Source organism: Pseudoalteromonas sp. MMG007, from assembly GCF_018100985.1.
Classification (GTDB): domain Bacteria; phylum Pseudomonadota; class Gammaproteobacteria; order Enterobacterales; family Alteromonadaceae; genus Pseudoalteromonas.
The window spans coordinates 1-230,686 of the sequence record NZ_JAGJEI010000003.1 but is presented as its reverse complement, the minus strand read 5'-3'; the positions used below and the strand labels follow the sequence as shown (position 1 = coordinate 230,686).

Genomic DNA, 230,686 nt, shown 5'->3' with positions numbered 1-230,686 from the left:
AGTAAGATTTGATTAGCTGAGGTTTTGGCGCTAAAACACACCAAGTTGGTGCGAGACTGCACCAACTTGGTAGTAAAAAATAGTATTATAAAGAGGGTTATAAAAGCGGGGCGCTGCTAATAATTAAACCGTTAACATCGGCGTATAGCCAATCGTTAGGATTAATAGTGGTGCTAAGCATAGTCACTGCTTGGTTTTTATCGCCAAATCCTCGCTTTAATGTGCTACGCGGAGTAGAGCCTAAAGCCATAACGGGTAAATCCATAGTGGCGAGTATTTCAATATCACGGCAGCAGCCATTAATAACTACGCCTTCCCAGCTATTTTTTAAGGCGCGCTCCGCCATTATATCGCCAATAAAAGCAAAACGTTTGCTCGCAAAACCATTTATTACCAGCACCTTTCCTTTACCATCTTCATGCAATATATCGGCGGCAAAAGAGTTGTCTTCTGGGCAGGTAACAGTTACTGCTTGGCCACTAAACGTGGTTTTTTTGCCAAAGTGGCATAGGCCGCTGTCGGCTACTTGGACGTGATCGCGGTGATCGTCAAATAAATCGGGGGTGGTAAAGTTATCCATGGGTTAAGCCTCGTGTTGCTCAGGTATTTTTAAACCTATACCTTTTAAAATAATATGGGCAATTGATTGCGTTATTTGTGCCACATCGGTTTCGTCATATTCTAACTTATTCATTACTAACAATACCTCGGCTTGAAAGTCTGCGTAATATTGTGTGGTTGACCATATAGTAAAGAGTAAATGGTATGGGTCTACATTATCCATTTTATCGGCATCGATCCACGCCTGAAAAACATCTACTTTTTGTTTTACCCATGGGCGAGTATTGGTTCTAAAATAGTTTTGTAGGTAAGGTGCACCACGCAGTATTTCGCTGGCAAATAAGCGCGATTGCAACGGCTGGTTTACAGCAAGTATTACTTTGCTTTTAACGTAATTATAAAGCACATGTGCGGGGTCATCGTCTGGGCTTACATTATCTAAGCCTAAGTTCCAGTGAGCAATAATGCGGTCTATCACGTTTTCGTAAAGGCCGTCTTTACTTTTGAAATAATACAAAATATTAGCTTTAGGCACACTTGCCTCTTTGGCTATCATGCTCATGCTTGTTCCGTCGTAACCAAGCTGAGAAAATAATTGCTCTGCTGCATCGAGTATTAACGTTTGGTTTTTCTCTCGAGTAAGTTCTTTTTTATTTGGTTTAGTTTGAGTGCTCATTAGCATTTATTTGTATTTAAGGCGTTGATTGATTTTATCTTTATTGACCGAAAGGTCAATTACTAAAATGGATGAATGCTAAATACAGGCAAGTGGTTTAAGCTATTCACATTGATTGTTTAATTAAACAATTACTGTTAGTTTAGTTTCAAATTTACAAGTAGTACTTTTGGATTGGCAAATGGATTTTATAAGCAAAAATAAATATACGCTATACGGAGTTGTCGCAATATTACTGTGGAGCTGTTTAGTGGCGTTACTACGGGATATTTCTGAGTTGTTTAGCCCTATTGGCGGTGCTGCGGCTATGTACTCTGTAAGTGCGATATTTTTAATTTTGGTTATGGGAGTACCCAAGTTTAGTGGTTTTTCAAAGCGCTACTTGGTAGTAGGTACTTTATTATTTGTTGCATACGAAATTTGTTTAGCGCTTTCTATTGGTATGGCAAATAGCCGTCATCAGGCAATGGAAATGGCGGTCATTAATTATTTGTGGCCCACACTGACTATATTGCTCTCTATTATTATTGGCCGTAAAAAAGTAAGTTACTGGGTTTACCCGAGTATGATTATTGCTTTTTTAGGCGTTGCTTGGTGTATTACGGGCGATCAAGAAATGTCGATGGATACGCTTGTTACTAACTTTGCAGATAACCCCGCTACTTATTTAATGGCACTAGCAGCTGCGTTTATATGGGCTATTTATTGCGTAATAACGCAAAAGCTAAGTAATGGTAAAAATGCCATTACGTTATTTTTTAGCGTTACGGCAATGAGCTTGTGGGCCCAATATGGTTTTAGTAATGAAGCACCATTAACATTTTCACTGGGCTCAAGCCTAACATTATTATTAGCGGGTGTAGTCGTGGGGAGCGGTTATGCTCTGTGGAACCAAGCGATTATTGGCGGTAATTTAATGTTGTTAGGGACACTATCGTATTTTACTCCAGTGTTTTCTACTATTATTTCTGCGCTGTATCTATCTATTACGTTGAGTGCTTCGTTTTGGCAAGGGGTTGTGCTGGTAACGGTTGGCTCGCTCATTTGCTACTTTGTAACGCGAGAAAAGCCACAAAGGTTAAGTGCTAAAGTCTAGAGCCTAGAGTCGTTGTTAGGGAAAAGCTTAAAGTTATGTTTTAGATAAACATAAAATAAGATCTCAGGTTAAATAATGTCGCGCACTTGTTGTTTAAATGACTTGCCAATTTTAACTGACACGCCTGATGCTAGTTGAACGCTTTCATTACTTAACGCAACAACTTTATTTTTGTTAATAGCGTAAGATTTGTGGACTTGAATAAATGAAGTATCAAGTTCCTGCAATATGTATTTGAGAGTACAGCTTGCAAGTAATGCTTTTTCACCTTGCCATACTTTTACATAATTTCCATACGCTTCAAACATGTCTATGTCGCTTAATTGAATTTTATGTTTTTCACGATCGATTTTAAGCGTAATAGTCAGAGGTACCTTGGGATTTAGCGTTATGTGTTTTCTTTTTTTTCGTACTTTATTGAGTGCTTGTTCAAGGCGTTGCACAGAGACTGGTTTTAGTAGGTAGTCAGTTACGTCAAGTTCAAAACCGGCTAAAGCATATTCTTGATATGCACTAATAATAACAACTTGAGGTCGATTCGCGAGCACTTTTAGTAATGCAATGCCTGATATCTCTGGCATGTTTATGTCTAAAAATAACAAATCAACAGATGATGTGGCTAAAGCACATAATGCATCTTTAGCGTTAAGGTATTGCCCTGTTATATTAATATCTTTATGAGTACTTAGATGATGCAGTAACACTTCATGAGCGAGCGGCTCGTCATCAACAATTATTGTGTTTAGCATGCAGCCAGCTCCAGTTTAAGTGTAGTTTGCCAAAGAGTGTTATTTTTATAAGTAATTAATGTGTGCTTATTAGGATATAAAAGAGTTAGCCTGCGGCGTAAATTGTTGAGCCCTACGCCGTGCTCTGAATTGTTATTAGTTAGAATAGGGTTAGAGGAAAATAGCGTTAGTATGTTATCGGCCATGGTGATTTTGAATTCAACGGTTACTTTTTGTGACGTGGGTTCTACACCATGCTTTATCGCATTTTCTAAAATCATTATTAACAGTAGTGGCGAAATTAAATAGTGTTGTTGATATTGAGGCCATTGCACATCAAAGTTACAGCGCTCAGCACTTCGTAAACGCTGTAATGCAATAAAACCTTTTAAGTAATTGATTTCTTTTTCTAAACTCACCTGTGCTTTTTGACCTTCGTAAACACTGTAACGCAGTAAATTAGCTAATTGCATAACAAGATCTGGTGCATTATCTGCTTTTTTTAATGTCAGCGCGTAAAGGTTGTTTAATGTATTAAATAAAAAATGAGGGTTAATTTGCTGTTGAAGTAGCTTTAGCTCTGTTTTTGTTTGTTGCTGGGCAATGTTGCTAATTTGAACGTGTTGTTGCTGTCGTTCAAACGCTAAAATAATCGGTGTGCTTATAGCCAAAAACAAAAATACGAACTGATAATTTTCAGGGCTAAAAATATTATTATTACCGCCAGGTGTTAAGTTAGCAATGCCTGAGGGTAAATCGTTAATAGGTAACAGTAGCAAGCACGATGTTAATACAGGTGTAAGTGCAACGAGGCTTATTAAACTTGCAAACAAAAACATCAGTACACCATGATAGGTTAATACATAGCGTATTAATAAATATCTATTTAATAAATACACACCATATACTAATCCGGCACAAACAGTAATTTGCCAAAGGTAACCCAAAAAAGTATCAAACTGTGTGAATACTTTATAAACGTCAATAACAGGCTTAATAGGCTGGTTTAACATAGGATCAGTGTGCGTATTGAGTATGCTTGATGTAACTATTGTCCAACCTAAAAGTACTATAAACACGACTGTATCAAGTGAAAAAAAGGATTTAAGCCATTTATTACTCAACACATTGTTATTTTTATTAGTGCGTTTAGTAATAAGCCATATACCACTTGCAGATGCGCACAGTGTCCAACATTGTGCATCAAGGTATTGCCATTGCGAAAAGTTAAGAAGCTGGTTATTAAATACTAGCAAGAGAGATGGATAGGCTAAAAAGCCTAACAGCCAAACTATGATTGCGGGTGTAAGTAATAAACGATATGCAAACGCATGGGCAATAAAAAAGGGAGTACACTGTAAAAAAAGTTGAATATTAATAGCCAGATATTGGCTAGTTGAATCCATATGTGATGACAAAAAGCGTATATGAGAGTCGAGCATAATAGCAGCTATTAGCGGTAAAAAAATTATTAGCTGGGTAATGCTAAAGCGTTGCCATATTGGTGTATTGGCTTGCTGCATATGTGACTCCGTTTTTATTATGGTTTCTGAGCAGATACGCTTAGATAAAATTGTCTTTTTATTTTAAACATTACCTTTGCACAATTCACTATGCTGAGCGCGCTAGTTTATCCATAAAATTGTTTCAATCATAATTTATTTTTAAAATAATTATTTTATTTCATAGGGTTAGCAACCATTTTAAGCATACTAGGCCGTTTATTTAAATGATGAAAGGTTATATTTAAATGACCAACGTTACTTTTTTATGTTCATCATTTATTTCAATACGTTAACCATTATTTTCTCGCTTGTATTGACTTGCTTTCTTAATCTGGTGCTATACCAATTAAGGATGAAACTAATGCTTACATTGAAAAATATCAACAAAAAATACGCAGATGGTACGCAGGCTTTGAATGATGTGACGATCACTCTACCCGCCGGTATGGTCGGTCTACTTGGCCCAAATGGGGCGGGTAAATCAACACTTATGCGCACACTCGCGTGTTTACAAAATGCCGACTCCGGGCATATTAATTTTAATGGCCTTGATGTGATTAGCCAACCAGACGCACTTAGATCGCAACTAGGTTATCTACCACAATATTTTGGCGTATACCCCAATATGAGTTGTCGGGCGTTACTTGAGCATATTGCCGTATTAAAAGGCATAGATGGTAATGCACGCAAAAACCAAATTAATAGCTTACTTGAACTAACCAATTTGACTCAGTTTGCTAATAAAAAGGTCGTTAATTTTTCGGGAGGAATGAAGCAGCGTTTTGGCGTGGCTCAGGCTTTGTTAGGTAACCCAAAACTAATTATTATGGATGAGCCCACTGCTGGGCTTGATCCTGTGGAGCGAGAAAGTTTAAACAATTTACTCGTTAGTATTAGTCAAAATAGGTTGGTATTGTTATCGACCCATATTGTTGAAGATGTAGAAAATTTATGTCACTACGTGGCCATTATAGATCAAGGAGCACTCATACAAAGCGGTGACGTAAAAGAGTTACTAGTTCCTTTAGAAGGTAAGATTTGGCAGCTCGAAAGTTTACCTACAGGCATACCAAATCAGCATTTATTAAGTAAGAGCCATCGCTATGGTAGAGCGTCATTTCGTGTCTATGCAGACACAGCGCCTGCACAAAATGCAATAAACTCGCCCGCTACGCTTCAAGACAAGTACTTTTTTTCACTCAATGAAGGAAGTCAAACATGTTAATTTTTAATGAGTGGCGATATTCAGTGCGCCAACCACTTGTTTGGCTGTGCATTATTATCCCTTTAATATTTTCGGTTATGTTGTCCTCTGGGCTTGCAGCAGTTGAAGTTAATTCGTTAAAACAATTTAAGTTAAATATTACAATGCTACAAATGATGCAGTTACCTGTCCTTGTAGGAGTATTGGCGCCTGTTATATTTTTACGAGATCAGCACGCGTCAATGCAGGAGCTTATTTATGCTACGCAAACTAGCTTATTTAAGCGTAGTTTAGCAAGAGTATGCTTACTGATTTGCTTGGTTTTTATTATTAATTTAATCAGTGATTTAGTAATGATATACATGCAAGTAAGGCAATTGGGCTATATACCAAATATGGTTTCTTTTACTGTATTTAATAGCTTTTTAGTGTTGTTACCAAATAGCTGCTTTTTAGTTGTTGTTGCCTTTTTTGTTTGCCATAAATCAACTACTTCATTACCCAATTATGTTGTTTTTACGGTGTTGTGGATAGGCTACATAATGCTTGCAAGTATTACCGGAAATCCATTACTTGCTGGAAGTAGTATTATAAGCAATCGCTTTTATACATTATTTGTTTGGCTTGACCCTTTTGCATACACAGCCGTAATAAACAGTTTAACCAATTCATTAGGGGCTTCATTTGCTATTAATCGCGTTGTTGTGAGTATGCTTGCTGTTGGTATTTTTTATATTACTTTTAGTAAAAATAAAAAACACACATTATCAAAGAGTAAAAAAAGTAAAAATACTAACGAATGCGTTCGCTGCAACACGTTAGAACCCGCTGAATATAAAACAGCGAGAGTCACGCAAAAACCATTTTTGATGATCGCCAGTTTATACAAAATTACGCTGGTTAATTTGGTTTTACACCCTGTTACTTTACTGATTATTTTTGTTTGGCCGGTGATGGTTTTTAATAGTGTTGCCTCGTCGTCTGGTTATGTTGAACCAATGAGTGTGATGAGCACCACAAGCCTTGATGCGATTAGTTATTATGCATTTGATATGCAATTGTTGTTTGGCACCTTATTAATGGCTTTATGGAGCTGGCAAGTAAGCTGTTTCGCTAAATACTATAATATAGCTGAGCTGATAGCTGCCACACCGCTCAAAACATATTACTTTTTAAACAGTCAGTTATTAGTCCTAGGTACTATGATATTGATTTTTTTAACAATGAGCTTATTAGGGGCAAGTGCAGCTCAGTGGTTTTTACACAGTGCATATCAATTTGAAGTACATTTAACTATTTTATTTTTGATGGCAATTGTGCTTGCCATTGTTGCGTGTGTATTTTTGTGTGTATTTAATTTGTGTCGTTCGCAGCTTATTGCGGGTTTGCTAATTGCTGTTATTTTACTGATCAAATTTACACCGATAATGACTAAGCTTGGCCTCACGCATACATTGTGGAGTGTTGGTTGGACGCCTTTGCAGGCACCTGATAACTTTTGGGGTTATCGTGCAAGTATAAGTAGTTATTGGCCTTATATATCAGTTTGGTCAGGGGCGTGTATAAGTTTAGTTATAATTACGGGGATTTTTAATCACCGAGGTGCCGGGTTGAGCCGAAGAATAATGGGGGTTAAACATTTTTGGTTACTTATACCTTTAATTATCACTGTGGCACTATTTACTCAATTACATTTAAGACTGGTTGAGGAGAAGCCTTTAACCAACTCGCATAAACGCGAGGCATTTAAATCACAATACGAAAAAGCATTCTCACAATGGCGCAATGTAGCACAGCCAAACATTGTGCACATTGATGCAAATGTAGACTTTTATCCGTATCAGCAGCAAGCTCATTTTTCCTTAATATATACCTTAAAAAACACCCATCAAGCCCCTATTAAAGAGATATTGGTTGGGCGCTCTGGTTTTTATAAATGGGCCGATATTGAAATCGATGGCGCGAAAAGGGCTAAAAGCTTTCCCTTACTTAATCAAGCTGTGTTTAAGTTTGAGAATGAAATGCAGCCAGGAGAAATACGTAAACTAGTTACACGGTTTGATGTTCATCAAGCTAAGCTTTGGCCAGTAAGAGGGCATCAGATAATAACCCCTGAATTTAGCTATATACGATCAGTGCCTTTATTGCCGACTGTTGGCTATCAAGGTAATTATGAATTAACCGATCCTATACTTCGTCAGCAACACGCACTTAAAGTGAAGACGGTGATTAGACCTACGAAGCTATTTGCTAAAACGGCTGAAGCAAGTACTCATTACCAGTGGCTTACTATGTCGAGTAAAGTGAGTACAACAAGTGGTTATCAGGTTATAACCCAAGGAGAGGAAATATCACGTACCAGTAAAGATGACCGCGAAATATTTCATTTTGAGACTCGTACACCCATAAATGCAATCCCAGCTTGGGTGACGGTGCCTTATTCCCCTGTTACCAAGCAGCAAAATGGCGTAATGTTAAACGTGTTTGCTAAAGATAAAAACGAGCCAGCACGAGCGGAGTCTATAGCTGTAAACCTAAGCGCAATGGGCGATACAATAAAATGGCTTAATAATATAAGCCCTTATAGAGCAAAACAATTGAATTTAATAGGCTCGCCTAGTGTGGGTGCTACAGGTTATGCATTGCCGCAACTTATACTAATTGAAGACAGTGTTGGTTTTAGAGCAAAGCCAAGCGCTAATACAGGCTTTGATCAACGCTATCGCCGTGCAGTTCATGAAACCGCGCATCAATGGTTTGGCCATGATATTGGCAATGGGGTAGTTTCAGATAGCGCTTTTTTAGTGGAGTCTATGGCAAAATATATTGAGCTTGTTGTTATAGAGCAGCGTTATGGGAAAAAGGCCATGCAAGCGCTGGTTGAGTATGAAACAACACGCTATGAGCAAAATATGCTGATGAACATAAAGGAGCGATCAGCTTTAGTTGATGCTACACAAAGCTTTGACCAATATTCGCGAGCTACCATTGTCTTTGCTAAGCTACGCGCTGCTATTGGGGATGAACCCATTATTAATGCGCTCAAGTTGGTTTGGAAAAATCATGGTTATCCAAACAATCCCGCCAATTCTATGGATTTTATACGAGCATTAAAATTTGAAGCAGGGATAGAACATGAAGCATTAATAAATAAACTTTTTTTAGAATAAGTAAAAGTATTTAAAGTAAATTAAAGCCCTTTGAGTAGGGCTTCTCATTTGTATCTATTTTTCATTACTTACCTGTGCTAATAAGTCGAGCACTTTTTGTTGGCCAAAGGTTTGTGCAAATTGCTCGGCTGTTTGCCCTGCTTTATTTTGATGGTCGTTGTCGCAATCCAGGCTAACAAGTGTTTTAGCTATACTAAATTCGCCTCTAAATATTGCGGCCATCAAGGCTGTATTTCCTCGGTTATCTTCAAGGCAAGCATTGGCGCCTAATTGCAGTAAGGTATTTACCGTGCTTTTATTGCCGTGGTAAGTGGCAATCATGAGTGCAGTATAGCCTTTGTTATTGAAACTATTAATAGGAATGCCTGCATCAACAAATTGCGTTATAACGGCTGTGTCATTGGTGCGCGCGGCAGCAAAGTAATAAGCAAGTAAGCTTTCGTACTGTGTTTGGGTGGATGTTGGCTCATTTACAGTACTTTGCGGCTCATTGGCAAAGCTTGAAAAGCTCATCATTAAAGTAATTATTATAAGTAAATTACGCATACAGTTTACCTTTTTTAAAAAAAGAGGAAGGGGAGTCAGCCCTTCCTCAAGGTTGGGTAAATTATTAAAGTTTAGCGGCTAGTTGCTTCACTTGTTTCATGTCGCCGTTTACAGCGTTGGTTAAGCGCGTACCGTATTCAGTGTCTGCTTTGTAAAAGTGGCTAAGCATTTTGTGCATTACTTTAGCGTCTTTCACTTTACCTAAATCGCCTGCTAGGTTGTTTATTAGGTTAGTACGCTCTTGCTTGCTAAAACCACGGTATAGAACACCTGCTTGTGCAAAGTTTTGCTGCTTTTTAATTGCTGCTTGTTGCACGTAGCCTTTAAGCTCTGTTTGGCTTCTGCGAGCAATTGGGTTTTCTATTACGTTTTCGTGGCTCGGTTGGTAGTTCACGTTACTTGTAGTGTTACCGTAGTTCATTGCGCCGTCTTGGTTGTAGTTAACTACGTCAACTTTTGCACGGTTAATTGGCAATTGCTGGTGGTTTGCGCCTAAACGGTACATTTGCGTATCTGAGTAAGAAAATACACGCCCTTGTAATAGTCTGTCTTCAGAAGGCTCAATTCCTGGAATTACATTTGCCGGTGCCATTGCAACTTGTTCAGTAGATTGAAAGAAGTTAGTTGGCATACGGTTTAATGTCATTGTGCCTACTTTTGTTTCTTTTACATCTAACCACATTTTAGTTGCATCAAGTGGGTTGTAGTCAAAGTCACCTAACTGAGAAGGATCAAGTGTTTTAATGTATAAGTCCCATTTAGGGAAGTTGCCTGCATTTACTTGCGTGTATAAATCTTGCGTTAAATGTTGAAAGTTTTTACTTTGTACTTCAGCTACTTCTTTAGCATCAAGGTTATCGATACCTTGCTGACTTACCCAGTGAAACTTAACGTATTTAACATCGCCTGATTTATTAATCATTTTGTATGCGTGTACGCCCCAGCCATCCATTTTACGTAGGCTTGCTGGTGTACCGTAGTCGCTGTAAACCCACGTTAGCATGTGAGTTGAGCCTGGCTCGTAAGAGAAAAAGTCAAAAAGACGGTTAGGATCTTGAATATTATCTACCGGAGATGGCTTTAACGAGTGAACCATATCTGGAAATTTAATCGCATCACGAATAAAGAACACAGGTAAGTTATTACCTACTAAATCCCAGTTACCTTCGTCTGTGTAAAACTTTGTTGCAAAGCCGCGTGGATCACGCAGTGTTTCAGGGCTACCTTTAGAGTGAATTACTGATGAAAAACGAACAAATACGTCGGTTTCTTTACCAGCCTCTGCAAAGGGTGCTGCAATTGTTAAATCGTTTAGTTCTTTTGATGCTACAAACACGCCGTGTGCGCCAGTACCACGAGCATGTACAACACGCTCAGGAATGCGCTCACGTGCAAAACGTTGTAGCTTTTGAATTAGTTGTACATCTTCAAGTAATACACTGCCGCGCTCGCCTGCAGTTATTGAGTTTTGGTTATCGCCAACTGCTGCGCCATTATCTTTTGTTAATGTAGTTGCTGCACTTACTGGTATTGCCATTGCTAGTGCTAAAGCACTCAGCGTTAATGTTGTTTTGTTATTAATAGTCTTCATTGTCAACCTCGTCTTAATAAATGTGCCAGCGTTGTTGCAGGCTGTTTAACTGTTAACGAGTGTATTAACAAAATGAGTTTCGGTAAAATTGATTGTTTAGATTGTTGCAATCATAAAATTAGATTGGAAGGCGTTTGGTTTACGGTTTAATAAGTTGCTGGCGCGCTTATTCGACCTTAGTCGTAATCGTAAAATTGAAATTAATGAAATTACAGACTATTTCATATTTAATGCATAAATATTCACCAGTATGGTGCGTTTTAATTTATCAAGATGTTGACTTATTATTACAATAAAGAGAATATGCTCACTTGCTGGGCTTATGCTCACGTTGAGGTTGCACCAAAGTAGGTGCATAAAAAGGGGCAATATGAATACTAAAATAGAATTAGTTATTTTTGATTGTGATGGCGTTGTTATCGATAGCGAAATATTAAGTGCGCAAGTATTAATAAACATGCTCGCTGATATTGGTGTAAACATTGACCGTGCGTATGTACAACAACACTTTTTAGGCTGTAATTTTAAAACAGTCACACAAAATTTATTTGATACCTTTAATGTAACCTTAGCTGAAAGCTTTGAAGCCGACTACCGAGAAGCACTTTTAAAAGAGTTTGAAACGGCACTGATGCCAACAAACAACATTAAAGGTGTTTTACAGCGATTATCGGTACCGTGTTGTATAGCTACAAGCAGTAGCCCTAAACGCACAGCCAAGGCATTAAACGTTGTAAATCTTGAGCAGTACTTTAATAAGGTATTTACCTCAAGTGAGGTGAAAAACGGTAAACCAGCACCTGATTTGTTTTTACATGCCGCTGAACAAATGGGTGTTAAACCTCGACATTGTTTAGTGATTGAAGACTCTAAAGCGGGCGTGTGCGCAGCACTTGCCGCAAACATGCAGGTCCTGCATTACAGTGGTGGCACTCACATGCAAGGCGCAGTGAACTTTGTTCACCAAGCTTATCCAGATGTTGCGCATTTAACGCACTGGGATGAGTTTTATAAACAGTTTACGGCATTACAAACACAGTAATAGAACAGTGCGTTACGCTTTTACACTGACAAAGCATAACGCTCAATGCATAAAGTATTAAATAGATATAGTAGTCGCATTATAAGAAGACACAGTATTGAGTTAATTATTAATTTAAACATTAAACATATATTTAAATTAATAATTAGTGCTGTGTTTAAAACAATAGGAAAATACCATGGCATCAAGTCCACACACACAAACATTTAAAGATGTTAACGAAGAGCAGCTACCCGTTGCTAATAGCAAGCTTCATGGTTGGAAGCATTTTGCAGGTTTATACGCTGGAGAACACGTAGCGGCAACTGAGTTTGTTATTGGTGCAACGTTTGTTGCATTAGGCGCTTCGACCATCGACATTTTATTAGGTTTATTAATTGGTAACCTTTTAGCTATGTGTTCTTGGTGGTTAATTACAGCCCCAATTGCTGTTGAAACCCGATTAAGCTTATACAATTACCTAAATAAAATTGCTGGTAATTCAATGACTAAGCTCTACAACTGGGCTAACGTCATCATATTTAGTGTTATATCGGCCGCCATGATCACTGTATCATCCACGGCAGTTCGGTTTTTATTTGATATACCTGCTCAACTTGATTGGTATCCTAATAGTTTATCATTTGTTGCTATTGTACTGGCAGTAGGCTCTATTGTTGTATTTGTAGCTATGTATGGTTTTTCTACGGTTGCTGACTTTTCTAAGCTATGTGCACCGTGGTTATTTGTTATTTTTATAGCGGGTTCATTTGCACTTTTCCCAGAACTTTCTAACCATGTAATTGGCTCTACTTCATTAAGTAGCTTTAGTGACTTTATGACCATAGGTGACTCCTCCATTTGGACGGGCACGAATGCTGATGGTGAAAAAGGTATTGGCTTATTAGAAGTAATTGGTTTTGCGTGGGCAGCTAACTCTATCACTCACTTTGGCTTAATTGATATGGCAATCTTTAGATTTGCTAAGCGTAAAAGCTATGGTTTGTTTTCAGGCGTAGGTATGTTTTTTGGTCACTACCTAGCGTGGATCTCTGCTGGTATTATGGGCGCGGGTGTTGCTGTATTACTTAAAACAACTATTTCGTCGCTTGATCCAGGTGACGTTGCTTACCATGCTTTAGGTTGGACAGGCTTTGTTATTGTAATTATTGCAGGCTGGACTACAGCAAACGCAAACCTTTATCGTGCTGGCCTTGCTGCCCAATCTATTTTTGTTAATCAGTCTCGTGAGCGTACAACAGCAGTAGTAGGTGTTGTAACGGTTATAATTGCGTGTTTCCCATTTGTATTTTCACAAATGCTACCACTGCTTACTTACGCAGGTTTATTAGTAGTACCTGTAGGCGGTATTGTATTTGCTGAACATGTACTGTTTCCAAAAATTGGTTTAACTCGCTACTGGGCTAAATACAAAAACATTACACGTAGCGTACCGGCTATTGCATCTTGGGCGCTGGCATTAGTATTTGGTTTTGGATTAAATGCTATTGATGTAATGTCGTTCTACTACCTATTTATTCCTACTTGGTTTTTCACAATAATTGTTTACACACTGCTTGCTAAAAAATATGGCGCAGGTGAAGACTACACGCAAGAAATTGCTGCTGAAGAGCAAGAGTTACAAGCAATTAAAGAATACCAAGAAAGCCAGGCCAAAGACTTAAAAGCGCCTATTATCGACAGCTCTGTATTTACAAAAGTACTAAACGCTGTATCAACAATTTCATTATTGATTATTTTTGGATTTGCCAGCCAAGTGATGTTTTTTAGCGACACGATGAGCGTATACGGCGATAACAAATCTCAATTTGAAATAGCTTGTTTTATTTGTACTGTGGTTTATTTTGCTAGTGCTTACTGGTCTTTAAAACGCCACAAAACACTTAATGCAGTCGCATAGTATATAACCCCTTTTTATAATTAATTTTTGTTTTAGTAAGGCCGCACCATGACGCAACAACAGCACACTGAAGCTCTAGCAACAGGGCTAAATCAGCAAAGCTTGGCACAATTACCAAGCCATGTAGACACACCAAACTATGACCGTAGCAAGCTAAAGGCGGGTATTGTTCATATTGGTGTAGGCGGTTTTCACCGTGCTCACCAAGCTGTTTATATCAACGAGCTTTTAAAAACGCCAGGTTCTGAGCAGTGGGGCATTTGTGGTGTAGGCCTATTAGAGGGCAACCGTGGGTTGCGCGATACGCTAGTAAAACAAGATTACTTATATACGCTAACGGTAAGACACCCAAATGGGCAAATTGATAACAAAGTTATAGGCTCTATGATTGACTTTTTATTTGCCCCTGAGGACAAGCAAGCAGTAATTAATAAACTTGCTCATAACGATACGCATATTGTGTCGTTAACTATTACCGAAGGTGGTTATAACTTTAACCCAGTAACGGGTGAGTTTGATTACAGCAATCCTGACATCGTTAACGATATTAATAATCCGAACGACCCTATCACAGCGTTTGGTTACATTACTGCAGCGCTTAAGCTTCGTAAAGATCAAGGCCTTGATGCGTTTACAGTGCAGTCGTGCGATAACATTCAACACAATGGTAACGTTACACGCAAAATGCTTTTAGCTTTTGCAGCAGAGCAAGATAAAGAATTAAGCGAGTGGATTGCCACTAACGTGACGTTCCCAAATGCAATGGTTGACCGTATTACGCCAGTATCTAAAAAGAGCGACATTGATTACGTTGTTGATACTTATGGTGTTAGTGACGAGTGGCCTATTACGTGTGAGTCGTTTACACAATGGGTGATTGAAGACTCATTTTGCTGCGGACGCCCGGATTGGGATAACGTAGGTGCACAATTTGTATCTGACGTAACACCGTATGAAACAATGAAAATACGTTTATTAAATGCAGGCCACTCAGTACTTGGTTTATTAGGCTCTGTACATGGTTATGGCACAATAGACGAAACAGTATCAGATCCTTTGTTTGCTGAGTATTTACGTGCATTTATGGACAAAGAAGTAACGCCTAACCTTGAGCAGTTAGAAGGTATCAACCTTGAAGTGTATAAAGATACACTAATAGAGCGCTTTGCTAATCCAAATATTAAAGACAGCTTGTCACGTATTTGTTCAGAGAGTGCCGCTAAACTTCCTAAGTTTTTAATTGCGACTATTAACGAAAACCTAGCGCAAGGCCGTGATGTTTCACTTGCCACGCTTGTTATTGCTGCATGGTGTTTTTACAGTGATAAAGGTGAAGATGAGCAAGGTAATAAGCTTGAGGTAATAGATGCAATGCAAAGTGAGCTTCATGAAGCTGCGGCTAAAACAGCGACTGATGACCTTGCATTTTTATCATTAACGAGCCTGTTTGGCAGCTTAAACGAACAAAGCGAATTTACTTCTCATTATAAAGATAACGTTGAAGCGCTATACGCACCTGCAAGCAAAATTAAAGCAATTATGAAAAACGTACTTGAGCCTAAAGGTAAGTAATAATGAGTATTTTAATTAACTCCAAACAAGGTAAAGACGTAAGCGTAAGTTGCTTTGGCGAAGTACTATGGGATTGTTTTGCAACAGGTAAACGTTTAGGTGGCGCGCCACTGAATATGTGTGTACGCATTAACTCGCTTGGCATTAAAGCCGACATGATAAGTGCAGTAGGTAACGATGAGTTAGGTACTGAGCTTCTTGGCGAGATAAAAGCTAAAGGTGTTAGCTGCGAATATATTGCCGTTAATAACGACAAAGAAACCAGCACTGTACAAGTTACTTTAGATAAAAGCGGCTCAGCCAGTTACGAAATCGTAGCGGATACGGCCTGGGATAACATTACACTTACCGATGCGTTAATTGAAAAAGTTAAAGCTAGCGACGTATTTGTATTTGGCAGCTTAATTGGTCGAAGCGAAGCATCACTTGCTACATTAAACCAGTTAGTTGATGTAGCAAACTTTAAAGTATTTGATGTAAATTTACGTGCGCCACATTACACGTTAGATACGTTAGTTGATTTAATGAATAAAGCCGACTTTATCAAGTTGAACGATGAAGAGCTTTACGAAATTGCTAAAGCAATGGGCTGTAAGTTTCATTCACTTGAGCAAAACTTAGCGTTTATTGCACAGCAAACGAATACTGAATACCTATGTGTAACAAAAGGCAGCCACGGCGCATTACTTACCGTAAAAGGTAAGAATTACTACAACTCAGGCTATTTAATTAGCGTTGTAGATACCGTAGGCGCTGGAGACTCATTCTTAGGTTCGTTAATTTATCAGTTATGTAGTAGTGATTGTGCACAGCATGCCGTTGATTTTGCATGTGCTGTAGGCGCTATGGTTGCCGAAAGTGCCGGTGCCACACCTACACTCACTCATGAACAAATTAACGAATTTATGAGCCCGTCATAGTTTAAAAATTCACAGTTGCACCCAATCATTGTGTGTGTAAGCGGTTTTACCTTTTAGGTAAAGCCGCTTTTTTTTAACTTTATTTTAATAACCTATTCGTTTTGGTTGAGATGCAAGCAATGTGCATGAAAAGTGACTTAAAAGGACTAGGGTCTGTTGACCTTTGCAGTTTGAAATTTGTTCAAACTAGGGGCTATTTAATCGCGGCGCGAGGTTTGTAACCTAGTGGGCTCGGTAACTGCTCCTGCGTTACCCTACTGGCTTACATCCATGTAAGAATAAGTCAAAACCGAGCAAAGCTTCCGCGTCCTGCTCACGCCCCTTGCCTAAATACCAAGCAGGCTGCTGCAAATTTAACCTTGAAAGGTCTACAGACCCTTGTGTATTAGCTATTCGTCTTATTGCTCGGTGCTTAATCCTTTGTTAATGTTCGTCGATTATTCACGGATTGAAAAGGCGGGGCGGGATTTATGCGCTCTATACACAAAATACAAAAAGAGAAACGTGCTTTATGATCATCTTTTTTATCTGTATCACTATATTAATACTTGGCTATAAATTTTATAGCCCATTTGTAGAAAAACAAGCAGGTATGGACTCAACCGTTGATACACCTCAAAAGCGCTTTAGCGAAGGTGTTGACTATGTTGCTATTCACCCTGTGCGTGCATTTTTAATTCAATTTTTAAATATTGCTGGCGTAGGTCCTATTTTCGGCCCTATTTTAGGTGCGCTTTACGGCCCGGTTGCTTTAGTATGGATTGTACTTGGTAACGTATTAGGCGGCGCTGTCCATGACTTCTTCTCAGGTGTGATGAGCATTAAAGAAGATGGCAAAAGCTTACCTGAAATTGCAGGCCATTATTACAACGTAGTATTTAAAGGCTTTATGCTGATATTTACCGCTATGCTACTGTTTTTTGTAGGCGTTGTATTTATTATGAGCCCAGCGGGCTTGTTAAGTAACTTAGATGTTTTTCACGATACGTTTTTTGCTAACAATACCTTTTGGGTACTTGCTATTTTAGCGTACTACTTTTTAGCAACGTTACTACCAATTGACAAAATCATTACTAAATTTTACCCAATCTTTGGCGCACTAATGATTGTAATGACCGTTGCAATCGCCGTTTCATTATTAATTAATGCACCACATTTGCCAGTGGCGGGTGACTTTTTAGCGTACTTTGAGGCCGACCACGCGCACGACTTTTTAGAGCCTAACCCAGATGGTTTACCAACGTGGCCATTACTGTTTATTACTATCACATGTGGTGCTATTAGTGGGTTCCATTCTACTCAAGCGCCTATTATTGCCCGCTGCTTAACAAACGAAAAATACGTTCGTCCAGTATATTACGGTGCAATGATGTGTGAAGGCATTGTAGGCTGTGTATGGGCACTTGCTGGTATTGCAGCATTCCCAGAAGGTTATGCAGGCTTAAAAGCATTGCTTGACCAAGGTGGTCCAGGCTTAGTTGTTAACCATGTAGCAAATAGTTACTTAGGTGTACTTGGTGGCATTATGGCGATTATTGCCGTAGCTGTTTTCCCAATTACATCGGGCGATACAGCGTTCCGCTCATTGCGCTTAACGGTTGTTGATGCATTTAATATTCCGCAAAGCTTACGTAATCGTTTATTGCTCGCTCTGCCTATTTTAACTATTGCTTACTTTATGACTAAGTTAGATTTCTCGTTGATTTGGCGCTACTTTGCATTTTCAAACATGTTGCTTTCAACCAGCGTATTATGGCTTGCTACTAAGTACTTATTTGATAGACGTGCTTTTCACTGGATAGCAAGTGTACCTGCGGTTATTGCTACAGGTGTAACATTGTCATACATAATGACAGCGGCGATTGGCTTTAATCTGTCTGCCGATTTAGGCAAACCTATTGGCGCAGCAGTCGTTATTATTGGTTTAATTGCTTTAGTTTTTGTTCACTCTAAGCATAAAGCAAATGCCGCAGCGTAAGCGCAGCATTTTATAAAACACAAAAAACGAGCTATTAAATAGCTCGTTTTTTTATGCGTAAAATAATTGATCAATACGTTAATTAAGAGTGTAGATACTTAATAAGCAGCCTAGTTACTAAGCAGGCTGTGTGGCAAGCTCAAAGTAGCTATTATCATCAAGTGTTTTGCTAATCATCATCGCGCCTTCAAGCAGACTTACGGTTTGAATTGCAGCGTGTTTAGGTTGCTGCTCACCATTGGCTAGGTGCGCCTCAGTAAGCCACTCTAAATTTTGATTAAAAAAACGTTTAACTTCAAAGCGCACCTTTTCTGGCAAGCTGTCACTTTCAGCGCCAAGTAAGCCGCATAGGCACATTTTTTTATCAAAAAGTAAGGCGCTCCTAAACAGTTGCGTATAAACCTCAATAGGGTTTTTACCGTTAGCCAAGTGTTCACTTGGCGAGCCTAATGCATTTAAAAACGCATTAGTGTATTGATGAGCAAGCTCAGCGCCTAAATCAGCTTTAGTAGGAAAATGGTAATGAACACTGGCACTTTTAATGCCTATTTCGCTTGCCAGTTCCCTAAAGCTAAAATTACTGTAGCCACCAAGGCGTACTTTGTTTTCTGCTGCTTTAAGTAACGCTTCTTTTTTACTCATTTTAATTATACCTTGCTTCTAATGCAGAAATTATCGACCAGTAGGTAGTCGTTTTCAAGTCATTTATTTTTAAATAAATGGCATCTAATCAGCTGCTCATCAATAAACATTCGAATAAATAGTAAGTTTAAAATTTGACATGAAATTACTTTGATTATATAAGTTACCTATCGATAGGTAGGCGGCTATGCTTTCGATATCTAACTAATTTAATAACAGGTGATTTATGAAAATTTATGACGTAGAAAACTTCCCAAATCCATTACGTGTTCGTATAGCGTTAGCTGAAAAAAATGCGACTGAGTATGTTGAGTTTGTTCCAGTAGATTTACTTAATGGCGAGCATAGAACAGATGCTTTTTTAGCAAAAAATCCTTTGGCAGGTGTACCTGTGCTTGAGCTTGATGATGGTACATTTATATCTGAAAGCACAGCTATTACAGAATACATTGATACTGCTTTTGAGGGGCCATCATTAATGGGTGAAACTGCAAAAGAGCGTGCAGTGATTAATATGATGCAAAAGCGAGCTGAGTCTATGGTGCTTGACGCTGTGGCTACTTATTTTCATCATGCGACAGATGGCTTGGGTCCTGAATTTGAAACGTACCAAAATGCAGACTGGGGTAAAAAGCAGGGTGAAAAGGCGCAACAAGGTTTAAGCTATTTTAATGATGTACTAGCACAATCAACATTTGTTGGCGGTGATCAGTTTAGTATTGCAGATATTACTTTATACGCAGGCCTTGTTTTTGCTGGGTTTGCACAAATTGCTATTCCAAGTGAGCTTACTCATTTAATAGCATGGCAAGAAAAAGTGGCACAACGAGAAAGTGTTGCTGCTTAAAACACACTTTAATAGGAGCTTTAAATGAAAATACTAGCCGATTTTAGTCAGCGTGTTGTGGTGCATAGCCAAACATTAGACTGGGTTGCTTCACCTATGTCTGGTGTAGATAGGCGAGCACTTGATAGAGTAGGCGAAGAAGTTGCGCGTGCAACTAGTATTGTACGTTATGCCCCAGGCAGCGAGTTCTCTCCTCATGTACATACCGGAGGTGAAGAGTTTGTGGTGCTTGAAGGGGTATTTCAAGACGAGCATGGCGATTTTCCACAAGGCTCCTATATTCGTAATCCGCCACAATCAAAGCATAAACCAGGTTCACAAAATGGCTGCATAATATTTGTGAAACTTTGGCAATTTCAACCACAAGATAGAACCCACGTACGCTTGCAAACGCAATACATGGGCAGTGTGCAACACGCTACATTTAAAGGACTTGCCATTACGCCGCTTTATAAAGATGACTATGAATACGTGAGCCTATTGCACTTTGAAGCCGGTGCTAACATGCAAATTAGCGCAATGGGTGGTGCTGAGTTACTTGTGCTTGAAGGCGAGGTAAGTGAGCAATCAGACGTACTAGTAAAACACAGCTGGTTAAGGCTGCCCATTAATACTGATCTTAATATAACCGCTGGTAAGCAGGGTGCAAAATTGTGGCTAAAATTAGGGCACTTAACCGATGTAGATAAGCAAATAGCGCGCGTACAAAACGTTTAGCAAATGCCATTATTTAGCAGTATTGTTTGATTTAGTTCAGGATTAATTAACTTAATAGGGTGTACTTTTATAGCTTAACTCAGCCAATGTTTGGCATTTGAATGTAGTTACTACTAACTTAAGTAGAACAATTGAAGTCTTAGATTTTAATTAATTCAAACAACAGGCTGTAAATAAAATAAGCGCACCCGATTAAGGAGAGCTGCATGGTACACACAACACATGGTTTATCTATTGGTATTGAACGCGCAGGCAGAGAATTCTTTTTAAAACTAAAAGCTGTGGGAACGCTAACCCATGAAGACTATAAAGTAATTACCCCCATGATCGATTCTGCTCTTGGCGAGGTTAAACACCCTATAGCAAATGTACTTATAGATGCTAGCGAGTTAGAAGGCTGGAAACTTCGGGCCGCGTGGGATGATTTAAAGCTTGGTGTAAGGCACTCAAAAGAATTCAATAAAATAGCTATTTATGGCAACCAAGAGTGGCAAGCCCGTATGGCCAAAATAGGCAATTGGTTTATTTCAGGCGAGGTGCAATACTACGAAAACGCCACCGCCGCCATAGATTGGCTAGATGAATAATTACATAATAAAAAACGTTCACAAGAGCGTTTTTTATTATGTAAAGCAACTAGCACTCTACTTAAGAGTTACATAACATCAGCGAGCACTGGTAACGCCGGAAAAGCACCTTTAGCTAAACACGCTTTAGAGCCACACTTAAGCGCAAAGTGCAGGGCGCTTTTTACGCTTGTTTCATCATTTAGTTTATCTGCTAGCGGTAAATCACTTCCTAGGTTATTCAAGTAATATAAAACTCCCGCTATAAATGCATCACCCGCACTTGTTGTATCTACGGCGTGTATTTTTGGTGCTGCTTCGCTAAGTGTAAATGCGCTGTGATAAACCTTAGCAGGCTCTGGCCCGTCGGTTAAAAACACCAGTTTTATCCCCGTATTTAATAGCGTTTGAATGTAATCTTCGCTCGTTGTTTCGCTATGCTGCGCTAAAAAATTAAGCTCATCACGCGAAAGTTTTACTATGTCGCAATAGGCGTAACAGGCTTGTACATTGCTAGCTATATCGTTTGTGTTTTCCCACAAGCTATAGCGTAAATTCACATCAAAACTAACGAGCTTATTATGTGTTTTTGCAAGTTCTAGTGCTTTAAGTGTTGTGCTGGCAATCACGGAGTCGGTTAGGGTGTTTGAACAAAAGTGCAGAGTGCTAATGTCTTGCCAATTTATATGCGCTAAATGCGCTTGCGTTAATAATACATCGGCTGTGTTATGGCGATAAAAGCCAAAACTACGCTCGCCTGTTTTATCAAGGCTTACGATTACCATAGCCGTTTGTGAGCCAGCAATGGCAAATAAATAGTCTGTATTTACATTATATTGTGCTAACGCATTGTTTAATTGATTGGCAAAATGATCATCCCCTTTACCACCACAAAATGCAGCCTCACCGCCGAGTTTTGCATAGCCAACAGCGACATTGGCAGGTGCACCGCCAGGTATAGGTAAATAGGCCGAGTTATGAGCATCTTGTGGCAGCATATCAATTAATAGCTCGCCTAAGCACAGGAGTTTTGTCATTTTGAATATCCTAAAAAGCCTAGCAAAGCTAGGCTAAAAACGTGAAGGGTGTTATTTATTCATACTTTAAAAGGCGCTACAGTGATTGCTCACCGTAGCGCAATACACACAATTAGTTAAAAGCGTATTTTAAAGTAACCGACGTAGTGCGGCCGTTAATAGTACGGGCACGAATAATGTCGTTTTCAGGTACTGAACCTTCTTCAGCTTCTGTAATACCTACTGTATCGAATAGGTTGTTTACATTAAGCGCAAGGTTTAAGTTTTCAGATAAGTCGTAGCTTACAAATGCATTTACTTGCGTGTAGCCGTCAAACTTAAGGTCGTTGTTATCTTGAGCGTAAGCATCAGTTGTACCAATAAAGCTTACACCTGCCGCGCCCTTATTGTAGCTGTAGCGAGCCATTAGTGAGTAAATTAAATCAGCTTGGCGACGCGGTGTGTTACCTACAACTTCAGGAGTTAGCGCATCTTTTGCAATTTCTGCATCGGTCCAAGTAAAGTTACCTCTAAAGTCCCACGCATCCATAAAGTAAGTTGATTCAACCTCAATACCTTTTGCTTCGTATTCGCGGTCAAAAAAGGTTTGCGAAGTTGCTTCAAAGTTTTGCTCTTCTGTTTCTGCATAAAAGGCCGTTGCAAATACCGAGAACGAATCAAAACGTTTTTTAACACCAATTTCAAATTGGTTTACTTCATCTACTGCATCTTCGTCAGCAACACTTCCGTCACTGCGTACTTTACCAAATAACAAACGGTCTGCATTGGCACGCCCGCCCTTACTAATACGTGCAAACGTAGCAAGGCTTGGGTCAATTTGGTAGTTAGCACCCACAGAGTAAGATGAGTAGCTCCAATCGTAATTTACTGGGCTGGCGTTAGCTATATCAATACCAGCTACGTTTTGCTCAGGAATAGAAATAGTGCCATCGCTGTTCATATCTACTGTTGAGGTTACGGCCCCAGCGTAGTTACCGCGTGCTTCACCGCTGTCGTAGCGGGCGCTTGCATCAATGCTTACATCACCAAGTTTTGTTGAAAAGGCAACGTACGGGGCGCGTGTATCGTACTCTGTGTCGTAATCGCGCTGACAACAGTTACCCCAATAAGGCGTGCCATAAGCGTATAAACCATTTTGTGAGTACTCAGTGCCATCGGCTGCGGTTACATTTAAAAGTGCTGCATTGTCGCCTTTGAGCTCCATTAAGTACGAGTTCCATAACCACGACATGGCAATGTTTTGCGTTGAGGCAAAGTAACCAAAGGTTAGGCTAGTGTCATCGCTGAATGATTTAGTCAGTTTAAAATCGTTAACAATAGAGCCAAAGTCATTAAGCGTTACATCAAAAGTGTGAATACGCATGGCAAGCTCATCATTAAACGCTTCGCCTGTGTTTGCGTTACTCAGTGTTGCGCCAGCGCCACCAATACTTTGTGCAATAGACGAGGCACTCCCAACTTCCGCAGGAATAAGCGAGTTGAAGTTGCCGCTAATTGACGATTTACGAAAACGGTTTTCGATACGCCAATCGTTATCTAAATCAAATACAGCTTCAAAACCTACCGCATCCACTTTAGGGTTCATACCGTCGCGTAAATCGCCACTGCTAATTTGGTTTTCGCCATTTAAGCGCACTGTTTTAGTAAATAAAGCAGAGTGTGGTGTATCTGATTGTGCATCAAATCCTGCAATAGAGTCACCGTTTGAGTACATAGGCATAGGTAAGTAGCCTACGCTTTTGTCGTCTAGGTGTTTGTAGTAAAGGCGTACGTAGCCGTTTTCAAAATCTTTAGTAAGGTTGGCTTTAATTTGGCCACCTTTATTTGATGTGTAGCCTGTTTCGCGCGGGCCTTCGCCTTGGCGTACAAAACCACCTACATGAAAACGTACACTATCGGTTAAGTAGGTGCCGTATTCAAAGTCGGTACGAACACTGTCGTAATCAAGGCCAACAGTAGAAGACACGCTACCCGATTCGTTATCACCGTTTTTAGAAATAAAGTTAATAATGCCGCCAGGTGCATTACTAGCCGAGGTAGAAGCAGAGCCACCACGGATTGATTCGATTGTTTGCACTGTGTTATCAAGGCGCATAAAAATATCGGCGTTACCAAAGGCAACATCACCAAACTGCATTACAGGCAGGCCATCTTCTTGCAGTTGTAAAAACTTAGCGCCACCCGAGGCTACAGGTAAACCACGCACTGCAATATTTGCGTTACCTTCACCGCCCGTTGATTCAGCGCGAACGCCCGGGATAATTCTAAATGCCTCAGCCGTTGAACGCGGTGTAGATACCTCAACTTGCTCAAGCGATAAACTACTTACTGATGAGCTTGATGCCATAATAGTTGTGCGGCGAGGAACGCCGGTAACAACAATTGTTTCAAGCCCTTGGTTAGCTTGCACTTTGGTTTCTTGCTCGTCTTGTGCATGAACGCCTTGGCTTACTGCAAGTGCTAAGGCACTGATTAAATATAAAGGTGTGTGGTGTGTTGTCATGTTAACGCCTCATTGTGTTGTGTGAGTTTGTTATTTTTACTTAATCGATTAAGTGAAAATAACAAAGTTTTTACAATAAGCAAATTATTTTTGTGTGTAATTTGCTCTTATTTTATTTTTGCATTGATTTTAAAGGTGTTTTTTATACTGGCTTGAGCAGCCATTTATGCATTTTTAGTTAATGCTTTTGCCGCGGGGTCGCGGTAAAAGTTATAAAGCATGGCTAAAAATAAGATCACAGCAAAGCCGGTAGCTAAGTAAAAGCCGTAACGTACGTGGCCAAAGTAATCACTTATCATGCCCATGAATAGAGGCGCAAGTGCGGCCGAAAGTGCGGTAAAAAATAAAATAACACCCGCTACTGCACCATGTTGTGCAACAGGAAAGCACGATATACCTTTAGAGTTTAAAGTAGGGTAAACCATCGACATAAACAAACCCGAAAGCGGAAGTAATCCTACAGCCCAATCAACACCGCCTACTAAAGTGCCTACATAACACAGTGCTATGCCTAAGCTTAAATAAGCCATAACGCCCTGCCAGCTAAAGTGATTTAAAAGCCATACGGCAATAAAACGCCCAGCAGCACGCAGTACAAAAAATATAGTAAGTGCGTAGGTTGCAAGTAAAGGCCAAGAGCCAGTGTAATCTTTTAAAAGCGTTGGCATCCACACGTAAATAGCAACCTCGGTCGCCACATACAAGGCAATTACCATTGAAAAACCCAGTGCATACGGGTTTTTAATCATTTTCATGGTGGTAGCAAGCGAGGCTGGCTTATCAGTATTTTTGACAACTGCAGGGTAATCAGCGCGCCAGGCCATTAACGCTAAAATTAAGCACATAACACCTGCAATAATATATAAGTAAGTCCAGCTTACGTTTTGAGTTAGCAATACGCCTACAAGTGCAGGGCCAACAATGGCGCCAATACCAAAAAAGCCTTCTACTTTATTCATTGTTTTAGTGTGTTCTGCGTTACTTGCTGAAATATCGCCAAGAAGCGCTAGAGCGCCTGTTTTAAATAAACCAATGGCCAAACCGATACAGCAAAGCAAAATTAAAAATACTGAAAAGCTGTTACTAAAGGCAAACAAAAAACAACTGCCCGAAAAAATAAGTAAGCCCAGCATTATGGTTTGTTTACGGCCAAGGCTGTCGGCTAAAAACCCTAAAAATAAGCCACTAAAGGCAATCAGTGCCATAGGTGCATAATGAAAAGCACTGGCTTGGGTCATGCTTAAACCAAAATCTGTGATTAGCTCAGGGATGATCATACCTACTGCATCAGAGGTCATCGCAAACATAAAAAACATCATGTAAGTGAGTATTCGTATGCGCTGCATTGGGTCACTTTGCGTGTGTGTGTGTAAATTCGTCATGTGGTTTTTCCTCGTTATGGCTCAAGTTATAGTAATAACTCAATCACTTACTCTGGTTAGTATTACCTTTGCCACAACTTTTGTATGTAAAATATTTAAAAATTACTTGTAAAATTGTACGTGCTAGTTAAAGATATATCTTAATCGATTAAGTTTCAACTTGGTAATCACACATGATGAAGAATAAAGTTCAATTGATCACATACGCTGATCGAATTACAGGTCAAGATATAAACGCACTAACAACACTATTAAAGGGCTCTTTAGAGGGCGTGTTTGGTGGCGTGCACTTATTGCCTTTTTATAATCCTATTGATGGCAGCGATGCGGGTTTTGACCCGATTGATCACAGCGAAGTAGATTCTCGCATTGGTACATGGGGCGATATTCAAGCTCTGGGTGAAAACCATGACCTAATGGCCGATTTAATCGTTAACCATGTATCGGCGCAGTCTTATCAGTTTCAAGATGTGCTAGCAAAAGGTAAGCAATCAGAATTTTGGGATTTGTTTTTAACCAAAGATGATGTATTCCCAAATGGGATGAGCGACGCTGAGCAGCAAGCAATTTATCGCCCGCGCCCAGGTAGCTGTTTTACACCAATGCAGTGTGGCGACGGTCAAACGTATGATTTTTGGACCACGTTTACCGATAACCAAATTGACATAAACGTAAAAGTTGAGGCGGGTATTGCGTATTTAAATAACGTATTAACTAAGTTTTCTGAAAATAACGTAAATATTATTCGTCTAGATGCAGCGGGCTACGCAATTAAACAAGCCGGTACAAATTGTTTTATGCTAGACGAAACTTTTGGTTATTTAGATAACCTATCAAAGCAAGCAAACGAGCTTGGCATGGAGACTATTGCCGAAATACACAGCCACTACCAAACACAAGTAGAAGTAGCGAAACGTGTAAACATGGTTTATGACTTTGCATTACCGCCACTTATTTTACACAGCTTATTTAATAATGATGTAGATGCTCTGCTTAAATGGTTGCAAATTTCACCACGCAACTGTTTAACTGTACTGGATACGCACGACGGTATAGGCATTATTGATGCAGGTCCAATGGGCGATAAGCCTGGCCTTTTAAATGCACAGCAAATAGATACGCTAGTTGAAACCATGCATGCCAACAGTAACAACCAAAGCCGTCAAGCTACCGGTGCTGCTGCCAGTAACGTTGATTTATATCAAGTAAACTGTACGTATTACAATGCATTAGGTGCTAACGATTTAGATTATTTGATTTCGCGTGCAATACAGTTTTTTGCACCCGGTGTACCGCAAGTGTACTACGGTGGTTTATTTGCCTGCGAAAACGATATGGATCTACTTGCGCGAACCAATGTGGGTCGCGATATTAACCGCCCGTATCTAAATAATGAAAAAATTGAATATGCGCTAGATAAACCTGTAGTAAAAGGTTTAATAGAGCTCATTAAGCTACGCAATGGACATCCTGCTTTTGCAGGCGAGTTTAGCGCTCATGGTGCAGAGGGAGAGTGTTGTTTAACATGGCAACTAGAAGATAAGTCTATTGTATTAAGTGTTAATTTTAAAACACGCGATGCGTTGATTACTCAAGTTAATGGCGATGAAGAAACAACGATAAGTTTAAACGCATTGTTGGCTTAATTTAATGTTAAGACAAAAAGCCAAGTATATAGCTTGGCTTTTTTGTTCTAAATGCTTTTTAACATAATGGCTAACCGCTGGCACCTACATCTAGCTCGTAACTTACATCACATATTCTTTCTTCTTTTGATATAAATAGCTCGGCGGCCATTACGCCTTTTTCTTGGCTGTTTTGATGAATAGTGGTTAGGCGCGGTACAAAACGGGCGGCTTCATCTATTCCATCAAAACCGACAATACGCAGTTCTTCACCTATTTTTATGCCTTGTTTTATCGCTTCTCGCATGGTGGCAAGGGCAATTAAATCACTCATACAAATTATAACGTTAGGGCGGGGGGAGGCACTTAACACCTCTTTAGCGGCAATGTTAGCAAAACGCTCGCTGCTTTCAGGTATATTCCAAATACGATCATCAGCCACCGTAATATTTGCCTCACTTAAAGCACGTTGATAACCTCGTAAGCGTTGGTGCGAAATAGATTGCCCTGTTTCAAATTCGTGGTGTTCATATACGCGGCACAATACGTTTTCATCAAGTAATCTTAAGCCTAAAATAGCGACTTTATCGCTTTGATTTTTTACAACATGCTTGGCTATTTCGTAACTTGCTTGCTCGTTATTTATATTTACTGAAGCATTGCGGGCTATATCAAAATCAATAGTGACCACATGTTTAGACACCGTTTTTAACTGCTCTACTAATGCGTTATTTCGAGGGCGGCCATAACAAATAAAGCCATCAACAAAGTCGACCACGTTGTTAAGGTTATCGCTATTTCCTGAAAACAATAAAACATTAATGCCGTTTTTTTCAAGCACCGAGGTAACACCGCGCATAAAGCTGCTAGCCACAGGGTCCGACACCATGTATTCCACGCTATCGGGCAGCACTAAAGCAACAATATTAAATGTGCCATTACGCAATGATTGCGCGGCTTTATTTGGCCCGTAATAGCCCAAAGTTTTACACGCTGCAAGAATATCGTCTCGGCGTTTAGCTGATAGCTGATCAGGGCGATTAAACGCATTTGATACCGTAGCGTTAGATACACCTAACTCTTTAGCAATACTTTTTAAGGTCCAGCGGGTTTGCTTGCTCATACCAATTCTTTACTCAATACTCATGTTAATAAACTAACATATTCAGAGCGTTAGCAAAGTAAAAAAAAAGGTTTTAGCCTTAATGTCGGCACTCTTTAGGTGCAATACCAAAGGTTTGTTTAATATAGACGGCTAAAGTGGCTCGCGCTGTTAAATCCAACTTCAAAGCAATCTTTACCAATAAAAGACAAATTCTAAACCTGTATGGCAAATTTAGTTGCACAGTGTTGTTTGTTTTATTACGGTGGCAATTAAGGTTATATGATTCTTTATTTATTCAGCACTTTAAGTAGGGGGAAATATGTTTTTTGAATCGTGGAGTGAAATAGCGCGCATTGTCACCACAACCTTGATTATTTATCCCTTTTTAATCCTAGCGACGCATCTAGTGGGTAAACGCTCATTTGCTAAAATGAACAACTTTGACTGGATAATTACCGTGGCGGCAGGCTCCATCTTAGGTTCTGCTATCTTATTGAAAGACGTGGTGATAGTTGAGGTTTTAGTTGCGGTTAGCCTACTTCTCTTTTTACAATATCTACTCACTTGGATCAGCGCCCATTTTTCGACCTTCGACAAAGTAGTAAAAACCGCTCCACAATTAGTTTTTTTTGACGGTGAATATATAGAGGCCGCTATGAAAGATGCTCGACTCACTAGCACCGAAGTGGAAGCGAGTGTTAGAAAAGCCGGTTTTGCTGATTTAAGCACCGTTATGGCGGTGGTTTTTGAGGCCGACGGTGAGTTAAGTATTGTGCCGAAAAGTGAAAACTATGCTCAACTGATTATGAAGTTACGAAATCCCCAAGATTAATTGGACAATTTTTCGCGGCCGATGAGTAGCTTCAAGCGCCAAAATTAATTGGTATGGCTTTTTTACTGTATCAGACACATTGCTCACCTACTAAATAAGGTTGGACGATTCTTAAGTTTTTAACTTAGGTGCCAGGTATGTATTTACATATGTACCTTAAATCGCTTTTTTCGTATTGTTAATGAACAATAACGTAACCAGTAATTTATTTTTAGCTTAAACGGATTTTCATGACTATAAAAACAAAAATAACCAATTATGTATTGCTCTGCGCTTTATTACCATCACCATTTATAAATGCTGCACAAGAGCCCATTCTACCTACTACACCTGAGCAGTGGCGCAGCATAACAGAGCGCGATATTAACGCGGCTTATAGCATTACCGCACAAAATCACCCCGGTATGTTTGATGCCAACAACCCCGCGTTTCCTGATTTATTAAAACAAGCAAAAGCGCAGGCACTTAAACTCTCGGCTCAAGCGAGTGGGCCGCAGGCGCATGTAGCGGCAATTGCACGCTTTAGTACTGTTTTACAAGATGGCCACGCGGGTGCGTTTTCAAGCGTAGATAGACCCGCGCGCCGCTGGCCCGGCTTTAGTGCTTTATGGCGAGGTGATGCACTAAAAGTGTATTACAGTGAAAACAAAAATATTAGCAAAGGCGACGTTGTAAGCCAATGTGATGGGCAAAGCACCGAGACCTTAATGCGCAAGAGAATATTTAAGTTTCATGGGCAAGTTGCACAATCTGGCCATTGGTGGCAGCAAGGTTGGCGATTACTCATTGATGAGGGCAATCCATTTTTAACTCCTTTAAAAGAATGCGAATTTGTTAAAGCCAATGGCGATACCTATACACACGTATTAAATTGGTCTGTAAGGCCTAAGTCAGTCAGTAAGCATTTAGAAAATGCCTACAACGGTGATGAACTCCCTATTGATTTAACTTGGCCTGAAAAAAATATTGCGTGGATTGCTATGCCTAGCTTTTCATCAACCGAAAAACAAACCGCTGCCTACAATAAAGTGTTTAAAAAAATACAACAGCAGCGTAGTAAGCTACTTACTGCAAAAGCCGTGGTGTTAGATTTGCGACATAACCAAGGTGGTTCATCTTATTGGAGCTCACAAATAGCCAAAGAACTATGGGGCAGAAAAATAGTAGAACAAAAAGCAAATAATACTTCTCAAAACACGCAAGTGTGGTGGAGAGCATCAAAGGATAATACCGACCATGTAGTGTCTTTATTAGACGTTGTAAAAAATCAGCCTGAAGTACTGAAAATATTTAAAATCACAGCTGATGGCATGGCTTTATCACTTAAAAGTGGTAAACCATTTTATGTAGAACGAGGGGCTAATACGCTAAATAACCTACCGCAAGAGCCCTTAGTGACTGACTTTAAAACTAAGGTGTTTGTTATAGTGCCGCCCCAGTGCGCCAGTGCTTGTTTAGATGCGCTAGATAAGTTTAAGCTATTTGAAAATACAACGTTATTCGGTGCACCAAGTAGCGCTGACTCACTGTATATGGAGGTACGCTTAGCTGATTTACCTTCAGGCTTAGGGAAAGTGATTGTGCCAAATAAAGTGTATGTAAACAGAGCGCGAGGGGCAGGGGCTTACTACAAGCCGGATGTTGCGTATAACGGCATTGATTGGACAACTGATGTATTGCTTGAGCAAATAAAAACGTTATAAAAAAGCCGCTTGTTGAAACAAGCGGCTTAACTATTCTAACTAGGGAATAGCTTAAAACGTGTAACGGGCACCAATTGAGTAGCGTGGGCCGTACTGATTAGCAAATAAAAATTGCTCTTCGTAACGGCCGTAGCCTTCTTCGGTTGCATTATTTAAGTTTATACCATCAAAAAATACAGTTACGTTTTCGTTTACATCGTAGTTAACGCTCATATCCCATTGACCGTAGGCTTTAGCATATTGCGGTGGTGCATCAGCTGAGCCTTGTGCTTGGCCAACACCAATTAAGTACGCGTCGCGCCATGCGTAAGTAATCTTAACCGATAGGCCGTCTTTTTCGTAAAAGCCTTGGAAGTTAGCAGAGTCACTTAAACCTGTAAGCGGCGCTTGTTGATCAAGGCTTTCGCTATCAAATTCAACGTCGCCATCTACAAATGTTGCGTTAACACCTACACCAAAACCAGTTTCGCCAATTAAGTGCTGAACAGCTACTTCAAAACCATCTACCGATTTACTGTCGGTGTTTTGTGGCTGGCTTATGTTCCATACCATAAGTGGGTCATCGCTATTTGGCTCAATGACGCCATTCGCATTGCCGTAACCACTGGCAATCATTTGTGCAAAAATAGCGTCGGTAGTTGCTTGCTCACCACGTGATTCAATATCGCTTACGGCTTGTAAGTAACGAGGGCCGTTTAAAATATCGTGCAAGCCATCAATAGTAGTTTGCGTAATGGTGGTTTGAATAAAGTTATCAACGTCTTTTTTAAAGTAACCAACAGATGCGTAGCTGCCTTCCGCGTAGTAATACTCAAGCGATAAATCAAGGTTTGTTGATTCAAACGGCAATAAGTTTGTATTACCTTGGCTACCTGTGCGAGAACCTGGTTTTGGGCTGCCTGTTAAGCTGCGGCCACCGGCTAAATCACCTAGTGGTGCGCGCGACATAGTTTTACCCCAAGAAACACGGGCCACTACGTCTTCGGTTAAATCAACACTTACGTCGATTGAAGGCAGTAAAACATCGTAATCACCTTGTTGCTCTAAGAAGTTATCTTCACCGCCGGCTGCATATTGCATGATCCACTCAGAAGCGCTGATCCAATTAACTTGATCTTCAACGCGTTGACGTACAGTGCTGGTTACGTCTGTTTGTTCGTAGCGTAGGCCTGCATTTACTTTTATGTAGTAGTTACTTACGTCAAACTCCCAGCTTGATTGAACATAAAAGCTGTTTGTGATTTCTTCTACGTAGCTTTCGCTATCAATACCATCCATGTAAGCATTAGCTGCGTATGCATCTGAGCCTGTTACATCTGCTGTTAAATAAGCAATTTGGCGTGCTACTGCTTCATCGAAGTCATACGTGTAGTAGTAATTAGGTTGTAAGTCGCTACCACCGCCAGCAAATTGGTCTAAAAGGCCCGAGGTATCGTGGCGAGTAAACATGCTATCTGGGAATATTTCTGTGTATGATGGGTTAAAACCAGGGCCACCTACTAAACCACTCCATGCAGTGTATCCACCGGTGTTTTGCTCAGTACGTGATGCGCCAAATTTAACCTTAACTAGGCCAATGTCATAACTTTCGTTGTACCACGTAGTATGTAGTTGTAACTGTTCAATGTTTGACTCACCCGGTGAGTGAGTAAACTGACTAAAGTTCGAATCAATTTCGCCAGGCGTTAGTTCACTTGTGCCGTTTAACCAGTTAACTTGAGCACTTGGAATATCGCCTGTGCGGTAATCGTAAATTTTATTAGCAAGCTGATCTGAGCCCAAAATCACTTGGCCGGTACTGCCTAGCCCGTTGTCGGCGCCGTTATCAGTTTCGTTTTTAGAGTCATGGTAATCAAGCTCTACGTGCCACGTGTCGTTAATTTCCCAATCTAGGTTTAACCCAATTGAGCGTGCTTTTACTTCTGTAGTGCCTTTATTGGCTGTAAACGAGGCATCGTTACCGCTAATGTCGGCATAAACAGCTGTACCATTTTCATCAAGCTCATAGCCGTTAATATTGCTACCAAAGTCATTCCAAATACCCCAACCAATACTTTCAGAACCCGTTACTGCTTTACTCGCTGTGTAATCAAGTGTGGCTACAAAGCCATCTACCGGTGCAAACTGAAAAGTAACTTGGCCGTTTGTACGTTCACGCTCTACATCTTCAATAGCGTAGTTCATGTCTTTAGGGAAATAGTAGTTGCCTGATGGGTCTGTGCGGTTATCAACCACGTTGCTGCTATCTAATTCAGGTAAATCTACATTGGCTTGCCAACCTTGAATATTGGCACTTTGTTTTTGAAAGTCGCGCTCTTGGTGCGAAAAAGAAAAACCAAAACCAAATCTGTCATCTGCAAATGTGTTGCTGTAAACAGCAGAAAGCTCTGGGGTTACATCATCACCGGCTTCGTTAGACGAGTCATGATTAGCTTTAATAGTTGCTGAAAAATTTTGGCCAGGCTTTTGAAAAGGGCGCGCGGTAGAGATATTAACAGTAGCACCTAAACCGCCGCTTGGCACATCAGCGCGTGCTGTTTTAAATACTTCTAGTGCACTTACACCCTCAGATGCAATGTTTTCAAGGTTGTACGAGCGCGTATAACCAGTACCTGGCATTTGGCGGCCGTTTAGCGTAATTAAGTTAAACTCTGGGCCAAAACCACGTACTGTAATTTGGCTTCCTTCACCGTTAGCGCGACTTACCGATACACCGGTAATACGTTGAAGAGACTCTGCTAAGTTAGTGTCTGGAAATTTACCCATTTCTTCAGCCGAAATGGCATCTACCACGCCTGATGAATCGCGTTTCATATCCATAGAACGAATAAGTGAACCACGAATACCTTTTACTTCAATAACTTCTACATCAGATGAAACGCCTGTGTCTGCTTCGGCGGCAATAGCTGTATTTAACGTGCTCGCAGCAATGATAAGAGACACAGAAGCCGCAAGTTGGCTCTTTTTAAAATTGAATGTGTTCATAATAGCTCTGCTTTATAAAATGTTGTCAAGAGAGTAGGTGCTGTGTGAGCACCTATATTTGTCAGTTAAAAATGGGTTAAGGATTAGCAATAGTAACATTATCAACGCGGTAAACTGCGCCTGCACCTAATCCCCAACCAGGAAATATCATTAATACATCTATCGCACTTACATCTAAACCAGCAGTCGATAAATCAGAAAGTGTATAAGTATATGTTTGCCACTCATTTAAAACAGGAGCTACGCCTTGCATACTAGCAGTTAATTCTACCTCCACCGCAGAGTCACCTTCGTTTGATTCAACTTTGAAAAACCATGGAGCATCGGGTGTGCTTGGCATACTTGTAACTTTCATGTCGAACGTAATTTGACCAACGGTTAAAATAGAGCTGGCATCAAAAGTTTCACCACTTCCGCCTTCAGACGAACGGCTATTAAAGCCCATTACAGTAGGTGTATCATTAATAGAAAACTCAGCTGTTACACCATGGTCTTCATCATCCATTACTTCCACTGGCGTAGAGCCACTACAGCAATCCCACATTGGCCAATCTACGTTTTGCGTGTCAGAAAAGATATCAAGTTCAGGGAAGTCTTGCGTAATTTTTACATCGTCAACTCTATAAACAGCGCCGTTACCCGTTCCCCATGTAGGGAATATCATCACTACATCAATAGCGCTAATATCTAAATTTGCTGCCACTAGATCTGATAATTTAAACGTATAAGTTTGCCACTGGCCCACAACTGGCGCTAAGCCTTCAACACTTTGTGTAATAGGTAACTCGGCAGCAGTTGCGGTATCTCCAGCGCTTTCTAACTTTATAACCCAAGTAGAGTTTGGATCCGCTGGAGCACTCATTACTTTCATCTTAAACTGAAAGTATCCTTCTGCTAGAAGTGGTGTTGCATCAAAAGGAGAGGCGACACCTGACTCATCAATAATATTCTCAGTTCTTGAAATGAAGCCATTAACAGTCGGGTTTTCCCCTACATTAAATTCAACTGTATTGCCTTGTTGTTCATCAACAACAAGTGCTGGTGTTGAACCTCCGCAACAATCCCATGCAGGCCAGTTAATATTAAAAGAATTACCAAATATGGTTAATGGAGTAACACCACCGGCAATAGGTACTGGCGCTTCACCCTCTAGTAGAGCATCGTCTAGGCTGTCGTAACCTGGGCGAATAGTTTCGCATCCTCTACCGGTATCTGGGTTTGATGCACATTGATAAACGCGCACGTAGTCAATTGCAAACGTTTGGCCGTTTGTAAATGCGCTAGCATCTACGCCTAACTCGTTTACGTTTTCAGGCCAGTCGCCGCCTACTGCTAAGTTTAATAGTAGGTGAAAGTCTTTATCATAAGGAGCGCTATCCCAATGGGTTTCAAGCTCGCCAGAACCTTGTTCAAAGTACTCGGCAAACCAACCGCGATGCTTCAAACCCGCCGCTTCGCCTTTGGAATTATATAATACTTCTGATTGGCGCTGCGTTGCATATAGATAACCATTTACGTACCAACGAATTTCACCTTCTTGCCATTCAATAGCGTAGGTATGAAAGTCATCGGCTGGGTTAGTATCTTCAGGAAATTTGTACTCTTTTCCAGTGTAGCTGTTATCTGGCCATGCACGACCGTAATGCAATGTGCCGTGAATGCTAGATTCAATACCGCCATCTTCATCAGCAGTTTTAAGGTTTACAGACTCTAATACATCAATTTCGCCTGAGCGTGGCCATGTACCGTATTCTTCATCTGTTGGCAGCATCCAAAATGCTGGCCAGCTTCCTTGACCCGAAGGTAGCTTTGCACGTACTTCAAAGCGGCCATAAGTAAAATCAGCATTATAACGAGTATTTAAGCGTGCAGAGGTGTATGGCTTTTCAGCGCCTTCTGTCGCTGGTAGGGCTACAATGTTTAACACACCGTCTTGAATAAAAGCGTTTTCTTCGCTGTCGGTGTAACATTGTTTTTCGTTATTACCACCGCCGTCGCAATTTAGTTCATAGTTCCATTTATTAGTATCAATAGCAGAGCCGTCAAACTCGTCGCTCCATACCATTTGCCAATCTGAAACAGGCTCAGAAGCGTCAATATTTTCAAAATTAGATGTTGTGGCAGAGTCGCCACCACAGCCTGCTAAGGATGCCAAAGAAATAGCAGCTAGTAAGCGAGCAATGTGTGTTTTTTGTATGTTCATAGCTGAACCCCGTTTTCACAGATTATTGTCAGAATGTGTTTGTACTTATTTTAATAACCGTTTTTGCATTGTAAGCGCTTACATTTTTCATGTGTTTTGTAAGCGCTTACAAATGATATTGTGCAGTGCGTTAATGGTCAACATATTTGTTTATTTTATTTACATTTAGTTTACGGTAAGACCAGTTTACCAATTGAGCTATTCATAAAAATAACACTATATATTAATAGATTAAGCTCATTTAAAAAGTCTTTAAAGTGGTGTTTTTAACGGTTTTCTTAACTGTGTATGAAAGAATGTATTAATTTAATGATTAGGCATGCATTAAAAAACCTCTTAAAACTAGCTTGCTTTTTAGCCAAGCCAGTTACAAACGTTATCTGCTATTTGTTTTTAAAAGGCATAATGAGCAATCCCCAAAGGGAGGCGTTTTGTTTTTGGCTTGGGTATTCTTTTAAGCCAATATCGATGTCGTTATCGGCTTTTTGCGCTTTATTTTTGTAACTACCAAACAGTTTATCCCACCAAATAACACTAAATCCATAGTTAGAATTGGTTTCGCTCACGCGTTGGCTGTGGTGAATTCGGTGTAATATTTGGGTCATTAATATTAATCGAAGAGGCTTTTCTATTGCATTTGGCAAGCGAATATTTGCATGGTTAAACAGCGCTAAACCGTTAAGTGCAATTTCAAATATTAATACTGCAATAGCAGGTACACCTAAAGCGGTAACGGCAATTAATTTTATAAGTATGCTGAGTACAATTTCGATAGGGTGAAACCGCAAGCCTGTGCTGGTATCTACGTGCGCATCGGCGTGATGCACGCGGTGCAAGCGCCACAAAATCGGTACTTGATGAAACAGCCGGTGCTGCCAATAAATAAGTATATCAAGCAGTAGCATGCTTAAAATAATGGCGACGATACTTGGTATGGCTATTTGGTTAAATAAACCGATACCGTGCTCTTGGTTAAAAAGCGCTACGGCGGTTAAACCGATTGGTACACTTAAGCGCGCAATTAATGATGAGGTAAACACAAGTCCAAAATTAGCAAACCATCGGGTGTTACTTTTTATAGGGGATTTACGTGCGGGCATTCGTGATTCTAGTAGCATCATAATAACCAAAATGCTAAAAAAGAACCCTAAACGCCACCAAATCTCATGACTCATTGGCTTGTGTAACCTTATCGGCTTCTTGGAGTTTAAGCGTGTTATAACCACCATGTATACGTGTAAAAATAGTAATAGCGCATGCAGTGGCAAAAATACTTGCCATGATGGTAAAGTGCTGCGGCCAAATACAAAAGGCAATAAACAGCGCGATGGTTTCTGTGCCTTCGGTTAAGCCATTTAAATAGTAAAAGCTTTTGTATTTAAATTGAGGTTTATCAAGCTTAAATTTTTCGGCTGCAATGGCAAAGGCTAAAAAGCTTGAGCCAGTGCCTATAAAGGTAGCTAATAATATGCTACCTGCAATCGCGTTTTGCTCGGGGTTTGCCAAAATAAAGCCTAGCGGAATTGCCGCGTAAAATAAAAAGTCGAGGGTAATATCTAAAAAACCGCCAGCGCTTGAACTTAAATTTGCATGACGTGCCAATGCGCCATCAAGCCCATCTAAAATACGATTTAAAGCAATAGCAGTTAACGCTGCATACCACATTTCAAATGCAATTAGTGGTACGGCTAAAAGGCCTATTAAAAAACCTATTACAGTGAGTTGGTCGGGGGTTATACCGCGCCTGTGCATTAACGCTACAACGGGTGTTAATAGTGGCTTTATAACTGGGGTGATGTATTTGTCTAGCATGCTTAGTGCCTTGTGCTTTTACTTATTTGGCTAAATTTAAGGTGATCAGTTTGCCGTTTGCAGCCTCTGCATCGCTATGATCGTGGGTGACCATAATAGCAGGCAGTTTATGCTCGCGTATTTGGCTAAATACCAGTTCGCGGGTATCTACTCTTAATTGTGTGTCGAGCTTACTAAATGGCTCATCAAGTAATATGGCTTTTGGCTCGCTCAATAGCATACGCAGTAAAGCAACGCGGGCTTGTTGCCCCCCTGAGAGATTGTCGGGGTGGCGGTTTGCCATCCCTTTTAAACCTACTTGCTCAAGCGCATGGTCTATTTTTTCGAGGCGCTGTTTTTTATTGCCTTTAGGCATGGCAAAGGCAATGTTACCGCTTACCGACAAATGAGAAAATAATAACGCGTCTTGGTAAAGTACGCCTATGTGACGTAAATGAGTAGGTAAGTTATTAATATTTTTGCCGTTGAGCCACACTTCACCATTTGCGCTAAAGCCGCTGGGTAATGTGCCTGTAAGCCAGTTTAATAAACTTGATTTACCACTGCCAGATGGCCCCATAATGGTGAGTATTTCGCCGCCTTTTACTTGCTCGTTTAAGCTAAGTAATTGCTCGTTTTGACGATAAAGCTCACAATTTTTAATCTCTAAAGATGACTGCATTAAAAACCTTTTAATTTATGGGTTAGCGTTGTGCGCTTTTAAAAAAATACTTAGGTAAAACCCATGCCAGTATAAAGCCAATTAATGGCAATGCCATTTGCATAATGGCATACACTGCACTGGTGCGCCTACTTGCGCCATTTGCAAGGGTAACCGCTTCGGTTGTAATTGTTGCTATGCGCCCGCCGCCGGCTAAAAGAGTCGGTAAGTACTGGCCAAAGCTAATGGCTAAACCAAGTGCTATGGCGATTAAGATAGGGGCAAATAACTGGGGTAATTTAACGTGCAAAAATACTTTGTATGGTGTTGCGCCAAGGCTTGCTGCTACATGAGCAAAGCGAGGATCTAGGCGCCTATAACTGCTCGCAAGCGATAAAAATACATAAGGTAATACAAACAATAAATGGGTAAATACCACATTAAAAAATGCGGCCTGGTTATTTACTAGTTGTTGCAGCCACACTAGACCGAATAAAAACGCAATACTTGGTACAAGCAGCGGTAAATAAATAATTAAACTGGTAAAGCGCGACATGGGTTTTGCACTTAATTGCTCTGACTCTAAGCACAAAAGCGTAATTATAATGGCAAACAACGTTGTTACTAACCCTATAGCAAGGGTATTAAAAAGCGGGCTTTGCATTTGCATTAGCGCGCTTTTAAAGTGAAGTAGCGTAAGCTGCTCAGGCAAAGCCGCCGGAAAGCGCCAAAAACCAGCGACAGACCACATAATCAAGCCAATTAACGAGAGCAATATAAAGCCAATTACAAATACTGTAAGGACGGTCGTTATTTTTTGCCAATAAATGCCGCCGTATTCTCGCTCGCCATTGGTGAGCAAATCATTAAATAATGCTTTTATCGCTTTTTCGCCGCCAAGCCAAAATGCTAACAATCCAGCAGTAAGCAAAAGCTGCAATAACGCCCCAGCAGACGCTTTAATGCGCAGGTTTAAATCAACGTCGTTAAACCAGTGCATAATCGCAACAGCAAGCGTTGGCGGGGTGTTTGGTCCCAAAATAAGAGGCATTTCTACACTTGCACTGGCATAAGCCAATACGGCTAAAATGGGTAGGCGCAGCAATGGATAAAGGCTTGGCAATATTACTTTTAAAAAAGCAGTCATAGGGCAGTAGCCTAAGTTAAGCGCTACTTTATGTTGCTGGCGCAGCTTTTTACCAAGCTCAGGTTGAGCAAGTACACCGAGTGCCATTAGCAGTAAAAAAGGCAGTTCTTTAAGTGTTAACCCTAAAATTATACTAATGCCAAACGAGTCGTGCGGAAACATACCGTTAGGCGCAAGTTCCCAACCACTTAACCACGGCGATACTAAACGTGAAATCATACCTGAAGGAGCAATTAAAAAACCAACTGCGATAGCCGCTGCTGCGTGGGGGATTACAAGTATGGGACTCAATAAGCGCTGAATACGGTTAAGCCACGGGCTATTAAAAAATGCCGCTAAAATCATTAACGTAATGACAAAGGCAAGTAAGGTACTTATTAATCCGGTGCCAACACTTAGCATAACCATATGTGTTAGGCCGGGTGTTTGTACAAGCATAGTAAAGCCATGTAGGCCAAATGTTGTGTGCTCAAGTACGGGTGCATAGCCAAAAGCGGGCAATAACACGCTGATTAAACCGCCTATTACGGGCAAAATTAGCAATGCAAGTAAAAAACGTGGGCTCAATTTTACAATGCGCGTAAACATATCAGTGCTGCAATGCGATGTTGCTTTAGTATTTACAGCTACACTTTTTGAAATAACGCTCATTGGCTTACTCCATAGCGCGCTTGCCAACCTTGCATAATAGCATTTACCCAACTTGGGTGCGGCTCACTCAATGTGCGTTTTATACTGTTAAAAGGCAAAGCACTTGGATGAGGTTTGGCTGTTTTAAATAATGCTTGCTGCTGCGTATTTAAAGTTGATTGAATAAGTACTGTTTTATCGCCCCATATGTGCGCTTGTTGTTTTTGAGCTTGCGCCTCTGGGCTTAATAAAAAGTTAGCTACTATTTGAGCACTTTGCTGGTGGCTTGCATTATAAGGAATGGCTACAAAGTGGGTGTTACTTAAACTGCCATCTTGCATTGCATAGCTGCGAATGCTTTTTGGTAAATCATAACGCTTAACTGCGGCCGGTACTTCGGGTGCTGAAAACGTAAACGCTATGCTTAGCTCTGTGTCGCCGACTAAACGGCGCATTTGCGCACCACTTTGCATGAAATGGCTGCCATCGCGCCAAAGTGTTGGGTGCAGTTTATTTAAAAAATCCCATAATGGGTTTAATACTTGGGCTGTATTTTGTGTTGTAGCAGGCTGATTTAACTGCGCTTTAAGTGTGTCATCACTTTGTTGATGTAGCATGACAAGCGCGTATTTTAAAAAGCTCATGCCTAAAAAGTCAGGCGGTTTGGGGTAGCTAAAACGCCCCGGATTTTTTGTGCTCCAGCTAAGCAATTGGTTTAAGGTTGTTGGTAGCGTGTTATTTACTGTGCCATCTATTGCTAAGCTGTCGTAGTAAAAAGTGAGTGATGCTTGGCCCCAAGGTGCTTCCATTCCGTTGGTGGGTATTCCAAAATCAAAATTAACAGCGGGGTTATTGCTAGGGTCGGTGTAGTTAAAATTTGGCAGTTTATTCGCCCATTGTTTTAGTAATAATGAGTGCTCGCTCATGGTGGCAAAGTTAGCACCGTTTATCCAAATTAAATCTACGCTGCCTTTATCGTTATTGTTTGCTGATTTTTCGGCCAGAACGCGGCTTACAGCTTCGCTGGTATCGCTTAGCTTTACGTGTACTAAGTTAATGTTGTATCTAGCTTTTACTTGTTTAGCAGCCCATTGAATATACGCGTTTATTTGCGCATCGCCGCCCCAAGCATAAAAATATACGCTTTGGTCTTTGCCTAGGCTTTCAACGTGTTGCCAACGGCTTTGTAGCTCTGTGCTCGCTATGCTTTTAAAGCTTATAACAAGGCAAATGCAAAACGCGATACAGCATAAACTGTATCGCGTGAGTATTTGCCAATATTTAGTGGCGTGCATTTAAATCCCAGTCGTAATCTAAAAACTTAACCTTCATGTCGTTATTTTTAAGGGCTTTTAGCTGTGCAGGGATCAAGTTAAGTGCTTTAGGGTATTGCATAAAAAACTGCTGCAATGTGTTTGCGCCTTTAAAGCCTTTTTCAAAATCCTCGCCATACCATTTAAATATTGAAGACACATTCAACGTGTTATCTTGCGCTATATTGCGGGTCATATCTGATAAAAAGCGGACTGTTTGCTCTTGTAATTGTGCTTCTAATGTATCAGCAGTATACGCTTCTTCACGTAGTGCTGGGCAACCAATACTTGCACAATTTACTGCAAAGTGAATACGTGGGTCGTTGTATTTACCACTGCCACGTATTAAACCATGCTCTATATCATCTAGACTGCGAGTTTCACCAAGTAATGGCACAAACTCTTTGCTCCATGGTGAGCTAAAAAAGCTGCCTAAATCTTTAATTGATTTAAGATCTGGGTACTTGGTTAATATAAGCTCAACAGTAAAGGCATTATACGCATTGATTAAAAACGCAAGTTGCTTTGGTTTTTCCCACGTATCAAACTCGTTTTGCGTAACAGCCGATAACGAATCTAAATAGGTTTTAAGTTCACTGTGCTTAGCTTTAATTGCTGCATAATCAACCTCTGTGCTGTGGCCATGGTTAATAGCCACTACATGGTTGTTTAATAAAGCATTCCAGCTGTCGTGCATGTTTTGGGCATTGCTCGCAAACGATGTTGCAAGCAAAGCAGAACCTAACAAGAGCGCTTTTAAAGGTGTTTTAAACATATTAGCCTCTGCGCCATGTGTGGTATTTTTCAAGCATGTTAAGTACTTTTTCAGGTGCGTGCGCACGTTTCCACTCGCCTGCTGCGTACTTATTACCTTCAGCCCACGTAGGGTAGCTGTGAATAGTACCTAGTATTTTGTTAAGGCCTAAACCGTGTTTCATTGCCAGTACAAATTCAGCAATTAAATCGCCAGCGTGCTCAGATACCACAGTAACACCGAGTATTTTGTCTTTACCTTTAGGGGTAATTACTTTTATAAAGCCTTTTGTTGCGCTGTCGGTAATGGCGCGGTCTAGCTCTTCAAATTCAAAGCGAGTGATTTCATAATCGATACCTTTATCAATAGCATCTTGCTCGTTTAAGCCTACACGTGCTACTTCAGGGTCTATAAATGTAGTCCATGGAATAACACGGTAATCGACTTTAAACTTTTTAAGGTTACCAAATAAGCCATTTACTGCTGCGTACCAGCCCTGATGAGCGGCTACGTGCGTAAATTGATACGGGCCTACAATATCGCCTGCTGCAAAAATGTTAGGGTAAAGCGTTTCTAGGTATTCGTTAGTGACTACAGTTCGGTTGGTTTCTATGCCAAGCTCTTCAAGGCCGTAACCTTTAAGGCGAGCGCTTCGGCCAACGGCACATAGTAGTTCATCGTATTCAATATCGATTTCGGTATCGTTATGTTTTACCACAATGAATTTTTTACCGTCGCGCTCTTCACAGCGCAGTGCCTGATGCGAGGTTAAAATGTTTACGCCGCTTTCGGTTAGCGCTTCATGTGCAAATTTAGATACTTCTAGGTCTTCTTTGATCATGATGCGTTCGCTCATCTCGATTTGCGTAACGCTTGAACCTAAACGGGCAAAACTTTGAGCAAGTTCGCTACCAATTGGGCCGCCGCCAAGTACAACCAGTTTTTTAGGGGCTTCATCAAGCTCAGCAAATTTAGTCCATAACGTATCGCTTGTTACATAGCCTGTTTCTTCAATACCAGGAAGTGGTGGTACAAATGGGCGTGCGCCGGTTGCAATAACAATCGTGCGAGCGGTTAACGTTTGCGTGCCGCCATCGTTAAGTTTAATTTCTACAGTCCACGGGTCTAATAACTTCCCGTAGCCTTTAACTACATCTACACCAAGGTTTGTGTAACGCTCAACGCTATCGTGTGGTGCTACGTCGGCAATCACTTGATGTACACGTGCCATTACTTTTTTAAACGAAAACTGCGGTGCCATGTTTTCTAGGCCGTAGTGTTCACCGTGGCGAATTTGCTCAGCAATTTTAGCGCTTTTAATAACGGCTTTACTTGGCACACAACCGTAGTTTAAACAGTCGCCGCCCATTTCGCCGGCTTCAATTAGGGTTACTTTGGCTTTAACCGCTGCTGCAATGTAGCTTGTTACTAAGCCGCCAGCTCCAGCGCCAATAACAATCATGTTGCGGTCGAACTTTTTAGGTTTAGTGTAATTTTTGTATACGCGACGTTTTTTAAACACGTTTAGGATTCCTTTAGCAATAAATGGGAACACACCCAATAAAGCGAACGATAAAATAAGATCGAGCGATAAGATGCCTGATAAGCTTTCAATTTGCGCAAGTTGCGTACCTGCGTTTACAAATACAAATGTACCCGCCAGCATGCCTACTTGGCTTACCCAGTAAAAGGTCCATGCTTTAATTGCGGTTACACCCATCAATAAGTTAATTAAAAAGAACGGAAATACTGGCACTAGCCTAAGTGTAAATAGGTAAAAGCCACCTTCTTTTTCAACGCCTGCGTCAATAGCGTCTAAACGCTCAGGGAAACGTTGTTTAATTGTATCGCGCAGTAAATAACGCGATACTAAAAAGGCAAGCGTAGCACCTACAGTCGAGGCAAAAGAGGCTACAAGTAAGCCTTCAACTAAGCCAAATAATGCACCTGCGGCCAGTGTTAATATTGCCGCGCCCGGTAACGAGAGAGCTGTTACTACTACGTACAGTAAAAAGAAGAAACCAAAAACCAATAATGGTGATTGCTCTTTATATTGGTTAAATTGCTCCATAGAGCCTTTTAAGCCTTCAAGTGTAAGTAGCTGATGTAAATTAAAGTGAAAGAACATGCCTATTACGACCGCTGCAATCAATATCAAAAATAGTTTTTTTATCATGTTCTCTCTCTTAAAACGTTCTTAAAAATTATGTGTAAGTGTTAGTTTTGCGTTAATTGGTAACTCTGGAAAAGCCAGCGTTGCACCAAAGTAACCACCTTCAAATACAGGGCGCCAGTTTTTTTGATTAGTGACGTTGTTTACATCTAATCGCAACTTAGTGCTAGGCGTAAATGCGTAGCTAGTATTAACGTTTAGTGTGTATTGATCACGAATTTTAACTGTTGCCAAAAAGTCTAATGGGTAACTCTTTGTATATAGACCTGAAAAACCCATTTGCCATTTCGAATTAATTGAATAATTTCCGTTAAAACTGAATGATTGCTCAGGAATGCCCTGAACTTGGCGGTTTGAAGGTGCAAAAGCAGTAAAGTTAGGCGCGCCAACACCGGTACCTGCGATAATATCTGGTCGCGAATTATCAAACGCATCGATTACTTGAGCAGAATCTTGGCTGCTTGCAGAGTTGTCGTAACGAGCATCTATGTAGCTGTAACCCGCACTTAGCCAATAAGGGTAAGCATCGTAAAATACTTGGCTTTCAAAACCTGTAGTACGAATACCTGTATTGCTGCCATCGCGATTACGTAAACTGCGGCGCTGACTAAATACCGCGCCATCGGCGTACCAATCGCTGTCGGTTGGGGCGTACTTTAAGCCAAACTCAACTAATGTGTTTTCGGTAGCAAAATTTTGTGCGTTAATGGTGTTATCGCTGCCAAGCGATGTACCGCCAGCCATACTGTTTGACGTTGCTTCGTTATAACTTGCTGCACCGTAAGTGGTGTAGTCGGCATTTATTTTGTAGTTAAAGCTAACTTGGCCAGAATGCAGTATTTCGTTAATGCTATCGCTTGCAGCAACTTGGCCTTGCGGTGCTATAGGGTCGTTTGCTTCTACATCGTAAAAATCAATGCGGTAACCCACGCTAGTATGAAGCTTATCACTCCAATCTGAGTCTTGTTGAATAGCAAGCCCTGTTTGCCATGAGCGTGAGTCGGTGGTGTCTGATAGATTAAAGTCGCCGCTGCCATCGTTATCTAAGTCGTATTGACCACCAGGCGATACAAATACGCCTGGGCTTAGCTCTACTAAACGCGCCTTTTGTGCATCGGTTAATGGAATGCGGCGGTTTGAAAGCGGGCCTGTTAAATCAATTGGTAAATCGGCTTCGGTAGTAAATTGGCTATAGCCGAGCACTTTATTGTAGCGCACGTCAAAAGCAAAAATTGTTTGCTGGTCACTGTTCCAGCGGTACGTAAGCTCCGTTCGGTTTTGGGCGGTATCAGCGCCGTCTATAATTTCTACAAAGCTGTTTTGTGCTATTTCTTCACGTTGTAGATGCTGAAAATACGTAATATTTTTTAATGAAGCATTTGCACTTAATTCACGCTTATAAATGCTGTGAATTAAGTAGGTTGTTGCTTCGTTTTGATTATCAGGATCGGTAAGTACAGTGCTGCGATCTATTTTTACTTGCCCTGTAGGCGATACAATTGAACCCGCCGCCGGTACTGTACTGCCATCGGCTTGCACGCCTTGGCCCGTTATGTAAAGGTCATCATCAATTAAGGCTTGAGTAGGGCGATTAATACCTGCGTTATCGGTAAATTCAACTTGGTATAGTTCAAAGTTAATGTCCCAACTGCTTTTATCGTCTGGCAATATTCTAACTGCTGCAAATAAGCTGTCGCTTTTAGTACCTGAATAATCGTAGTAGCTGCCTTCATCAAGGTGCTCGTAACTTACTCTTAGGCCTACTTTGTCTTGAATAATTGGCGCTGTGTAATCTACTTGTGCACTGTATTGATCCCATCGTCCCGCTGAGAGCTTAACTTTACCTTTACTTTCATCTGTAGAAGCAGTCTTTGAGTGTAAATTTACAAAACCACCGTTACGTTGGCTTGAACCAAATAAAACAGGTGGTGCACCTTTTACTACGTCTATTTGTTCTATAGAGTTGAACGATAACGGCACACCAAAGCCATTATTACCTGCTTGACGACGCGTACCATCTTGAAAAAGCTCTCCGAGTTGGCCACGAATAGTAGGTAAACTGGGCGCACCAAAGCCACTTGCAGAGTATGTGTTTGGGCTAACTGCAAGTACGTCTTGTAGGGTAGTGATGTTGAGTTGTTCTATTAACTCGCTTGAAATAGGCGTTACTGAGCGTGCGATATCTTGCAGTGCCAAATTATCCCCGAAAGGGCCGTCTACAGTGGCGTCTTTTACAGATAAACCTTGAGATTTAAGAACTTGGCCAGCTACTTCTATGTGCTCAATTGCGCTTTTAGTTGTTGCTTTTGGTTCTTCAGCTGCAAATGCTAGCAATGGTGTGTTTAATATAATGGCTAGCGTGATTGCTAATTGTGCGTGTTTCAAACGTTTTCTCTCTACGATTAAAATGTTGTTGGCGATAAAGACCGAAAGCCTTAAAAATAACTTTCAATTAATTTAGGCTTCTTTTTATTTTTTAGAACGAAAGCCAATACTCTATTGTTAAAGTCATACTTAAGTATCTAGTTTTACATTGTAATGTAAGCTTATGCTTTATATGATTTTTTCAAGCATAGTCTATTTTCATGAAACTTGTTTGTTATTAATTTATTTTTACAAACTTATAGATTCATCAAACATGTAAAAAAAATCACCTTCTTTTGAAATAAAAGCTCAGTTATACGGTCTAGCTTACTTCAACGTTTATTAATATTTTTTTAAGGAAGTTTTATGACAGGTACAATTAACTCTGATGTGCAAAACCGTTTGCAATGGTCACTCTTCTCTTTGCGTTTAGGGGTGTTTATTGTAATGATAATGTGGACATTCGATAAGTTTGTTAACCCTGGACATAGCGCACGTATATTTGAACATTTTTATGGTATCAGTGGTTCTACCGATATAATTGCTTACGTTATAGGTGCTGTACAACTTGTTTTGGTTTTAGCATTTATGGCGGGTATTAAAAAGCGCCTTACATACGGAATCATTTTTGTAATGCACGGCCTTTCTACACTTTCATCTTATAATCAGTATATTGATGGCTTTAATAACTTATTGTTTTTCACTGCGTGGCCAATGTGGGCAGCATGTTTTGCACTTTACTTATTACGTGATCAAGACGTTAAATACACAGTATAAGTATTAAGCAAAAAAATGGTTATAAGCCAAAGGCTTATAACCAATAAGTACACAGGGAGTGTATGGAAGTCGGTTTACAATATTTAATGCATCGCTTTATTGTAGCGTGTTGCTAATGTTTCTTTTTGATCTTCAGTTAATGCTTTTCCAGCAAGTTGAAATACTTCGCGCTCTTCTTCACTTAAATGGTGGTGTACCAATTCATTAAGCTTCTTTGCTGTTTTAAGCCAAGCTGATGAACTCATTTTAGTGTCTTCTAATTGCTCAATTAACTCATCTATTTCGTGATGTTCAGCAACACTATGGCGCGCCTTTTCTTGAGTTAAGTCATCGCACATTAGTGGGTTATAAAAAAAGCGTTCTTCAAATTTGGCATGATCTTCAAGTTCTGTTTTAAGTTCATTCATTAACGCGTGGCGCTCATCCGTATCGCCATGAGTTTCGATAAGTGCGTCTACCAATTTACGTTGTTTATCGTGATCGTAACGTAGCGCTTCAAAAATATTCATAATTAATCCTTTTACTTGTTCTCAAATTGCTTATGTTGTTAACAAAGCAAGCTAGATGCCAATTTTTAACGTATTGATTTTTAAGTGTTTATGTTTTTTTATTCAGCTATCAAACACATGGTATGTAACTTTTACAAGCATACTAATGCAATATTTTCAGGTTTTAGCTCTACAGATACTTACAAATATTTACTGGTTGTATATTTTAGTGGAGTGATAAAGTGGTGGCGCTATTTAGGTACAGATTGTACATAGTTGTTTTATATATGTGGTTTATAAAACTTTAATTAACAGGATTGTTTAAGGATGAATATAAAACCCCCCATTACAGCACTGTTACTGTGTGCATTGTTAAGTGCATGTACTACAGCTTCGCATTCTGATCGAAGCTTATGCATAAAAGAAGCTGAAGTGACTGAGCTAAATGGCTCCCAAACAAGCTCAGAAGTTTATAATGAATGTATAAGTGCTCAATTAAAAAAGGATGCTAAAGAGGAAACCTTTTTCGATGAAGTAGGTGTGTTTCTTATTGACCTACTTGTTTTGATAGCCGATTAAATAAGTAACTTTGTAGCTATAATCTAAGGCAGAAGGGTACTTTAAATAGGATTGATTATGAAAGCGTTTTTAGCTTTATTATTGCTGTGTATATTTTTAACTGGCTGTGCTGCTCAGCCTTATGCTGGCTCTACAAAATGTATGGAGCAAGCCGATATAGCTTATGAAACCGATTTACATAAAAATGAGCCACTAGATAATCAATGCAAAGCTACAAAAGTAAATACGTCTAACAAAGAGTTTGAGAATCATAGTATTGTTGATAGAAGCCTTTTACAGCTAATCGTTAGTGTTTTAAACGGTATATTTAGATAGTTAAAATACAATTAAATAAGGTATGTATGCAGGAAAAACTAAAAGCAAAAATTATAGCTGTGTGCGATAAAAAAATAGCAGCTAAAGGTGAAAATGTAGGGCTTTCTTTTTACGCTTTTTTTGCAAATAAAAATACGGATCCTGAGCTACTTATGCAAGCAGCTACGTGGTGGATACACACCCATAAATTAGATCACTTTGAAAAAGCCCACAAAATAAAACAGATGATTATTGATGGACACTAGTAACGTATATTCACGCGATTGCTATTTGGTTTCTGCCATTTTCTTTTGCTTTATACAGCTGTTGGTCTGCATGTTTAATAAGCGCATCAAGTGATTTAGAGTGAGTATTACTTATTGCTACACCTACGCTAAAGGTAATGTTTATTTTACTCGGTAAAGCTTCTATTTCACGGCAATATTCAGATAAAATGAGTGCTAAGTTCTCAAACGTGTTGCTAATTTCTTGCTTATCTAATGTATCTAAAACAAACAGCCATTCTTCGCCGCCGTAACGCCCAAATGTATCATTTTCACCTAGCGTATTTTTAGCGGCTTGAGCAAACTTAATCAGTACTAAGTCCCCGGTGTCATGGCCAAATTGGTCATTAATATTTTTAAAGTAGTCTAAATCAACAATCGCAATTGATGCTGGTTTATTGGCTAACAAATTATCAGCTATTTGCATTACTCCACGGCGGTTTAAACTATTAGTAAGGTAGTCGGTTAACGCAATAGTGTGGTATTTTTTTCGCTGGCGAATTTGCCTATAAAACAAAAATAACGACACAATAACTAAAATGAATGCGATAGATGCGCTAAGGCGCCAAATAATTTTTTGCTGATGCTCTTCTTTTACTTGAAGTTCGTTTATATTTTTTTCGTATTCTAGCTGTAAAATCTTGTCTTCTTTTTCTTTTACTTCAAACTTTACTTGCAGTGTTTTTATATTACTTTCGCTTGTTGCTTCATAATGTTTTTTTGTATAAATGAGCTTGCTTCCAATTGCTTCAAAGGCATCATCGATGTAATTAAGCTGTCGTTTTAGCTCATATCGTTTACCTAAAAACTCTGCTTTATAAATACTACGGCTAAACTTATCGATATTTAAAAATACTTTATCGTTTATTTGGTTCGCTTTATCTAGCAAATTTTGTTTTATGTATATATCGGCTAGTAAAATCATTGAGGCAAGGTGCATATCGTGAATACCAGCAGCGCGGGCTAGCTCGATGTTTTCGTTTGCAAGCGTAATGGCGGTGTCGTAATTACCTTGTTTATATTGAATATTAGCAATTGAGTATTGAGCAAATGCTAATCCTTTTTTCATACTTACTTTTTTAAAATAGTGTAGGGCTTTATTTAGGTAAATGAGTGCATCTTGGGGGTTATTCGTTTCAAGCAATACACTTCCTAAGCTCCAGTATGCTTTTGCAGTAAATAGCCCGTCGTTGGTTTTTTCATAGGCTTCTACCGCTTTTTTTGCATAATATACAGCCTTGCCATCGTTAACACCTCTGTCATTTAGGAAGTTATAGGCATCGGCAACTTTTCTTAAAAAGTAGGCTTGAGATGCCATATCATCATCTTTCATAGCAAGCTCTAGACCTGCTAATGCGGCACTTAACGTTTTTCTGAGTGAGTCCGTATCTGTGTAGTAATAAGCCAATGCACGAAGAATAATGATTTTTTCTTTAGATGAGTGTTGTGCTATTTTTTCTTCTAAGTGTATTGCAAGATCTTTAGCTTGAGTGAGTTTTTTTGTTTGCGATAAATATTTTAATTGCGCCTCTAAAAACAACATATAAATATCGTTTTGTTTAAGTACTTTTTTGTTATTTATATAATTAGATATATGGGTATTTAACGCATCGTATTCTTCTTGCCTGAAAAGTAACTCTGCATATAAAGCAGCGGCTTCTAAGTGAAGTGTTGACCAATTTCGCTCTTTACTAATCTCAAAGGCTTGCGTGAGCTTTTGCTGGTTAATTAGGTAGTCTAATTTATTCGCTCTTATGTTATTAACTAAGCTTTGGGTTGTTTTAAAGTCTAACTTATTTAAGGTTGAATTTAATGACGTATCATTGGCGAGTGCAAATGTGCTCACAAACAAAAATAAAGGCAGAACGAGTAATTTAATCAATGTACGATTAAATAATTTTACGTGTGAATTGTTGTTCTGCTTTATCATGATGGCTTATTTTTATATTTTTTATACCTAACTATAGCATTACTTTTAAAGTATAAGTTAATGATTGTTTAGTGATTATATTTTATTTACCAAAAAGTGGATAACTAAAGTGGGTAATAAACATGAGTAACCAACATAGTTAATTAATCTAAAAATCAGGTGCTACTTCAAATTCTAAACGCTTATGTGTAATGGGGTGGGTAAACGCTAAATATTCGGCATGTAAATGGAGTCTATCAGCCTTTAGGCCGTAATGCGTATCACCAATAATCGGCATGTTTAAACCTAAGCTATGAGCGCAGTGCACTCGCAGCTGATGTGTTCGGCCAGTTTTTGGGTATAACTGTAAACGCGTAATATTGTTTTTTCGCTCAAGTACGTGCCATGTGGTTAGTGAAGGCTTACCGTTTGTGTAGCACACCATTTGACGTGGCTTGTCGTCAAAATCAAGCATAAGAGGTAAATTTATCTCGCCGCTATCTTCACTTATATTTCCATCTACTAGTGCAACGTAACGTTTATCTATAGTGCGTTCTATAAACTGTTTTTGCAGCGCTTTATGAACACGTTTATTAAGTGCGATCATCAATAACCCTGAGGTTGACATATCGAGGCGGTGCACAATTAACGGGCCTGAAGCTTCAGGAAATTGCGTTTTTATGCGCATATATACAGAGTCATCAATATTTACACCAGGGACCGATAAAAACTCAGCAGGCTTGTTCACCACCAATAAGTCGTCGTCTTTATAAATAATACTTAACTCTTTCCCATCGGCTGGGTTTTCAAGCAGTGGATTGGTTTCAACATTTAGGCCTTTTAGCATATGCCCTAGTATTGGTTGGCATTTGCTATAACAAGAAGGATAGTAATTTTTGTGTTGTCTAATGGCTGATTTAGGGGCTGCTCCCCACCAAAATTCGCCCATAGCAATAGGTTTTAAGTTTTGTTTATACGCATATTGTAATAACTTTGGTGCTGCGCAGTCGCCAGCGCCAGAAGGTGGAGTATGCTCAGGAAGCTGTGCAAAAATTGCATTTAGGTCGGTTACTTCTTTATGGGCATTTAAAAACTGATACTGAGCAAAAAGCATTTTTTGTAGGTTTTTTGAAAGCGTTTTACGGCGTTTTTTTAAATGTTTAACGTTGTCTGTAATTTTGGTTTGAGCGCTCTCTAGCTGCTCTATTTTATTTTGCCAATTAAGTTTAAGCGCTTGTAACTGCTTTTTTTCAACAATGCTTTGCCCGGCTAGTTTATTTTTAAGCTGCTCAAAATCGGCTTCGCTTAGTTCGGCTTCGCCTTCAGTTCGCTGCTTTTTACGAGTTAACCTTCCTGCCTGCATAAGGGCTTGCTGCGCAAGTAATTGCTCGTTAAACATAGCTTTTGATTCATCAAGCTTTTTATTAATAGCGGTGAGCTCTGCGCTGCTTTCAAACGCATCAATTTGGCTGTTTATGTCATTAATAATTTTGCTTTGTGCTAAATAACCTTCATCGTTTAGCTGCATACTTGATACCGGTGGCACAAAGTTAATATTGCCTTTATCGCCTTCAATTTGCCCCGAGTATGCGCTTAAAAACCCCAGTTCATTTTTGTCGTTTTGCACAACTAATACGCCAAACATTTTACCTGCGTTTTCGGCTTTTAAATGTAAGAGTGGTTCTAGCTGCTGTTGCAACTGCGTTGCAGCTGCAATAGTTAGCGGATGCGGCTGATAATAAAAGGGAAAGGTAAATGTTTCTGGAAGCGAAAGCGCATTTATATTTTGTAAAAAAGGGGTAAAGCAAGAAGCTGATTTTGACATAAAAATAACACAGAAACATTCAGTAAAATAATTGGGTCAGATAATACCATATTCATAGTTAAGCCACTAAAAATCTCATCTTAGTTTATTCATACATAGTTTAAAGCCGACATTCATGTTTAATGTATCAGTATAGGTGCATAGCAATATTTAAACGTATTGTTGTTACTCTATCATTTGTATTTCATGTGTGTCGTTTCTCATTAATTGAGCGCATTTTTTAAACGACATTTGTACTGGTAGAGCCCAAAGATAATTCAATTTACAGAATAACTTAACTGTTAGGAGTTCTATATTATGAGTGAAAATATCGCAGGTTTTATCACCAAAACCCTTGAGCAAGCTGGTGTAAAACGAATTTGGGGGGTAACTGGCGATTCACTTAACGGCATTAGTGAAAGTCTTCGAAAATTAGGAACAATTGAATGGCTAGGAACGCGCCATGAAGAAGTGGCAGCCTTTGCAGCCGGTGGCGAAGCGCACTTATCAGGCGAACTTGCGGTGTGTGCAGGCTCGTGTGGCCCGGGTAATCTGCATTTAATTAACGGCTTATTTGATTGTCAGCGTAATAATGTACCGGTGTTAGCCATAGCCTCGCATATTCCATCATCAGAGATTGGTAGTAGTTACTTTCAAGAAACCCACCCGCAAGAATTATTTAAAGAGTGCAGTGTATATTGTGAAATGGTGTCAAACCCAGAGCAAATGCCATACTTGCTTGAAACCGCAATGCGACAAGCAATATTAAATAAAGGCGTAAGTGTACTTGTGTTACCCGGCGACATTGCATTAAAAGATATGCCTAAAGCTATTAAACCAAAATGGAACGTGCCAAAACCTGCAGTGTATACCCCAGCGTTATCTGACATTAAAGCAATGGCAACTCATCTTAATAAAAGTAAAAAAGTAACTTTATTGTGTGGTGCAGGCTGTAAAGATGCACATGATGAAATTGTAGAACTTGCCGAAAAATTACAAGCGCCAATAGTACACGCTATGCGTGGTAAAGAGTTTATTGAATACGATAACCCTTATGATGTTGGTATGACTGGGTTTATAGGTTTTGCGTCGGGCTATCATGCAATGCAAGAGGCCGATACATTATTGATGATTGGCACGAGTTTTCCGTATCGGGCTTTTTATCCTGAAAATACCACCATATTACAAATTGATAATAAGGCGGCATCACTCGGGCGACACGTTCAAATTGATTGTGGCGTATTAGGCGATACAAAAAATTCAGTGGCCACATTACTTGAGTATATTGAAGGTGAGCGCACAGACTCGCACTTACAAAAGAGCGTTAAGCACTATAAAGAATCTCGAAAAGATCTCGATAAGCTTGCCAGTGGTAAAACCTCGCAAAAATTAATTCATCCGCAATATCTAACGCGTTTGTTAAACGAGCAAGCAGCTGACGATGCTGTGTTTACTTGTGATGTAGGTACACCTACTGTATGGGCTGCACGTTATTTATCGATGAATGGTAAGCGGCGTTTAATTGGTTCTTTTAACCACGGCTCTATGGCAAATGCGATGTCGCAGGCAATGGGCGTTCAATCTATTAATAGAAACCGCCAAGTGATTGCAATGTGTGGCGATGGCGGATTTTCGATGTTAATGGGTGATTTAATTTCGCTCAAACAGCTTAATTTACCTATAAAGATTGTTGTTTATAATAATCGCTCACTTAGTTTTGTTGCAATGGAAATGAAAGCCAGTGGGTTTTTATCAAGCGATACCGATTTAGAAAACCCAAGTTTTGCTAACATTGCACAGGCTTGTGGTTTAAAAGGCATTCATGTGAGTGATCCAGATGAACTCCCTTTGGCAATGGATGAGATGATGAATCACGCAGGCCCGGTTGTGTTAGAAGTAGATACTGCAAAGCAAGAGCTTTCGATGCCGCCGCAAATAAAATTAGAGCAAGCAAAAGGCTTTAGTGTTTACATGATGAAAGCGTTAATAAACGGCAAAGGGGATGAAATCGTCGAGCTGGGTAAAACTAATTGGTTACGTTAGTTAGCTCGTAATACCAATTTGCCATTATGCTTAGTCAATTTGAGGAATTAAATTTTACGTTAACTGCATTGAAAATTTCTGATATACGACTGCATGGATGCAGAGCAATGCAGGAGTAATTAGTGATAACAACTAAATAACGAAATTTTTTCTTGTTATCGATACTATTTTTTCTTACTTCAAAACAGATCGCTTAATTAAGCGAGTTGGTATTGATCAATGTTTGATGCCGGATTGAACGCCTGCATTTAATTGAGCCGGCAGTAGCAAGCCTTGAGTATGAATATGATTAGGCTTCTGAGCTAATTTTACGATCGCGTAGTTGGTTTTTAGTCGGGCTTGCCAGTGGTTATTATTTCTAACAAGTAGGCGGCAATAACGCAAAATACGGCCTACTTAAGAGTTTTATTAATGGTGAATTTCTTTGCTGCCTCATAGGTAGAGGCATCAAGGCACTGCTTATTCAGGTACTAGTTATTCAGGCACTAAGTTACCAATGTAGCACTGGGGTTAAAATGTTTTAAATCTGAAAAGCCAAAATGTTAGTCTAAGTAAACTTCGTCGGTGTGGTTTATGTTAGTTTTAAATAACTCGCCACTATTATGTATCCACCCATCAGAGCCATGTGCTTCTAAAGTAAAGTCATCGTCATTAAGGATAACGGCTGCTAGGGTTATCACGTTAGATTGGGTTATGGTTACGGAGCCATTTTTAATATTGGCTATTTTACCTTTCCACATAATGTTACCATCTTCAAAGATACGAACGCTATCCACTTTCATATCAAATACTTGCCCTATAGATTCAATAGCAATATCGAGGTGGTCGCCGACCATCAAAGACTCTACCTTCAAAGGGTCAAAATCAATAAACTGTCTACCGTCACTTAATTCATCTGCAGATAATTTATTTAAATTTTTGCCTGGCTGTCTTATTTCTTCCCATGCAGAGGTTTTTTCTATCGCGGCTAGTAAGTCTTCAGCTGAGTAATTTACGTTTGATCTACGGGCGTTTATTACCGATATACGTGACGATAAAGTCGGGTAATTTTCATTTTTAGATATTGTTTGGTAACGGTCTTCAAGTGCCGAGTAATTTGTTTCTTCATCAACATCGTGTGGTTTGATAGTTTGTTGCTCTTTTATTGTTACTTGAGACTTTTCTTTTTCATTGGAGGCCCTCAATGTTGTATGGGCTAGGGTAGGCTCGCTATTGCGCAGATTATTTATGTCACCCATAGCTTTATTTATGGAAGACGTTGTATTTATTTTTCCGTTGTTTGGAGGGTAATATATAAATGCTAAAATTAAACCCGTTACAGCAATTAAGGTGCCTATGATAAATTTCATGTTCTCTAATACCTAAAGAAGTTAAACGTAAAAAGAATTGAGCCTTAAATACACTAAAACCGACCGCAAAGCGTTTTTGCTTTAGTGTATTTTAATTTTACAGCTATCTAAAAAGTAAAATAATTAGTTGTTACCCAAAATTAACCAACCAACGCTTTCCGCCGTATGGGTTGTTTCAGCTGTGCTCGACTGCTCTTCTTGTAAGCTTATTTGCACACCATCACTGTTAAGGTCTTGATAGCGTAGAGAAATAGGATCTGTACCGTTGTAGCTTTGAATGCTAGAAAATATCTTCGCATTTTCGTAGTCATCATAAAAATTAATGTTTTCCCATGAATCGGTAACTGAATCTGTAGCTATTTGGGCCTGTGTTTTTAGCTTGTCAATGCTTCCTTTTCCTGGCGTAATCGCTAAGTAGTGAATCGTATCGCCAGCAACATTACCATCGTTTGCCTCTTCTTCTTGGAGAAAAAAATCAACCCCTTGACTTGAAACGTTAATCATACGAATGGTAGATGCAGAGCCCTCTAGTACAACCTCTTTTTGTGCAAGAACAATAGGCGTCGTATAGATATTATTTGCAAAAGAAACGGACTTCCAGTTATGAGTTACATTTTTTGTTTTGCTTGCATATACTTGCTGGCCACCCCAATCATGCTTACCCTCAACTACAGCCAGCCATGAAACTGTCTCTACTGGATGGCTGCCATTTAGGTAATCCCACTCATCTAATTGAAAATCAAAACCTTTTTGAGTGACATTACGAATACTTACTGTGATAGGACTTGCACCAGTTTTTGTAGGTGGGCCCATTATTACCACTGGTATAGATGTAAATGTTGATTTAAATTTAACTGAGCTCCATGCTTCACTTCCTTCTTGGGAAACTGAAACAGTGCCATTTTCTAACCCTTCACTTGAAGTAATAGAGCTTCTATGACTTGCTACTTTGTCTTTTACATTATTCAATGCTTTTGCTGCATCGGCTTGATTTTTAATACCACAATCGTACCCTTTACATTCATAATTAGGGTTAGAAAAAAGGTAAGTACGTGTGTTTGTGTTGTAAGCTGATTCATAAGCCATTAAGGTAGAAAAGGAATTTGTTACGCCATACCCAATTCCCCAAGGGTAATCTTTACCAACGCTTTGTTGTTTTAATGAGTGACTGAGCCCCATTGTATGCCCCATTTCGTGAAGATATGATCGAGACATACAGCTTCTGCGAATGATGTTAAACGCACGTGAACTGCTCGTTGTTACATACCCAACACCACAACCTTCATCAAATGATTGGCTAATTAAAGTGACAAAATCAGCACCACTATTTTGACGCAAAGTACTTACTTGGGTATCTGTTCTAAGAATTTTTAAATCCGGAGTTATATCTATATTTTGTGTTGCAACAAGGTTTAGTTGGATATCAACTTCACTATTAGCAAGGTAGGTGTTTGCTTGATCTACCATTGCAATGATTGCAGTAGATGCTGAGCCATTATAGTATTCTTTTGTTTCATTATCATAAATAACTGCAACATCTACCTCTACCGCCTCTACAGCGGTGTTAGCTAGTATCATGCTGATTATAAAAAAGTAGCTTACTGCAATCCCAAAAAAAGATTTAGCCTTATGCATATTAAATGTTTCCTAGTTGGAGTTAATTTATCCGTAGATAGTTAATTTATTAAGGTAGGTATATTTAAGTTTACTTAATAGCAATGATTGTACCTTTATATGGTACTGCGCGAAACAATTAACTAACATTATTGTTGCATTTGGGCATGTAGGGTTAAAAATTATCTTTTCTGTGAATGCTTATGACGACTGGTTTATTGACAAATAATAGTTGGGCTATTAATTTTTCAGGGAGTCACCGTTCAAGCTAGGGGTGATTTAATTGTGGCGCGAAATTTTTAATCCAGTTGAAATGTGCTTAGGAGATAACCTCCATTTTATTAGTAACTTATTGTTTTAGTGTGTAAATAACTCACTCACCGCATTAAGATTATATACGGCGGTATGAATACAGAACAACACATGAGCCTTTATCGAGAAACGGTATATTGTAATTTTTTATTATTTACTTATTTATACATCGCATAATAACAAACTCGAACTCCGGATAATAAATCTATCCCGGCTGTTATTTTCAGCGCTAACAGCTTTGAATTTATTTCTATTAGACTTGCTATGAAAGCGTAAATTCGCCTAGTTTTTACTAAGGATTTTAGGGTAGGCAGGGCCTGTGTTCATTACGGTAAATGGCCGATAATACAGCATAAATGCAAAGCATGTGCTGCTCTTGGTTGCCCTGAAGAACTATTTACTCTTTATCGCTTAGCCTGCTAGTTTAAAAACCTCGCGCCCGACTAATTCCTAGAGAGAACAAATTTTAATACAGAAGGGTCAATAGACCCTAGAAGGTTAAATTTAAATACTACAAACTCTTTTTAGGCGGAAGAGCCACGTTTGCAAATATTAGCCCTGCAACAAGCGACATAAATATTAAAAACGTTTGCTGGCCAATATGCTCTGCGTATACAAAGTCTTGGCCTTCAATAAGTGAGTTTAAGCCAATGTAGGTTTTACTACCGGGTACTAATACAATTAAGCCTTGCATGGCAACAATTGAGGCTGGTGCATTAGCAACACGATTAAATAAGTTACTAAATATACCTACCGATAAAGCCCCTACAAACGTACCTAACGTGTAATCTAAGTACATAGCAGAACCAATACTAGTGCCGTAAGCAATAAAACCAGATGCAATAGACCAACCGGCATGCTTAATTTTAGTTCTAAATATAACAACTAAGCTGCTACAAAGCAGAAGTATAGCCAGCCAAGCTGTCCATTTAGGAAGAGGCTCTGGCTGCACAAAGTCTGCTTGGCCAAACATAGCAAAACCAATACCTATGCCAATAAAGGCACCAAAGTACAGTTTAAATAGCAGCATAAACGAGTCCATAACTCGTGCAGTACCCGATACTAAATGCCTAGCTGCAAGCTCGGCTAAACCAAGCGCCAGTGCAAGGCCCGGTATAAATACAATAATGGCCGAAAGCACCACTAAACGTATGTTAATTTCGGGGGTTATGTACACACTTACCGCACAAGCTAATATAGCTGAAATAATGGCAACAAGTGGCTCAAGCATATGTGCAACGCGCTTAGAGCGTGTAGACCAAAGTACAAATACATAAACTACTAACGTAAGCAGCGATGACCACATAACATCAGTCCAGCTTGTGCCCATTAGCATTGCAAACGCACCACCCGATGTTGCAAACGCAATACCGGTAACTAGTTTATTGTATGGGTTTGGCATGTCGAAAATAGCATCAAGCTGAGCGTCGACTTCTTGCAAACTTAGCTTGTCGTCAAGCATTTGATTTACTAGATCGTCGGTGTCGGCAAGTGAGCCTAAATCGTGATCGCCAGGGTCAACTCGTGCTACGTGTGTGTATTCGTCTTCGTGGCCGTCGGTCCAAATTACAAACGTTACAGAGGTTGGCGACATAACAAACGACGATTTAAGCCCTAAGTAAGTAGCCACTTCCATTAGGTGAGCTTCTAGGCGGTAAGCAGGCGTACCATACTTGTGAAGCATTTTACCTAACTTAACGATAAATTTGCGTTTTTCTGTGAAGGTTGCAGTTTTCAAATCTTATTTAGGCCAGTGTGTAAATAAATTAGCTAAAAGTATAGGCTAAAACGCCCATTTGTAATGGGCGCGATTTTAAACACAAATCTATAAGAGTCTAGTCATTTTTAATCTAATTTTTTATTTTTTTCTGCTATCCATTGCGCCATATATTGCGTGCTTCGCATTGTATGATGTTTGAGCATTTGTCCGGTGAAGTTTTTTTCGCGATGGGCGCTTAAATCGCTGCTTATTGCATCTATTTTATTAATGAGCGCCGCGCTTAATTTTACTTTGTCGTAGAGCGTATTTAGTAGCGTATTGCCAGCTTGTTGAGCGTGTTCAAAATCAGTTTGACAGTTGTAAAGCTCAACGGCTGCATTTGCAAAATCTTCGGTATTATTGGCCACTTTACCAGACCATGGTAAATCGTTGTGCATGCCCTCTGCACCAATGCTGGTGGTAACGCTGGGTGTTTGCATTATCATGGCCTCAAGTAACTTACCTTTTATACCAGCACCAAAACGAAGAGGCGCTAAACACACGCGCGCGCTTTGCATTACATCATAGGCGTTATCGGCCCAGCCTTTTATTAAAAACCCCGTTTTAGGGTTATTAAGTGCGGTGGCTTTTGGTGGCGGGTATGAGCCATAAATATGCAGTTCTGCTTTTGGGAGTTGCTTACGAATTAATGGCCATATTTTTTGTAAATAAAGAACGGCATCCCAGTTTGGGGCATGTCTAAAGTTACCTATAGTCATAAAGTGCGCGCGTTCATCAAAGCTTTTTGCGGTTTTGGGCAATACGCTTAAATCGACCATAAACGGTAAATGGTGTAATAAGCTTGGCTCTACTTTAAACACACTGTTTAGTAAGCTCATCTCATAGCTTGAAATAATTAAACTTAGGTCGCAGCGTAAAATAGCCGCTATTTCGCGTTTTGCTATGTCTGAATGTAAATCGCTGGTGGTAAACTCGCGCTCGCCTTTGTGCGCTTCGTGGCGTGCATTACGTAGGCATTGTAAATCTTCAGTATCGAGAATTTTAACGGCATTGGGGCAATGTTTATCTACGCGCCAACCAAATTGCTCTTCCATCATAAAGCGGTCAAACATGACTATATCTGGATTATAGGCTTTAACGTATTCGTCAAAGCTTTCGCAGTTAAGGGCAATGCTTTGGCTTGTTATACCAAAGTGATCTAGGTTAACCATGTGCTCGGTACGCTGCGCTGGGGTTGCAAATTCAACCTCCCAGTTTTGCGCTTTAAATGCATTTAATAACGACATCATGTGCGTTCCCGCAGCAGACGAATTTGGCTCTGGCCATACGTAGCCAATTACCAGCACTTTTTTCATTGGCTAGAATCTCTAATTTGTAAGTTTACATTTACCAGCGTTTTAACTGGAGGGGCTGTATTTTGTAGCAGCTCTTGCACAACTAAAAAGCTGCGCTTTGCTATTTCATCGGTATTCATAACCACCGTACTCAAGCTGCAAGGCATAACACTGTAGTTAGGTAAGTGATGGCAGCTAACTACTTTTATAGTTTGATTTGCTGGCAAGTTAAGCGAATGTATTGCTGCTATAACACCTTGTGCAATTATATCGTTTGCGCATACCACAGCATTTAATTGTGGGTTTTGCTTGTAGGTGTTTAAAAATGTATTTTTAGCACTAAGCGCTTGGTTGTGCGGGCATGCTATAGCCGTTAAAGGCGTTATGCTGTGCTGCGAACAAGCAGTATTAAAGCCACTTTGTAATGCTAAAGATTCGCTCATTGTAAGCTCACAGCCTATAAAAGCGATGTTTGAAACACCTTGAGCGAGTATATGCATTGTTGCTACGTGGCTGGCTTTTTTGTAATCGGGCAGCACGCAAGGGGCAGCGCTAAAAGGGATTTCGCGCATTAAGGTAATAACGTTGTGCTGCGCGCTTAGTGTATCAAGCCATTTGGCACAGGTATTTACTACTGGGCAAATAATAAAAGCAGCTGCGTTATATTCTTTTAGGTTTTTTACTGCGCGTGTTTGTAGCTCGATGTTGTTATTAGTGCTTAGTATCATGGCTTGTAAGCCACTTTCGTTTAGCGTTTTTTCAAGGCTTGTAGCAAGCTCGGCCATTAAAGGGTTGGTTAAATCGTTTATTATAATGCCAATTAAGTTTGAACGTTTTGAGCGCATGGCGGCCGCATCGCGGTTATAAACGTAACCGAGTTCATCAATCGCTTTTAATATTTTTTGTTTGCTTTTATCGCCTACTTTTTCGCTTTTGGTAAGCAGTAAAGACACGGTTGATTTTGATACACCAGCACGCTTAGCAACATCAATAATAGTGACCGATTTAGCTGTGTTTTGCATTGTGTTTTGTGCGCCGCAGTGGTGAATAAATAGCGCTGTAGTGTAGCGTAATTAGGGTTATTAAGTCACCTTTTACAGGGGCTTAAGTTACCTTAATGCTTTATGAACATAGCAAAACGTGTTTATATACGCATATAACAGTAAAAAATAACAAAAGGATAAAAACATGAACGCTTTTAGGCTGTTAGTTGCCTTTATTTGTTGTGTTGCATTACTGCCAACAAGCCAAGCAGAGCAAGGCTATCAAACACCATCACCTGAACTTGCTGCTTTGGTTGACGCTAAATTAGCCCCCACTAGTTACTTATCGAGCGATGGCCAGTGGCTAGCGCTTTTTGAACGAAAACGTGTTGTAACCTTAGATGAACTTGCAAAAGAAGAGCTTAAACTGGCGGGTATTAAACTTAATCCGGCTAACTTTTCGCGCTCACGTGTTAGCGCAAAATACAGCGCAGTTGCGCTAAAGCACGTGCAGAGCGGCACAGTTATCAGTATTAATAACTTACCAAGTGGTATTATTCGCTCGCCTAAATGGTCATCTAATAGTAAGTATTTAGCGTTTATTGTTGAGCAACAAAGCCAAGCAAATTTATGGCTTTACAGCGTTGAGAGCAAACAAGCACAACAGCTTTCAAGTGCTGCACTAAACTCGGTATTAACGTCGTCACCTTATAAATGGCTACCCGATAGTAGCGCAATTGTTGCAAACCTTGCGGTAAATATTGATAAGGCAAGGCTTGAAAATAACAGCCAAAGTGTAGTGCCTGTTATTCAACAAAGCACCGGTGAAAAAGCACCTGCGCGTACGTATCAAAACTTATTAACGAGCCCGTTTGACGAAGCGCAGTTTAAATTTTACGGCCAAGGGCAGCTGGCTTACATTACGCTTGATGGCAAAGCCCAAGCTATTGGTAGCCCCGCATTATTTAAATCGTTTTCGGTATCGCCCGACTCTACCAACATTTTAGTTGCGGGTATTAACGAGCCTTTTTCGTATCAAGTACCTTACAGCCGATTTGCCAGTACGTGGCAAATATGGGGTATGCGCGGTTATGCACTAGCTGAGCTTGCAAAGCAGCCACTTGCCGATAACATTCCACAAGGTTACGACAGCGTACGCACTGGCCGCCGTGATTTTGAATGGCGAGCCGATCAAGGTGCTGAAGTTATTTGGGCCGAGGCGCAAGATGGCGGCGACATGAAAACCGATGTTAAGCACCATGATTATATTTACAGCTTACGTGCACCATTTAAACGCGAGCCTAAATTATTTGCCAAAGTAGAGCGCCGCTTTGCAGGAATGGAGTGGGGCAACGAAAACGTAGCCATGCTGACAGATTGGCGCTTTAGCGATCGCCAAGTGCGCACCTTTGTTATTCAACCTCGTAATGCTGACAGAAACCGCGTGTTGTTTTCAGAGCGTAGTTACAACGATGCGTATAAAGACCCAGGTAATGCAATTTACGAGCGCAACGATTTAGGCGCTAACGTAATTAAAATTGTAGGCGGGCGCTATATTTACCTGCGTGGCAATGGCGCATCAGAGCAAGGTAATATTCCGTTTTTAGACAGGTACGATGTAAAAACAAATAGCAGCAAGCGTTTATGGCAATCTGAGGCGCCTTATTACGAGCGCGTACGTGCATTGCTTGACGACGAAGGCGAGCGCTTTATTACAGTTCGTGAGTCTAAAACTGAGCAGCCTAACTTTTTTATTCGTGATTTAGATAACGATACACTGACCCAATTAACTAATTTTGCTCACCCGTACCCTGCATTTAAAGGCGTAACAAAAGAGCAATTACGTTATAAACGCGATGACGGCGTAGAGCTTTCAGGCACGTTATATTTACCACCAGGGTACGATAAAGCTCAGGGCCCGTTACCTGTACTTATGTGGGCTTACCCGCTTGAATACAAAGACAAAGCAGTAGCATCGCAAGTTCGCGAGTCGCCTTATGCATTTACCTACATTGGCTATTGGGGCCCAATGCCTTACCTTGCTAAAGGTATTGCCGTGTTTGACGACCCTAAAATGCCTATTGTAGGTGTTGATGGCAGCGAGCCAAACGATAACTTTAGAAAGCAGTTAGTATCAAGTGCGCAAGCAGCTGTTGATGTATTAGTTAAAAAAGGCGTTGCCGATAAAAACAAAATAGCCATAGCAGGGCACTCATACGGTGCATTTATGGTTGCTAACTTGTTGGCTCATAGTGATTTATTTAAAACCGGTATTGCCCGCAGTGGTGCGTATAACCGTACATTAACGCCGTTTGGTTTTCAGGGCGAAGAACGTGATTTTTGGCAAGCACAAAGTGTGTACGCTAATATGTCGCCGTTTTTCCATGCTGAAAAAATTAACGAACCAATGTTAATGATCCACGGTCAAGAAGATCCTAATTCGGGCACTTTCCCAATGCAAAGTGAGCGTATGTACGCAGCGCTTAAAGGCTTAGGTAAAGACGCTCGCTTAGTAATGCTGCCTTACGAGGCTCATGGTTACCGCGCACGTAAAAGCTTATTACATGTACTGTGGGAACAAGAGCAATGGTTAGATAAGTATTTGTTAAATGATACAGCAGAGCCAGTAGAGGTAATTACTGAACCAGCAGCAAATACTGCTCAATAATAAACATAAGTAAGCAATAACGCGGCTACTTATAGCCGCGTTTTTGTTTTAATACGAGAGTAAATTAATGATTGATATAGCAGCGCTTGCGGTTTTTATTCCAACGTTCTTTTTTGTGTCTATTACTCCAGGTATGTGTATGACACTTGCCATGACACTCGGCATGAGCATAGGTGTGCGCCGAACCTTATGGATGATGATAGGCGAGCTTTTAGGGGTCGCAAGTGTTGCCGTTGCTGCGGTACTTGGTGTAGCAAATGTAATGCTAAATTACCCAGATGCGTTCGCTATTTTAAAATGGGTTGGCGGCGGATATTTAATTTATATCGGCATAAACATGTGGCGCGCTAAAGGTAAAATGTCGATTAATACACATAGCCCAAGCGATGTAAGTCGCCGTTCGCTTTTTACTCAAGGCTTTGTAACTGCCATTGCAAACCCTAAAGGGTGGGCGTTTATGATCTCACTATTGCCGCCTTTTATTAGTGTACAGCACGCAGTAGCTCCACAGCTTTTAGTGCTTGTTTTAGTCATAATGGTAAGCGAATTTGTATGCATGCTTGCGTACGCCACAGGCGGTAAAAGCCTGCGCTTGTTTTTAGCGCGTGGTGATAATATTAAATGGATGAACCGTATTGCTGGTAGCTTAATGATGCTTGTTGGAATGTGGTTAGCTTTAGACTAATAAAAAAGAGCCTGTGGCTCTTTTTTATTTTACGCATACACTGCACTTAATTTTTTAACTAGAGCATACGTCATTTAACTGCGCTTTAAAAACGGTGCGGTTCTACTTTCTGTTGATTGCGCAACCTCTTCAGGTTTACCTTGTGCAACTATTACTCCGCCTTCATCGCCTGCACCAGGCCCTATATCAATAATCCAATCACTGTTACTGGCTACTTGCATATCGTGCTCCACCATAATGACGGTGTTGCCAGCATCAACTAAGCCATTTAACTGCGCCATTAGCATGGCTACATCTTTAGGGTGCAGGCCGGTAGTTGGTTCATCTAAAATATAAAGCGTATCGCCGCGCTGTGTACGCTGTAATTCAGTGGCAAGTTTAATGCGCTGGGCTTCACCGCCCGAAAGTTCAGTAGCAGGTTGGCCTAAACGTAAATAGCCAAGGCCCACTTGTAGCAGCGCATTTAGCGCACGTAAAATAGCGGGTTCATCGGCAAAAAATGTATGCGCAGACTCAACGGTTAAATTAAGTACATCAGCAATAGTTTTATCTTTATAGGTAATGTCGAGTGTTTTTTGGTTGTAGCGCTTGGCGTTACACACAGGGCAAGGCGAATACACGCTAGGTAAAAATAACAGCTCAACGCTTACAAAGCCTACGCCTTCGCAATTTTCACAGCGACCTTTTTTAACATTAAACGAAAAACGACCGGCATCGTACTTACGTGCTTTTGCCTCTTTGGTATTGGCAAACAGTTTACGTACGTGATCGAACAAACCAGTGTATGTTGCAAGGTTTGAGCGAGGTGTGCGGCCAATGGCTTTTTGATCAACCGTTATTAGGCGCTTTATGTGCTCAATGCCCCCAGTTATTTGCCCGCCGGTTGTTATATCAAGCTCTTGCTCGAGTAGCTCGGCTTCATCGGTAGGTATTTGTGGCTGCGATTTTTGCCCGAGTGCATCGTAAACCAAGTCAACAAGCGCTTGGCTTACTAAGCTTGATTTACCTGAGCCAGATACCCCCGTAACACTTGTAATAACCCCAAGCGGAAATTCTACATTAAGCTTTTGTAAGTTATTACGCTCAACATTTTTAAGCGTAAGCCATGCTTTTGCTTGGCGTTGTTTGTTTTGTATTTGTGTTTGCTGGGATTCGTTATTTTTAAATAAGTACTGGCTCGTGTGTGAGCTGCTAATTTGCTTTAAGCCCTCAACGGGGCCGCTATAAACTATATTACCGCCACGGGAGCCCGCATTTGGGCCTACGTCAACCACCCAATCGGCGTGGCGAATAACACTTACGTCGTGCTCAACCACAAACACTGAGTTACCAGCGGCTATTAGCTCATCTAACGCGGCTAATAATGCTTGTATATCTGCTGGGTGTAAACCTGCTGATGGTTCATCTAAGACGTAAACCACCCCAAATAATTTAGAGCGAATTTGCGTTGCAAGCCTCAAGCGTTGTAATTCACCAGGCGATAAAGAAGGAGTGGTGCGTTCAAGCGATAAATACCCTAAGCCAAGTTTGGTAAGTGCTTCTACGCGCTTAAGGATGTCGCTGGCTATACGCTTTGCGACTATGGTTTTCTCGGGGTTTGCAGCGTTACTTTTAGCGGGATTACTAGCGGCAAACCTTAACTTATCTGCCAGCTCATTGAGTGTTAACTGCGAAATTTCGCCTATATCAAGGCCCGCTACTTTTACCGATAACGACTCTTTTTTAAGCTTTTTACCTTCGCACTGCGGGCACTGTGATATTTGCATATACTGCGATACGCGCTTTTTAGTACGTGGGCTTTGAGTGCTCGCAAACGATTGTAAAACAAAGCGTTTAGCACTTGTAAATGTACCCATGTAGCTAGGGTTTTCTTCATTTTTAATAGCGGCTTGTGTTTGCTCAAGTGTGTACTCGGGAAACACTGGCACCGTAGGTGTTTCGTCGGTAAATAAAATCCAATCACGGGCTTTTTTAGGCAGGGTATTCCACGGTTTATTAATGTCGTAGCCTAACGAGGTAAGAATACGGCTTAGGTTTTTACCTTGCCAAGCCGGCGGCCATGCTGCAATAGCGCGCTCTTTAATTGTTTTAGTGGGGTCGGGCACTAGCAGCTCTTCGGTTACGTTAAATACACGGCCAATACCGTGGCACTCTGGGCAGGCGCCTTGTGGCGTATTGGGCGAAAACGCATCGGCGTACAGTATGCCTTGCCCATTGGGATATTCGCCTGCGCGTGAGTAAAGCATGCGTAGCGCGTTAGAAATAGTTGTTATGCTGCCAACTGATGAGCGAACCGACGGTGCGCCGCGCTGTTGCTGCAGTGCAACCGCAGGCGGTAGGCCTTCAATTGAATCAACATCGGGCTCATCTACTTGGTCTATTAATCTGCGTGCATATGGGGATACCGAATCAAGGTAACGATGCTGCGATTCGGCAAATAATGTTCCAAAGGCAAGCGATGACTTACCCGAGCCGGATATACCGGTAAAAACAACAAGTGAATTACGGGGCAAGTTTACATCCACATCTTTTAAGTTATGAACACGTGCGCCTCTTACTTGAATGCTGTGCTCTGGGTTTAATAAAGCCGATTGTGTTTTACTAACCTCATGTGACTTTTTAGGTGTGGTTGCCATGTAGTTTACTCCTGTTTAATAACCTTATGTTTATTAACGTGCCGCAAAGTATTAATACTAATGCGGTGACACTGAATGAGCGCTTAGCCTGTTTGTTGGGCTTTTAATAAGGTGTTTACATAATAGGTAAAAACTGTGAGTATAAATTTTAATCAAGCATTCAAGCATCTAAATTTAAAAGGACGTTTAATTGTGGCAAAAATTGTAGCTAGCTTTTTATTTTTATTAATACTTTGCGCCAATGTGTTTGCAGCGCAAAATAATGTACTAAACGTTGACCGCGCCATACCAAATAGTATGCACTTGTCGTTTCCAAACGATAACAATATAACGCCTAAAAAGTCTGACTTTTCAATTTTAAACTATGTACTTATGAGTAACGAAGAAGGGGAGCGTTGGGCGGTTATTACCCTTACTAATTTAGCCTCTGGTAAGCGAGAGCTTAATCAAGAACACGTATTAGCGCTGTTTGCAGATGGCAGCAGGCTAACACCAAACGAATTTAAGTTAGGCTTTAATGGTAACCAAACACAGTCGGTAACGGTATCGTTTGCTGAGCATACGTTTCCTATTTTAAGTGTGTATTCGAGCAATGATCAGTAACACATTTTTAGATAAGTTAAATGTGTAGTAATTGCTTTAGTTTATCGGCACCGGCTCTGCTGGTACTTAGTTCAGATTTAATGTCATTATTTACAATCACCATCAATTTGCCGTTAACTGTTTTTGTAATAATGTTCATGACTGTATTCCTTATCAAAAAAATAGGTGTTTGGCGTTTTGTTGATAAGAAATTTAGCGAGCTTTTTAACCTGCTTCATTAATAGCTATCTGAATCGACATTATAAGAGGTGAACCGATATAAAAGTAAATGGGCGAAGTGGATGGGAGTTCAGGATTTAACCTTGTTCGAATGTTTTTTTTGGGTGGTTATGAGCTATTTAAAGACGCTTAGGAGTTATGATGTCTCAAGTCAAGATTTGATAACCATATACAAAGCTCTCCGAGTTTACGATTAGGAAAATCCGTACTGGACTACAAACATAAAACCTGATTTCAGTAATCAAGCGCGCTAATCAATTCAAGCCTTATATTCAACAATCAAAAAAACACCCGGTAGGTAAAACTGTTGGTTTCGGTTGCACTAATGGATTAAGGTCTCTCGAATGCTACCCAAGTATTAAAGGCACTCTATTAAACTAAGACCTTTTTTAATCATGAGGTTTTGTTTTCTAAAATCTGATTGAGGTAAACGTGATAAATAACTAACCGCCCCTACTAAGAGGTTTTCATCTTGATAACACCTTGGTGTTTCGTGGGGTTCTAAATGCATGTACTTTAATCGTTTTGCAAGAGAATGTGTTGACCTTACCGTAGGTACTGTAGTTTAATGACCTTAATATGTAGGGATACATTTGTTAACTTTTTGTTGGTAGGTGTTATTTTGTTGGATAGCTCGCAATTTAAGGGACTAAAATGTTTAAAGTTAAAGCGTATATTTTATCAATTACAGTATGTTCGGTACTAATTTCAGGTTGTAGCTCTACACCTAAAAGCAACGCTTCAGATATGGGGATAAAAATACCTTCGTGGGTGTTGAACCCTACAGCTGAAAGTGGCTTAATTGCTTCATCGTGTGTTGTCGCATCAAATAGCTTTGCGATGGACAAAGCAGAAGCAACGATGCATGCACGCACTGAACTTGTGAATCAACTAGATAGTCGTATTGCCTCATTACAAGAACAGTATTCTGAGAAAACTACTAATCCAGATGAAAGCGTATCACAATCAAAACTCTTAAACACGACGACTCAGTTTACTGAGCAAGCCTTACGTTCATCAAAAGTTATTAAAGTTGACTATGCACAAATGGGTGAACAAAAAAACTTATGCGCTTTAGTGACAGTAACAGAAGAAGCTGCACAATCACTATTTAAACAAGTGATAAAAAAGGCACCAGTTAAGTTAAGCCCAGAAAATGAAACTTTACTGTATTTAAACTTCATTAAAGCTGAAAACGCACAATAGTTGTTAGGACAAATATAATGGCAACAGAAATGCAAAACAGTGATGCAGAACAGCAAGAAAATGTAAAAAAAAAATCTCTCTATGAATATTTTGTCGCTATTGCCTTAGGCTTAATGGCAATAGGGCAATGGGGTGATACTAAGGATATTGCAGTCGAGGCTTGGCAGTTAACGCTGTCAAACTTCACACATAAGTATGAATATGAATCGTTAAATCATGTAAATGTAGGCAGTAACTTAGACTATATCTCAACACATTTTGGTAAGCCAAAGTTAATTAAAAAAAGTAAATATCATGAAAATTTAAACTTTGCGTATTACCTTGAAAAAAAGTTTATTCTTACTTTAATTTTAGAAGGTGACAGAGTAAACGCTTATACCATTACAGGTTTAGTTGACGACTTTATCCCATATGGGTTACTCGATAAGCAAGAAAAAGAAAATACTTTATCGATTGCTGATAATTATACTAAATTCCAAGATTTTACATTAGATTTCAATAATGTTGAGTTCTTACTTGTGAAAGAAGAATTAGGTAAAGAAAAACTGTTTGTTAATCAATATGTTGGTGCTATTGGTTATGAACAAAATATTAATGCTTCAAAAGCCGAGTTTAGAGGCTTATATGAAAAGCTTAATATGGATGATGAGGCCCCAAACCTATTGGCAGACGTTAAGCGACTTACCAAGAAGGTGAGAAACAACTTTTACGGTGTTGGTGAGGTGAGTTTGTCGGTAGTGGCAGATTCAGTATTAACAGACTTTGAGTATTCGTTGTATTACAAAAAATAAGGATATTTTTTATCATGGCTTTTAAGCGAATCGTGTCATTAGCACTAGTTATCGGTGCAACATCAGCAGGTTCAGCTGCTTATGCTGTGCAAAGTGATTTTGCTGATTTCAAAAAGAAATACCAGAGTAAGTACAAAGAATATACAGATAACTACACTCAACGTTATGAAGCTTATAAAAAAGAGCTGATTGAAAAGTGGGGGGTTGCAGAGCTAAGCTCAGACACTGAATATGTTACTTACTCTGATGATAAAAGCGTTAAAATCATTGCTAACTTTGAAAACGACACTATCGAGGTCAGTATTCAACGAGATGCTCAAGGTCGAATCACGGCGGATGACGAAAAAGTGATGGTACGTGATGCAATTATAGAAGCGCTCAACGTAGCCCCTAAAACGGCTGCTAAACAAAATGTTGAATTTGCTTTTACGCCAGCGAAAACCCCGCAAACTATTTTATCCTCTAACACCAAAAAACCAGCGGAAAAAATATCTTTAAAACAAGATACCTTATTAGCGCATCTTGGAATTGAGGATGGAAAAGATTTAAAGGCTGCCTTAAGTATGGTCGAAGAAGTTCCGGCAGAAAAACAACAAGCGATAGTTGTTGCCAGAACAGAAAAGAGGCTTTTGCAACAAATTGCTCAGGTTGATCAGTTTATTGAACGAGGAGAGCTTCCCTCGAAACAAATAAAACGTGCTCAAGGTAAAGTTGCGGAGTTGAACAGTCAACTGAATGAATTAAGTCAAAAGCAAGATACAGTAACGAAGAAAAATATAAAGTCTTATAAAATTCAGCTAAAACGAGATCGCTTTAATAAAGCTGAAAAGTATTTATCCCAAGTGGCTATGCAAGCTAATCAGTGGCAGGTTGAACAAGAGGTTTTACTTGCTATTATGGAAACAGAAAGTCACTTTAACCCTATGGCTAAATCACACATTCCTGCTTACGGTTTAATGCAAATAGTGCCATCCACTGCCGGTGCCGATGTAAATAAAAAAATATTTTCCATCAACAAAAATCCTACGCCAGAGCTCTTATTTAATGGTACAAAAAATATTGAATATGGCAGTGCTTATTTCAACATTTTAATGGGCCGCTACCTAAAAGAAGTTGAAAACCCAACAAGCCGTATGTATTGCGCAATTGCAGCTTATAACACAGGTATTGGCAATTTAGCGAGAGCTTTCAATAGTGGTGAAAGAGGCCGTATGAAAGCGATTAATAAAATTAATAAGATGACACCAGAGCAAGTGTTCGAAGTAATTAAAACTAAAACCCATACAGAAACTCAGCGTTACCTGATCAAGGTTGTAAATAGTAAAAACTATTTTGCAGAGCATATATAAGGAGAGGTTATGTTTTTACGTTATATAATTATTGCTTTTGTTAGCTTAATTACTTTGAATAGCTTTGCATTAGATGTTCCTGCAGATAACAAGCAATTCATTTATGGATTAGGTACTGATATAAACTACGACCAAGCTCAAAAATCAGCGATGGCTGATATTGTCATGAAGTTATCAACCCGTATTACGGCTAAATCTCAAATCACACAAACGAAAGAAAACAACCAAACGCAAACACGTGCTACTCAACAAACTGAGGCGGTTAGTCGTGGTATTGAATTACCGAATGTTGAAGTAGTGGCGAGTGAAGAAAAGTTAGGGAATTGGTATGTTCTAGTGCGTGCTGAACGTAAGCTTGTGCAACGCTCTATAAGGCATCAACTGGTAAATTTAAATGTTGATCTACTTTTCGCTTTAGAAGAATTTAAAGGTAATTATACGCCATCATGTTTTTATGCGCTTTCTGATGAACAGAACAACAAAGAAAAGTTGAATGAGCTTATCCCTGCTTATGTTGGCTCTGGTATTAGTGATGGTTCAGAAGATGAGTTTTATCAAACCATTAATACTTTCGAACGTACGTTTAAAAAATGTAAAAAGCGTAATAGATATACTTTAATTTTTTCAGAATTGGTTAGTTCTGAGTTTAAAAGCTCAGCAATAAAGTTTTTAAAAAATAGTGGCTTTTACATTGTTGGTAGTGGTGAAAATACTGGTGTTGTGCAATTCAATATTAAGAAAAATCAAACACTAGCCTATAAAAACCATCTTACAATTTTAAATACTGAAATTTTAGTATTTGATGAAACTGACACTTTGAAATACCAAGAATCATTCAAAGTGAAAGGCTCTTCGTTTGAGTCAAAATCTCAGTCTTTAGCAAGAGCTGAAAAAAGCTTATTGAAGAAAATAAAATTAAATAATTGATAAAAGGGAATTAACAAATGAACATGAAGAGTCTTTTAGTTAGCATGGTAGCCACTTTAACCATCACAGCGTGTGTTTCTACCCAGCCACCAACTGCATTACCAACATTTCCAGATGTTAATATTGATTCTTTACCGGGCACGCCTGATGACTTAGACAGTATTCAAAGCAGTAAATTACTTGTTGCTCAAGGTACCAAAGTAGGGGTGCCAGAGTATGTGCAGGCTTTATTTGCTGACAGCATTCGAGAATTTGTTGTTGACAGTGGATCAGAAGTTATTGATCGCCAAATGGCGCAGCGTTTTATTGATGAAATTCAATTAAAAGAAAATTTAGCTGAAGACTATGATGCTTATGAAGGTCCGGTAGAAGCTAAGTTCTTAGTTATCCCCACGATCACAAGTTACTCTTGGGGTAGTGAATATGAAAAGTCTTATACTACTAAAAATAAAGACGGTGAAAGTACAAGACATCCTGACGAATGTGATTACACAGGCCGGGCAAAAGGTAACATTCAGATTCGTTCATTACCTTCAATGAAGCAAATTTTATCTGTGAATTTATCTGGTCGTAAGTCTACTTCGCAAGAGAGCCCTTCTAGTCGCAAATGTAATGAGGGCAGTATGGTTAATGGCGTAATTAAAGGGGCTATTGGTGAGTTACTTGAAAAAGGTGATGACGATTACGTAACTTTAAGCAAATATGTAGGTTCACAAGGAATAGTTACTGGTGCTAAGCAAGCTGAAGGTAAAATATATTTTGAAACTAACTTAGGTCGTATACACGGCGCTAAAGCAGAACAGGCGGTTTCTATTTATATAAAGATGGATGGTGAGTTAGTCAAAGTTGCTTCTGGTGAACTTGTAGATAAAGACAATATCTTTAATCGTAAGTCATTTATAATAGTTGAAGAAGAGCACCAATCACGTATTAAACGTGGCATGATCGTCATGCTTTCAGGTGAATGTACAAACATGTTTTGTTCAATAGACAACACAATCAAATCTATAACTAAATAACAATGATGATTGCAGTAGGTATCTTGTTGTTATGAAAAGCAAAGAAGAGGTTTTAGTATTTATTAAGCGGTTATCCCCGCTTCAGCGGGTGATAATTCAGGCGCATGATTTTCCTGATCATGATGCTATTTCTTCTGCTTATGCATTATCAGTGCTGCTATCTCACTATGAGATCAGCACTCTGATTGTCTACAACGGAGAAATTGACAGAATTTCACTTTCTAACCTGATCCAATGGTTAGAAATTCCAATTTCCCATTGCTCACAAGTAAAGTTAAACCCGTCAGATAAAATCATTAATGTTGATGGTTGCATCGGTGAGAAAAATGTAACAGACGTACCGGGCGATGAGATTGCAGTAATAGATCATCACACTATTAAACCTACTAAATCATTTTGGTTTAAAGATATTCGTAGTGATTATGGAGCCACTGCGACCATTATCTGGGAATATTATAAGTTACTTGGTATAGAAATGTCGGTACAGGTGGCGAGTGCGTTATTAGTAGGATTAAACGTTGATACCGCGAATATGACAAGGGGCTTCTGTAAAGCTGATATTAAGGCTTTTGTTTACTTAAATGCCCGCTCAGATTTATCCTTTGTTAATCGTGTGTTGAGAAATACCTTGATGCAAGAGGAACTAAGGAATTTTGAGCTCGCGTTTAGAAATTTGTCTGTTAATAATGGTGTTGCCTCTGTGATACTACCTGAACCATGTCCTAAGAATATGCTAGGTATGCTGGGAGATTTTCTTTTATCCGTTAACGAATTTGATGTTGTTATTATAGCTGTTAAACAAAATAACGGTTTGCAACTATCGTTTCGTTCTGAGTGCCAATATGTTGATGTTGGGCAGTTAGCAAGAGAAACCTTAAATAATACCAATAGAGGTTTTGGTGGCGGACATAGACATATGGCTGGCGGTATTGTTTTACCTGAATATATAAGCATGTTCACTGAAAAAAATAACCATTTTAAACCATTCATTAAAAAAATTAGTGAATGGCGCGCTTAATTATAAGAGGGAAGTATGGAAAAACTGTTTGAGTCAATGCTTTGGAACAGCCGAATTGTACTCGTTTTTGGTGTTATCTCATGTATGGTGACTGGTGTCGCTTTGATTTGTTTGGGTTTATATGAAGTTATTCATCTAATTTCAGCTTTATTTGATTATTTAATTACTCACTCAAGCAATGTAACCCGCGACAATATTATTCTTTTTGTTATTGAAATTTTAGATACGTTTCTGCTGTCAGCTATATTATTTATCTTTGCTTTTGGTTTATACGAACTGTTTATCAGTCCAATAGAAAATTCACGGCAGCATACATCAAAAGCTTATGAGATAAAAACCATAGATCAGCTAAAAGCTAAGCTAGGTAAAGTTGTCATTATGCTATTAGTGATTAAGGTATTTGCTTATCTTGTTGAAATTAAACCAAAATCTATGGTTGAACTACTATACTTAGCTATTATAGTTTTATTAGTAGCGATAAGTTTATGGCTTGGTCATGCCGAAATAAAGCGCTCTAATTGAGATATAGTTAACGTTTACTATAAATGCTTTGCATTCTAAGGTGTAAATTATTATCTTATTGAACAGCCAAGTTAAATTGCTTTTTTCTAGGTTTAGAGTTTCACTGGATAATGCAAAGATATTTTGATTTTGGGGAGGAATTTTCTTAGAGCAATTGAGCACCATATCTAATATTAATTCAGCGTCATGTTGTTCATCTTTTGAACTGCTGGGGAACATAGCTTGTCTGTATCGAGCAAATGTTAATTCATAAATAGAGTAATCAGTAACTAAGTTATATTTTTGTAAGGCGTATACTATTAGTCATTTATTTAACTCAATTGCAACAAAAATATTGCCTTTTCCCTCGCTATGTGATGCTTTAATCCAATAATTAACTGATTCAGTTGGGTGAGGAGTTACGTTGAACGTGTGAACCACCTTGTCTTTAACATGCATATATATCATGCTTTTTATCTACCTAACCAAGGTCAACATATGTAGAAAGTTGTCGTTTTTAATGTTTATGCCAAATCGCCGATTATTGAATTTGTTATGTATTTTTTACTCTTAGAAGAAAATGTAAACAGTATTTGTAAGACAAGCCATGAGTATTTTTTATGATTCAAATAACTCAATACTTCGAAAGAAAAGGGGTGCTCATTAAATGATGCTGGCACAACATTCGTAAGTAGGGACCGCATAGCCTTAACAATTCAAAGTATAAACGACCAAGGTTCAAAGGCTATTTCACAGCACTCTCGAGCTATACAACACCATAAAACATTGATAATAATTTGCAAGGTATTTTACTGTGTCGGATGGCGCTTCGCTTATCCGACCTACACTTAAACAAGTCGCTTATTTGGATACCGCCCTGCCTAAAACAAAAAAGTCTATACATTTTGCTTACCTCTCTAAATTACAAAAGCCGACCAACGCTTTAATTTGTATTGGAAATTATAGGCCACTTATCAACTAAGAGGCTATTACCACAATCGTTGTCTGCATGTATTAAATTAGGTTTTAGATTAATCAATTGTGGGAACGAAATGGTGTAATTGACTTTATAACCGCAAGAGCCAAAAGCAGAATATAAGCGCAGAGACTTTAATTCATTCTCTATTTCACTAACTTCAATGCTGCCGGTAAGTAAATTAGTGGGCTTTAGCTTCCAATTATTATCAATAAAGGTAGGCTCTGCCCATGTTATGGGGTAAGCCATATTAGTTGACACATTGATATAATAGGTCAAATAGCTATCTTGATATGCTCCAGTGTTGCAAGCTAATGCAAGTAGTTTATCGCCCGAACTTAGCTTAAAAACTGAGACAAATCGATTGTTATGATGTTCGTCTTTGATAGAGCAGTTGTTGTGTTTATTTAGTAAGTTAAGAAGCTTTTTTTGAGTTAATAGTTCAAAATTTAGAGGCAACTTTAGACCAGTTGATACCTCTACTTCTAAGTGTCTTTTATTTTTAATATCTGTATTGATCGTAACTGCATTACTATGGGCGCAGAATAAAAAGATTAAAATGATGAACATATTTATATTTTTCAAAAAATATTTACTCAATATTTATACCCTGTTTTAAAAGGTACTCCACTGCTGCATCAGTATGGGGCTTAAACGCCTTCCAACGGCCAATTGCTTTATTGTTAAGTGGTTGGCGTACTTGTACTTTACTGGCCGTAGAGACCGGTGCAGTATTTAAGTGAAAGTCTATACATTGTGCTTGCCACTCTAAATTACAAAAGCTGACTAACTCTTTTATTTGTTGCTCGGGCTCTGCGACTAATTCTTCGTATTTTACTAATTTTATATTGATGTGCAGGGAGCTTAAGTGCTGCATGAGTTTGTAAAAGCGGCTATAAAATTTGGCAGTGTCGAGTAAATCGAGCGAGTATGCGTAGTAGGGGTTATTTATTGTAAATAACTGGCGATAGTTACCAATGCAGGTGTCCATTGGGTCGCGCAGCATGCAAATAATTTTAGCGTTTGGTAGGGCTTTAGTTATTAAGTCGATATAAAAAAAGTTAAACGGGAGTTTATCTATAAAGTGCTTATGGCTGCCGGTGGTTACGCGAGTGGCGTTTAAATAGGTTGACCCAAGCTGATTAAAATCAAGCTCGTAAGCTTTAGTGAGTGTTTGAGTATCGAGTACATGCGGTGTTTGAGTTTGGCTTAATTTTTTAACGCTTAGGCCAAAGTCTTGTAATTCACCGGCTGATTGTACGTCGCTGTGGCTCGATAATATTCTCTCAACTAATGTGGTGCCAGAGCGGGGCATACCTAATACAAAAATAGGCTCGGTCGTAGGGTTACCTTGTGTTAGCGCTTGTGCGTACTGTTTACTTAGATAATTAATATGTTCAAATAGCTCAGCTGAGCTTTTATGATCAAATGGCTGCATAGCCCGTTTAGCCATTTTACCTTGCTCTAGGCTTTTAAACGCATTATCAAACTCACCTATGTCTTGGTACTCTTTTGCTAAGGCATGGCCTATATGCAGTTTTGCATCGGGGTGTGTTACCTGCTCAAACACGTTTATTAAGCGTTCTATATGGTTATTTTTCAGCGACGCTTTGGTTAAATCGCTTAATGCAAAATGGCTTGCATGGTGAAGTGGGTTTAGGGTAATTGCGCTTTCAAATGCATTTTTGGCTTGTTCAAATTGGCCTAAAAACTTAGCGCTTACCCCTAAATTATAATAAAACTGTGGTTGCGGTTTATTTGCACGGTTAGCCAGTTCAATAGCGCAGTTAAAGTAATTTAGTGCCTCTTTGTGCAGGCCAGCTTGTGTAAGTGCAACACCTAAGGTGTCGGCTTCAAGAGGCATTTTTATTTGCTCAACGGGTATGGCTAAAGCGGTGTTTTTGGCTTTAGTAAGCTCACCTGTTAATGCATAACACTTTGCAAGTTGGGCGGTATATTCAATGCTTTTACCAAAGCTAAGGGCTTTTTCGATTAACTTTATGGCTTTGTGAATTTGCCCAACATGTAAATTAACCATGGCCAATAAAAAGTACCCATCGGCAAAGTCGTTTTTTTGAGTCACCAATTCAACTAACGCTTTATGAGCAAGTTCAATATTGCCTTGGTTTAAATGATTAATTGCGCTTTGGTGGAGTTGTTTTAAATTTGGCTGCATTGTTTTATTTTTATTGTTTAGTTACGCGTTAATAAAGAAAAAAGGCTCAAATAAATTTGAGCCTTATAACATTGTTTAAAAGTGACTTTAAATTATATTTCAAATTTATAGTTAAATTTAACACCTACCGTTAGTGGGCGATTAATGTAATGACCGTAGTTACGTTGTATGTCGGCGCCATTTGCTGATGTTATATCGGCATCTGAACGACGTACTGATGTAACGGCGTATTTATTAAATACGTTATCGACGTATAAAGTAGTAGACCACTCATCAGCCGTTAGCTTAGCAGAAATATTGCTTAAGCTGTAACCTGGCAGGGTTTCGCCATTGTCATGCAAACCTACTTTTGAAATTACATCACTTTGTGCGGTTAAACCGTAGTTAATATCAAGGGTTTTGTCGTTAAACACATCTGTTTGGTAGTTTATACCCATTGAGAACTGATGCTCTGGCGAGCCCGGTAAACGGTCGCCATCTTCAGCGCCATCGGTGCCATCAGCATTAAACAAAAATGGTGCGTCTGATGTTAGCTCTGCTTTGGTGTATGCGTAAGTTGCATAAACCGAGAACGAGTCAGATAAAATGGCACGGGAAGAAATTTCAATCCCTTTTGCATTTGCGCTGCCTGCGTTTGAAAGATAAGTTAACTGGCCTACATCTGTAGCGCCTGTAATTTGTGCATCATCCCAATCTATGTTGAATAACGCGGCGTTAAAGTGTAATTGGCTTCTAAACCAGGTACTTTTAAAGCCTAACTCGTAGTTTGTAGTAGTATCTGCATCAAAAAGCCTTTCGTCAGCGTTACCACACCCTGTTTGCTGGTTGTCAGGGATAGGATCAGGGCAAACAGCTAGAAGGTTGGAACCGCCAATTCTAAAGCCTTCACTTACTGTTACATAACCCATGACTGAATTAGTAAACTGGTATTTAGCATTAAATTTGAATAAGTTACCGTTATCGCCTGCTTCGTCTTTTTCGTAAGCAACGGTGATTGCATCAGGGTCTGCATCACCATAAAGTGTATTTGCAAGCGGGAAGTCAAATGCTGCTTGCGCCTCTACATCGTATTCGTAAAAACGTGCACCAATGGTCACATCTAATTTGTCGGTAACTTGGTAGCCAATTTCACCAAATAGTGCAGACTCAGTGACGGTACTTTTTGTAAGCTCTAAGTATTCCAATGAGTCGGGTCTTAGCTGCGCGCCGCCAAAGTTATCGATAGCGAATTGGTCAAATCCAGGCGTGAACTCTCTGCTTGATGCTTCGGTTTCTGTTTTATTGTAAAAGCCACCCACGATCCAATTAAGATCGCTGTCGCTTTGCGACACTAAGCGAATTTCTTGGGTGAAGGTATCTTCTTCATCAATTTCACGAGTAAATGTTGAAAACGAAGGGAACTCTTCATAACCGTAATCAAGACGAATAAGTAAATCGGTTTGGTCGCGTTGTCCGTCGGCATCAAAGTTTGAAATACCCGTTGCCGATACAAGCTCGGCAAAACCTAAATCGGCTTTTAGCTCAAGGCTTAGTAATTGATCTTCTTTCTCACGTGGTTCTTCAAAGCGATAAGCCGATTCGTATTTGCCTATTACATCGTTCAAACCATTATTTGCATTAAGGCTGTTGTAATGAACAATTGAGCGGCCTTCGCTGTCTTGGTTTTGGTAAAAGTAGTTAAGCGTACCTTCAAACGATTCGTTTGGTTTAAAGCGTACAGAAATTCGACCTGTAGTAGTGGTTTCGCCGTTAGCATCTTTTATGTCTTTGAGGTTGTTATTAACTGCTGAGCTGTCGTTCCAATCAGGATCGGGTAGCGATACACCTGGCTCACGTACTACGTAACCGTAATCAATAAAGCCAGGATCTTCGTATACGTTTAAGCTTGCGCGAACTGCTAATTTATCTTCAATAATAGGAAGGTTAACAATAAAGCCACCTTCGCCACCTAGAGAGTCGCTTTCTTGGGTTTGAAATAGGTCGCCATAAACTTCGAATGACGTAAAATCAAGCTCCGGCTGTTTAAGCATATAACGGATTGCGCCGCCTAATGTGCCTGCACCATAAAGGGTACCTTGTGGCCCAATAAGTACTTCTACGCGCTCTATATCTACTAAACGCATATCAACCGAAACCGGAATTTCGTTAATGTAAGTAGATACCGTGCCGCCATCTGATGATGGACCAGACGAGTTTGTGTTTAAACCACGAACAATAATAGGGGAGCCAGAGCGACCACCTTGATCGGTAATTGTTAAACCAGGCACCCAACGTGCTACATCGGCAAGCTCACTGATATTTTGATCTTTCATAATATCTGCATCAAGCGCTGTAATATTTAGCGGTGCATTTTGTACAGAGCCGCTGCGCCTTGTTGCTGTAACTTCGATTACTTCGAGTGATTTGTTTTTAGCTGCAACTTCTTCTTGAGCAAGTGCGGCATTGGGCAATAAAAATACGCTAGAAACAGCGCTCGAAATAGCCAAGGTTAACAAGCTTGGTTTAAACATAAAAAGTGATCCCCAGTTCAAATATTTTACATTAGTAAATTAAGTTAAGCAGTTTATCAGGGAGTTAGATTGCAGGGAATAATAAAGTTGAATTTTAATTCACTTTTTTGGAATAAATAGTAGGCTTAAATGAGCTCTAATTTATATAGCAGTATCCTTGCATTTAATGACTCACAGCGAAAAGGGTACACGCTATACGAAGCTAGCTTGTTTTATTAAAAGTTAATAGCCATTCATGTTTATAAAATTTCGCTGATTGTAGTGATTGTTAATGCTTTCTATACAGCGATAAAAAACATTATTTATAGTTCTTTTAGTCATGACTTATTCTACTTTTTGCACTGTAAAAATTAAGTTTGATCCCCATTGTTGTTAGTTATCGTAAGCTATTTCAATTCGCACGAGTGTGCGCGCATTAAGGAGCAAGCAATGAGTCAGTTATTTTCGCCTTTAAACATAGGTCAACTCACATTAAGCAACCGAATTATTATTGCGCCTATGTGCCAATATTCAGCTAATAATGGTGCCGCCAGTGATTGGCATAAAATTCACTTAGGGCAGTTAAGTTTAAGTGGTGCAGGGTTGCTTATTTTAGAGGCTACAGCGGTAAACCCAGAGGGGCGTATAAGTTACGGTGATTTAGGACTTTGGGATAACGAAACCCAGCAAGCATTAGGCAAAAGTTTAAAAGCAGTGAGGCATTACAGCCCTATGCCTATTGGTATTCAACTTGCGCATGCAGGGCGTAAAGCTTCTACAGAAAAGCCATGGGATGGGGGTGGTGCATTAAGCCCAACTGATGAAAACGGCTGGCAAACGCTTGCGCCTTCAGCAGTCGCGTATGACGAAAATAGCCCAGAGCCAAAAGCCATGAGCCAATCCGACATAGACTCATTAATTAAAGACTTTGTAAGCGCCGCTAAACGTGCTGACGAGCTCGGCCTTGATTTAATTGAGCTACATGGGGCGCATGGTTATTTGCTGCATCAGTTTTTATCACCTTTGAGTAATAAGCGCGATGATGAATACGGAGGCAGTTTGCAAAACCGTATGCGTATTGTGCTTGAAGTATTTAAAGCTGTTCGCGCAGAATTTAACAGCAACAAACCAGTGGGTATTCGTATTTCTGCCACCGACTGGGTAGAAGGTGGCTGGGATTTAGAACAATCAGTAGCGCTTGCTAAAGCACTTGATGAGCTTGGCTGTGATTTTATTCATGTAAGCACTGCGGGTTTAAGTCCTGAGCAACAAATACCTGTTAAACCTAACTTTCAGGTTCCATTTGCAACAGCTATTAAAGAGGTTGTGAATATGCCTGTTATAGCGGTGGGGTTAATAACGCAGCCACAACAAGCCGAAGATATTATTAACGAACAGCAAGCCGATGGCGTAGCCCTTGCGCGTGGTATTTTATATGATCCGCACTGGCCTTGGCATGCTGCAGCAGAGCTTGGTGCTACCGTTACTGCACCTAAACAGTATTTACGCTCAAGCCCGCATGGTAAGCCATCACCTATAAAATAAATTAGCTATCAGGTTATGACCCAATGGGCTTTGCATCCATTGGGTTTTATTATTTTAAACTCTATAAAACAGAGAACTACATGACTCAAACAGGCGTTTCACCGCAGCCCCTTAGCAATACACTTGTTGGTATTATTGCTTTATGTTGCGGCCTAATTGTTGCCAATATTTACTACGCTCAACCTATTATTGAGTTATTAGCGCCTGAGGTAGGATTAAGCCCGCACAGTGCAAGTTTTATTGTGTCGCTTACGCAAATTGGCTATGCCCTTGGGCTGTCTTTTTTGGTGCCATTAGCTGATCTTATCGAGAACAAGCGCTTAATGCTTATTACGCTTGGGGTATCGTTTTTGAGCTTAATAGGCACAGCCCTTGCCGATACCCCAAATGTAATGCTTATCTTATGTTTAATGATAGGTATTAGCTCGGTGTCTGTTCAGGTGCTTATTCCGCTTGCGGCACACTTATCGTCTGACGAAAAGCGTGGCCAAGTGTTGGGTAATATAATGGCGGGGTTACTATTAGGTATTTTACTCGCAAGGCCTATATCGAGCCTAATTGCCGATCACTTTGGTTGGCGTTCAGTATTTTACTTTGCAGCTGGCTGTATGGTGTTTATAGCAAGCGTTATTTATTTTGCTATTCCGCACAGGCAGCCAACTCAAAAGACAACGTATTTTAAATTATTAAAATCGCTTAAGCAGTTAATGATAAGTCAGCCCGTTTTACGTCAACGTGCTTTTTTTCAAGCGTTAATGTTTGCCTCGTTTAGCTTATTTTGGACAAGCGTACCCATTGTACTTGCGCGAGAATATGGTTTATCGCAATCACAAATAGCCTTATTTGCTTTAGTTGGCGCAGCAGGTGCTATAGCGGCTCCTATTGTAGGGCGCTTGGCTGATAAAGGTTATACGCATCAGTTATCGTTATTGGCAAAGGTGATTGCCGCAGTGTGCTTTTTACCTAGCTTATTTGAGTTACCCAACGGGATAATAATTTTAGTCTTAACAGGTGTGTTTATTGATTTTGCAGTGCAAGCAAACATGGTGCTTGGGCAACGGGCTGTGTATTCATTAGAGCCGCAAAGTCGTGCGCGATTGAACGCGATTTACATGACGAGTATTTTTGTCGGGGGGGCTGTAGGTTCGCTTATCGCGAGCCCACTATACGAAGCTGGTGGCTGGACAAGTGTGGCGCTTGTGGCAGCTGGGATGCCGTTTATTTCGTTAATTGGATATTTGCTAACAACCAAAAGAGACACTCAAACAGTTAGTTAATCGTTACTTTAAGTAAAACAGCTATCGTTATTTATACGATGGCTGTTTTGTTTTAAATGACTCGAGTATTTTTATTATTTTTTTACACTTGAGAATGAACTGCCAACAGAGGCTATAATTACTAATAAAATAGCTAACCATTGCCACAGTGTTAGTAATTCTCCAAGAATAATAAAACCTGCAAGGGCTGCAAAAGCAGGCTCTAAACTAAGTATAATACTAAACCCTTGTGCTGGCATATTACGAAGAGCGACCATCTCAAGCGTATAGGGCAGAGCGCTTGATAAAATGGCAATGCCAATACCAAGGGGTATTATTTCCCATGTAAATGCACTGCTTTGCGATATGCCACCATAAGGGACTAGTACTAATGCAGCCACGGTCATACCCAAAGCAACGGTTGCTCCTCCTGAGCTTTGAGTGCCAGTTTTTTTACCAAATAAAATATACGCCGACCAGCAAGCGCCTGCTGCAAGGGCAAGTATGACACCTATTGGGTCGAGGCTATCTTGGCTGTTCATATCGGGTAGTAATAACAAAATACCTGCTATGGCGCAGGCAACCCAAAATAAATCGCGTTTAGCGCGTGAGCTAAATAAAGCAACAGCTAAGGGGCCAGTAAATTCAAGCGCAACACCTATGCCTAAAGGAATACGCGCTATTGCGTAATAAAATAAAATATTCATCCCGCCAAGGCTCAAGCCGTATACAACAATAGAAAGCCGGTGCCCTCGGACAGGAAAGCTTTTCCAAGGCTTAAATATTAAGCATAAAATTAACGCAGAAAAACCTAGCCTGAGCGCAGTTGTCCCCTCAGGCCCAACAATAGGGAATAGTTGCTTGGCAAATGAAGCCCCTGATTGAATGGTTATCATGGCTAAAATAACGCAAACAACAGCTATTAAAAAATCTTTAGTGGATGATTGCATTGAGTTCCTTGATAACAATCGGCTAATTTTGCGAAGTGTATCTTTTTTTTATTAGAGGCGAAACATCAATACACAGTAATTAATACATCCGGAAGTGTTACTTAAAAAATAATTAAACCCTGAATGCGTTATTAGGTGTTTTATAACAGACTAAATGCATAGCTCGTGTTTATAAAAAGCATGTTGTGTACTCTAATAGAATAGCTTTACAGAGGTATAACAAATAATAAGCAAAAAAATAGCGAACAAGTTAACTTGTTCGCTATTTTTAAATTAAGTAATGAATATAGAGATCAGTTTGCGCTTTTAACTAAACCATCTAGAGAGTAAAGGCCGCGTTTTTCGTTATTTTTGCGTTTTATTTCTTCTAGTGCGCGTGCTTCTACCGCATCAAATAAAGCATTGATTAAACGGTTGAAGTGTTTGTGCATTGCAATTCGTGCTGCATTTGCGTCGTGTGTTTGCAGGGCATTATAAATAGCGGTATGTTCGTCCATTACACACTCGTTATTGTTTTTACATACACTGCCGTAGTCAGTCACGATTTGAGAATTATTTAGGCGTAAATCCCACAGATTAGATACTGCGTATTCTAGGGCTTTATTGCGGGTAGCGCGGGCTATAATTTCGTGAAATTCACGGTCAGCTTGCTCTACATAAAGGCCTTTTTCCATAGCGATTAGCGTTTTGTTTAATTGCTCAAGTTCTTCTTCTGTAATTGTTTGAGCGGCTAGTGCGGCAATTTCACCTTCGATTAACGCACGAGCTTGAGTCAGTTCAAAAGCACTTATTTCTTTAGATTTTATTGGCTTTTCAAGCTGCTCTACAACATAAACACCTGAGCCGGTTTTAACTTCCACTCGGCCGCGCACTTCCAATGCGATAATAGCTTCTCTGATAGTAGGGCGACTTACGTCAAACATTTCAGCAAGTTCACGCTCTGGTGGTAAACGACTACCAGCTGAAAACTCACCTTGATTTATCAAAGACTCAACTTTATCAACAATGCGCCAAAATAAGCGACGATTACCCATATTTTACCTTCATTACCTTAAGGAATAATGGCCTCTGCGGCCTAATAGTCAAAAACAACTGTTAATAGCAGAGGTTACCCCAAAATTCACTATTATGTCAAAATTCTAACGCGATATAACGCTTACAAACCACTATACACCAATGGTTGCGTTTGTGTATTACCAATTTAGTTTAAAATAATACAATTGGCCAGCTTGATTGGTAATGTTTTTATGTGTTAGGTTAATTTTAAGGTTATTTAAGATGTTATATTGGTAATAAACCGAGTTAACTCATAAGTGTGATTTATAGCCAATAATGTGTTTGGTTTTTGATTTTCCAAATTGATTGCCCATGGACGGGGATCGTTATCATAATAAAAAGTGTAGTCTTAGTAAGGGCGTGTTGATCCTTGCGGATTGAAATTTGTTCAATCTAGGGGAGATTAAATCGCGGCGCGAGGTTTGTAACCTAGTGGGCTCGGTAACTGCTCCTGCGTTACCCTACTGGCTTACATCCATGTAAGAATAAGTAAAAACCGAGTAAAGCTTCCGCGTCCTGCTCACGCCCCTTACCTACATCCATGTAGGCAACAAAGAGTTTATCGCCCCTAGGCAGAACCCAAAGGGCAGCGCATGTTTGGCATTTATGCTGCGTTATCGCCTATTTATGGGGAGTAACCACACTTCATAGGCTCTGCCTTGCCTAAAAACCAAACACACTGCTGCAAATTCAACCATCAAAGATCAACACGCCCTAGTTGTTTAAACTTCCCTTTGGGCGTTAACTGTCGTTGGTTAACGCCCATATATATTTTATGATTGATCGTTTGGGTAAATAACACCGAGTTGTTTACGCGCATCGTCTAGTACGCTCATTACATCAGAAGCTAATTGGTGTGTATTAACAGGCGATTCAAGCAGGCCTTGCTTAACCAACTTGATGAAGTGGGCCACTTCATATTTCATAAAATGCTCATCAAATTTATCTGAGATAACCTCTGTTTCACCATTGTTTGCAATAAATTCAATCTTTTTAAGCTGAGATACGGCTTCTATACGCATGCGGCCAAGTTCACCTTGTATTTCGGTTATATTGTCGCCTTGCGAAATTTTTGAATAACTAATAACAGCTTGTTTATCAGCATAATTTAACAATACATCGCCGGCGCCATCTACCCCAGTATCAAGCAATATACCGCTTACGCTTATACTTTGTGGCGCACCCCAAAGAGCTATTAATAGATAAAGAGGGTACACACCTAAATCTACTAAGGCGCCATTAGCAAACTCAGGTAAAAATGTATTTGGGCGCTCACCATTTTTGTATTTATCGTAGCGAGATGAGTACTGACTGTACTGACCAATAAATTTACGCGGTGTACCAATCTTAGCCATGGCGTGTTTAAGATTGCTAAAGTTTGGCAGGTGCGTAGTCATCATTGCTTCCATGTAGAGCCGTTGATGTTTTTTTGCAGTCGCTAAAATAGCATTTAGCTCGTTATTATTAGCAGCCGATGGTTTTTCACCTAATACATGTTTGCCTGCTTCAAGGCACATGACGGCGTAATGTTTATGTAAGCTGTTTGGGGCTGCAATGTATACGGCATCTACATTTTGATCTTGGCATACTTGCTCAATTGAAGTAAAAATTTTTGCGTTTGAATTTTTTGGGTGTTTTTCTAAAAATGCTTTACCGCTTGAGGTTGCTCGCGAACACACGCCATATAAATTAAAATTGGCTAATGTATTTGCGGCATTAAGTAAGGTGTCGCTAATAAAATTAGTGCCAACAATAACAAAGTTCATGCTCACTCCTTGGAAAATAAGTTAATGTAAAGTGTATCATTTCTATAAAGCTGCCTTTGTAATAAATGATAAGTAATTACCTGACTTTTATGCATTGTGGTGTAGATAAAAAGTTCATGCTGGTGCTGTTTGAGTAATGTGTTTGATTAAATCCGCGGTAAAATAATGTACTCGATTGATATTAATAACGATGAGCAACTTATTGAGTTTATTAGGCAAACGGGCGATACCGAGTATTACCCTGTAGGGCTTGTAAAATGGGGTAAGATGAAATGGCAGTCGTGGATGCTAATTTACAGGCACATGGCATGAGCAAGTTACGCGTAGTTGATGCGCCTATTATGCCTTCAATAATTACCGGCAATACTAATGCACCGGTAATTTCGATTGCCAAAAAGCAGCTGATTTAATTAAATAAAGTTATAAATCAGGGGTGTGAACGTGTGCTATAAAACTGAGTAAGCCAAGCTTGCCAATCGCTTTCTAGGCGAAGCATTTGCTGATGTTTTTTAGCATTTATATGCTTAGTTTCATCCTCAAGCGCTATAAACGGACCAACACGACACAGCGAGCAATGATTAGGCGTTAAATAGGCAGGTTTTGAAAGGTATGGGCTTAATTCACTGACCCACTCAGGGCTCATTTTAGGGCTAAACACGTAGGTAATACCGCTGGTATCTTTTACATGTTTGTCACGGTCTACGTTTCTAATTTTATACCCTGCAAAGTGGCTAATATCAAATGGCATTTGGCCTAAATATTCAGCCTGTAAGCCTTTGTTTAAAGTGCCTTCAATATTCCATTCTCTGTACGGCTTTACATCTTTAGAGGTAATATAACAAAGCATGGGCCCGTTAGGGTTTAGCGCAAATTCGTTAGCGTACTTAATAAATTGATGAAGCAAAGCACGGTTAAGTACGTTCATGCTTGATTGTTGGGTATTGCTTTCATACGCTTCGCGCCCAACAAATGCAGGTATAAGCGGAAACTGAAATATAACCACATCAAAGCTTTGCTGGTTTTGGCCTAGTGCTTGCCAACAGGCAGGATTTGTTACATCAAAACTATTAAGTACATCAATGTTATGTGCTTTTAGGGTGCTCAGCGCATTATTTTCGTATTTTTGCTCAATAGTGGCTGCACTATCATAAGTTGAAGCCACTAATTTTGAAGGCTTTATGTGAGTATGCAGGGCGCTTGAAAACGATAAATCGCCATCACCTACGGTAAGTATTCGCCAATCAGCATTTAAATACATAAATTAAGCGGACTTACTGGGTGTTTGCTCATCATTACTGGCAATGCTTTGAGAGTGAGTTGCGTGTAAGCGATGAAATGCAAGGCGTGTTTTAAGCCCTTCAATAGCAATTTGTTTTAAAATTAAATTAAAGGTAATTAAAATAGCAAATACAATATGAATAGGGCCATGCGAAAACCCTGCTTCTGGGTTGTAAAGTGTTAAGCCAAATAGCATAAATAGCACAACTAAAAGTATTTCAATTAGCTGGTTTGAGTAAAAGCTTAATCGGCCTTCATTTTTGTGATCTTTTTTTATGCTTATAGCGCAAAAAAATGGAATAACTTTAATTTTAAACGCAGCGTTTTTTTCTACGTAGTTTTCGCCAAGTTCATTTAGTTGTTGGCGTAATGTATCAATCATGGAGCGTCCTCAAATAGCAGTGCGCGGATGTTACACCATTACGCTCGTTAGGTTAAGTGGCTGGTAGTTATTTAGGGTAAAGGCTCATGCCTATGGTAAGTATGTGGCACACAAAGACTACTGAGGTAAGCACAAAACGCATTTTTTGATAATCTTTATGGTAGGTTTTCCATTGTACCGTGGCTTTTTCAAGTATAAGTACCAACCAAAAACTGGCTCCTAGCCAGGCAAGTGCCCACTCAACAGGCAAAAAAGATAAAAATGGTACCGGGATTACAGGTAAAACTGCTTTTATTGCATCGCTGTAGCTTTGCATTCCAGCGCGCCATAAATTACCTGCCATAAAGGCAAGTATAGCAATGCTATAAAAAGTAAAAAATTCTAAGTTAACACTGTTACTTCCAAACATCAGCGGCCAAGCTACGCAGCCTAAAAAAGGCAATAAACCTAAATAGCCAAGTTGAATATGATTAATAAATTTTTCCATTGCTGCATGCCTTATCTGTAAGTGTTTTAAGCGCGGTTATTGTAGCAGTATTCTTAAAATATAAATTAATAAACGGCTAATAAATCAGTTACGAGAAATCCTTGTTAATAGTTCAATCTTAAAAATCGATTGTTTTAATCTAAACAATCAATTTTATTTAATTTATCAATGGGCTTATTGTATTAACCAAGCCAGCAGAGGTAGCCAACAAATCTAGCTTTGCTTGGTAACTTAAATTAATACATTAAATATAAATGAGGAATACTATGAGCACTTCATTAATCAACACAAAAATTCAACCTTTCAACGCAACTGCATACCACAATGGTGATTTTGTAGAAGTATCTGAAAAAGATGTACTTGGTAAGTGGTCAATCTTCTTCTTTTACCCAGCTGATTTTACATTTGTATGTCCTACAGAGTTAGGCGACCTTGCAGATTACTACGCACAGCTTCAAGAAATGGGCGTAGAAGTTTACTCAGTATCAACTGACACTCATTTCACTCATAAAGCATGGCACGATACGTCAGACACAATCGGTAAAATCACTTACCCAATGATTGGCGACCCAACAGGCCGTATTACTCGCAGCTTTGGTGTGATGATTGAAGAAGAAGGCCTAGCACTTCGTGGTACTTTTGTAATGAACCCTGAGGGCGAAATCAAAGTAATCGAAACTCACGATTTAGGTATTGGCCGTAGCGCTAAAGAGTTAGTACGTAAAGTACAAGCTGCACAATACATTGCAACTCACGACGGTGAAGTTTGCCCTGCATCTTGGCAGCCAGGTGAAGACACACTTGCTCCTTCACTTGACCTAGTTGGTAAAATTTAAATACAGGTTTACCCACTTTTATAAGGGCAGGTAACTGCCCTTAAACCAATAAATATTCATTTATTGGTGCCTCCTATCTCAATTTGATGATTAAGCACATGCATTAATTGGCATGGGAGGCTTGCTGTTTAAATTTTCCTAAAAGGGTTAAGCCATGTTAGATAACAACATTAAAAATCAATTAAAAAGCCATTTTGAATCGCTTACTCAACCTGTTGAGCTGCTTATTGCCTTGGATGACAGCAAAAAATCAGCAGAAGTAGAAAGCTTAGCAAACGATTTAGCATCACTAAGCGATAAGTTTACGGTAGTTAACAACCCAGACACCAGCGCACGACGCCCGTCTATGGTTGTACATTCACCGGTAAAAAATACCCACGTCACGTTTGCAGGCGTACCGATGGGACACGAATTTACAAGTTTAGTGTTGGCACTTTTACATACTGGCGGACATGCAAGTAAAGCTAAAAGCGAAGACATTGAACAAATACAATCACTTGATCAAGAGCTTAATTTTGAAATTTACATTAGCTTGAGTTGCCAAACGTGCCCACAAGTAGTGCAGGCGCTAAATACAATGGCCGCGACGAATAGCAAAATTAAAGCAACAATGATTGACGGCGCACTATTTCAAGAGGAAGTAGAAGAGCGCAACATTTTAGCAGTACCGGCTGTTTATTTAAATGGCGAACCATTTAGCCAAGGTGCATTAAGCCTAACAGACATATTAAACAAAGTAGACAGTAAAGGCGCAGCACGCCAAGCTGCGGCACTTAGTGAAAAAGATGAATTTGACGTGTTAGTTGTTGGTGGCGGCCCTGCCGGTGCATCAGCTGCAATTTACTCTGCACGTAAAGGGTTAAATACCGGCATTGTTGCAGAGCGATTTGGTGGGCAAGTTGCTGACACATTAGCTATTGAAAACTTTATCTCGGTTAAAGCTACTGAAGGGCCTAAGCTTGTTGCCCAGCTTGAAGAGCATGTAAAAGAGTACGATGTAGATGTAATGCATAACCAACGTGCTGCAGGGCTTGAACGCGTTAATAACAAATACGAAATTACGCTTGAAAATGGGGCTACTTTAAAAGCTAAATCACTTGTTTTAGCAACCGGCGCCCGCTGGCGTGAAATGAACGTACCCGGTGAGCAAGAGTACCGCGGACACGGTGTAGCATATTGTCCGCATTGTGACGGCCCTTTATTTAAAGGTAAACCGGTTGCTGTAATTGGTGGTGGTAACTCTGGCATTGAAGCGGCGATTGATTTAGCAAACATTGTTGAGCACGTAACGGTACTTGAATTTGCAGACACACTACGCGCCGATGAAGTACTTATTCGCAAAGCAAACAGCTTAAACAATATTACTATTATTAAAAACGCCCAAACTACAGAAGTACTTGGCGATGGTAAAAAAGTGACCGGGCTTACTTACACAGACCGAGTAACAGGTGATAGTAAAGCACTTAATTTAGCAGGTGTTTTTGTACAAATAGGTTTAATTCCTAACACTGAGTGGTTAAAAATTAGTGACTTAGAGTTAAGTAAATTTGGTGAAATATTAATTGACGCAAAAGGTTCTACGTCATTACCTGGTGTTTATGGCGCAGGTGATGCAACAAATACCCCATTTAAGCAAATTATTATTGCCATGGGCAGCGGTGCAACAGCGAGTTTAGGTGCTTTTGATTATTTAATTCGCAACAGTGAAGAAAGTGAGCAAGATAAAACCGCTGCTTAATTAAACCCCTCTCTTGATATAACAGCAAGTACACCCAAAGCTGTTTGTTAACCCAAGCCGCCCTCTCCAAAGGCGGCTTTTTTATGTTTTTGAAATCTTAGTGGGGTATTCGTTTTTCAAGCCAAACTCTAAGGCTTTCAGGGTCTTTGATGAAAGGTATCCTAACCCAGCTTCCATAGGCATATAAGTAGATTGTAGAATAACCACAGATACGGCCTAAAAAAGTTGTTATTTGTTCAATATTTTCGACGCTTTTGAAACCTAGCTTGTCTTCTCTTCTTGTTAGTATTCCACTAAATACGGTTATCGAGTTGTCTTTTGCAAGAACTTTAATGAAAACTGCTTCCAGAATTTTATGAGAATCTTTTAAGACATAAATTGCAGGTAAAACGACTAAGCTTAGTAGAACATCGTTTTTGAACTGCTCACCTATTAACTCGTGTCCTATGAATGAAAAAATTAGATAGACTAATCCAAGACCAAGGATTCGAGTACAAATTTCTCCAAATGCTTCGATAGAACGCCAGAATTTAGCAATTTTAATGGTTGGCAAAATACCTCCGTTCTACAAAGTTTTAATAGGCTACTACAAATTATTAATCACAGCCGCCAGAATCTCCACCGCAATCTGTATGAGAGTGAGCATTACTTCCAGAATAAACAGAAGAGTCATTATTCGTATAAGGTGAAGAACCACGTGACGCTTTACCACTAATAAATGTAACTAATAGTAATACGCCAGATACAATAACAACTGTTATTGATGAATCCCATTGCCCAGTGGAAGCGCCTTTAAATATGGCTAAACACAGAACAGTAAAGAGTAAAGTTCTTATTATGTTTTTCATTTTATATCCTTATTTGACTGGCTAGTTTGTTGCATAGCTAGCTGACCTTCTCGTTATGCTCAAGTGCGTTAATAACTGCTTTTTCTAGGGTGGGTAGTTTAAAAGGTTTTGAAATAAACATATCCATACCGGCTTGCTGACATGCAAGTTTATCTTGAGATGAGGTATTAGCGGTTATAGCCACTATATAGGTTTCGTGTTTGGGGCAGATGTTATCAGCCCTAAGTTGTTTTGTTGCTTCAAAACCATCAAGAATTGGCATTATGCAGTCCATAAAAATAAGGTCATAATGCTTTTGTTTACATTTTAAAATGGCATCTTGGCCATCAACAGCAGAGTCGGCTTTAATATTTAATTTACTCAAAGAGGCGTGCAATACCAATCTGTTGATATCGTTGTCATCTACGACGAGTACAGATAGTTCACTACCATCAGTATCTTGAGCTGCTATTAAGCTGTCTTGCTTTTGCTCTTTGCCTAATTCAATGGGTATATTTAATAAAAATGTAGTGCCTTCATTTGGGGTACTTTTAACGCATATTGTACCGCCCATATATTCAACAAGCTCTTTAACTATGGCAAGGCCAAGCCCTGTACCGCCTTTCGAATTTTTTGCATCAACCTCTTGTGAAAAAGGAGAGAATAGCGACTCTAAAAATCCTTTACTCATACCTCGGCCAGTATCGGCTACTTCAATATTTAGACTTTGTGATTTTTTTGCGTGTTCAATACTGGTTTTAAGTAAAACTGAGCCACTTTCGGTAAATTTAAGCGCGTTACTTAATAGGTTTGAGGTTATTTGGCTAAGGCGTGTGTTATCGCTAAATGCCCAAAAAGAATCGTCAATGGTGTTTTCTACTTTAAGTGCTACGTGTGTATTTTTAAATAAGGGTGTGTATAACGACGTTAAGTCTGTAAAAATAGTTTTTAGTAAAAAGTCAGTCGGTTCTAGTTTAAGTTCACCGTGATTAATTTTAGAAAAGTCGAGCACTTCATTAATTATATTAAGCAGAATATCAGCGCTTCTTAGTGCTACTTTTATTTTTTCGGCGCGCACTTCTTCGCTATGCTCATCAATTAATGTAGTAAGCATACCTGTAATACCATTAAGTGGCGTTCTCAGCTCGTGGCTTATTTTAGCAAGTAGCATGCTCCTATCTTCAAGCAAGCGCTCGGCTTGTGCTTGTTTTTGCTTGAGTTCTTCGCGGAGCAGTATTGACTCGGTAACATCTTGAAAAGTACCAAATAGACGAATGCAACGATCCCCGTCAAATTCAGCTTCCCCAAAGGTCGATATCCATAGAGTTTGGTTTTTTGCGGTTACTATTTGTAAGTCTAAATGCCATTTATCGCCTTTTTCGGTAGCATTTTTGACCGCTTGACTGATGCTTTCACGGCTAGTTCCTTCTTTATAGAACTCTAAAGCATCTTCTATTACGGGCTGGTAGTCACTTGATACTTGATGAATACGCTTAGTTTGTTCGCTCCAGTATATTTTATTTTCTATTAAATCAACTTCCCACGTGCCTATATTTGCTACACTCTCTAATTTTAATAATGTATTACTGTTTTTTATAAGTTGTTCTTTAGTTTGTGAACGCGCTAATTCTGAGCCGAGCCATTGGGCGAATAGCTCTATATAGTCGTAGGCATCGTCATTAAAAGCAAGGGAGTCTTTTGCTGATGAAAAGTTAACAGTGCCAAATATTTCATCTCCAATTTTTATTGGCGCACCAATGTATGACTCTAGCTGAAAATTAATGTAGCAGGGATGGTTTGCTATGGCGCTTTGCGATGCTTTATGAAATGCCAGGGCAGAGCCTGCTTTTAAAGTATGTACGCAGTAGGTGCCTTGTAAGTCAAATACGGTACCTGATAAAAGCGCGTTGTCGGGGGTGATCGCGTGCAAAACAACATAGCTGCTTTCATCAATTTTACTAACAATACCTACTTCAAGATTGAATACATCTAGCCCAAAATTTAAGAGGTTATAAATCTTGTCTTCAAAATCAAGGGTTTGATTTGAGACAATGTCGTGAAAACGCCTTAAAAAATTCAAAAGAAAACACCCCGTAAGCTTTTGTTAAATTTATAAAATACATTAGCCAGTTAAGGCGCTTTTATTGGTTTAATGCCAGTTTAGCAGTTTTTATAACTAATAACTAAAATCGGTGCGTATTTAAACTTATAAGTCCATGTTTTTTATATAAAGCTAAGTATTGCGCTGAATATATAATACCCAGCGCGGTATATTTAGTAAGTTGAGTTGGGGGTGTACTCTGGATTAATATCGCCACCCACTTCATCAGGGTCAACATCGTTTATAAGCAATGTTTCTCGCACGGCTTCTATGTGATCAAGTACTGTTTGATAACGCTCGCCATACTCGTACTTTGTTACCTCAATGGCTTGTGGCATATAGGTAAAAGCAATTTTAAGTGCGTGTAAGGCTTCTGGATTAATTTTTTCGCTCATGATTTCCCTCTAATTAAACGTAAGCTAGGGTTAATAAAATAACACCAAATTCAATAGGGTAAATACTAAAAATTACAAAAAGCGAAGCCTGTTAAAAATATATTAAAGGACGTACAGATAAAAAAAGGGTGGCTATAAGCCTAGTAACTAAGCTAACACAGAGCTTTTTAAGGCTAAACAAAAGAACAAACTCAGTAAAGATATTACGATATCAGCCCACAAATATAACTTTAACTACTTTATTAAAGTGGTTAAATTGATACTGGCTGCTGTAAGGCAAAACGTGATCAATCAGTTAAAAATATACTGAAATGCTAATCTTATTTGCAATCTGAGTAGTTAGCTATTTTATTTCGACCTGTTTCTTTGGCGTTATAAAGTGCGCTGTCGGCACCGCTAATAAGGTTTTGCGCGGTAGTATTTTGTTTGGGGATCAGGCTGTACACACCCATGCTTATAGTGAGTTTTGAGCTTACGGATGAATAATTGTGCTCTATCGATAACTCTTCAATTTTTTTCTGAATGAGTGTCGCAAATTTTAGGCTATTGACAGCATCTGTAGCGGGTAAAATTATAGCAAATTCTTCTCCGCCATACCTTGCGGCTAAATCGCCTTGTCGCTTACACATTGCTTTTAATGCTTGCGCGACAGATTTTAAAACTTCATCGCCTTGCTGATGACCATAATTATCGTTATAACTTTTGAAAAAATCTATATCACACATTATCAAACCGATAGGTTGTTGGTGACGCGTGCAACGAAGTAGTTCGTTTTGTAATGTGTCGTCAAAGCAACGGCGGTTAGCTATATCGGTTAATCCATCTGTGTTTACTTGTTCATTTAGTTGTAGGTTTGCGGTGATGAGCTGTTGTTGAATATATTGAAGCTCATGCTTATAGTTTATGTTTTTAAGGGCGCTCGCTATCATCTCCCCGACTAGCTTTAATCTAATTAAATCTAAGTCAGACCATTCTCGTTTTTGCTTTACACAGTCACAACCTATAAATCCAATCAGTTCTTTGTCATAACGTAAACCGATGCATAGCACGGATTGTATTTGTTCTAACTGGAATTCTTGTTTTTCTTTAATTGCTTTTTCAGGCAGTGCAGCAACATCATTTACTTTAAAGATGTGAGTGGTGTTCATTAAGTTGAAAAAGTAGGGGAGTGCGTCTTTGGGGATATTTTGAAGCTGATCTTTGAACGGTTTAACGCCTTGATTAACCCATTCATGGGTATTTCTCATTGATTTGCCATCATCTGAAAATTTAAATAAATAGCTCCTGTCGGCATGGCATACTGTGCCAATCGCTTTCAATGCAAATTCTATATGTGAATCTATATTATCGTTTTGAATGTCAATTAAATCAGTAGAAATTTTTGAAATGATCTTATCAAAGTTGTATTGCTCATCTTTACTTTGCTTAATTACGTCGAACGTTGCTATGTGAAGGTTATTACTTAATTGAGCAAGCTTTGCATTTAATTGCAAGGCTGTATTATTTTTATGCAATAAAATATGGCAGCTTGTATTTATTACTAAATATTTTTCGAATAGTTGGTTAATTTTTAACTGTTTTTTACTTTCAGGGCTTGTGAGGATCACATTTTCAAAGTCGGCCTCAATGAAGTTATTTTGTGAGGGTAAATCAAATATACTCTGCGTTTGAGAGTTGACTTTATAGGTCTGTTTTTGCGAATCATAGAGTACGACGGCAAAAGGAATAAGCTTAATAGTACTCCAAATGTATTCTACTGATTTAAAGTCCACTTATTGCTCCATTTAAGATTAAACATCAACTCAATATTTTTTATTAATATGTATGTAGTATTTAGTACAGTTTTAGCCAATTTACTAAGTTTTTAGTGCGTTTATTCGGTCTTCGTATTACAATTGCAACTCTATATCATACCCTTTTCTACTCTAAGCCTCCTGCTGGCTTATTTGCAATTTAAGTATAGGTTATTTAAGCACTTCATGACAGAAATCACTACACACCAGGCCTCTCGCCGTCGGTTGCTTATTGCTTTGGCGATAACATGCTCATTTATGGTTATTCAGGTTGTTGGTGCTTACTACTCTAACTCTCTAGCTGTGCTTGCTGATGCAGGACACTTATTTGTGCATAACAGTTCGTTATTTATAGCTCTCATTGCGTCAAGCCTTGCTATTCATTTTGCTAAAACTTATAACGATGGACATCAGCGAGCGGAGCTGATTGGTGGTTTAATTAATGGCACTCTTTACTTAGCTATTAGTTTGATAATTTTGTATGAAGGAGGCGAGCGGTTCATTCATCAACATCAAGGTAACGAGCTGGCTATTAATAGCTATTTAATGTCGGTTATTGCTGCAATTGGTTTTTTATTTCATGGTGCTGCTGCCTGGGTATTATACAAAGGAAGAAAAGCGAGTATTAATGTTTATGCTGTTTTTTTGCATTCATTCTTTGATTTAATTTCAACGGTATCAACCTTTGTGGCGGGTATATTAATCTACCTAACAGGGTGGGCAGTTATTGATATTTTATCGAGCATGCTTATAGCCTCGTTTGTATTATTTACGGGTGTTAAAGTGATTATTAGCTGCTTAAAAGGTTTGCGTTTAAATAAAGCGAAATTACCAAAAGTAGTTGATATAGAAAAAGAAATTACGAATATGGAACATGTTCATAATGTTCACAATGTCACTGTTTCAAGAAAAGATAAAGATATTGTTGTCGGTGCGCACGTAGTACTAAAACAACATTGTACAATTGAAAAGCATGACGAAGTTTGCCGTATGAAAGTCGAGCAGCTACTTAGTAGAAAATTTAAAGTTAAAAATAGCGTGCTACAAATTGAAAGCCATGAATGTCATCATATCCATAGCTAGCTAATAAAGTCCAACTCTGAGGGCTCTAAGTTGCTTATATGATCATGGCACATATAGCGAAATTACTAAACGAACTGTTTTTATAACAAACTTAAAATCTTTTTAAAGCACTCTGCTTCACATAAATCCTGCGCAGTCATTGGTTTTGCAAAATAATACCCTTGTAGTATGTTGCAGCCAATAGCACTTAAAAATGCAATTTGTTCGCGGGTTTCTACCCCCTCAGCAATACAATACAGCCCAAGGTTGTCAGCCAAAGAGTAGATTGTTTTAATTATTGATTCGTTGTTTTTATCGTGTCCTATGGTTTGTACAAAGCTTTGATCAATTTTAATTACATTTATTGGAAACTGACTCAAATAAGTAAGTGATGAGTAGCCTGTACCAAAGTCATCTAATAATAATTTAAAGCCTGCCATTTTTAGCTTTTGTAATTGTTTTGACGCTTTTTGTTTATCTTCAAGTAATGTGTTTTCGGTTATTTCTAGACGCAACTGTTGAGGTGATATGTTGTGATCGTTCAATATAGATTCTAAACGGCTTGCTATGTGCATTTTTAAAATATGCTTAGGTGATAAGTTCAGCGATATATAAAACAGTGGATTATTTTTCAGTAACGGGGCTAAATCTGTTAACGCTCGTTTTAATGCCTGCTCAGTAAGTTTTTCGATTAAACCTATTTCTTCGGCTACCGGAATAAACTCAGTAGGAGAAATACACTGCCCTTTGTTCTCCCAACGCATTAGTAATTCAACGCCATTGATTACTTTAGTATCTAAATTAACAATGGGCTGATAATGGTTAAACAGCTGGTGTGCTTTTGCTGCATCTTTTAAATCATTTTCAAGAATGAGCTTTTGCTTTATTTGCTTATTCATTTTGTCGTTAAAAAACTTAAAACCATTACGTCCTGATTGCTTTGCTTGCATCATTGCAACATCGGCATTTCGGATCAGGGTATCTGTAGAATCAGCGTCGTTAGGGTAAAGTGCTACACCTATACTTGCCGATATATTAATTGAGAAATCTTCAATATTTACTTTATTGGCAAGTTCATGGCTAATTGTTTTTACTATCTTATTGAGCGACTCTTTAGATTCTATATTTTCAATTAATACTAAAAACTCGTCTCCGCTTTGACGTCCTAGTGCCGCGTTGTCATCAAGTATTGCACTTACACGTTGTGTTATATCACAGAGTAATTTATCGCCAACAGCGTGACCAAATGAGTCGTTTACAGGCTTGAATTTATCTAAATCAATAAATAGGAGAGCGCAATAGCTATTATTATTTTGTGCTTTGATTATCGCCTGTTCAATATTTTTGTACATTAAACTGCGATTTGGTAAATGCGTTAAAGGGTCAAAGTTTGCTAAATATCTGAGCTCTGTTTCAGCGCGTTTTTGCTCTGTTAAATCAGATATAACAACCACATAATAACTAATAGTGTTACTTTCTTTAGCTACGGCTGTAACGCTCAAGTGTACTGGATGATTGGGGTTCTTTACTGTTTTTATGTATGTATTCGTGCGCCAGTTTTGTTTTGCATTTAATGCTTTTAACTTTGCGGCAAATTCAATGCATTTAGTTTTGCCGATCGCTTTGATAATAAGCTTTGGGGTGAGTTTAGTATCATGCTGCTCGTAAGTAAACGTATCCATAAAGCTATTGTTTGCTGAAAAAGGGACTAGTTGATCATCTAAAATTAACAACCAATCGGTAATTTGGCGAAATGCTTCGCCCAAGATATTTGCCTGTTGCTCATTGGCGCGTTGCTCAGTAATGTTTGTATATATGCCTGAGACATACTGTGCTTCACTTGAGTGTTCTTTATACATAATTTGACCGAGATCTTGATACCAAAGCCAGTGACCTTCTTTATGCTTTAAGCGGTAGGTGCATTGCCAATGTTGCTGTTTATTTTGTTTAATATAGGCGTACCATTGAGCTTCAACTCTGCGTCTATCATCAGGGTGAATAAGTAAGAAATAACGCTCTATGCTAAGGCGTTCGGGTAAATTAAAGTAACCTAATTCTGAGCCTCTTTGCGTGCTAACTGTGTGATCACTAAAACGATAATTCCATATACCACTTTTATTATTTTTTAGCGCAAGCTCAGTTTGTTTTTGTGAGTGAATAGTTTCTCTTTGTGCATTTTCTATTGCTACTTGGCGATTTCTGTACTGCCAAAACAGTAAAAATAGTATTAAAAACATACCAATAAGATACAACGCATAAGCAAGCGGAGATTGCCACGGTGCATAGGCAACACTGAAGTTAAGTAATCGTTGTTCAGCCATACCTGTGCTGCTTGGTTTTACAACTGAAATGGTTAGTGAATAATTGCCAGGTGGTAATTTAGTAAAGAATACCTGATTTGTTTTTAATTCATCGTAAACAAGGGGGTTTTCACCTGACAGCACAACTCTGTATCGAGTACTTTCTTTATTAATGTAATCAAAGTTAGAAAATTTTACCGTTAAACCCACATCGTCGTAAGCAAGTTCTAGAGGTTTGTATTTATACTTATTCGGGTAGTACGTTAGGTTTTTGGAAAGTAAGTTGATATCAGTAATTTCTAAGTTAGTATGCGTTGATTGATCAGTGGGATTAAAATCGGTTGGATCGAACTGTAATATGCCATGATAACTGCCAAAAGCTATGTGTTTGTTATTTAAAATAGTACCGGCAATAGCACTAAACTTATTATTATTGAGTCCATCTTTTACTGTGTAGCTAGTTATATTTAGAGTGTCTAAATTTAACTGGTATAAGCCATTTTCACTACTTACCCATAAATTTCGATTATCGTCAGCGAGCAACTTATAAATGGAGTTAGTTCCAAACGTATTTTTAATGTTTAGAGTGTGCTTACGTTCATAGGTTTTACTATCGACAGCTATCAGGCCTTCTTGCGTAGTTGCAAGCCAAAGTAAATTACGCTTTGCGTCTAGGTAAAAGTTTTCTACGGTGTTGTATAAGTTGTTTTTTTTATTATTTGATTTAAATATCGTAGTTATTTTTTTATTTTTTTCGTTGTATCTATAAAGCGCGTTTGTAGTACTTAGAATTAGTTCCTCAGGGTGTGTCTCTAGAGGAGTGTGAAAAGTATAAGCCTCATTTGGAACGGTTATCTCCTTTAGGCCTTTTATTACTCTATTCTCACCTGTTTTACCATTAAAAATATAAAACTCGTTAGTCGAAACATAGGCAAAAGTGTCTGGCGCTATTAAAGCAAAACCAAATGAATTCAGGGTGTTTAGCTTATTATCTATTAAGTCTTTATTAGGAACTTTTTCCCCAGTCGCCTTATTAAATAACTCTAAACCATGGTAACGGGTTAACCATAAATATTGTCCGGCACTTAAATTAGATGGGAAAATATCAAATACAGCATATTCGCCATAAATTGCTTTGCTATCAGTTGATTCTATAAAGGTGCTAACGTCTTTAGTGTTTAAATTATACTTTGTAATTCCATCATCGGTGCCTAACCAAAGTACATTCTCGTCCTGAATTATTTTGTTGATTATATTATTGTTAGGAAGAGTAATATTTTTAAAGCGCTTTGTTTGTGTTGCCCAAGTTAAAACGCCTTGAGTGCGCGAAGCAAGCCATAGCAGACCTGATTTATCGACCATTACATCATTAATGGTATTTTCTGTAATATTAAATTTGCTTTCATCAAAGCTTAAAATAAGCTCAACGGCGCCAGAATTCCTAAAATATTGAAATAAGCCACTTTGTGTCGCAATAAACTCCCCATCTGCTGTTTGTACGTAATCCCAAATATTATAATCTGCAACTAATGTATTTATTTGATCTGGTCTAATATTTTTATTTTTGTCAAAAGCTATATGGTATAAGCCTTCTACAGTACCTACCAATAAACCAAGTTCTGCATCTACAGACAATAGCTTTACATTATTATTATCTTCGGTCACATTTTCGGGTGTGTGAAGTGAAAGTCTTTCTAACTTTTTATATTTAGTATCATACGAATACAAGCCATTATTAGTACCTACATATAATATATGCTTGTAAAAAGTCAGTGCCCTTATGTAATCGTCTTTGTTGTCTAAAGCGATTATGGGAGATAACTGCTTAGTATTGTGATTGTAAATTAGTATTTGCTCGTCAATGGCAATGTAAGAGTGCTCAGTGAGCTGTGCAATAGCTGAAATTGGTGAATAGGTATCGCTTTTATTATCAAGCTGCCCAGAGTAAATTTTCTCTGTTTTGAGTGTTTTAGGGTTTATTAAGAAGGCGCCAGACAAGTCGGTAGATACAATAATGTTTCCTGCTGATGTTTTAAACATGTCAAAAATATTTTGTTTGTCAAGATCGTATCCGCCTCGAAAAGCAGTAACTTGATAACCGTCGTAGCGGTTCAAGCCCTGTGCAGTGGCAATCCATACAAATCCAATATCATCTTGTATAGAACGTGTCACGAAGCTATGTGCTAATCGTTCATCGGTTGAAAGGCGTTGTAATTGTTGAGCATAGTTTTGAGATGCGCTCACATTTCCAATGCAAATAAAAACAACAGCGATGACAAGATAAACCATCTTACTCAACTGCACTAATAAACTCGCTCTTAAACATGTAGTGGTGGGAATTATTTATTTTAAATATAGCATATTTATCAAATGTCGATTACAAAAATTATCTATAAAATTACAAAGTACTCTTTTTAAATATGAGCTAACCTTTTTTCAAACTCGTTTTAAAAATAGGCCGTTTTATGAATGGATTTGTAGATATTAAGCTAACGAATAGCTTGCTTTTGATTATAGATTTGCAAGTTAAATTGGCCCCAGCAATATCAAATTTTGATTCTATTTTAGAAAGTACACTAAAACTGGCCAAAGCCAGTGAGGTGCTTAAGGTACCATCGTTGATCACAGAGCAATATGTGGCAGGTTTAGGGCTGACCAACGCTGAGGTTAAACATGCTTTACCCGACACACCATCTTTTCATAAAACATACTTTAGTGCTTGTGCAGAGCCAGGCTTTCTTGAAGCTTTAAAGATCAGCGGTAAAAAACAGATTATAGTAGCAGGAACAGAGGCCCATGTTTGCGTATTACAAACGTGCTTAGAGTTGATGCAAAATGGCTTTGAAGTAATAGTGGCAAGTGATGCCGTTGGGTCTCGAAATCCTGCACATAAAAAAATAGCATTGGCGCAACTCAAACAAGCGGGTGGTACAATATCGTGCGCTGAAATTATTATTTTTAAGTGGACAAAAAAAGCAGCGACACCTACGTTTAAAAAAATACTATCTATAATAAAGTAATAAACTAAAAATATTGGTATTATATTCTATGTATCATTTTGATCTATCTTGATATATGTAACGTATTAACTTGGTTATTTTTAAAAACTTAAAATGTATTAAAGGTATTTATGTCTAGTGTCGCACGTTTATTTACTCTTATATTTTCTCTTCTACTCATTGAGTCGATAGGGATTGGTTTATACTTCGACACGCTAACTCAAGCCTTTGTTATTGGGATACCATTGAGTCTATTACCTATTTGGCTTTTAAAAACCCAGCCTAACAGCGCTATAACTGCACATGTTGTAGCGGGTGCGATAATGATGTTTTCTTTTTTACACATACAACAAGCATACGGATTGATAGAAGTTCATTTTGAGATATTTATTTTAATGGCAATGCTGATAATGTTTGTTAATTGGCAGGTGTTTATAACTGCTATTGTGTTTGTTGCTATTCATCACCTCTCTTTTTACTATTTACAGACTCAAAATACTGGCTTTTATGTTTTTGACCCTGACAGACTTGCGTTTACCACCGTGTTAATGCATGCGGGATACGCTATTGTTGAGGTATTAGTTGCAGGTTACATTGCGATAACGTTACAGCGAGAGCGCCAAGCTGGCTTATCACTCAGTTATGCAACAGAGCAAATAATGAAAGATCCTGAAAATATTAAATTATCATTGCGAGCTGATGATACAAGCAGCAAAGCAGTCGCTGGGTTTAATACATTATTAGACTATATTGCTGATGTTATTAAGCAAGTTCAAACTCAGTCATTATCGTTACAAAATAACTCCCAAGAGCTTATTCAAGTCCATGATCAGCTAGCTGATGGTGCCACACAACGTACACAACAAACTGACGATATAGCAAATTCGGGTGCGCAGGTTGCTCATGGCTTTAAGATGGTAGAAGAAGAAAGCGAGGTATTAAAAAGTCAGGTTGATAATATTACACAAGCTGCAAGTAATGCATTAAAAGAAGTGCTACAAACGGATGCTAAAAGCCAAGAGTTACTAACACTGCTTAATCATACTGAAGAGCAGATAAACCATTTAGTAGCGGCTGGAGATGTTATTTCCAGTTTATTAAATGAAATCTCAGGTATTGCAGAGCAAACAAATTTACTTGCTTTAAATGCCGCAATTGAAGCTGCTCGAGCCGGAGAACATGGCCGAGGTTTTGCTGTTGTTGCAGATGAAGTAAGATCACTTGCAAATCATAGTAAAGCCACAACAGACAAAATAAGCCTAACATTAAAAGATTTAGTCAGTAATAGTAAAACATCAACTCAGTCAATGAGCCAATGTGTAAGCTTTGTTGTGGACCTAACAGATATCAGCGCCGCAATGAAAGAGAATATTTCAGCGATGAGCGAACAAATAGAAGCGGTGTCTACAAGCTCAGATTCAGTCGCACAAGTGGTTGCTGAACAAGCAGGCAATACAGAGTTAATAGCTAGTAGTACCGATAATATGCGCCAGAATCAATATCAAGACACTCAAATTGTAGAGCAGCTTACCGCAAAAGTTCAATTGATTGATGTTAGCATAGACTTGCTTGAGCAAAGTATTGCTAAATTTAAATAGATCTAATTTAACAACCTACTTAGTAATTGCAGTATGGTTTATTAGCGTAGTTGTTGGGTTGGTTTATTTTCAAGTGGCTCAGCTAAGTGACTTTGACAGAAACAAGTTATTAAATGAGCCCAACTGGTTTAATAATTTTAAACAACAAGTTAAATATGAAGAGTCCAAGTCTGCTTCTTTAGTTATTGTTACAGACCCTAATTGTGGCTGTACTATTCAAGCAAAACCGCATTTAAAGCAATTAACAGAATTCTCTAAACAAAAGGGTGTATCGTTAATACTCCTTGAGCAATCGCCTTCTTTAAAAACAGTAATACCTTCAACACCTGCAGCGGTCGTTTTAAATAAAGAAGGCGAGTTTGTATATGCAGGGCCTCTATCTGAAGGACTAGGTTGCGCTCAGGGCAGTGGCTTTGTTGAAACGGTAATTACCAATTTAATGGCTGGGTTCAATAACCAGCTATTACTTAATAATACTAAGGGTTGTTATTGTACAACTCAAACGTAATAGAGCAATGACGAGTTGCTCTATTACTCATAAATTATTAAGTTAATAAGTCATTAGTCCGTATACTCCTAGTAACACAAATACACTGGCAGCTATAAATCTTACCGTATTAAGCGATATTCTCTTTAATAGTGCATTACCTGCGTAGATTACAGGAATATTAGCGATTAGCATTCCTAATGTTGTACCAATAGTTACCCAAAATATGTTTTGATATTGTGCGCCAAGTAATACAGTGGCAACTTGTGTCTTATCACCTATTTCAGCGATAAAAAATAATACAAAAGATACTAAAAAGGCACCATATTTATCATATCGATGGCTAACATCTTCATTCTGATCAGGAATTAGCAACCACAAGCCAACAGCAATAATGCTTAAGTTAACGATTATTGGTAAATAGGAGTGAGTTATACTTTCACTTATCCAACTCCCAAGCCAAGCAGATAGACCATGGTTAATAAGTGTGGCTGCTAAAATACCAAAAGCCAAAGCAGCCTTATTGCGAAAGCGTACGGCAAGTAATAGTGACAATAGCTGAGTTTTATCGCCTATTTCGGCTAACGTAACTGTGACGGTTGAGGTAAAAAAAACTTCCATTAAAAATACTTATAGGCGGGAGTGTTAAACCAAGGTAAACACGTATCTCCCGCCATGAGGATAGTGCCTACCTAGGTCTCGCCGATAATGCTTGCTACAACATTACAAACTTACCATGCACATTAGGTGCAATTATGTTGATAAGTTTACTCATTACTGAGCGGGCTACTCCCCTAAGAGACGGGCATTATTCCATAACTTTATTTTTGGGTAAATATAGTAAAGAAAAGAGCGAGCATTTTTAGTGAATAAATTTAAATTTTAGTGAGGAAGCTATTGATAACAATTGTCGTTTAGATTAGTATGCATTTATTGAATGTAATTTACACGGTTTGTATTAATGTATATTTGTCTTTGTCACGGTGTGACTGATAAAAAAATTGAGCAAACAATTGACGATGGTGCAACGACCATGCGTGAATTAACTAAAGAGCTTAAAGTGGGCAGCCAATGCGGTAAGTGTTGTGGTTGTACTAAAAAGATCCTTAATCGTAAACTTATCGAAATTGCAGATATTACCGATCAAGTAGCGTAGTTACATTTTATAAATTCATAAAAAAAGCAGCTTTATTAAGCTGCTTTTTTTGTGTCTCGATTATTGCTTACAGTTGAGACTGTAAGTAATTTTCAAGCCCGGTATTTTTTATAAGCAATTGCTGTGTTTCAAGCCAGTCAATTTGCTCTTCTTGCTCATTTAAAATGTGATCGAGCGCTTCGCGGCTAATATAGTCTTGTTTACTTTCAGCTAATTCAACAGCGCTTCTTAGCTCGTCTATTGTATCAAGCTCGAAACTCATATTGGCTGCAATCATTTCTTCGCTGTTTTCACCAATACGTAATCGGCCTAAGTCTTGAAGGTTAGGTAAGCCTTCTAAAAACAAAATGCGTTCGATTAAACGATCGGCGTTCTTCATTTTTTGAATAGATACTTTGTAGTCTGCTTTATCTAGCTGGGTAAAGCCAAAATCTTTAAACATACGGGCATGTAAAAAATATTGGTTAATACCTACAAGCTCATTAGCGAGCACTTTATTTAATGCTGCAATAACGTCTTTATCGCCTTTCATAATATGCTCCTGCTAGCCTAGTTGTGCTTGGTGATAATTTGGCGCGCCAATTTTATCAATTAAGCCAATTTGCTGCTCTAACCAATATACGTGATCTTCTTCAGTATCAAATAATAGCTTTTCTAAAATACTGCGTGATTGGTAATCTTGTTGCTCTTCGCATATTGCTATTACATCTTTAACACATGCAACTACTTCAAGCTCAAGTGTTAAATCGTTTTGCATCATGCTTTTTACATCAGTACCAATTAATAAATCACGGCGTTTGGTCATATTAGGTACGCCTTCTAAAAATAGAATGCGTTTGATAAGCCAATCTGCGTGATCTTTTTCTTCTTCCATCTCGTGGTTAAGGCGCTCGTATAACTTGTTTAAGCCCCAGTCATCATACATTCTTGAGTGTATAAAATACTGATCGATAGCTGCTAATTCGTTAGCTAACAATGTGTTAAATGCATCGATTACTTTTTGATTACCTTTCATGATAAATCGCCTTAACTATTACAATTATCAGCAGTGTAGTACAAATGGTCTGTATTGCAAGTTTTTCTTTAAAAATCATTGGTTTACTATTGGTTTTGATTCTTATTTAAATTTGCGTTACTGCTTGGTTTATGAACAGTTTTTATTTGTATTTAAAGCCACTTATGCCTTTTAGCCCAAAAATAAAAACCACTTATAATAAAAAACGCTAGTGCCAATGCTATTAACAGCCATAAAAATTGCACAATTGGGCCTGCAAAAGCACCAATATGAAATTTATACTTAAAGTTCCATGCTTGAGTTGTGAAATTGGTTTTGCTGGCATCAAAGGAATTTAATACTTTACCTGTGAATGGATTTGTCCACACCCAGCTATAAGCGTGGCTTTCGCCAGGGTTTTTCATTCTCAGTGCTAGTGTTTCGTCGTCCTTTTTAGGCAGGTAAATCCTATATACTTCGCCATCAGGAAATACATCCACTGCATTTTTTATTGCTTGGTTATAATTTAGAGTCGTGTGTGCAGATGCAGTTATTTTAGGTGCTTTAGGCCTTTGCTCTACTTTGTTCATGGTTACAAATTCTAATACCGATTGAGTCTGCGTTTTCCAATTAAATGCCATTCCGGTAAATGCAATAAGCATAAGTGGTATAAAAAAGTATACACCAAGCACAGTATGTAATTGATACATAAGCACTCTAAACTTAGCCTTAGGTTTTATAGCGAGCCGTTTAATCCTGTTTTTTGGCTTTACCCATAAGTAAAACCCAAGTAACACATTTATTAAAAGTAGTAATGCACACACTGACATCCAGTTACGAAAGGTTTTTTCTCCTTTGCTATTTTCAAATAGCAGCCAGCGATGTACACCTTGAGCAAACCCATAAATAGTATCGGTGGATTCATAAACGTTTATTACATCTCCTGAGTAAGGGTTTACACTTGCATAATGTTTATTAGCCAACCTAAACTGCCACGCAGTATCTGATGCTAGTTCGGGCATGAAAAAGGTAATTTTTTGCTTAGTCTGTGCCTCTACATTCTGTATAAGTGCATCGTAGGGCATTAAGTTTTTTTGTGGTTTTACTTGCCATTTTGTTGGCTCTATTAAGTGTTGTATGTCTTTTGCATAGATCATTACAGCACCGGTTAAGCTCACTATTAGCAAAAATAGCCCACTAATAAGGGCAAGGCCTAAGTGAATTCTACGTAACCAAAGTTTCAAAGGTAGTATCTCATTATGAGTTAGTAGGAATATTGTAAATGATAATACGAGCCGTTTTCAATTAAATAGTTGTGTATCAGGGTTCGTTATTTACTAATTACACTTTTAGAGTTTGTATAGCTTTAAAGGTTAATAAGTTAATAAATAGGTATTATAAGTTTAATGTTGGTTTATTATTTTATCCAAAGGTACTTAAATGCTTCAGTCAAATTACTTTTTATAAAGCTTATTTTTTAAGTGACCGAGTTAGGGGGGCTTTAATTGTGATAGGTTGAACTTCTATTATGGTGTTTTCAATATTAAAATTATTGTGCAATAAGTCTTTGATTTCATTTAGAACTATTACATTTCGAGAACTAATAACTAGTTCACAGTAGCACTCTTTGTCGTCTAGCTGCCACAGCTTTATGCTAACTACTGCCTCAATATTAAATTTATCATTGAGAGCGTGTGATATTGCTGATGTGCTGATATTTTCCGGTGCCGCTTGCATTAAAATTGTGCAGCTTTGCTTTAATAGCAAAGCACCATGGTAAATTACATATGCAGAGATAAATACAGTTGCAATTAGGTCAACAACATACCATTGGTATAAAATTATTAAGGTACCGGCAATAATCACCACAATAGAGGCCATAGCATCTGACACGTTATGTATGAAAGCTGCTTTAATATTCATGCTGTGATTTGCTCCAGCTCGATAGGTTAAAAACGCGGTTGCTAAATCAATTAATAGTGCAAACGCCGCTACCCATACTATTATCCAGCCATTTACTGGTTCTGGATTTAAATAACCCGATACCGATTCAAAAATTAAATACACCCCAACCACTATTAATGTGCTGCTATTAAAGAGGGTAGCCAAAACTTCTGCGCGTTTATAACCAAAATGATGCGTTAAGCTTGAAGGCCTAGCGCCAATTTTACGTGCGACGAGTGCAATGAATATAGCCCCAGCATCGCTTAGGTTATGAAGTGCGTCAGCTATTAAAGATAGGCTTCCAGAAAATACCCCACCAATAATTTGCACTACAGTTAGCAATGCATTAATGACAACTGCGATGGTAAGTTGTTTATTACTTTGGCTATCGTCTACATGGCTATGTGCGTGATTGTGTTCCATAGTCCCTCATTAGTATAAATAACTTAATATTTATACTATGCGTATTTTTAGATCGTAAGTAAACAGCATTAATCTAGTAATAAATAATGGGAATATGACCACTACTTTATTTTTATCTAATTGCAAAATACTGATTTTTAAAAGACTTTAATGTCAAAAACTTGCGTGTTTAAGTATTTAGTGCATTAATGTAAGTAATATAAAATGACTAAAGTTGCTGAGTAAATGAATGGATAAACGTTTAAACTTCAGTTGGGTAACAGGGAAAATGCAATCAATTCGAAGTAAGCTAATTATAACTTTTATAATTATAGCTTTAGGGCCACTTTGTTTGTTGACTTGGTTTAGTTTTGGGCATGTAAACGATACGCTTAAACAAAGCTCAGATTCTGAGCTTAATGAGTTAAGTAATATTGGTAAGCACTTTGCTGATATTTGGTTTGCAGATCATATCAACGATTTATACCTGCTAAAGGCACAGCTTGAAAGTAGTACTACGCGCAATCAATATTTAGTAGAGCAATTTACTGCACAATATGCTTTTGTAAATCATGTAGAAATTGTTGATATTAAGGACGGGGAAATAGCGCCGACCTCTGACTTTTTTCGTTTATTAAATAAAGACGATTTTAATGCCATTTACAACACCGTATTTCGTACGAGCGACGTGCAGCTTAAAACGACTACTTTAGCAAACAAAGAATACCACATAGTTGCAATCCCCATATTAGATACTAATGAGCAGCTTAATGCTATTTTACTCTCCGATATAAACTTATCTGGTTTATTAAATAATCTAAATAAGATACATACCGAGAATAAAGACATAACTTTTAATGTTGTGCACAATAATAAAATTCAAAAATTACTAAACAGAAAATCAAACAGTCCTACTTTCTTATTCCAGCACGACCTTGTTCTCGACAGTGTTTTTTCTTATAGCACAGCTCAAAACGAAATTATGTACGGCTATATCACCAATTTAAATTTTCTAAATGAAGATGGCTGGCAATTATTGGTCTCCAAGCCAGTTAAAGTAGCGCTTCAGGGAGCTGATAATTATAAGCATTTAGCACTTCTAACTAATGCAGCGGCGCTGATATTAATACTTATTTCGTCTTTGTTGTTTGGGCGTAGGCTATCTAGGCCATTAATTGACCTAGCTAAAACAGTCGAAAATATTACTAATGGTGGCACTGGTAAAGTTGCAATACTCAACGACAGTAAAGAGTTTAAGCAGCTTTCATTAGATTTAAGTGAGCTGGTAAAAGTAAAGGCGGAGCAGCAAAGCATATTACATAAACAGCGCTCAGCCTTACAGATAGCACTTAAGCAACTCGCAGAACAAAAAAGTGCTTTAGATGAACATGCAATCGTCGCTGTAACGGACCTACATGGCACAATTACCTTTGTGAATAAAAGATTTTGTGAGATTAGCGGCTACGAAGAACACGAGCTAATAGGACAAAATCATCGCATTTTGAATTCAGGCAAACACGGCAAAGCATTTTTTAAAAACATGTATCAAACACTTAAGCGTGGTGACGTTTGGAACGGTCATATATGTAATAAAGCGAAGCATGGCGGAATATATTGGGTTGATACCACCATCGCGCCATTTTTAGATGAGCATGGTAAACCGCAAAGTTACATTGCTATTAGAACTGATTTAACCGCACTTAAACTTCAAGAATTAGAGCTTGAACAACACAAAACACAATTACAGCTGGTCATTGACTCAACTGCAGTGGGCATTTGGGATTGGTATATAGATACAGGCAAAGTTACATTTAATAATCGTTGGGCTGAAATTATAGGCTATCAGCTAAGTGAAATTGAGCCATGTAGTATAAATACTTGGTATACATACGCTCACCCTGACGATTTAATTGAATCGAAAGAAAGGTTAAATGAGCACTTTGCCGGTCATACTGACTATTATGTACATGAAGCCCGCATGAAGCATAAAAATGGCCACTGGATTTGGGTGCTTGATACCGCGAAAGTGGTTGAGTGGAATAGTGATGGCTCGCCAAAACGTATGATTGGGACTCACCTAGACATTTCTGCTCAAAAAGCCACCGAGCATGAACTACAGAGTAGTCGGGACAGGTTTGCGTCTTTGGTTGCTAATATACCTGGCATTATTTATCGCTGTAAATTCGATGATAAGTTAAGCACTCTTTATATGAGTGACCAAGCTATTGAAATAACAGGTTATTCACCTGATGAGTTGATACATGATAAGTTATTAGATTTTTTTGATTTAATACATGAAGACGATATATTAAACGTAAAAAATGAAATTTTACGTTGCGTAGGTACCCAGCAATCATGGTCGATTGAATATAGAATAAATGCCCGTGATGGCAGTTTGCATTGGGTTAATGAAAAAGGGCAGGCTATTTATGCAGATGATGGCTGCGTTTTATACCTAGATGGGTTTATTTTAGATATTACACAGCGTTATAACACGCAACTCGAAATAAGTCGTCAGCAAAGCTTACTCGAGTCAATGAGTAAACAAGGACAAATTGGTGCTTGGGAAATGGACTTAGAAGCACATACACTTTATTGGTCTGATGAAGTTAAAGTTATTCATGAGGTACCTGAGGATTTTGAGCCAAATATAGATACTGCTATTGAATTTTATAAGCCAGGAGTGCATCAGGATACGATAAGCACATTATTTGAGTGCGCTGTTACGCTTGGGGAGAGTTGGAGCGTTGAACTTATTATTTTAACTCATACAGGACAAGAACGATGGGTTAAGTCGATGGGGCAGGCAGAATTTAAAGACAATAAATGTGTACGTGTCTTTGGTTCTTTTCAAAGTATAGATGCTCATAAACGTTTAGAACTTGAGAGCGAAAAGGCAAACAGGTATAACAAAAATTTAGCAACTTTGACTGTTGCACCAGAGGTACAAAACAGTGATGTTGCGCAAGTTAAAAAGTTAGCTATTAAATCAATGTGTGAAGTACTAGATGTAACACGTGCATCTGTATGGATTTTTAACGCTCAGCGTGATGCAATGACTTGCCATGGTTTGTATATTCAAGGGCAAGGGTTTGTTGATTCTGATGCTGTATTAACTGCAAAAGATTACCCGGGCTATTACAATGCTATTTTTGAACATAATTTAGTGGCCATAGAGGATGTATATACGCATCCGGCAACGACTGACTTTACAGAATCTTACACTAAACCACTTAATATTAAATCAATGCTAGATGCTGTCATTGCTAGCGGAGACGGAAACTTAGGAATTTTGTGCGCAGAAAATGTAGGTGAGCACCATCACTGGAGCCAAAGTGAGGAGACTTACCTTCGCTCTTTAGCGACGCTAGTTGGCAGTACTTTAGTGTCTCAGCAGCGTAAAGTTATAAGTGAAGAGTTAAAAGTAGCGCTTGTAAAAGCCGAAGAGGCAGCGGTGGCTAAGAGCGATTTTTTAGCCACTATGAGCCACGAGATCAGAACACCTATGAATGGTGTGCTAGGTATGCTTGAGCTGGTGGAGCTTGAGCCATTATCTAAACCGATAGAAACTAAAGTCGGTATAGCTAAAAAAAGTGCTCATTCTTTACTGGGGGTCATTAACGACATACTTGATTTTTCAAAGGGTGAAGCGGGTAAGATTGAGCTTGAAAAAATTAACTTTAATGGCCGCGACTTAATAGGTGAAATTGCCGCAGCGCAAGCACTTTCAGCACAAGAGAAAGGCATTGAGATTATTCTTGATTTAGTATCACTAGAGCCTTCACAACTATGCGGCGATCCTGGCCGTATTCGTCAAGTTGTAACTAATTTACTTAGCAATGCCGTTAAATTTACTAGCCAAGGCGAAGTGGTTGTCAGCGCGAAAGTTAACAAGGTAGCTGATGGTTTAGCGTTTGTTATTAGTGTAAAAGATTCTGGTATTGGCATTAGTGAGAAAAAGCAGCAACAATTATTTACCCCTTTTTCTCAAGTTGATGCTTCAACTACCCGTGAATATGGCGGCACAGGGTTGGGCCTGGCTATATGCAAACAGCTTTGTGAATTAATGAGCGGGGATATATCACTTACCAGCCAAAAAGGGGTGGGCAGTGTATTTACTGCAACGGTAATGCTTTCACAAGGTGAGCAAACAGAGCGTTACATTCCTAATGTTAATATGAAGGAATTAACGGTTTTAGTTGTTGATGACAACGAAACAAATCGTATAGTTATTTCTCAACAGCTCCAACACTGGGGCGCTAAAGTCGTGCTTGCCTCTAACGCTAAACAAGCATTGGCTATGTGCGCGCAGCAATACAAAAATCATCAAGAAATGTATGATATTGCAGTGCTTGATATGCAAATGCCCGAAATGGACGGTATTGAGCTGTGTAAAGTTTTAAAAGCGGATGAATGCTATAAATCGATGCCACTTGTAATGATGACCAGTATTGCGGGTATGGAAGGTGCACAAAAATATTCAGATGCTGGTTTTCAGGCATACTTTCCAAAGCCGGTAACAACTGCTGATTTAATTTCGGCGTTATCAGTTATTACCAGTAATGAAACTGACGAAGTACTGCCATTAGTTACACCGGGATTTATTTCTTCGCTTAAAAAAGAAAAAGCAGAGGAGCCTGCGCAAATATTATTAGTAGAAGACAACCCTATTAACCAGCAAGTGTCTAAGTTAATGCTGAAAAAGCTTAATTGTGAAGCGACCATTGCTGAAAATGGTCAAATTGCTATTGATATACTAAAAGCGCACGAGGCAGATTTTTTTAAAGTTGTTTTAATGGACTGCCAAATGCCCGTAATGGATGGATTTGCGGCAACAGCAGCTATTCGCGAAGGATTAGCGACTGTTAAACATAAAAATATTAAAATTATAGCGCTCACGGCTAATGCAATGGAGTCTGATAAAGAGCGTTGCATAGAAGCGGGAATGGATGATTACTTGAGTAAACCAATCCAATTAGATATTTTAAAAGATAAATTAGAGCAGTATATTTAGGATTAAAAATTAATGAAACAACCCGTTATTATTCGTGACGCAAAGCCAAGTGATGCTAAAACTATTTTGCATTTTATTACCGAACTTGCCATATACGAAAAAGAGCCTGATGCAGTAAAAACAGATGAACAAGCAATTCTAGATACTTTATTCAGCGAAGGTGCAACCGCTCATAGTATTATTTGTTTGCAAGGTGATGAACCCATTGGTTTTGCTGTGTATTTTTATAACTATTCAACGTGGCTTGGTAAAAACGGTTTATACCTAGAGGATTTATACGTAAGTCCAGACAGTCGAGGAAATGGCGCGGGCAAAGCAATAATGAAGCACCTTGCTAATAAAGCAATTAGCAATAACTGTGGTCGTTTTGAATGGGTAGTACTCGATTGGAACAAACCTGCAATCGATTTTTACGACAGTATTGAAGCAAAACCGCAAAATGAATGGATTATTTATAGACTAACAGGGCAAGAGCTAATCGATTTTGCTGAGTAATGTTTATTATTAGCTAATTATTTACATTAGATTTTATAAAATTATAACAAAGCTAGGAGTTAGTTAAGGTCCGAAAATGGCTAGTAAAGTACTTTAGTTTCTATAAGCTATTGGCATCTTAATTTATTTTACTGAGCAGCTTTATGAATAATCAGCATTGGCAAAAGGCACGTCAAAGTAGAGATGCCCGTTTTGATGGGCTTTTTTATATTGCTGTTAAAAGTACAGGGATATATTGTAGACCTATATGCCCAGCACCTACCGCACTTGAAAAAAACGTCACTTATTATCAGTTTGCACATAATGCTGCCCAAGCTGGATTTAGACCTTGTATACGGTGCCGCCCCGACAGTGCTCCAGGCAGTGCTGCTTGGCAGGGCACAAAAACGACAGCGCTTAGAGCAAAGCAGTTAATAGATCTAAACGATGAACAAGACTGTGAAAAGCTCGCAGCTCGCTTAGGAATAAGCAGCCGTTATTTAAGACGGCTGTTTTCTCAATATTTTGGTGTGTCTATTACACAATATAGATTATTTAATCAGTGTCATTTCGCTAAAAAACTGATTCAAGAAACGAGCCTCCCGCTTACGCAAATAGCGTTTGCATCGGGTTTTAAAAGTATTAGACGTTTTAACGACGCTTTTTTACATCAATTGAATATAGCCCCTTCTAAGCTTCGTTCAGGTGACAAACCATCAAGCTCTACACTTAAACTAACGTTACCTTTTAGGCCCCCTTATAATTGGCAAGCGTTACATGGTTTTTTAGCTAAAAGGCTTATTAAGCCAATAGAGTGGCTTGATGATAAAAGTTATGGTCGTACATTTACCTACGCTAGTTGTAAAGGATGTTTTAACGCGCGGTTTGTCGAAAATAAAAATTATTTTGTGGTTGAGATAGATATAGACAACACGCTTTACCTGCAGCAGATCATTAATAATATACGGCGCATACTCGATTTAGACGCAGATATTAATCTAATTGAGAGTCATTTAGCTAATAACATCAATAACGCATTTACACTTACCCATGGTTTAAGAATACCGGGTATTTGGTCAAGTTTTGAGGCAGGAATAAGAGCGGTACTTGGCCAGCAAGTCAGTGTTACGGCGGCACATAATTTAGTAACAAAACTAGTTGATGAGCTTGGTGAAAAACAAGGCGAACTAGTTTATTTTCCAAGCGCAGAGCGCGTCGCTAAAAGCGAGTTTACATTTTTTAAAATGCCGCAAGCGCGAAAAAATGCATTACACAACTTAGCTGAGTTTTGTGCGTTAAACCCCGATTGTAATGATTTAGCACAGTGGCTAAGCTTAAAAGGTATTGGCCCTTGGACGGTAAACTATGCAAAATTAAGAGGGCAAAGCCTACCCGACATATTACTTGATGGTGATTTAGGGGTAAAAAAAGCACAGGCCGCGGCAATCCCATTTGAGAGTGAAAATTGTGCTCCATTTAGATCATATTTAACGTTTCAACTATGGCAGCAGTTATAATGATAATTCAAACACATATCCCAAGCCCAATAGGCGATATTGTTATTCAGGCAACCGAAATAGGGGTCAGCTACGTCGGTTTTTACCCGCATGTAGAGCACGTTCATACCCCTTTTGAAAAAGTTACTAATAATGCAATACTTTGCTGTGCTGAACAGCTCTTTGAGTATTTTTATAAAACACGCACCACGTTTAATGTACCCCTTGATACAAAAGGAACGGCATTTCAACAAAGTGTATGGCAAGCATTGTTAAATGTGCCTTTTGGAAAAACGAACACCTACGGTGATATTGCTACGGCATTAAGCAACCCAAAAGCAGTGAGGGCAGTAGGCGCAGCAAATGGCAAAAACCCTATCAGTATTATTGTACCGTGCCATCGCATAATAGGTGCAAACTCAAAGCTCACAGGGTATGCAGGCGGGCTTGAGAGAAAAGCTTGGCTATTAAAGCACGAAGGGATAATTTAATAGATGCCGTACTGGCAGCTTTATGATCACAAGCTACAATTTAAGATTATTTAACTAATAAAAATTATTATGAGTATCAGCAGCTTAAATTATTTATTTATCATAATATTAATGTTTTCTTCAGCGGTTTTTGCTAATTCTCAAACGCTCTTATTTTGTTACGAAGATAAAGATGTAGCGCCTATGTTTTTAGGTGTAGGACAAGAAGTTCCAATAGATCAACCGGGCGCCTCTATAGAAGTACTTCGTAAACTAGATGCTGAATTAGACGGTGTAAACATTGCATTTGTAAGAAAACCTTGGCGCAGATGTTTAAACGATCTTGAGTTTAATAAAGTAGATGCGGTTATTGCAAGTTACCGCCCTGACCGGGAGCGAATTGCGGCGTATCCATTTAATGAAAAAGGTGAATTACAAACGCAATTTGCTGTGAGTCGCTTTAGTAGTTGCTTAATTGGTAGCTCTAAGTTTCATAAAGAGTGGCGCTCTCGCGAAGTTTTTCAAAAGAAAGCATTTACTGTTGCTTTACCTAATGGCTATGGCCTTAATAGCACCTTAAAGGGTGAGCCCTTATTTATTCATAATACGTTTTCTAAAGCTAAAGCATTTGAGCTCCTTGATAAGGGAGTCGTTCAAGCCAGTGTTGATTTATGCAAAGTAGATGATTTAAACGTATCGAGCTACCCGCATAGTAAAAATGTTAAAGCCATTTATCCTCCTTACGAAACCACAAATGGCTATCTTATTTTTTCTAAACAATTTTATGCGCAAAACAACGCTTTAAGCTTAGAGATGTGGCAATGGTTATCTAGGTTTGATAGCGCATCTGTTTATGTAAAATACTTACAAGCCTTTGAGAAATAGCTAAGTAGAAGATGATATGAAATTGGTATTAATGGCATATTAAGGTAGCATAAGCGCACTTTTTCTCTTTAGGCACGGTAATGGCTCAATTATACTTTTACTACTCAGCGATGAATGCGGGTAAATCAACCACTTTATTACAATCGGCATTTAATTATCGCGAACGCGGTATGGAACCGGTTATTTTAACAGCTGCAATTGATAATCGCTCAGGCGTAGGAAAAGTATCATCTCGTATTGGCCTGCAGGCAGATGCACATATATTTGATGAATCTAAAAATGTATTTGAACTTATCAAAACGCTACAAGATGAAAAAAAACGCCATTGTGTGTTAGTTGACGAATGTCAGTTTTTATCAAAAGAGCAGGTTATGCAATTAACTGATGTTGTTGATGAATTAGGTATTCCGGTGCTATGTTATGGCCTGCGTAGCGACTTTAGAGGCGAGCTATTTATTGGCTCACAGTATTTATTAGCATGGGCCGATAAGCTGATTGAGCTTAAAACGGTGTGTCATTGCGGGCGCAAAGCAAACCATGTGCTGCGTACTGATGAAAATGGCAATGCCATAGCTGATGGTAACCAAGTAGAAATAGGCGGCAACGACCGTTATGTATCGGTGTGCCGCAAACACTATAAAGCAGAATTAAATATGGGCCGATAAAGCCCGAATAAATGTGTCTATATCATCTTTTGTTACATCAAGATGAGTAACTAGCCTAAGCGATTTGCTTGGGCTAATTAATATTCCTTGCTGCTTAAGCTCTCTGGCAATTTTACAGATCTCAGTATTGCCCGAGTAAGTTGCATACACCATGTTGGTGGTATTGCTCATATCAACGCTAAAACCATTGAGTTCATTTAATTTACTCGCTAAATAGCGCGCATTAGCATGATCATCACTTAAACGGGTTACGTTGTTTTCAAGTGCATATTGCCCAGCGGCTGCCAGCATTCCTGCTTGTCGCATCCCACCGCCGAGCACTTTTCTCCAGCGCCTAGCTTTGTTAATTAATTCTTGTGAGCCTAATAATAACGAGCCTATTGGCGCACCTAAGCCTTTAGATAAACAAATTGAAACAGAGTCAAAGTGCTTTGTAATTGCTGTTATATCAACATTTAGCTCAACGGCTGCATTAAACACGCGTGCGCCATCTAAATGCAGCGCTAAATTGTGATCATTCACGAAGCTGCGCGCCTGAGATAAGTAGTTAAGTGAGAGTACTTTTCCGCCAATGGTGTTTTCGAGGCTAAGCAAGCGAGTGTTAGCAAAGTGGTTATCATCTGGTTTTATAGCTGCAGCAATTTTATTAAAGCATAAGCTGCCATCTTTTTCGTTTTCGATAGGCTGAGGCTGTATAGAGCCAAGCACAGCGGCGCCACCGCCCTCAAACTTATAGTTATGTGCATTTTGCCCACAAATATATTCATCCCCGCGTTCGCAATGCGCCATTAAAGCCAATAAATTAGCTTGCGTGCCAGAGCTACAATAAAGTGCAGCGTCAAAATTAAAGTGCTCGCACGCATATGCCTCTAATTTGTTTACGCTAGGATCGTCGCCGTATACATCATCACCAACAGGTGCGCTGTGCATTACATCACGCATGGGTTTTGAAGGCTTAGTAACGGTGTCTGAGCGAAAATCTATCATTGTTGTTATTCCTTTATTGATTTTGTGGGTTCACACAAACTCTTCAAAAATTTGCTCACGGGTGGTTTTATCAAAATAACTCCACGCAATAAAGCGACTCACCTTTTGCCCCTGTGCCATATCTACAATTTTATATTCAGCAATAGGTAGTTTACTTAGCTGTTCTTCTAACGTAGTAAGTGTCTCTTTTTTTGAAACCAGTGATGTAAACCATATAACTTGCTCTGCAAATTGCTCGCTTTCATTAATCATATTACTGATAAACTGCGCTTCACCACCTTCGCACCACAACTCGTTATTTTGGCCGCCAAAGTTAAGGGCGCTTTGCGGCGTTTTACCTAAATTTTTCCATTTGCGCTCAGTGCCTTTGTTAGCCTCATCTGCGCTTGCATGAAACGGAGGGTTACACAGGGTTACGTGAAATAAATCTTTTTGCGTAATAATGCCTTTAAATATAAATGATGTATTTTTTTGTTGTTTTAAGGTGATTTTTAAACCATTAAACTGTGCAATTTGCTTCGCAATCTTTATTGAATTTGCATCTATATCACTACCTGTAAAATGCCAGCTGTATTCATGGCTACCTGTAAGTGGGTAAACTAAATTAGCACCTGTACCAATATCAAGCGCTTTAATTTTACGCCCTGTCGGTATGCTTTGTTGGTTATCCGTGCTTAATAAATCGGCCAAGTAATGAATATAATCTACTCGCCCAGGGATAGGAGGGCATAAGTTTTGATCGGGTATATCCCAAAACTCAACATTATAGTGTGCTTTTAAAAGAGCTTGATTAAGCGTTTTAACGGCTTTGTTATTGCTAAAATCTATGCTTTTACTGCCTGCAGGTGTTATTACTATAAAAGGTGCTAACGCATTATGTTTTTCGCATAACATATCTAAATCGTAGCCATCTAAGTGCTGATTGCGTGGGTGTAACTTGTTGCTGGTAGGTTTTGATTTCATAGCTTAAATTTAGCAATTTGATAATGATGTAATTGTATCAAATGCTTAACTAAAAAGTGCAATCATTTACTTTGGAATTCCCCATCGTACTGGTAGGATGAGTTTATAAAAATAATAAAGGATATGACATGGCAATCACTCAGCAATCACATTTTGTTCAATTAGCCGATCAGCAAACATTGCATTTACGCCGCATCGCGAATGATGAGCACGCAGGTCCGGTAGTGTTTTTAATGCATGGCGCAGTAGAAAACGGCAAAATTTTTTACACCCACAGTAATAAAGGGTTGGCCCCTTTTTTGGCAGAGCAAGGCTATTGTTGCTATGTCGCGGATTTGCGTGGACGAGGAGAGAGTAAACCGCTAATAACTCGTCATTCAAAGTACGGCCAAACAGAGGCCATAGTCGAAGATATTCCTGCTTTTATTAATCATATCGAACAACTCGAAGGTAAAAAGCCTGATTACTGGGTTGCTCACTCTTGGGGCGGGGTATTGATGAACAGCGTATTTGCGCGCTTTCCTTGCTATTTAAAAGACGTTAAAGCCTGTGCTTATTTTGGCTCAAAGCGCTCACTATTTAATAATCATCCTAAGAAATTACTGCAAGCGAATCTTATTTGGTACTTTATGGCGCCGTTGCTTGCAAAAAAATGCGGTTTTTTAAATGCTAAAGGCTACAAGTGGGGCAGCGATAATGAGTCGCAGAAGTCTCATTATCAAAGTATGCAGTGGGCCAAAAAAACGCCGTGGGTTGATAGCGACGATGGTTTTGATTACGCAAATGCGTTAGCTAGCCTGCATGTACCGCCCACACTTCATGTTGCAGCAGTAAATGACAAAGCTCTCGCACAGCCTATTGATATTAAAAAGTTTATAGCAGAGTCAGGGCCAGGAAAACAAACCTTAAAAATGTATGGTAAACGCCATGGCCATCGTGTTGATTATGATCATATTACTATGCTCACGCACCCAAGTGCCCGGGAAGATCAATTTAGTGATGTAGTCACGTGGTTTAATGAGTACAGTTAATTAGTGCCTTCTTCAAGTAGCTTTAGAAGCGGTGTTTTATAGCGCTGCCAATTCGCAACTGCAGATGTGTTTACAGGTTGCCTAATAGCGTGTTTGCTTAGTGTTGTTACGGCCGACCTTCGTGTATAAAACTGCAAAGACTGTGGCTCAAACGTGCAATTTAAAAACGAAAACAACGCGGTTAGTTGCTCTTTAGGCTGGTTTACTAATTGCTCATAACTCATATTGTAAATGGCGATGTCTGGTATGCTCTGCCAATGCGCCATAAGTTCGGTATAAAGGGAGTGGTAGTGTTTAAACTCCGTTAAATCACAAAAGTAAGGCTCATTTTGAGCAAAGTAATTACTAAATACCGAAAAAGCCGTTGCATTAAAATCCCTACTTAAATTTATAAATTTAGCGTTTGGAAACATCAAGTGAATAAGTCCAATAGTTTGATAATTACTCGGTAATTTATTAATTATGTAAGGACGAATTGGCTGTGCTGTTTTTAACGTTTCAATATAAATGTTACGCGCTTTAGTTATTAAATCATTCGTTAGCAAGCTTAAGCACTGCGGGTAGGGCATTTGTGTTTGTTGTTCTATAAAAGCCACCGCCTGGTTACTTATGTTTGAGTTTTCACCAAGCGTTGTAAACTGCGAATGATTTGCCAGCATTTGTTCAAGTAATGTAGAACCACTGCGCGGCATGCCTATTATAAACACAGGGGTTATAGAGTTTTTAAAAGTACGATCTGCACTTTTAATAAGTGCTGGCGTATTTTGATCTATAATACTTTTATAAAAAGGATTCAGCTCGGCGGTGCTAAAGTTAGTGAGTTTTTTTTGTAACTGATTGGCAAGTATATAGTAGTTAAACGCTTGCTCTGTATCGTCTAATTTATCGTAACTCTTACCTAAAGCGTAGTAACACACCATTTTTAAACGCAGGTTATTGGTTTGTGTTAAGAAATGATGCAAGTTACTGACGTAGTTGTGTTCTTTATTAAATCGCCCAAGCTGCACCAACTCAAATAAAATGTAAGCGGTAACTGGGTATAGTCCCATGCTGAGTGCATGAGCAAACGTAGTGTGCGCTTTGTCGAGCTCACCGTAATTTAAATAATGCTGGGCTAAGTAGTAATGTGGATCAGGGTTATGAATTGCTATGCTTTTGGCGTACTCAAGCACTTTTAGCGCATCATCGGGAGAGTTAACGCCATTAAATGCATCAGCAAGTGCATGTAGCGGATCTAACATATGAGGCATTAGCTCACATGCTTTTTGTAATAAATAAACTGCTGCGTCAAAGCGCTCTAACCTGAGTGCTATTTTGCCTAACCCGAATAATGCTTCGCCGCTTTGCGGGTTACTATTTAAAATTGCTTTAAAATGAAACTCGGCTTCTTTGAGTTTATGTTGTTCAAGTAACTGGTTAGCTTTATCAATTAGCATAGTAAAACATTATTATTTTTTTATTTAATATAAAATAAAAAAGGCGAAATGTCTTAACATTTCGCCTTGGTTTATCATGAAATACTATTAAAAAGTATAGGTTGCTTTTGCGTAGTAAAATCCACCGTTGATTCCGTATGGAGATGTCTCGTAGTACTGACCACCCCAGTTGTTGTTAGGAATACCTGTGCTGTCTTCAAAATCAAGCTTTTCAGCATCTTGGTCAAAGATGTTTTGTGCACCTAGCGAGAAGCTAACCGACTCATTTAAGAAGTAGGTAATTTCAGCATCAATGGTTACTGCCGCATCAGCTGTTTTTGCCGTTGCATCGTAATCTACGTGCACACCTTGGTATTCACCATAGTAGTTAGCACGAGTAAACAACGAAACTGATTCCCATTGCTGTGCCCAAGTAAGCGTTGCACGGTGATTTGGTAAATCTTCTTCTAAGCGCTGTACTTTGAATGCACCTGTAATGTCACTAAATTGCGTTACCTCAGTATCATTCCAGTTGTAAGCAAGGCTAAATGTAGAGCTGCCATCTAGTAAATCAGCTGTGTAGTTGGCTACTAAGTCGACACCTTGCGTTGTTGTATCAAAATCATTAGTAAAGAAGCTAACTTGTGCGTAGCTTTGTGCGTTAGGAACGCCAGCGGCTTCAAGTGTATCTTTATCTGCTTGGCTTAAATTAATTTTATCTGATTGACTAATACGGTCTTCTACTTGAATGTTGTAATAATCAAGTGTTAAGAATAAATCGCCAATGGTATAAACTGCACCAAATGTATAACTTTGTGATTCTTCAGGTTCAAGTTCTGTCCCACCTAATTGTACTGCAATTGGGTTTGTTGGAGGAAGAAGCGCCGAATCTTGTAACACACCGTTGTCTAAACTTGTTTGTACATTACTAACATTAGCTTGGCCAACTGTTGGAGCACGGAAACCGGTGCTTACTGAACCACGTACATTTAGATCTTCAGTTAGGTGGTACTGTGCCATTACTTTGTAGTTTGTCGTTGTACCAAAGCTGTCGTAATCCTCAAAACGTACCGCAAGGCCCATTAAAAATTCTTCAGTGAAAGGTGCTTCAATATCTACATATGCTGCGTAGTTACGTCGAGTGTATTCACCCGCATCAGATGGTTTAAAGCCAGGGAAACCGTTTGAGCCAATACCAAAACCTTGCTCAGTTAACGGACCAGCAGTAAAAGAAGCTTCATCACCGGAGATAACGGTAAATGTTTCTTCATGCCACTCTAAACCACCGGCAATATTTACATCGTACGCTAAATCAAAGTCAAAGCCTTTTGAAAGGTCAAAGTTAAAATTCTTCTCTAGTTGTTCATACTTACCTGGGCTGAAGTCACGTGGGCTATCCGCGCCTAAAGATGCATTAACTGTGTCATAAATAAAGTAACGTGATTCATTTAAACCAACTGTACCGCTTAAGTCATAGTAAGCGTCTTTTAAGAAGCCACCAGTAAACATACCTTTAGTACCGATAGTTAAAGAGGTATCAGTAATGTTTCCACCAAAGTTAGGTGTAAAACCACCAGGCAGTGTTTCATTGAATGCAAAACAATTAGCAGAGCTTAGTGAATCTATCGCAGATTGATCTGGTGCACCATTAGCTTGAATTTCTACTAATGGGCAATTTAATTGGGCGTCATAACCATCTAAAGAACCCACTAATACAGTTGGAGTTGCAGCATCCCAAGCAGCTTGTCCTGCTTCATCAGTAGGGCGGCGCATATTAACGCCGTTAACTTCACGTATGTTTCCACCATATACGCCAGGGCGAGTTGTTGGATTTCGGTAGTAAAAGCCGCCACGTACATCACGCTCTGAGTAGTTACCAAACATGTAAAACTCTGAGTCGTTAGTTAGCTCTAAACCAAAGTTACCAAAAATGGTAATGTCATCATCTACTTCAGGTGCGCCCCATACTTGAGCAAGTGAAGAAACGTCTGGCACACCTGCAGCAGAAAGTGCGGCTGCATCAGGGCGCTGCTCTGAGCGACTCGTTGCGTCAGCTGTTTTATATTGAAAACTTAAGTTGGCAAAACCATTGTCAGTAAATGGTAAACCCACGTTACCTGAGATTTGTGTTGTATCGCCATCGCCTTCGTAGTATTGACCGTGGCGCACTTCAAACTTACCGCCTTCAGAAGCGTCTTTAAGTTGAAAGTTCATTACACCTGCAATAGCATCGGAACCATATTGTGCAGCTGCGCCATCACGAAGTACTTCTACTTGTTTAAGTGCAATACTTGGGATAACTGAAATGTCAGCGCCCTGAGCACCATCGTTTATACCACCGCCTAAAAAGGCAATGACAGACGCACGGTGACGGCGTTTACCGTTTAAAAGAATTAGTGTGCTATCAGATGGCAAGCCACGTAAGTTAGCAGGGCGAACAAGAGAGGCTGCATCACTAATTGGGTTTTGGTGCACATTAAAAGAAGGAACTGAGCCTTTTAGAAGCTCAAGCATGTCGGTGTTACCTGATTTCTCAAGTTCTTCACCGCCAATAATATCAATAGGAACAGGTGAATCACCAATTGAACGAGGAGCAGAACGTGTACCTACTACGGCAATTTTTTCTACATTTTTGTTAACTTTGGTTTCACTTTCTTCTGCTGCAACAACAGAACCTGAAATAAATAAACCAGCAGTAGTTGTGGTTGCTAAGGCAAATTTAATTGCTTGATTTAGCGCATTGCTTTTAAGTTTCATTCTAATTTTCCCCAGTTAGAATATATTTTGTACATAATGCGTTATTTAACATTACTTATTTTTAATTCGGACACGTCGACATGGGGTTTAAAAGGCCAATCTGCTTGACTTTCCAGGACTAAAACTCCGCCTCATGTGATGTCTTATGTACAGCCTATACATAAAAAACTAAGAGGGCAATTACTAATTAACTCTTTAATAACAAAAAAGTACAAAACAAAATAAAATTGCAACATTGGTGCAATTTGCAACCGATATGAGCTAATGAAGTGCAGTTTTAATGCTTAAGGGGAAGTTTAATGCGTGAGGTGTATGCTTTAATGTTATCAGTTTGTATGCTTTTTTAAGTTTTTATTCGTACGCTGGGCTTGCCAAACATTTAATGCTTGCTTGTATTCGTCCCACACGCAAGGGCTGCAGCTTCCGCCGCCACAGCATTCATCTGGTTTGGGTTTTTCTGGTTTGGAGAGTAAAAAACATTCATTATTTTGCATTAAAAATAGTCCGCAAGCACCGTTGTGGTGCAAAAGAGTAGGCTAAGCCGATTATAAAGTAAATTATTCTTTGTCTAAAGCAACCCCTGTGTGAAAATACACGCTATGCGATTATATAAAGTTATTCACCGTGCACCTTGGCGGGTAGTTAAAATAAGTAAAAAGCGCCAACAGCTGCGTTTTCGTCGTGCTATGGTGGCGCTTAAAATTGCACTTGCCCAAGAAAAGCAAGAAACCAAAGAAATGCTCACGATTTACAGGCAATACACGCAAGGTCAAACAACAAAAGAAGATCTAAAACGCGCCAATGAGCAATTTGTAGATATATTAAAAGGACTTGGGTTGGGTGTGTTTGCATTGCTACCTTTTGCTCCCATTACTATACCTTTAGTTGTAAAGCTTGGCACTTTAGTTGGCGTAGATGTGCTACCAAGCTCATTTAACATGAACAAACCCGTTAAAGAGTTAGACGCCGAAATAGTTAAAGAAGGTTTAAAACAACACACTAAAGCGCCAAATAAAGAATAAATCCTCCTAAATTAGCTATACCTTTTAGCTAGCCTTATTGATATGCTTAATTACCATTTTTTATTATATGAGCTTTTTAATGAGTGCATTACTTCGTCATACTTCTTCTGGTATTCCTTTATCTTTTGTTCTTAAAAACGAGTTAACTGACTGGCAATCTCAACAACCTGCTTTTATTCAAACATGGTTAACCAATAGTGGTTTTGAAAAACAAGGCTTGGCGCTTGTGCCTGATGCGCAAACGGGTGAGTTAAGCCACGTATATTGTTTATTACATAGCAAAGAAGACTTTTGGGCTGCAGGCGAGCTTGCAAATAAATTACCGCTGGGCACGTATCAAATTCAAGGTGATGATGCCTTTATAGAGCAAGTAGCGCTTGGTTTTGTGTTAGGCGGCTATGAATTTAGCGAATATAAAGAAAAGCCAACGGCTAAAGCACAATTAGCCATTGCCGATGATGGTCTATATCAACGTATTAAGCAGCAAGCCGATGCTATTTATTTAGCACGTGATTTAGTAAACACACCGGCAGTAGATATGATGCCGCAGCATTTATCGCAAGTGATGGAAGATTTAGCCAATAACTACAATGGCGAGTTTACCCAGTGGATTGGCGATGAGCTACTCGAGCAAAATTACCCAACAATACATATGGTAGGTCGCGCGAGCGAAAACAAACCGCGTTTACTTGATTTAAAATGGGGCACAAAAGATGCACCGCTTATTACCTTAGTAGGTAAAGGAGTATGTTTTGATTCTGGCGGGCTTGATTTAAAACCAAGTTCGGGCATGCGAAACATGAAAAAAGACATGGGCGGAGCAGCGCATGTTATTGCGCTAGCACAATTAATTATGGCCGCTAACTTACCAATTAGATTGCGTGTTTTAGTACCTGCGGTTGAAAATGCGGTATCGCGAAATGCATTTCGCCCAGGTGATGTAATTAAAACGCGTAAAGGTATTATGGTTGAAATAGATAATACCGATGCAGAAGGGCGTTTAGTATTGTGTGATGCGCTTAGCGAAGCACAAAACGATAACCCTGAGCTAATTATAGATTTTGCGACCCTTACAGGTGCCTGCCGTGTTGCTTTAGGTACTGAGTTGCCTGGCTTTTTCTCAACAGAGCGCGATGTAGCAAATGGTATTGTTGATGCAGGAATGGATGTAAGCGATCCGGTGTGGCAACTGCCTTTGTTTGATCAGTACAAAAGCTTTTTAAAGAGCGATGTAGCCGATATGGCAAACTGTGCTAGCACACCCTTTGGTGGTGCAATTACTGCGGCGCTTTATTTAAAAGAATTTGTAGAGCCAACCACTCCATGGGTACATTTTGATGTAATGGCGTGGAATTTACGTACATTACCTGGTCGCCCAACGGGTGGAGAAGCGCTAGGGATTCGTGCGGTATTCAATTACTTACAAAGCCGCTTTAAATAAAGCCTGGTGTACGAGGGTTACACCTCGTATAGCTCAAGCGGCAGGTTATCTGGATCGGCAAAAAAGGTGAATTTTTTGCCGGTTATTTCATCTACTCTTATCTCTTCCACTGCTATATTTTGCATCTCTAAATACTGTTTTGCTTGGGCTAAATTTTTAACTTTAAATGCTAGATGCCTTAAGCCTTGTGCTTCGGGATAGCTTGGCCTTGCGGGCGCTTCATCAAACGAAAACAACTCTATTTGACTACCATCAGGCATGGCTAAGTCTAATTTATAAGAGTTACGCCCCGCTCTAAAGTGCTCGTTAACAACTTCAAGTTTAAGTATGTTGCTATAAAAGTGTTTAGAACGTGCATAGTCACTACAAATAATAGCAGCGTGATGAATACCTAATAGTTCCATGTAGTTAGTTTCCTATACTTTGCTCTATGAGTTCATTGCCCTTAAAAAAAAACGCACTAAAAAGTGCGTTTTATGTAAAGCTAATGCATACCTTTTAGCTTGGCTCAGCGTCTTTACATGCTTTAACGGCGGGTGCTACAAGCTCAAGGCCTGTTAGCTTACAAGGTGGCAATGTTGCATCACTTACTTTAATAGGTGTTACACGCTCGCCCCATTTTATGTAGCTTGCTGCCCACGTTAAACCGGCCCCAAATGCTGCCGACATAATATTTGAGTGTGGTTTAATTAACCCTTTTTCTACGGCCTCACACAATGCAATAGCAATAGTCGCAGCTGACGTATTACCGTATTCTCCAATATTTACCATTACTTTTTCATCAGCTACTTTTAAGCGATGCTGAATTGCTTGAATTATGCGTAAGTTAGCTTGGTGCGGGACAAGTACGTTTATGTCATCAAGGCTTAAATTAGCTTGCGTTAATACATCATCACACGCTTCGCTCATGCCTTTAACAGCACGTTTGAAAATTTCACGGCCTTCAAATAGTAAGTCCGATGGGCCAATTGGCTCATATTTATTTAAATCACTACCAAAGTTGGTGATATGTAAAATATCTCTGTCTTCGCTATCGCAACCAGTTTTAGTACCAAGTAGGCCAGCAGGAGTGTCTGCAGCTTCTAGTACTACTGCACCTGCACCATCACCAAATAGTACTGCACTGTCACGGCGTGCCCAGTTTACATACCAAGTCATACGCTCAGCAGCAATAACTACGGCCTTTTTAATCATACCCGCTTGAATTTGTGCAGTAGCTGCTTGAAGTGCATATAAAAAACCAGAGCATGCAGCATTCGTGTCCATAGCAGCAGCGCCTGTAGCACCAATGTTTTTTTGTACCAAAGAGGCCGTATTTGCCACGACGGTTGAGGGGGTACACGTTGCTAGAATAACTAAATCGATATCTTTTGCGTCAACGCCTGCACAATCAATAGCATGCTTAGCTGCAACAGTTGCAAGCTCTGCGGTACTTACATGACTCACTCTACGCGACTTGATACCAGTACGTGTGGTGATCCACTCATCGTTAGTATCAACTATTTCGCTAATTTCATCGTTGCTAATGCTTGCTGGTGGGATGCATTTACCCCAACCAGTGATATGTGCGTAAGACATAATGTGTTCTCTTAAAAGGTGGTCTGACATGTATTTCTAGTTGGGGAGTTATATCAAAAATTGCCCTTTAAGAGAAGTTATTACCCTATTTTGTCCCTTAAAGTTTTAATTTAGTGCAATTTTTGATTCATATGCGCGGCATTTAATAATATAACCGTTCGAATTTAAAGCAAATAAAGGTATTATTAATCTAAGTTTGTACTGATAAAGGGAAGTGCATGAGCAGCAAAATTAAAGTTTCGCTATTTAATCATTTAACAGATTCCGAGCGACAATTATTAGACCCCGATGTACGTCAATCAAGGGATGCATTAGATGCTTTGCTTGATGATGAATTCATTGAAATTGCAGCTAATGGCACTGTGTTCGATAAACATCATGTAATTACCCGCTTACCTACTGAAGTTGTTCCACAGTTTTATAATCAGCACTTTAAAGGGCGAATGCTTAGCGATGATGTAGCACAAATTAGTTATCAAGCTGCTTATAGGCGTTCAGCCCGAAGTGAATTTAATTACTCCTTACGAATGTCGCTGTGGCGAAAAAGTAATGAACAATGGAAAATGGTATTTCATCAAGGAACGCCGTGTGCGCTGTTTACCATATCAATGGATGATGACTAACTGCTTTTATTAACGTATTAAATTTTATAGGTAAAACACACCTTGTTTATGCAAACCGATCCCACTATCCGTCGTCTTTTAATGTTACGCAGCGGCGCTATTGCTGTGCAGCTAATTGCCGTGCTAAGTGCTTATTTTTTATTAAACCATCAAATCGCTTTATTATCTTTATTAGTCGTTATTGCAATAGAGGCGATCTTTCAAAGTGCGAGTGTATTTGCATATCGAAATGTGAGCCAAGCTCGCCCTGTAGGTATGTTAATGCAGCTCACTGCTGACGTTGTATTTTTAACTATTTTGCTCTCGCTAAGCGGTGGCGCTACCAATGCTTTTGTATCACTACTATTACTGCCAATAATGATTGCAGCAATCACATTACGTGAAAAAGGGCTGGCTTATATTGCTGTGCTTGCTATTGCTGCGTACAGTTTTTTATTAATTAGAATGCCCGATCATAGTATGCATCAAATGAACATGAGCGAGCACTTTATTGGTATGTGGATAAACTTTGTTTTAAGCGCAAGCGTTATTGCTTTAGTTATTGGCGCTATGAATAGAGCATTAAAAGAGCGCGAACGTACTATAGCCAAAGCTCGCGAAAAACAATTACGCAACGAGCAACTGGTAAGCCTAGATGGCGCGGCAGCGCAAATAACCCATCAACTCGCTACGCCTATCGCTAACCTACAATTGTTATTTGAAGAGCTATTAGAAGAGCAGCCAAATAACCCTGTCGCTCGTCAAATGCAAACGCCACTTAAACAATGTGCTACGCAATTAAATGACTTTAGAAAGCTCTCTGCTCAGCTTCGTAATAAAAATATTACCGAACATATTACAGTTAACCAGCTGCAAACACAGATCACCGATACGTTATTACTGCAATACCCTGATCAGCACATAAATTGGTTAAGTGAGCCGATAGCAGCCACTTTAATAAGTGATGCAATGCTATTGCCCGCCATTCTTAATTTGCTACAAAATGCATGCATTGCTAATAAAAAAAATAACCAAACCCAGTTAGAGCTAAGCTGGCAGCAAAATAACCAACACAGTGAATGTGTATATCTGCTGATTCGTGATTTTGGCAGTGGCTTTACTGACTCCCAGTTAGCAGAGCTTGGCGGGCAACTTATGCCTAGTAGCCAAGGTATGGGGCTTGCGGTATTGCTTTCTAATGTAACGTTTGAGCGCCTTAACGGCTCGCTAACTTTGTATAATCATGCGGGTGGCGGGGCGGTTGCTAAAGTAAAATTAGCCATAGTAAATGATGAGCAGTCACATACATGAAATTACTTATAATCGAAGACGATATAAACCTAGCCAGTACATTAGCTAGGCGTTTAACAAAACAAGGCTTTAGTTGTGAGGTGGCGCATAATCAAAGTGATGCATTACTTTGTGCGCGCAAACACTTGCCGGATTTAATTTTGCTCGATATGAAATTGGGTGACGACAACGGCCTTGCGCTAATTAAGCCGCTTCGCAGCTTATTAGCGCAGGCGCATATTGTATTACTAACCGGATTTGCAAGCATAGCCACCGCAGTTGAGGCCATGCGTTTAGGCGCTAACGACTACCTTACTAAACCCGTTGATATGGCAACGCTATTAAAGGCCCTAAAGGCAGATTTAAATACACAAAATGTGAGCAGTATTGTAACACCGGTTATGTCGCCAGAGCGTTTAGAGTGGGAGCATATTCAGCAAGTGCTACATAGTAATAACGGTAATGTGTCGGCCACTGCGCGGCAACTTAATATGCATAGGCGCACATTGCAGCGTAAGTTACAAAAAAAGCCGGTTCAGCAGTAACCGCTTAAAGGATATAAAATGAGTGATGATGCGGCTACATTAATGCGCAATCAAAAAATTATATTATTCGATGCACAGTGCAAATTATGTAGTGCGTGGTGTAATTTTATTATTAGGGCCTGTTTATCTTTCGAGGTTAAATTTGCAGCAGTCTGTTTGGTAATTAGGCAAGGCAGAGCCTATGTAGTGTGGTTGTTCCCCATAAATAGGCGATAACGTAGCATAAATGCCAAACAGGCGCTGCCCGAAGGGGTTCTGCCTAGGGGTCATTTACTCTTTGTTGCTCGGTTTTTACTTAGCCCACTAGGTTACAAACCTCGCGCCGCGATTAAATGGCCCCTAGGTTGAACAAATTTTAATCCTGAAAGGTCAACAGGCCCTAGTAACGATGCCAATGTCATTTTTAAACTGTGCAGCGTGCAATCACCAAAAGGTGCACTGCTGTTAACTCACTTTGGTTTTTCAACAAGTGAGTATGCCTCAATGGTGTTTGTTGAAAATGGTAAAGCTTATACGCAAAGCCATGCTTTTTTTGAAGTAGTAAAGCAGCTCGATTACCCCTATAAACTCGCCACTGTTTTTAGTGTTTTACCAAATATCTTTAATAATTGGCTGTACGATAAAATTGCTTTAAACCGCTATACCTTATTTGGCAAGTACAACTATTGCAGAATACCCAGACCTGATGATGCAAAACATTATTTATAAACTAGTCGTTCACACATTTCAGTATAAGTAGATGCTAGGTTTAGGTGGCTGTGCTAAAATCGCCGCGTTTTAAATTATCAGGGCTTTGAAATGGCAAGTACAGCACACGCACTCCACATATTGGTTAAACACAAAGAAATAGCAGAAGACATTATTAAGCAATTGGGTAAAGGTGCAAAGTTTCAAACCTTAGCTAAAAAATACTCGTCGTGCCCCTCGGGTAAAAAAGGTGGCGACTTAGGTGAATTTAGACGCGGTCAAATGGTTCCGCAGTTTGACAAAATAGCCTTTAATGGCGCAATTTTAGAGCCACACCTAGTTAAAACTAAATTTGGTTGGCATGTAATTAAAGTACTTTATCGTACTTAATAAGCTTGCTGACAAATACTCAAAAGGCTGCACTTTGTAGCCTTCAATATTTAAGCTTACCCGATTATTAATTATCCAAGTTAAACTCAATTGTCATTTCTAAGTTTTTGTCAGGTAAAGTAATACCATTAACAACCTTAGGTGAGTATTGCCATTTTGATAAGGCGTGTTTGGCTTCACTATTGAATACTTGCTCAGGTTCAGCGTTAATAACTTTAATATTATTAGGGCGTCCATAACTATCTACACAAATCACCGTAGCCATTGATTTACATGACATCGTTTCCTCTGATGAATGGGTTGTTACTCTGAAACGTCAAACTCCGACAGTGAGGCATTAGTGTTATGTTGCAAAATAGAAGTAAAAAATTTATCGTAAACATCGTTGATCTGTTTATTGTAATCGCTCCAACCTTCTAAATTTACTCTAAATTCCAAATTCGAATAAGCATACTCAGAGAGCGCATCAATATTAGTTTTGTTCCATTGCTCCTCCGGTGCAAGTGCTTCTTTTGTACCTGAGCCGTTAATATTGAATCCATACACCATAGAATGCAGTGTTAGTTCAATTCTTGCTTTTTCGGCCCAATCCAAACCCTCTGTTGCTTTATTCCATGCTGTTTTTACATGCAAAGGCGCATTAACAGGAGGAAAATGTATACTTCTAGACTCACCTATTTCAACGATGCCATCATTATTTAAATCAACCAAATCTGAGCCATCAGGTTGGCTTAATAGATTTTGAGCACCTTCGGCACTTAATGAATCAACATTAATAGTAGAGGCGAGGCTATTGGCTTTTTTTACGAGTTGTAGTTCATCAGTGGTGAGTGACTTTAAAAATGCTTTTGGGGTATTCAAGTCTTCATTTGCTTGCTTTAAAATGTCTGCAAAATCAGAATATTTCAGTTTCATTTAAATTACGGATTTGTAGTTTATTTAGCGAAGAGACGCTTAGTGTAGTATCAATATTTAACATTATACGTTCCCTATATGATTAGACAGGTAACCATACCTATTATAGTTTTGAGGATGGTTTTGATGTTGTTTATAGACGGCATGTTATTGCCGATGTCTTGTGTAATGGATTACTTGATCAAGCGGTACAAGTTACATGCCAAAATAGTTAGGCGTATAAATAAAAAACTCTTGAAGTTCGTTATATCAGTAGAAGACATTAAACTGCTAATCATTTGTGATGAAAAACAAAGTTTAAATGTTGTTAGTTATAGAGGATTGTAAAAAAACGCCCACTATTAATTAGCGGGCGTTTTATTGTTGAAATACTTAGCCAATTTTATTTATAAAGCTAATAACTAAACTTCTTGCTTAGCCTCTTCTTCACTAATTTGTTTTAGTGCTTGAATAAACGAATCGCTTGGTTGTCCGCCACTGATTGCATATTTATCGTTGATAATAAATGTAGGGACTGAGGTAATACCGAGTTGTTTAAAGCGGTCTTGCTCTTGGCGTACTGTTTGAACGTATTTATCTGAGTGTAAAATACTACGCGCCAGTTCTTTATCAAGGCCAACACTTGCCACTACATCAAGCAATGTTTCTTCTTGATTTAAGTATTTCAAATCGGTGAAGTGCGCTTCAAAAAAAGCGAGTTTTAACTGCGTTTGTTTACCTTGTTCGCGTGCCCATGTAAGTAGGCGGTGTAAATCAAAGCTGTTGATCATGATGCGTTTGCCATCAAAATTAAACGTAAAGCCAGCACGCTTTCCTGCTTCGAACATGTTTTTACGATTTTCATCGCCTTGTTCCTCAGTTAGGTTGTACTTTTGCATTAAGTGTTCGTTTAAATCTTGACCTTCCAGTGGCATATCAGGGTTTAGCTCAAAAGGATGCCATGTAATATCTGCACTCATTTCGTCGTTAAGTTGGCCAAGCGCTGTCTCTAGGTTTTTATAACCTACCACGCACCATGGGCACATTACGTCTGACACGATATCAATTTTAAAGTTTTTCATATTCATCCTTTTGCGGATTGCTTTGGTATAAAAGGGATATTGGGATGAAGTATGTATTATCAATCCTTAAACTAAAAAGAGCAGCTAATGGCTGCTCTTTATTTAAGGGTTTAAGCGTTTAGCCCAAACGGGTCGTCAATACTATAACTTGGCTGTGTAAACCAATGCGGTCCGTTGTCGGTCATATAAAAGTGATCCTCTAAACGTACGCCAAACTCATTGGGTATAACTAGCATTGGCTCGTTACTAAAACACATGCCAGGTGCAAGTGGGGTTTTGTCTCCACCGACTAAATAAGGCCACTCGTGAATATCTAAGCCAATTCCATGGCCCGTACGATGCGGGCAGCCGGGTGTTTGATACTGTGGCCCCAGTCCTTGAGCCGCTAAATATTGACGAGCGCCTGCATCAACCTCTTCACACGTTGCACCAATTTTTGCAGCATTAAACGCGGCGAGTTGCGCTGCTTTTTCGTGGTCCCAAAACATGCGTTGGCGCATTGTTGGCTCGCCAAATACATAGGTGCGGGTTATGTCTGATAGGTAATCGTGTACTTTACAGCCGGTATCAATTAGTACCATATCGCCTTTTTTAAGTACTTGAGGGTCTTTAACACCGTGCGGAAAAGACGTTGCAACACCAAATAAAACAATACAAAAATAGTTACCTGGAGCACCTACTTTTTGATGTGCTTTTTTAATAAAGGCTTCCACTTCTGTGGTGGTAATACCTTCATAAAGCATACTGGCGGTTGCTTGGTGTACAGCTAAGGTCATGTCCATTGCGCATTGCATAAGCGATAATTCGTTTACCGATTTATGCATTCTACAATGTGCAGTAACGCTTTGTGCATTGATTATATTTAAGCCTTTTTGCGCTTTGTTAATACCATCAAATATAAAAAACTGCGCACTTTCATCAATGCCTATGGTGGCATTGTCATTAATGTTTAGTTGCTTTAATACGCTAACAAAGAGTGCATAAGGGTTTTCGTGCTCTTGCCACCCATGAATAGGACCTTCAATCACTTTAAAACCGTTTAGTGTGCCTATTTCAAAATAAGGGGCAATGTATTGTACGTCGCCTATAGCAGGTAAAATAGCCCCAACCATACGCTCACTGGCGTACCATTTCATGCCTGTAAAATAGGTGAGGTTTGACCCTGCGTTTAAATAAATAGCATCAATATTATTTGCTTGCATATAAGCTTGAGCTTTAGCAATACGCTGTAAATATTCATCTACTTGTGTGGGTGTTACCTTGCAAGTCATATTACTTAAACTTGCTAGTGCTTGTTCACTTGTTTGCGTACCAACGCCTAGTGTGGCCATAAATATCTCCTTGGTTTTTAGGCATTGTGCGCAATGTGAAAAGGTAATTCAATATAATGCGACAACATGCACGCTAAGGTTTTTTTGCATAAGGCAGGCGCATTAATTTATTACTCGTATGATAACTATCAAGCCCGGTTACAGCCACAGTATCAATAGCTTGTAAATCTAAAAAACCATCACTTTGAAGTGCTATCTCGTCTAAGTACACATCTGTAATTTCACCTATAACAAGCTCTGTACCATTTACAGCTAAGTGTTGGTGCTCAACGTAATTTACCGCATATTTTAATCGCGACTCTTGCACAAATGGGGCTGTGAATTCATTTAGGTATTCTGGCGTTAAACCGGTCGCATCAAATTCCGATTCGCCTTTATCATATCGAGCCGATGTCTGGTGCGCTTGTTTATAAATAGCTTTATTAACTTGGTTAATAGTGTAACTACCGGTGTCGATAATGTTTTCAAATGTATGGCGCGGCACACTATTTGGGCGCATTATCATGCCTACTAGCGGTGGGTGAGCGCCTAAATGAATGACCGAACTAACAATGGCAAGATTAGTGTTGCCTTGTTTATCTTGCGTGCCAATTAAGTTGGCGCTTTTAAAACCCGAAAGCGAGTTAATTAAATGAGTACGGGTGTGTTTTTCAAGTGCGTTTATGCGCTCTTTAGTAAAATGCATTAAAGGTCCTTACCACGGTATGGTGTCCCCTTGCCAATCTAAGTAGGCCGGTTCACCATTGAGTTCTAAATGGGGGTTATTAAACGTAAGTGTAAAAAGTTGTTTTGCTACAAATTCAGCTGTAAAAAGTTTTCCTGCGGGTACATTTTTTTGAAATGGCTTTGAAAGCGCTGTATCGGTAGTTCCCGGGTGAAATAAAACGAGCTTAGTATTTTTAGCGCGACGTGCAAGCTCAACTGCTGCTGTTTTAAATAGCATGTTAAGTGCTGATTTAGAGGCGCGATACGTATACCAACCGCCTAATTTGTTGTCGTTAATGCTGCCTACACGCGCACTAAGCGCAGTGATAGTGCACTGCGTTTTATGTGTTAAAAGTGGCAAAATACTTTGCAGGCAAAGCAGGGGGGTTAGCGTGTTTGAGTTTAGAAGTTGGTTGAAATACTCAGCATCTATATCTTCAAGTTTTTTTTCAGGCATGTGGGTTTTGTTATGCAGTGTACCGTTAAATATAACAACTTGTTGTATATTAGCGTTTTGCTCTTTTAAATAAGCAGTTACGCGCGCCAAGCTTTGTGTTGTGTAATCGGTTTGAAAATGAACAATGCTTCCCTCAAATTCAATACTTTTTGAACTAATACAAACGACTTGGTGAGTAGGCGTGTTTATTTGTAGATGCTCTATATATGCATTTGCTATGGCGCTGCTTGCGCCAAATAAAACAATCGTGTTCATTTAGCACCTTTCGATTTAATACGGCATTGGCCGTTAGTGCACTGAGTATTAGGCATTAATAAACGGCTAAGCGAGTGCCTGTACCTTGCAAAGAATAAATATCCGCAGTCTGCGAAAAAACGAATTACTGGCAAGCGAAAAATTTTCAACCATGTATATTTGCCAACCGTTTTCCATGCTTGGTAAGTAACATCAAGGCCATATATCATTTCACCAGAATTTGTTTGTGCTTGTAAATGAGTCATTGCTTTATCTTTATCAACATATGAATAACGCTCATTAAAATCGGGCGCATTTAGGTCTTCAAGTTTGATGTTGTTAGCGGTATCAGCCTGTTTAAGTTTAGTCATTTCGGTGCTACATAATGGGCAATTACCATCGTAAAAAATGATCATAAAATAGCTTAACGTTTATTTTTCATATACTTTTTTACGACATACCATTGCAAATGGATCTATTAAATATGCGCTCATAATGATATTAATAGCACTCCACGAAACAAAGGAGACTGAGAAATGAGTGAACAATATGCCGCCTTGCGAGGAAATGTTAATTTACTAGGGCAGTTATTAGGACAAACAATTAAGGACGCCCAAGGCCAAGCGATTTTAGATAAAGTAGAAGAAATTCGCGCTTTATCAAAGTCATCTCGCAGTGGTAATGAAGACGACAGACAAGCGCTAATTGAGGTACTGCATGCGCTTAGTGATGAAGAGCTTTTACCGGTTGCCCGTTCATTTAATCATTTTTTAAATTTAGCTAATGTAGCAGAGCAGTTCCATACTGTGTCGCGTTTTAATGATGTTGGCTTTTGCCAACTAAACCCTCTCACTCAAACATTAAAAACGTTAACTGCAAAAGCAAAAGAAGGCCAATTAGACAGTAATCATCTGGCCGAAACACTCTCAAAACTCCACATAAATTTAGTATTAACTGCTCACCCAACTGAGGTGACGCGCCGAACAATGATCAACAAACAAGTTGAATTAAGTGAATGTTTAGCGTCGCTTGAGCGAAAAGATAATTTAGAGCAAGAACGCACCGCTATTTTAAATCGTATTGCGCAGCTTATTAGCCAAGCATGGCACACAGACGATATTCGTCGTTCACGCCCTACGCCAATTGATGAAGCTAAATGGGGCTATGCAGTTATTGAAAATAGCTTGTGGCATGCTGTGCCGCGTTTTTTGCGTGAATTTTCAGATCAAGTAAAAGAGCATTTAAGCTTAGAGCTGCCTATTGATTATAGCCCTATTGAGTTTACCTCTTGGATGGGTGGCGACCGCGACGGTAACCCGTTTGTGACCGCGCAAGTGACCACACAAGTGCTTGACCATGGCCGTTGGATGGCACTTAATTTATACATTCAAGACTTAAAAACATTGTGCGCTGAACTGTCTATGTCTGATGCAAGCGATGAGCTTATTGAACTAGCAGGGCAAGAGTTTGAACCGTACCGTGCTGTAATTAAAAAGCTGAAAAACCAAGTTGCTGAAACAGTCTCTCACTTGGGCGCTAAAATTAAAAACAAGCGCAGTGATTCACAAGACTTAATTACTGATATTAATCAAATTAAACACCCAATAGAAGTATGTTACCGCTCGCTATTAAAATGCAATATGAAAGTAGTTGCTGATGGCTTACTACTTGATTTACTGCACCGTATTAACAGCTTTGGCCTGCGTTTGGCTAAACTTGATGTGCGCCAAGACTCAGACCGTCACAGTGATGTATTCTCTGAGTTAACACGTCATTTAGGCTTAGGTGATTACAACCAATGGCAAGAGCAAGACAAGCAAGCATTTTTGCTTACTGAGCTTAATTCTCGTCGCCCGCTAATCCCTAAAAATTGGCAACCAAGCCCAGACGTACAAGAAGTGCTCGACACCTTTGATGTAATTGCAAAGCAAGATGAAAAAACATTTGGCTTATACATTATTTCAATGGCGCGAACCGCTTCTGATATTTTAGCTGTACAACTACTTCTTAAAGAAAGCGGCTGTCAGTTCGATTTACCCGTTGCACCATTGTTTGAAACACTTGACGATTTAAATGCGGGTAGCGATGTAATTACTACCTTGCTTGATAACGTGTGGTACCGCGGGCATATTAAAAATACCCAAAATGTAATGATTGGTTATTCAGATTCTGCTAAAGATGCCGGCATGATGGCTGCAGGTTGGGCGCAGTACGAAGCAATGGACAAACTTGTACAGCTTGCCGATGATCGTGGTATTGAGCTTGTTTTATTCCACGGCCGTGGCGGTACAGTAGGTCGCGGTGGAGCGCCCGCTGCACAAGCACTGCACTCACAACCACCGGGTTCTTTAAAAGGTGGGCTACGTGTAACTGAGCAAGGCGAGATGATCCGCTTTAAGTTTGGTTTACCCGATGTAGCACTACAAAGCTTAAATATATACGCTGGTGCAGTATTGCAAAGCAATTTATTACCACCGCCGGAGCCAAAACCGCAGTGGCGTGAAGTAATGAAGTTAATAAGTGAGGAGTCATGTGAGCACTACCGTAATGTAGTTCGTCACGATGAAAACTTTGTACCTTACTTTAGAATGGCCACTCCAGAGCTTGAGCTGTCTAAATTACCATTAGGCTCACGTCCTGCTAAACGTAATCCAAATGGCGGCGTTGAAAGCTTACGTGCTATTCCTTGGATTTTTGCATGGAGTCAAAACCGTCTGATGCTACCTGCATGGCTAGGTGCGTTAACAGGCTTAAAAGCAGCGCTTGATAAGTATGGCCTAGAAACACTTCATGAAATGAGCCTGCAATGGCCGTTTTTCAGAGCACGCCTAGAAATGCTAGAAATGGTATTTAGTAAAGCCGACAGCTGGTTAAGTGAGCATTACGATAATGCCCTAGTAGAAGACATTTACAAACCATTAGGTGTATCTTTGCGTAAAGAGCTTGAAGAGGCAATTAGCCTTGTACAGTCTCTTAGCCCTCAAAATAGCTTACTAGCCGATCAACCATGGATAAAAGAGTCCATAGGACTTCGTAATCCGTACACCGATCCGCTTAACGTATTGCAAGTTGAATTATTAAGACGTGCGCGTTCAAGCGAAAAAGGCAGCGAAGGTGACATTGATAATGCATTAATGATCACCATGACAGGTATTGCGGCAGGTATGCGTAATACTGGTTAATACGTGATTTTATTATCGTGATAATAAATCACTAATTTAATGTAATCGGTATTTTAAAAGGGAACACGCTGTGTTCCCTTTTTTTGTCTAGCAATTTGGACCTTAACCTTTTAAACTACTTAGCCATTGAATAATTAAAAAATGTTATGGCTTCATCAACTTTTTCTGTGCAACAAGACACAGCACTTACTAACACACACATCTCTTTAAGCGTAGCGCAAACTCAAGCTTTACGCGGTCAGTTAAAAAACCAACGCGGCATTTTAAACTCTAATAATATTAAACAATTATGTTCACAATTTAATGTATCTGATGATGCGTTACTACAAGGTTTAGTGCCTTTGGCGTCTGAGTTTTCGGTGGCACCTGTTTCGCACTTTCATGTGGGGGCTATTGTTAAAGCACTTGATGAGCACGCAGAGATAAATTTTTACTTTGGTGCCAATGTCGAGTTTGATCATCAAGCACTTAGCTTAGTTGTGCATGCAGAGCAGTCGGCGATTAATAATGCTTGGTTAAATGGCGCTAAAAAAATAGTTAAAATAGCCATTAGTGATGCGCCATGTGGTTACTGCAGGCAGTTTATGAATGAATTGGCCGACGCTAAAGAGTTTGATATTTTATTGCCAAAGCAACACTTTAAACTGGCCGACTTATTACCACATTCATTTGGGCCTACCGACTTAGGCAACGAATTTAGTTTGTTTAATCCAAAGCCTCATCAACAAGCGTTTGCCAATTCTGAGATTGATGAAAAATTAGCAGCAATGGCACTTAGTGCATACGTACCCTATAGCCAAAATTTTAGTGCGGTAAAGATTAGCACCTTTGATGATGGTGATTATTACGGTAGTTACGCAGAAAATGCAGCCTATAGCCCAAGCCTTTCGCCACTGCAAAGTGCGCTCAGCCAGTTGTTTTTAGCGGGGCTTAGCTTTAATGGTAATACGGTCAAATCAATCACCCTTTTAGAAACTCAAGGCCATGAAAACCAAGGTGGGGTGGCACGTGCCGTACTTGCAAGCTTTGACAACCTACCTGAAATAGAAGTGATTAGCGCAGAGCTAAGATAACCTGAACTCTGGTTAAAATAACCTGTCAAAAACAATAAAGCACAGCAATTGCTGTGCTTTATACGTTTAATTAAAGTGCTGAAAAGGGTTTAACCTAATAGCACTTTTGCAGCTTCTAATACGACTGCTACTGATTTTCTTTCAATTTCACCGTGGTCTACATTTGGGATTTCTTGGCGAGTACGGTTAACCAGTACGCCTGCAACACACGCTGCTTGTAAGCCAAGAGCTGCACACATGGTAAATAATGTAGCCGACTCCATTTCGTAGTTCATCACGCCTAGGTTTTGCCACTCTTCACAGCTACCTTGTAATGACTTTGGTACATAACCAGAATGCGTATCGTAACGCTCTTGCCCTGGGTAGAACGTATCGCTTGATGCGGTAATACCAATATGAAAGTCAATATCTAGGTTTTTACACGCTTGAACCATAGCTTGTGTTGCGTAAAAGTCAGATACCGCAGGGTAGCTGAGTGGGGCGAAATGTTGGCTTGCACCATCTAAACGTACAGATGCTTGGCTAATTAAAATTTCGCCTTCATTAATGTGTGGCTGAATAGCGCCCGTCGTACCGATACGTAAAAATTTACGCACGCCAAGTTGCGCTAATTCTTCTACAGCGATTGATGTAGATGGGCCACCAATACCAGTTGAACAAATTACAACAGAGTGTCCATTTAGTTGGCCTAAATAAACATGAAATTCACGAGTCTGAGCTAGGCAGGTTGGGTTGTCTAGGAATTGAGAAATACGTGCTGCACGATCTGGATCACCAGGTACAATAGCAAGCTTTGCACCTTTTAAATCGTCAATGCATAATCCTAAGTGAAATACCTTTTCCATAACTAAGCCTTTTATAAAAATTTGTTGTCAATCTAGCATCATTGCCATAAACGTTTACCAAGTACAGGACGTTTGTCCGTTTTGCGCTAATCCCTTTTAAAAATATTAAGATACAACGATTTATTCATCTGATTTGAATATTCAATCAACAGCTTAGCCTGTAAATAAAAAGGCGTTGTTGACTTGCCCATGCAGACACTATATGTATCGGGCAAGAGCAACAACACACTAATGTTTACTGACAAAAATATGAATTAAAATTATTTAAATTCAATTGATTAGTGATTTATTTAAACTTTGATTAGTACCTTTTCACTGCGTCTGTAAAACGATAAAAATGGTTTATTAAAATTAAATTAAAGTTTAGGTATTTTTTATCTTTTTGCATAACTAATCAAAATAATTCAGCTTTTTACAGTAATAAATTACAGAGGTTTATTATGAGCACACAATTTCAAGCATTTAAAAACAAAGTTGAGCACTGCCTGTGCTCTCCTGGCGATGGTGTATTTACTGTAAATACCGCAAAAGAGCGCAAGGCCGCACTTCGTAATAAGCTTTATGGGCAAACCGAGAATGTAGATTCACTTTGGCGCGACTCTTTAAATGAATTGCCAAACTCGCCACATAAAGCGGTTACGCTAGGCATTAGCTCAGATTGCGGTGGTGGTATTTTGCGTGGTGCAAACTGGGGACCACTGTTTGTGCGTTCAGCACTTATAGATCAACAACCACAGTGTCACTCATTTGATTTAGGTGATGTGCGTGTTATTCCTCATCTGCTTCATGATAAATATTTAAACGATGCTACAATTTCTAATTGTCAAAAAGCGCTATATGGCGACGAAAACAACGATTACTACGTAAGCCCGCTATCTATTACTGAAGACGTGTGTGATAGTTTTTACGCGACGTTTAAAGATAAAGGTATCTTTGGTATTGGTGGCGATCATTCAATTAGCTACCCACTCACTAAAGCCTATTTAAAAGCAAAGCGTGAGCAAGGCAAACGTACTGCTATTATCCATTTTGATGCGCACACAGATTTGTTAGTAGAACGTTTAGGTATAGATTTATGCTTTGGTTCGTGGTGTACACATATTTTAGAGTTTTTACCGGCGCCACATCATTTAATTCAATTTGGTATTCGTTCAAGCGGTAAACCAAAAACGCATTGGGAAAGCACGTTTGGTGTAAAGCAGCATTGGGCGGCTGAAATTATAGAGCGCGGTGCAAAAGCCGTTGCTGCCGATGCAATTGCGCAGCTAAAAGCAGATAACGTAGACGAAGTTTACGTAAGCTTTGATATAGATGCACTTGATGCTGAGTTTGCATCAGCCACAGGCACGCCAGAAGAGAATGGTTTAACCCCGCAACACGCACTTGATATTTTATCGGCTATAGCCGACGAGTTTCCTATTACTGGCGCAGACATGATGGAAATCGCGCCGTTTACCGATAGCTCATTAGTGGGGCAATCAAGCTCAGAAACAACATTGCGCGAAGGGGCTAAAATTTCAGCATTTTTAATTAATGCGATGAACAAGTAGCAGATTGATACGTAAAAATCCTAGCCCTATCAGCGCATAGGGTTAGATTAAAACTAGCAGTTCTTTTACCCTCAGCTATAGTTGTTAGTATCAATTTTTAGTTAAAGGTGTAGCTGCATGAAGTTGTTTTTACTCGTACTGTGTTTTATATGTATTAGGGTTAACGCAGCTGAAATTTCTATTGTGACTGAAGTTTTTCCTGATTTTCAGTACATTGACTCAAATGGTCAGCTCGCTGGCCGTTCAGTAGATAAAGTAAGAAAAGCACTTGCTAGTACTGATATTCAATACAGTATGTCTGCTAATAGTTGGGCTGTGTCTTATAACGCGGTGCTTCGAGATGAAAATACGTGTATTTTTTCTATCGTTAAATTGCCAAATAGAGCTGATAAATTTAGCTGGGTTGCGGAGTTAGAGAACTTTGACTCTGCTATCTATGCACTTAAATCTCGTAATATTCGTTTAAACACACTCAACGACGCTAAAAAGTATAAAACCGCAGTACTACGTGACAATTTTAGCCATCATTATTTATTAGATCGTGGTTTTAGCGAAACTAAAAATTTACTTATTATTGATAGCCTAGACAAAATAGATAAATTAATAAGTACCCGACACAATATTCTCGATTTTGTCATTTTAAGCAACAAGCAGTTTAACTTTCGTGCAAAGCGAGAGCCTAAATTAAAATTACTTGAACCAGTTTTAACCCTTAATACCAAACAGTCCTCACTTTATTTTGCCTGTAATAAAAATATGGAGCAAAGCCTACAAGATAAACTTTCGGCCGCATTTAACGCTACAAAAAATAGTTACTAGCTTTTAATTCAATAGCTTAGATAATTATTTAAAGTACGCTTAAATATAAATTGCTGCGATTAAAAAACCGACTATAATCAGCTGCTTTTTATTGAAAAAGCGCTAACTTTTTGGAGCGTTAAATGGGTGATTTAATCGGGATTAGTTTGTTGATCTTGATCAGTGCGTTGTTTGCTATGTCAGAAATTGCAATTGCGGCGTCGCGAAAAATAAAACTGCGTGTCATGGCTGATGAAGGCAATATAAAGGCGGCGGCAGTACTTAAGCTGCAAGAAAACCCTGGAGCCTTTTTTGCCATGATCCAAATCGCATTAAATGCGATTGCCATTTTAGGCGGAATAGTGGGGGAGCAAGCCCTATCGCCTTATGTGCAAAGTGTACTCGTAATTTTTTATCAGGGCGCACACGTAGAAAAAATTAGCTTTTTATTCTCATTTTTTACTATTACCTCACTTTTTATTTTGTTTGCCGATTTAATGCCAAAGCGTTTAGCGATGATTCTGCCCGAAGCTGTTGCGGTAAGGGTGGTAAGTATTATGCGCTGGGTTACGTTTGCGCTTACTCCATTGGTAATGTTTTTTAATAGTGTAACTAACCTTGTACTGCGCTTATTTAAAGTACCCGCTGAGCGAGAGGACATAGTAACCACCGAAGATATAGTCGCGATGATGGATGCAGGCGCAGAGTATGGCAGCTTGCAGCAACAAGAGTACGAGCTAATAGGTAACGTTTTTGATTTAGAGGCTCGTTTTTTATCAAGTGTAATGACTCCGCGCGACCAAATTGTTTATTTTGATTTAAATGAAAGTAGCCACGATATAGCCACAAAAATTATAGATCATCCGCATAATCATTTTTTAGTGGTGTCGGGTAATTTAGATAAGTTACTTGGCTCGATAGAATCAAAAGATATACTACGGCAAGTATTAAAAGGTGAGGCAGCAAATATAAATCAGGAGCTTCTTGAGTCTGATGTATTTTACCTACCAGAGACATTGAGCTTATCTGAAGCCCTAAACGCGTTTAAAAGTGCAGCCAAACCGTTTGCTATTGTTGTAAACGAATACGCACTTTTAGTAGGTATTGTGACTGTAAAAGATTTAATGAAAGGGTTTATGGGTGATTTGATCACGCATCAGGGAGATGAATTAATTATTCAGCGTGATACAAACTCTTGGCTGGTGGACGGTTTAACTCCTATTACCGATTTAGCAAAGGTGCTTAATATAGAAGAGTTTCCGCAGCAGATGCATTATGAAACAGTGGCAGGCTTTTTAATTTATAACATGAAGCGTATTCCTAAGCGGGCTGAGCATTTAACTTTTTCAGGTTTTAAATTTGAAGTGGTTGATGTAGAGGGAATTAGAGTAGAACAGTTATTAGTATCAAGAGTTATATCAGAGCCAATTACTCACACTCCTCTATCTTAATTTTATATATAGCTAAAGTTACATATGCCAAGCTTAAAAAGCTTGGCTTTTTTATTGTTGTGATAAAAAGGTGTCCCTTAAATATAAAGCCCTGCCAACATATTAGAACGTTTAATTTTCATACTTAGGGCTTTCGGTTTTCATTGCGTTAACATCAAATACGACCTATTACGTATATTGCCCTCATCAGTGTAAGTTTGTGTAAAATTCTCTCAATTTAGATTCATTATCAGACAATTTTAATTTAGAATGATCGTTCACTCTAAACTAAAAGGTATTTAACATGCAGCGTTCCCGCATCGCTTTATTTGTATTGTCAGCCCTCGTTGGTTCTGTTGCTTTAACTGGTTGTGACAAAGCGGCTGATCAGTCACAAGCTTCAGCGCCTCAAGCTGTTCCAGTGGGTGTAATTACATTAAAAAGCCAAGCGCTTACTCTCAAAAAAGAACTTCCTGGTCGTATTAGCGCATTTCAAATTGCTGAAATTCGCCCGCAAGTAAGTGGTATTGTGCAGTCTCGTTTATTTGAAGAAGGTACACAGGTCAAAAAAGGCCAAGCTTTGTATCAAATTGACCCTGCTACTTTTGAAGCAGACTTAGCCGCAAGTAAAGCGGCTGTTGCCCGTGCTGAGGCAAGTATCGCAAGCTCTAAATCAAAAGCGTCACGCTATAAAGAGCTTTTAAAAATTAAAGCCGTGAGTCAACAAGATTTTGACGAAGCTGATGCAGCTTCAAAACAAGCAAATGCTGAGTTATTAACGGCCAAAGCACAGTTAAAGTCAGCGCAAATTAACCTTGATTACAGCCATGTATCTTCTCCTATTAGTGGCCAAATTAGTAAATCAAGCGTTACCGTAGGTGCATTAGTTAGTGCTAATCAAAGCACTGCACTTGCAACAGTGACTCAATTAGACCCAATTTATATTGATTTAACCCAGTCAAGTAACGAGCTTACTCAGCTTAAAAAAGCACTTGCTTCGGGCAGTTTAGGAATTGATGCTCAAAGCCAAACTGATGTTGAATTAACAATGGAAGATGGCTCTGCATATTCTCACAAAGGCACGTTGCAGTTCTCTGAGGTGACGGTTGACCCTAGTACGGGCTCTGTAACATTGCGTGCTAAATTCCCTAACCCTGAAAAATTATTATTACCGGGTATGTATGCACGTGCCTCTATTGTTGAGGGTGTTAAAGCCAATGCTATTTTAGTTCCTCAGCGTGGTGTAAGCCGAAATAATAAGGGCGAGCCAACAGCTATGGTGGTAGGCAAAGACAATAAAGTAGAAAGTCGCGTATTAAAAGTGGATAGAACCATTGGCTCTAATTGGCTTGTAAGTGATGGTTTAAGCGATGGCGATAAATTAATTGTAGAAGGCTTACAAAAAATTCGTCCAGGAGCACAAGTCACGGCTTCTGAAGTGCAATCGTCTACTAGTGCCAACAACGCGCAATAACGGAGAGTTTTAATGTCACGATTTTTTATCGACAGACCCATTTTTGCATGGGTACTGGCAATAGTAGTGATGCTAGCGGGTATTTTGGCGATTCAAAGTTTGCCAATTGCTCAGTATCCGTCAATTGCACCGCCAGCAATTAGTATTACAGCAACGTACCCAGGCGCATCTGCACGTACGCTTGAGGATACGGTTACGCAGGTAATAGAGCAAAAAATGAAAGGGCTTGATGGCTTGCTTTACATGTCATCTACGTCTGAATCGAGTGGTTCAGCAACGCTTACACTTTCATTTAGTGCCGAAACAGATCCTGATATTGCACAGGTACAAGTGCAAAATAAATTAGCAACCGCCACGCCTCTTTTACCTGAAGAAGTGCAAAGACAAGGTGTTACTGTTGCTAAATCTGCACGTAACTTTTTGATGGTTTTAGGTTTTGTATCAAAAGATGGCAGCATGACCAATATTGATATTGGTGATTATGTTTCGTCAAACGTACAAGACATTGTGTCGCGTGTTGAAGGGGTTGGTGAGGTACAGTTGTTTGGCTCTCAATACGCTATGCGTGTATGGTTAGACCCTGCCAAACTTCAAAACTACAAGCTAACAACCGCTGATATTAGCGCGTCAATTAGTGCGCAAAATGCGCAAGTGTCTGCCGGCCAATTAGGCGGCATGCCCGCAATTGAAGGGCAGCAGTTAAACGCGACCGTTACAGCGCAAAGTCGTCTACAAACTGCTGAGCAGTTTGAACAAATTTTAGTAAAAACAAATGCAGACGGTTCTTTTGTACGCCTTGAAGATGTAGCGCGTGTTGAACTTGGCGGTGAAAGCTACCGCGTGGTTGCACGTTACGATGGCCAACCAGCATCGGGTTTAGGTATTAAACTTGCCAGTGGCGCTAACGCACTTGATACAGCTGACGGTGTAAAAGCAGCCATTGAAGAGTTAAAACCCTACTTCCCTGAAGGGTTAGATGTCGTTGTACCTTACGACACCACACCGTTTGTATCGCTATCAATTGAAAAAGTAGTACATACCCTCATTGAAGCGATTGTGTTGGTATTTGTTGTAATGTACTTATTTTTACAAAACTTTCGCGCAACGCTTATCCCAACTATTGCGGTACCTGTAGTACTACTGGGTACATTTGCGATTTTGTATACTTTTGGTTACTCAATAAATACATTAACTATGTTTGCAATGGTACTGGCCATAGGCTTGTTGGTTGATGATGCGATTGTTGTAGTAGAAAACGTTGAACGTGTAATGAGTGAAGAAAAACTCTCTGCGCTTGAAGCAACACGTAAATCAATGGATGAGATTAAAGGCGCGCTGGTAGGTATTGCCATGGTGCTTTCTGCGGTATTTATACCTATGGCCTTTTTTAGTGGCTCAACGGGTATTATTTATCGTCAGTTTTCGATTACGCTTGTATCTGCTATGGGCTTATCGGTACTGGTTGCGCTAATTTTAACGCCTGCTTTATGTGCAACGCTTTTAAAACCAAGCCACGTTCATAATAACGACTCTTTATTTGGTAAGTTTTTTACAGGATTTAACCGTGGTTTTGATAAAACAAACTCGGGTGCTCAAAGCTTTGTAAGTCGTATGATCCATTCATCTAAGCGCTACTTGCTTATTTACGGTGTAATTGTAGGCGGTATGGTTTATGTGTTCTCAAGCTTGCCAACAGCATTTTTACCTGATGAAGACCAAGGTATTTTGTTTAACCAGGTTTCATTACCCGCTGGCTCTACAACACAAGAAACACTTGAAGTTGTTAAAAAGGTAGAAAATCACTTTTTGAATGACCAATCGGATGCAGTAAACGGTATTTTTACAGTAACCGGTTTTAGTTTTGCAGGTTCTGGTCAAAACTCAGCAATTGCCTTTGTTAACTTTAAGCACTGGGATGAACGCCAAGGTGATGGTTTATCTGTGCAAGCAGTTGCAGGTAAAGCAATGGGTTATTTTTCAACAATTAAAGAGGCATTTGTATTTGCTTTCCCACCACCGGCAATTGTAGAGCTAGGTACAGCCAACGGCTTTAACGTATTTTTACAAGACCGCGTAGGATTAGGGCACGATGCACTGCTAGCTGCACGAAATCAGTTATTAGGAATGGCTGCGCAAAGCCCAATACTCGCTGGCGTGCGTCCTAATGGTCAAGAAGATATGCCAGAGCTACAACTTGATATTGATTTAGCAAAAGCAGAAGCACTTGGTTTATCGCAATCTGATATTAACAGTACGCTTGCCACCGCGTGGGGTAGTAGCTATGTAAATGACTTTATTGATCGCGGGCGTGTTAAAAAAGTATACCTACAAGGTGATGCCGATTCGCGCATGGTACCTGAGGATTTAAACAAGTGGTATGTACGTAATGATAATGGCGACATGGTGCCGTTTTCAGCATTTGCTAGTTCATTTTGGACCTATGGCTCGCCTCGACTTGAGCGTTACAATGGTTTTTCAGCAATGGAAATTCAAGGTAGTGCTGCACCAGGTTACAGTACAGGCCAAGCAATGGATGAAATTGAGCGTTTAGTTAAACAGCTTCCAAATGGCATTGCTTCTGAGTGGACCGGTATTTCATTCCAAGAGCGCTCAAGTAGTGGCCAGGCACCATTGTTATATGGCTTGTCGTTATTGTTTGTATTTTTATGTTTAGCAGCACTTTATGAAAGCTGGTCTGTACCATTTGCAGTAATGATGATTGTGCCTTTGGGTATATTTGGTGCAATTATGGCAGCGCTTGGAGGCGGCTTATCAAACGATATTTACTTGCAGGTAGGCTTGCTAACAACCATAGGGCTCGCCTCTAAAAATGCGATACTTATTGTTGAATTTGCGATTCATAAAATGGATGAAGGCTTGGGCTTAGTGGATGCCGCTATTGCAGCTGTGCGCTTGCGTTTACGTCCAATATTAATGACTTCTTTAGCGTTTATTTGTGGTGTTTTACCGCTAGCCATTGCATCAAGCGCAGGGTCGGGCGCACAAAACGCATTGGGTATTTCTATCATTGGTGGCACACTCGCTTCGTCAATTCTAGTGGTGGTATTTGTACCGTTATTCTTTGTGTTGGTGCGTAAAGTGTTCCCTGGCAAAAAGAATGATACTGTTAAGGAGAGTGCACAATGAGCATCAAATCCTTTAGCCTAAGTGCAATTACATTACTTGTATTAAGTGGTTGCCAATTAGCGCCTGAACAAAAAGATTTAGCTTTACCAGTACCTGATGCATTTGCATCAGGTACTGGGCAGGCTTCAGCTGAGCAATTAAATTGGCAGCAGTTTTTTAATGACGACAAATTACAAACATTAATTACCCAAAGTCTTGAGCATAATAAAGACCTGCAAATAGCAGTGCTTAACGTGCAGCGAGTACGTGGGCTTTATCAAATTGAAGACTCAGCATTATATCCATCACTTGATTTAAATGCCTCTGGTACACGCCAGCGTTTACCTGGGGACTTATCAAGCACAGGTGAGGCGGCGATTAGTTCGCAGTACAGTGCAACCGTTGGTATTACCTCATATGAGCTTGATATTTGGGGAAAAGTACGTAACCAGTCAGCACAAGCACTGCAAAACTTATACTCTACAGAGCTTAGCCAATACAGCACGCAGGTATCGTTAATTTCAGAGCTAGCTAATGCATGGCTTAACTACGCAACAGATTTACAGTTGCTAGAACTTGCAAAAGAAACACTAACTTCGCAGCAAGAGTCACTTTCACTTACGCAAAAAAGCTTTGATTTAGGGGCAACGTCTTCAATTACACTTGAGCAACTTAAAAGCACCGTTGCTACAGCAAAAGTAGACATTGCAACCTACAAACGTTTGCTTAAGCGTGATAAAAGCGCGCTTGATTTGTTAGTTGGTAAGCCTGTGTCAGCAGATTTACTACCAACTAAAGATTTAACAAATCTGATTAGTATGCCTGAGGTACCTGTAGGGTTACCGTCTGACTTACTTTCCCAGCGCCCTGATATAAAAGCGGCTGAGCATCTACTACTTGCAGCTAACGCTAATATTGGAATTGCAAAAGCAGCGTTTTACCCAAGTATTAGTTTGACTGCTAATGCTGGCTCGGCTTCAAGTGACTTAAGTGGTTTGTTTGATTCGGGTTCGGGTACGTGGAGCTTTGTACCGTCAATTAGCTTACCTATTTTTAATATGAATCGTAACCAAGCAAATTTAGATGTGGCCAGAGCCGATCAAGAAATTGCAGTGGCTACGTATCAGCAAAAAATTCAAAATGCGTTTCGCGAAGTAGCCGACGCGCTTGCTGATAGAGAAGGTTATCAAGAGCAATTAAAAGCGCTTGATATGCTTATAAGTAGCCGTCAAACAACATATGACTTATCCAAAATGCGCTATGAAAAAGGTGCCGACAGTTACTTACAAGTACTTGATGCTCAGCGAACTTGGTACGGTGCGCAGCAGCAGTTGATTAGTGGACAGCAAGCATATCTTGCGAGCCAAATTAACTTGTACAAAGCGCTAGGTGGTGGATGGAACACTGCCAATGAAACAACTCAGGAAGAGCAATAATATACAGACGTGTTGGTTATATAAATTAACACGTCTTCGCGGCTTAAAACACGCGTAACATTTTATTTGGCGAGGCTATTTAATAGTGCTCGCTTTACTAAGTTAATAACTTGGTAATGGAGTTGAACATGAAGCCTAAATCAAAAAGGCAAACCGATCCTGCAATTGCTAACGCTAGGCGGGAGCAAATATTAACGGCTGCTGCAGAGTGTTTTCGCCGTAAAGGCTACCACGGTGCAGGCATGGCTGAAATATCTAAAACTGCGGGTATGAGTGCAGGCCATATTTATAACTACTTTGAAAGTAAAGAAGCGATTATTGAAAGCATAATTGAAAAAGACATGGAAGAGATGTTTTCTATCTTTCAAAAATTTGAAGACCATCCAGGCGATGTACTTCAAGCGCTTATTGATGGCTTAAATATCGGCGTGCAAAGACATATGGACACAGGTGCATGTGTAGTTGACTTAGATATGATGGCTGAAGCAGGCCGCAACGCTAAAGTGGCTTCATTGCTACGAGACATGGATATTCAAGCACGTGGACGCATGAGGCAACTTTTAACCAGTGAGCGAAGCACACTAAAAAACATTGAAGAGCAGGAGCTTGAAAGCCGGATTAACGTTATTTTTTCGATGATGGCGGGTTTATTACTGCGAAAAGTTTTATACCCAGAGCTAACTGAAGAAACGGTTTTAATTGCATTACGCCCAGCGATGAAAACATTATTAATGCCATTTGATAAAGCATAGCCGCATTTTTCTCATAAAAATAAGCTAGCCAGTATTGGCTAGCTTACTTTGATTAATACCTTAAAAACGTTCTATTGACCATTGCAGCGCAATGATTGCGATAGCAACTGAGCCCATAGGCATTACCCATTTCTTATACCAAGTGTAGTTTCTAACATAGATTAATACTGGCAAGGCAATAAGTAATATACTTAGTTGGCCTATTTCAACACCTAAATTAAATGCCAAAATACTCAGTAACTGATAGTCGCTAGAAAGCCCAAGCTCACCTAAAACGCTTGCGAACCCCATACCGTGTAATAAACCAAAAGCAAATGTTAGCCAACCTAAACGAAGTACAAGTGGCCACACATTATTTAGTGCTGCAAAAAGTACTGATAAAGCAATACCAAGCTCTACCCAGCGACTATTTGGCGAGACTAAGTTCATAGCTGTGGCGGTAAGTGTAATCGAATGCGCAAGAGTAAATGCTGTAACTATCCAAGCTGTGTGTTTAATTATTTGTTTTTTAGAGTCGATCCCTTGCCATGCTTTATTGCTACGAGTTAATACACAGGTAAGTAATAAAGCGATTAAAAATAAAATATGATCAATGCCAATCCAAATATGCAAAACACCTTGATACACGTATTGGTTAAACGTACTAAGGTAACTTGATTGTTCAAAGCTAAAGGTTTGCTTAGCATCGTCAGTGCTAAATACACGTGATACGTCATTAATATTTACAATAGATTTATGGTTTGCATCAGTGTTAAAAAAGGCTGAATAAGTAAGTGTAATGGGGGAGGCGCTATCACAACTAAATAAAAGCGGGATGACCAAATAAGGTTGATTGAAATGGTTATCGAGCTGGAGCATCCCTTTACTTTTTAAAAGGCACAACTGATCATTTTGTGTAACCTTTAGATTATCGTTAACAAAGCGCGTAATTGAGCCGCGTTTGGCTTTTATTTCGGTCCACGAAATTTGCCCATTTTTGTCTAAATCAAGTGCAACTTCATGCTCTAAATCAGTAATATTAATTTGCCAATTACCCATGTATTGGCTGGAGTGGGTGTTGTTATTTAAGGTGATATAACTAGTGCTTAACTGATGAGCAAAGCTGTTAGTTGAAAAAATGCATAGCATTAAAGTTATTATAAATAGATAAGGCGTTTTCATAGTGTGTCTCTTTGCATCGCTTGGGCTTGAATGAGTAATTGCTCATCGGCGCTCATTTTAGCCTGTTGCCAATTAATATGAGCCCAGTAAAGTGCTTTTTCGCGATTAGGTTGTACATCTAGGTAATATTTAGCTAAATCACTCGCATGAAAAGAATCTTTGCGAAGCTCACGTAGTGTAACTCTTTGCGCCATTAGATTTTGCCATTTTTTACCTGTTTTATTTAATTTTTTTTCTGCAATGGCGAGCCTGAGTAAAATAGCATCTTCTAAATTATTTTTGTCAGGGAGTAATGCACTCAATGTATTTAAAACATCGGTATGTTGAGCAAGGGCTAGGTGAATATCAGCCCATAAAACAATAAGACTTACTGGGGCGTTTACCAAATCAACACTTTGCAAGTGTGAGAGGGCTTGTTTGTAATTACCAAGACGATAGCTCATTTCGCTCAAAACATGTTTTGTAGCAAGGCTGATGGGTTTATTGTTAATTATTTTGACTAATGCTTGATAACTTTTTAATAAATCTTGATGCTGACTTTGTACGTCTAACACACAGGTGCTAGCTGTAATGGTGCTCACATGAGAAATTAAAGCAATGCAATGTTGCTTTGCTTTTAAAAACTGCCCCTGAACCATGTATATATTAGCTAATAATAAATGACTGTTGCTATGGTTAGGTTCGGTAATTAAAACCTCATTCGCTACAGCAATCGCTTGCTCAAAAAGGTGCTCTTTTTGCAGCACTCTTGCATACAAATAACCAATTTTAGGTGTGGGGGTTTGCTTATATAATTGTGCTAAACGCGTTTTTAGTAAACCTTGTAAGCGCTCGGTTTGGCCTGCATATTGGCTGTTAGTAACTAGTTCGTTTATTTCTTCAAGGGTAAGAGATGCGCTAAGAGCCGAGTTGCTTGTTGCAATTACTGCGTCTTCTTTTGGCGTATAAGGTGCAGCATTTAGCCCTAAAGAGGTTATGCTAAAAGCTATAAATACTATGGGTTTAAATACTGAAAAATGCATTTTATATCCTTTGAAAAAAGCCATCCATAGCCATCAGCTTAATTACTAATTACCGTTTGTTGAAATAAGTCCATCAACGTCGGTATCAGTGTTGGTAAACACTCTGCCATTTACAGATAGTGGCTCTGCATTGGGGGTTTGATTAAATGCATCAGTTGCAAATTGAGCAAAATCAACCTCTAGCGCATCGATTGTAACGCTGACCGTAGCCGTCACTTGAGCATTAACACCATCACTTACGCCGAACACAAAACTATCTGAGCCAGTCGCTTCTTTATTGGGTGTGTAAGTAAAATTACCATCACTGTTTACTATTACTACGCCAAGTGTTGGCTCACTTATTAACGAGTAGGTGAGCGAGTCGCCATCATTATCATTGGCACTGAGCATATCGGTAATCGTTACTTCTGTTTGTGTACTGAGCATTGCTTCACTTGCTGTAGGCGCTGCATTTACAACCGGTGTAGGTTGTTTGTTATCATCATCGCTACTACACGCTCCAAGTGTTAGGGCGCTAAGTAGTAAACATACATGGGTAGTTTTTAAATTACGCATGAGTAAACTCCTTATTTAGAGCCTGCAAGGGGCGTTGCAAGGTATGGGAATGTTGCGTCCATCATAGTTGCATCAACAGGAGCGCCATCAGTAAATGGAACTGTTCCTGTATTAGCATCTTCTGGTGCACAAAGACCAAGGTTCGTTTCTTCACCGTTTACAGGAATAGGATGACATAAGCGGCCCATTACAACGCGAAGTGCAATATCTACCACATCATCACCAGGTCGACGTCCATTTGGGAAGCCAGCTAAATCATCACCGGCGACACCAAAAGCTGATTGATCAGCTTGCGGCGTTGCTGCAATAGCTGTATTTAGACGTAACATTTCTGAAGGGGTGACTGTGGCTTGTTGGTTAACACCTGCAAAACCAGTTAAAAATGCGGTGATTAAATCAGTACGCGGAAAGTTAGTAGGGGCTAGGGTTTCAAGATTTGCACCAAGCGTTGTATTTACTGCATCTTTAAATAAAATATTTAATAGTTCAGGTAAAGAAGGGTGAGATACATAATCTAAAAACTGGGCATCATCTTGCGGTTGAGCACTTGAAAATGTGTCTTTATCTTTTATACCAATTACAAGTTCATTAACGAGCGGGTTACCTAGGCGTGAAACTTGCGTTAAAGCGCCGCCATTAACCGCATTATTTGCAAATTTAGCGTTCGGGTTCAATATACGTGCTTGCGGTAAGCTGGCCGTTGTCCATGAACCTATAACATCATTACCTTCGCCAGTAATACAACTTTTAGGTACTTCAATTGCAATTGATGTTACGTTTTTATCAGCTAGGTCGTCGTTATCTGCCGATTGTGTAATACCACCTGGGAAACCACCGCCATCTCCGGCACCTGGCGCACTATCACCTTCTACTGGTACATAGTTAACTAAATCGAATGTTTTACCTAAATTAACTACAAATGGGTCTTTACGTTGCCCAACAAAAACCTGTGCCATTGAATCACAATTAGGAATAGATACCTGATAAACAAACTGATCTGCGTAAGCTTGGTAATCGCTCATTGAGCCAAACGTCTTATCACCCACATAATCTAAAGGCTTAGAGAAGGTGCTAGAGTTTGAAGTGGTGTTATTTAATACAGTTGTCTCACCTGTACGCTGTGCTCCGCTAATCATACTCATAGTGTACGATTCACTAAAGTTAGCTGCGCTATCATCACCAGCTGCTACACCGCCTACATTTTTAAGGGGAACTGATACAGTACGCTGATTACCTTCTGGGCCAACAGTTAATTGCACACCTTGGTTATCATTAGGGAGCATGCTTTTAAAGTTAAACGCAAATGTAATATCTTCAACAGCATCACCATCGTTGTCGATATGAATGCTGTAAGTTGCGTCAGGGTCCATGGCAAAATAGTTTGGGCCGCCGTAAGCATCTTGAAGCGGAATATAATTAGCAATCAATGTGACGTAATCGCCACGGCCTTGCTCGTAACTGTTAAATACATAAAAATCAGTTGAATCTAAAGTCGGGAAACGGCTTATATTTGGCGCTTCTCTGTGGCTAGATGCTTCACTTGGTGCACTTACAAATGTACTGCATACTACTACTGCGAGTATTGATGGAGTTAAAGCTTTCATGACTTTGTCCTATAGTTTTGATTGAAGTCATAAGTAATAACGGAGCAGAGTTGAAATTGGATGCAAAAAAGTTAATTTATTTTTATTTTTTGTTAATTATATATTGTGAGACGAGCTGGTTGCTATGTAAAAGCAACCAGCTGAAGATTAAAAAATTAAAGAAGTATTAGCTCAGTGGTGTATAGCACCTCGGTTGGTAAACCGTTTGGTGAACCACCTAATGGCTCCAAACTTACTGCTAGTAGAGCGATATCGGAAGCTTTAAAGCGTTCATCTTTCATCAAGAGTTTATCACCTTGTTTTGGGAGTAAACCTAAAGATATTGGCGTATCTTGGCCTTTTAAGATCATCCACAGCTCGTAATCTTTGTTTGTTTGAGCCGATAATTGGCTACTTGCTTTTATAGAAAGGCCTTGCTCATTTACATCAATAAACCAAAGCGACTGTTTATCTTGGTTTTGTACCAAGGCAACTTGCTGAGTTTGTTTAATGCTGGTAGTGGGTTGTATAACTAAAAAGGCTAAAATAATACATGCAGCAGTAGCCACAAAGGACCACGTGCGCCAAATTGAAGGCTTAGTATGCACTACTGTTTTACTAGGCTGAGGCTTATTTTCAATACGCTGCATTATTTGCACCCATACTTCATCGTTGGGTATTTGCGGCGTGATAGCACTGGCTAAATTATTTAAATTTTGCTCCCACATGCTGGTGGCTTCACGCGCTTTACTAGACGTGAGCATTAAACGTTGAAAACGTTTACGTGCTAACCCAGTCAATGTACCAAGCACATATTGTCCGGCTAGGGAGTCGAGTAACTCTGGTTTGTTGTAGTTCATAATGTTAAACACCTTTGGAGCTGTAACAGCCCGCGCCTAATCCAACTTTTAACTGTGCCTAGCGGTGTTTCTATATGATCCACTAATTCGCTATGGCTCAGCCCTTTGTAATAGGCTAAATGAATAGCCTGCTTTTGTTGCGGCTCAAGTTGCTCTATACAATTAACTAGTTTTGTTTCTTCGTCGTAATTTATATCAATGCTTTGGCAATCGTATTCATCGTCGCCTAACGACTGCTCTTTACGTACTTTGTGATAGCGCAGCGAGTCGAGACTACGATACCTTACTATACTAATCATCCAGCTTATCACCGTGCCTTTTGAGGCATTATATTCTGATGCATTATGCCAAATTTTAATAAACGCATCTTGTAATGCTTCTTCTGCGTGGGCTCTATTGGTTAGCATATTTAAACTAATCGCAAAAAGTTTGCCGCTGGTTTGCTGATATAAGCTCGAAAACGCATTTTTGTCTCCCTGTGCTGTTGCGCACAAAAGAGGAAGTAATTCGTCGTTGTCCATAGGGTTCCTGTTTTTCTTTTTATCAGTGAGTTAACGATTGAAGGTGGGAATTGGATGCAAAAAATTATTATTGCTTTATAGATTAGCTCCTTTATACGTGAGTACAAGCATTAACCAGTCAAAATTAAGTTGTTAACATTTGAGAATAATTTATCCATAACTGTGTAAAAAGTGCATCAACGAGTTGTTTAATATAACTTATTTTTATTTATATACTTATAAATCAGCATGTTATGATTTTATAGGGCAGGCTTAGAGTGGCTTTTACTGGCGCGGTATTTGCAAACAAGCAGGTAATAACGTTTAAAAAAACGAATAATAGTATAAAAAGGAGAGGTTATGTGGGCTGCAATTAGTTATTCGCTATTAGCGCTAGTGCTAATTTTTATTGGATGGGAAGTGAACTCAGTTTACTTTGCTATTGTTTTTTATTGGACAGCGCTTTCACTTTTACTTGTAAGTGCGGCCTACATTTTTAATGCTGCTAAAATTTTCAGAAAACGAGAAAATGGTGTTATCCCTTTTTATATACGCTGGGCATTTGTGCCATTTTTGTTTGGTGTACAAATTTACAATGCCTGGTCGCGCAAACGCGATAAAGTACCGCCGATTCAACAAATAAACGATAACTTATTTTTAGCCTGTCGGTTATTCCCCTCAGATATAGACACATTAAAAGATAACGGTATTACAGCCATTCTAGACGTAACGTGTGAGTTTGATGGCCTTGAATGGAGTTCAACGCAGGAGAATATTAATTATTTAAATATTCCGGTGCTCGATCATAGTATTCCTACTCATTCACAATTAAATCAAGCTATTAACTGGATACATAATCATATTAAAGAAGATCGTCGAGTGGTTGTTCACTGCGCGTTGGGTCGCGGAAGATCGGTATTTGTTATGGCTGCTTACTTGCTTAGCCAAAACAAAAATGCAGATGTTCATGAAGTGCTTGCGAAAATTAAAGAAACCCGAGAGACTGCCAACTTAAATAAACACCAGTTACGCCATTTAGCCAAACGCCATAAAAAAGGTGAATTGGTTATTAAAAATAAAGCGGTATTAATTGCGAATCCGGTATCGGGTACGCGCTTGTGGGAAGAAAAAGAGCACTTAATAGTTGCACGTCTATCCGCTTATTACGATTTAAAAGTACTTACTACATCAAAAGAAGTAAACGGTGTTGAGCTTGCTAAACAAGCAATAAAGCAAAACCCAGATATTGTAATCGCTTGTGGTGGTGATGGCACCGTTACAGAAGTTGCCAGCGTACTTATTAATACAAAGTTTAAGCTAGGGATAATTCCTCTTGGCACTGCAAACGCCCTGGCACATGTATTAATGGGAATTAGCTCTAAACTAATTCCAGTTGAACAAGCCTGCGATTTAATTATAGATGGTCAAACAAGCATAATAGATACTGCTTATTGTAATAACGAATTAGTACTACTGCTCGCGGGTATTGGTTTTGAGCAATCTATGATTGAAAAAGCAGATAGAGAATCAAAAAATAAGTCGGGGCAACTTGCTTATTTAAATGGTTTTTTTGAAGCATTTGGCGAGCAAAGATCACAATTACTTAGTGTAAAACTCGATGATAATGAGCCAAAAGAAATATGTACAAATAGTTTTATCGTGGCCAATGCTGCGCCTTTTACAACATTATTGGCTCAAGGTGGAGGGCAACCTGATCATAGTGACGGGCTACTCGATATAAATTGGTTAACGCCAAATAATGAAAATTCAACCACAGTACTAAGTATTGCAGAGCTGATGTTTAGTAGCTTAACGCAAACACATTTAGCTATAAATTCGCATCATACAAATGCTAAAAGAGTCGAGATTACAGGCGAAGGGGAGCTTAAGTACGTACTAGATGGTGAAGTTAAAACCGCTCAAAAACTGGTTATTACTATTGAGCCGGCTTCATTAAATGTGATTTGCAAAGATCAATAAATAGCGTTAGTTATGATCAAAAAAGGAGCTAAATTAGCTCCTTTTTTACATCATTTTTTAATTGATGGCCAAACAAACCCTGTTGTATCCGGCGCTTGAGAAGATGTTTCTCTTAGTACACTTTTTGGTTTGCGAATAGGCTTATTATTGATAGTGTGAATATAAAGTGCTTCAACTTTATCTCGCGCCCATGGCGTTTTACGTAAAAATTTAAGACTCGACTTTATACTCGGTGAATCAGTAAAACATTTAATTTTTACTTGTTCGCCAAGTGTTCTCCAGCCAAGTCGTTGCTCTAACTCAACAAGAATTTGTTCTAACGTTACCCCGTGTAAAGGGTTTTTAGGTTGATTATTCATAGTAATACTACTTATTTAAACTGCGTGCATTGTAGCTTAAATCGGCTTTTAGCGCTAATTCACTGTAATGGTTTTGGGCTTTTTAGGATAAATAGCATTACCTTGCTTATCAATTTTAAGCCAAATGAGTTGACTGTTATTGTGCTCAGGTGTTTTAGCGCCGCACAACAACGTGAAAGAGTGTATTTGAATAAGTGCACCTTCGCTATATCGCTTATTATCATACCAACAACTTTTACTTTGATTTGAAATCTCATTTGCATCAACTATGGCGTGAGTTTTAATTGTGCTGGCATTGCTATTGGTTACAATAATTAAGCAAGTAAGACTGATGATAAGCGCTATTTTATTATACATTTTTGGCCTCAATAGATAGGTAGTTTAAAAATAGTACACTGCGGTAAAAAACATGCTAGGGTAAGTAATAGCTTTATACAACACTGACTTAAATACAGAACAATAAAAGGTGCACACACATGCAATTTAACCAAACTATGATTGACGAATTTACACTATTAGCCAAATTTCCACGCGATAGTAAAATGCAGGGTATAAAACTACATTCAAACGCAGAGGCTAACTTACTTAGTGCAGCGCAGCGTTTGTTCGATAAAGGCATTATAGATAGCCCTGATGGCGGTTATTTGACCGATTTGGGCTTAGATTTGATTGAACACGTTACTGTTATTCACAGCGCACTGCAAAATTAAATAGCATCAGGCTGGTGTTGAGGTGCTGCGTCATCGAAGGCCGCCAACTTGTTACAGCGTTCATAAATGGCTGCTATTTTAGGATATGCAGCCATATCGACCTTAAAGCGTATAGCATTAAATACCTGTGGTATTAAACAAATATCCGCAAGAGTAGGGGATTTACCTACACAGTAATCACTACTATCGCTGAGCATCAATTCAATTTTTTCAAAGCCAATTTCAATCCAGTGTTTATACCATTTGTTTTTAGCTTCATCATCAACATTTAACTCATTTGATAAATACGTTAAAACACGTAGATTATTTACAGGGTGAATATCACAAGCAATGGCATAACTAATATTTCGTATTTGTGCTTTTTGCCATGCTGAGCCTGTAATAATTGGCGACTGCGGGTAGGTTTCATCAAGCCACTCAAGTATTGCAAGAGACTGCGCTAAATGCCCTTCCTCGGTTTCAAGCGCCGGGAGTAACCCTTGAGGGTTAATCACTAAATAACCCTCATCTAATTGCTGAGACTTTAATAGGTTAACTATCGCAAGGTCATAATTTATTGATTTTAAGTTAAGCGCAATGCGAACCCGATAAGCAGCTGATGAGCGAAAATAGCTATACAGTTTTATCATTATTGCTCTGAGCCAGTAAATTGCTTTTTAATATTACGCCAACAATCAGTGTAATTTGATTGGCGCTCCTTACCTTCAAGTGCATATTTAGTTGGAGAAATGATGTAGCGCGATTCAAACATAAAGGCGAGTGTATTTTCGTATTTTTGTGGCGTAAGTTCTGCGCTTGACGCTTTTTCGAATACCTCAGCTTCTGGACCATGTGGCGACATGCAATTATGTAAACTAGCGCCTCCAGGTACAAATCCGTGCTCTTTTGCATCATATATGCCTTCAATTAAACCCATAAATTCGCTCATTATATTTCGATGATAGTAAGGTGGGCGAAAGGTATTCTCAGCAACCATCCAGCGGGGTGGAAATATCACAAAGTCAACATTTGCCATTCCCTCTGTCGCTGATGGTGATGTAAGTACAGTAAATATAGAAGGGTCTGGATGATCAAAGCTCACTGAATTCATAACATTAAAGCGGGATAGGTCGTATTTATAAGGCGCACTATTACCCGTCCATGCAACCACATCAAAAGGAGAGTGCTTTATTTCACAGCTAAATAAATTTCCGTTGAATTTAGAGACAAGCTCAAAATTGCCTTCTTTATCTTCAAATGCAGCTACAGGGTATTGAAAGTCTCTGTCGTTGGCATAACCATTTGCGCCAACCGGTCCGCGTTCAGCAAGCTCTAACGCATGGCCGTAGTTTTCACAAATATAACCTCGCGCTGTATCGTTTATTAAATCAACTGAGAATTTAATTCCGCGCGGTATAACTGCAATTTCGCCGGGTTTAACAGTAAGTTTTCCGCACTCAGTGTGTATTAGTAACTCGCCTTGCTGAGGCACAAACAACATTTCACCATCGGCATTATAAAAGTAGCGGTCTTGCATAGATTGATTTGCCACATATACATGAATACCAATACCGGATTGCCCATTTGCGCTACCATTTGCAGCCATTGTTATTAAGCCATCAATAAAGTCAGTAGATTTTGCGGGAATATCAATAGGATTCCAACGTAGCATGGTCGGTGGTGTAACGGCCTCAGTTATTGGTGCTGTTCTTACTAAGCCATTATCAATGGGGCGATAATCGCCTTGAACCACTGAAGGACGCAATCGATACATCCAGGTACGGCGATTTGCAGCACGCGGAGCTGTAAATGCGGTAGAGCTAAATTGTTCAGTATACAGATTGTAATTAACTCTTTGAGGAGAAAACTGACCAATAGGTAATGCACCGGGTAGTGCTTCGGTTTCAAATTCATTGCCAAAACCGGTTATATAATTTAATTGTGTGTGCATAACAGGACCCCTGTGAGAGTGGATTGCGTTGTCTTGTTTTGAGTTATTATTTGTATTTAGTTAAGATACTCTCAAGTGAGATTAGTTTCAAATAAGCTCACAATAATGGTTGTAAATAAAAATGCACAGGCTCTTTACGTTTTACGAGGCTTGGAGATTTAAAATGAAACTAAATTTAGACACTTTTTTACCCTACCAACTTACTAATATAGCCACGCGTGTTAGTAATGACTTTGCACAGGTATATCAAGGTAAATATGACTTAAACATACCCCAGTGGCGCTTACTTGCTAACTTAGCGCAGTATGGACAAAGTAATGCAAAGGATTTATGTACTCAGGCAAATATGGATAAATCCACGGTATCTAGAGCTTTAAAAGCACTTATTAATAAAAACCTAGTGTGTAGTAAGCTTAATGAAAATGATAAACGTGCAACGTTACTTGTGTTAAGTGAGAAAGGTGAGTGCTTGCACTCTAAAATTGCGAACGAAGCAATAAGCTGGGAAAAGCAATTATTGAATGGGCTTTCTGATAATGAATACCATGTATTAAATACTGTAATTGAAAAACTAAATAACAAATTAAGGGCATAAAAAAGCCCACAAAGTGGGCTTTTAAAAATTAACTAATTTGATGAGCTAAATTAGAAAGTGTAACGAACACCAACACGCATTTGCCATAAAGACGCATCAGATTGTACTGATGTATTTGCGTTGTTTTCGTTAAAGCCTGAGTAAACGTAACGGCCTTCGTCATCAATTGATGTTGAAATCATGCTAGCGCCAACGAAAGGACCTTTTTTAAGTACGCCCCAGTCATCGTTTAATAGGTTAGTTAAGTTATCAATTACGAAGAATGCTTCACCTTTATGACCTTCCATAAATCCTGGCAATTCTTGAGTAACTTTAAAGTTAAATTTAACAAACCAATCTGAGTTTTCAGCATTACGACCAGTGATTTCACCGCGCTCTAAACCGTTAGATGAAATAAAGTCGTTAAACGCGTTAATTTCATCTGCACTCATGTTGTAAACAACGTTAGGATCGTTTTCAAGTGGTACGTAAAGTAATTGACGGCTGCCATTCCAGTTCTTATCGCCAAAAGTAATATTTCCGTCACTATCCTCGTAATCGCTATCATCAAATGTATAGCTATATGGTAAGCCTTTATATGCTTCACCGTATAAATTAAAGCGAGTAGCATAACCATCTACAAACTCATGAGAGTAGCCAAGCGTCATAGTGAAACGGTGTGGGATTTCGTAATCTGATGAAGCAACACCTGGATTATTCGGATCTGTTAGCGCAATGTTACCGTAATTAGAACCTGCTGTAGAGCTAGTCATTGGGTTAACATCGTCTGAGTCAGTGTAAGCATATCCGAAGTTCATGCTAATACCATTATCAAACATTTTGCTAACAGCTAATGAGATAACTGAAGAGTCGCCGCTATTACCACTCACATTCGTAAGTAAAAGATCGCCTTTACGTCCATCAATTTCTTCATAAATCGGGCGACCATCAAATGTGCTAACACCGCTATTTTGAACTGAGATATCACGCAGTATTGCAGCATCTTTCTTCTTAGAGTATAGGTAATCAAGTGAAATTACGTATTCGTTTTCTGTTGTGTATGTTGCACCAATTGAGTATTTCCACTCTGAAGGGATTTCAAAATCAGGGTCAACCGCATTTGTTACAGAATCACCAGAGCCAATAACAGTATTAGCAACTTCGTCAAACATCTCTTGTGGTACTTCAAAACCTGGCGTGCCACTATTTACGTTTGGCGTATTGAATAAATCAACCGAACTGCGTTCAGTAGCGATGTTAGTAATTCCATCGTTTGAGTACGAGTTTGATAACCATACATTCGGGTTACCGCCAGAGAATAGACCAACACCCGCGCGAACTTCTAGTTCGTCAGTAGCATACCACTGGAAGCCAACACGTGGCTGAAGTAAATCAATACCATCAAATGTGCTTTGGTTGCTATAACCATAGCGGTCAGTAAAGTTTTGGTTTAAATTAGGTACATCATCACTGGTATATTTGTCGTAACGTAAGCCAAAGGTAATATTTGCATCTAGGTCTGTAAATGCGTATTCATCTTGAACATAAAATGTATGCTGAGCGTATGAAAAGCTTGCAGCCGCGTCGTTTGGATTATTAGTACCTGCTGCATTGTTATAGTAAACAACATTTGCGATACCTTGTTCAAATAAATCTATACCCGTTACATCTGAATCCCTTTCGTTGAAAAAACGGTACTCGCCTTCAGTATGCTGCACGAATAGATTAAATACATCTAACTCTTCAAATTCATAACCTGCAGTAATAGTATGTTGGTCAAGGTAGTAAGTCCCCGCAACTTTAAATGTAGTTGTATCATAGTCTAAGTCATTTGATTGACGAGAATCATCAGGACCAATGAATACTGTACCGCCATTAGGTGTGCTAATTTGCATTTCGCCAAAACTGCTTGCTGCATCTAGTGATTGTACTGTTGAGTCTAGCTCAGACTTACCAATACGAACTTCAGTAGAAAAATCATCTGACCAATCTGAGTAAACAGATGCGATGATTGAAGTAAATTCAGCACTTTGGTCGTAAAAGTGGTTTGATAGTGAAACACGGCTAGAACCAGTATCTGACTGAGAAACAGTGTTACCGTCGTTGTAATTATAGATTAAGTTTGCACGGTGATCTTCGCTGATATTCCAATCTAATTTAACTAAGATTTTTTCATCTTCAACCGGCATGCTTGAAGGCATAGCGCCTACGTCATAACCATATTTAGATTGAGCAACATTTGTAATACGAGCAATATCTTCAGCAGTTACACTGCCACTGCTTAAACCGTCGTAGTTAAACTGTTGTACACCTTCAAGCTTTTCGTATGAAGTGAACAAGAACAGTTTATCTTCAATTAGTGGTAAACCAACATTAAAGCCGTAACGTTTTTCAGTGTAGTTACCGTTATCAACGTCTTCGCCTTCGATTTTATCGCCTTTTAAAGAATCACTTGTGTAATCGTAGAAGATTCCACCGTGAACTTCATTACCACCAGACTTAGTTACCGCGTTGATGTTACATGATGTAAAACCACCGTACTGAACATCAAATGGTGCTAGCTCAGCAGATACTTGTTCAATTGAATCAAAAGAAAAAGGAGCACGGATAGTAGGGTAACCGTTTGAGCTTAAGCCAAAGTTATCGTTCATACGAACGCCATCAAGCGTTAAGCTGTTGTAACGAGGGTTACCACCACCACAGTTAATTGAACCTTGGCTGTCATCAATTGTGATACGCGGGTCAATACGGATGATGTCTTTTAAATCACGGTTAATTGCAGGCGTATTTTCAAGATCTGTAAGTGTAAATGTAGACGCTGGGCCAGTACCACCAGACATAGAGCTGATTGGCGCACCTGTTACAACGATTTGTTCCATGCTTGATTGTGACTCAAGAGACACATTTACTGGATAATCGTTACCGATGTTTAATATGATGTTATTGAATTCTTGATCTGCATACACATCAGAGTCTACAACTACTTTATATGGACCACCAACACGTAAGCCTTTAGCAGTAAAGTAACCAGCGTCATTTACTTCAGTTGTTTTAACTGAGCCAGAAGGAACATGTAAAATTGTTACCTTAGTACCCGCAGCTGGATTACCGTTAGGACCAGTTACTTGACCTTTAATAGCAGAGGTCGTTTCGTTAGCCATTGCTGCGCCACTCACACCAACACATGCTGCGATAGCAAGTGAAAGAGCTGTTTTGCGTAATTGAGTTTTCATTTAATTTTCCCGTGTAGTTATTAATTAAATTTTTATATATTTTTTATTTTAAAGTTTTGAGCCAAATAAATTAAAACCTACCTAGTTCAAAATTCTTATATAGTGTACCTCATTTACTTGTTACAAATAAAATACAACTGTAATATTTTTTTAATAAATTGCTATGTTTCTGACTCAACGAGCTTTTTTTGAGTAATAACTCTATGCTAAGAGATATTTTACGGGGCTTTTATGACAAATATGTGAAATTGAGGTGTTATATAATAAAAAAACCCATCACATAGCTGCAATGGGTTTAGTTTTACTACTTACTTTAGGGAGTTAGTAGTATATAGATATTTAAGTTACTGTTTAAAACTTGTAGCTAATACCCACTTTAGCTTGCCAAGCAGAAGAGCTACTAATTTGTGAGTAGTTTCTAACATCCGTGCCGCCATAAGTACTATCTAAGATGTATCTGCCTTCATCATCTAGTCCAGCAAAGTCATAAATAGTTTGATTTGAATAACTTAGGCGTTTTTCAATACCCCAATCGCTGTTTAAAAGATTAGCGAAGTTATCGATCATTAGGTAAACCTCACCACTGTGACCTTTAGCGAAACCAGGTATTTCCTGCTTAATACTCACATCCATAGTGGTAACCCATGGCTGTGTCGCTGTGTTTTTAGCTAGAATGCTACCACGTTGTGAAATACCAGCGTTTTGAAGTAATGGTTCTAATTCAGCCCAAGAAATACCCGACTTATCCCAGTTTACATTTGGATCGTCAGCACCTGTTGGAATGTATGGTAAATATGCACCATTTGTAAACAGTGAGCTTGTATCTCCTAAATCACCATCTTCATACATTCCCATTGTGTAGCTAAATGGACGTCCAGAGCGACGCTCAAAATAAACATTTAGTTTAGTAGCATAGCCAGAGAAGAATTCAGTTGTGTAACCTACGTTAACTTTAAAGCTATGCTCTACTTCGTAAAAGCCTCGAGCTGCAATATCTTCATTACGGTTTATTGTAATATTATGCTTATAGTTTGCCTCAGCTTGTGATGCAGAACCCGCTGATGCCTCTGTAACGTCTTGATGTGCGTAGCTTGCAGAAACAAATAAACCATTATCCCATTCTTTTGCAATACCTGTAGATATAATGATTGAGCGGCCATCATCAGATGAATTGGTCATTTCAATGTCAACATTATCAGCAAGCAAACCAGAATATATAGTTTGATTAATTACACGCTCTCCATCGGCAGCTAGACCAGTAGGTGTAATTGACGAGTTGTGCCACACAGCTTCATTTTCTTTTTTATGATAAGCGATTTCAGCTTGCCATTTAAAGCCATCGCCTAGTAACTCTGAGTCAAATTCATACTCAAAACCAACTTGTGTACGAATACTCGAAGGAAGTTCAAAATCAGGATCTATATACGCAACGCTACCGGCGCCTTGTTGTAAAGAGTTTTTGATTTCATCAGGTACTTGGGTAATATCAGCCGCATTATTTGCATAGTAATCGTTTATTACATCATTAGGTGCTGAAACAAGTGTTATGCCATCACTTTGGAACGAATTATTATACCAAACATTAGGAATGCCGCCTTGGAAACGACCAATACCACCACTAATTGTAAGGGCTTCGGTTGCGTAATACTTAAAGCCAATACGCGGTAGGATGATGTCTAACCCGTCAAGGTTTTCTTGATTAGTAAACCCATAAGTACTTGCAAAGCTCTCGTTCAGAGTTGGTTTATCGTCTGATGATAAACGTTCATAACGAATACCCGCTGTCACCTCCAAATCATCACCAACGTAAAAAGTATCTTCTATGTAAAGTGCAAGTTGACTACGTCTTACATCGTAAGCGGTATCAGCTGAATCGTTCGTGTAGGCATTTTGATATGAAAAATCATAATAGCCTACATTACGGTTAGCAAAGTCTTCTAAGCTATCAAATTTCCATGAGCCTAATGAATTTTCAGCAAACAGGTTATACAAACGTAGTGACTCGTATTGTGCACCAAAGTTTATTTCGTGCTCATCTGTTAAATAAGTTGCATCAAATGTCAGTGTTAAGTTTTGTGTTTCAGAGCGATTTGCATGGCGGTATTGATCTGTACCAAAGCTGTATGTTGGTCCGTTTCTGCCATCTTCGTCTACTGATATACTGCCTAAGTCTGAACGTGTTGCACTGTCTGACGTTACATCTTTATAAGCAATACCAATCTCTGTCGAAAAGTCGTCACTCCAATCAGAGTAAAGTTTAGTTGCAAAGTTATTAAACTTAGTAACATATGCATAGGTATTCGATTGCAGTACGATATTATTACCGCCTGAGCTTGAATTACGCTCATCTTGGTCATCTTGCCACTGGTAAGTAAAATCTAGACGATGATTGTCACTTGCATTCCAGCTTAGTTTCACTAATAAATTTTTATTTGTGTCTTCAGGAGAACCCGCAAGCGTATCGGTTAGTCCGTATTCATCATTTAAAATTGAAATGAAGCGGTTGTAATTAGCTTCGGAAGTATTAAATTCATTAGCTGCGCCAGAGTCGTTAAAGCCATACTCAAGATCAGATTCGCTAGACCATTGCGCGTAGTTTACAAAGTAAAATAGTTCATCTTCTATTAGCGCGCCGCCAACATTAAAGCCAAATCTTTTTTCTGTTTGTATAGGCTCTACTTTATTTGTAGAAAAGGTTTTTTGGCCAATTGCATCTAAATCATCTTCTTCAACAATATTAAGCTGATCGCCAGCCATGTCTGGCGTTGAAATTTCATAGAAACCTGAGAATTTGAACTCGTTTGTACCTGATTTTGTTACCGCATTAATAGTACCGCCACCAAAGTTACCTTTAGAAGCCGAAAATGGAGATACATCAACAGAAACTTGCTCAATAGCATCAAGTGCCACTGGCGGTTGAGAAGTAGGGTAGCCACCAAAATTTAAACCAAAGTCATCATTTTGGCCAATACCGTCAACAGTTAAGCCATTTGTACGCGGGTTACTACCGGCAAAAGTAAGCTCGCCACTACCGTTAATGCTTGCAAGTGGGTTTAAACGTGCAATATCTTTTATATCACGGTTAAAGCTTGGCATGTTTTCAATAGTATCAGAGCCAAAAGCACTGCTTGAGCCACCTGATTGCTGAATAATTTTATAACCAGATACTTCAATTTTTTCGATGTTTAACGGCGTCAGTTGTGAGCTTAAACGATAAGTTTCACCGAGGTTCAAGTAGATATTTTCAACCATCGCATCGTTGAACTTATCTGAGTCGATGATAACCATGTATGGTCCACCTACACGTAAACCATTAGCGATAAAAGTACCGCTTTCGTTTGTTGTTAACTCACTAATTGTGCCAGTTGGTTGGTGAACAACTTTGATTTTTACGTTTGCAGCGCTTGAACCAGAAGGCGTAGTGATTTTACCACGCATTGCAGATGAAGTATCTGCAGCCATTGCACTTGTAGAAACACCTAGCGCTAGTATTACAGCACCAGTTAATTTCGAAAGGCGAAGCTTAGTCATAATATTGATTTCCCGTGTGTAGGTTATATATAAATTTAATACTGTTTATTTGTCAGTCGTCATTTTTAATGCCGTTTTTAACTCTTTTGCAGAAGGGTCGAATAAGGCATTTAGTAATCCAGCTAATCGAATACCCGCTTGTTGTAAGCGCGTTTTAACGATTGGAGTGTTGTTATATATGTAGCTATAACCAATTTCATCATTAGTATATTTGTAAATTTTCATAGCTAAGTTGTGTGACTCTTCAACCCACGTTTTAGGTGAGCTTTCTAAGTACTGTGCAATGAGCTCACTGTTATTTGTGTCAATAAACTGTGCGTACTCAGTAAATGATAAGTTCTCATTTTCAACTAGTTTTGTATCCCAAAGGCTGTGAAGGTTCGTTTCTTCATTAAAAAATGAAACCTTAATGCGGTTGCCACCTCTGTCTTCACCTCTGCCAGCATGAAATGGTTGATGACTATCTCCTACTAAATGCACTAAAAAACGTAGGCTAAATTGCTTTGCATCTAAGCTGCTATTAGCATCCGTGAGTGTTTGCATTGAATAATGAATTCCCTCAAGAATATTACTGACAGATTCTTTGTTTTTTGTATGCTCATGGTCAAAACTAAAAGATTTACCAGGAGCTGCATTTATATAATGCCAGCGAGAAGATTGTTTTTGCCAAAACTTTCCAGGGGCAGAGCGCATTTCATCTGGCCATGTTGAAATTTGCGCCAGTGATTCGCCATCTAAAAAAGGTGTAATAGCTTGCTTTGTAGTGTCGGTAATATGTGACTCAGCAACTTTCCCTACAATACGGTGCCCATTTTGGCCCCATGCATACGAATCACTGCTCGTGAAAATTGCACTAATCAAAAGCGCAGAAGAAATCGAATATTTTATTTTGCTGTGCATTTAAATTTCCTAGGAGTATGTTTCGTATTGTTACAGTACGGTAATACGGTCAATTGTCCGCATTTTTTGATGCAATAGGAAGGCGTTAATGTGATTCATAGTTTCCTATTGAATATTCTTTTTAATCAGTGGCTTAGTGTTGATAAGTAAAATTACCTATTGTAATAAGTAATTAAAATTGTTCCAATACACCTATAGCTTATTTTTGAGTGGCTTTATTTTGAATTTTGAAAACACGGTGTTGCATAAAACCACAGTTGTTACTTTTTTGTTTCTTTTAATGCTGGCTGTTTGGGTATGTGGACAGCTAATAGTTGATGACAATGATTTGCACTTTCCTGCAATGATTCAAACGTCCACTTCTTGTCAAACAACAGCTATAAATAACACTAATGAGCTAATTGTGTTTACTCAATCTAAAAAAATAGCCAAATTATTAACAAGAAGTTTGTGCGCCGATAACGTTGTTACTAAACAGTATGGCTCTGTAATTGGTTATTGGGGGGACAGAACCGCTGATAGCTTAGAGTTTATAGGTAAAGGAATTGCAGATTTAATCTTAGCAAAAAATAATATTATGGCTGCTTTTAAAGCCGAATCAACTTACAACTATCAACCTGTGGTCGGCTTTTCTAATTACACTGCTTTTTTTATATCTTCTAAAGAAAAACCTCGACTTACAAAACAGTATTTTTTAGATAAACGTATAGGCTTACTTGATTACCCAACGAGTCGATCTGGGCATATTTTACCAAAGCAAACGTTTAAAAAGCTTGATATTAACTTAGCTAATTTAAAAATTACGTATGCAAGTTCACATAACGAATTACGCGACCTTCTTGCCGACGGTAAAGTAGATATTATTGCTTCATTTTGGAAAGAAAGTGATACGGTGCGTTTTTCGAAAAATTACAGAACACCTTTAAGCAATAATATTGTAGGAACACATTGGTATTTAAAAATGCAGCAAAATAATACTGACCTTTTATGTGCTATTCAGTCTCATTTACTTAATATGTCAAAAGATCAAACGTTGCATTACTATCAAAATGTACATCCTTATTGGAATTGCAACACTAGGTCAGTTAGTTATATAAAAGGCCATAGCGATGAGTAAGGTTCAACTTTCAAGTATGGTTGCTGGTTTGTTCTTCGTTTTATCGCTGTTGTTCTATGTATCTGTTATAGAAAAAAAGCAGCAAGCTAATAAGCAAAAAATTATGCAGATAGAAAAGCAAATAGCGCTGGATCTGCCATTACTCGATTTATCAAATGAGTTATTAAGGCACTCGGGTGATAAAGGTGCAGTATTAAATTATATTAAAAAGTTAAACACGCATATTAATAGCGATGAATTAACAGTGTTCGCTATTTCTGCTAAACATGAATTTGAGTCCCCTTTAGAACCTAACCAGGTTAGCCGAACGTTGAAAAGTAATAGCGGTGCTGTATTAGTCGTTTTTGAAATAGATGAGGCTTATTTAACAACTCAAACTTTATCGTTTCATTTTTTATTCTTTGTTATGAGTGTACTTATAAGCTTTTGGTTAAAGCACGTGTTTACTTACAAGCTTACTCAAGACTTACTAAAGAGCGAAGATCAACACACTGCAGCGCAACTGCCATTAACTCTTATTATTGATTTAAATAATAAAACAATTTCAATTAATTATAAAAGTGACTTGCAAGTATCTTTAGCAAACAAGCCACTGTGTTTTTATTTAGCTCTGGTTGAATACTGTAGTCATCATTCAGATATATTACTCTATCATAGTAAAAATGTGCCAGATGAGCTCATAGAGCTAGCCAATAAGTATTTTTATAGATTAGTTGAGCTAGGCCACACGGTAAGAAAAAGACCTAACTTCAATAATAGTCTTGAAAAAACATTGAGCGAAATTCGTGCAGCTCTTGATGAAGTACTCATTGAGTACCCTGATCAAAAAGAGCTTTATTATCCGCCTAAGGCTTATGGGGAAGGGTCGCGTTCACGATTGCATAGTTACGCATTAACAAATATTGTAAACGGTAATGTAGAAATATTAGGAAAGTAAAATTACTTTCCTAATATCGTAGTTATTTAGGGGCAAATTCAGAGGCTTTAATCGGGCTGTTGTCAGATATAAAAGTTTTAAGAGCTTGAGCATCTGTTACATCAGAGCTTACAAAACCTTCTAAGTTATTAATAACAGGATAGCCGTCGCCACCTGATGCGTTATAGCTATTTAAGCTCATGCGGTATGTTTTATTTTTATCAAGGGCTTCACCATTGATGTAGACATTAGTTAAATTCCCCTCTTTATGCTCAAATGATATTTTATGGTATTGCAAATAAGCACCGGCATCTGGCGGAAAGCTTGTAACCGTAGCTAGGTAATTCCATAAGTCGCTACCTTTCCAATCCATGTAAGTAATTCTGTTTTTAAAAGGATGTACTTTTAAAATATCTTTATAACTGATTTCGCCAGCTTCAATACCGCTTCTTATTCCGCCGCCACTAATTAAACCAAAATCAGCACCGACTGCGTTCATTTGCGCTTGAATAATGACTCGCGCAAGGTTTGTTTGTTGGTAACGAACTTTATTTCTATCGCCTTCTAAACGCGCATCAACACTGCCAATTTTACCTGCTATTTGTTTTGCACCTTTAGCTTGATAAGTCGCTAAAAAAGCTTCAAGTGTTGGGTCTGGTTTTATGTATTCGTTTGCTAACACTTCTTTAGTTGAGCCATCGGCTTGTATTTTGTCTACGTATAAATTTACCGGCATTAATGTGTAGTCAATAAGCGTTAACTTTTCGCCTTCAAGTTTAAATTCAGCTTTACCTACGTATTTACCCCATTCGTGGGCTTGCATAATCCACGTGCCATTTTGCTGATCAGGTGTACATGCTAGGCCAGGTTTGAAGTTTGCATCATTAACGTTTGTATCGCTCATACACACAGGTTCTTGAGAGTGACCGCCTATGATCATATCAAGAGTATTAGCAGGCAATGAGCGGGCAAGTGTTACATCACCCGGTGCATTAATACCAAAGTTTGCATCAACATAATGGCCCATATGTGTGAGTGCGATAGTAACGTCTGGGTTATATTTAGCTTTTATTTTTTTAGCTAACTTTGCTGTCACCTCTGTAGGGTCTTTAAATTCTAAATGGCCAATATATTGAGGGTTACCTATTTTTGCTGTATCGGTAGTCGTTAAGCCAATAACAGCTATTTTCAATCCATTTTTTTCTAGTATTTTATAGCTTTCAAAGGCGTGTTCGCCTGTGCTTTTATCAAAAATATTAGCGGATAAAAGTGGAAAAGTAGCCCACTGCTGTTGCTTGTTTAAAACCTTAATCGGGTTGTCAAACTCATGATTACCAAGCGCCATTGCATCGTAACCTAGTAAAGACATGCCCTTAAAGTCAGGCTCGGCGTGCTGAAGATCAGACTCAGGAATACCTGTATTTATGTCACCACCAGAGAGTAATATTACTGCATGGCCTTTGCTTTTTGCTTCTGCGCGTAAAGAGTCGATGAGCGTTTTGCGAGCGGCCATACCGTATTCGCCTTTTTCGTTGTGCCAAAAACGACCGTGATTATCATTTGTATGAAGAACCGTTAAATATTGAGTAGGCGGACTGCTAGAAATAGAGTCTGGGGTAGAGGAGGTACACCCAATGAGACTAAGAAAAACCGAGAATAAAATGATTATGCGCATAAAATACCTTTTTGATTAAGCTCTACTTAATTTATCAAGCCGGTAGTTTAAACTAGTTTTGCGCTAAAAAAACGGACTTATTTATATTTCTGCTTTGGCGAAATTAGATTGTCGGTTTTTAGTACTTATCATCCAAATTAAAAAGCTGGCAGGCAACTTCGTGTAAGCTTCACCTTTATGTAAACCAAAATCACAAATTGTGTGTGCAGTATTTAGCATTGTCAGCTCCGCTGTATTTATTTTTTGAGGTAACAAATGTAAGTATTTTGCTTAAGATGATTTAGTTTTACTAAATCAGCTTTGTATAACCGAAAAGAATATAATTAGCTTAATATGTAATTAAAGTGTTATCAGTGCGGTCTAATTTGTATCTTCATAAATTTAATAATCGATTTTAATAACGTGACGTTTTAATCTGCAAGCAGGTTAATTAATCGTTAAAAATTATAACAACAGGAATAAAACATGAAAAAGCTTTTACTTGGCTCAGCACTCGCGTTCGCAAGCTTCACAAGCACCGCAACTATTGTCGAAATGAACACGAGCCAAGGCACAATAGAAATAAATTTATTTGATCAGCAAACTCCCAAAACGGTCGAAAACTTTTTGAGTTATGTTCAAGATGAGTCATATAACGAAACGGTGATTCATCGCTCTGTTGCAGATTTTGTGATTCAGGGGGGGGGCTTTACGTATTCTGATTCGTTAGATGCGATTGATACTAAGCCTGCTGTAGAGAATGAGCCTGTATTTTCCAATGTTAAAGGCACCATTGCTATGGCTAAGCTTTCTGGCGATGAAGACAGTGCAACAAGCCAATGGTTTTTTAATATTTCAGATAATAGTGCCTCGCTTGACACTCAAAATGGTGGTTTTACTGTGTTTGGCCAAATTACAGCCGCGAGCCAGTCTACACTCGATAAAATTGCAGCGCTCGTTCATTGCGGTGAAATACCGTTAGTAGGTATTACTGAGCAACAATGCTCAAGCAGTGATGTAAGCATTAGCGGTGCAAATTTAGTGACTATTCACAGCGTAGTTGTAATGGATGACGATCCTAATTCTGCAGCGGGTTTAACCGTTACAACAAACACATCAATTGATAGTGGCGATACATCTACCGACTCAGATAGCAGCTCAGGCGGTTCATTGGCATGGTTATTAGGTGGGGTTTTATTAGCGTTTACACGTTTGAAGCGATTTAAATAGTAGCGTAAAATTATTTATTATCAGCAGCATAACTTTATACCGCTGATAATATTTAACCGATGCTCTAATTAAGAGGTTTAAAATTTAGAGCGTGATTTGTTTAATTGACCTAAAAAGCCATGATTCGCCAAATCATGGTAAGCCAAATTATAAATACACAGCCGCAACCGAATAAAAAGACGTTAAAGCGAGCCCTTACGTTATTGCTTCCTAAGTGAATTATAGTATGCACAATGCGAGATACTACAAATAAGCAGGCTAAAGCGGCCACTAAATAACTAGCACTATTTAGCTGTAAAGCCAGTAAGCATCCGGCATAAAATAATACAGGAATTTCAAATTGGTTAGAAAAATTTCTATCCGCTACGCGCACCGTGTCGCCGGCTTTATCTAATTGCATTGTTTTAAAATCAGTTAAATTTAGCTGCTTATTTTTAGCCGCTGTAATACGCCTTTTCCCCATAACAATCATCACAACTAACGACAATGTTACTTGAGCGAACATAGCTAAGATAATAATTCTTTCCATAATGTACCTTTGTTATTGTTTTATAAACCTTAAGTATGAAGTGCTTTTTCACAATGTGTTACATATTTTAGCGTTAAATTGTGGCAAAGCCTTAATTGTTAATGTTAATTTAGGACTATTACGATGTTTGAGCGCATACCTAGCGCAATACTTTATTGGAAAAATAAAATGAAAAAAATTATTGGCTTTAGCGCCATAGCACTTGCTGTATTAAGTGGTTGTTCAAATACTTCGTCGGTTTCAACGCCTCCTAAAGCGAGTTTATTAGCTGATTCATTAGTTGTTAGCCCAAATGATAACCGAGAATATAAAACGTTAAAACTAGCAAACGAAATAGAAGTTATTTTGGTTTCAGATCCGAGCGCCGAAAAATCAGCGGCTTCATTAAGTGTTGGCGTTGGTTTGCTACATGATCCTATATCACAACAAGGTATGGCGCATTATTTAGAGCATATGTTGTTTTTAGGCACTGAGCGTTACCCAGACACAAAAGGGTATTCTGATTTCATGACCAAAAATGGTGGAGTTAATAACGCCTACACTTGGCTCGATATTACCAACTACATGTTTAAGATTAATAACGATGCCTTTGATGAAGGCCTAGATCGTTTTGCTGATTTTTTTAAAGCACCAAAACTATACCCTGAGTACGCAGAAAAAGAAAAAAATGCAGTAAATGCAGAGTGGTCGATGCGCAGAGAAATGGACTTTTTTGGTCAGTTTAAACTTGCGCGTAAAATGATGGGCGATCATCCCGCTAACCGTTTTTTAATCGGTAACCTTGAAACGCTAGGCGATAAAGAAGATAGCTCATTGCATAAGGAAACCGTCGATTTTTATAATAAATATTATTCTTCAAATATTATGAAAGTTGCACTTATTTCTAACTTGCCAATTGCTGAGATGGAGCAAAAAGCGCAAAAATATTTTGCTGATATACAAAATAAGCACATAGAAAAGCCTGCTGTAACCGCAAAAGTAGATTTTGATAAAGCGGGCGGTAAACGTGTATTTTACTCTCCGAATGAAGATGTAAAACAGCTGCAGTTAGATTTCACGATTGCCAATAACGCTAATGAATTTGCCGTTAAGCCAAATCGTTTTGTTGCCTATTTATTAAGTAACGAAATGCCGGGCAGCCCAGCGCAAATTTTACGTGATAAAGGGTGGGTATCGCAGTTATCAGCATCACCATCACCAACTCAATACGGTAATTACGGCACACTTAATGTAAATATTGAATTGACCGATGAGGGTATGAAAAATCGCGAAACAATCGTTGCGACGATTATGCAATACATCGATTTAATTAAAAAAGAGGGTGTAGATAGTAAGTACTTTAATGAAATTAAAACATCGCTTAGCAACCAGTTTAAATTTTTAGAAAAAGGCGATGAGTTTAACTATGTAAGCTCGCTTACCGGTAGCATGCAGGTTTATCCGCTTAATCATGCGATTAATGCCCCTTACTATTATGCAAAATTTGATGCTGATGCAGTCAATAACGTACTTGACCAACTAAACGCTAAAACGCTACGTGTTTGGTACATCTCTAAACAAGAGGAAACGGATTCACAACTGCATTTTTATGATGGTAAGTATCGCATAGACGATATCAGCGATGATGAAATTGCCAGCTGGAAAAAACCAAGTGAATTTAAATTAGCGCTTCCAAGTGTAAATAACTTACTGCCGGAGAGCTTTGCAATTAAAACTAAAGCGTTTAAAGAGCAAAAACACCCAGTACTAGCCTATGATAAAAACGGTGTAAAGGTATGGCGCCAAGCAAGTCAAAAGTTTGCAGAGCAACCTAAAGGACTTGTTGAGGTATATATAAACACGCAACCTGGTTTAAACGATATTAATGCCGAGGTGCTTTATTCGGTATGGGCTGATTTATATAATATTCAACAAAGCCAGCTAAGCACAGAGGCTGCAATAGCGGGTATGAGTGTGAGTCTTGCGCCAAGTAATGGCCTTGTATTATCAATGAGCGGCTTTACCGATAAACAAGATGTACTACTTAAACAAGCGCTTAATGGTTTGAAAGCGGATGTTACTGCACAAGCATTTAATCAAGCAATTGATCGTTATAAACGTGATTTATTAAACCAGCAAAAGCAGTTCCCTTATGCACAAGCCTTTGGTGAATATTCAAAACTCGTTCGCACAGGTAGCTTTGATACTGATGCACTTATAAAAGCAGCTGATTCTTTATCTGTGGCTGATTTAAACCAATTAAAAACAGCAACGTTTGCTAAAAACGATTTACGTGTATTTAGTTATGGTAATTATAACCAACAAGATATTGACGCAATAGCTGGCGAATTAAGCGCGACACTTGCAAGTAATCACACGCACAGCGAATTTGCCCGCAGCAAGGCATGGTTGCCTCAACCTGGTGAAACGTTGGTACTGCAAAAAGACATTGATGTGGCAGATGTAGCTGTTGTTGATATGACTGTACACCCAGTTGCAGGTTACAAGCAAAAGGCACAAGCTGCCGTATTACAAGGTCATTTTAGAACCGTTGCGTTTGATAAAATGCGTACCGAAGAGCAGCTAGCCTACGCAGTAGGTGCATTGGCTCGCCCAATAGAAGAATACTCAGCTATTGGTTTGTTTATTCAGACACCGGTTAAAGGCCCTAAAGAGATACAAGCACGCTTTGATCAATTTAAAAAAGAGTATGCGGTAGAGCTTGATAATATGAGTAATGACACTTTTGAGCAGCTTAAAAAGGCCACATTAGTGTCACTTAAAGAGCTGCCTAAAAATTTAAGCGACGAAATGAGCCCGCTTATTAATGACTGGTACCGCGAAAACTTTAAATTTAATTCAAAGCAAAAACTGATTGATGAAGTAGAAAAAGTAACCCTTGCAGATATAAGACAGTACTACAAGCAAACTATGTTAAACCCACAAGCAGCGCGTTTAAATGTGCAGCTGCGTGGTACTAAGTTTATTGAAAGTGAGTTTGCAGATTTACCTAATCAATCCAAAATTACAACATTCGATACTTACTACAAAGGCATCAAGCTTCAAAAATAATCGGCCACCTCAAAATCAGATAAGGCTAGTAGAAACACTAGCTTTATCTGCGACTCCCTTTCACAAATTCTAATGTTTAATTAAATCTTCTTCTGTTAGCTAAAAATAGCAATTTTAGTTATGTAAAAAGTTAATATTTATTGTTGCTAAAAATAGAAGATGAAAGATTGACAGCAGAAAAATAGCAAAAGTTATAAATTAAAATGTTTATTGCATATTTTTTATAAATATAAATGATAACTAATTATGCTATCTTTTCTTTCCCTTTTTTAGAATGTTTTACCCTCTGCGCAACCAGTAAATACTGGCTTTTATAAAGAAAGTAGTTTTTTTCTTAATTAATAAATTAACAAGTGTTAACATGCGGGGGCTCATTGTTTAGTTTTTTAAATTAAAATTATCGCTTGCATTTCGTACCTCGAGAGGGTAAATTCTCGTCCCTGTCAACCTATGCACCCATATTTTTTGCTTTTGTTAGGCTTAAAGTATTGGTTTTTAATTGATAGTAACTATTTTAAATAAATTAATGAGAAATGATAATGTTTGGAAAATTCAAAATGTTACCGCTTGCTGCGATAATGTTAACAGGTTCGGTTTACGCAGATGCAGTAGTAATTAAAAACCCAGGCTTTGAAAGTGGCCTAACTTATTGGACGATAATTGATGACGCTCGTGCATCAATTATAAGTAAATCTGGTACGCAATCTCTACAACTAATGGGTTCACCAGCGCGTGTACACCAGTGGGTTGACGTTGAAAAAAATACAGATTACATCCTTACCGGCTATGTAAATGGTTCAGGTAAGTTTGGTGTTAATAATGGCTATGATGTAGTAAAAAAAGTAGTGTTTGATGTGAGCAAATGGAGTAAAGCTGTTGTTCCGTTTAATTCTAAATCTCGCTCAAGAATTCAGGTTTACACTAAATTTAATGACGAATTCCAGCATGGCTATTTTGATGATATACAATTAGTTAGAGCGGACTCTATACCAACAGACCCAACAGATCCAACAGAGCCAACAGAACCGACTCCTGTACCAGAACAGTGTGGCGTGACTAAGTTAGAAGTTATCGAAGCTAGCGATGATGGTTCGTATAACAACAACTACTCACCAGAAAAAGCGATCGATGGATTCTTAACTAATTCATCTCGTTGGTCTTCTAAAGGTGACGGAAAATGGATCCAATTTGACCTTGGCGGTGAAACGACGATTGATAGTATAAAAACAGCATGGTTATCAGGCGATAAGCGTACTGCTTACTTTGATATTGAAACATCACTAGACGGTGAAAACTGGGTTCCTGTAGTTACAGATGCTGAATCTCAAGGTGATGACTCGCTTAATAAAGATGATTTAGGCGATGTTTATGCACGTTTCATCCGTATTGTTGGTTACGGAAACAGCTCATCTGAAGATTCTGAGTGGAATAGTTTACTAGATGTAGAAGTGTATGGTTGTGGTGAACTTAAAGAAAGCCCAATAGAAACTCCGACTGAACCAACTGAACCAACTGAACCAACTGAACCAACTGAACCGACAGAACCACCTGCTTCGTGTCCAATTACTCGCTTAAGCGCTTCAGCGAGTGATGATGGTTCATCAAGCGGCAATTACGGACCAAGCCTTGCGGTAGACGGTTCTTTGAAAGATGCTTCTCGTTGGTCTTCTAAAGGTGATGGCAAATGGCTACAGTTAGACTTAGGTGGCGAGACAACTGTTGATTCAATTCAAACAGCTTGGTATTCAGCAGATAAGCGTACTGCTTATTTTGATATTGCTGCGTCATTAGATGGTGTTAACTGGGATTCAATTCTTACGGGAGCAGAATCACAAGGTGACGAGGATCTAAATGCGAATAATTTAGGCGATGTGTATGCGCGTTTTATCCGAGTAATTGGCCAAGGTAATAGCTCTTCTGAAGATTATGAATGGAACAGCTTACTAGAAGCACAGCTTTACGGTTGTGGTGAGTTAGTGGATAGTCCAATTGAAGTGCCAACTGACCCTACGGAACCGACAGAGCCTACAGACCCAACTGATCCAGGTGAATCAATTCCAGACTTGAAGATTCCTGAAAATATCACCAATGGTTCAATTTTTGAACTGGAAGGTAGTGATCCAAGAATTAACGAATCTACTTTAGTGTTCCTTGCACTTGAAGAACAAGTGACTACGCCTAACGGTAACGGCTGGCGTCATGAGTACAAAATTAAAGAAAGTAAACGTATCGCGATGACTGATACGTACGAAGAGTTCCAAGCAACGATCAAAGTTGATCTTTCAACTGGCGGTAAAACTATCGTTGCACAGCATCACGCAGGTGATACTGGTACAATCATGAAACTTTATGTGTCTGATACTGATGAATCAGGTTTCTATGATAGTAAAGCTGCAAATGGTATTTTTGATGTGTACGTTCGTATTCTTAACAAGAGCGGTAAAGAAGAGAAAAAAGCCCTAGGTACTATTAAGACCGGCGATTCATTTACTTTTCACGTGTTAAATGATTACGGTGTAGTTAAAGTATCTGCTTTCGGTAAGGACTTAGAAACTGAAGTTGAAGATGATTCAGAGTCATACTTTAAATTTGGTAACTACTTACAATCACAATACCCTGAAGGTAATGATAACTGTGGTGAACATGGTGATTCTTCTAGCTTCAAGAAGTGTTTTGAGAAAATTGGTATTACAACGTCTAAAATTACAATGACAGACGTAACATATGTTCGTAAAACAAAATAGCCTTTGCGAATAACATATTTAAACCCGTATAGCGCTTGCTATACGGGTTTTTTATTTTTAATATTACTTATGTTTTATAAACTATTAGAAGTCCAGTCAACTAATTTTAGCCACAGTCTTTGTATCTAACCTCAGATTCATTTGGTTATAAACCAGCATTATAATGGTGTGATTTAGGGTTGTTGCAATAGTCGTTGATATACTCGCTTACATTGTATGTATCATCTTTAAAGTTATCATATCCAACCTTTTACCAGCTTCGTTTTATAGCTTCTAACTTCAATTGGTCCCGGTGATTGGACTTCCCAGCTTTCACTAGACAGTTTTTAATATCTATAGCAGCTGCGATGCACATTGAATACACTGCACGACATGCTAATTGGGTAATGCTCTCATTGGTTTAACTGGGCTTCCAAACTTCTCAATTATCAAGAATTGTTAAGGGGATCGGACATTAAAAGGGTGGTAGCCTTTTTAATATACCTTCTTTAATTCAATGCGTTGGATTGTTTTTTAAGTACATGAATTTTAAACTGTTCAGGCGATATTGGCGATATTGGCGATATTGGCGATATTGGCGACGTTGTGGTTGTCTGGCCATTTAGTTCTTATTTTAATTGAATAACTTATTTATTTACTGTTGTTTTATTGACTACCACCGCCTTGGCAGGATCTTTTTTATGTGTAACCTTGGATGACTACAATGTGAGTAGTTTCTAATTTGATTACCGAGGAGTAGGTGTCGCGTTTTGACTTCGTTATTTTTACCCAAATTAACTAAGCTAGTACAGTGTGACTTTGCTCATAAAACACCTCTTATTGTAATTTACAATGTACCTCACTGTGTTTAGCAAGCTATGGGAAGTCCAACTGTATAAAAGCATGGTGCAATAGGGTAGTGTGGGATTTTGTGTAGTAAAAATTATTACACGTAGTTGTTTGTTATAGCAGCTAGTTAAATCGTAAAATATTCACATTAGTCATTTACACTAATGTGAATATTGCACTTATTATGGTCTATAAAGAATTTAAAAATGTTAGTAGGGCTGAACGCTCTGTGTTGCTAAGAGATTCATAGGCAATACGAGATTGCTCTGCTTCCCCACTATGCCACATGATTGCTTCATTAATAGTACGTGCGCGGCCATCATGAAGATAGTTTGCATCAGGTGCACACACATCATCTCCTTGGTAACCTGTTGGATTAGTTACTCCACCCGTGACACATGCTGATAAACCAAGGCCCCAAAGCGGCGCTGTGCGCCATTCTGCTCCAGTTGCATTTCCGCCACCTAAGTTGTCAGCAAGGCCTTCCCCCATATCATGAAGCAATAAGTCAGTGAATGGACGAACAGTTTGGTTTCGAAGCTCTGCGTGCACAGCAAACTCGCTAGTTTTCATTGTGCTTCTATGACAGCTCTCACAACCCGTTTCGTTGAAGACTGTTTCACCTAAAATTACGTCTGGATCGTCAAGGTCGCGCTGTGCACGAACACCTAGTAAAGAAACATATTTAACTAAATCATTTAGGTGTTCATCAGACAGTTCTGAGCCAGTATTATTACCGCATGTGGTTTGTTGCGGTCCACAATCTGGTGTTGGTATTACTGATGTCATTACACCCATATCTGTATTTAATGCGCCAGCAACTTGATGCATAATACTTGTTGCATTACCTTTATAACCAAATCGTCCTAGGCGAGTTTCGCCGGTAATAGGGTCAGTAGATAAACGTGCTTTACCAGAAATGCCATCTCCATTGAGGTCTGCTTCATCTTCACGTTCTAATATTGTCTCCTCACTTATTGCTTCTAGTAAGCCAAGACCAACGAGTTGTGGTGCTAAGCGAGCAGAAAAACGGGCTGGGCGACCTTTTGAAAACTCATAGTTTGGTGAACGTAATCCGTTATTTTCAGTCCATGAGGCAATTTTTACTGTGCCTTCACCTAAATCTGTATTAATACCTATATTATTTGGTTGTAGGATGTAGCCGCGTAGCGGGTCTGGGTTCCCATTTTCATCTGCAATCGCAAAGACCCATTTATCAAGTGGCAAACCAACATCTGCTACAGATGCGCGTCCGTTTCTTTCATGGCAGCCTGCGCAAGTTGCGTTGACATAGTTAGGGCCTGCTTTACCAACAAGTTCTGAAAATATACCATTTTCAACACTTTCATCATGTCCACCAGTGTTAAAGTTCGTATGATGGACACGACGCCCTTTTACAAATGTTTGCCCATTGATATTAGACAAATTAGTCGCCATCTGCATGAAGTGGTTATCAGACTCTGCAGTGTAATTGTAAGGTAAAGTAGTGCCGCCACCAAGACGACCATTTTCTGCTATTGGGTAAGAATCTTCACGTTCGGATTCTTTATCTTCAAAGTCACCGACTGTTTTCCATGGCACCAGGCCTTCACCTACAATATATAGGTAAGTTGTACCGTAATAGTTTTCACGCCCTTCAGGCACATCGTCTAAAAATTGGCTTACTTCAAATTCCATACGTTGGCCTACGGCTAAAGGAATATTATCAGATGCTGACCAATTTAAAGGGCGGTATCGATCAATCACTAACTGATAGCGATATTGGTCGCCATCGTCACTAATTTTGTTAAAGTTATTATCGTAGCTACCATTGTCTAGCTCAACAACGTTACCACCTAAATTACCATGATACTCAGCAACTGTGTTTAAACCACGATACCAAGCTCTAAGTTCTTTTGGACCTAATTTCCATTCGGTTATAAATGTTATTTCTAACGTTGTTCCGCCTTTAGCGACATAGTCAACAAACTCAAACTGTGCCGTACGGTGTATCCAATAGTGAGATAGGTAATGATCATAGGCTTGAAATTGATCTTCTTTTGCATGACGGTCACGACCGCGATCAGCGAAGCGAGTAACTAATGCGTCACCTCTGTCAAATGTGATGGCTTGCTCAAGTTGTGTATTGGCGTCAAATAAAGGAACAATACTTGTTAAATCAATATCAGATGGGTTGTCAGCATTGTTATTGTCGCCATTATCGCCATTATCGCCATTATCGCCATTATCGCCATTATCGCTATTATCGCCAGTATCGCTATTATCGCTATTATCGCTATTGTCGAACACTGTGCTGCTAAAAACTAGGTTAAACCAAGGTGACGTTTTTACTCTGTTATCACTGTCTAAATAGGTGAAAGAGTAAACGATTTGATCGCCATCACTCAGTCCTGTAAGGGTTTTTGTATTGTTGTCTCCGTTGTTAGTCATTCTGAAATTACGCTGCGTACCTTCATTAACAATATAATGTACATCAGCCCAATCAGGTAAATTAACAACAAAATCTAGTGAACTTTGTGAAGTGATTTCAATATCTAAAGTATTAGTTTGTGTAATTTTGCAACCAGCTTCATCGACAACCGTCTCTGGTAGGGTATTAGTGCATTGATCTTGAGCATCAAGTACTCCATCATTATCACTATCAATAACCGTATTAATTACTTCTGGTTCTATAAGTGTCAACTCTAGCCAATTAAAATTAAAACTTCCGCTTTGAGCAGTAATAGTTAATGTATGTTGCGATGCTTCTAGTTCTACTGTGCTTAAAAGCAATGTTTCATATTCATGCCAACCTTCTGTCGCAGCCGTATTGTTTGTAATCACTTCATCATCAATAGATAACGTAAAACTACCCGTTACTGCAGAGGCAATTCGTGCGCTAATGTTGTATGTACCTGCACCTAAATCTAATGTGTAACTCAGAGATTCACCAGGCTCAATCCAGCCAACATTGTAACCGCCGCCTTGATCTGTTGTTTTTTGAACATCAACGGCATCATTACGGTATTCGCCACCAATATTTATCGGTGTTTTATCATAGTAGCTAGTGTAATCCTCAGCTTCTATGCGCACACTCTGTGCAGTTAGTATTTGGCAGCCGTTATTATCAACACTGTTGCCAACTTGAGTATCTGGACAGATATCATCAATATCTAATACACCGTCGTTATCTGTATCATCTGGCGTTGAGGTGGTTGCGCCACCTAACCATACAATGTCGTCAATTGCCATTTCAAATGGGGCTGTTGGTAAATCATTATCAAGGCTTGCGATATAAAAAAGGCCCTTTAATGATTGCAGTGCTATTAATTCACCACGTAACTCGTTAACAGGAATAGTTACAGTAGACCATTGACCATCACGAACTAATCCGTAATATTCTTCATCAGCTGGAAATTCAATCCAATTTATGTTCGTATATGTATCTTCAATGCCTATTTTAAACGACACGTCTGCTGGTATTTTAATTTTAAAACTTAATACACCATCTTCTGAAAAATTGCTTAGGTCTCTAATTTCGCGAGCTTGAATACCTGCACCAAACCATTCATTTTTAGACGTGTAATCCCACGAAATAACATTACTGCCTTCAAATGGTAGTTCATTGCCTTCGCTGATCGATTGTGTATTCCAGATAAAAATATCAGCACTTGTCCCTATTTCAAGCTGGTTGTTAGTGGCTGTTGTGTCTGTATATATGCCTAAGCTGCCATTTTCAGGCACTGTTTGGTCACCAATAAAAACCTCACCTTGGCCATCTAATTCATATACTCGTACGTAATCTACATACATTTTAGCCGGTTTTACGGCTGAAACTTGGCTGTTCGTAATTGCATCAGTGAAGTTGCCGCCAACAGCTAAATTTAGTAGTAAGTAAAACGGAGCTTGGAATTCGCTTGATTCCTCTGTGATAGTAAAAGGCGTATCAAATAAGTCAATTTCAACACCTTCGTCTTCAACAGTGAAACGAATGTGTGAATCAGTCCAATAGGTTCGGTATGTTACAAAGCGGTTTGTTAATGGCGTATTTGATACGTGAGCATTATCGTTTTGCCACGCGATACTTGCGGCACATGTTGGGTTTCCGTCGCTACATGCATCTTCAGTGTAAAATATTAAGTTAGATCCAACATAATGATTGATATCGGCTCCAGGGAAGCCTGCATCAGCACGAGCTTGTTCTTTGTGGCCCATTTCCATCATGTCAATTTCGCCTTTAGCAGGCCAAGATTGATTTGTAGTACCAAGTAACCACGCTGCAGGCCATAATCCGACACCCACATCGGGTACCATCATACGTACTTCTATCATGCCATATTTAACAGCTATTTTATTTTTTGTTTGCACTTTGCCAGAGGTAAAAGCATACCCGTTGCTTGTCTCGTCTTTAGCCTCTAAAACAAGTGCTCTATTGCCAATTTCATTTGGAATATCATCTATGTATGCATTTTCATTCGCATACCATTGGAGCTCTTGATTCCCCCAACCGCATAACCCTTGGTCACACCCATCGCCAGTATCTACTGTCCATGTTTGATCATTTAATGTGTTAAAATTTTCTTCCCAAATAATGGGTCCGACTGCAGCATTAGCGTGCATTGTGGTTGACAGCAGGGATAACGTTAGCCCTGTGAGTAATATACGTTTCTTCATCTATTATTTCCTAATAACTATCACTAATTAAAACTATATAAAAGATAAAATCCATCAAATTGAAAAAGACGTATGTGGGTTACTTAAATATTTACCGACATATCGTTGCGGATATATCACTTTCTATTTAAAGCAAGACACTTTGTTTTTGAACAATTAGTGATTGTTTAGGAAATTATTTCTAATGATTTAGTATTTTAATTAGTGAGGTTATACATTCTTAATGCTTATTTTGGTTGTAAGTGGAGATAATATAAAATAGGTACAGTTTTGTCATTATAAATTTAACGAAATTGTAACAAGAATCAACGTTTAGTGTTTTAATATGGCTTATGCAAAAAGTTAGTAGGTTTGTTGAGGCTATGTTTTATCAGGCCAGAAATAAATTTCGTACCTGATAAAACACATAAGTAGAGGGGGGGATTAAAGTCGCGATTGTTCTATTTTAATTGCGACGTTTGAATTTATCTCTTGCCATATTCTTTCAAGTGTCGATACAAGGCCATCATAACCGTCATCTTCTAAAGGAACTACATTTGAAAAGTTATGAATACTAATTAAACGTCGTCCGGTTTCAGGGTGAGTGTAATATAAGCGCCACAGGCCCGAGATATCCGCATTGCCCTCTAAATCACCATTAAAATGATGAACTTCGTATTCAAGTTCATAAAATGTTTGCTGATCAAGTTCAGTAATTACGGGCAACCCTTTTATTACCATCCAATTTGGCATGGCATTAAACAAGGTTTGTTGTGCGCTTGCCGTTAGCATAGAGTCTGGAGATTCACCCCATAAGTTGTAATTAGCAGCATGAATTTGGTTACTGTCAATTTTCATCGCAATACCCAAATTGTTGAGCGCACCTCTAAGTACAACGGTTTGCACTCTAAGCTGTGCATCAGTAGACGCTACATTTCGAGATGATGCGCCAATAGGCTGTTCAAATTGATAGTACTGCGTTGCAGTTTGTATTGATGCGCTACACCCGGCCAAGAGTAATAAAAAACTAGCAGTTAAAAGTATAGATTTCATTGTTGCTTCCTTGGTTTTGGATCAGCGGGTAGCGACTTGTCAAAAATAAGCATGTTAGGTTGCTCGTTTAAACCACGGGTGAGTGGCTGCAGACCTTCACTTAAACGTTTAAACTCTTTGAGTGTTTGTTGAATTTGATGATGAAGTTCTGAGCCTGCTTGGTAACTGGCCATCGTTTTATCAAATTGACGCATGGTCACTTCAAACTGCTCCATGCTCTTTGTCATTTTTTCAAAGTTACGGTTAAAATCGCCTGGTAAGTTTTGTGTGTCTTTTTGGCTCAACAGTTCGCGCATTTCATTGGCAAGCGATTGGTAGTCACTAAATGTTGCTTGCATTTGCGCTAAGCTATCTTCAATTTTTAAGCTATTTACCTTATTCAATACATCAGACACTTGGTCTGCAAGTACAGTAATACCGCTAGATATACTCGGAAATACATCATATTGTGCAAGCTTATCTAGGTTAGCTTTAGGTGCATCGGGGTAAATATCAAAATCAACATACACAGCACCGGTCAATAAATTACCTGGTTTTAAAGAGGCACGCATACCACTTTCTATCCATCCGCTTAGGCTGCTTTGCCAAAACTCTTTAGCTGCAGCGCTATCGTAATATAAACGACCGTATTCAATTTTAATAAGTACTGGAACAGCTGTGTTGTGGTTTTTAAAATGAGCAGGCTTACCATTTACTATTACATTTGCAGGTGCTTCGACTACGGTACCAATGCGTGTCCCTCTGTACTCTACAGGTGCACCTGTTCGAAGGCCTCGAATTGATTGTTCAAAATCAATAATGTAGTAGTCAAAATCGTAAAAGCGTTCTTCAAGCGCCTCTTTATAACTTTGGCTAAGTGAATAGCTATGCCCATCTTGGGCTATTTCACCTGGGGTTTGTTGCTCAGGCAAACCGACAGAGATCCCCCCTTTTAATAACTTACTTAATGAGCCTGTGTTTATGTTAATACCATCAGCAGAAAGATCGATTTCTATGCCGGCGTTAACCCAAAAAATAGAGTTCATAGTTATTAAGTTTTGGTAGGGTTCTTTAATAAAAATACCGTATTTCATTGCTTGGTTTTTCCAGTCAAATGTGGCGGTTTCTACTTGTCCTATTTTATAATTTTTGAAAAATATACCAGTGCCTACTTCAAGTACTTCAGCGTTGTAACTCATTAACTTAAACCGCCCACCTTTAACATCTTTACCAATTAAAGCGGGTTCGTCTTGCAGTTCAAATCGTTCCTTTAATTCTTCACTTTCACCAGGCGAAAACTCTAAATACACACCCGAGAGTAGTGTACTCATACCGCTTATTCCTGTTTCATCAATGCGGGGTTTTACTACCCATATTTTGGCATCTTCAGTGAGTAATGAATCGTAGTTTTTATCTATTTGGGCGCGGGCAATAACGCTGTCTTGTGTATCCGAAAGTCGAATGTGATCTATTTGACCTATTTTTACACTGCGTACTTTTATTTCAGTTTTACCTGCAATAATACCTTCTGCTTGAGGCATCTTTATATAAATAGTAGAGCCTTTATTTGCCTGATATTGATAAAGCATCCACATACCAACAAGCAGCGCAATAACCGGAATAATCCAGATGGCGGAAATCTTCGGTTCTTTTGTAACGTTTGCCGTCTCTGTCATACTTTTTTCTCTGAAGTTTTATTTTTAGGTGAATCCCACAATAAACGAGGATCAAATGCGTGAGCTGCCATCATTTGGCATATTACCATAACGGTAAAAAATACGATGCCAAGCCCAGGAGTGACCGACATTAAGTTACCTAATTGCACTAATGCAACCAGTATAGCAACAACAAATACATCTATCATTGACCATTTACCAATAAATTCAGTTAGTTGGTAAATTTTCGTATAGCGTTTTGTATGGCAATTTGCGGGCCTTGCAACCATAAAGCATAAAAAGCTAAGCACAAATGCTTTTGCAAGTGGGACAACTACACTGGCTAAAAAGATAATAGCAGCAATAGGGTATGAACCACTGCCCCAAAGCGTAATAACACCACCAATTAAGGTTGAAGGTGATTCATCACCCAGGCTGGTAGTATGCATAATAGGTAATACGTTGGCTGGAATATAACAAACTACTGATGTTATTAGCCAAGCCGTGGCTTTTTGTACACTATTGGGATTTCTTACATGTGTTTTTGTATGGCAGCGCTGGCATACATCGCCAGTACATAGTTGATGGCATACATGACATGCCTTTATATTTTCGTCTATTGCACGTTTAGCATGCTCAGCGCCTTTGAGTTCTTTCGCCGGTTTTATTTGAGCCCAAAGTCTGGGCCTATTTAAATGAGCGAGCGCTGCAATATATAAAATTACAAACCCTACATATGCCCAAAAGCTTGTTCCAAAACTAATATCTGCCAGCGACATAATTTTAACCATACTGACTAGTACGCCAATTAAAAATATTTCACTCATAATCCAAGGCTCAAGTGAGAGGGTCACTTTTAGTAACCGCCTAGCAATGCCTTCAGGGAGCGCTTTTAAAACGCCTAAATGCAGAGGGATCAAGACAACAAGTAAACTCATTGGTAGTGCAATAATGCTCAAATCAATAAATAAGCCCAGCAGCTCACTGTCGTAATTAAATAAGATGCGTGCAGCGTCGGGCAGAGTGATCGTTTGGGTAATGCCGCTACTGCTAAATGAAATAAAAGGATAAAACATGCTGCTAAGCAGCATTAGCAAAGCGCTAAAGCTCAGTGCAACGATACGATTGTCGTGATTAACGTCAGCTTCGCAAAGTTTATGTTGGCAATGAGGGCAAATAGCCATTTGTTTTGCGACTATGCGAGGTATATCGATGATTAGGTCGCAACAGGGGCATACAGTTTGCAATTTAATACCAAGCTAAAAAAACATTTCTTCAATTTTGCTATATTTAATACATTAATACAACGCGTTCTATTAATAAGCTTGCTAATGGCCAAACAGCAAAACGTGTTTGGCCTGCTTTTAATCAAATAAAGCAACTGTTTGGCGTGTAAGGGCTATTAACTCTCCTGATTGCGACCAAATACAGCCATCTTCTAATCCGTAACCACCTTTTGAGTGATGAGTAATAGCCTCAAAACCCAGCCATTCACCAGGTTCTAAATTCGGTGATTGAACAAATTCTAAATACCACGACATACTGCTTGCTGGTGCGGGTTGTTTAAACATTTGTAATAATGTGGGTGGCCATGCATCTGTAAGGGCAATTACGTGCGCTTCTGTTATGTGTTCTGGCGTTTTTTTAAAGCGCATCCAACCACCTAAATGCGATGTGTGTGAACTACTAAAAGGCATACCACCTTGTTGCGGGCATAAATCAACATGTTGAAAAAACTCAGGCATCTGACCTTTTATAAAAGGTAGTGTATGACGCTCATCCACAGGCTTTAAACTTAAAGACTTTGATACAGGTACATTAACCCCCGATTCTCTGTTTTTTGCAAAACATGCTTGTACTACTACACACACTTGTTCGTTTTGAATAGCTTTTGCGAGTACTTGCGTGCTGCTTTTACCTTCTCGGAGTATTTCAACCGATAAGGAAAAAGGGGCATCGGCTAGTAATGGGCCAACAAAATTAGTGCTTAATGAAAGTAAACGGCGCTCTTCATTTACTTGTCCTCTAATAGCTTGATACAACAGCGCTGCAGAAAGTCCACCAAAAGCCGTACGACCTTGGCACCAATTTGCAGGAAACAGCATTGTTTGGTGATTTTTATCGGATTGTGATTTACCAAGGTGTGTTGCTTGGCTAAGTAATTGCTCAAAATGCATGAAGAAGTCCTTAAATAGTGCAATTTAATAAATTTATAACACACCTGAACTTGTCAGACCAGTATTTAAAACCACCATCAGCGGCGCAAAAATCACCATTCCTTATAAAAAATAGGGTTATTTGTTAAATAAATCATAAAAAATGAAATTATTTTCATTTTTACAGTTGAATTAAGTTTGGCGCATCCCTATTTACTATGTCATCGAACGTATTAATGAATATAGAAGTTGGAGAAATTTCATGGGTAAAATTATTGGAATCGATTTAGGTACTACAAACTCTTGTGTTGCAGTACTTGATGGTGACAAAGCACGCGTAATTGAAAATGCGGAAGGCGATCGCACAACCCCGTCTATTATTGCTTACACGCAAGACGGTGAAACTTTAGTAGGTCAACCTGCTAAACGTCAAGCGGTTACTAACCCAACAAATACACTGTTTGCAATTAAACGCTTAATTGGTCGTCGTTTTGAAGACGAGGAAGTTCAGCGCGATATCGGCATCATGCCTTTTAAAATCCTTAAAGCTGACAACGGCGATGCATGGGTAGAAGCGGGCGGCGAAAAACGCGCTGCACCACAAATTTCTGCTGAAGTACTGAAAAAAATGAAAAAAACTGCAGAAGACTTCTTAGGTGAAGAAGTTACTGAAGCGGTAATCACAGTACCTGCATACTTTAACGATTCACAACGTCAAGCAACTAAAGATGCTGGTCGTATTGCGGGCCTTGAAGTTAAACGTATCATCAATGAGCCAACTGCTGCTGCCCTTGCTTACGGCATGGACAAAAACAAAGGCGAGAACATTGTTGCAGTATACGACTTAGGTGGCGGTACTTTCGATTTATCAATCATTGAAATTGATGAAGTTGAAGGCGAGCACACATTTGAAGTACTTGCTACAAACGGCGACACTCACTTAGGTGGTGAAGATTTTGATAACCGTGTAATCAACTACTTAGTAGCTGAATTCAAGAAAGATCAAGGTTTAGATTTAAAAACTGATCCACTTGCAATGCAACGTGTTAAAGAAGCTGCTGAAAAAGCAAAAATTGAACTTTCATCTGCACAATCTACAGAAGTTAACCTTCCGTACGTAACTGCTGATGCAACTGGTCCTAAGCACATGAACGTGAAATTGACACGTGCTAAGCTAGAGTCACTTGTAGAAGACTTAGTTCTTAAGTCAATTGAGCCGCTTAAACGTGCACTAGCTGATGCTGATTTATCAGTAAACGATATCAACGATATCATTCTAGTGGGTGGTCAAACACGTATGCCACTAGTACAAAAAACAGTATCTGAGTTCTTCGGTAAAGAGCCACGTAAAGACGTTAACCCTGATGAAGCAGTGGCAGTAGGTGCAGCAATTCAAGGTGGTGTTTTAGCGGGTGACGTTAAAGACGTACTATTACTTGATGTTTCTCCATTATCTCTAGGTATCGAGACAATGGGCTCAGTAATGACTGCGCTAATTGAGAAAAACACAACGATTCCTACTAAGAAATCGCAAACATTCTCAACAGCAGAAGATAACCAGTCTGCGGTAACAATTCATGTGTTACAAGGTGAGCGTAAACGTTCAAGCGATAACAAATCTCTAGGTCAATTTAACCTAGAAGGTATTCGTCCTGCACAACGTGGTACTCCACAAATTGAAGTAACATTCGATGTTGATGCCGATGGTATCTTACATGTATCTGCTAAAGATAAAGATACAGGTAAAGAGCAAAAAATCACGATTCAAGCATCTTCAGGCTTAAGCGATGAAGAAGTTGAAAAAATGGTTCGTGATGCAGAAGCGCATGCCGAAGACGATAAGAAATTTGAAGAGCTAGTAGCTGCTCGTAACCAAGCTGATGCAATGGTTCACGGCACTCGTAAGCAAGTTGAAGAAGCGGGTGATGCACTTCCAAGTGAAGACAAAGAAGCGATTGAAGCAGCTGTTGTTGACCTAGAAGCTGCAATTAAGAGCGATGATAAAGCTGAAATTGAAGCTAAAACGCAAGCGCTTGCTGAAAAGTCTCAAAAGCTTATGGAAATTGCACAAGCTAAAGCTCAACAAGGCGGTGCAGACGCTGGCGAGCAACAGCAACAATCTACGAAGCAAGATGACGACGTAGTTGATGCAGAGTTCGAAGAAGTAAAAGACGACAAGTAATTGTTTGCTGAGCTTCTAGCTAACTTAAATACAATGACTCAGTTAAGTGTTTAAGTTAGGATGAACAATTGAGGCGCGCAGGCTAAAGCTTGACGCGCCTTTTGCATGTAAATTAGATGGTAAATCGATACGATTTATCGGTTTATCAAGCAGCCTAGCTGCAAACAGAAAAGAGTAGTGTGATAGATATGTCAAAACGCGATTATTACGAAGTCCTCGGCGTAAGCAAAGATGCGAGTGAGCGAGACATAAAAAAAGCGTATAAACGCTTAGCGATGAAATATCATCCAGATCGTACCGCAGGCGATAAAGAACTTGAAACTAAGTTTAAAGAGGTTAAAGAAGCGTACGAGATTTTAACTGACGATCAGAAACGTCAAATGTATGACCAATACGGCCATGCTGCTTTTGAACAGGGCGGTGGCGGCGGTCATGGTGGCTTTGGCGGTGGTCAAGGTGATTTTGGTGATATTTTTGGTGATGTGTTTGGTGATATATTTGGTGGCGGCGGTGGCCGACGTCAATCTCGTCAACAACGTGGATCTGACTTACGTTACAACATGGATTTAAGCCTTGAAGAGGCTGTTCGTGGTAAAGAAGTAGAAATTAAAGTGCCTACATGGGTAAGTTGTGACCCATGTGATGGCAGTGGTGCAAAAGCAGGTTCTAAACCAAAAACATGTCCTACATGTCATGGTGCTGGTCAGGTTCAAATGCGCCAAGGCTTTTTTGCGGTTCAGCAAACATGTCCTACGTGTCAGGGCCAAGGTCAAATTATTTCAGACCCTTGTAATAAATGTCATGGTCAAGGGCGAGTTGAGAAAACTAAAACGCTTTCAGTTAAAATTCCAGCTGGCGTAGATACCGGCGACCGTATTCGTTTAAGTGGCGAAGGCGAAGCGGGTATGCATGGTGCGCCTGCAGGTGACTTGTATGTTCAAGTATCTGTACGTGAACATAAAATATTTGTGCGTGAAGCTAACAACCTGTACTGCGAAGTACCTATTAGCTTTACTACAGCTGGCCTCGGTGGCGAAATTGAAGTGCCTACACTTGATGGCCGTGCAAAACTTAAAATACCTTCAGAAACACAAACGGGTAAAATGTTCCGTATGCGTGGAAAAGGTGTTAAGTCTGTGCGCAGTGGCGCTCAAGGTGATTTAATTTGTAAAGTTGTGATCGAGACGCCAGTTAATTTAAACGAGCGTCAACGTGAACTGCTTAAAGAATTAGAAGAAAGCATGGGCAAAGACAGCTCAAAAAACCGTCCTAAAGAGCAAGGCTTTTTTGATGGCGTTAAAAAGTTTTTTGATGATTTAACTAAGTAATTTGTAATTGAAAAATTATAAAAAACGGTGCTTGATAGCGCCGTTTTTTTTGCTCAAAATTAATGTTATTTTGTTTCTTTAACACTAAATGGTTTAGTAAATGACACCTGCAATAGAGCTTCTAAAAAAAGAGCGCATTACATTTGAAGTACTTAGTTATGAGCATGATGCTAATAATAGTAACTATGGGCAAGAGGCCGTCGAAAAGTTAAGCCTTAATAGTGCACACGTTTTTAAAACCTTAGTACTTGAAACAAGCGAAAGCCAACTCATAGTGGCCATAACGCCTGTTACACAGCAAGTGCAACTAAAGCAACTTGCAAAGGTGTGTGGTACTAAAAAGGTTGCAATGGCAGCGGCTTCCAAGGTGCAAGCTACAACTGGCTATATTTTAGGGGGCGTTAGCCCACTTGGGCAAAAAAAACGCTTAACCACGTTTATACATTCAAGTGCGTTAAGTATGTACAAAATTTATGTTAGTGCGGGTAAGCGAGGGCTAGAAATTGCGCTTTCGCCACAGGATTTAGCATCCACTATTAACGCAAAGTTTGCAGATTTTTAATCCCTATTAATACACTTCTTTGAGTAAACAACATAAATTTTGTGTTGTGAATTTGCTGCATTAGCTATTGTTAACTACATTCAAACTACCTTAAGCGTTAAGTTTTATGGCTATGTATGAATTTTACGGATGTGAATTACTTTGCTATTTTGGTGGCTTCGCTGTCATCTTTTATGCTTGGTGCAGTATGGTATTCAAAGATACTTTTTAAAAATGCATGGCTTGAAAATAGTGGGTTAACGGAACAAGATTTACAATTAGCAGATCCTAGGCTTATTTTTGCTGGGAGCTTCTTATTAACATTTACAGCTTCACTCGTACTCGCTCTATTTTTAGGACAAGAAGCCGGTATTGGAGAAAGCTTAGGCACTGGTTTTGCTATTGGATTATTTTGGGTGTGTAGCTCTTTAGGGCTAAGTTATATCTTTGAACAACGACCCTTAAAACTGTTTTTGATCAATGGCAGTTACTATGTAATGCAGTTTTCTTTAATGGGACTAATATTGGGGCTTTGGCCATAAAAAGCTTTTGAGCGTTATATTTGTAGTTGTTTATTATTAAAGTAACGTTAATTAATCAAAGCATAGCTATTATTTTATCTAAATAGGTCAAGCCTTATGGGAGTGCCCTAAAGGCGATTACTTTTTGTTATTGGGCTTTTAATTAGTTATTAAGTTATAAACCTCGCGCCTCTATTAACTCGCCTTTTGGTAGGACCATTTTAATCTTCAAGGGCCAATAAGCCACAATGGTATGGTAAACATATTGATGAGAATACTAGTTGTTGACGATATGCCACTCATGCGCCACGTATTAATTAATATGTTAAGAAAACTCGAGTATAGTAATGTTGTAGAGGCAACAGATGGTCTTCAAGCCTTAGCCTTACTGCATGAGCAGCATTTTGATTTAGTTATAACAGACTTACATATGCCAAAAATGAATGGCGTAAACTTGCTCGATAATATTCGAAAAAACGAACAACTAGCCAATATCCCTGTGCTTATGGTTACCTGTGAAGATAGTGCAGAGACTGTTAAACAAGTAATAAAGGCAAAAGTATCTGGGTTTATTGTTAAGCCATTCAATATGAATGTTCTTTCATCGCAACTCGGACGATTCTTTTTTAGAGATTGACATATATTTGTTACTCTACCCACATTTAAATCACCCATCTCATGAAAGGTCATAATGGCAAAACCAAATAAAAAAGGACCGACTAAAACGGTCGACATTTTTTGCTCTGCCTGTAAAGCTGCGCTATTTAAATATCGCAAAGGGGGCAAAGGCGCACTGGTTAAATGTTTTAAAGAGCGTATTAGTCAAGATTTTACATCCCAAGCCTGTATTTGCCCAAATTGTAACCGTCCATTTGCTCGAGAAACGATTATTCGGGGTACACCCGCATATAAAATTATTGGCGGAAAAGTGACCTTTAAATAAGCATCCACCTTAAGTGTTGAGCATACGGACATATGCCCTTGTGAGATTGCGCAATATTGATAGAATCGCCCGGTTTTGCTGTTTCAATGAATGAAAAAATACCCTCCCCATGGATCGGGCCAGTTTTTTGGGTTTTTTAAACGGATAAAGGATCGTTGCGTGATAGCACTCTTATTTGACATCATAGGTATGACAGGTACTTTTTTAGTAGTTGGCTCATTTTTTTTACTACAGCTTGGTAAAACATCCCCAACCAGCTTAGTGTATAATATGATGAACTTAACAGGGGCAATATTGTTGTTAATTAGCCTTTGTTATAACTTTAATTTAGCTAGTTTTGTGATTGAAATATTTTGGATAGCCGCGTCATTAATTGGCTTATACAAATATATTAAGAATAGACCGGCACTCGCTACAAATTAATAAACTATTATTTTTTAGCTTGATAAACGCTGTAAGCATGACTGTTTACGGCGTTTTTTGTTTTTTAGTATAAATTAGCGCTAAGTGCTTAATAAAATGCATTTGTTAACAAAAAGTTTATATCCCTGCCTCATATAAGTGGTTACACTAGCGCCCTTAAATTATTAAGGCTATTTTTACGGGTCAGCCATGTTTTCGTATTCAAAAAAAATAATAACAATTTGTTTATTATTGGTGTTAATTTTAGTTGTTACATTTTGGGCTGGACGTGCCCACGATTTAGAAAAAGCAACTGCTCAAGCACAGCGTCAAGTTACTTTATTAAATGATTATATAGACACCGAGCTTGCTCGCTTTTCAGCTATTCCTCAACTGTTAACTTATAATCAATTAATGATTGAATTTGCAAACGGGGACCACGCTCATTATAACGCTATAAATAACTACTTAGCCGATATACAGCAAGCAAGTGGCGCATCCGATATATTTGTTCTTAACCCTCAAGGTGAGGTAACAGCAAGTAGTAATTGGCAGGCTGATTACACATTTTTAGGGAGTAACTTTGCTTTTAGGCCTTATTTTAAACGAGCGTTTGCTGGCGAGAAAGTTGCTTATTTTGCGCTGGGTATGCGTTCAAAAGAGCGAGGTATATATTTTTCACAAGCGGTTTATCATAATAATAAAGCTGTTGGTGTTGTCGTATTAAAAGTGAATGTAAGCAAATTCGAAAATGATAGAGAGCTTTTAAATACATCTAAGGGGAGTCATTTTTACTTGGAGCTGCCCGATAATGTGATAGCAATATCAGATATGCAAACATGGCGCTTAAATAGCTTTAATGAGTTTGATATAGCAAAGCGAAGAAAAATAAAATTACGCCGTGCTTATTTAGATCACCAACCAATATATATCAAACAATCTCAGTATATAAGCCAGGGTATTTCACATTTTAAAATTAATAAAAAACGTTATGTAAGTGCCACAAAACCATTGCGTTATTTTAATGCAAGTATGCATATGCTTGTTGATATAACAAAAGTGAATGCGGCCCAATCAACACGACTTTTTTGGGCCACTAGTATTTACGCTTTAATTATTGTTGTAGGTTATAGCTTACTCGCGCGCTTTGCAGGTTATAAAAAGCTAGTTTACTCACGCCATAGCCTTGAGCAAAAGGTTATTGAGCGAACGCAAGAGCTTGAAAGGGCACAAGTAGCGCTTGTTCAATCAGCAAAGCTTGCAACCATTGGGCAACTAAGTGCGGGCATTAATCATGAAATAAACCAACCACTTAGCGCAATCAATACTTACCTTGCCAGTGCCAAACGCTTGCTGGCTAAGCAAAATTATACCGCTTTAGCTGAAAGTATAACGGTAGTTGAGGGGCTAGTAGAACGGGTACATAAAATAGTTGGTCAGTTAAAGCACTTTAGTAAGCCATCACAAACTCAACTAAGGCCTTACCCTTTATCTGGTTTATTAAATAACGCTTTAATGATTGCGAGCTCACAACTAAAGCAAGATAACGTAAACGTAGAGCAGCCTAATTTAGAGGGAAGCTTAATCGTGTGGGTTGACTCACTTAAATTTGAGCAAGTGTTAGTTAACCTAATAACCAATGCTAGCCAAGCGATGAATGGTGCACTAATACGTAAGTTAAGTTTTAAAGTTGAATGCTTTGAAAACCGAGTAAAACTCTCAATTTTAGACACCGGTCCTGGGATTGAGCAACATGCCTTTGGCAATATTTTCGAACCTTTTTATAGCACTAAAGAAGGGAATGGATTAGGCCTTGGTTTATCTATTTCAAAACAAATTATTGATTCGTTTAACGGCTCTTTAAGTGCCCACAATCGACTACAAGGCGGGGCTGAATTTATAATTAGTTTATCAAGCACGCAGGAAGAAGCAGATGATTGAAAACTCACAGTGTAAGCACATCGTTGTCATTGATGATGAAGCAATGATCAGAGACTCGTTAAAGCAGTTACTTACTCTTGAAGGCTATACAGTTGAGTGTTTTAGTGATGCAAGCACAGCGCTGACAAAGCTAAATCGACGTTTTATGGGCGTTGTACTTAGCGATATAAACATGCCTACTATGGACGGTCTGACATTGCTTGAGCAAGTAACGGCGTTCGACAGTGAACTGCCTATCATATTTTTAACAGGGTATGCTGATGTAACTATTGCTGTAAAAGCCATGCAGTTAGGTGCTTATGATTTATTTGAAAAGCCAGTAAACGAAACGCTACTTGATTGCATAGCAAGAGCTTGTGACAAACGCAGTTTAGTCATTCAAAATCGAGCACTCAAACTTGCTGTTAAAAAAACGTCAGCGCCTGGGGTTCGAATTTTAGGCGAAACGCCTAAAATGCAAGACATGATGCATTTGCTTAATACCGTAATTGACACCCCGGCAGATGTAATGATTGAAGGAGAAACGGGAACAGGCAAAGAGCTTGTGGCACGTTATTTACACGATCAAAGCATTCGATGCGAAAGTAACTTTGTTGCTATAAATTGCGGTGCGGTACCCGAGCAACTAATTGAAAGTGAGTTATTTGGTGCGGCCATCGGTGCATACACGGGCGCTACGCATGCAAGAAAAGGTAAGTTTGAATACGCACAAGGCGGCACCGTATTTTTAGATGAAATTGAAAGTACACCCTTGTCATTACAGGTAAAGTTACTGCGTGTATTAGAGGAGCGTAAAGTCACCCCTGTAGGTGAAAACACCCCCATTAATTTAGACATACGTATTGTAGCGGCAACAAAGGTTGATTTACTCTCGCTGGTTGAAAAAGGTGAATTTAGAGCTGATTTGTATTATCGATTAAGCTTAGTAAAAGTAGACATACCGCCACTTAGAGCTCGAAAAGCCGACATAGTATTACTGTTTAAGCATTTTAGCTCTATTGCCGCAACACGCTACCATAAGCCGCCAGCCCCCCTCAATAGTGAAATACAGCAGCGATTATTAGCATACGATTGGCCAGGCAATGTAAGAGAGCTTAGAAACCAAGCTGAGCGCGCTGTTTTATTAGGGGTAGACCTTGCATTTAGTGTTAGCCACACACAGCCTAAAGGTGAGCTTTCACCCGATTTAAATTTATCTGAAAAAGTAGCGTTTTATGAGCAATCATTAATAGAAGAGGCGCTGGAGCGTAATCATGGAAGTATTAAAAACACCATGGATACACTACAAATCGCCCGTAAAACTCTTTACGACAAAATGAGTAAATATAATTTAAACCGCGATATGTTTATAGATTAAATTGTGTGGTTTATGTGACAGTGTGTGTATTTTGATGTGTGGAAAACCACACATTTCTCCTCTTTATAATCTTTATATCATAGTAAGTTGTTGTAATTATTTGATATTTAACTATTGGCAGTAAAGTTGCGTTATTGGGCCTGACAACAAGTAGATTATAATAATTAGGACACATAATGAAAAAGCTTACACACTCTACTATTTTTCTCAGTTCACTTACTAGTATGGCACTTTGCGCATATTCAGCTAACGCAGCTGAATATTCAATTTATGGTAAAGCTGAGGTTCAAATTGCTAATACCGACACCGGCATTATGCGTTATGCAGATGAAGGCACGCAGATTGAAGCACCATTCTCACGTATTGGTATTAAAGGCCAACACACATTAAATGAATATTTTAACGTTGTTTATAAATACGAGGTGCAAGTTAAAGGCTTTGAGCAAGACGATACCGAAGAGCCCTTTAGTGCAAGAAATACATACCTTGGCTTAAAAGGGCAGTTTGGCGAGCTCGTTGTGGGAAGAAACGATACTCGGTTTAAATACTCAGAGGGTAAAGTTGATAACTTTAACGAAACACAAGGCGACATGGCTCAAGTTATTGCAGGTCAAGACAGGCTCGGTGATACGCTAACATACACGTCTAAGTATTGGCACAATACCCAGTTTTCGTTTACTTATGCTCCTAAAGACGATAACAAAGATAATGAAGCCGGATTTGCTGCAACCCTTATTTATGGTGATCGTAGCTTAAAAAATACCTCATACTACTTATCACTCAGTCATGTTGATTCACTAAATAATATTACAGCAAGCAGAGTGGCGGGCGTTTATAAGTTTGAACAATTACAGCTAGGTGCACTATACCAACATTCAGAATCTGTGGATGGGTCAAAATCGGGAAATGGTTATGTACTAAGTGCTAGTTACAAACTTGATAAATGGGTACCTAAAATTCAATTTGCCAAAGATGACTCAACACTTCGCCAAGACTCAGAGGCAAAACAATGGACTACTGGCCTTGATTATGTGTTTGATAAGCAAACTACGGCTTACCTTTTATATACTGACCTTAATTTAGAAGAGCAAGACGACAACAGTGTTGCGCTTGGTCTTAAGTACAAGTTTTAGAGGCTTACAATGACAGACAATATACTGACTCAAGAACCAGATAAGAACAAACATGTGCAATGGCTTTTTTTAGTACTGGGCCCTTTAGTAATGCTATTAACATGTTTACTCGACCCACCTACGGGTATGTCGGTTGCTGCATTTAAAACGGCAGGTTTAGCATTTTGGATGGCATCGTGGTGGGTGAGCGAAGTAGTGCCAATTCCGGCAACTGCATTGCTCCCTTTGGTTATATCCCCTTTGGCTGATATAGCATCAATAAAAAGTGTGGCCGCGCCGTACGCACATCCTTTGATCTTTTTGTTTTTAGGTGGCTTTTTAATTTCTATTGCTATGGAGCGCTGGGGTCTACATAAGCGCATTGCGTTAAGTACCATGTTGTATGCAGGTAAAAAACCAAGTTTACAAATTTTAGCGATGATGCTTGTTACTGCATTTTTATCTATGTGGATGTCAAACACTGCTACGGCCGTTATGATGTTACCGATTGCACTGTCTATTACGCATTTAGTAAAGCAATCAGATCCAAGTAATGAAGGATTTGGTAAGGCATTATTATTATCGATAGCATACGGTGCAAGCATAGGCGGTATTGCAACCTTAATTGGTACACCGCCTAATGCATTAATGGCCGCTTATTTGTCTGATAGCTATCAAATAGAGATTGGTTTTGCACAGTGGATGATCATCGGTGTACCGCTGTCTTTAAGCATGCTAATTATAAGCTGGGTTTGGCTTACTAAGTTTGCTTATAAAGTGGATAAAACAGTAGACAACAATGAAAAGATTGATACCAAAGCGGTATTTTCAGAGCAGTTAAAAAATCTAGGAATAATGCAACGTGCAGAAAAAGGCGTATTGTTTGTATTTGTTTTAGCTGCCCTTTGTTGGATTTTTAGACCTTTATTAGGTGAAGTTACGGGGCTTAAAATTTCGGATACCGCAATTGCCATTGCAGCGGCGTTACTTTTATTTGTTATGCCTGCAAATAAAGGCAGTGATGAGCGAATTCTTGATTGGCAACATGCATCTGAAGTACCTTGGGGCGTTTTGTTATTATTTGGCGGTGGGCTTACTCTTGCATCGCAAATCAAATCGTCTGGGCTGGCAGAGTTTATTGCTCACATGATTGAAGGTGCAAGCGCAATTCCACTGGTTATGAGTGTTCTGGTTGTTGTTGCCTTAATTACTTTTTTAACTGAGATCACAAGTAATACCGCAACAGCCGCAGGTTTTTTACCATTATTAGGCCCCGTAGCTGAGTCTATAACAGGTTCACCGTTAGTATGGGTAATTCCCGCAGCTATTGCATGTAGCTGTGCATTCATGATGCCTGTAGCTACACCACCTAACGCTATTGTTTTTGGTTCAGGTCAACTACAAATGCGAGACATGATACGTGCGGGTTTTGTGCTTAATATTGTGGCAATTGTACTGATCACTATAGTAACAATGACCATAGCAGCCAACGTTTTCAGCTTTTAAACGCTAAATTTCTGCTTCCAACCAACCATATGAGCAGCCTAACATTTAATTAGGCTGCTCTTTATTCACATTAGTTAGTGTTATTGCTCGAAAAACAGAACAAGGTTATAGTTCTGCATAACTTTAAATACTGAGTAACCTATTTTGAGCACTGACACATCCGACGCACAGCCTTTAACTTCCCAGTTTGATGAATTACAACAGCGCTTTAACAAGACGCCCTATTTAGCAGTCAATAAACGCATTGCTGTGTTAAAAACATTACGCGCCCGTATTATTGAACGAGAGCAACAGCTGGTGGATGCCGTTTCAAAAGATTTTGGTTATAGGACCGCATTCGATACTTTACTTGGCGACATACTGCCTACAGTACAAACACTTGCTCACATTATAAAAAAGTTACCTAAATGGGCCAAGCCAAGCAATCGTTCAGTGGGTTTAAGTTTATGGCCTTCCAAGGTAAGTGTTAATTACCAGCCTAAAGGGGTCGTGGGGATTATTGCGCCATGGAACTACCCAATTCAGTTAGCGCTAGTACCTGTACTTACAGCCATAGCCGCAGGTAATAAAGTGATGCTAAAGCTCAGTGAATTTACGCCTCACACTAATGCTGTAATTGAACAAATATTTAAAGATGACATGCAAGCGCACTGTAAAATAATACAAGGCGGCAGTGATGTTGCAACGCAATTTTCGTCGCTCCCTTTTGCTCATATTTTATTTACAGGCTCAACAAGTGTTGGCAAGTTAGTTATGGCCTCTGCCAGTCGTAATTTAACGCCAGTAACACTTGAACTTGGTGGAAAATCACCCGTTATAATTACCCAAAATGCAGATATCAAAAAAGCAGCCCAAGCTTTATTATTTGGAAAAATGGCTAACGCTGGACAAATATGTGTAGCTCCGGATTACGTATTTGTACCAAAAGCGCTTGAACATCAGTTGATTCAACAGCTATGCGAACTCTACAAAAAGCACTTTAAAGACGGTGTAGAAGGTAAAAATTTAACCTCAATTATTAGCGATGCACACTATAAACGATTATCAAGTTATTTAGAGCAAGCACAAGCGCTTGGCGCAAACATCATTAAACCCCTTGATCAAAATCAGCAAGATGCAGAAAAGCATCGAATGGGGCTGCATTTAGTGACTCAAGTGACTGATGAAATGAATTTAATGCAAGATGAGTTATTTGGTCCAATACTACCAATAATGAGCTACGAGACGCTTGATAGCGCCATTGATTATATTAAGGCAAATCATCATCCGTTAGCGCTTTATATTTTGGGTCAAGACAAAGAAGCCCAAGACTATATTATGAAGCAAACGCTTAGCGGCACCGTTGCCGTTAACGATACTTTAGTACAAGTAACCGCTGACGATGTGCCTTTTGGTGGAGTAGGGCATTCAGGCATGGGGCATTATCATGGTGTTGAAGGTTTTTTGACGTTTAGTCATGCAAAGAATACGTTGGTTTCAGGCTCATTTAACCCGCGTATTGGTTTGTTACTTAAGCAAAGTAAACTTATTATTAAATTATTAAAGTGGCTTTATATTAAATAGTAAACAATAAGGTATTAAATTAAAAAGGCTGAACTACACGAGTAATTCAGCCTTTTTACTATCTGCAATGCTTATTAATTTAGAATAAGCGACCTTCACCCGCGTAGGTGCCTGCTTGTATCTTGGCATAAATTGCATCAGCTTTTTCTTTTGCTTCTTCAATTTCTTTAGGTAGCATTTTACGCTCATCGAGTTTACGGCTATGGCTGGCTTCCATGTTGCCGTTATATTCTGCAATTGTGTTCCAAATATACGATTTTTCCAAATCTTTTGGCATACCTAAACCTTCAAAATACATAAGCGCCAAATTAAACTGTGCTAATGAGTAATTATTCGCGGCGGCTTTTTCGTACCAATTGCGCGCTTGCTTATAATCACGTGTAACGCCTACGCCGTTTGAGTACATTACGCCTAAGTTAAACTGTGCAGCAGGCAAATTCTTTTTAGCGGCTTTTTCAAATAAACTCACAGCCATTTGATGATCAAGCTTTACGCCTTTACCTTCGTCGTATAAAACGGCAAGGGCAAACATAGAATCAGGATGATTCTTTTTAACACCTTGTTGATAAAGCGATGCGGCTTTGTAGTAATCGCGTGTTACACCGTATCCACCTTCGTACAGTTTGCCTAGCTCATAAATTCCCGGGGCAAAGCCTTTATCTGCAAGGTATTCAAATTCTTTTAGGGCGACTGCAAATTCACCTTCGTTAGCGGCTCTTATACCATCTTCCAACGTTGCATTAGCAAAAGGGCTAGCGAGTAATACGCCTGCAAGAACGAGTGCTTTTAAATTAAACTGCGACATATTCATGCCTCCAATCAGTAACGGTTATTTAGTAACCAGAGTTCGGGTTGAGAAATACCAATTCGCCATAATACTCAATTAACTTAAGGAGTTAAATTTGACGCTAATGCCGTTAATCGTTCTTATATAGAACAACTAAAGCACGAAATTTTTGCCTCAAATTAGATCTTTTAATTGAGCGAATTGGTTTAAATACTAATTTATAAATTTTTGCACTTTTTTAAGATTATAAACGTTTAATACACAATGACTAAATCGGTTACTTTGATTAAATGCAAAAATGAGTGCATACAGGTATGTTTTACGCCTGCTTTAATAAAAACACAAGGCGAACACTTGTAAGAAAAAGTGTATTAGTCGTACCTTTGTATGCAACTCAATATTAAGCTAAGTATATAGGCTTATGATGTGTAAGGCACAGATATTACAGAAAATTTAATAAAATAAAAAAAGCCCGTTAGGGCTTTTTGGAGTCATATTAACCGTCACTAATATGAGCAATGTAGCAAGTAAATGTGATTCTTATGCTATTACTAGAACCGAGTAATAGTACAAAGCGCAGCGATTTTGTGTTTAATGTGTCAGCATCCTTGCTGTATACGCTTCCATAGGCACTGAGGTCGGTACGCTTTCTTGATAATGATTATTAGTTAGATTAAAGCGTAAGTCAATATGTAAATGATAACTATTACTGATTAACCAGTTTTTTTATTAAGAGATTATCTAACGTATTGAGCTATGGTGGTATTTAAATTTATTTTCTTTAGCAGCTATATTCAACACAGTTAGCGCTGAAAATAGCTGCTAGAGATTGGCTTATTATTCAGCGTTCAGGTTAATTAGTATTGCCATGACCATAAAACTCAAAATAAGGACTGGGATGTTTAATAACTCTATAACTAAAAAAATAATGCGTTCGTGTTTTGCTATTAGCATGGTGTTTTTGTGTAGCTGTTCAGCTTCATTCACATACAACAACTTGAGCTGGCTTTCGTCATTTTGGGTCGATGATTATATCGATTTAAATAAAACACAAAATAAGCAGCTCAAAGAGATTATTACTACAACCCAAGCGTGGCACAGAAGTACCCAGCTGCCTGCTTACAAACAAGATATTCAAAACATTAAGTCGCTTTTTAACAGCACGCTAAGCACCAAGCAATTAAAAGAACAGGTGATTTTTGCCAAAAAACATTGGCAAAACCTACTTGAATACGCACACATGCCTTTAGCTGAACTTGGGGCAACCCTGTCAAATAAGCAGCGGGGTGAGCTACTAAGTAATATTCAAAATCAAATAAACGAAGAGCAAGAGGAGTTTAACGAAAAGTCTCTGCTTGAGCGAAAAAATGAGCGACTAGAGGCGCAATTTGAATATTATGAAAAATGGGTGGATGAATTAACTACACAGCAAAAAACATTAATAACTAAAGCCAACGAGCAGCACAAAGACTCAAAAGCATTATGGTTAGCGTACAAGCAAAATCGGTTAAACGTGGCTATTGAGATATTTGAAAACACAGACTTAACCCAAAACGAACTAATTGCTCAGTTAAGTACAGTAATAAAAGAACGTGAGCGCTATATGAGCGACACGCTACTTAAGACCAATGAGCAAAACCTCAATTTATACATTGATTTACTATACCAATTAAATACAACGCTAAGTGATAAGCAACGACAAAGCGTAAATGATCAATTTGATGAGTTAATTGAGACCTTAGACGATATAATACAAGGCTAAATTACTGAATAGCTTATTTATTAACTGTTTTGTTAGTTTTTTAGCCACAGAGAACGTTTTAGTAAAGGCAATATATGGTTACCGATTTAAAAAGTATTTTAAATACTTGGCATGTACAAAAAGATACTCAGGAATGGGTGTTAGCAACCTTATACAAAATAGAAGGCTCTAGTTACAGAAAACTAGGCGCTATGATGCTTATATCGAGTCTAGGGCAACGGTTAGGTATGCTCTCAGGTGGATGTTTAGAGGCAGATATTCAGCGCCATGCTAAACAAGTAATGAGCACGTTAACAAGCAAAACTATCAGTTATGATGCAACCGATGAGGACGATTTAACATTTCAACTTGGCATTGGTTGTGGTGGCATTGTGCATATATTGTTGCAGCCAGTTCATAAAAATAATGAATACCTACAATTAGATCATGTTTTTACAGCATTGAGTGACAACAAGCCCGGTCAATACTCCCAACAAGTTACTCCAGTTTTACCCCAAGGTAGTGGTGCGTTTACACAAAATGATGAGCAACACGACTTATCGATGAACCGAAAAGCTAAACTCGTTGAAATTAATAACGCAACATGGCTTCAAACATCTATTTATCCACCCCCTCATTTATTAATAGTGGGAGGAGGGGCTGATGCAGTCCCTGTTTATGCGTTAGCAAAACAGCTTGGCTGGAGTGTGAGTGTGTGGGATACACGCGCAGCTAATGCAAAAAGGGAATACTTTAAAAATGCTGATGCTATTTTACGCAGCCCACCAAGCGAATTAAAAGCATATTGTGAAAAGCACAAAGTTGATGCGGCCATATTAATGGCTCATAGCGTAGAACTAGATGCCAGTGTACTTAAACAGATTGCAAACTTACCATTTAAATACATAGGTTTATTAGGCCCTGCGCACAGGCGAGAGCAAGTTTTACAACACGCTAATACCTCAATTAAAAGTATATACGCGCCAGTATTTGGGCCTGTAGGGTTAAATTTAGGGGGGGACTCTCCCGAAAGTATTGCGCTTTCGCTAATAAGTGAAATACATGCAGTGCTTAGTAATAAAAATGCGCAATCATTAAGTAATTGGGGGCAAGAAGCGTGCTAATTGCAAAAGTAATTTTAGCCGCTGGGCAATCATCGCGTTTTAAAGGCTGTAAATTAATCGCTAATGTGGGCTTTGGACAAACCATGGTTGAGCGAGCTGTTAAAACGCTTCAAGCACTTGATGACTCACCTGTGTATGTTGTTACAGGTGCTTGGCATAAAGAAATTGAACAAGCACTTTGTGGTTATAAAAATATTCAGCTTATTGAAAACAAACAGTGGGATAAAGGGTTAGGCGGCAGTATTGCAACTGCGTCTGAGGTTGTTTCTAAGATAAATAACTACGATGGTTTTTTGTTTATGTTGTGCGATCAGGTGCAATTACAAACGCAGCATTTAAGTGAGCTAGTTAAGGGGTTTACGCAAACACCTTCACGCTGGTGTGCAGATTATGGGGAGCGTTTAGGTGTTCCTGCTATATTCCCAGCTGTTGATTTATCCAAGCTTGCAAGCTTAACTTCAGACAAGGGAGCACAGCATTTACTGCGCAGTAAAAACGAAATAGTAAATACAATTAATATAAGCCATGCAAAATTAGACATAGATACGCAAGAGCAGTTAAGTGATTTTTTATCTAAGCATGAATTATAAGCACGCAATAGAAATCAAATTATATAAGTTTTAATAGAAGTTAGATTAAAACTTAAGGTATTAATCAAGGGGCAAGTTATGGTGACATTTACAATTAACGGCAAAGTGGTTGAATCTCACGCAAGTGAAGATACACCACTGTTATGGGTTATACGCGATGAAATAGGGCTAAAAGGTACTAAGTTTGGGTGCGGTATTGCAATGTGTGGTGCATGTACGGTGCATTTAGATGGGCAAGCTACGCGCTCTTGTGTACTGCCAATTGGTGCTATTGCGGGTAAAGCTATTACTACAATCGAAGGGCTAAATAACGAACACCCACTTCAAAAGGCATGGGTTGAAGAGCAAGTGCCACAATGCGGGTACTGTCAGTCAGGGCAAATAATGCAAGCAGCAACATTACTCGCTGCTAACCCAAATCCAACAGATGAAGAAATAGTTAGCCACATGAATGGTAACTACTGCCGTTGTATGGCGTATAAGCGAATAAAAACGGCGATTCAACGCGCTGCTGATGAATCTCAAAGTGTTGTAAACATTTTTGATCCAAATGCCCAAGACGCTTAACTGGAGCCTGTAATGAAAAAATTATTTCAAAAAAATAGCGAAACCGTTAATTTAAATCGTCGCTCGTTTATGATTGGTACTGCGAGCGCAGGTTTGGTGATGGCATTTGCACCGGCTCTGTTTTCAGGCTCGTTAAGTGCCAAAGAGTCAATCACACAGCAAGCTTTTTCACCTACTATTTGGTGGACTATGAGCGCTGAAGGTGCTGTTGAAGTGAGCATTGCTAAAGCTGAAATGGGCCAACATATTGGTACTGCACTTGCGCGTATTGTAGCCGATGAGCTTGAGTGTGACTGGGATAAAGTATCTATTACTTACGTAGATACTCACGAAAAATGGGGTTACATGGTAACCGGTGGTTCGTGGTCAGTATTTCAAAGCTTTAAGCCGCTATCACAAGCAGGCGCAGCGGGCAGAATTGCATTAATAGATGCAGGGGCTGCCATGCTTGGAGTGCCGGCGAGTAAATGCCACGCCAAAAAAGGTCATATTATAGCAGGTGATAAATCGGTAAGTTACGCTGACATAGTTAAAAAAGGCGAATTTAACCGTACTTTTAGTAGTGAAGAAGTAGCAAAACTGCCATTAAAATCGGCCAATAAGCGTCATTTAACGGGGCTAAAACAAGACTTTAAAGCGCTTGATATACCCGCTAAAACAAATGGGTCAGCCGTTTACGGCATTGACGTAGAAGTAGAAGGCATGCTGTACGCGCGCCCAGTTATACCACCAACGCGTTATGGCAGCACAGTAACTAACGTTGACGATAGTGCAGCAAAAGCAATTAAGGGTTATAAAGGTTTCGAAGTTTTGAACGATCCAAGCGAAACCGTTCAAGGCTGGGTTGTTGTATTAGCTGATAATTACCCAAGCGCTATTAAAGCTGTTGATGCAATAAAAGTAAGCTATAAAAAAGGCAAAACAGCCAATATAACTGAAGCCGATATTCAAAACGAAAGTAAACGATTGTGTGAGCAACCTGACTCAGGCACATTATTTGTAGATGAAGGCGATATTAAAAAAATACAAGCCGATGCCAATGAATCATTAGAGTCGATGTACACCACGGCTACGGCAAGTCATTACCAGCTAGAGCCGCTTAATGCGCTGGCTGAATACAAAGACGGGCAATGGATTATTCATACCGGTAACCAATGGCAATCACTCACGTTACCTGCAATTGCAAAAGCGCTTGAAGTAGCCCAAGAGAAAGTCATCATACGTCCTTATTACTTAGGTGGTGGTTTTGGCCGTCGTTTATTTGGTGATTGGACCGTCCCTGCTGCACTCACTGCAAAAGCCGTTGGAAAACCCGTAAAGCTTGTATTTACCCGAGCAGACGATAGCTTGTTCGATCAGTCTCGCTCTGCGTCAGCTGCAAAAATGACAGCATCGTTTGATAAAAATGGTAACTTTACTGGTTTAGAACATGCATTCGCTGCAGGCTGGCCTACTAAAGCAATGGCACCTGGGTTTTTATCTCCAGGGGTTGATGGTAATGGTAAGTTTGATGCATTTTCAGCATCGGGCGCGGATCATTGGTATAGCATGAATAGCCACCGCGCACGTGCCATTAATAACGAGATAGCACAAAGTACATTTACACCGGGTTGGCTGCGCTCAGTTGGGCCTGGTTGGATTGCGTGGAGTCTTGAGTCGTTTATTGATGAAATAGCGCATAAGCAGGGCAAAGATCCGGTTCAATTTAGAATTGACATGCTAGATGGTAAAGGTAAGCAAGCAGGTAAAGCGCCCGAAAGTGTGGGCGGCGCGCTACGCTTACGAAATGTGCTTCAAAAAGTATCAGCCAAAGTCGCCGCTGTTAAGCTTGATGAAGATGAAGGTATCGGTTTTTCTGTCAGTTCTGGTCAGGAACGTACAATGCCAGCATGGCTTGCAACCGCAGCGCATGTTCATGTTAATCGTGAAAGCGGCAAAATAACCCTTAAAAAACTATACGTTGTGGTGGATGCGGGGCTAATTGTTCATCCAGATGGTGCATTAGCACAGGTGGAAGGTTCGTTATTGTGGGGCAGTAGCCTTGCATTACATGAGTCAAATACGTATAAAGATGGGCAAGTATCGGCAACTAACTTCAATACTTATTTACCACTTAGAATGCAAGATGTGCCAGATATGGACATCGAGTTTTTACAAAGTGATGAGTTTCCAGTTGGTTTAGGTGAGCCTGGGGTGATAGGTGTTGCGCCTGCAATAGGGAATGCAATATTTAACGCTGTAGGCGTGCGTTTACGTGATTTACCTATGAAGCCTAGCGAAGTTATGAAAGGTTTAAAAGCCTAAGTAAATATAAATAAGGGGCTAGTTTGTTGCCCCTTAGTTATTATATCAATCCGTATTGTTAAGATTTACTACGGATTGGTAATTCATCATATTGTTATGCAATTATTATGTATCAATAGGTACGGCAACTGTTTTACCTGTTGGTATAAGTTAAGGTTTGTTTATGCTAATCGACCCTACAGGGCGAGAATTTAGTTATTTACGTTTATCTATTACAGACGTGTGTAATTTTAAATGTGTTTATTGTTTACCCGATGGTTACCAAGGCGGCAATGACCGCGGATTTTTAAGCGTTAATGAAATTAGTAATACGCTTAGCGCCTTTGCACATCACGGTATTGAGAAAGTGCGTATCACCGGGGGTGAACCCACACTTCGTAAAGACTTCATAGATGTTATTCGTGCTGCAAAAGATACCAGCGGTATAAAAAAAATAGCAGCCACAACAAATGGTTTTTCACTTCATAAAAATATTCATAACTGGGTTGATGCAGGCTTAAATGCAATCAATGTCAGTATTGATACGCTAGATTCGCGTATGTTTAATACAATTACTGGCCACGATAAATTTGCATCAGTTATGAAGGGGATAGATACCGCACTTGAAACCGGTATTGAATCAGTAAAAATAAACAGCGTGCTTATGAAGCAATACAATGGCCAAGAGTTTGAAACATTTTTAAATTGGATTAAACATCGTCCGGTAACCATTCGCTTTATCGAGCTTATGCAAACAAGCGATAATAAAACATTTTTTGATGCTAATCATGTCTCGGGTCAGTCTTTAAAAGTGAAGCTATTGCAAAGCGGTTGGCAGCAAATTGCGCGAAGCGCTTCTGCAGGGCCAGCTCAAGAATTTGCTCACCCCGATTACCAAGGTAAGATTGGGTTGATCATGCCATACAGTAACGATTTTTGTAGTACGTGTAACAGATTAAGGGTAACCGCTAAAGGCAATTTGCATCTATGTTTGTTCTCTGAAGAAGGTATTTCATTAAGAGAGTATATGAGCGATAACGAAAACGCCGCGCTAATGGATTTACTTTCACGGTATATTAAAACTAAAAAGCCTACCCACCTGCTACACCAAGGCAACACAGGTATAACCACAAACTTGTCTATGTTAGGTGGCTAGTATTTTAGCTAAAAGCTATATTCAGCGTACCTAAAAAAGTAAATTTGTCCCGATAATGTGAGTAACCTATTGTATCAATAGGGTTTATTTCATCAAAGCTTGTTAATTTGTTTTTTCAGGTTACAATTATTTTTTGTTTGTTATTAAGTTAATTGAATGGATATTGCAGCTCTTAATAGTACTAAATCATTAAGAAAGAACGTTCTTAGTCGGATGTGCCTTTGCTTTGGTTTCTTGTCGTTTGCATTTGCGGTCTTTAACTTAACAGCAAACAATTTTGCGCTACTGGGTTATATCGAAGTCTTCTTTTCAATTTATTGTCTTTTCACCTATATATCACTCTTACGTCGCCCATTAAGGTTTTGGCAGTCTATAGTAATGTGCGCACTTATAACGCTCATTGTTATTTTAGCGACTGCGCTTGCTACACCACATAATGGGGTATTTGTATGGTCGTTTGCATTACCTATTTTGTTTTACTTATTGTTAGGCAAGCAATACGGGGTTCTCTTATCTGCTAGCTTGCTCGTTATACAATCTTATATTTTAGGGACTAAATCGAGTCTTAGCCCGTTTACCACTTTCAATTTATCTTTAAATTTAATGTGTGTTTATTTAAGTATTTGGGCTATCTCCCACGTATTTGAAGGGAGCAGGGCACAATTTTCTAGGCGCCTAAGAAATTTAGCATTACTAGACCCGCTAACAGGCGCGGGCAACCGACTTTCTATGAACCATTATTTTGAAGTTGAACTTCAAGATAAGTCGCAACTCTATGTGTTTTTACTCGACTTAGATTTTTTTAAGGAAGTAAACGATAAGCATGGCCATGCAGTAGGCGATCAGGTTTTAGTAGAAGTCGCTACTTTACTTAGGGTGGCACTCGGTCGAGGTTATGTGTTTAGAGTAGGAGGGGAAGAATTTGCTTTATTTAGCTCTTTTTCAGACAAAGAGGCTGCTCTTAACGCAGCGGAAAAAATAAGAGCAGATATTGAAAGCAAACAATTTGATATTGATGGTTTAAATATTAACATTACCACCAGTATTGGTATTGCCAAGTTCAGAAGTAGTAATTCGCTTGAAGAGCTTGTTAATCAAGCAGATAAACAACTTTATAAAGCTAAGCGCTACGGGCGCAATAAAGTGTATTGTAAGTTTAAAAAAGAGCCCGCGCTGGATGAGTTAACCGCTTAGCTTTATTTTTAGTACATTTGTTCAAAGTTTGGAATACCATTTTCCCAAATTGGTTTGTCTTTTCCTAAGTGTTCTCTAACCGCATCAAAAAATAAACGGGTTCTTACCGGTAAATCACGATGTGGATAAACCGCATACATAGCACTAAATTCCATTAGTTTTACATCAGTGAGTATGGGCACTAGCTTTCCTTGCGTTATTTCGTCACCAATAATAAATGCAGGCGCTACAAAGTAAGTGGTGCCAGAGAGCGTTTTCATTAATAATGTTTCCGCATCGTTTGCTCTAAACACACTTTTTATTTTTTGCTCGCACTGCTCACCCTTGCTATTAAAGTAATCAATCCCTTCTACCCTAATTGAGTTACTGGCATAACTTGCAGCGGGTAATTGAGCTAAATCTTCCATGGTCTTTGGCATACCGTATGTTTCTATAAACTCAGGGGCAGCTAAAATAAGTAAGCGGTTACGTGCAATCTTACGAGCAATAAGGGAGGAGTCTTTTGGCTCGCCCACTCTAAATGCTAAGTCAAACCCTTCTGATACTATGTCTACTAACTTGTCGTCTAAACGTAACTCAACTTCTACTTGCGGAAAGCGCTTTTGAAAATCGTTAAGTACAGGTTGCAAATAACGTCTGCCAATAAGCGTGGATGAGGTAATTTTTAACACCCCACGTGGCTCTAAATGATAATTTTCGGCCATGCGCAAGGTTTCGCCAAGCAGCTCTCTTAATTCACTGGCTTTTTTAATCATTTCGGCGCCTGCCGCTGTGAGCGAAAATGAACGGGTGGTGCGGTTTAATAGCCTAACCCCTAACTCATCTTCTAAGCGGCTAATTTGTTTAGATATAACAGAGCGATCTATGTTGCGAATTTCTGCCGCTTTAGCAAAAGAGCCTTGTTCAACTACTTCGAGCAACATTAAAAGCCGGCTTGTTGTATCCATTGTGACACCTTGAATAAGTTATTGATGCCATTTTGGCATTAATGAATTTAAAAATCTACGGTTTTTGTACACGCGTTTAATCCGTATTATGCAAGGCTAATCAACAATGGAGCGTCTTCATGAACAAACATCTAATTGCTGCTGCACTTACTGCGGCAACATTAACACTTGCAGGTTGTGCTGATGAGAGCACAGCTCAGTCAGCCCCCGCACAGCAACTTCAACCGATTGATGTAGCACAGGTGCTTGTTAAACCAGTACAAAGCTGGCACACATACACAACACGTTTAGAGTCTCCACAAGAAGTTGCTTTAATGCCGCGTGTATCAGGTATTATCGATAGCATTGAATTTAATGAAGGCGATGTGGTTAAGCAAGGCGATGTGTTATTTCAATTAGATGCTCGTCCATTTAAAGCAGTTGTAGCAAGCTTAAAGGCGCAAATTACAAGTGCAGAAGCGGCGCTTGAACAAGCTAAAAGTGAAGACAAACGTGCAGTACGCTTATTAGACCGTAAGGCAATCTCTACAGAGCAAGCACAAGCACGTACCTCAACTTTACGCCAACGCGAAGCTCAGCTTTTGGCATTAAAAGCACAGCTTACATCAGCAGAGCTAGATTTAGAGTTTACGTCTGTTGTTTCTCCTATTAATGGCATTATTTCGCGCGCCAATATTACTAAAGGTAATAACGTACTTGCCGGCCAAAGTGTTTTAACGTCAATTGTGTCAAACCAAGCTATGTATGCTTATTTTGACGTTGACGAACGTACATGGAATAGCTCGTTTAATGAGGTAACAGCTGCGAGTCGTCAACCGGTTGTAATGCAAAAAGTAGGTCAAAGTGATTTTGCATACAAAGGCTACATTAACTTTATTGATAATCAAATTAACTCATCAACAGGTACATTACGTGTTCGTGCGGTATTTAATGAAGATAGCAATCAATTACGCGCAGGCTCGTTTGCACGCATTAAATTAGCGGCTAATGAAATAAGTGAAAAAGTAATTATTCCTGAGCGCGCTATTGGTACCGATTTAAAAAATCGTTTTGTATTAACCGTTGGCGAAAACAACGTACTTGAATACAAACTCATTACTGTAGGTGAGCGATACGGCGCTTTACGTGCGGTTACTTCGGGCCTGAGTGAAGGTGATGTAATTGCAGTAAATGGCCCTGCGCGCGTAGGCCCAGGCATGCCAATCTCACCACAAACAGTAACAATTGATACAAGCGGTGTTGCATTTACATTGTCAAACGACAACGCACAACTTGTGGCTAAGCAATAAGGTTTATTGATGAAATTTTCGCATTTCTTTATACAGCGCCCAATATTTGCGGCAATGCTGTCGTTGGTTATTTTAATTGCGGGTGGTATTTCACTATTCCAACTACCAGTAAGTGAATATCCAGAAGTGGTTCCGCCTACAGTGGTTGTTACTGCCAGTTACCCGGGTGCAAACCCTACTGTTATAGCGCAAACGGTGGCAACACCACTTGAGCAAGAAATTAACGGTACTGAAAACATGTTGTATATGTTTTCGCAAGGTACGAGTGATGGCCGCATGACACTAACGGTCACCTTTGCGTTAGGTACCGATTTAGACCGTGCTCAGGTTCAAGTACAAAACCGCGTAAACAGTGCGTTGCCACGTTTGCCAGAAGAAGTACAACGTTTAGGCGTAGTTGCTGAAAAATCATCACCCGATTTAACCATGGTGGTGCATTTATATTCACCTGAAAAAACGCACGACACAGCTTACTTATCAAACTATGCTGATTTAAACATTAAAGATGAAATTGCACGTTTACCGGGTGTAGGTGATATTCGTATGTTTGGTGCGGGCAAGTACTCAATGCGAGTATGGCTAAACCCAGATGCACTTGCTGCACGCGAATTAACAGCAACAGATGTAATAACAGCGCTTCGCTCGCAAAACCAGCAGGTTGCAGCCGGTAGCTTAGGTGCACAGCCAATTTCAAACGACAGTCAATTTCAAATATTGTTAAACGTTAAAGGACGTTTAAACAGTATTGAAGAATTTGAAAACGTAATAATTAAAGTAGGTGACGAAGGGCAATTAACACGTTTATCTGATGTAGCACGTGTTGATTTAGGTCAAGACACTTACTCACTACGAGCAGAGCTTGATAACCAACCAGCACTTGCAATGCCAATATTTCAACGCCCGGGTTCAAACGCTATTGAGCTTTCTGATCAAGTGCGCGAAACAATGGCGCGTTTATCAAAAGATTTCCCAAGCGGTGTTGAATACGACATTGTGTACGATCCAACTGTATTTGTACGTGGTTCAATTGACGCGGTAATTGCCACTTTGCTTGAAGCAATTGTACTGGTAGTTATTGTTGTTATTGTATTTTTACAAACGTGGCGTGCATCGATCATTCCGCTAATTGCAGTGCCTATTTCACTTATTGGTACCTTTGCAGTAATGCAGTGGTTAGGCGTATCAATTAATACCTTGTCGTTGTTTGGCTTAGTACTGGCCATAGGTATTGTTGTAGATGACGCGATTGTAGTTGTTGAAAACGTAGAGCGTAATATTGAAAATGGCTTATCACCGCTTGAAGCAACACGTGTTGCAATGAGCGAAGTTACAGGCCCTATTATTGCTATTGCATTAGTACTAAGTGCCGTATTTATTCCAACGGCGTTTATTACCGGGTTGTCTGGTCAGTTTTATAAGCAATTTGCGCTTACAATCACAATTTCGACCATTATTTCTGCGTTTAACTCACTCACGTTATCGCCTGCACTTGCTGCATTATTATTAAAATCGCACGATGCAAAACCAGATGCGTTCACGCGTTTACTTAATAAATTGTTTGGTCGTTGGTTGTTTGACCCGTTTAACCGCGTATTTAACCGTGGTGCTAAAGGGTACGAAAAGCTGGTACAAAAACTAATTCGAATGACTGTAATTGTAATGGTTGCATATATTGCACTGGTTGGCGGCACAATTAAGTTATTTGATACCGTACCAGGTGGCTTTATTCCACAGCAAGACAAGCAATATTTAGTTGCAATAGCACAGTTACCAGATGCGGCAAGCCTTGACCGTACTGAAGATGTATTAGCGCAAATGCAACAAATTGCATTAGAAGTACCAGGCGTTGCACATACTGTTGCGTTCCCAGGCTTATCGGTTAACGGTTTTACAAATAGCCCTAACAGCGGCATTGTATTTACGCCACTTGAAAGCTTTGATGAACGTACCGACCCAAGTAAATCTGCAATGGCAATTGCGGCACAGCTAAACCAGCGTTTTGCTGCCATTGATGAAGCTTTTGTAGCGGTTTTTCCGCCACCGCCAATTCAAGGTTTAGGCACAACGGGTGGTTTTAAACTGCAAATTGAAGACAGAGCAAATAAAGGGTTTGAAGCATTATTTAATAGCTTACAAGCTGTTATCGGTAAAGCGCAGCAAGATCCTGCATTAATGGGGCTTTACTCAAGCTTTAGAATTCAAGTTCCACAAATGGATATTGATATTGATCGTGAGCAAGCGCTTATTCAAGGTATTCCACTTGATGAAGTATTTAATGCACTGCAAATTTACTTAGGCTCTGTGTATGTAAACGACTTTAATATGTTTGGCCGTACGTACCAAGTAAATGCACAGGCTGATGCTGACTACCGTAAAGATCCAGAGCAAATACTTAATTTAAAAGTACGTAATCGTGCAGGTCATATGGTGCCGTTAGGTTCTGTATTAACGGTTACACCAACCATTGGCCCTGATAGAGTAATGCACTATAACGGTTACCCAAGTGCCGAGCTTAATGGTAGCCCAGCTCCTGGTTACAGCTCTGATCAAGCACAAATTGCTATTGAAAAAGTACTCGCCGATACACTGCCATCGGGTATTGAGTACGAGTGGACAGAGGTAACGTACCAGCAAGTACTTGCTGGTAACACCATGGTTTACGTATTCCCGTTAGTTGTACTACTTGTATTTATGGTACTTGCAGCACAGTACGAGAGCTTACGTTTACCACTGGCAATTATATTAATTGTACCGATGACTATTTTCTCTGCTTTATTAGGTGTGTGGTTTGTTGGCTCTGACAACAACATATTTACCCAAATAGCGCTAATAGTGCTGGTGGCCCTAGCATCTAAGAACGCGATATTAATGGTTGAATTTGCAAAAGACAGACACGACTCAGGATTATCGCACTTAGAGGCAATACTTGAGGCATGCCGTATGCGTCTGCGCCCAATATTAATGACGTCTATTGCATTTACAGCCGGTGTTGTACCGTTGGTACTTGCTACAGGTGCGGGTTCTGAGATGCGCCACGCTATGGGTAACGCGGTATTCTCAGGGATGATAGGTGTAACCGTATTTGGTTTGTTATTTACGCCGGTGTTTTACATGCTAGTAACGAGGAAAAAAGAGAGCGCGCAGGAGAATACTCATGACTAAGTTAATGCAAAAAAGGTTTAAAACTAGCCTAACAGTCAGTGCGGTTTTAGTGGCTTCGTTTTTAGCAGGGTGTGCAAGTAAAATAGACACAATAAGCGAGCAAAAAGCGGTTAACGACTTTGTCGCTCAAGCTAATATTGCTAGTAACGTTAGCGTTGCTGATGAAACAAACTGGTGGAGAAAACTTAATTCTGATCAGTTAAATGAACTTGTTACTGGTGCGCTTGCAAATAACTATAATTTGCAAACAAGCCAGTTAACACTTAAAAGTGCATTAGCGCGATTAGGCGAGCAAAAAGCCCAATATTTACCTCAAGGTGGCGTAAATGTTGGCGCAGCTCGAAGCGATGCACCAAGCGTGTATGATCGCCAATCAAGTGCAAACGTTGCACTTGATTGGCAGCTAGATTTATTTGGTCGTATAACGGCGTTGGTTGATGCAGCAAATGCATCGGCCATGAGCCAAGCAGAGCAAGTACGTTTATTGCAAATTGAAGTTGTTTCGTCGGTGGTTAAAGGTTTTGTAAGCTATCAGGGCAATGTTGAAAAACAACACATTGTAGCGCTTCAAATAGAAGCCCTTGAGCAAAGCATTGACGTTTTACAGGCACGAGTTGATGAAGGTGTCGCTAACGAGCTCGATTTAAATCGTACTATGGCGCAGCTTAGGCAGCAACAAGCACTTATGCCAGCCATTGAGTATGCAAAATACAGCGATTTATCTGCCCTTGCAGTACTCAGTGGTAAGCTAGCGAAAGACATTGCTATTGAAAATGAGCAAAGTGTGCTTGAGCGAGATTTTAGTGTAGCACTAAAAAATGCTAACAATGCCATTGCCTTACGCCCAGACATTAGCCGCGCATTGTTTGATTTTAGCCAAGCAAACAGTTTAAGTGTTGCAGCGAGTAAAGCGTTATTACCTGATATTAGCTTATCAGCACTTGCTGGGGTTGTGAGTATAGACAGCACAGGCTTAAAAAATACCGACCAACAATGGCAAGTAGCACCGCAGTTGCAATGGTCGCTATTAAGTTACCCCGCTTTATTAGCACAGCGCGATGCGCAGCAGTTTTTAAGTGAAGCCGCTTACAGCGATTATCAACAAATAGTACTAAAGGCATTAAGTGAAAGTGAACTTTCACTGCAAATGTTAGTCAATCAAGCACAGCAAAAACGTTTTGCAGATGAGCGCTATGACTTTGCTAATAAAGCATTTTTACAAGCACAAGCAATGTATGAAGAGGGCCAAATTCCTTATCTTGAGTTGTTAGATGCGCGCCAGGATGTTTTAATGGCGCAAGAGAATGCTGTTGAAAAAACGATAACTTCACTGCTTGCTAAGGTAAATGCATACCAGTCATTTAATGGCCAATGGAGTTATGCGTTAAACGATACTACTAAGTAGAGTTATATTGATGCCAAAAACTGATAATTTACATAACTACGATATACCGCAAATTATGCGCGCTATTGTACTGCCAGAGCCAAATCAAGCAATTAACTTAGCTGATGTTGAGGTGCCTGTACCAATATGTGCAGACAACGAGCTGCTAGTAAAAGTAGAATATGTTGGATTAAATCCAGTTGATGGCCACTTTGCTAAAACAGGCTTTTGTAAATGGCAGTATCCACATATTTTAGGCCTAGATGCCGTAGGTGTTGTGGTTAAAGCCAATAAAGGTGTTTTTCCAAATGTTGGCCAGCGCGTCATGTGGCATGCCAACATTGGTGAGCAAGGGGCTTTGAGCGAATACACTAAAGTACCTAACTTTGCAGTGTCGGTTGTACCTGATGAACTGAACCCGGCTATTGCAGCTACATTACCGTGTGCGGGGATGGCTGCACTTATTAGTTTAGATAAAATTGATATTACCGAGGGTGATACGGTTTTGATCGAAGGTGGCTCAGGTGCCGTTGGTCAATTTGCGATTCAATACGCCAAGCAGCGCGGGGCAGATGTATTTGTAACTGCATCAAAGCGTAATCATAAATTGGTTAAACAACTAGGTGCTGACGCTGTTTTTGATTACAACGACAAAAAGTTGTGTGAAAAAATACGCCGCGAGCTTGGCCCGCAAGGCTTTGATGCTGTTATTGATACGATAGGTGGAAACACAACGCTTCGTAACATTGAGCTTATGCGTTTTTGTGGACGAATTGCTTGTTTAAATCCGCTGCCAAATTTTGAGCAAGACTTAATGTACCATCGAGCACCAAATATAAGCGTAGTGTCAATTGGCGGCGCATGGCTTGCTAACAGTTTGTGTGCGCAGCAACGCTTAAGCTTTATGGGCAATTTATTACTTGAAGGGGCGGTTAATGGCGACATTAAACACCCAGACATAACGCCTGTAGATTTTAGTGCTGAGTCGGTATCGCAAGCGCTTAACAAACAACTTGCAGGCGGCTTTACTGGCAAGCAAATTGTTAAAGTTGCTCGATAAACAACCTAAAAAGTTAATTGCAAACGCAGCCGTATTTGGCTGCGTTTTTTTATGCCTTTAAAAAATACAAGCATAATGGCGAACATTTCATCGTTTTATCCTTTATCCATACAAAATTTATATATTTCAGAGTACAGGTGTAAGCCTTTTTGTTTCAACAGTTTACGTCTTCGTAAAGAAAATAAATTGAAAAAACTGTTAATTAATTGAATAGAGTAATTGATCTAAACGATTTTTTATGACGTAATGTAGGTATTATTATCTGGTCGGATGAGTTTAATCATGAGTTTACGTACAAAACTAAAAAAAGTATTACCAAGTATTTCAATCACTGAACAAGAAGCGTTAGACGCAGGCGATGTGTGGCTAGAAGGGTCTATCTACCAAGGTAAACCGGATTTCAGCGCATTACGCGATGTACCTGCAGCTACACTAAGCGCAGATGAGCAAGCATTCCTTGACGGCCCAGTAAAAGAGCTACTTGGTATGATTGACGATTCAGTTATCCAAAATGGTATTCACTTACCAGATGACATTTTAGAGTTTTTGAAAAAAGAGCGTTTTTTCTCGCTTATCATTCCTAAGTCGTTTGGTGGTTTAGAGTTTAGCCCTTATGCAAACTCTACAATCGTGGCAACTATTGCAACTAAAAGCTCAGCAGTTGCGGTGACCGTAATGGTTCCTAACTCGTTAGGCCCAGGTGAGTTATTACTTCACTTTGGTACGCAAGAACAACAAGCACATTACTTACCACGCCTAGCAAATGGTACAGACATTCCATGTTTCGCGCTTACAAGCCCAGAAGCGGGTTCTGATGCGGGTGGTATTCCTGATGTGGGTACTGTTACTAAAGGCTTATACAACGGTGAAGAAGTTCTTGGCCTTGAAATCACGTGGGACAAGCGTTACATCACACTTGCACCAATCGCTACGGTACTTGGCTTAGCTTTTAAGGTTGTTGATCCAGATGGCCTACTTGGTGGTAAAGAAAACCTAGGCATTACTTGTGCGCTTATTCCAAAAGAGCACCCAGGTGTAGAGCTGGGTAACCGCCATGACCCTATGGGTATTCGTTTTTACAACGGTACTACACGTGGTAACAAAGTATTTGTACCAATGGACTTTATTATTGGCGGGCAGAAAAACATCGGCCGTGGCTGGCAAATGCTGGTTAGCTGTTTAGGCGCTGGCCGTGGTATTTCTCTACCTGCGCTAGGTGTGAGTACTTCGCAAGTAGCATTTAAATCAGCATCTGAATACGCAGCAGTGCGCGAACAGTTTGGTTTAGCCATTGGTCAATTTGAAGGTATTCAAGAAAAGCTAGCCGACATTGCAGGTAAAACATACCTACAAGAAGCAATGCGTGTACTTACAACTGAAGGTTTAGGCATGGGCTTAAAACCATCAGTAGTAACTGCAATTGCTAAATACCACATGACAGAGCTTGGCCGCGACGTGCTAGATTCAGCTATGGATATTCAAGCAGGTAAAGCGATTCAAAACGGTCCACAAAATACATTAGCAAGTGGTTATGTTGCTCAGCCGATTGCCATTACGGTAGAAGGCGCGAATATTCTTACACGTAACCTAATGATCTTTGGTCAAGGTGTAATGCGTTGTCACCCATATTTACAATCTATGGTTGAATCTATCCATAGTGAAGACAAAGGCGCAGATAAAGAATTTAACGGCATTTTACGTAAAACAATTGGTTACAGCACAGCAAACAGTTTACGTGCGTTCCGTTTAGGTGTTTTACCATTTACTGCAAGCGCTAACTCTGATTTACCAGAAGTACGTGAATACGAAAAAGCAGTGCACAAGTTATCAGCTAAATTAGCGGTTTATGCAGACTTCTCGTTACTTGTACTTGGCGGTAAGTTAAAACAAGCAGAAATGCTTTCTGCACGTTTAGGCGATGTTATGAGCTTTTTATATGCGGCAATGGCATCAATCAAATACTACGAGCAAAAAGTAGCAAGTAGCGAGCGTGAGCAAGCAGCGCCATACTTCCATTACGCAACGCGTTTTGCACTACAAAGCGCTGAAGAAGCACTGCATAAGTTTTTAGATAATTTCCCTGCAAGTGGTACTCGTAAGTTTATACGTTTTGTAACTATGAACTACTCAACTAAAATGCCAAAAATTAGCGATGACTTAATTCGCGAATTAGCTAAGCAAGCCCAGCTTGATACTGCATTTAAAGCGCAAATTACGCATTTAGTTAAACCAGTAGAAGGCGATGGTCATTACATTAATGAGCAAGCTTACAAAGCTAAAATGGCATCACTTGGTGAGCTGGCTAAAGTTAAAAAAGCATTACGTGCTAGAACAATTAAGCCAGGTGCGCGCTTTAACATCACGCTTGATAACGCACTAGCTGCAAACGTAATCACGCAAGCTGAGCACGTTCAGTTAATTGATTACAACATTAAACGTGAAAAAGCGATTCGTGTAGATGAGTTCGATTTTGACATGAACCTACTAGATGACAACGCACAACCAGTTAACCCACTTAAAAGTGTAGTTAACCAATAACATTAAATTCAATAATGCAAAGCGCCGGCGGTATCGGCGCTTTTATTCATGATTAAAAAATTAGTGTGGAGCCTCGTTTGTTTAAAACCAAGCGGGGCTTTTTTATGTATTTTTTAAAGTAGAGATAGATAGCGGTATTGATTTGTAAGCGAGTATGTATGTGCAGAGGTTTAAAAGAGGCACTTATAATCTTGAAAAAGGGCTAATAACTCCGTTGGCACCTTGTTGTAGTACATGGGTATAAATTTGCGTAGTTTTAACATCAGAATGGCCAAGCTGAGCTTGAACAGTTCTTATATCGGCGCCATTTTGCAGCAAGTGAGTAGCAAAAGAGTGTCTTAATGTATGAGGTGTTATTATTTTTGTTAATCCTGATTTTTGGACAGCTTTTTTAACCTCTTTTCTAATACAAGAGTGATGAAAATGATGTCGTCTTATTTCACCACTTTGAGGATCTGAACTTAATATATGAGAAGGAAATAAATATTGCCACGCAAGCGATTTTGCGGCACTTGGATATTTTATTGTTAAAGCATATGGCATCCATACGCCAGAATATTTAGTATTATCCAAATCCAGTTTTAAATAGTCATCAACGTTCAAAATTTGATTTCTCAGCATAGGAATTAACTCTGTGGCCAGCGTAACAATGCGGTGTTTATTACCTTTTCCATTCCATACTTGAATGCATTTATAATCAAAATCAATATCTTTTACTCTTAATTGCACCGCTTCCATTACTCTTAAACCACTTCCATACATAAGGGCTGCAATTAAATAATAGCGCTTATTTAAATGAGCCATCAACATTTTAACTTCCTCTGGGGTCATCACTACAGGGAGCTTTGCTTGTTTTTTACTACGGGCAAAATTTAAATTTAATGAGAGTTCTTTTTTTATTATGTGCTTGTATAAAAATGACAATGAATTGAGTGCGGTGGCTTGCGTACGTGGTGCAACGTTTTGCTTTAACACTAAATGTTCTAAGTAGCGTTCGACTTCATTGTCCCCCATTGAGGCGGGATGGCGTTTATTATGATAATGGATATAAGATGCAATCCATCTTAGGTAGGTATCTACGGTGCGTAATGAATATTGACGAACTAGCATATATTCAGCTATGTAATTTAAAAATGGGGAACGTGTTTTCATACTATCACCAATAACAGTGCTGTTTTTATATACAGTATAGTTGTGATGCACACATATTCAAGAAAATGAGCGGCGAGCGCATTTTCTCTTTTATTGAGAGTTTGAATGCTAATAAAAAATTATATATAGCAATGTGTTAAGTTATTTGATAAAAATGATTTATAAAATATATGAGCGTATCGTCGGCATAAATATGCGCGATGAGCGCACTATTAAATT

The 230,686-nt window shown here is 39.2% G+C and carries 181 protein-coding genes, 3 pseudogenes and 1 riboswitch; of the genes and pseudogenes, 95 read left to right on the top strand and 89 right to left on the bottom strand.

The genetic code is table 11. The features are described 5' to 3' along the window. Window positions 1-97: 97 nt before the first annotated feature. Window positions 98-580 (bottom strand): putative 4-hydroxy-4-methyl-2-oxoglutarate aldolase, encoded by a 483-nt coding sequence (locus tag J8L71_RS06550; protein ID WP_210999837.1) that lies wholly within the window; start codon window positions 578-580, stop codon window positions 98-100. 3 nt (window positions 581-583) lie between these two features. Beyond that, window positions 584-1,237, bottom strand: a complete 654-nt coding sequence (locus tag J8L71_RS06545; RefSeq protein WP_210999836.1) for a TetR/AcrR family transcriptional regulator — start codon at window positions 1,235-1,237, stop codon at window positions 584-586. A 181-nt stretch (window positions 1,238-1,418) separates the two neighbouring features. On the opposite strand from J8L71_RS06545, the gene yddG reads away from it, so the two are divergent. Continuing rightward, window positions 1,419-2,333, top strand: coding sequence for an aromatic amino acid DMT transporter YddG (yddG, locus tag J8L71_RS06540; RefSeq protein ID WP_210999835.1), 915 nt, complete (start codon window positions 1,419-1,421; stop codon window positions 2,331-2,333). Between the two features lie 68 nt (window positions 2,334-2,401). Here yddG and J8L71_RS06535 read toward each other — a convergent pair whose 3' ends face one another. Then, entirely contained in the window at window positions 2,402-3,082 is a 681-nt protein-coding gene (locus J8L71_RS06535) for a LytTR family DNA-binding domain-containing protein (RefSeq protein WP_210999834.1), read from the bottom strand. Further along, window positions 3,076-4,584, bottom strand: a complete 1,509-nt coding sequence (locus J8L71_RS06530; protein WP_210999833.1) for a sensor histidine kinase — start codon at window positions 4,582-4,584, stop codon at window positions 3,076-3,078. The genes J8L71_RS06535 and J8L71_RS06530 overlap by 7 nt, the downstream gene beginning before the upstream one ends. A gap of 343 nt (window positions 4,585-4,927) precedes the next feature. Between J8L71_RS06530 and J8L71_RS06525 the strand changes: the two genes are divergently transcribed. Beyond that, on the top strand, window positions 4,928-5,791 hold the full coding sequence (locus J8L71_RS06525) for an ABC transporter ATP-binding protein (protein ID WP_210999832.1): 864 nt from the start codon (window positions 4,928-4,930) through the stop codon (window positions 5,789-5,791). After that, window positions 5,785-8,940, top strand: a complete 3,156-nt coding sequence (locus tag J8L71_RS06520; RefSeq protein ID WP_210999831.1) for a M1 family aminopeptidase — start codon at window positions 5,785-5,787, stop codon at window positions 8,938-8,940. The genes J8L71_RS06525 and J8L71_RS06520 overlap by 7 nt, the downstream gene beginning before the upstream one ends. Before the next feature lie 54 nt (window positions 8,941-8,994). Here J8L71_RS06520 and J8L71_RS06515 read toward each other — a convergent pair whose 3' ends face one another. Continuing rightward, window positions 8,995-9,486 carry an ankyrin repeat domain-containing protein gene (locus J8L71_RS06515; protein WP_210999830.1) on the bottom strand — a complete coding sequence of 164 codons (492 nt, stop codon included), beginning with the start codon at window positions 9,484-9,486 and terminating at the stop codon, window positions 8,995-8,997. Window positions 9,487-9,550: 64 nt separating this feature from the next. Continuing rightward, a complete protein-coding gene (locus J8L71_RS06510) occupies window positions 9,551-11,077 on the bottom strand; it encodes a catalase (RefSeq protein WP_210999829.1) in 1,527 nt (508 codons plus the stop codon). A gap of 370 nt (window positions 11,078-11,447) precedes the next feature. Between J8L71_RS06510 and J8L71_RS06505 the strand changes: the two genes are divergently transcribed. The 5 genes from J8L71_RS06505 (at window position 11,448) to J8L71_RS06485 (ending at window position 18,489) form a co-directional block, all read left to right on the top strand. Beyond that, window positions 11,448-12,119: an HAD family hydrolase gene (locus tag J8L71_RS06505; protein WP_210999828.1), complete on the top strand. Its 672-nt coding sequence runs from the start codon at window positions 11,448-11,450 to the stop codon at window positions 12,117-12,119. Between the two features lie 178 nt (window positions 12,120-12,297). Beyond that, window positions 12,298-14,019 carry a hypothetical protein gene (locus tag J8L71_RS06500; RefSeq protein ID WP_210999827.1) on the top strand — a complete coding sequence of 574 codons (1,722 nt, stop codon included), beginning with the start codon at window positions 12,298-12,300 and terminating at the stop codon, window positions 14,017-14,019. A gap of 48 nt (window positions 14,020-14,067) precedes the next feature. Next, entirely contained in the window at window positions 14,068-15,591 is a 1,524-nt protein-coding gene (locus J8L71_RS06495; RefSeq protein ID WP_210999826.1) for a mannitol dehydrogenase family protein, read from the top strand. A 2-nt stretch (window positions 15,592-15,593) separates the two neighbouring features. Next, window positions 15,594-16,511: a carbohydrate kinase gene (locus tag J8L71_RS06490; protein ID WP_210999825.1), complete on the top strand. Its 918-nt coding sequence runs from the start codon at window positions 15,594-15,596 to the stop codon at window positions 16,509-16,511. Window positions 16,512-17,022: 511 nt separating this feature from the next. After that, entirely contained in the window at window positions 17,023-18,489 is a 1,467-nt protein-coding gene (locus J8L71_RS06485; RefSeq protein WP_210999824.1) for a carbon starvation protein A, read from the top strand. A gap of 117 nt (window positions 18,490-18,606) precedes the next feature. On the opposite strand, the gene J8L71_RS06480 is transcribed toward J8L71_RS06485, so the two are convergent. Further along, the gene (locus J8L71_RS06480; protein ID WP_210999823.1) at window positions 18,607-19,131 is read right to left on the bottom strand and encodes a TetR/AcrR family transcriptional regulator; all 525 of its coding nucleotides are present in this window, start codon (window positions 19,129-19,131) and stop codon (window positions 18,607-18,609) included. A gap of 226 nt (window positions 19,132-19,357) precedes the next feature. On the opposite strand from J8L71_RS06480, the gene J8L71_RS06475 reads away from it, so the two are divergent. The 3 genes from J8L71_RS06475 (at window position 19,358) to J8L71_RS06465 (ending at window position 21,282) form a co-directional block, all read left to right on the top strand. Then, window positions 19,358-19,978, top strand: a complete 621-nt coding sequence (locus J8L71_RS06475; protein ID WP_210999822.1) for a glutathione S-transferase — start codon at window positions 19,358-19,360, stop codon at window positions 19,976-19,978. A gap of 24 nt (window positions 19,979-20,002) precedes the next feature. Next, window positions 20,003-20,695, top strand: a complete 693-nt coding sequence (locus J8L71_RS06470) for a cupin domain-containing protein (RefSeq protein ID WP_210999821.1) — start codon at window positions 20,003-20,005, stop codon at window positions 20,693-20,695. Window positions 20,696-20,901: 206 nt separating this feature from the next. Continuing rightward, window positions 20,902-21,282 carry an STAS/SEC14 domain-containing protein gene (locus J8L71_RS06465; RefSeq protein WP_210999820.1) on the top strand — a complete coding sequence of 127 codons (381 nt, stop codon included), beginning with the start codon at window positions 20,902-20,904 and terminating at the stop codon, window positions 21,280-21,282. 68 nt (window positions 21,283-21,350) lie between these two features. Here the strand turns inward: J8L71_RS06465 and J8L71_RS06460 are convergent, their stop codons facing one another. From J8L71_RS06460 to J8L71_RS06450, 3 genes are all read right to left on the bottom strand, one after another. After that, the gene (locus tag J8L71_RS06460; protein WP_210999819.1) at window positions 21,351-22,298 is read right to left on the bottom strand and encodes a carbohydrate kinase; all 948 of its coding nucleotides are present in this window, start codon (window positions 22,296-22,298) and stop codon (window positions 21,351-21,353) included. Between the two features lie 112 nt (window positions 22,299-22,410). Beyond that, window positions 22,411-24,801, bottom strand: a complete 2,391-nt coding sequence (locus tag J8L71_RS06455; protein WP_210999818.1) for a TonB-dependent receptor — start codon at window positions 24,799-24,801, stop codon at window positions 22,411-22,413. Window positions 24,802-24,965: 164 nt separating this feature from the next. After that, window positions 24,966-26,183: an MFS transporter gene (locus J8L71_RS06450; protein WP_210999817.1), complete on the bottom strand. Its 1,218-nt coding sequence runs from the start codon at window positions 26,181-26,183 to the stop codon at window positions 24,966-24,968. Between the two features lie 173 nt (window positions 26,184-26,356). Between J8L71_RS06450 and gtfA the strand changes: the two genes are divergently transcribed. Next, on the top strand, window positions 26,357-27,829 hold the full coding sequence (gene gtfA / locus J8L71_RS06445) for a sucrose phosphorylase (RefSeq protein ID WP_210999816.1): 1,473 nt from the start codon (window positions 26,357-26,359) through the stop codon (window positions 27,827-27,829). A 70-nt stretch (window positions 27,830-27,899) separates the two neighbouring features. On the opposite strand, the gene J8L71_RS06440 is transcribed toward gtfA, so the two are convergent. Then, on the bottom strand, window positions 27,900-28,931 hold the full coding sequence (locus J8L71_RS06440; protein WP_210999815.1) for a LacI family DNA-binding transcriptional regulator: 1,032 nt from the start codon (window positions 28,929-28,931) through the stop codon (window positions 27,900-27,902). 301 nt (window positions 28,932-29,232) lie between these two features. Between J8L71_RS06440 and J8L71_RS06435 the strand changes: the two genes are divergently transcribed. Beyond that, on the top strand, window positions 29,233-29,745 hold the full coding sequence (locus J8L71_RS06435; RefSeq protein WP_210999814.1) for a YetF domain-containing protein: 513 nt from the start codon (window positions 29,233-29,235) through the stop codon (window positions 29,743-29,745). A gap of 230 nt (window positions 29,746-29,975) precedes the next feature. After that, entirely contained in the window at window positions 29,976-31,448 is a 1,473-nt protein-coding gene (locus tag J8L71_RS06430) for a S41 family peptidase (protein WP_210999813.1), read from the top strand. Between the two features lie 51 nt (window positions 31,449-31,499). Here the strand turns inward: J8L71_RS06430 and J8L71_RS06425 are convergent, their stop codons facing one another. The 10 genes from J8L71_RS06425 to J8L71_RS06380 all read right to left on the bottom strand — a co-directional run bounded on the left by J8L71_RS06425 (window position 31,500) and on the right by J8L71_RS06380 (window position 47,490). After that, window positions 31,500-34,433 carry a TonB-dependent receptor gene (locus J8L71_RS06425; protein WP_210999812.1) on the bottom strand — a complete coding sequence of 978 codons (2,934 nt, stop codon included), beginning with the start codon at window positions 34,431-34,433 and terminating at the stop codon, window positions 31,500-31,502. Window positions 34,434-34,509: 76 nt separating this feature from the next. Next, complete coding sequence (locus J8L71_RS06420; RefSeq protein ID WP_210999811.1) at window positions 34,510-36,636, bottom strand: glycoside hydrolase family 16 protein; 2,127 nt, start codon at window positions 36,634-36,636, stop codon at window positions 34,510-34,512. 383 nt (window positions 36,637-37,019) lie between these two features. Beyond that, complete coding sequence (locus J8L71_RS06415) at window positions 37,020-37,811, bottom strand: sterol desaturase family protein (protein ID WP_210999810.1); 792 nt, start codon at window positions 37,809-37,811, stop codon at window positions 37,020-37,022. Further along, complete coding sequence (locus tag J8L71_RS06410) at window positions 37,801-38,448, bottom strand: CDP-alcohol phosphatidyltransferase family protein (RefSeq protein ID WP_210999809.1); 648 nt, start codon at window positions 38,446-38,448, stop codon at window positions 37,801-37,803. The genes J8L71_RS06415 and J8L71_RS06410 overlap by 11 nt, the downstream gene beginning before the upstream one ends. 22 nt (window positions 38,449-38,470) lie before the next feature. Beyond that, the gene (locus tag J8L71_RS06405; RefSeq protein WP_210999808.1) at window positions 38,471-39,109 is read right to left on the bottom strand and encodes an ATP-binding cassette domain-containing protein; all 639 of its coding nucleotides are present in this window, start codon (window positions 39,107-39,109) and stop codon (window positions 38,471-38,473) included. A 22-nt stretch (window positions 39,110-39,131) separates the two neighbouring features. After that, entirely contained in the window at window positions 39,132-40,886 is a 1,755-nt protein-coding gene (locus J8L71_RS06400; protein ID WP_210999807.1) for an ABC transporter permease subunit, read from the bottom strand. Next, complete coding sequence (locus tag J8L71_RS06395; protein WP_210999806.1) at window positions 40,883-42,160, bottom strand: ABC transporter substrate-binding protein; 1,278 nt, start codon at window positions 42,158-42,160, stop codon at window positions 40,883-40,885. Before J8L71_RS06395 ends, J8L71_RS06400 begins: the two co-directional genes overlap by 4 nt. Beyond that, window positions 42,147-42,953 carry a DUF547 domain-containing protein gene (locus J8L71_RS06390; RefSeq protein WP_210999805.1) on the bottom strand — a complete coding sequence of 269 codons (807 nt, stop codon included), beginning with the start codon at window positions 42,951-42,953 and terminating at the stop codon, window positions 42,147-42,149. Before J8L71_RS06390 ends, J8L71_RS06395 begins: the two co-directional genes overlap by 14 nt. Before the next feature lies 1 nt (window position 42,954). Continuing rightward, on the bottom strand, window positions 42,955-45,108 hold the full coding sequence (locus J8L71_RS06385; protein ID WP_210999804.1) for a bifunctional TVP38/TMEM64 family protein/FAD-dependent oxidoreductase: 2,154 nt from the start codon (window positions 45,106-45,108) through the stop codon (window positions 42,955-42,957). A gap of 21 nt (window positions 45,109-45,129) precedes the next feature. Continuing rightward, the gene (locus tag J8L71_RS06380) at window positions 45,130-47,490 is read right to left on the bottom strand and encodes a TonB-dependent receptor (protein ID WP_210999803.1); all 2,361 of its coding nucleotides are present in this window, start codon (window positions 47,488-47,490) and stop codon (window positions 45,130-45,132) included. A gap of 345 nt (window positions 47,491-47,835) precedes the next feature. On the opposite strand from J8L71_RS06380, the gene J8L71_RS06375 reads away from it, so the two are divergent. Further along, on the top strand, window positions 47,836-48,246 hold the full coding sequence (locus J8L71_RS06375) for a hypothetical protein (RefSeq protein ID WP_210999802.1): 411 nt from the start codon (window positions 47,836-47,838) through the stop codon (window positions 48,244-48,246). 83 nt (window positions 48,247-48,329) lie between these two features. Here the strand turns inward: J8L71_RS06375 and J8L71_RS06370 are convergent, their stop codons facing one another. Beyond that, entirely contained in the window at window positions 48,330-48,755 is a 426-nt protein-coding gene (locus J8L71_RS06370) for a hemerythrin domain-containing protein (protein ID WP_210999801.1), read from the bottom strand. A 306-nt stretch (window positions 48,756-49,061) separates the two neighbouring features. On the opposite strand from J8L71_RS06370, the gene J8L71_RS06365 reads away from it, so the two are divergent. Genes J8L71_RS06365 through J8L71_RS06355 form a run of 3 tightly spaced genes read left to right on the top strand, consistent with a single transcriptional unit; the run spans window position 49,062 to window position 49,873 of the window. Continuing rightward, window positions 49,062-49,313, top strand: coding sequence for a hypothetical protein (locus tag J8L71_RS06365; RefSeq protein WP_210999800.1), 252 nt, complete (start codon window positions 49,062-49,064; stop codon window positions 49,311-49,313). Window positions 49,314-49,370: 57 nt separating this feature from the next. After that, window positions 49,371-49,628, top strand: a complete 258-nt coding sequence (locus tag J8L71_RS06360; RefSeq protein ID WP_210999799.1) for a hypothetical protein — start codon at window positions 49,371-49,373, stop codon at window positions 49,626-49,628. Window positions 49,629-49,654: 26 nt separating this feature from the next. Further along, window positions 49,655-49,873, top strand: a complete 219-nt coding sequence (locus tag J8L71_RS06355) for a DUF6500 family protein (RefSeq protein WP_210999798.1) — start codon at window positions 49,655-49,657, stop codon at window positions 49,871-49,873. 10 nt (window positions 49,874-49,883) lie between these two features. Here the strand turns inward: J8L71_RS06355 and J8L71_RS06350 are convergent, their stop codons facing one another. After that, entirely contained in the window at window positions 49,884-51,821 is a 1,938-nt protein-coding gene (locus J8L71_RS06350) for a tetratricopeptide repeat-containing diguanylate cyclase (protein WP_210999797.1), read from the bottom strand. 148 nt (window positions 51,822-51,969) lie between these two features. Continuing rightward, complete coding sequence (locus J8L71_RS06345; RefSeq protein WP_210999796.1) at window positions 51,970-53,625, bottom strand: RluA family pseudouridine synthase; 1,656 nt, start codon at window positions 53,623-53,625, stop codon at window positions 51,970-51,972. 297 nt (window positions 53,626-53,922) lie between these two features. Between J8L71_RS06345 and poxB the strand changes: the two genes are divergently transcribed. Beyond that, on the top strand, window positions 53,923-55,647 hold the full coding sequence (gene poxB / locus J8L71_RS06340) for a ubiquinone-dependent pyruvate dehydrogenase (protein WP_210999795.1): 1,725 nt from the start codon (window positions 53,923-53,925) through the stop codon (window positions 55,645-55,647). A 542-nt stretch (window positions 55,648-56,189) separates the two neighbouring features. On the opposite strand, the gene J8L71_RS06335 is transcribed toward poxB, so the two are convergent. The 5 genes from J8L71_RS06335 to J8L71_RS06315 all read right to left on the bottom strand — a co-directional run bounded on the left by J8L71_RS06335 (window position 56,190) and on the right by J8L71_RS06315 (window position 62,998). Further along, complete coding sequence (locus J8L71_RS06335) at window positions 56,190-56,996, bottom strand: hypothetical protein (RefSeq protein ID WP_210999794.1); 807 nt, start codon at window positions 56,994-56,996, stop codon at window positions 56,190-56,192. Between the two features lie 123 nt (window positions 56,997-57,119). Beyond that, complete coding sequence (locus J8L71_RS06330; protein WP_210999793.1) at window positions 57,120-58,631, bottom strand: H-type lectin domain-containing protein; 1,512 nt, start codon at window positions 58,629-58,631, stop codon at window positions 57,120-57,122. An 802-nt stretch (window positions 58,632-59,433) separates the two neighbouring features. After that, complete coding sequence (locus J8L71_RS06325) at window positions 59,434-60,660, bottom strand: threonine/serine exporter family protein (protein WP_210999792.1); 1,227 nt, start codon at window positions 60,658-60,660, stop codon at window positions 59,434-59,436. A 107-nt stretch (window positions 60,661-60,767) separates the two neighbouring features. Further along, entirely contained in the window at window positions 60,768-61,997 is a 1,230-nt protein-coding gene (locus J8L71_RS06320) for a glycosyltransferase (protein ID WP_210999791.1), read from the bottom strand. Continuing rightward, window positions 61,994-62,998, bottom strand: a complete 1,005-nt coding sequence (locus tag J8L71_RS06315; protein WP_210999790.1) for a LacI family DNA-binding transcriptional regulator — start codon at window positions 62,996-62,998, stop codon at window positions 61,994-61,996. The genes J8L71_RS06320 and J8L71_RS06315 overlap by 4 nt, the downstream gene beginning before the upstream one ends. Before the next feature lie 166 nt (window positions 62,999-63,164). Here J8L71_RS06315 and J8L71_RS06310 point away from each other — a divergent pair, with 166 nt between their 5' ends. Both J8L71_RS06310 and J8L71_RS06305 read left to right on the top strand, forming a co-directional pair. After that, the gene (locus tag J8L71_RS06310; protein ID WP_210999789.1) at window positions 63,165-65,627 is read left to right on the top strand and encodes a prolyl oligopeptidase family serine peptidase; all 2,463 of its coding nucleotides are present in this window, start codon (window positions 63,165-63,167) and stop codon (window positions 65,625-65,627) included. A 67-nt stretch (window positions 65,628-65,694) separates the two neighbouring features. After that, window positions 65,695-66,312: a LysE family translocator gene (locus J8L71_RS06305; protein WP_210999788.1), complete on the top strand. Its 618-nt coding sequence runs from the start codon at window positions 65,695-65,697 to the stop codon at window positions 66,310-66,312. Between the two features lie 74 nt (window positions 66,313-66,386). Here J8L71_RS06305 and uvrA read toward each other — a convergent pair whose 3' ends face one another. Further along, on the bottom strand, window positions 66,387-68,948 hold the full coding sequence (gene uvrA, locus J8L71_RS06300) for an excinuclease ABC subunit UvrA (protein WP_210999787.1): 2,562 nt from the start codon (window positions 68,946-68,948) through the stop codon (window positions 66,387-66,389). A 228-nt stretch (window positions 68,949-69,176) separates the two neighbouring features. Here uvrA and J8L71_RS06295 point away from each other — a divergent pair, with 228 nt between their 5' ends. Next, window positions 69,177-69,551 (top strand): hypothetical protein, encoded by a 375-nt coding sequence (locus J8L71_RS06295; protein WP_348771786.1) that lies wholly within the window; start codon window positions 69,177-69,179, stop codon window positions 69,549-69,551. A gap of 16 nt (window positions 69,552-69,567) precedes the next feature. Here the strand turns inward: J8L71_RS06295 and J8L71_RS18605 are convergent, their stop codons facing one another. Then, complete coding sequence (locus J8L71_RS18605) at window positions 69,568-69,690, bottom strand: hypothetical protein (protein WP_282098387.1); 123 nt, start codon at window positions 69,688-69,690, stop codon at window positions 69,568-69,570. Window positions 69,691-70,424: 734 nt separating this feature from the next. On the opposite strand from J8L71_RS18605, the gene J8L71_RS06285 reads away from it, so the two are divergent. The 7 genes from J8L71_RS06285 to J8L71_RS06255 are packed head-to-tail and all read left to right on the top strand — an operon-like array spanning window position 70,425 to window position 76,602. After that, a complete protein-coding gene (locus tag J8L71_RS06285; protein ID WP_210999785.1) occupies window positions 70,425-70,976 on the top strand; it encodes a hypothetical protein in 552 nt (183 codons plus the stop codon). A 17-nt stretch (window positions 70,977-70,993) separates the two neighbouring features. Then, window positions 70,994-71,767, top strand: coding sequence for an ETEC_3214 domain-containing protein (locus J8L71_RS06280; RefSeq protein WP_210999784.1), 774 nt, complete (start codon window positions 70,994-70,996; stop codon window positions 71,765-71,767). Window positions 71,768-71,781: 14 nt separating this feature from the next. Continuing rightward, the gene (locus J8L71_RS06275) at window positions 71,782-73,116 is read left to right on the top strand and encodes a transglycosylase SLT domain-containing protein (protein WP_210999783.1); all 1,335 of its coding nucleotides are present in this window, start codon (window positions 71,782-71,784) and stop codon (window positions 73,114-73,116) included. 9 nt (window positions 73,117-73,125) lie between these two features. Continuing rightward, complete coding sequence (locus J8L71_RS06270; RefSeq protein ID WP_210999782.1) at window positions 73,126-74,043, top strand: LPP20 family lipoprotein; 918 nt, start codon at window positions 73,126-73,128, stop codon at window positions 74,041-74,043. A gap of 17 nt (window positions 74,044-74,060) precedes the next feature. After that, window positions 74,061-75,062, top strand: a complete 1,002-nt coding sequence (locus J8L71_RS06265) for a hypothetical protein (RefSeq protein ID WP_210999781.1) — start codon at window positions 74,061-74,063, stop codon at window positions 75,060-75,062. A 31-nt stretch (window positions 75,063-75,093) separates the two neighbouring features. Next, window positions 75,094-76,080, top strand: a complete 987-nt coding sequence (locus tag J8L71_RS06260; RefSeq protein ID WP_210999780.1) for a DHH family phosphoesterase — start codon at window positions 75,094-75,096, stop codon at window positions 76,078-76,080. A gap of 15 nt (window positions 76,081-76,095) precedes the next feature. After that, entirely contained in the window at window positions 76,096-76,602 is a 507-nt protein-coding gene (locus tag J8L71_RS06255) for a YqhA family protein (RefSeq protein ID WP_210999779.1), read from the top strand. 922 nt (window positions 76,603-77,524) lie between these two features. Here the strand turns inward: J8L71_RS06255 and J8L71_RS06250 are convergent. The 3 genes from J8L71_RS06250 to J8L71_RS06240 form a co-directional block, all read right to left on the bottom strand. Continuing rightward, on the bottom strand, window positions 77,525-78,157 hold the full coding sequence (locus J8L71_RS06250) for a hypothetical protein (protein ID WP_210999778.1): 633 nt from the start codon (window positions 78,155-78,157) through the stop codon (window positions 77,525-77,527). Beyond that, window positions 78,150-79,733, bottom strand: coding sequence for a tetratricopeptide repeat-containing sulfotransferase family protein (locus tag J8L71_RS06245; RefSeq protein ID WP_210999777.1), 1,584 nt, complete (start codon window positions 79,731-79,733; stop codon window positions 78,150-78,152). Before J8L71_RS06245 ends, J8L71_RS06250 begins: the two co-directional genes overlap by 8 nt. Before the next feature lie 92 nt (window positions 79,734-79,825). Further along, the gene (locus J8L71_RS06240) at window positions 79,826-82,243 is read right to left on the bottom strand and encodes a TonB-dependent receptor (RefSeq protein ID WP_210999776.1); all 2,418 of its coding nucleotides are present in this window, start codon (window positions 82,241-82,243) and stop codon (window positions 79,826-79,828) included. Window positions 82,244-82,672: 429 nt separating this feature from the next. On the opposite strand from J8L71_RS06240, the gene J8L71_RS06235 reads away from it, so the two are divergent. Together J8L71_RS06235 and J8L71_RS06230 are read left to right on the top strand one after the other, a co-directional pair. Further along, entirely contained in the window at window positions 82,673-83,767 is a 1,095-nt protein-coding gene (locus tag J8L71_RS06235) for an NADH:flavin oxidoreductase/NADH oxidase (protein ID WP_210999775.1), read from the top strand. Window positions 83,768-83,847: 80 nt separating this feature from the next. Beyond that, window positions 83,848-85,044: an MFS transporter gene (locus J8L71_RS06230; protein WP_210999774.1), complete on the top strand. Its 1,197-nt coding sequence runs from the start codon at window positions 83,848-83,850 to the stop codon at window positions 85,042-85,044. A 74-nt stretch (window positions 85,045-85,118) separates the two neighbouring features. Here the strand turns inward: J8L71_RS06230 and J8L71_RS06225 are convergent, their stop codons facing one another. The 3 genes from J8L71_RS06225 to J8L71_RS06215 form a co-directional block, all read right to left on the bottom strand. Further along, entirely contained in the window at window positions 85,119-85,973 is an 855-nt protein-coding gene (locus J8L71_RS06225) for a DMT family transporter (RefSeq protein WP_210999773.1), read from the bottom strand. Between the two features lie 293 nt (window positions 85,974-86,266). Then, entirely contained in the window at window positions 86,267-87,007 is a 741-nt protein-coding gene (locus J8L71_RS06220) for a FadR/GntR family transcriptional regulator (RefSeq protein WP_210999772.1), read from the bottom strand. Between the two features lie 795 nt (window positions 87,008-87,802). After that, window positions 87,803-88,795, bottom strand: coding sequence for a Gfo/Idh/MocA family oxidoreductase (locus tag J8L71_RS06215; RefSeq protein WP_210999771.1), 993 nt, complete (start codon window positions 88,793-88,795; stop codon window positions 87,803-87,805). A 141-nt stretch (window positions 88,796-88,936) separates the two neighbouring features. Between J8L71_RS06215 and J8L71_RS06210 the strand changes: the two are divergent. Further along, window positions 88,937-89,205 (top strand): annotated as a pseudogene (locus J8L71_RS06210) (GMC oxidoreductase); the annotation flags it as partial. Between the two features lie 17 nt (window positions 89,206-89,222). Here the strand turns inward: J8L71_RS06210 and J8L71_RS06205 are convergent. The 3 genes from J8L71_RS06205 to J8L71_RS06195 form a co-directional block, all read right to left on the bottom strand. Beyond that, complete coding sequence (locus J8L71_RS06205) at window positions 89,223-90,053, bottom strand: class I SAM-dependent methyltransferase (protein ID WP_210999770.1); 831 nt, start codon at window positions 90,051-90,053, stop codon at window positions 89,223-89,225. A 3-nt stretch (window positions 90,054-90,056) separates the two neighbouring features. Then, window positions 90,057-90,455: a hypothetical protein gene (locus tag J8L71_RS06200; protein ID WP_210999769.1), complete on the bottom strand. Its 399-nt coding sequence runs from the start codon at window positions 90,453-90,455 to the stop codon at window positions 90,057-90,059. Between the two features lie 67 nt (window positions 90,456-90,522). Then, complete coding sequence (locus J8L71_RS06195) at window positions 90,523-90,942, bottom strand: DUF3429 domain-containing protein (RefSeq protein ID WP_210999768.1); 420 nt, start codon at window positions 90,940-90,942, stop codon at window positions 90,523-90,525. Window positions 90,943-91,208: 266 nt separating this feature from the next. Between J8L71_RS06195 and ahpC the strand changes: the two genes are divergently transcribed. Together ahpC and ahpF are read left to right on the top strand one after the other, a co-directional pair. Further along, a complete protein-coding gene (ahpC, locus tag J8L71_RS06190) occupies window positions 91,209-91,778 on the top strand; it encodes an alkyl hydroperoxide reductase subunit C (RefSeq protein ID WP_058404596.1) in 570 nt (189 codons plus the stop codon). A gap of 154 nt (window positions 91,779-91,932) precedes the next feature. Continuing rightward, complete coding sequence (ahpF, locus tag J8L71_RS06185) at window positions 91,933-93,516, top strand: alkyl hydroperoxide reductase subunit F (RefSeq protein ID WP_210999767.1); 1,584 nt, start codon at window positions 91,933-91,935, stop codon at window positions 93,514-93,516. Between the two features lie 97 nt (window positions 93,517-93,613). Here ahpF and J8L71_RS06180 read toward each other — a convergent pair whose 3' ends face one another. From J8L71_RS06180 to J8L71_RS06160, 5 genes are all read right to left on the bottom strand, one after another. Continuing rightward, window positions 93,614-94,069, bottom strand: coding sequence for a PH domain-containing protein (locus J8L71_RS06180; protein ID WP_210999766.1), 456 nt, complete (start codon window positions 94,067-94,069; stop codon window positions 93,614-93,616). Between the two features lie 43 nt (window positions 94,070-94,112). Then, window positions 94,113-94,364: a hypothetical protein gene (locus J8L71_RS06175; protein WP_210999765.1), complete on the bottom strand. Its 252-nt coding sequence runs from the start codon at window positions 94,362-94,364 to the stop codon at window positions 94,113-94,115. A 37-nt stretch (window positions 94,365-94,401) separates the two neighbouring features. Continuing rightward, complete coding sequence (locus J8L71_RS06170) at window positions 94,402-96,423, bottom strand: ATP-binding protein (protein ID WP_210999764.1); 2,022 nt, start codon at window positions 96,421-96,423, stop codon at window positions 94,402-94,404. Between the two features lie 194 nt (window positions 96,424-96,617). Further along, complete coding sequence (locus tag J8L71_RS06165) at window positions 96,618-96,839, bottom strand: hypothetical protein (protein WP_058549908.1); 222 nt, start codon at window positions 96,837-96,839, stop codon at window positions 96,618-96,620. 320 nt (window positions 96,840-97,159) lie between these two features. Then, entirely contained in the window at window positions 97,160-98,611 is a 1,452-nt protein-coding gene (locus J8L71_RS06160) for a sensor domain-containing diguanylate cyclase (protein WP_210999763.1), read from the bottom strand. Window positions 98,612-98,818: 207 nt separating this feature from the next. On the opposite strand from J8L71_RS06160, the gene J8L71_RS06155 reads away from it, so the two are divergent. Further along, window positions 98,819-99,715, top strand: coding sequence for a cation diffusion facilitator family transporter (locus tag J8L71_RS06155; RefSeq protein WP_210999762.1), 897 nt, complete (start codon window positions 98,819-98,821; stop codon window positions 99,713-99,715). An 80-nt stretch (window positions 99,716-99,795) separates the two neighbouring features. Here J8L71_RS06155 and J8L71_RS06150 read toward each other — a convergent pair whose 3' ends face one another. Beyond that, window positions 99,796-104,283, bottom strand: coding sequence for an EAL domain-containing protein (locus J8L71_RS06150; protein ID WP_210999761.1), 4,488 nt, complete (start codon window positions 104,281-104,283; stop codon window positions 99,796-99,798). A gap of 176 nt (window positions 104,284-104,459) precedes the next feature. On the opposite strand from J8L71_RS06150, the gene J8L71_RS06145 reads away from it, so the two are divergent. The 3 genes from J8L71_RS06145 (at window position 104,460) to J8L71_RS06135 (ending at window position 107,099) form a co-directional block, all read left to right on the top strand. After that, window positions 104,460-105,014, top strand: a complete 555-nt coding sequence (locus J8L71_RS06145) for an isochorismatase family protein (RefSeq protein WP_210999760.1) — start codon at window positions 104,460-104,462, stop codon at window positions 105,012-105,014. Window positions 105,015-105,124: 110 nt separating this feature from the next. Further along, window positions 105,125-106,591: a methyl-accepting chemotaxis protein gene (locus J8L71_RS06140; RefSeq protein WP_210999759.1), complete on the top strand. Its 1,467-nt coding sequence runs from the start codon at window positions 105,125-105,127 to the stop codon at window positions 106,589-106,591. After that, complete coding sequence (locus tag J8L71_RS06135) at window positions 106,575-107,099, top strand: DUF6436 domain-containing protein (RefSeq protein WP_210999905.1); 525 nt, start codon at window positions 106,575-106,577, stop codon at window positions 107,097-107,099. Before J8L71_RS06140 ends, J8L71_RS06135 begins: the two co-directional genes overlap by 17 nt. A gap of 42 nt (window positions 107,100-107,141) precedes the next feature. Here the strand turns inward: J8L71_RS06135 and J8L71_RS06130 are convergent, their stop codons facing one another. Further along, a complete protein-coding gene (locus J8L71_RS06130) occupies window positions 107,142-107,699 on the bottom strand; it encodes a TMEM165/GDT1 family protein (protein WP_210999758.1) in 558 nt (185 codons plus the stop codon). Window positions 107,700-107,783: 84 nt separating this feature from the next. Then, a riboswitch (yybP-ykoY riboswitch) is annotated at window positions 107,784-107,885 on the bottom strand. Window positions 107,886-108,039: 154 nt separating this feature from the next. On the opposite strand from J8L71_RS06130, the gene J8L71_RS06125 reads away from it, so the two are divergent. Further along, the gene (locus J8L71_RS06125) at window positions 108,040-108,234 is read left to right on the top strand and encodes a (2Fe-2S)-binding protein (protein WP_058404608.1); all 195 of its coding nucleotides are present in this window, start codon (window positions 108,040-108,042) and stop codon (window positions 108,232-108,234) included. Window positions 108,235-108,301: 67 nt separating this feature from the next. Here the strand turns inward: J8L71_RS06125 and bfr (J8L71_RS06120) are convergent, their stop codons facing one another. From bfr (J8L71_RS06120) to J8L71_RS06105, 4 genes are all read right to left on the bottom strand, one after another. Further along, window positions 108,302-108,766 carry a bacterioferritin gene (bfr, locus tag J8L71_RS06120; protein ID WP_210999757.1) on the bottom strand — a complete coding sequence of 155 codons (465 nt, stop codon included), beginning with the start codon at window positions 108,764-108,766 and terminating at the stop codon, window positions 108,302-108,304. Window positions 108,767-108,778: 12 nt separating this feature from the next. Beyond that, window positions 108,779-109,249, bottom strand: coding sequence for a bacterioferritin (gene bfr / locus J8L71_RS06115; protein ID WP_138681940.1), 471 nt, complete (start codon window positions 109,247-109,249; stop codon window positions 108,779-108,781). Between the two features lie 152 nt (window positions 109,250-109,401). Then, window positions 109,402-110,472, bottom strand: coding sequence for a PepSY-associated TM helix domain-containing protein (locus tag J8L71_RS06110; RefSeq protein ID WP_210999756.1), 1,071 nt, complete (start codon window positions 110,470-110,472; stop codon window positions 109,402-109,404). A gap of 226 nt (window positions 110,473-110,698) precedes the next feature. Next, window positions 110,699-111,595 carry a cation diffusion facilitator family transporter gene (locus J8L71_RS06105; protein WP_210999755.1) on the bottom strand — a complete coding sequence of 299 codons (897 nt, stop codon included), beginning with the start codon at window positions 111,593-111,595 and terminating at the stop codon, window positions 110,699-110,701. Window positions 111,596-111,824: 229 nt separating this feature from the next. Between J8L71_RS06105 and J8L71_RS06100 the strand changes: the two genes are divergently transcribed. The 6 genes from J8L71_RS06100 to J8L71_RS06075 all read left to right on the top strand — a co-directional run bounded on the left by J8L71_RS06100 (window position 111,825) and on the right by J8L71_RS06075 (window position 120,578). Further along, a complete protein-coding gene (locus J8L71_RS06100; RefSeq protein WP_210999754.1) occupies window positions 111,825-116,588 on the top strand; it encodes a PAS domain-containing protein in 4,764 nt (1,587 codons plus the stop codon). A 12-nt stretch (window positions 116,589-116,600) separates the two neighbouring features. Continuing rightward, window positions 116,601-117,083 carry a GNAT family N-acetyltransferase gene (locus J8L71_RS06095; protein ID WP_210999753.1) on the top strand — a complete coding sequence of 161 codons (483 nt, stop codon included), beginning with the start codon at window positions 116,601-116,603 and terminating at the stop codon, window positions 117,081-117,083. Window positions 117,084-117,226: 143 nt separating this feature from the next. After that, window positions 117,227-118,579, top strand: a complete 1,353-nt coding sequence (locus J8L71_RS06090) for an AlkA N-terminal domain-containing protein (protein ID WP_210999752.1) — start codon at window positions 117,227-117,229, stop codon at window positions 118,577-118,579. Next, on the top strand, window positions 118,579-119,049 hold the full coding sequence (locus tag J8L71_RS06085; RefSeq protein WP_210999751.1) for a methylated-DNA--[protein]-cysteine S-methyltransferase: 471 nt from the start codon (window positions 118,579-118,581) through the stop codon (window positions 119,047-119,049). The genes J8L71_RS06090 and J8L71_RS06085 overlap by 1 nt, the downstream gene beginning before the upstream one ends. 111 nt (window positions 119,050-119,160) lie before the next feature. After that, window positions 119,161-119,913 carry a transporter substrate-binding domain-containing protein gene (locus J8L71_RS06080; protein ID WP_247655215.1) on the top strand — a complete coding sequence of 251 codons (753 nt, stop codon included), beginning with the start codon at window positions 119,161-119,163 and terminating at the stop codon, window positions 119,911-119,913. A gap of 80 nt (window positions 119,914-119,993) precedes the next feature. Then, a complete protein-coding gene (locus tag J8L71_RS06075) occupies window positions 119,994-120,578 on the top strand; it encodes a thymidine kinase (protein WP_210999749.1) in 585 nt (194 codons plus the stop codon). On the opposite strand, the gene ltaE is transcribed toward J8L71_RS06075, so the two are convergent. Continuing rightward, complete coding sequence (gene ltaE, locus J8L71_RS06070) at window positions 120,561-121,565, bottom strand: low-specificity L-threonine aldolase (RefSeq protein ID WP_210999748.1); 1,005 nt, start codon at window positions 121,563-121,565, stop codon at window positions 120,561-120,563. The two genes, J8L71_RS06075 and ltaE, sit on opposite strands and share 18 nt — an antisense overlap. Window positions 121,566-121,595: 30 nt before the next feature. After that, window positions 121,596-122,528 (bottom strand): 23S rRNA (adenine(1618)-N(6))-methyltransferase RlmF, encoded by a 933-nt coding sequence (gene rlmF, locus J8L71_RS06065; RefSeq protein ID WP_210999747.1) that lies wholly within the window; start codon window positions 122,526-122,528, stop codon window positions 121,596-121,598. 128 nt (window positions 122,529-122,656) lie between these two features. On the opposite strand from rlmF, the gene J8L71_RS06060 reads away from it, so the two are divergent. Beyond that, window positions 122,657-123,559, top strand: a complete 903-nt coding sequence (locus J8L71_RS06060; protein ID WP_210999746.1) for an alpha/beta fold hydrolase — start codon at window positions 122,657-122,659, stop codon at window positions 123,557-123,559. Here the strand turns inward: J8L71_RS06060 and J8L71_RS06055 are convergent. From J8L71_RS06055 to J8L71_RS06045, 3 genes are all read right to left on the bottom strand, one after another. Beyond that, the gene (locus tag J8L71_RS06055) at window positions 123,556-124,995 is read right to left on the bottom strand and encodes a sulfotransferase (RefSeq protein WP_210999745.1); all 1,440 of its coding nucleotides are present in this window, start codon (window positions 124,993-124,995) and stop codon (window positions 123,556-123,558) included. The two genes, J8L71_RS06060 and J8L71_RS06055, sit on opposite strands and share 4 nt — an antisense overlap. 87 nt (window positions 124,996-125,082) lie before the next feature. Continuing rightward, window positions 125,083-127,731: a TonB-dependent receptor gene (locus tag J8L71_RS06050; RefSeq protein WP_210999744.1), complete on the bottom strand. Its 2,649-nt coding sequence runs from the start codon at window positions 127,729-127,731 to the stop codon at window positions 125,083-125,085. Window positions 127,732-128,057: 326 nt separating this feature from the next. Beyond that, window positions 128,058-128,225, bottom strand: a complete 168-nt coding sequence (locus J8L71_RS06045; RefSeq protein ID WP_210999743.1) for an oxidoreductase-like domain-containing protein — start codon at window positions 128,223-128,225, stop codon at window positions 128,058-128,060. A 105-nt stretch (window positions 128,226-128,330) separates the two neighbouring features. Here J8L71_RS06045 and J8L71_RS06040 point away from each other — a divergent pair, with 105 nt between their 5' ends. Next, on the top strand, window positions 128,331-128,753 hold the full coding sequence (locus tag J8L71_RS06040; RefSeq protein ID WP_210999742.1) for a hypothetical protein: 423 nt from the start codon (window positions 128,331-128,333) through the stop codon (window positions 128,751-128,753). A 79-nt stretch (window positions 128,754-128,832) separates the two neighbouring features. After that, window positions 128,833-130,194, top strand: coding sequence for a leucyl aminopeptidase family protein (locus J8L71_RS06035; protein WP_210999741.1), 1,362 nt, complete (start codon window positions 128,833-128,835; stop codon window positions 130,192-130,194). Between the two features lie 17 nt (window positions 130,195-130,211). Here J8L71_RS06035 and J8L71_RS06030 read toward each other — a convergent pair whose 3' ends face one another. Both J8L71_RS06030 and J8L71_RS06025 read right to left on the bottom strand, forming a co-directional pair. Then, window positions 130,212-130,598, bottom strand: a complete 387-nt coding sequence (locus tag J8L71_RS06030; RefSeq protein ID WP_210999740.1) for a VOC family protein — start codon at window positions 130,596-130,598, stop codon at window positions 130,212-130,214. 94 nt (window positions 130,599-130,692) lie between these two features. Continuing rightward, window positions 130,693-131,772, bottom strand: coding sequence for a ketoacyl-ACP synthase III (locus J8L71_RS06025; RefSeq protein ID WP_210999739.1), 1,080 nt, complete (start codon window positions 131,770-131,772; stop codon window positions 130,693-130,695). 218 nt (window positions 131,773-131,990) lie between these two features. On the opposite strand from J8L71_RS06025, the gene J8L71_RS06020 reads away from it, so the two are divergent. From J8L71_RS06020 to J8L71_RS06000, 6 genes and pseudogenes are all read left to right on the top strand, one after another. After that, window positions 131,991-132,395: a DUF4440 domain-containing protein gene (locus J8L71_RS06020; protein ID WP_210999738.1), complete on the top strand. Its 405-nt coding sequence runs from the start codon at window positions 131,991-131,993 to the stop codon at window positions 132,393-132,395. A gap of 48 nt (window positions 132,396-132,443) precedes the next feature. Beyond that, window positions 132,444-133,685, top strand: coding sequence for a HAMP domain-containing histidine kinase (locus tag J8L71_RS06015; RefSeq protein ID WP_210999904.1), 1,242 nt, complete (start codon window positions 132,444-132,446; stop codon window positions 133,683-133,685). Then, the gene (locus J8L71_RS06010) at window positions 133,682-134,209 is read left to right on the top strand and encodes a response regulator (RefSeq protein WP_210999737.1); all 528 of its coding nucleotides are present in this window, start codon (window positions 133,682-133,684) and stop codon (window positions 134,207-134,209) included. Before J8L71_RS06015 ends, J8L71_RS06010 begins: the two co-directional genes overlap by 4 nt. 18 nt (window positions 134,210-134,227) lie before the next feature. After that, window positions 134,228-134,323 (top strand): annotated as a pseudogene (locus J8L71_RS18505) (thiol-disulfide oxidoreductase); the annotation flags it as partial. A 267-nt stretch (window positions 134,324-134,590) separates the two neighbouring features. Beyond that, window positions 134,591-134,917: pseudogene (locus tag J8L71_RS06005) on the top strand (DCC1-like thiol-disulfide oxidoreductase family protein); the annotation flags it as partial. A 90-nt stretch (window positions 134,918-135,007) separates the two neighbouring features. Further along, a complete protein-coding gene (locus J8L71_RS06000; RefSeq protein ID WP_004588770.1) occupies window positions 135,008-135,286 on the top strand; it encodes a peptidylprolyl isomerase in 279 nt (92 codons plus the stop codon). A gap of 67 nt (window positions 135,287-135,353) precedes the next feature. Here J8L71_RS06000 and J8L71_RS05995 read toward each other — a convergent pair whose 3' ends face one another. The 7 genes from J8L71_RS05995 to J8L71_RS05965 all read right to left on the bottom strand — a co-directional run bounded on the left by J8L71_RS05995 (window position 135,354) and on the right by J8L71_RS05965 (window position 140,405). Then, window positions 135,354-135,566, bottom strand: a complete 213-nt coding sequence (locus J8L71_RS05995; RefSeq protein ID WP_210999736.1) for a TonB family protein — start codon at window positions 135,564-135,566, stop codon at window positions 135,354-135,356. A gap of 23 nt (window positions 135,567-135,589) precedes the next feature. Next, on the bottom strand, window positions 135,590-136,201 hold the full coding sequence (locus tag J8L71_RS05990) for a hypothetical protein (protein WP_210999735.1): 612 nt from the start codon (window positions 136,199-136,201) through the stop codon (window positions 135,590-135,592). Window positions 136,202-136,602: 401 nt separating this feature from the next. Continuing rightward, window positions 136,603-137,262 (bottom strand): DsbA family oxidoreductase, encoded by a 660-nt coding sequence (locus J8L71_RS05985; RefSeq protein WP_210999734.1) that lies wholly within the window; start codon window positions 137,260-137,262, stop codon window positions 136,603-136,605. A 110-nt stretch (window positions 137,263-137,372) separates the two neighbouring features. After that, a complete protein-coding gene (locus J8L71_RS05980) occupies window positions 137,373-138,593 on the bottom strand; it encodes a Xaa-Pro peptidase family protein (RefSeq protein ID WP_210999733.1) in 1,221 nt (406 codons plus the stop codon). 73 nt (window positions 138,594-138,666) lie between these two features. Beyond that, window positions 138,667-139,278 carry a flavin reductase gene (locus tag J8L71_RS05975; RefSeq protein ID WP_210999732.1) on the bottom strand — a complete coding sequence of 204 codons (612 nt, stop codon included), beginning with the start codon at window positions 139,276-139,278 and terminating at the stop codon, window positions 138,667-138,669. A gap of 9 nt (window positions 139,279-139,287) precedes the next feature. After that, on the bottom strand, window positions 139,288-140,010 hold the full coding sequence (locus J8L71_RS05970; RefSeq protein WP_210999731.1) for an SDR family NAD(P)-dependent oxidoreductase: 723 nt from the start codon (window positions 140,008-140,010) through the stop codon (window positions 139,288-139,290). Continuing rightward, window positions 140,007-140,405, bottom strand: a complete 399-nt coding sequence (locus J8L71_RS05965; protein ID WP_210999730.1) for a DUF393 domain-containing protein — start codon at window positions 140,403-140,405, stop codon at window positions 140,007-140,009. Before J8L71_RS05965 ends, J8L71_RS05970 begins: the two co-directional genes overlap by 4 nt. Before the next feature lie 120 nt (window positions 140,406-140,525). Between J8L71_RS05965 and ppc the strand changes: the two genes are divergently transcribed. After that, window positions 140,526-143,171, top strand: a complete 2,646-nt coding sequence (gene ppc / locus J8L71_RS05960) for a phosphoenolpyruvate carboxylase (protein WP_210999729.1) — start codon at window positions 140,526-140,528, stop codon at window positions 143,169-143,171. 146 nt (window positions 143,172-143,317) lie between these two features. Then, window positions 143,318-144,244, top strand: a complete 927-nt coding sequence (cdd, locus tag J8L71_RS05955; protein ID WP_210999728.1) for a cytidine deaminase — start codon at window positions 143,318-143,320, stop codon at window positions 144,242-144,244. A gap of 89 nt (window positions 144,245-144,333) precedes the next feature. Here the strand turns inward: cdd and udp are convergent, their stop codons facing one another. Then, window positions 144,334-145,089, bottom strand: coding sequence for a uridine phosphorylase (gene udp / locus J8L71_RS05950; RefSeq protein WP_210999727.1), 756 nt, complete (start codon window positions 145,087-145,089; stop codon window positions 144,334-144,336). Window positions 145,090-145,529: 440 nt separating this feature from the next. Here udp and J8L71_RS05945 point away from each other — a divergent pair, with 440 nt between their 5' ends. The 7 genes from J8L71_RS05945 (at window position 145,530) to J8L71_RS05915 (ending at window position 155,655) form a co-directional block, all read left to right on the top strand. Next, a complete protein-coding gene (locus J8L71_RS05945; RefSeq protein WP_210999726.1) occupies window positions 145,530-146,639 on the top strand; it encodes an arginase family protein in 1,110 nt (369 codons plus the stop codon). Between the two features lie 117 nt (window positions 146,640-146,756). Next, window positions 146,757-147,458: a transporter substrate-binding domain-containing protein gene (locus J8L71_RS05940; RefSeq protein WP_210999725.1), complete on the top strand. Its 702-nt coding sequence runs from the start codon at window positions 146,757-146,759 to the stop codon at window positions 147,456-147,458. Window positions 147,459-147,580: 122 nt separating this feature from the next. Further along, window positions 147,581-148,888 carry a hemolysin family protein gene (locus tag J8L71_RS05935; RefSeq protein ID WP_210999724.1) on the top strand — a complete coding sequence of 436 codons (1,308 nt, stop codon included), beginning with the start codon at window positions 147,581-147,583 and terminating at the stop codon, window positions 148,886-148,888. 283 nt (window positions 148,889-149,171) lie between these two features. After that, entirely contained in the window at window positions 149,172-150,341 is a 1,170-nt protein-coding gene (locus J8L71_RS05930; protein ID WP_210999723.1) for an efflux RND transporter periplasmic adaptor subunit, read from the top strand. A 12-nt stretch (window positions 150,342-150,353) separates the two neighbouring features. Then, window positions 150,354-153,488 carry an efflux RND transporter permease subunit gene (locus J8L71_RS05925; protein WP_210999722.1) on the top strand — a complete coding sequence of 1,045 codons (3,135 nt, stop codon included), beginning with the start codon at window positions 150,354-150,356 and terminating at the stop codon, window positions 153,486-153,488. After that, window positions 153,485-154,903 carry an efflux transporter outer membrane subunit gene (locus tag J8L71_RS05920; protein ID WP_210999721.1) on the top strand — a complete coding sequence of 473 codons (1,419 nt, stop codon included), beginning with the start codon at window positions 153,485-153,487 and terminating at the stop codon, window positions 154,901-154,903. The genes J8L71_RS05925 and J8L71_RS05920 overlap by 4 nt, the downstream gene beginning before the upstream one ends. A 128-nt stretch (window positions 154,904-155,031) precedes the next feature. Next, window positions 155,032-155,655, top strand: a complete 624-nt coding sequence (locus J8L71_RS05915) for a TetR/AcrR family transcriptional regulator (protein WP_210999720.1) — start codon at window positions 155,032-155,034, stop codon at window positions 155,653-155,655. Window positions 155,656-155,715: 60 nt separating this feature from the next. Here the strand turns inward: J8L71_RS05915 and J8L71_RS05910 are convergent, their stop codons facing one another. From J8L71_RS05910 to J8L71_RS05885, 6 genes are all read right to left on the bottom strand, one after another. After that, complete coding sequence (locus tag J8L71_RS05910) at window positions 155,716-156,816, bottom strand: HupE/UreJ family protein (RefSeq protein ID WP_210999719.1); 1,101 nt, start codon at window positions 156,814-156,816, stop codon at window positions 155,716-155,718. Next, a complete protein-coding gene (locus tag J8L71_RS05905) occupies window positions 156,813-157,838 on the bottom strand; it encodes a hypothetical protein (RefSeq protein WP_210999718.1) in 1,026 nt (341 codons plus the stop codon). The genes J8L71_RS05910 and J8L71_RS05905 overlap by 4 nt, the downstream gene beginning before the upstream one ends. A gap of 45 nt (window positions 157,839-157,883) precedes the next feature. Then, on the bottom strand, window positions 157,884-158,393 hold the full coding sequence (locus J8L71_RS05900; RefSeq protein WP_210999717.1) for an Ig-like domain-containing protein: 510 nt from the start codon (window positions 158,391-158,393) through the stop codon (window positions 157,884-157,886). A gap of 11 nt (window positions 158,394-158,404) precedes the next feature. Further along, entirely contained in the window at window positions 158,405-159,997 is a 1,593-nt protein-coding gene (locus J8L71_RS05895) for a DUF4331 domain-containing protein (RefSeq protein ID WP_210999716.1), read from the bottom strand. A 155-nt stretch (window positions 159,998-160,152) separates the two neighbouring features. Next, the gene (locus tag J8L71_RS05890; protein WP_210999715.1) at window positions 160,153-160,836 is read right to left on the bottom strand and encodes an anti-sigma factor; all 684 of its coding nucleotides are present in this window, start codon (window positions 160,834-160,836) and stop codon (window positions 160,153-160,155) included. Beyond that, window positions 160,833-161,357 carry a sigma-70 family RNA polymerase sigma factor gene (locus J8L71_RS05885; protein ID WP_210999714.1) on the bottom strand — a complete coding sequence of 175 codons (525 nt, stop codon included), beginning with the start codon at window positions 161,355-161,357 and terminating at the stop codon, window positions 160,833-160,835. Before J8L71_RS05885 ends, J8L71_RS05890 begins: the two co-directional genes overlap by 4 nt. Window positions 161,358-161,696: 339 nt before the next feature. On the opposite strand from J8L71_RS05885, the gene J8L71_RS05880 reads away from it, so the two are divergent. Then, a complete protein-coding gene (locus J8L71_RS05880; RefSeq protein ID WP_210999713.1) occupies window positions 161,697-163,316 on the top strand; it encodes a diacylglycerol kinase family protein in 1,620 nt (539 codons plus the stop codon). A gap of 50 nt (window positions 163,317-163,366) precedes the next feature. Here J8L71_RS05880 and J8L71_RS05875 read toward each other — a convergent pair whose 3' ends face one another. Both J8L71_RS05875 and J8L71_RS05870 read right to left on the bottom strand, forming a co-directional pair. Then, a complete protein-coding gene (locus J8L71_RS05875) occupies window positions 163,367-163,675 on the bottom strand; it encodes a VF530 family protein (RefSeq protein ID WP_210999712.1) in 309 nt (102 codons plus the stop codon). A gap of 54 nt (window positions 163,676-163,729) precedes the next feature. Further along, the gene (locus tag J8L71_RS05870) at window positions 163,730-164,032 is read right to left on the bottom strand and encodes a DUF1496 domain-containing protein (protein WP_210999711.1); all 303 of its coding nucleotides are present in this window, start codon (window positions 164,030-164,032) and stop codon (window positions 163,730-163,732) included. A 119-nt stretch (window positions 164,033-164,151) separates the two neighbouring features. Here J8L71_RS05870 and J8L71_RS05865 point away from each other — a divergent pair, with 119 nt between their 5' ends. Then, window positions 164,152-164,385 carry a TIGR02647 family protein gene (locus J8L71_RS05865; protein ID WP_210999710.1) on the top strand — a complete coding sequence of 78 codons (234 nt, stop codon included), beginning with the start codon at window positions 164,152-164,154 and terminating at the stop codon, window positions 164,383-164,385. On the opposite strand, the gene maiA is transcribed toward J8L71_RS05865, so the two are convergent. Next, window positions 164,382-165,011, bottom strand: coding sequence for a maleylacetoacetate isomerase (maiA, locus tag J8L71_RS05860; protein WP_210999902.1), 630 nt, complete (start codon window positions 165,009-165,011; stop codon window positions 164,382-164,384). The two genes, J8L71_RS05865 and maiA, sit on opposite strands and share 4 nt — an antisense overlap. Before the next feature lie 2 nt (window positions 165,012-165,013). Next, the gene (gene hmgA, locus J8L71_RS05855; protein WP_210999709.1) at window positions 165,014-166,315 is read right to left on the bottom strand and encodes a homogentisate 1,2-dioxygenase; all 1,302 of its coding nucleotides are present in this window, start codon (window positions 166,313-166,315) and stop codon (window positions 165,014-165,016) included. Between the two features lie 163 nt (window positions 166,316-166,478). Between hmgA and J8L71_RS05850 the strand changes: the two genes are divergently transcribed. Then, window positions 166,479-166,910, top strand: coding sequence for a MarR family transcriptional regulator (locus J8L71_RS05850; RefSeq protein ID WP_210999708.1), 432 nt, complete (start codon window positions 166,479-166,481; stop codon window positions 166,908-166,910). A 50-nt stretch (window positions 166,911-166,960) separates the two neighbouring features. Here the strand turns inward: J8L71_RS05850 and J8L71_RS05845 are convergent, their stop codons facing one another. The 3 genes from J8L71_RS05845 to J8L71_RS05835 all read right to left on the bottom strand — a co-directional run bounded on the left by J8L71_RS05845 (window position 166,961) and on the right by J8L71_RS05835 (window position 174,553). Beyond that, window positions 166,961-170,122 (bottom strand): TonB-dependent receptor, encoded by a 3,162-nt coding sequence (locus J8L71_RS05845; RefSeq protein WP_210999707.1) that lies wholly within the window; start codon window positions 170,120-170,122, stop codon window positions 166,961-166,963. Window positions 170,123-170,473: 351 nt separating this feature from the next. Continuing rightward, complete coding sequence (locus J8L71_RS05840; RefSeq protein ID WP_210999706.1) at window positions 170,474-173,653, bottom strand: TonB-dependent receptor; 3,180 nt, start codon at window positions 173,651-173,653, stop codon at window positions 170,474-170,476. A 45-nt stretch (window positions 173,654-173,698) separates the two neighbouring features. Continuing rightward, complete coding sequence (locus J8L71_RS05835) at window positions 173,699-174,553, bottom strand: S1/P1 nuclease (RefSeq protein ID WP_210999705.1); 855 nt, start codon at window positions 174,551-174,553, stop codon at window positions 173,699-173,701. 220 nt (window positions 174,554-174,773) lie between these two features. Between J8L71_RS05835 and J8L71_RS05830 the strand changes: the two genes are divergently transcribed. Together J8L71_RS05830 and J8L71_RS05825 are read left to right on the top strand one after the other, a co-directional pair. Beyond that, window positions 174,774-175,670, top strand: a complete 897-nt coding sequence (locus J8L71_RS05830) for a hypothetical protein (RefSeq protein WP_210999704.1) — start codon at window positions 174,774-174,776, stop codon at window positions 175,668-175,670. Beyond that, entirely contained in the window at window positions 175,663-176,607 is a 945-nt protein-coding gene (locus J8L71_RS05825; RefSeq protein WP_210999703.1) for a hypothetical protein, read from the top strand. The genes J8L71_RS05830 and J8L71_RS05825 overlap by 8 nt, the downstream gene beginning before the upstream one ends. A 22-nt stretch (window positions 176,608-176,629) precedes the next feature. On the opposite strand, the gene ushA is transcribed toward J8L71_RS05825, so the two are convergent. After that, a complete protein-coding gene (gene ushA, locus J8L71_RS05820; RefSeq protein ID WP_210999702.1) occupies window positions 176,630-178,261 on the bottom strand; it encodes a bifunctional UDP-sugar hydrolase/5'-nucleotidase UshA in 1,632 nt (543 codons plus the stop codon). A gap of 465 nt (window positions 178,262-178,726) precedes the next feature. Between ushA and J8L71_RS05815 the strand changes: the two genes are divergently transcribed. Next, complete coding sequence (locus J8L71_RS05815) at window positions 178,727-179,470, top strand: peptidylprolyl isomerase (protein ID WP_210999701.1); 744 nt, start codon at window positions 178,727-178,729, stop codon at window positions 179,468-179,470. 109 nt (window positions 179,471-179,579) lie between these two features. On the opposite strand, the gene J8L71_RS05810 is transcribed toward J8L71_RS05815, so the two are convergent. Beyond that, entirely contained in the window at window positions 179,580-179,999 is a 420-nt protein-coding gene (locus tag J8L71_RS05810) for an MAPEG family protein (RefSeq protein WP_210999700.1), read from the bottom strand. Between the two features lie 168 nt (window positions 180,000-180,167). Between J8L71_RS05810 and J8L71_RS05805 the strand changes: the two genes are divergently transcribed. Both J8L71_RS05805 and J8L71_RS05800 read left to right on the top strand, forming a co-directional pair. Further along, on the top strand, window positions 180,168-183,050 hold the full coding sequence (locus J8L71_RS05805) for an insulinase family protein (RefSeq protein ID WP_210999699.1): 2,883 nt from the start codon (window positions 180,168-180,170) through the stop codon (window positions 183,048-183,050). A gap of 539 nt (window positions 183,051-183,589) precedes the next feature. Beyond that, complete coding sequence (locus J8L71_RS05800) at window positions 183,590-185,794, top strand: discoidin domain-containing protein (protein ID WP_210999698.1); 2,205 nt, start codon at window positions 183,590-183,592, stop codon at window positions 185,792-185,794. Window positions 185,795-186,811: 1,017 nt separating this feature from the next. On the opposite strand, the gene J8L71_RS05795 is transcribed toward J8L71_RS05800, so the two are convergent. The 5 genes from J8L71_RS05795 to J8L71_RS05775 form a co-directional block, all read right to left on the bottom strand. Then, window positions 186,812-191,275 (bottom strand): di-heme oxidoredictase family protein, encoded by a 4,464-nt coding sequence (locus J8L71_RS05795; RefSeq protein WP_210999697.1) that lies wholly within the window; start codon window positions 191,273-191,275, stop codon window positions 186,812-186,814. A 423-nt stretch (window positions 191,276-191,698) separates the two neighbouring features. Next, complete coding sequence (locus tag J8L71_RS05790) at window positions 191,699-192,307, bottom strand: PqiC family protein (protein ID WP_210999696.1); 609 nt, start codon at window positions 192,305-192,307, stop codon at window positions 191,699-191,701. Continuing rightward, a complete protein-coding gene (gene pqiB, locus J8L71_RS05785; protein WP_210999695.1) occupies window positions 192,304-193,962 on the bottom strand; it encodes an intermembrane transport protein PqiB in 1,659 nt (552 codons plus the stop codon). The genes J8L71_RS05790 and pqiB overlap by 4 nt, the downstream gene beginning before the upstream one ends. Beyond that, window positions 193,959-195,188 (bottom strand): PqiA/YebS family transporter subunit, encoded by a 1,230-nt coding sequence (locus J8L71_RS05780; protein ID WP_210999694.1) that lies wholly within the window; start codon window positions 195,186-195,188, stop codon window positions 193,959-193,961. Before J8L71_RS05780 ends, pqiB begins: the two co-directional genes overlap by 4 nt. A 117-nt stretch (window positions 195,189-195,305) precedes the next feature. After that, entirely contained in the window at window positions 195,306-196,118 is an 813-nt protein-coding gene (locus J8L71_RS05775; RefSeq protein ID WP_210999693.1) for a thioesterase family protein, read from the bottom strand. A 241-nt stretch (window positions 196,119-196,359) separates the two neighbouring features. Here J8L71_RS05775 and dnaK point away from each other — a divergent pair, with 241 nt between their 5' ends. From dnaK to J8L71_RS05715, 12 genes are all read left to right on the top strand, one after another. Further along, window positions 196,360-198,279, top strand: coding sequence for a molecular chaperone DnaK (dnaK, locus tag J8L71_RS05770; RefSeq protein WP_210999692.1), 1,920 nt, complete (start codon window positions 196,360-196,362; stop codon window positions 198,277-198,279). Between the two features lie 188 nt (window positions 198,280-198,467). Continuing rightward, window positions 198,468-199,607 carry a molecular chaperone DnaJ gene (gene dnaJ / locus J8L71_RS05765; RefSeq protein WP_210999691.1) on the top strand — a complete coding sequence of 380 codons (1,140 nt, stop codon included), beginning with the start codon at window positions 198,468-198,470 and terminating at the stop codon, window positions 199,605-199,607. Between the two features lie 100 nt (window positions 199,608-199,707). Further along, complete coding sequence (gene ybaK / locus J8L71_RS05760; protein WP_210999690.1) at window positions 199,708-200,169, top strand: Cys-tRNA(Pro) deacylase; 462 nt, start codon at window positions 199,708-199,710, stop codon at window positions 200,167-200,169. 116 nt (window positions 200,170-200,285) lie between these two features. After that, the gene (locus J8L71_RS05755) at window positions 200,286-200,690 is read left to right on the top strand and encodes a DUF1761 domain-containing protein (protein ID WP_210999689.1); all 405 of its coding nucleotides are present in this window, start codon (window positions 200,286-200,288) and stop codon (window positions 200,688-200,690) included. 247 nt (window positions 200,691-200,937) lie between these two features. After that, window positions 200,938-201,306 (top strand): response regulator, encoded by a 369-nt coding sequence (locus J8L71_RS05750; protein WP_210999901.1) that lies wholly within the window; start codon window positions 200,938-200,940, stop codon window positions 201,304-201,306. A gap of 54 nt (window positions 201,307-201,360) precedes the next feature. Beyond that, entirely contained in the window at window positions 201,361-201,612 is a 252-nt protein-coding gene (locus J8L71_RS05745; RefSeq protein WP_210999688.1) for a hypothetical protein, read from the top strand. Window positions 201,613-201,771: 159 nt separating this feature from the next. After that, the gene (locus J8L71_RS05740; protein ID WP_210999687.1) at window positions 201,772-202,035 is read left to right on the top strand and encodes a hypothetical protein; all 264 of its coding nucleotides are present in this window, start codon (window positions 201,772-201,774) and stop codon (window positions 202,033-202,035) included. A 189-nt stretch (window positions 202,036-202,224) separates the two neighbouring features. Beyond that, a complete protein-coding gene (locus tag J8L71_RS05735) occupies window positions 202,225-203,955 on the top strand; it encodes an ATP-binding protein (protein WP_210999686.1) in 1,731 nt (576 codons plus the stop codon). Next, window positions 203,948-205,312 (top strand): sigma-54 dependent transcriptional regulator, encoded by a 1,365-nt coding sequence (locus J8L71_RS05730; protein ID WP_210999685.1) that lies wholly within the window; start codon window positions 203,948-203,950, stop codon window positions 205,310-205,312. Before J8L71_RS05735 ends, J8L71_RS05730 begins: the two co-directional genes overlap by 8 nt. 224 nt (window positions 205,313-205,536) lie before the next feature. After that, window positions 205,537-206,445: a porin gene (locus J8L71_RS05725; protein WP_247655224.1), complete on the top strand. Its 909-nt coding sequence runs from the start codon at window positions 205,537-205,539 to the stop codon at window positions 206,443-206,445. A 9-nt stretch (window positions 206,446-206,454) separates the two neighbouring features. Continuing rightward, window positions 206,455-207,930 carry an SLC13 family permease gene (locus J8L71_RS05720; protein ID WP_210999683.1) on the top strand — a complete coding sequence of 492 codons (1,476 nt, stop codon included), beginning with the start codon at window positions 206,455-206,457 and terminating at the stop codon, window positions 207,928-207,930. 144 nt (window positions 207,931-208,074) lie between these two features. Further along, window positions 208,075-209,493: a coniferyl aldehyde dehydrogenase gene (locus tag J8L71_RS05715; RefSeq protein WP_210999682.1), complete on the top strand. Its 1,419-nt coding sequence runs from the start codon at window positions 208,075-208,077 to the stop codon at window positions 209,491-209,493. A 79-nt stretch (window positions 209,494-209,572) separates the two neighbouring features. Here J8L71_RS05715 and J8L71_RS05710 read toward each other — a convergent pair whose 3' ends face one another. Continuing rightward, window positions 209,573-210,298, bottom strand: coding sequence for a tetratricopeptide repeat protein (locus tag J8L71_RS05710; protein WP_210999681.1), 726 nt, complete (start codon window positions 210,296-210,298; stop codon window positions 209,573-209,575). An 880-nt stretch (window positions 210,299-211,178) separates the two neighbouring features. On the opposite strand from J8L71_RS05710, the gene J8L71_RS05705 reads away from it, so the two are divergent. The 7 genes from J8L71_RS05705 to J8L71_RS05675 all read left to right on the top strand — a co-directional run bounded on the left by J8L71_RS05705 (window position 211,179) and on the right by J8L71_RS05675 (window position 218,935). Continuing rightward, the gene (locus J8L71_RS05705; RefSeq protein WP_210999680.1) at window positions 211,179-212,042 is read left to right on the top strand and encodes a DUF6279 family lipoprotein; all 864 of its coding nucleotides are present in this window, start codon (window positions 211,179-211,181) and stop codon (window positions 212,040-212,042) included. Between the two features lie 74 nt (window positions 212,043-212,116). Continuing rightward, on the top strand, window positions 212,117-213,145 hold the full coding sequence (locus J8L71_RS05700; RefSeq protein WP_210999679.1) for an XdhC/CoxI family protein: 1,029 nt from the start codon (window positions 212,117-212,119) through the stop codon (window positions 213,143-213,145). Beyond that, window positions 213,139-213,735: a nucleotidyltransferase family protein gene (locus tag J8L71_RS05695; protein WP_210999678.1), complete on the top strand. Its 597-nt coding sequence runs from the start codon at window positions 213,139-213,141 to the stop codon at window positions 213,733-213,735. The genes J8L71_RS05700 and J8L71_RS05695 overlap by 7 nt, the downstream gene beginning before the upstream one ends. 78 nt (window positions 213,736-213,813) lie before the next feature. Then, entirely contained in the window at window positions 213,814-214,302 is a 489-nt protein-coding gene (locus J8L71_RS05690; RefSeq protein WP_210999677.1) for a (2Fe-2S)-binding protein, read from the top strand. Window positions 214,303-214,314: 12 nt separating this feature from the next. Next, a complete protein-coding gene (locus J8L71_RS05685; RefSeq protein ID WP_210999676.1) occupies window positions 214,315-216,606 on the top strand; it encodes a molybdopterin cofactor-binding domain-containing protein in 2,292 nt (763 codons plus the stop codon). A gap of 163 nt (window positions 216,607-216,769) precedes the next feature. After that, the gene (moaA, locus tag J8L71_RS05680) at window positions 216,770-217,741 is read left to right on the top strand and encodes a GTP 3',8-cyclase MoaA (RefSeq protein ID WP_210999675.1); all 972 of its coding nucleotides are present in this window, start codon (window positions 216,770-216,772) and stop codon (window positions 217,739-217,741) included. Between the two features lie 156 nt (window positions 217,742-217,897). Beyond that, window positions 217,898-218,935, top strand: coding sequence for a GGDEF domain-containing protein (locus tag J8L71_RS05675; protein WP_247655212.1), 1,038 nt, complete (start codon window positions 217,898-217,900; stop codon window positions 218,933-218,935). Between the two features lie 8 nt (window positions 218,936-218,943). Here J8L71_RS05675 and J8L71_RS05670 read toward each other — a convergent pair whose 3' ends face one another. Beyond that, window positions 218,944-219,882: a LysR family transcriptional regulator gene (locus J8L71_RS05670; protein WP_210999674.1), complete on the bottom strand. Its 939-nt coding sequence runs from the start codon at window positions 219,880-219,882 to the stop codon at window positions 218,944-218,946. 119 nt (window positions 219,883-220,001) lie between these two features. Between J8L71_RS05670 and J8L71_RS05665 the strand changes: the two genes are divergently transcribed. The 5 genes from J8L71_RS05665 (at window position 220,002) to J8L71_RS05645 (ending at window position 229,315) form a co-directional block, all read left to right on the top strand. Beyond that, window positions 220,002-221,171 (top strand): efflux RND transporter periplasmic adaptor subunit, encoded by a 1,170-nt coding sequence (locus tag J8L71_RS05665; protein ID WP_210999673.1) that lies wholly within the window; start codon window positions 220,002-220,004, stop codon window positions 221,169-221,171. A 9-nt stretch (window positions 221,172-221,180) separates the two neighbouring features. Then, window positions 221,181-224,333 (top strand): multidrug efflux RND transporter permease subunit, encoded by a 3,153-nt coding sequence (locus J8L71_RS05660; protein ID WP_210999672.1) that lies wholly within the window; start codon window positions 221,181-221,183, stop codon window positions 224,331-224,333. Next, window positions 224,326-225,738 carry a TolC family protein gene (locus tag J8L71_RS05655; protein ID WP_210999671.1) on the top strand — a complete coding sequence of 471 codons (1,413 nt, stop codon included), beginning with the start codon at window positions 224,326-224,328 and terminating at the stop codon, window positions 225,736-225,738. The genes J8L71_RS05660 and J8L71_RS05655 overlap by 8 nt, the downstream gene beginning before the upstream one ends. Window positions 225,739-225,748: 10 nt before the next feature. After that, entirely contained in the window at window positions 225,749-226,777 is a 1,029-nt protein-coding gene (locus tag J8L71_RS05650; protein WP_210999670.1) for a zinc-binding dehydrogenase, read from the top strand. 282 nt (window positions 226,778-227,059) lie between these two features. After that, window positions 227,060-229,315, top strand: a complete 2,256-nt coding sequence (locus J8L71_RS05645) for an acyl-CoA dehydrogenase (RefSeq protein WP_210999669.1) — start codon at window positions 227,060-227,062, stop codon at window positions 229,313-229,315. Between the two features lie 183 nt (window positions 229,316-229,498). Here the strand turns inward: J8L71_RS05645 and J8L71_RS05640 are convergent, their stop codons facing one another. Further along, window positions 229,499-230,467: an integron integrase gene (locus tag J8L71_RS05640; protein ID WP_210999668.1), complete on the bottom strand. Its 969-nt coding sequence runs from the start codon at window positions 230,465-230,467 to the stop codon at window positions 229,499-229,501. Between the last annotated feature and the right edge of the window lie 219 nt (window positions 230,468-230,686).

Bases quoted from the DNA above. Each gene is read 5' to 3' on its own strand.
- J8L71_RS06550 (WP_210999837.1), bottom strand. From the start codon at position 580: ATGGATAACTTTACCACCCCCGATTTATTTGACGATCACCGCGATCAC.
- J8L71_RS06545 (WP_210999836.1), bottom strand. From the start codon at position 1,237: ATGAGCACTCAAACTAAACCAAATAAAAAAGAACTTACTCGAGAGAAA.
- yddG (WP_210999835.1), top strand. From the start codon at position 1,419: ATGGATTTTATAAGCAAAAATAAATATACGCTATACGGAGTTGTCGCA.
- J8L71_RS06535 (WP_210999834.1), bottom strand. From the start codon at position 3,082: ATGCTAAACACAATAATTGTTGATGACGAGCCGCTCGCTCATGAAGTG.
- J8L71_RS06530 (WP_210999833.1), bottom strand. From the start codon at position 4,584: ATGCAGCAAGCCAATACACCAATATGGCAACGCTTTAGCATTACCCAG.
- J8L71_RS06525 (WP_210999832.1), top strand. From the start codon at position 4,928: ATGCTTACATTGAAAAATATCAACAAAAAATACGCAGATGGTACGCAG.
- J8L71_RS06520 (WP_210999831.1), top strand. From the start codon at position 5,785: ATGTTAATTTTTAATGAGTGGCGATATTCAGTGCGCCAACCACTTGTT.
- J8L71_RS06515 (WP_210999830.1), bottom strand. From the start codon at position 9,486: ATGCGTAATTTACTTATAATAATTACTTTAATGATGAGCTTTTCAAGC.
- J8L71_RS06510 (WP_210999829.1), bottom strand. From the start codon at position 11,077: ATGAAGACTATTAATAACAAAACAACATTAACGCTGAGTGCTTTAGCA.
- J8L71_RS06505 (WP_210999828.1), top strand. From the start codon at position 11,448: ATGAATACTAAAATAGAATTAGTTATTTTTGATTGTGATGGCGTTGTT.
- J8L71_RS06500 (WP_210999827.1), top strand. From the start codon at position 12,298: ATGGCATCAAGTCCACACACACAAACATTTAAAGATGTTAACGAAGAG.
- J8L71_RS06495 (WP_210999826.1), top strand. From the start codon at position 14,068: ATGACGCAACAACAGCACACTGAAGCTCTAGCAACAGGGCTAAATCAG.
- J8L71_RS06490 (WP_210999825.1), top strand. From the start codon at position 15,594: ATGAGTATTTTAATTAACTCCAAACAAGGTAAAGACGTAAGCGTAAGT.
- J8L71_RS06485 (WP_210999824.1), top strand. From the start codon at position 17,023: ATGATCATCTTTTTTATCTGTATCACTATATTAATACTTGGCTATAAA.
- J8L71_RS06480 (WP_210999823.1), bottom strand. From the start codon at position 19,131: ATGAGTAAAAAAGAAGCGTTACTTAAAGCAGCAGAAAACAAAGTACGC.
- J8L71_RS06475 (WP_210999822.1), top strand. From the start codon at position 19,358: ATGAAAATTTATGACGTAGAAAACTTCCCAAATCCATTACGTGTTCGT.
- J8L71_RS06470 (WP_210999821.1), top strand. From the start codon at position 20,003: ATGAAAATACTAGCCGATTTTAGTCAGCGTGTTGTGGTGCATAGCCAA.
- J8L71_RS06465 (WP_210999820.1), top strand. From the start codon at position 20,902: ATGGTACACACAACACATGGTTTATCTATTGGTATTGAACGCGCAGGC.
- J8L71_RS06460 (WP_210999819.1), bottom strand. From the start codon at position 22,298: ATGACAAAACTCCTGTGCTTAGGCGAGCTATTAATTGATATGCTGCCA.
- J8L71_RS06455 (WP_210999818.1), bottom strand. From the start codon at position 24,801: ATGACAACACACCACACACCTTTATATTTAATCAGTGCCTTAGCACTT.
- J8L71_RS06450 (WP_210999817.1), bottom strand. From the start codon at position 26,183: ATGACGAATTTACACACACACACGCAAAGTGACCCAATGCAGCGCATA.
- gtfA (WP_210999816.1), top strand. From the start codon at position 26,357: ATGATGAAGAATAAAGTTCAATTGATCACATACGCTGATCGAATTACA.
- J8L71_RS06440 (WP_210999815.1), bottom strand. From the start codon at position 28,931: ATGAGCAAGCAAACCCGCTGGACCTTAAAAAGTATTGCTAAAGAGTTA.
- J8L71_RS06435 (WP_210999814.1), top strand. From the start codon at position 29,233: ATGTTTTTTGAATCGTGGAGTGAAATAGCGCGCATTGTCACCACAACC.
- J8L71_RS06430 (WP_210999813.1), top strand. From the start codon at position 29,976: ATGACTATAAAAACAAAAATAACCAATTATGTATTGCTCTGCGCTTTA.
- J8L71_RS06425 (WP_210999812.1), bottom strand. From the start codon at position 34,433: ATGAACACATTCAATTTTAAAAAGAGCCAACTTGCGGCTTCTGTGTCT.
- J8L71_RS06420 (WP_210999811.1), bottom strand. From the start codon at position 36,636: ATGAACATACAAAAAACACACATTGCTCGCTTACTAGCTGCTATTTCT.
- J8L71_RS06415 (WP_210999810.1), bottom strand. From the start codon at position 37,811: ATGAGTCATGAGATTTGGTGGCGTTTAGGGTTCTTTTTTAGCATTTTG.
- J8L71_RS06410 (WP_210999809.1), bottom strand. From the start codon at position 38,448: ATGCTAGACAAATACATCACCCCAGTTATAAAGCCACTATTAACACCC.
- J8L71_RS06405 (WP_210999808.1), bottom strand. From the start codon at position 39,109: ATGCAGTCATCTTTAGAGATTAAAAATTGTGAGCTTTATCGTCAAAAC.
- J8L71_RS06400 (WP_210999807.1), bottom strand. From the start codon at position 40,886: ATGAGCGTTATTTCAAAAAGTGTAGCTGTAAATACTAAAGCAACATCG.
- J8L71_RS06395 (WP_210999806.1), bottom strand. From the start codon at position 42,160: ATGCACGCCACTAAATATTGGCAAATACTCACGCGATACAGTTTATGC.
- J8L71_RS06390 (WP_210999805.1), bottom strand. From the start codon at position 42,953: ATGTTTAAAACACCTTTAAAAGCGCTCTTGTTAGGTTCTGCTTTGCTT.
- J8L71_RS06385 (WP_210999804.1), bottom strand. From the start codon at position 45,108: ATGATAAAAAAACTATTTTTGATATTGATTGCAGCGGTCGTAATAGGC.
- J8L71_RS06375 (WP_210999802.1), top strand. From the start codon at position 47,836: ATGACAGGTACAATTAACTCTGATGTGCAAAACCGTTTGCAATGGTCA.
- J8L71_RS06370 (WP_210999801.1), bottom strand. From the start codon at position 48,755: ATGAATATTTTTGAAGCGCTACGTTACGATCACGATAAACAACGTAAA.
- J8L71_RS06365 (WP_210999800.1), top strand. From the start codon at position 49,062: ATGAATATAAAACCCCCCATTACAGCACTGTTACTGTGTGCATTGTTA.
- J8L71_RS06360 (WP_210999799.1), top strand. From the start codon at position 49,371: ATGAAAGCGTTTTTAGCTTTATTATTGCTGTGTATATTTTTAACTGGC.
- J8L71_RS06355 (WP_210999798.1), top strand. From the start codon at position 49,655: ATGCAGGAAAAACTAAAAGCAAAAATTATAGCTGTGTGCGATAAAAAA.
- J8L71_RS06350 (WP_210999797.1), bottom strand. From the start codon at position 51,821: ATGATAAAGCAGAACAACAATTCACACGTAAAATTATTTAATCGTACA.
- J8L71_RS06345 (WP_210999796.1), bottom strand. From the start codon at position 53,625: ATGTCAAAATCAGCTTCTTGCTTTACCCCTTTTTTACAAAATATAAAT.
- poxB (WP_210999795.1), top strand. From the start codon at position 53,923: ATGAGTGAAAATATCGCAGGTTTTATCACCAAAACCCTTGAGCAAGCT.
- J8L71_RS06335 (WP_210999794.1), bottom strand. From the start codon at position 56,996: ATGAAATTTATCATAGGCACCTTAATTGCTGTAACGGGTTTAATTTTA.
- J8L71_RS06330 (WP_210999793.1), bottom strand. From the start codon at position 58,631: ATGCATAAGGCTAAATCTTTTTTTGGGATTGCAGTAAGCTACTTTTTT.
- J8L71_RS06320 (WP_210999791.1), bottom strand. From the start codon at position 61,997: ATGAAAAAAGTGCTGGTAATTGGCTACGTATGGCCAGAGCCAAATTCG.
- J8L71_RS06315 (WP_210999790.1), bottom strand. From the start codon at position 62,998: ATGCAAAACACAGCTAAATCGGTCACTATTATTGATGTTGCTAAGCGT.
- J8L71_RS06310 (WP_210999789.1), top strand. From the start codon at position 63,165: ATGAACGCTTTTAGGCTGTTAGTTGCCTTTATTTGTTGTGTTGCATTA.
- J8L71_RS06305 (WP_210999788.1), top strand. From the start codon at position 65,695: ATGATTGATATAGCAGCGCTTGCGGTTTTTATTCCAACGTTCTTTTTT.
- uvrA (WP_210999787.1), bottom strand. From the start codon at position 68,948: ATGGCAACCACACCTAAAAAGTCACATGAGGTTAGTAAAACACAATCG.
- J8L71_RS18605 (WP_282098387.1), bottom strand. From the start codon at position 69,690: ATGAACATTATTACAAAAACAGTTAACGGCAAATTGATGGTGATTGTA.
- J8L71_RS06285 (WP_210999785.1), top strand. From the start codon at position 70,425: ATGTTTAAAGTTAAAGCGTATATTTTATCAATTACAGTATGTTCGGTA.
- J8L71_RS06280 (WP_210999784.1), top strand. From the start codon at position 70,994: ATGGCAACAGAAATGCAAAACAGTGATGCAGAACAGCAAGAAAATGTA.
- J8L71_RS06275 (WP_210999783.1), top strand. From the start codon at position 71,782: ATGGCTTTTAAGCGAATCGTGTCATTAGCACTAGTTATCGGTGCAACA.
- J8L71_RS06270 (WP_210999782.1), top strand. From the start codon at position 73,126: ATGTTTTTACGTTATATAATTATTGCTTTTGTTAGCTTAATTACTTTG.
- J8L71_RS06265 (WP_210999781.1), top strand. From the start codon at position 74,061: ATGAACATGAAGAGTCTTTTAGTTAGCATGGTAGCCACTTTAACCATC.
- J8L71_RS06260 (WP_210999780.1), top strand. From the start codon at position 75,094: ATGAAAAGCAAAGAAGAGGTTTTAGTATTTATTAAGCGGTTATCCCCG.
- J8L71_RS06255 (WP_210999779.1), top strand. From the start codon at position 76,096: ATGGAAAAACTGTTTGAGTCAATGCTTTGGAACAGCCGAATTGTACTC.
- J8L71_RS06245 (WP_210999777.1), bottom strand. From the start codon at position 79,733: ATGCAGCCAAATTTAAAACAACTCCACCAAAGCGCAATTAATCATTTA.
- J8L71_RS06240 (WP_210999776.1), bottom strand. From the start codon at position 82,243: ATGTTTAAACCAAGCTTGTTAACCTTGGCTATTTCGAGCGCTGTTTCT.
- J8L71_RS06235 (WP_210999775.1), top strand. From the start codon at position 82,673: ATGAGTCAGTTATTTTCGCCTTTAAACATAGGTCAACTCACATTAAGC.
- J8L71_RS06230 (WP_210999774.1), top strand. From the start codon at position 83,848: ATGACTCAAACAGGCGTTTCACCGCAGCCCCTTAGCAATACACTTGTT.
- J8L71_RS06225 (WP_210999773.1), bottom strand. From the start codon at position 85,973: ATGCAATCATCCACTAAAGATTTTTTAATAGCTGTTGTTTGCGTTATT.
- J8L71_RS06220 (WP_210999772.1), bottom strand. From the start codon at position 87,007: ATGGGTAATCGTCGCTTATTTTGGCGCATTGTTGATAAAGTTGAGTCT.
- J8L71_RS06215 (WP_210999771.1), bottom strand. From the start codon at position 88,795: ATGAACTTTGTTATTGTTGGCACTAATTTTATTAGCGACACCTTACTT.
- J8L71_RS06205 (WP_210999770.1), bottom strand. From the start codon at position 90,053: ATGTATTTAAATGCTGATTGGCGAATACTTACCGTAGGTGATGGCGAT.
- J8L71_RS06200 (WP_210999769.1), bottom strand. From the start codon at position 90,455: ATGATTGATACATTACGCCAACAACTAAATGAACTTGGCGAAAACTAC.
- J8L71_RS06195 (WP_210999768.1), bottom strand. From the start codon at position 90,942: ATGGAAAAATTTATTAATCATATTCAACTTGGCTATTTAGGTTTATTG.
- ahpC (WP_058404596.1), top strand. From the start codon at position 91,209: ATGAGCACTTCATTAATCAACACAAAAATTCAACCTTTCAACGCAACT.
- ahpF (WP_210999767.1), top strand. From the start codon at position 91,933: ATGTTAGATAACAACATTAAAAATCAATTAAAAAGCCATTTTGAATCG.
- J8L71_RS06175 (WP_210999765.1), bottom strand. From the start codon at position 94,364: ATGAAAAACATAATAAGAACTTTACTCTTTACTGTTCTGTGTTTAGCC.
- J8L71_RS06165 (WP_058549908.1), bottom strand. From the start codon at position 96,839: ATGAGCGAAAAAATTAATCCAGAAGCCTTACACGCACTTAAAATTGCT.
- J8L71_RS06155 (WP_210999762.1), top strand. From the start codon at position 98,819: ATGACAGAAATCACTACACACCAGGCCTCTCGCCGTCGGTTGCTTATT.
- J8L71_RS06150 (WP_210999761.1), bottom strand. From the start codon at position 104,283: ATGGTTTATCTTGTCATCGCTGTTGTTTTTATTTGCATTGGAAATGTG.
- J8L71_RS06145 (WP_210999760.1), top strand. From the start codon at position 104,460: ATGAATGGATTTGTAGATATTAAGCTAACGAATAGCTTGCTTTTGATT.
- J8L71_RS06140 (WP_210999759.1), top strand. From the start codon at position 105,125: ATGTCTAGTGTCGCACGTTTATTTACTCTTATATTTTCTCTTCTACTC.
- J8L71_RS06130 (WP_210999758.1), bottom strand. From the start codon at position 107,699: ATGGAAGTTTTTTTTACCTCAACCGTCACAGTTACGTTAGCCGAAATA.
- J8L71_RS06125 (WP_058404608.1), top strand. From the start codon at position 108,040: ATGTATATTTGTCTTTGTCACGGTGTGACTGATAAAAAAATTGAGCAA.
- bfr (WP_210999757.1), bottom strand. From the start codon at position 108,766: ATGAAAGGCGATAAAGACGTTATTGCAGCATTAAATAAAGTGCTCGCT.
- bfr (WP_138681940.1), bottom strand. From the start codon at position 109,249: ATGAAAGGTAATCAAAAAGTAATCGATGCATTTAACACATTGTTAGCT.
- J8L71_RS06105 (WP_210999755.1), bottom strand. From the start codon at position 111,595: ATGGAACACAATCACGCACATAGCCATGTAGACGATAGCCAAAGTAAT.
- J8L71_RS06100 (WP_210999754.1), top strand. From the start codon at position 111,825: ATGGATAAACGTTTAAACTTCAGTTGGGTAACAGGGAAAATGCAATCA.
- J8L71_RS06095 (WP_210999753.1), top strand. From the start codon at position 116,601: ATGAAACAACCCGTTATTATTCGTGACGCAAAGCCAAGTGATGCTAAA.
- J8L71_RS06090 (WP_210999752.1), top strand. From the start codon at position 117,227: ATGAATAATCAGCATTGGCAAAAGGCACGTCAAAGTAGAGATGCCCGT.
- J8L71_RS06085 (WP_210999751.1), top strand. From the start codon at position 118,579: ATGATAATTCAAACACATATCCCAAGCCCAATAGGCGATATTGTTATT.
- J8L71_RS06080 (WP_247655215.1), top strand. From the start codon at position 119,161: ATGTTTTCTTCAGCGGTTTTTGCTAATTCTCAAACGCTCTTATTTTGT.
- J8L71_RS06075 (WP_210999749.1), top strand. From the start codon at position 119,994: ATGGCTCAATTATACTTTTACTACTCAGCGATGAATGCGGGTAAATCA.
- ltaE (WP_210999748.1), bottom strand. From the start codon at position 121,565: ATGATAGATTTTCGCTCAGACACCGTTACTAAGCCTTCAAAACCCATG.
- rlmF (WP_210999747.1), bottom strand. From the start codon at position 122,528: ATGAAATCAAAACCTACCAGCAACAAGTTACACCCACGCAATCAGCAC.
- J8L71_RS06060 (WP_210999746.1), top strand. From the start codon at position 122,657: ATGGCAATCACTCAGCAATCACATTTTGTTCAATTAGCCGATCAGCAA.
- J8L71_RS06055 (WP_210999745.1), bottom strand. From the start codon at position 124,995: ATGCTAATTGATAAAGCTAACCAGTTACTTGAACAACATAAACTCAAA.
- J8L71_RS06050 (WP_210999744.1), bottom strand. From the start codon at position 127,731: ATGAAACTTAAAAGCAATGCGCTAAATCAAGCAATTAAATTTGCCTTA.
- J8L71_RS06045 (WP_210999743.1), bottom strand. From the start codon at position 128,225: ATGCAAAATAATGAATGTTTTTTACTCTCCAAACCAGAAAAACCCAAA.
- J8L71_RS06040 (WP_210999742.1), top strand. From the start codon at position 128,331: ATGCGATTATATAAAGTTATTCACCGTGCACCTTGGCGGGTAGTTAAA.
- J8L71_RS06035 (WP_210999741.1), top strand. From the start codon at position 128,833: ATGAGTGCATTACTTCGTCATACTTCTTCTGGTATTCCTTTATCTTTT.
- J8L71_RS06030 (WP_210999740.1), bottom strand. From the start codon at position 130,598: ATGGAACTATTAGGTATTCATCACGCTGCTATTATTTGTAGTGACTAT.
- J8L71_RS06025 (WP_210999739.1), bottom strand. From the start codon at position 131,772: ATGTCTTACGCACATATCACTGGTTGGGGTAAATGCATCCCACCAGCA.
- J8L71_RS06020 (WP_210999738.1), top strand. From the start codon at position 131,991: ATGAGCAGCAAAATTAAAGTTTCGCTATTTAATCATTTAACAGATTCC.
- J8L71_RS06015 (WP_210999904.1), top strand. From the start codon at position 132,444: ATGCAAACCGATCCCACTATCCGTCGTCTTTTAATGTTACGCAGCGGC.
- J8L71_RS06010 (WP_210999737.1), top strand. From the start codon at position 133,682: ATGAAATTACTTATAATCGAAGACGATATAAACCTAGCCAGTACATTA.
- J8L71_RS06000 (WP_004588770.1), top strand. From the start codon at position 135,008: ATGGCAAGTACAGCACACGCACTCCACATATTGGTTAAACACAAAGAA.
- J8L71_RS05995 (WP_210999736.1), bottom strand. From the start codon at position 135,566: ATGTCATGTAAATCAATGGCTACGGTGATTTGTGTAGATAGTTATGGA.
- J8L71_RS05990 (WP_210999735.1), bottom strand. From the start codon at position 136,201: ATGAAACTGAAATATTCTGATTTTGCAGACATTTTAAAGCAAGCAAAT.
- J8L71_RS05985 (WP_210999734.1), bottom strand. From the start codon at position 137,262: ATGAAAAACTTTAAAATTGATATCGTGTCAGACGTAATGTGCCCATGG.
- J8L71_RS05980 (WP_210999733.1), bottom strand. From the start codon at position 138,593: ATGGCCACACTAGGCGTTGGTACGCAAACAAGTGAACAAGCACTAGCA.
- J8L71_RS05975 (WP_210999732.1), bottom strand. From the start codon at position 139,278: ATGCATTTTACTAAAGAGCGCATAAACGCACTTGAAAAACACACCCGT.
- J8L71_RS05970 (WP_210999731.1), bottom strand. From the start codon at position 140,010: ATGAACACGATTGTTTTATTTGGCGCAAGCAGCGCCATAGCAAATGCA.
- J8L71_RS05965 (WP_210999730.1), bottom strand. From the start codon at position 140,405: ATGATCATTTTTTACGATGGTAATTGCCCATTATGTAGCACCGAAATG.
- ppc (WP_210999729.1), top strand. From the start codon at position 140,526: ATGAGTGAACAATATGCCGCCTTGCGAGGAAATGTTAATTTACTAGGG.
- cdd (WP_210999728.1), top strand. From the start codon at position 143,318: ATGGCTTCATCAACTTTTTCTGTGCAACAAGACACAGCACTTACTAAC.
- udp (WP_210999727.1), bottom strand. From the start codon at position 145,089: ATGGAAAAGGTATTTCACTTAGGATTATGCATTGACGATTTAAAAGGT.
- J8L71_RS05945 (WP_210999726.1), top strand. From the start codon at position 145,530: ATGAGCACACAATTTCAAGCATTTAAAAACAAAGTTGAGCACTGCCTG.
- J8L71_RS05940 (WP_210999725.1), top strand. From the start codon at position 146,757: ATGAAGTTGTTTTTACTCGTACTGTGTTTTATATGTATTAGGGTTAAC.
- J8L71_RS05935 (WP_210999724.1), top strand. From the start codon at position 147,581: ATGGGTGATTTAATCGGGATTAGTTTGTTGATCTTGATCAGTGCGTTG.
- J8L71_RS05930 (WP_210999723.1), top strand. From the start codon at position 149,172: ATGCAGCGTTCCCGCATCGCTTTATTTGTATTGTCAGCCCTCGTTGGT.
- J8L71_RS05925 (WP_210999722.1), top strand. From the start codon at position 150,354: ATGTCACGATTTTTTATCGACAGACCCATTTTTGCATGGGTACTGGCA.
- J8L71_RS05920 (WP_210999721.1), top strand. From the start codon at position 153,485: ATGAGCATCAAATCCTTTAGCCTAAGTGCAATTACATTACTTGTATTA.
- J8L71_RS05915 (WP_210999720.1), top strand. From the start codon at position 155,032: ATGAAGCCTAAATCAAAAAGGCAAACCGATCCTGCAATTGCTAACGCT.
- J8L71_RS05910 (WP_210999719.1), bottom strand. From the start codon at position 156,816: ATGAAAACGCCTTATCTATTTATAATAACTTTAATGCTATGCATTTTT.
- J8L71_RS05905 (WP_210999718.1), bottom strand. From the start codon at position 157,838: ATGCATTTTTCAGTATTTAAACCCATAGTATTTATAGCTTTTAGCATA.
- J8L71_RS05900 (WP_210999717.1), bottom strand. From the start codon at position 158,393: ATGCGTAATTTAAAAACTACCCATGTATGTTTACTACTTAGCGCCCTA.
- J8L71_RS05895 (WP_210999716.1), bottom strand. From the start codon at position 159,997: ATGAAAGCTTTAACTCCATCAATACTCGCAGTAGTAGTATGCAGTACA.
- J8L71_RS05890 (WP_210999715.1), bottom strand. From the start codon at position 160,836: ATGAACTACAACAAACCAGAGTTACTCGACTCCCTAGCCGGACAATAT.
- J8L71_RS05885 (WP_210999714.1), bottom strand. From the start codon at position 161,357: ATGGACAACGACGAATTACTTCCTCTTTTGTGCGCAACAGCACAGGGA.
- J8L71_RS05880 (WP_210999713.1), top strand. From the start codon at position 161,697: ATGTGGGCTGCAATTAGTTATTCGCTATTAGCGCTAGTGCTAATTTTT.
- J8L71_RS05875 (WP_210999712.1), bottom strand. From the start codon at position 163,675: ATGAATAATCAACCTAAAAACCCTTTACACGGGGTAACGTTAGAACAA.
- J8L71_RS05870 (WP_210999711.1), bottom strand. From the start codon at position 164,032: ATGTATAATAAAATAGCGCTTATCATCAGTCTTACTTGCTTAATTATT.
- J8L71_RS05865 (WP_210999710.1), top strand. From the start codon at position 164,152: ATGCAATTTAACCAAACTATGATTGACGAATTTACACTATTAGCCAAA.
- hmgA (WP_210999709.1), bottom strand. From the start codon at position 166,315: ATGCACACACAATTAAATTATATAACCGGTTTTGGCAATGAATTTGAA.
- J8L71_RS05850 (WP_210999708.1), top strand. From the start codon at position 166,479: ATGAAACTAAATTTAGACACTTTTTTACCCTACCAACTTACTAATATA.
- J8L71_RS05845 (WP_210999707.1), bottom strand. From the start codon at position 170,122: ATGAAAACTCAATTACGCAAAACAGCTCTTTCACTTGCTATCGCAGCA.
- J8L71_RS05840 (WP_210999706.1), bottom strand. From the start codon at position 173,653: ATGACTAAGCTTCGCCTTTCGAAATTAACTGGTGCTGTAATACTAGCG.
- J8L71_RS05835 (WP_210999705.1), bottom strand. From the start codon at position 174,553: ATGCACAGCAAAATAAAATATTCGATTTCTTCTGCGCTTTTGATTAGT.
- J8L71_RS05825 (WP_210999703.1), top strand. From the start codon at position 175,663: ATGAGTAAGGTTCAACTTTCAAGTATGGTTGCTGGTTTGTTCTTCGTT.
- ushA (WP_210999702.1), bottom strand. From the start codon at position 178,261: ATGCGCATAATCATTTTATTCTCGGTTTTTCTTAGTCTCATTGGGTGT.
- J8L71_RS05815 (WP_210999701.1), top strand. From the start codon at position 178,727: ATGAAAAAGCTTTTACTTGGCTCAGCACTCGCGTTCGCAAGCTTCACA.
- J8L71_RS05810 (WP_210999700.1), bottom strand. From the start codon at position 179,999: ATGGAAAGAATTATTATCTTAGCTATGTTCGCTCAAGTAACATTGTCG.
- J8L71_RS05805 (WP_210999699.1), top strand. From the start codon at position 180,168: ATGAAAAAAATTATTGGCTTTAGCGCCATAGCACTTGCTGTATTAAGT.
- J8L71_RS05800 (WP_210999698.1), top strand. From the start codon at position 183,590: ATGTTTGGAAAATTCAAAATGTTACCGCTTGCTGCGATAATGTTAACA.
- J8L71_RS05795 (WP_210999697.1), bottom strand. From the start codon at position 191,275: ATGAAGAAACGTATATTACTCACAGGGCTAACGTTATCCCTGCTGTCA.
- J8L71_RS05790 (WP_210999696.1), bottom strand. From the start codon at position 192,307: ATGAAATCTATACTTTTAACTGCTAGTTTTTTATTACTCTTGGCCGGG.
- pqiB (WP_210999695.1), bottom strand. From the start codon at position 193,962: ATGACAGAGACGGCAAACGTTACAAAAGAACCGAAGATTTCCGCCATC.
- J8L71_RS05775 (WP_210999693.1), bottom strand. From the start codon at position 196,118: ATGCATTTTGAGCAATTACTTAGCCAAGCAACACACCTTGGTAAATCA.
- dnaK (WP_210999692.1), top strand. From the start codon at position 196,360: ATGGGTAAAATTATTGGAATCGATTTAGGTACTACAAACTCTTGTGTT.
- dnaJ (WP_210999691.1), top strand. From the start codon at position 198,468: ATGTCAAAACGCGATTATTACGAAGTCCTCGGCGTAAGCAAAGATGCG.
- ybaK (WP_210999690.1), top strand. From the start codon at position 199,708: ATGACACCTGCAATAGAGCTTCTAAAAAAAGAGCGCATTACATTTGAA.
- J8L71_RS05755 (WP_210999689.1), top strand. From the start codon at position 200,286: ATGAATTTTACGGATGTGAATTACTTTGCTATTTTGGTGGCTTCGCTG.
- J8L71_RS05750 (WP_210999901.1), top strand. From the start codon at position 200,938: ATGAGAATACTAGTTGTTGACGATATGCCACTCATGCGCCACGTATTA.
- J8L71_RS05745 (WP_210999688.1), top strand. From the start codon at position 201,361: ATGGCAAAACCAAATAAAAAAGGACCGACTAAAACGGTCGACATTTTT.
- J8L71_RS05735 (WP_210999686.1), top strand. From the start codon at position 202,225: ATGTTTTCGTATTCAAAAAAAATAATAACAATTTGTTTATTATTGGTG.
- J8L71_RS05730 (WP_210999685.1), top strand. From the start codon at position 203,948: ATGATTGAAAACTCACAGTGTAAGCACATCGTTGTCATTGATGATGAA.
- J8L71_RS05725 (WP_247655224.1), top strand. From the start codon at position 205,537: ATGGCACTTTGCGCATATTCAGCTAACGCAGCTGAATATTCAATTTAT.
- J8L71_RS05720 (WP_210999683.1), top strand. From the start codon at position 206,455: ATGACAGACAATATACTGACTCAAGAACCAGATAAGAACAAACATGTG.
- J8L71_RS05710 (WP_210999681.1), bottom strand. From the start codon at position 210,298: ATGTCGCAGTTTAATTTAAAAGCACTCGTTCTTGCAGGCGTATTACTC.
- J8L71_RS05705 (WP_210999680.1), top strand. From the start codon at position 211,179: ATGTTTAATAACTCTATAACTAAAAAAATAATGCGTTCGTGTTTTGCT.
- J8L71_RS05700 (WP_210999679.1), top strand. From the start codon at position 212,117: ATGGTTACCGATTTAAAAAGTATTTTAAATACTTGGCATGTACAAAAA.
- J8L71_RS05690 (WP_210999677.1), top strand. From the start codon at position 213,814: ATGGTGACATTTACAATTAACGGCAAAGTGGTTGAATCTCACGCAAGT.
- J8L71_RS05685 (WP_210999676.1), top strand. From the start codon at position 214,315: ATGAAAAAATTATTTCAAAAAAATAGCGAAACCGTTAATTTAAATCGT.
- moaA (WP_210999675.1), top strand. From the start codon at position 216,770: ATGCTAATCGACCCTACAGGGCGAGAATTTAGTTATTTACGTTTATCT.
- J8L71_RS05675 (WP_247655212.1), top strand. From the start codon at position 217,898: ATGGATATTGCAGCTCTTAATAGTACTAAATCATTAAGAAAGAACGTT.
- J8L71_RS05670 (WP_210999674.1), bottom strand. From the start codon at position 219,882: ATGGATACAACAAGCCGGCTTTTAATGTTGCTCGAAGTAGTTGAACAA.
- J8L71_RS05665 (WP_210999673.1), top strand. From the start codon at position 220,002: ATGAACAAACATCTAATTGCTGCTGCACTTACTGCGGCAACATTAACA.
- J8L71_RS05660 (WP_210999672.1), top strand. From the start codon at position 221,181: ATGAAATTTTCGCATTTCTTTATACAGCGCCCAATATTTGCGGCAATG.
- J8L71_RS05655 (WP_210999671.1), top strand. From the start codon at position 224,326: ATGACTAAGTTAATGCAAAAAAGGTTTAAAACTAGCCTAACAGTCAGT.
- J8L71_RS05650 (WP_210999670.1), top strand. From the start codon at position 225,749: ATGCCAAAAACTGATAATTTACATAACTACGATATACCGCAAATTATG.
- J8L71_RS05645 (WP_210999669.1), top strand. From the start codon at position 227,060: ATGAGTTTACGTACAAAACTAAAAAAAGTATTACCAAGTATTTCAATC.
- J8L71_RS05640 (WP_210999668.1), bottom strand. From the start codon at position 230,467: ATGAAAACACGTTCCCCATTTTTAAATTACATAGCTGAATATATGCTA.